The sequence below is a fragment of the uncultured Jatrophihabitans sp. genome (assembly GCF_964251945.1).
Classification (GTDB): Bacteria; Actinomycetota; Actinomycetes; order Mycobacteriales; family Jatrophihabitantaceae; genus Jatrophihabitans.
Genome location: NZ_CAXULP010000004.1, coordinates 1 through 228,503, shown reverse-complemented (window position 1 = coordinate 228,503; position 228,503 = coordinate 1). Strand labels below are relative to the sequence as shown.

The following is a 228,503-nucleotide window of genomic DNA, read 5'->3' as shown; positions in this document are numbered from 1 at the left end:
CACACCGCGTAGAACAGGCCGCCGGCGAGGCCCGCAGGTCGGGAAAGCCCGGCGCGCCGGGCGACGCCCACCACAACGGCGCCGCACAAAGCGCCGAGTGCGGCGAAGCCGATGTTGGCGGTCTCGAACGCGGCGTGGTCGCCGACCAGCCGGGCCAGCGCGCCGAAGGGGGCGAGCGCCACCAGCACCCCCGGCGGGTGCAGCAGGACGAAATCGCGGTACGGCGCCCGGCCGTTGACCAGCGACACCGCGCCGTCGAAATAGACGCCGGGGTCGTAGCCGAAGACACCTGAGAAGCCGCCGGAGCTGGACAGGACCAACCCAAGCCTGATCACCAGGCCGAGCAGGGCCACCGCGACGGCGTCAACGACCCAGGGCGATCTCGCCCGCACCGCCCGCACTTCGCTCCGATCCGTCGCCGATTGCCGACCGCCAACCGTACGGGGTCGGCTGAACCCCGTCCGACTACCGGGTGAACCAGCTCAGGCGATCGGCGACGGGAGCGGGCCGAGCGAGATCAGTCGGTCCGGCGCCAGTATGTGGACGATAGAGAGCACGACGAGGGAGTACCCAACGTGGACAAGACAGTGCCCAGCGCCGCCGAGGCGGTTGCCGACATCCCCGACGGCGCGAGCCTCGCCGTCGGGGGCTTCGGGCTCAGCGGGATCCCCGCCATCCTGATCGACGCGATCTTCGCGCAAGGGGCGAGCGACCTCACCGTCGTGTCGAACAACTGCGGCGTCGACGGCGCGGGACTCGGCGTGCTGCTGGGGAAGGGCCGCATCCGCCGCGTCATCGCGTCCTACGTCGGCGAGAACAAGGAGTTCGCGCGGCAGTTCCTGTCCGGCGAGCTCGAGGTGGAGCTGACGCCCCAGGGGACGCTCGCCGAGCGGCTGCGCGCCGGCGGGTCGGGCATCGGCGCGTTCTTCACACCAACCGGCGTCGGCACCCAGGTCGCCGACGGCGGACTGCCGTGGCGCTACCACCCCGACGGCAGCGTCGCGATCGCCTCGCCCGCGAAGGAGGTGCGCGAGTTCGGCGGACGTCGGCAAGTCCTGGAAGAGGCGATCGTCACCGACTACGCGCTCGTGCGCGCCGCGAAGGCCGATCCGCACGGCAACGCCGTCTTCCACGCGGCCGCCCGCAACTTCAACCCCAACGCGGCCATGGCCGGACGCGTCACGATCGTCGAGGCCGAGGAAATTGTCCCGGTCGGCACGTTGGACCCGGACGCAGTCCACCTGCCCGGCATCTTCGTCCACCGCGTCGTCCCCCTCACGCCGGAGCAGGCCGCGCGCAAGGACATCGAAAAACGCACGACCCGGCCAACGCCGTCGAGCACGACAGGGGCATCGACATGACCGATCGTCTTGCCGGGCTGTCCCGCGAGGCGCTCGCCGCCCGGGTGGCCCAGGAGTTCGCCGACGGCGACTACGTCAACCTCGGCATCGGCATGCCGACGCTGGTGCCCAACTACATCCCGGACGGCGTGCAGGTCGTGTTGCAGTCGGAGAACGGCATCCTCGGTGTCGGGCCGTACCCGTTCGACGCCGACGTCGACCCCGACCTCGTCAACGCCGGCAAGGAGACGGTGACAACCCTGCCCGGCGCCTCGTTCTTCGACTCCGCCACCAGCTTCGCGATGATCCGCGGCGGGAAGGTCGACGTCGCCGTGCTCGGCGCGTTGCAGGTGTCGCGGGCCGGCGACCTGTCGAACTGGATGATCCCCGGAAAGATGGTCAAGGGCATGGGCGGCGCGATGGATCTCGTCAGCGGCGCCCGCCGGGTGATCGTCATGATGGACCACGTCGCGTACGACGGAACTCCCAAGATCGTCGACGAGTGCACCCTGCCCTACACCGGGCTGCGGGTGGTCGACCGGATCATCACCGATCTCGCCGTCATCGACGTCCTGCCCGACGCCGCCGGACTGCGGCTGGTCGAGCTCGCGCCCGGCGTCGACGTCGGCGCCGTCCGCGAATTGACCGGCTGCGCGCTGGACGTCGACTCGACGTTCGGCTGACGCCAGTGGTCAGTTCCCCGGAGTGACCAGTCCGGTTTCGTAGGCGAGCACGACGGCCTGGATCCGGTCTCGCAGCCCGAGCTTGGCCAGGATCCGGCCGACGTGGATCTTCACTGTGCCCTCGGACAGCAGCAGGTCGGCGGCGATCTCCCGGTTGGACCGGCCGCGGGCGAGGGCCGCGAAGACCGTGCGCTCGCGGTCGGTGAGCTCGTCGAGCGGGGACGTGGCCGGACTCGCCGCCGCCGGGTCGGGCAGCCGCGCGGCGAACTGGTCGAGCAGGCGGCGGGTGACGGCGGGCGCGATGATCGCGTCGCCGCCGGCGATGGTGCGGATCGCGGCGAGCAGGTCGGCGGTCGGCGCGTCCTTGAGCAGGAACCCGCTGGCGCCGGCCTTGAGCCCGGCGAAGACGTATTCGTCCAGATCGAAGGTCGTGAGGATGAGAACCCGCGACTGCGGCCGGGCGGCGACGATGTGGCTGGTGGCCTGGATGCCGTCCATCCCGGGCATCCGGACGTCCATCAACACGACGTCCGGGTGCAGGGCGCCAGCCATGGCGACGGCGGTCGCGCCGTCGCCGGCTTCGCCGACCACGTCCAGGTCGTCCTCGGCGTTGAGGAACAGCCGGAACCCTTTACGCAGCATGGACTGGTCGTCGACGAGCAGGACCCGGATCACGGGTTGCCGCTCTCGTCGTCCAGCTGGAGGGTGGCGGCGACCCGCCATCCGGCGGGCTCTCGCGGCCCGGTGTGGATCTCGCCGCCGTAGGCGTGGACGCGCTCACGCATGCCCGCCAGCCCGCCGCCGACGGTGGCCGGCACGTCGGCATTGACGCCGGCGCCGTCGTCCTCGACCTCGACCCGCAGCCCACCGGCGTCGCGGTGCAGGCGTACTGCGGCGTGGGTTCCCGCGCCCCCGTGTTTGAGGGTGTTCGTGAGCGCCTCTTGCACCAGCCGGTAGACCGTGAGCTGGATGCCGGTCGGGATCGGCGTGGCCGCGCCGTGGACCTCCAGCGTCGTGGGCAGTCCGGCGGCGCGGACACGGTCGATGAGGTCGTCGAGTTCGGACAGGTCCGGCATGGGTTGGCGCGCGTCTGGCGAACCCGACGCCGGGGCGGCGTCGCGCAGGACGCCCAGCAGGCGGCGGGTGTCGGCCAGCGCCCGGCGGCCGGTGGCCGAGACGTCTCGCATCGCCTCGACACCGTCCTCGGGCGACGCTGCGGTGGCCGCGATCGCACCGTCGCTGAGCGCGACCATCACGGTGAGGTGGTGTGCCACGACGTCGTGCATCTCGCGGGTGATCCGGGCCCGCTCCGCGGCCGCGGCCAGGGCGCCCTGCTGGTCCCGTTCGCGTTCCAGCCGGTCGGCGCGGTCCTGCAGCTCCAGCAGGTACGCGCGGCGCGTCGCGGCGTACAGGCCGAGACCGGCGGCGGCGACGACCAGGCCGGTGAGCGGGATCGCGTTGTACCACCAGTCGGCGCCCGCCACCCAGATCGTGCCGGCGACGACCCCCGCCTCGACGAGCCCGGCGCACCCGAGCACGACCCGACGCCGCAGCAGCGAGGCCACCGTGTACAGGGCGATCAGGACCGGCAGCCCGGCGATGACCCGGTTGTTCCACAGCCCGGCGGCGGCTGCGGCCAGCACCACCCACCCGAACACGGGCAGCGGGTGGCTGCGGCGCACGATCAGGGGGGCGGCCACCACGGCGATCACGAGGAACGCTGAGACGGGCGGACGGGTGTGCCCGTCGTGCAGCAGGTAGGGCACGGCCGCGAATCCGGCGACGACGGCCACGACGACGTCGAGAACCCAACGCACCGGAGACCGGTGCGCCGGGTTCTGGACCGTGAAGAGCGTGCTCACTGCGGCATTCTCCCGCGCTCAGGCGTCGGTGCGCCGCATCCGCCAGGCGGCCGCGGCGATCAGGACCGCCGCGTAGGCGCAGAGCACGCCGAATCCGGTCCACGGCGACAGGGCATTGGTGACGTCGCGGGCGCCGCCGTACAGCGCTGCGCCGGCGTTGGACGGGAAGTACTGCACCAGGTGGTCGCTGATCGACGACGGCAGCAGCCCGGCCAGCGGCGGGATGACGAAGAAGGCGCCGACGAAGGTCGAGATGCCGGCCGCGGTGTTGCGCAGCAGCGACCCGATCGCCATGCCGATCACGCCGGCGACCGTCATGTACAGCGCCGCGCCGAAGACCGAGCGGAGTGCGCCGGGCGAAGAGATCGACACTCCGAGATTGTGCGAGTTCAGCAGCGACTGCCCGAGGAAGAAGGACACGAAGCTGGTGACCAGCGAGACGGCCAGCACCATGCCGGCGAAGACCGTCAGCTTGCCCCACAACACCGGGAGCCGACGGGGCACCGCGGTCAGCGAGGAGCGGATCATGCCGGTGCTGTACTCGCCGGTGATCATGAGCACCCCGAGCACGCCGATCGCCAGCTGCGCGAACGCGATGCCGTTCAGGCTGGTCGAGATCGGGTTGAACTTGGCGACGTCGCCAGCGCTGAAGGTATGGAACTGGTTGGCAGTGACCGCGGAGAACAGCGCGCCAATGCCCACCATGAGGATGACCGCGATCAGCAGCGTCCAGACGGTGGAGCGAAGCGAGCGGAACTTCGTCCACTCCGAGTGCAGGACCCGGGCCTGGGTGACCTGCACGATCGAAGGTTGTGAGGTCGTGGTCGTGGTCCGGTCGGATTCCAGAACGGCAGTCATCACGCGGCCGCCGTCTCTGCATCGCCGCTGCGAACTGAGTCCTCAGCATGCGTAGAGCGGTAGTCGACCGAGTCGTGGGTGAGTTCCATGAATGCCTCCTCCAGCGATGCCTGCTGGGCGGTGAGTTCGAAGACGGGCAGGTGCGCCTGCCACGCCGTGCTGCCGATCTGCTCGGCGGAGAGGCCTTGCACGTGCAGGACGTCCTGCTGGTCGCTGCGGATCGTGACGTCCGGGGCCAGCAGCAACTCGCGCAGCTCGCTCGCGCGGGGGCTGCGAACCGTGACGGCATTGCCGCCGGCGCGGGCGATGAACTCCTCGACCGTCGTGTCGGCGATCAGACGGCCACGCCCGACCACGACCAACCGCTGCGCGGTCAGCGCCATCTCGCTCATCAGGTGCGAGGACACGAACACCGTGCGGCCCTCGGCGGCCAGCGCCTTGAGGGTGTTGCGTATCCACAACACGCCTTCGGGGTCCAGCCCGTTGACCGGCTCGTCGAGCACGACCACGCTCGGGTCGCCGAGCAGCGCCGACGCGACGCCGAGGCGCTGACCCATGCCGAGGGAGAACCCGCCGACGCGCTTGGCCGCGACCGCACGCAGGCCGACCATGTCGATGACCTCATCGACACGACGCCGGCTGATGCCGTTGGTCTGCGCGAGCGCGAGCAGGTGGTTGCGCGCCGAGCGGCCGGTGTGCACCGCCTTGGCCTCGAGCAGTATCCCCAGCTCGGCCATCGGCGCGGACGCTTCGCGGTACTTCCGCCCGTTCACCCGGACCCGGCCGGTCGTGGGCTCGTCCAGACCCGCGATCATGCGCATCGTCGTGGACTTCCCCGCCCCATTCGGCCCCAGGAACCCGGTGACGATGCCGGCCTGAACCGTGAACGTCAGCCCGTCCACCGCGAGCTTGTCGCCGTATCTCTTGCTGAGGTTCTCGACCTCGATCATCACGTGCCTCCGAAACGTCTGGTCGGTGATCCGACACGATCGACGCTAGAAGCGATCCGCTGTCGCCGGCATCAGCCGGGCGACCAAAACTCCGCGCAGTCCCGTAGGCCTGCAGGCCTACGGCAACGGACTATCGGTCGGCGAGCTCGCCCGTCCGGCCCTCGGCCTCGCTGGGATCTGCGCCCTCGGCGTTCAGTTGCGGCACGACCCGGTCCAGCCAGCGCGGCAGCCACCAGTTGGCGTGGCCGAACAGGTGCATGAGCGCGGGCACGATCACCGTGCGGACGATGAAGGCGTCGATGATGATCGCCCCAGCCAGCCCGATGCCGAACTGCTTGATGGTCAGGTCGTCGCCGAGCGCGAAGGACGCGAACACCAAGATCATGATCAACGCGGCCGCGGTGATGACGCGACCGGTCTCGGCCTGCCCGTAGGTGACCGCATCGGCGTTGTTGCGCCGCCGGGTCCACTCCTCATGGATCCGGCTGACCAGAAACACCTCGTAGTCCATCGACAAGCCGAAGAGAATGGAGATCATCAGCACCGGGATGAACACCGCCACCGGCGCGGTCGAGGTGATCCCGAACAGCGACGCGCCATAGCCCCACTCGAAGACCGCGTTCATGATGCCCAGCGCCGCCCCCACGGAGAGCAGGTTCATGGCGGACGCGACCAACGGCACCAGCAGGCTGCGGAAGACAGCCATCAGCAGCAGAAAGCCCAAGATCACCACGACAGCGACGAACGGGATCAGCTTGGACGACAGCTTGTGCGCGAAGTCGACCTGCCCGGCCGTCGAGCCGCCGACCAGGACATGCACGCCGGTGCCCGCCTCCGCTCGCGGCAGCACGTTCTCGCGCAGGTGGTTGACCAGTTCGGTGGTCTGCCGCGCCGACGGACCAGTCGCCGGGAAGAGGTTGGCGACCGCTACCTGCCCATTGGGGCTCGGCCTAGGCGGTGTGGCCGACACGATCCCCGGCTCGCTCGACAGCTTCTGCACGAGCGTGCCGAACGTGGCCACATCCGAAGGGGACTTCAGCTCCCCGACGAGCTGCAGCGGTCCGCTGAATCCCGGTCCGAAGCCTTTCACGAGAGCGTCGTACGCCTGCCGCGTGGTGCTGCCCGACGGATCGGTGCCGGCGTCGTCGAGGCCGAGCCGCAGCGAGAACACCGGCAGCGCGATCACCGCGACCACCGCCACCGCGGCGATCGCGGGCAGCACCGGATGCCGCTCGAGGAAGCGGGCCCAGCGGAACCAGACCGTGCCGACCGTCTCCTCGTGCGGGCCCTTCTCGAGCAGGGTGCGCCGTTCCTTGCGGCTGAGCACGCGCGTGCCGACGAAGCCGAGCAGGGCGGGCAGCAACGTCAACGAGGCGAGCATGGTGAGCAAGACGGTGACGGTCGCGGAGATCGCGACCCCGTAGAGGAACGACAGGCCCAACGCGAACTGGCCGAGCAGCGCGATGCACACCGTCAATCCGGCGAAGAAGACGGCACGCCCCGCGGTGTTGACCGCGAGCGACGCGGCCGCCTCAGGCGATCGACCGGCCTTGATGGCGTTGCGGTGGCGCGTGACGATGAACAGGGAGTAGTCCACGCCGACGCCGAGCCCGATCAGGATGCCGAGGATCGTCGCGAACTGGGCGACCGAGAAGGTGTGGCTCAGCAGGCCGGTGAGCGAGTAGCCGATGCTGATGGCGAACAGCGCGGTGATGATCGGCAGGAACGCTGCGAACAGGGCGCCGAACGCCAGCCCGAGCACGATCAGCGCGAAAGCGATGCCGATGCCGGTGCTCGGGCCGCTGCCGCTGCGCTGCAGCTGCTCGATGTCCTGACCGCCAAGTGACACCTGAAGCTGGCCGTTGCCGGCGGCCTTGGCGGCGGAGACGACCGCGTTGAGCGCGCTGACCGGGTTCTGGCCGATCTGGCCGTCGAAGATCACCGTCGCGTAGGCGACGGTCCCGTCGGCGCTGATCTGCCTCGCCCCGGTCGCCGCGTACGGGCTGACGACGGCCCGCACGTGCGGCAACGAGGCGATCTTGGCTAGCGCGCCGTCAGCCCGCTGCTTGACGGCCGCGTCCCGGACGGTGCCCGAGGTGGTGGCGAACACGATCTGGTCGGAGCTGCCCGACGCGGCCGGGAAGTTCTTCTGCAGCAGCGAGACCGCGGTCGCGGACTCGGTGTGCGGCAGCGTGAACTTCGTCGAGAATGCCGAGCCCGCGACGTTGCTCGCCACCGCGCTCAGGATGAGCGCGGCGAGCCAGAGGCCGAGCACGAGTCGACGATGGCGAAAACACCACCCACCAAGGGCTTTCACCCTAGATCGGCGCGCGCGGCAGGGCGGGGGGACAGCAGGGCCACGGGATCTCCAGGACACGGATCGCGGTGCGGCGCCGACCGTAGACGCGGTCGGGCCCCTTCAGCGACGCCGACGCTACTGCAGCGGGTCTGTGAGCGAGTCGGCAACCGGTTCGACCCGCGCGTCGGGCGACGCCGAGCGCTAGCGAGCAGGTACTTCTCGCCGGCCGCGCCGGTTCAGAGCTCGATCACGCTGCGAAACGCGTCGAGGTGTTCGTTGAGGAAGCCCAGCGTGGTCATGTCCTCCGTCAGCGTGCGCGGCGGCGCGGTGACGAGGGTGTCCTTCGGGATGAGCTGCTCGAAGTCGATGCGGGTGTCGGGGCTGACGACGCCCGCGATCGACAGGACTTTCAGGACCTCGTCGGCCATGATGCCGTAGCCGACGGTGGTCGGATGAACGCCGTCGAGGGCGATCAACCCGCCCTGTGTTCGCCCGAACTGGTCCGAGCCGAAGAATCGCGTGTCCGGACGTGGCGACAAGGCCGCCAGCACGTCCGGCATGGGGTAGGGCTGAACGTCCTGGTCGACGAGGGGATCAGCGAGGTAGCGGCGATAGGCGAGACTGTCGAGCAGCCCGCATATGTCGAGGACGTGCCAGTCGAGACCCTGGCGGCGGGCTTCGCGGACGTGCCCGACGATCGTCTGGTTATAGCTGTCGATCGCGGAATCGATCTGGCGGCACTGGTCGCCGCTGAGGCACTGATCGTGATTCGGGTTGAAGTCGCGCTCGCTGATCCACACCCGGCCGTAGCGGGGGAAGTAGCGCGACCCGGCCGGCTTGGCGCCGAAGCCGTGCAGCAGGGGCGCGATCGTGACGTGTGGGACGGTGCCGAGCACCACGTGGCGGGCGTTCACCTGCTTGACCGCTGCGACCAGCTCCGCGTACTCGGCCGCGAAGTGGGCAGGCCGCCAGACCGTGTACTCGTCTTTGTGCTCGAGCCGATCGTCGGCCGTCCAGTCGAGGTAGTCGGGCGGCGTCCACCGCAGGGCGAGGCCGAGCACCGCGCCGAGCGCGTTGTTGGCCCCGAGCGCCACGATCAACGTGCCGACACCGTCCTCGCCGAGCGCCTGCGCAGCGGTGATCTGCGAAACATCGTCGCCGAGCGGCCCAACGAGCACGCGCAGCGCGGCGCGCCACTCGTTGTCGCTCACCGCCAAGTGGGGCAGGTGCGGCTTGAGGTGGTCCCAGAACGACGGCACGGTGACGTGCTCTCGGCACCACCGGGCCGTCTTCGACAAGGAGTCCCGAACATCCCACCCATAGATCGCCAGGTTGTGCATGTACGGCTGCCCGGACGCGACCTGGCTGCCGTCGCCCTTCTCCCAGTAATCCTTGATCTCGGCGAGGGCGTGGATCGCGGCGGAGGCGACGACCGGTAGATGGGCTCCGAGCAGCGGCGCTTCGGCGCCGGCATGCTCTTCCAAGAGCTTCACCAGAAGCTCGATGTTCAACGGGATGCCTGGGCAGATCGTCGGTCCGTCATAACTCGGGAATCGGAACCGGTCGGGGCCGAGCCCCATCGCCGCGGCTGCCTGCGCTGGCCACGACAGCGACGTGTCGTGGATGGCGCCGCTCTTGAAGCCGTGGCTGAGCGAGTCGCCTATCACGACAAACGGATGTGCCGCCTCGCCGTCATCGACCACCTGCACCGGAATTTCGGCGGCGAGGGCGCGATCATCGATGCGTGGTGGTGTCCGCCGGGTGATGACCAGATCGTCTGGTGCAGGCTCGACCCGAACCATTCGGCACCCTCCCGAAAGCGGGCGGCACACGACCGCGCTGAGGCTTCATATGTAGAGCACCGGGCGAGTCAGAGCAAGATGCTCAACCCCGATGGCTGTGCCGACATGCGCTCGGAGGGTCGTCACGAGCGGCCCCTGACGGGCGCGGGACCGTTCCCCGCGCCTCGAACCCCGACACGGCGGACTGACCCGCCGGTCCCACATCGGTGGGCGATACTGGGATCGAACCAGTGACCCCTGCCGTGTGAAGGCAGTGCTCTCCCGCTGAGCTAATCGCCCGGGACGCGAGTCGGACGAGCCGACCGCAGCGACGCAAGACTATCTGACGGCGCCGCGCCGCTCAGCGGAACAGGTACCACGCCGCCGCCGCGACGCCGACCAGCACCAGCAACGTCAACAACCCGACAAGCAGCCGGATCCATATCGGCTGGCCCTTGAGCCACTCCGTCCACCGCAGCACCTGGTCGCGCGCCCAGGTCAGCAGCCGGGCCGCCCACGTGTACTCGGTCGCCAGCACGCCCAGCCCGGCGAAGATGATCAACCAGCCCGGACCGGGCAACGGCAGCAGCACAATGCCGCCGGCGATGATCGCGACCCCGACGACGGTGATCCCGATCCGCCACGCGACCCACCCGCCGGGCAGCGCGCGCACGCGCGCGCGGATGTTGCGTGACGACTTGGGCGACGCGGCAGGACCAGCGCCGCCAGTCTGAGCAGCCGGCCCAGCGGGCGCGGAACTCGACGTCGCTCCCGGCGCGCGCTGATCGGTCGGCATGCTATCCACCGTACGGCGCGCGCTGGGCGTCAGCTGTGCGTTCGCCTCGCTGTCGTTGGTCTGCCGATGGTGTGGTCTCGCTGGACCGCAACTCAGACTGCTCGAGTTGATCCGGCGCGACGCCGGTTCGGCGTCAACGTGTTGAACAGCGAGCAGAGCGAGATCGCGTCGGTGTTTGCTCCCGGGCTCAGGCTGCCTGGTTCGGCGCCGTGTGGCTCTCGGCATCGGTTTTGTTCTCGACCTCGGTGGGTCTTCGCTGGTTGGCCGTGCCGGGTGGGTCGGGTGGGTGGCTTTGGTATTGGTGGCCGGTGGGGGTGGTGATGGTGACTTGGTCGCCGGCGCCGGCGCCGGCGCCGGCGGGGCTGGTGCGTGCGGTCCAGCCGGGGGCTTGTTTGGCGTAGTTGCAGGCGGCGCAGGCGCCTTGGCCGTTGTGGATGCTGGTCGGTCCGCCGTGTTCGGCGGGGTGGATGTGGTCGGTGTGCCTGATCGGCGCGTCGCACCAGGGGGTGCGGCAGTTGCCGTGGTCGCGGAGCCGCACGAACAGTTGCTGGGCTGTGGTGAACAGCCGTCGCCGGGATTCCATCGCGATCAGTTGGCCGCTGTCGGGCGCGGTGTAGAGGCGGCGGATCCAGCGGGGGGCGCCCTCCGGGTCGAGGGCGAGGTCGCGGGCGATCGGGGCGGGGATCGGTCCGTGGCCGATCAGCACGCCCGGCTCGTCAGGTCCGGCCGCTTGCCTCGGCCCGGCGGAGTCGGTGCGCGGGTGTTCGCGTGGGTGCTCGGCTGGGTGTTCGCCGTCGCCGAAGAGGGTTTGGTCGGTGATGATGAGGTTGATCTCGACGGGCACGGTGTCGGCGGTGGTTTGGCCGGTGACGCGTTCGACGAGGGTGTCGGCCATGACCTGTCCGCGGGTGCGGGGATCGCCTTGGCCGATGAGGGTGTCGGCGGCGCGGGTCAGCGAGGCGTAGGCGGCGACCCCTTGTTTGACGGGCAGCAGCGTGGTCAACCGGGTCATCGTGTCCGGGGCGGGGCGCAGGGTGACCCGCCGCTCGTCCGCGACCGTGCGCAGCCGGTCCACGTAGCCGTGTGGGTCGAGCCGGTAGGCGAGCTTCTTCGCCTCGGCCTCGACCCGCCGGTCGCCCAGCCGGGGCAGGTCGGGGGCGAGCTGGGCGTCGAGTTGGGCGCGGTGCTCGCGGGACAGCCAGCCGGTCTCCCGCGCGATGATCATCGCCCGCCACTCGGTGGTCTGCCCGGCCTGCAGCGCGGCGAAGGTGGCGGGCAGCTCGGCGGTGAGGATCCGCGCCCAGCCGAGCTCGCGTTGGGCGCGGTACGGCGAGACCCGCCGGGCCAACGCCACCTGCGCGGCGACCCCCCGCGACGCCCGCTCGGCCGGCACCCCGTCCGCCAGTTGGGCGGCGCGTTGGGAGTCGGCGAACGCCGCGGTCTCCCGGGCCTGCGCCGCGGCGGCCGCCGCCTTCAACTGCTCCAGCAGGCGGATCCGGTCGATCCGCACCCCGTCCTCCACGCCCTGATCCAAATGCGCGAGCGTCGAGATCACGCCGCTGAGCAACGCGTCGTCCGCGTCGCCCGTCGACTCTTTCTCGAACATGTGTACGATAATACCTGAGCTTGGCAGGCCCGTCAACCCCCGCGCTCGACCCGCCTGACACGGGATTCACCCTCCCAGCCACGTCCGACAATTCCGGTGGCGCAACCCGCCTTCGTCGCGACAGACCTCGCCGCGGGTTCGATCGCGGCGCTGTGCTCGCTGTTCACGTAAGTTTCAGCCGAGCTCGGCAACAGCGAGCCGTAGGCCGACATCGAGGGCGGGCAACGCGCGCACGTGCCCGTTGGCCCGGTCCCAAGCACCTGACTTGAGGTCGCGAGCGAGCCGCGCGACTGCCTCGTGGCGTATCGACCGATCTGCGGACCAGGCGCGCCCCGACCGCGTTCTCGCCGAACTACGTCTGAGCGGGGAATCACTCAACGGCGCAGCGAGGGCCGACGACTCGGTGCCGTCGGCGAACCCGCCAGTTAGCCCGCCTAGGGTGGGTATGCCGGCCGACGAAGGGTTATCCGTGAACGACCTCAAACTGGGTTACAAGGCGTCGAACGAGCAGTTCCCGCCGCAGGAGCTGTTGAGGTACGGGGTGCTCGCCGAGGAGCAGGGCTTCGACTCCGTGTTCGTCAGTGATCACCTGCAGCCGTGGCGACACGACGGCGGCCATGCGCCATTCGCCATGACCTGGCTGGGCGCCCTCGGCGCGCGCACCGAGCGGGTCACCATCGGCACCTCCGTGCTCACCCCGACCTTCCGTTACCACCCGGCGATCGTGGCTCAGTCGTTCGCCACGCTCGGCTGCCTGTTCCCGGGACGAGTCGTGTTGGGCATGGGCAGCGGCGAGTCGATGAACGAGGTCCCGCTCGGCGTCGAATGGCCGGAGGGCAAGGAGCGGTTCGCCCGTTTCCGCGAGGCCGTCCGGTTGATCCGCCAGCTCTGGACCGACGAGCGCGTGACGTTCGAGGGCGACTACTACCGCACCGACAAGGCGACGATCTACGACCGCCCTGAGCAGCAGGTGCCGCTGTGGCTCGCGTCGTCCGGCCCGGCGGCGACCCGGTTCGCCGGGCGCGAGGGCGACGGCTGGATCACCACGTCGGGCAAGGACCCCGCCCTCTACACCGACACCCTGATGCCGGCGATCGAGGAAGGCGCCGAGAAGGGCGGCCGGACGATCAAGGACCTCGACCTGATGATCGAGGTCAAGGTGTCCTTCGACCACGACCGTGACGAAGCCATGAACGCGACGCACTTCTGGGGCGCGCTGGGCCTCAGCGCCGAGCAGAAGTCCGGCGTCGAGGACCCGGTCGAGATGCAGCGGCTCGCCGACGAGCTGTCCGTCGAGCAGACCGCCAAGCGGTTCATCGTGTCTACCGATCCGGACGAGCATGTCGAGAAGATCAAGACTTATCTCGACCTCGGCTTCAACCACCTCGTCTTCCACGCCCCCGGGCCGGACCAGGAGAAGTTCTTGAAGCTGTACGGCAAGGAAATACTGCCGCGGCTGCGGGCGCTGTAGCGGGCCTATGACATTCCCAGCGACGACATTTCCAGCGACCAGCACGGGCACGCGCCGGGCGTTGCGCCGTGCGCGTGACGGGGTCGCGCTGGACGCCACCGAGGCCGAGATCCTGCTGGGCGCCCGCGGCGACGACCTCGTCGACCTCTGCGCCTCGGCCGCCCGGGTGCGCGATCAGGGGCTGGCCGACGCCGGCCGCCCGGGCGTGATCACCTACTCGAAAAAGGTGTTCATCCCGCTCACCCGGTTGTGCCGCGACCGGTGCCACTACTGCACGTTCGCCACGACGCCGAACCGCGTTCCCGCGCCCTTCCTCTCCCCGGACGAGGTGCTCGCGATCGCCGAGCAGGGCGCGGCGCTCGGCTGCAAGGAGGCGCTGTTCACCCTCGGCGACCGGCCCGAGGACCGCTGGCCGGCGGCCCGCGAATGGCTGGACGCGCGCGGCTACGACTCGACGCTCGCCTACGTGCGGGCGATGGCGATCCTGGTGCTCGAGCGCACCGGCCTGCTGCCGCACCTCAATCCGGGCGTCATGTCCTGGACGGAGCTGCAGCGGCTCAAGCCCGTCGCGCCGAGCATGGGGATGATGCTCGAGACGACCTCGACCCGGCTATTCACCGACCCGCACGGCGCGCACTACGGCTCGCCGGACAAAGACCCGGCGGTGCGGCTGCGGGTGCTCGAGGACGCGGGCCGCTCGTCCGTCCCGTTCACCACCGGCATCCTGATCGGCATCGGCGAGACGCCCGCCGAGCGGGTCGACGCGCTGTTCGCGATCCGCAAGGTGGCCCGCGCCTACGGCGGCATCCAGGAGACGATCGTCCAGAACTTCCGCGCCAAGCCGGACACCGCGATGGCCCGGATGCCCGACGCCGAATTGGCCGACCTCGCCGCGACCGTTGCGGTCGCCCGGCTGGTGCTTGGACCGCGCATGCGCATCCAGGCGCCGCCGAACCTGATCGGGCAGGAGTTCCGCCTGTTGATCGACGCCGGCATCGACGACTGGGGCGGCGTGTCGCCGCTGACGCCGGACCACGTCAATCCCGAGCGCCCCTGGCCGCAGCTCGACGACCTCGCCGCACGGACCGCCGACGCGGGGTTCGAGCTCGTCGAGCGGCTGACGGTCTATCCGCCCTACGTCGCCGTCGGCGAGCCCTGGCTCGACCCGCGGGTGCTGCCGCACGTCGCCGCGCTCGCCGACCCGGCCACCGGCCTCGCGATCGCGGACGCGCCGGTCGTCGGCCGGCCATGGCAGGAGCCTGAAGACGGCTGGTCCGTCTCGGCCGGCCGGATCGACCTGCACACCGCCGTCGACACCGAAGGCCGCACCGGCGATCGCCGCACGGACTTCGACAGCGTCTACGGCGATTGGGCGACGGTCGCGACCGAGGCCAGGCGCACCGCCGCGCCCGCGCGGTTCGACGCCGACGTCGCCGCCGCGCTGCGCGCCGCCGAGCGCGACCCCGCCGCGCTCAGCGACGCGCACGCCCTGACGCTGCTGCACGCCGACGGCGCCGAGCTCGACGCGGTCGCCGCGCTGGCCGACTCGCTGCGCGCCGACGTCGTCGGCCCCGACGTCACCTACATCGTGAACCGGAACATCAACTTCACCAACGTCTGCTACACCGGCTGCCGGTTCTGCGCGTTCGCGCAGCGGCGCACCGACGCCGACGCGTACACGCTGTCGATGGACGAGCTCGCCACCCGCGCCGAAGAGGCGTGGAACCTCGGCGCGACCGAGGTGTGCATGCAGGGCGGCATCCACCCCGACCTGCCGGGCACCGCGTACTTCGACATCGTCCGCGCGGTGAAGGCCCGGGTGCCGGGCATGCACGTGCACGCGTTCAGCCCGATGGAGGTCGTCAACGGCGCGTCGCGCACCGGCCTGTCAGTGCGCGACTGGCTCACCGAGGCGAAGGCGGCCGGGCTCGACTCGATCCCCGGCACGGCGGCGGAGATCCTCGACGACGACGTGCGCTGGCTGCTCACCAAGGGCAAGCTGCCCGCGGCGGAGTGGATCGACGTCATCACCACCGCGCACGAGCTCGGCATCCGGTCCAGTTCGACGATGATGTACGGCCACGTCGACAACCCCTCGCACTGGCTCGGGCACTTTCGCACGCTCGCCGGCATCCAGGACCGCACCGGCGGGTTCACCGAATTCGTCGGGCTGCCGTTCATCCACACCAACGCGCCCATTTACCTCGCCGGCGTCGCCCGTCCGGGTCCCACGCCGCGGGAGAACCGCGTGGTGCACGCGATGGCGCGCATCCTGCTGCACGGGCAGATCGACAACATCCAGTGTTCGTGGGTGAAGCTCGGCGTGGACGGCTGCCGCGAGGTGCTCCGCGGCGGTGTGAACGACCTCGGCGGCACGTTGATGGAGGAGACGATCAGCCGGATGGCCGGCTCGCAGCACGGCTCGGCGAAAACCGTCGCGCAGCTGCACGAGATCGTCGGCGGACTGCCCGACCGGGTCGCCCGGCAGCGGGACACCGGGTACCGCCGCGTCAGCGACGAGCGGCTGGCCGCGGCGAACCGGTTCACCGGCGCGCTGCCCAGCCTGTCGATCACCGCCGTCTGAGCTACGGCGCGCGCTTGCCGCGGGCGGCGAGCACGATCGCGGCTTCTTCCTCGCTCAGCCCGTATCGATCCATCAGGATCCCGATCGCGAGGCCGGTGTCCGAACAGCTGCCCAAGGCGAGTTCGAGTCCGTTGATGCGGTGCTCGAGATGCGCGATTTCGATGATCGCCTCGCCGAGCTCTTCACGCGCCGACTGCTCGGACGCGTCGCGGTCTTCCGTCACGCGGTGGTGTTACCTTCGTCGCGGTCGCGAATGACTTATCTGAGACACGCAACACGGGTAAATTTTGGATCCCCGCGCTCAGTCGCCGCGCAACGACACCTCCATGCGCGCCTGCAGCGCGTCCAGGCTCGTGCCAAACGTCTGCAGCACCCGCACGCCGGCCGGCTGAGCCGGCTGGTCGCTGCCACCGCCGATCGCGAACACCGCGTGCTCGGTGTAGACGCGGCTCACGCACGCCTTGCCGGTCAGCGGATAGGTGCACGCGGGCACCAACTTGGCGCTGCCGTCGCGGGCGAACAGCGTCATCATCACGTAGACCGACTTCGCGCCGATGGCGAGATCCATCGCGCCGCCCACGGCGGGGATGGCGTCCGGCTCGCCGGTGCTCCAGTTCGCCAGATCACCGCTCGCGGACACCTGAAACGCGCCCAGCACGCAGACGTCCAGGTGACCGCCGCGCATCATGGCGAAGCTGTCGGCCTGGTGGAAGTAGGCGCAGCCCGCTGTCTCGGTGACCGGGATCTTGCCGGCGTTGATCAGGTCGAAATCGATCTCGTCGCCGACGGCCGCGCGGCCCATGCCGAGCATGCCGTTCTCGGTGTGCAGCGTGACGCCGCCGCCGGCCGGCAGGTAGTCGGCGACGGTCGTCGGCTGGCCGATGCCGAGGTTGACGTATGCGCCGGGCGGGATGTCGGATGCGATCAGCTGCGCGAGCTCGCGCTTGTCCAACGGGCCGCGGTCGGCGTGCTCGATGGTCGTCACTGGTCGATCACCACGATCCGGTCGACGAAGATCCCGGGCGTCACGACGGCCTCCGGGTCGAGCTCGCCCGGCTCGACGAGTTCGGCGACCTGCACGACGGTCGTCGCCGCCGCGGTGGCCATGACCGGCCCGAAGTTGCGTGCTGTCTTGCGGTACACCAGGTTTCCGAGCCGGTCCGCGCGGTGCGCCTTGATCAGCGCCACGTCGCCGCGGATCGGGTGTTCGAGCACGTACTCGCGGCCGTCGATCGTGCGCTGCTCGCGGCCCTCGGCCAGCGGCGTGCCGACGCCGGTGGGGGAGAAGAACGCGCCGATGCCCGCCCCGGCGGCGCGCATGCGTTCGGCGAGGTTGCCCTGCGGGACGAGTTCAAGCTCGATCTTCTTCGAGCGGTAGAGCTCGTCGAAGACCCACGAGTCGCTCTGCCGCGGGAACGAGCAAATGATCTTGCGGACCTGCCCGGCGGCGAGCAGCGCGGCCAGCCCGACGTCGCCGTTGCCGGCGTTGTTGTTCACCACCGTCAGCTCTCGCGGGCCGGAGCGGCGCAGCGCGTCGATCAGCTCCATCGGCTGGCCAGCAGTGCCGAACCCGCCGATCAACACGGTGGCGCCATCGGCGATCCCGGCCACCGCCTCGTCTGCGTCGGCGACGACGTCGGTCACCGAGCAGCCTGCGCGCTGGCGACGTTCTCGAGCACGACGGCGAGGCCCTGGCCGACGCCGATGCAGATCGCGGCGACGCCCCAACGGCGGTCGTCGGCGCGCAGGGCTTTCGCCAATGTGCCGAGGATCCGGCCGCCGGACGCGCCCAGCGGGTGGCCGATCGCGATCGCGCCGCCGCGGGTGTTCACGATCTCCGGGTCGACCTTCCACGCGTCCACGCAGGCCAGCGACTGCACCGCGAACGCTTCGTTCAGCTCGACGAGCCCGACGTCGGCCCAGCCGATGCCGGCCCGCTCGAGCGCGCGGTTCGCGGCCTCGACCGGCGCGTAGCCGAAGCTCTGCGGTTCGAGCGCGAACGCGCCGCGGCCGGCGATCCGCGCGACCGGGTCTGCGCCGAGTCGCGTCGCGGCGGATTCGGCGCCCAGCAGCACCGCGGACGCGCCGTCGTTCAGCGGCGAGGCGTTTCCCGCGGTGATCGTGCCATCCGGACGGAAGGACGGCTTCAGCTTCGCCAGCGTGTGCAGCGCGCTGTCCGGCCGGATGCCTTCGTCGCGGGCGAGGTCGACGCCGTCGACGGCGACGGTCAGGTCGTCGTAGAAGCCGGCGTCCCAGGCGGCGGCCGCGAGGTGGTGCGAGCGCACCGCGAACTCGTCCTGCCGCTCGCGGGAGATCGAGAACCGCTCCTGCAGCTGCTCGTTGGCCTCGCCGAGCGAGACCGTCCACTCCTTCGGCATGGCGGGATTGACCAGCCGCCAGCCGAGGGTCGTCGACACCGCGGTGACGTTGCCGGCCGGGAACGCGCGATCCGGCTTCGGCAGCACCCACGGCGCGCGGGTCATCGACTCCACCCCGCCGGCGAGGACGATCTGCGCGTCGCCGGTCTCGATCATCCGAGACGCGGCCATCGCGGCGTCCAGGCTCGACCCGCATAGCCGGTTCATGGTCGTGCCGGGCGTCGACACCGGCAGCCCGGCGAGCAGCGCGGCCATCCGGCCGATGTTGCGGTTGTCCTCGCCGGCGCCGTTCGCGTTGCCCAGCACCACCTCGTCAACGGCGCCAGGGTCGAGCGCGGGATTGCGTTCGAGCGTCGCGCGCAAGGCGGTCGCGGCGAGGTCGTCGGGCCGCACCCCGGCCAGCGCGCCGTTGAACCGGCCGAACGGGGTGCGGACGGCGTCGTAGACGAAGGCTTGAGTCATGAGTCCTCCTCGAATTCGGCGAGCACGCGTTGCGCGATCCGGAAAGCGGTGTTCGCGGCCGGCACGCCGCAGTAGACAGCCATCTGGAGCAGCGCCTCCTTGATCTCGTCGTTGCTCAGCCCGATGCGCCGCGCGGCGCGGAGGTGCATCGCCAGCTCCTCATCGTGCCCCAGCGCGACCAGCGCGGTCAGCGTGATGAGCGATCGCTCCCGGCGCGCCAAGCCGGGCCGGGTCCAGATCGAGCCCCACGCGTACTGGGTGATGAAGGACTGGAACTCCCGGGTGACGTCGTCGGTGTTGGCGATCGCGCGCTCGACGTGCTCGTCGCCGAGCACCGCGCGGCGCACCGCCATGCCGGCCGCGCGCACCCCCGCCTCGGCGCGCGGGCGCAGCGCGTGCCGGATGATCAGCGCGGCGACCCGGGCCGGGTCCTCGGCAGGGGCAAGGTGCGACGCGGCGTCGAGAACGACGAGCTGGCCGTCGCGCACGCCGACCGCGATCTCGCGCAGGATCGCCGGCGACGTCACCACGTCGTGCCCACCGGCGACAGCGAGCACCGGGGCGGCCACCTCGCCGAGCCGGTCGCGGACGTCGTAGCCGGCGAGCGCTTCGCATGCCGACGCGTAGGACTCGTCGTCGACCTCGGCGAGCTGCGCGAGCAGCGGCCCCGCGACATCCGGCCGGGCGCTGGAAAAGCCGGGCGCGAACCAGCGCTGCCGCGAGCCGTCGACGACCGCCGCGGTGCCGTCCGCGCGGACAAGCGCGGCGCGTTCGGCCCAGCCGTTCGCGTCGCCGATCCGCGCGCCGGTGCAGCACAGCGTCGCGGTCGCGACCACGCTCGGCTGGTCGAGCAGCAACTGCAGGCCGACCGCGCCGCCGAACGAGTCGCCGGCGTAGTGGACGGGTTGATCGAGCCCGGCCAGCCCGGCGGCCACCGCCGCTGCGACGTCGGCCACGGTGAACGGGCCGTCGGCAGGCGGCGCTCCGCCGTGCCCGGGCAGGTTCCAGCCCAGCACCTCGAAGTCGCCGCCGAGTTCGCCGACGACGGCGCCCCACAGCTGCGCCGCAGAGGTGCCGAGCGAGGGGCCGAGCACGAGCCGCGGCGCGCCGGGCGTGCCGCCGAGTGGTTCGAGCGCGACCTTCACAACTGTCCCTTCAGATAGCTGCCGGCCCGCTCGATCGCTGCGTCGACGAATGCGTCGCTTGCGCCCAGATAGTCGGTTGCCTGCGGCGGCCCCGGCTGGTCGAAGAGCCCGGCGATGCTCGCCGCCTCGTCGAGCACGCCGTCCGCGGCCGCCAGCGTCGCGGCCATCTTCTCGGCGTCCACCTGCAGGCCGTCGAGCAACTCCCGGCCCTGCGCGACAGCCGTCACCGCGTGCCGGCACAGCAGCTGCAGCGCCGGCCATTCGACGTGCCACGCGCCGTCTGGGCGCTCGTCCACCACCTCCGCGGCCGCCAGGTGAAGCTGCGCGCCGAGCGCGGGCGCGGTGAGCGCGGCCCGCCGGATCAGCACGGACAGCACCGGGTTCGCCTTCTGCGGCATGGCCGATGAGCCGCCGCGGCCGGCGCCGACCAGCTCGCGCAGCTCGCCGATCTCCGGCCGGCTCAACGTCAGGACGTCGTTCGCGATTCGGCCTTGCGCGTCCAGGCAGCGCACCAGCGCGTCGCCGAGCCGGGTGACCGGCGCGCGGTTGGTGTGCCAGGGCAGCGCGGGCGCGAGACCCAGCCGCTCGGCCGTCCGTTCTGCCAGCGCGCGGGCGACGCCGACGGGGTCGGGCAGCGACGCGTGCCGGGCCAGCTCGACCGGCGCGGCCAGCGTGCCGGCGGCGGCGCCGATCTGCGCGGGGAACGCCAGTGCGGCGAGGTCGTCGGCGGCGTCCAGCACGCCGGCCAGCCAGCCGGCCGTCTTGCCGCCGAAAGTCGTGGGAACCGCGTGCTGGGTGAGCGTGCGGGCGACCATCGGCGTGCCGCGGTGCTGATCCGCGAGTCCGGCCAGCGCCTCGACCTGGCCGCGCAGCTCGGCGCGGACCCGCTCGACCGCGGCGCGCGCGCAGAGCATCAACGCGGAGTCAAGGACGTCCTGGCTGGTCAGGCCGCGGTGCAACCAGGTGGCCGCGTCGCCGTTGCGCGGCGCGATCCGCTCGCGCAGCAGTCGCAGCAGCGGTATCACCGGATTGCCGCCGCCCTCGGCGCCGTCGGCGACGGTCGCCGCGTCGTCGGCCGCGACGACGGCCGCGAGGTTCGCCGCGGCCGACGGCGGCGCGATGCCGGCCTTGATCAGCTCGGTCAGCCAGGCGTCTTCGACCTGGGTAAGCGCCGCGAGGACGGCGGCGTCGTCGAACAGCTCGCCGGCGCGGGCGTCGCCTGGCCAGAGCAGCGAGCTCAACGCGCCGACGGGCCGTGGGTGAGGAACACCGTCTCGCCCGGTCCCTGCAGCAGCACGTCGAAGCGGTAGGACCGTTCGCCGTCGGCGGAGGCGACCAGAGTCGCGCGGCGCTCGGTGTCGAGCGAGGCGAGCAGCGGGTCGGCGTCGAGCGCGGCCTGCTCGTCGGACCCGGATGCCGGGAAGTAGACGCGGGTCAGCAGCCGGTCGAGCAATCCGCGGGCGAACACCGTCACCGCCGCGAAGCGCGGGCCGCCGGCCCCGCCGGCCCCGCCGGCCCCGCCGGCCCCGCCAGTTCCGCCAGCCCCGCCGGGCAGCAGCGTGCTGAACGAGTACTCGCCGGCGCCGTTGGTTGCCGCGCGGCCCCAGCCGGTGAAGGTCCAGCCGTCGCGGCGCAGCGATCCCGGCTGCGCGACCGGCGCGCCGTCCGGGCCGGCCTGCCAGATCTCGATCAGCGCATCCGGGATCGGCGCGCCGGCGCCGTCGAACACGACTCCGTGGAGCCGGACGGCGTCGGGGTGCGCGGCCGGCACGAGCTCGGGGCCCCCGGCGTAGGGCAGGGAGAAGCCGAAGAACGGTCCGATGGTCTGGCCGACGGTCGCGGCCCGCTCGTCGCTCACGGCTGGCTCTCCCGCACGGCTGCGTCGTTTCTCACTGTTGCGTCGTCTCTCACGGCTGCGTCTCCGTCCACGTCCGTCGACTGCCGGACAGCACGATGTTCCACCGGTATCCGGTGGACAGCTCCGGGCGGGTGACGTCATGGTCGTAGGTCGCGACCAGCCGCTCGCGGGCCGCCGGATCGGTGACCGACTGCAAGATCGGGTCCAAGGGGAACAGCGGGTCGCCGGGGAAGTACATCTGGGTGATCAGCCGCTCGCTGAACGCGTTGCCGAACAGCGAGAAGTGGATGTGCGCCGGCCGCCAGGCGTTCAGGTGGTTGCGCCACGGATACGGGCCCGGCTTGACGGTGGTGAACCGGTAGCCGCCGTCGCCGTCGGTGAGGCAGCGGCCGGCGCCGGTGAAGTTCGGGTCGAGCGGCGCCGGGTGCTGGTCGCGCTTGTGGAGGTAACGGCCGGACGCGTTCGCCTGCCAGATCTCCACCAGCTGATGGGCCACCGGCCGGCCGTCGCCGTCGGTGATCCGGCCGGTGACGACGATGCGCTCGCCGAGCGGTTCCCCGCTGTGCTGGATGGTGAGATCTGACTCGACGTCGGCGACGTCGCGGGCGCCGAACACCGGCGCGGCCAGTTCGACGCCCTCGGGATCGGCGTGGTGCAGGTCCTTGGTCGGGTGCCGCAGCAGGCTGCTGCGGTAGGGCGGATAGTCCAGCAGCGGCTGCACCTGGTCGGTCGCGGCGGCGAGTTCGGCGATCTCGGCGCTGATCCGCGCTTGGTCGACAGTGCCGACGGTGTCGATCGTTCCAGTCACACCACGACGCTAGAGGTTCCGCGCCGCGAAGTGCGATGATCCATTTTCACTGGACGGAAAGGAGCGCTCTGGGATGGCGGGCAACGTCGGCCGCTCGGGCGCGACGGTGACGTCCCGGGCGCTCGCGCTGCTCGGTGCGTTCGACGACGTGCACCGCCGGCTCACCCTCAGCGAGCTGGCCGAGCGCGCCGGCCTGCCATTGCCCACTGCGCACCGGCTGGTGCGCGAACTGCTCGGCTGGGGCGCGCTCGACCGACAGGCGTCCGGGCGGTATGTCATCGGCCGCCGCATGTGGGACCTCGGCCTGCTCGCGCCGATGCCGACCGGCCTGCGGGTGATCGCCGCGCCCTTCCTGCAGGATCTGTACGGCGCGACGTTTGCGACCGTCCACCTCGCGGTGCGCGACGGCGACCGCGCGCTGTACCTGGACCGGCTCGCTGGGCACGCCTCGGTCCCGGTGGTCAGCGACATCGGCTCGCGGCTGCCGCTGCACGCCACCGGCGTCGGCAAGGTCTTGCTGGCGCACGCGCCGGCCGCGCTGCAGACCGAGGTGCTGGGCAACCTCGTCCGGGTGACGCCGTACACGATCATTCAGCCCGGCCGGCTGCGCGAGCAGCTGCGGCGCGTCCACCGCGACGGGTTCGCGCAGACCAGTGAGGAGATGAGCCTCGGCGCCTGCTCGGTGGCCGTGCCGGTGCGCGGCCGGGGCGGCGAGGTCGTCGCGGCCCTGGGGTTGGTGGTGCCGAGCCTGCGCCGCGAGCGCGCCCGGCTGATCGCCGCGCTGAAGGTCGCGGCGCAGGGCGTCGGCCGCAGCATCGCCGGGGGCGATTCCGCCCAGTGACTATTCCGCCCAGTGAAAGCAGGCGTGGCGCGGCGCCGTCCGTCGCGCGAAGACTCGAGCCATGCGCACCGAGGTGGCGATCATCGGGGCCGGCCCGGCCGGGCTGTTGCTGTCCCACCTGCTCGCCGCCGACGGCATCGACTCCGTCGTGCTCGAGGTCCGTACCCGGGAGTATGTCGAGGCGCGTATCAGGGCCGGCATCCTGGAGACCTCGACGGTCGACCTGCTCGACTCGGTCGGCCTCGGCGAGCGCTTGCGCCGCGAGGGATTCGAGCACCGCGGCATCTACCTGCAGTGGCCCGAGGAGCGACACCACCTCGACTTCGTCGACCTGGTCGGCCGCAGCGTGTGGGTGTACGGCCAGACCGAGGTGACCAAGGACCTCGGCAAGGCCCGCGACGCCGACGGGCAGCAATTCTGCTACGCCATCACCGACACCGAGCTGCACGACGTCGCCACCGACCGTCCACACGTCACCTTCGTCGACTCGGACGGCGCGGCCCAGCGCCTCGACGCCGACGTGATCGTGGGCTGCGACGGCTCGTTCGGGCCGAGCCGCGCGGCGATCCCCGAACGCACCCGCCAGACGTGGGGACGGGAATACCCGTACTCGTGGCTCGGCATCCTGGCCGACGTCGCGCCCTCCACCGACGAGCTGATCTACGCCTGGCACCCGGACGGCTTCGCGCTGCATTCGATGCGCTCGGCGTCGGTGTCCCGGCTGTACCTGCAGGTGGAACCGGGCACCGATATCGCGCAGTGGTCCGACGACCGCATCTGGGACGCGCTGGCTGTTCGGCTCGGGCACGGCCAGGACGGTTGGCAGCTGACGCCCGGGCCGATCACCGACAAGAGCGTGCTGCCGATGCGCAGCGTCGTGGCCGAGCCGATGCGGCACGGCCGGTTGTTCCTCGCCGGCGACGCCGCGCACATCGTGCCGCCGACCGGCGCCAAAGGCCTCAACCTCGCGGTGGCCGACGTCGCCGTGCTGGCGCCGGCGCTGCAGGCGCTGCTGCGCAAGAACGACCCCGGCCCGGCCGACGCCTATTCCGACACCGCGCTGCGCCGGGTCTGGCGCTGCACGCACTTCTCCTGGTGGATGACCACAATGCTGCACGTGGGGCCGGACCCGTTCGACGCGCAGCTGCAGCAGTCGCAGCTGCGCTGGGTGACGACCAGCGAGGCGGCCGCCGCCGGCCTCGCCGAGAACTATGCAGGCCTGCCGCTCGAGCTCTGATGGGCGACGACGGGTGGGCAGCCCTCGCCGATCCGGTTGTCGAAGGCGCCTGGGCGTCCCTACCCGCGCCGACACCGTCAAGGCGCTGAGCGCGCTGCTCAGCGCGCGCAGCCGGGTCTTCCACCTGGTCGGTCGCCGGACGTCGTGACATCGACCGGGAGCGGGTCGTCCGGCGGCCGGAGGTACCGGCGGCCGTGCGGGCTCGTCCACAGCGTCGCCCCGCGAGCAATTGCCCGGACGACAGGCTGCTCGGCGCGGCCGCGTCGTCCGGGATCATGGTTCGATTCTCAATTCGACCACCGACAAATCCGCAGTTCGGAAATCTGCGAGGTCACGACGCGACGCGGTAGGAAGAGCCATGGCACAACGCACCCAACCGCCGTTCCGCGCCGACCACGTCGGCAGCCTGCTCCGCCCGCGCACGCTGCTCGACGCGCGGGCAGCCGCGGCCGACGGCAGCCTGGACGCCGCGGAGCTGCGCGCCGTCGAAGACGCCGCGATCCGCGACGTCGTCGCGTTGCAGGAGTCGATCGGCCTGCAGTCCGCCACCGACGGCGAATTCCGCCGCACGTCCTGGCACATGGACTTCATCTACCAGCTGCAGGGCGTCCGGCGGACTGACGAGCAGCTCGCGGTGCACTTCCGCAACGCCGCCGGCGACCTCGACTTCAGCTCCGCGGCGCTGATCGTGGACGCGCCGGTGGGGCTCGACCACGTGATCTTCGGCGAGGCGTTCGAGTTCCTGAAGTCGACGGTGACGACCGCGACGCCGAAGCTGACCATCCCCTCGCCGAGCATGGTCCATTACCGCGGCGGACCGGCGGCCATCGACCGGGGCGTGTACCCGGAGGAGGACGAGTTCTGGTCGGACCTGTCCGCCGCGTACGCGCAGGAGGTCGAGCAGCTGGCCGCGCTCGGCTGCACCTACCTGCAGCTCGACGACACCAGCCTCGCCTACCTCAACGACCCCGCGCAGCGCGCCGAACTGGCCGAAAAGGGCGCGGACGCCGAGCATCAGCACGAGCGTTATATCCGGCAGATCAACGCGGCGCTCGCCAACCGGCCGGCCGACCTGCACGTCACAACGCACCTGTGCCGCGGCAACTACCGTTCCTCATGGGCTGCCGAGGGCGGTTACGACTTCGTCGCCGAGGCGCTGTTCGGCGAGCTGGACGTCGACGGGTTCTTCCTCGAATACGACGACGAGCGCTCCGGCGGCTTCGAGCCGCTGCGCTTCGTGCCGCCGGGCAAGCAGGTGGTGCTCGGCCTGGTGACCACCAAACGGCCGCAGCTGGAGAGCAAGGACGACCTCAAACGGCGCATCGACGAGGCGGCGAAGTTTGTGCCGCTCGAGCAGCTGTGCCTGTCCGGCCAATGCGGCTTCTCCTCGACCGTCGAAGGCAACGACCTGACGTTGGATGAGGAGATCGCCAAGCTGCGGCTGATCGTCGAGACCGCCGCCGAAGTCTGGGGCTGAGCGCCGCACCACGCCTCATCGGCACGGGGCGCCGCGATGTTGTTAGTGTTCGCTGGCCCGACAGGCGGGCCGCTTCTGCTCACGCCCCCAGCAAGGATGCCAGTGCCTCGACTTCGCCGCGCGGTTCGCGCTCGTGCCGTCGTTGTTCGTGCGGCCGTCCTGACCGCCAGCCTTGCCGCTGCAGCATCTGCCGTGCTGCTGGGCGCGCCGGCCGCGCAGGCCGCCCCGGCCAGCTGCACGCCGCAGACCGGCTTCGCGAGCTGCCTGCGCTTCGGCTACACCGGCGCCGACCAGACCTTCACCGTGCCGCCGGGCGTGTCCCGCTACCGCGTCCAGGCATGGGGCGCCGGTGGCGGCGGCGCGAACCTCGACTACTACCCGTACCAGACCGGCGGAGGTGGTGGCGGGTACACCGCCGGCTACCTCGCCGTGACGCCCGGCGAGCGGTTGACGTTGCGGGTCGGCGAGGGCGGCAAGGTCAACAGCGCGTCGTCGACCTACGGCGGCGGCGGCGCGGGCGGGTCGGCCGCTGACGGGCAGGTCGGCGCGAGCGGCGGTGGCTACTCCGGCCTCTTCGCCGCCACCCGTCCGATCCTTGTCGCCGGCGGCGGCGGTGGCACGTCACCCGGCGCCGACACCAACGATCCGGCCAGCGGTGGTGGCGGCGGCCTGATCGGCGGGCAGGACGGCGTGCCCAGCCAATCCGGGCGCGCCGGCACCCAGACGTCCGGCGGCGCCGCCGCGACGGACCCGACCTGCGCCGCGGCAGCTCGCGCCGGCAGCCGATTGCACGGCGGCGCCGGCGCCGCCGCCAGTGGCAGTGGCGGCGAGGCCGGCGGCGGGGGAGGGGGCGGCTACTTCGGCGGCGGGGGCGGCGCCTGCCAGCAGAACGGGTCAGCGCCCTACAACGGCGACGGCGGCGGCGGGTCCGGTTACCTGGGCGGCGCCGGCCTGACAGCCGCGACCACGGCGCAGGGCGACGACGGATCCGGGACGTTCCCGGCCGTCAGCGTCGGCGGCGGCGCCGCCGCGAGCGGCGACTCCGAATACGTCGCCGGAGTCGGCCAGGGCGGCGCGTTCGACGCCGGCGGCAACGGCATGATCGTGTTGCAGTACACCGCCCGGCCCAGCGCCGCGCTCAGCTTCGCGCCGTCGACGATCGCGAACGGCGCCGCAAGCGTCCTGACGATCCGGTTGACCAACGCCAACACCGGCGCGCCATTCACCGGCGCCGCCCTGACGAACACCTACCCGGCCGGGCTGCGCAACGCCGCCAGCCCGCGCGCCACGACCACGTGCGCCGGCGGGACGGTCGCCGCCGCTGCCGGCGCGGGGTCGGTCACGCTCACCGGGGGCGCCATCCCCGCGTCCGGCGCCTGCGAGATCCGGGTGCGGGTGACCAGCACGGCCGCCGGCCGGCAGGTCGACACGCTTGCGGCGGGAGCGCTGACGACGGCGAACGGCGGCCGCAGCGCCACTGGCGGCCGAGCGGTGTTGCGCGTGCTACCCGTGGGCCCGACCGTGTCGGTGTCGTTCGCCCCCGGCAGCGTCGCCAGCGGCGAGACGGCGACGTTGACCGTGCGGCTGCGCAACCCCGGCGATGCCGCGCTGCGCGGCGCCGGGTTCAGAACCAGGTTGCCGGCCGGTCTCACGTTTGCCTCGCCGGCCGACGTCACCACCACGTGCGGCGGCCGGGTGCGGGCAGCCGCGGGCGGCCGCACGGTGACGCTGCGCGGCGGGCGCATCCCGACCGCCGACTGTTCGGTGCGGGTCGCCGTCACGGCCGGCGGCGTCGGCAGCTACACCGTCGCCGTCGCCGCCGGCGCGGTGACCACCGCCGCGGGCGTCGTCAACGCGCACCCGGCGAGCGACACCCTGACTGTGACGGCGGCCGTCGCCGTCGCAAGCACGGGCGCCGACGTCCGCGGCCAACTGGCGGCGGCGCTCGCGCTGCTCGCCTCGGGCGGCGCGCTGCTGCTGCTCGCCCGCCGTCGCCGCAGCCGTAGCTGACGAGGACAACGGCCGCGCACCGGCTCGCGGGTCAGCAGCGACCACTCGCTACCCGCGAGCGAGCAGGGCCCGCGCTTCGGGGGAGCGGTAGAAGTCGCCGAACCGGCGGCGGAGCAGCTCGGCGAGCAGGCCCGCGTCGTCGAGCGCGGCGATCGCCTGCGGCGCGAACCGCAGCGCCTCCTCGACGAGATCCGCCTGTGACAGCCCGAACTCCTCGAGGAGGTCGGGCAGCGTCAACACGCCGTAAACGTCGAAGAAGTAGTCCACCCCGCCGTCGATCAACGCGGCGAGATACGCGCCCGTTCGAATGTCGAGCCAGCCTGCGTAGCCGATCGCCAGCAGGTCTTCGAGGTCCGCGTCGTCGACCGTGTCCAACAGGTCGTGGACGGGCCGCTCGGCGAGGCCGTCCCAGAGTTCGAGCAGCGCCGCCGCGAACTGCGCGTCGGTGAGCGAGTCGGCGAGCCGGTCCTGCCAACGGTGCAGCAGCCCGGCGGCGGCGCGCTCGGCGAATTCGTGGGCGCGCTGATCGACCTCGTGGGCCGCCCCGCCGACAACGCCGCCGATCGTGCCGCCGACCACCCGCTCGCCGAGGGACAGCATCGACGCGACACCCGGCACCTTCTCGGCGCGCGCACGGTTGGTCGAGACAGCTGACGAGGCCACCGACAGCAGGAAGTCGGCGAGCCATGCGTGCAGCGTCGTGTTGTCAATGAGGTGCGCGGCCACCCGCTCGCGGGCCATGCGCAGTTCCGCGATCTTCTCGACGAGCCCCTCGACGTGCCGCCGCGGGATCACCTCGCCGAGCGTCGCCTCGTTCGCCGCGTGATTGCGCAGTCGGGTGGCGATCTCACCGGCGACCTCGGGGATCGAACCGGGCAGCCGGAACGCCGCCACGTACTTGCCGACGACCGCCTTGACGTGCTCGCGCGACACAACGTCGTCAAGGGTCAGCTGCTGGCCCCGGTCGAGCGCCCACGCGACCTCGGACCGGACGAGCGCCGGGAACTCCGCTCCGCGCAGCTGCCGGATCTGGAAGTCGACGTGCGCCTCGAGCAACTGGTTGGCGAGCACGTCCGCGTCGTCCACGTCTCAATTGTGCTCAGGCCGCAGGCGACCAGCCGAGCGCCGGGCCCAACTTCGTCGCCAAGTCGGACAGGATCTGCACGTAGTCCTCATGCTCGAAGGAGAACGGCAGCGCGAACGCAACTTCGTCCACTGCTCGGAACCCGGCATGCGCGTGCAATTGCGCGGCGATCTCCGCCGACGTGCCGACGAGGTCGAGCGCGAACATCATCCGCCTTGGGCCCTGCGGGGCAAGCGTGCGCGGCGTGCGCGCTTCGGCGTAGGCGAGGTACTTCGCGCGCTGCTCGGCGCTCGCGCTGTCCGTCGGGATGACGACGAGGCCCTGGGACACCCGCGCGCGATCGCCGGCCGGGTGGGCGGCGCGGAACGTCGCCACCTGCCGGGCCTGGATTTCGGCGAAATCGGTCGAGTCCTCGGCGGCGATGACGCTGCTGGTCAGGAAGTTCATGCTGTGCTCGCCGGCCCACCGCGCCGAGCGGCTGCTGGCGCCGCCGTACCACATTCGAGCGGCGAGCCCGGGGGAGTGCGGCTCGACGCGGTCCGAGAACACCTCGATGCCCTCGAGGCCGGCGAAGTCGGTGACCGCTTCCCCGCGGACGGCGCGCAGCAGCCGCTCGAGGCGCGGATACCCGAGTTCCTCGTGCTCGGCCGTGTCCGGATACAGCGCGCCGCGGACGCGGTCCCAATGCATCGGCGGCCCCGTGCTCACCCCGGGGTTGAGTCGGCCGTCGGACAGGATGTCGACAGTCGCGAGATCCTCCGCCAGCCGCACCGGGTTCTCCCACCCGAGCGGGGTGACCGCGGTGCCGAGGTGAATGCGCGTCGTGCGCTGGGACGCCGCCGCGATCACCGCCATCGGCGAGGAGATGCCGTATTGCAGGTGGCGGTGCCGCAGCCAGGCGCTGTCGAAGCCGAGCCGCTCGCCGAGCTCGATGATCTGCAGCGTGGACTCATGCCCGCGCGCTGGGTTCGACCCGTCGAACAGCCCGATGGTGAGGAAGCCGAGCTTGCGCAGCGGCTCGCCGGGTCTCGGCATTCACACCTCCCCTCCAGTGCGGAGGAGGCTAGCAGCGGCGGCGACCTGCGAGTCGATCAGCAAAGTCGGGCGGCGCAGCGCTTAGACTCCGCGCCGATGGCACGCATCCTGATCGCCGACAACGATCCCGACGCACTGGACCTCGCGCTGCTCGACCTGCGACTCGAGGGCCATACAGTCTGCGGCGCGTCGGACGGCTCGACCGCGCTTGAGCTGATCGACGAATTTCGGCCCGACACCGTCGTGCTCGACCACCGAATGCCGCCCGGCCCCACGGGATTGGCCGTCGCAATTCGACTTCGCGCGCAACGGCCAGATTTGCGAGTCGTCATCTACAGCAATTACCAGGACGTCAATCTGGTTCGGGAGGCGGCAATGCACGAGGTGCCTTTTCTGCCGAAAGGGAATCTTCGGACGTTACGGGCAGCGGTCGAACTGCATTGACAACACATTATCCCCGCAAAGCGCGCGAATCGGCTGTGGGCAACCGGATGTCCGTATACGCTGCGTGCGTGCGATATCTACGCCAAGTGTCTGCGAGCGTTCTCGCCGCGGCCCTTGTGCCCGTTCTCGTCGGGGTTGCGCTGAGCATATGGCTGGTGATTGACCAGCGCGACCATAACCGGCTGGCGGTCGACAACGCGGTGCGCGGTGATGTGGCCGGCGCGGTGACTCAGGTGCGTTCGGTGCTCAGGCAGCAATTGTCGGACGCACTCAGCACCCAATCGCAGCAGCGCGTTATCCCGGCCGCACGCCTGGCGGGTTCGGCGGTGTCCGTCCAGGGCGCGATCACCGCCCGCGACTCCGGCACCGCAGTGCTCGACGACACCGCCCGGCCGCCGTCGATCATCGCGCCTATCTACCGGGGCGCGGCGCCGGCGTCCACCTCCGCGCGCCGGCAGGCGATCGTGGGGTATCGCGTCGTGCCGCTCCAATTGACCGACGCCTTGGAGCTGCTCGTCCCGAACAGTGGCGGCCTCGCCGTTCGCGGGCCGCAGCGGTTGATCGCCACGGTGCCCGGTCGGCCGGGCGCCGGCACGCAGCGGTTCGCCGTGCAGATGGACCCCGTCAACCTGCCGGGCTGGCAGGTCGAAGGTTGGCTGCCGGGTGGTGGGATTCCTGGCGGTGTCTGGTACGCCGTCGCGGCCATGCTCATCGTGGCCGGGTTGACGGCGTGGCTGCTGATCGGATTGCTTCGCCGCCTCGACGCAGCGCGCGAGCGCGAGCGTCGTCTCGAGCGGGACCGCGCGCTGGTCACCGGCCTCGCGCCGGTGTTGCAAGCGAGCCTTGACATGGGCGATGTCGTGCCGGCGGTCGCCACGCACCTCGCCGAGGGATTGCAGCTCGCCGGCTTGTCCATCACCCAGCCGTGCGCGACGGGCGAGCGCCCGCTGTTCGTCTGGGGCGACCACCCGAGCCTCGACGTCACGCCGACGCCGATCGTGCCGGCCGAGTTGAAAGCGGGCGAGACGGCCGCGCTGTCGCTTGCCCGTGGTGGGCGGCTGCTCGGCTCGCTGCGCGTGGTCGCCGGCCGGGATCTCTCGCACGGCGATCTGAGCTCGCTGGCGACGTGCGGCGAGCTGTTCGGCTCCACGCTCGCCAATGCCGAGGCCTTCGCCCAGCAGCAGGAGCTGGTGGATCGGATGCGCTCGGTCGACGAGCTGAAGACCGTCTTCCTGTCGACCGCCTCGCACGAGCTGCGCACCCCGGTGACCGCGCTGGTCGGCTTCTCGAAGCTGCTGCTGGACGGTTGGGGCACGTTGTCCAACGAACGCAGCCGGGCGCTGATGGAGCGCGTCAACTCGAACGCCCGCCGCCTCGACGGGCTGATCGAGCAGTTGCTCGACTTCTCCCGGCTCGAACGCGGATTGTCGCTCGTCGAGGGCGAGCTGCTCGACGTCGGCGCCGCGACGTCTGAAATGCTGGCGAACCAACCCGAGCTGGTCGGCGGCCACAACCTGCGCGTCGAGGTTGACGACGCCTGCGTGATCCGCGGATCGGGGCCGGCGCTGGAGCGGATCGTGACGAACCTGGTGAGCAACGCAGCGAAGTATTCGCCCGCCGGCACGCTGATCACGGTGCGGGTCGAGCGAGAACGCGACCGGGTGCTGTTGATCGTCGACGACGAAGGCGCCGGAGTGCCCGCGGCGGACCGCGAGCGGGTGTTCAGCCGGTTCTTCCGCGGCCGGGGCGACACAGTCGCCCGCACCCGCGGCGCCGGCGTCGGGCTGGCCATTGTGTCCGAATACGCGGCGTCGATGTCCGGCGTCGCCTCCGTGACCGAGGCGCCGTCCGGCGGCGCGCGGTTCCAGGTTTCCTTCCCCGCCGCGGCGTCCCCCACGCCCGCCGCTTTCGCGGCGCCCGCTCTTGCCCGAGGAGGCGCTGATGCGCGCTCGTGACCGGATCGTGCCACTCATCGCCGGTCTAATGATCGTGCTGGTCGCCGCGAGCGTCGTGCTGTTGCTGGCCAGTGCCGAGAACCAGGGCACGAAGGCGCTGCGGACGGCGCTGCTCGGGCAGGTCCGAGCGACCGCGAACAGCTTCAATGCCCGCGTCGGCGCGTCGCTGACCAGCGCGGCGTCGTTCGGCAGTGTCGGTTGGGACCTCACCAAAGGCAGCGCGAAAGACAACAGGATCCTGCAGACCTACAACGTGAATCCGAACGCCAAGTCCGGCTTCTACCTGGTCAACGGCGACGGCGACATCACCGCCGGCGTGCTGCTGAAGCCGGGCGTTCTCGGCAGCCGATTCGACTCGACGCAATGGCCGGCGTTGAAGAAGCGGTTGGCGTCCACGCCCGCGTTGGTGCTGCCGGTCGAGCACTCCGGCATGACCACCGAATTGCCGGTGTACAACTTCGTCATCGCCGTGCACGGGCCGAACAAGACGGTCCGCGGGGCGTTCGTGTTTGAACAGGCGCTGGACAGCACGTCCGCCTTCGAGCAGGAAATCGCGCAACTTGGCCAGCACGCGGCATCGAGCGCGGCGTGGTTCTTCATCGACAGTCGCGGCTCGGTGCTGGCGAGTTCCAACGACAGCTCGCTCGGCGGTCCGGTCGAAGACAAGCAATACCTCACGCACTCCCCCGGACTGAGCAATATCGGCGGCCGGGTGGTGGCGATCGCCGACGTTCCCGCGGTCGGCTGGCGGGTGGTGTTCCGGGAGAACCGCGCACAGTTCGAGCGCGCGCTGTCCGGGCCGTTGCAGACGTCTGGGCTGATCGTGGTGCTGCTGTTGCTGGGGATTGGCGGGCTGCTCGTGGTGCTGCTCGTGCGCCGGCTGCGCGCGGCGCGCGAAGAGGAGCGGCGGCTGCGCGAGCTGAACCGTTCGCAGGCGGAGTTCGTGTCGGTCGTGTCGCACGAGCTGCGGACCCCGGTGGCGGGCGTGCTCGGCTTCCTGCAAACCACGGTCGACCACTGGGCGACGATGTCGGACGCCGATCGGCTCAGCACCGTGCGCCGCGCCGTCACGAACGCGCGCCGGCTGCAGACGATGACCCGCGATGTGCTCGATTCCGAGAGCATCGAGTCCGGCCGGCTGGGATACAGCTTCCAACGTGTCGACCTGGGCGCCGAACTCGAGACGGCCGTCGAGGCGAGCGGCAACATCGACGCCGATCACCGAGTCCGGCTGGTGGTGCCCGCGCAGCAGCTGATGGTCGCCGCGGACGCCGACCGGTTGCAGCAGGTCTTCGGCAACCTGCTGGAGAACGCCCGTCGGAACTCGCCGCCGTCAGAGCCGGTCGACGTGAACGTCGAGGTCGTGGACGGCGTCGAGCCGCAGGTGCGGATCTCGATCATCGACCACGGGCCGGGCGTCGACGCCGAGTCCCTGGAGCGCATCTTCCAGAAGTTCGCGCGGGGCAGCGACAACGCGGTGACCGGCACCGGACTCGGGCTCTACATCGTGCGCACCATCGTCGACGCCCACGGCGGGCGGGTCTGGTGCGAGAGCACGCCGGGCACATCGACGGCGTTCATCGTCGAGCTGCCGCTGGCGACCGCCGCCGAGCCGGTCACGGCATCGATCGGCGGATCGCGATGAGTGCTGATACCTTGCTCTTCATGGAGTCGCCGGAGGCCGCCTGGTCGGCGGACCCGTCCGACGTGAGCTCGCCGACGATCTTGGTGGTCGATGACGACGCCGACATGCGCTTCCTGGCGCGTGCTGTGCTCGAGGACTCCGACATCGTCGTCGCCGGCGAGGCGGCCAGCGGGCCGGAGGCGATCGAGAAGCTGCGCGAGCTGGAAGCCCCGCCGGTGCCGACGGTGATTCTGCTGGACAACCAGATGCCCGGCCCGAGCGGCCTCGAGACGGCCGAGCGCATCCTCGCCGTGTTGCCCGAGCAGTTGATCGTGCTGTTCAGCGCCTTCCTCGCGCCCGACATCGTCGAGCAGGCGAAGCGCATCGGGATCACCACCTGCGTGTCGAAGAACGAGGCAGTCAACCTGTCCTCGATCGTGCTCGACGTGATCGGCGGCCGGCGCGGCCCCTGAGCCGCATGTCGGCTCGCGCGGGTCAGCCGCTGGTGGCCTGGGTCAGCAACGCGACCGGCTCGGCGAGCGCCTGGACGTCCGCGGCGAGCCGGCGGCGGTCGGCGATCGAGACGCTCGTGAACCGCTGATACCCGCTGCCTTCGTATCCGGGCCGCCGAGCGTGCCGCGCCAGCTCGGCGACGACGACGGCGGCGCGGGCGTCGATGGTAGCCAGCAGCGCGGCAGACCGCGTCCGCAGGTAGGGGCGCAGCACGGCGATCACCTCGAGCACGCCCGCAACGTTCGCTGACAGGTCGACGAGGTCGAGGTGGGAGTAGCGCTCTTCCTCGCCGGTGATCTTGTTGGCCTGAATCTCGTTCAGCAGCTCGGTGGCGCCGCTCGTCAGCTGCAGCACGGTGTACCGGATGTCGGCGGCGAGCGTGCGCAGCCTGCGCACCCGCGTGACCAGGCTGTCAGCCACCGCCGGCAGCGCCGGGTCGGGCGCCGCCGCCCACAGCCCGCGCTCGAGGCGGTGGAAGCCGGTGAACCGCTGAGGCGCCACGATGTCGTTGGCGCGGCCGTCGATCTCCAGGTCGAGCGTCCCCCAGATCTCGGCGGCCGGCTCGATCCGCTCGTACGCGCGCCGCGCGGCTGGATACAGCCGGCGGGCCGCGGCCTGCTGACCGGCGTCGACGGCGCGAGCCAAGGACTCGGTGGCCAGCACCAGCGACCCGAGCTGGGCGTCGACGTAGCCGCGATAGGCGGTGGTCGCCGCGGCGAGGCGCGGGTCGGTCGCGGGCGGCGCCGTTGTCGTTGGCAGGCGCGTCGGAATGTGCGTTGTTGCCGGCCCCGGCGGCGCGCTGGAGCAGCCGGCCAGCGCGGCCAGCAACGACAGCGCGGCCAGCAGCGACGGCGCGGCCAGCGCCCGGCGAATCCGATCACTCGGGACGATCGGGTCATTCGGGATGATCCGATCACTCGCGCGCCGGGCACACGTCAGCCGGATGGTCACGGCCGCAGCGTTCCCGTCGCTGTGCGCGCGCTGAACACTCGAGATGCGCGGCGTCGTGTCGTTCACCAACCATTCATTCTGCATTGGCACACAGTGGGAACACTCCGTTCGGCTCGCGCTCATGCGCGCGGCTCTGTCTCGGGGGAAGAAGGTTTGCTGGCATGGCTGGTTTGTCTCGTCGCGATTTTCTCAAGTTCGGCAGTCTCGCCGGCATGGTTGCCGCTGGCGCCCCGGTGGCCGGCCTGCTCGACGGCGGGCCGGCCGGCGCGGCCACGGTCCGCAAGCCGAACTCGCTGCCGCACCCGTCGCGACCCGCCGGGACCGTGGACCCGTCGCTGCCCTATGACCACATCGTCGTGGTGATGATGGAAAACCACTCCTTCGACAACTACCTCGGGGCGCTGTCGCGACACGGCCAGCCGAAGGCCGACGGACTGCACTTCAGCAGCTCCGGCGTTGCGCTGAACAGCAACCCAGGCCCGCACGGCGCGGTGCGCGCGTATCCGTTCGCCGACACCGCGCAGGGCAGCGGCGTCACCCAGACCTGGAACTCGACCCACGAGCAGGTCAACGGCGGCAAGATGAACGGCTTCGTCAAAGCCGTCGGCAATTCCGCGCAGGCGATGGGCTACTGGGGCCCGGACCAGCTGCCGTTCGCCTACTCCTTCGCCAAGACGTTCACGACGGCCAACCGCTGGTTCTGCTCGGCGCCGTGCCAGACGTACCCGAACCGGCGCTTCCTGATGGCCGGCACCGCGTACGGCGACATCGCCACCGCCAGCTCGACGATCACGCTCACCCCGCCGCCGAACGGGACGATCTTCGACCGGCTGCACGCGCACGGCATCAGCTGGAAGAATTACTACACCGACCTGCCGCAGACCGCGATCATCCCGTCGATCGTCTCGAAGTATCCCGGCAACCTCTCGCCGATCCAGCAGTTCATCGTCGACTGCGCCGCCGGCACGCTGCCGTCGGTGAGCTTCGTCGACCCGGAGTTCGGCGTCGTCAGCGAGATCGGCGCGCCGCTGGTCGGCGTGCCCGGCGTGACGCCCATTGGCTCGCAGCTCTCGCAGATCGGCGGGGATGAGGAGGAGCCGCAGGATCTCGCGTACGGCGAGACCTGGGCGTGGGCGATCGTGCGCGCCGTGCTCGCCTCGCCGGCGTGGCAGCGCACGCTGCTGATCTACACCTACGACGAGCATGGCGGCTACTACGACCATGTCCCGCCGCCGGCCGCCATCGCGCCGGACAGCATCAAACCGGACCTGACCGCGACGGACGTCAAGGGCGGCTACACGGTTTACGGCCCGCGGGTCCCGGCGATCATCGCGTCGCCGTACGCCAAGCCGAACGCCGTCACGAACATCGTGCACGACCACACCTCAGTGCTCGCGACGATCGAGGCCAAGTGGAACCTGCCGGCGCTGACTTACCGCGACGCGAACGCCGCGACCGTCGCGGACTTCCTCGACGTCAAGCACGCGGCGTTCCGCACGCCGCCGCGAATCGCGCCGCCGAAACACCTGGTGCCCGAAGTGCTGGCCGACCTGACGGCCGGGCTATGACACAACGGCGGAGCCCGGCGACACAGCGGCGGAGCCTGCTGGTCCGGGCCCTGACCGGCGCGCTGACGGTCGCCGCGCTGGCTGTCATCGGCGTCGTCGCGGCGACCGGACCGAGTGCGGACGCGGCCTACCGGCTGCCTGCCGTCAAGCACATCTGGAACATCGTCCTGGAGAACGAGGACTACGCGCACACGTTCGGCCACCCCTCGGCCGATCCGTACCTCGCCAAGACGCTGCCCGCGCAGGGCGCCCTGCTGCAGAACTACTACGGCACGGGTCACGAGAGCAACGACAATTACCTCGCGCTCGTCTCCGGCCAGCCGCCGAACCCGGCCACCCAGAGCGACTGCCAGATCTTCGCCAACTTCCCGGCGAGCGTCGTGGTGAACGGCGTCGAGTCCGGGGTGGGCTGCGTCTACGACTCGGGCGTCAGCAACATCGGCAGTCAGCTCAGCGCCAAGGGCCGCAGCTGGAAGGCCTACCAGCAGGACATGGGCAACGACCCGTCGCGCGAGGCGGCCGCGTGCGGCCGGCCGGCGCTGAACAAAGTCGACAAGACGCAGAAGGCCGAGAGCGGCGACCAGTACGCGGCCCGGCACAACCCCTTTGTCTACTTCCACTCGGTGATCGACTCGCCGTCCTACTGCGCGAAGCACGTGGTGGCTCTGGGCAAGACGAACGGGGCGCTGCCGAAGGGCGCGGTCAAGGGCGAGACCGGGCTGGCGACCGACCTCCGTTCCGCGAAGACCACCCCGGCCTACTCGTTCATCACGCCGAACCTGTGCAGCGACGGCCACGACTACCCGTGCGCCACGCCGGCTGGCAAGTCTGCGCTGGCGAACATCGACAGCTTCCTCGCGACCTGGGTCCCGAAGATCAAGGCATCCCCGGCGTACAAGGAGGGCGGCCTGATCGAGATCACCTTCGACGAGTCGGACGGGCCGACGTCGGACTCGAGCGCGTGCTGTGGTGAGCAGGCCGGCCCGTCGTCGCCGAAGCCGGGCATCACCGGCCCGGGCGGCGGCCGGGTCGGCGCGGTGCTGATCTCGCCCTTCATCAAGCCGGGGACGCGGGTGAGCACGCCGTACAACCACTACTCGACGCTGGCCACGGATGAGTTGCTGTTCGGGCTGTCCCGGCTCGGCATGGCGCGGACGGTGAGTTCGACCTTCGGCGCAAACGTCTTCACCGCGAAGTAGCCCGAGCAGGGTCAGAACCCCAGGTAGCGCAGGCCCTGTTGCAGCAGCACGTCCTGGCCGCCGCTCATCTCGGCGAGCACGGTCTCGGTCGTCGCCTCAGCCGGCGTGAACCAGCTCAGCTCGAGGGCGTCCTGCTGCGGGTCGCAGTCCCCCTCGACCGGCACCACGTAGGCGAGGGAGATGGCATGCTGGCGCGGGTCGTGGAACGGCGTGACGCCCGGTGTCGGGAAGTACTCCGCCACTGTGAACGGCTGCGGCGACACCGGCACTCGTGGGAGCGCCAGCGGGCCGAGGTCCTTCTCCAGATGGCGCAGCAGCGCCGCGCGGACCCGCTCGTGGTAGAGCACCCGGCCGGACACCAACGCCCGGCTCAGGCCGCCGTTGCCAGCGGCCCGCAGCAGCAGACCGACCTCGGTGACGACCCCGTGCGCGTCGACGCGAACCGGGATCGCGTCGACGTAGACGATGGGCAGCCGTTCGCGGGCCGCGTCTAGGTCCTCCCGAGACAGCCAGCTGCCGGCCGCGCGCGGAGTCGTTTGCGTCATGCGCCCTTTCTAGCGTTCCGCGACGCGACGCGGCGGCTACCTGACCAAATGCAGTTATCACCTCACATAAAACTCACTTGACGAGGAAACTTAATTCTCGTCACACATGCGAAATCCCTTGATAAAACGGGGCTGACCGGGTGCTGATGGTGAGGTTCCGCGCCACTCCAGCCCAGAAGAGGACCTTGGTCCTGACTGCGGGCTGTGCTCGCGGGTAAGTCCCGAACGTCCAGATCGCGCGCGGCGCCCGATGCGGGGGCATCAGCCGGACGTCGCGCACCAGCGGTTGGGACATTCGAATCACCCAGGCACCTAACCCCCGCAGGAGCCCTTCATGCACTCGACGATTCATGAGTCGATCACGCTGCGCGACCACGCTTTCAATCGGCTGACCACCGACTTCCCCGACATCCCGGTCCGGATCGTGCTCGACGTTTTCCTGAGTTTTCTCGACCGAACCTCGTCCGTGTCCGCCGCGGTCGACCTCACCCGCGAACGCATCCTCGACGCCTGTCTCGCCGCCTGACCCGCGGCCTGACCCGGCCGAAAAGGCGGGGTCCGCTCGCGGTCGCTTCTTGCCCACCCCCCTGTTCGCGACCTGTGTTGCGGCCGTGGCACAGGTCCAGACAAGAGGTGGGATCGTCGCCAGGTGTTGCGCGAGATCGCGGCTCTAGCGGTGCCGAGCGAGGCTGCCGGGGCCTGACCGGGCCCGTCCGCTCGCGTCTCGCCATTACGCTCAACCACACCATGACGAAGGCATCGACGAACCCATCGGACGGCAAGCGCACGGCGGCAGAGCTGATCGTGGAGAGCCTGGAGAACGAGGGTGTCACGCACGTCTTCGGCATCCCCGGCGAGGAGAACATCCGCCTGGTCGAGGCCCTCGCCGCGTCGTCGATCGAGTACGTGCTCACCCGCCACGAGCAGGGCGCGTCGTTCATGGCCGAGACCTACGGCCGGCTCACCGGCAAGGCCGGCGTCTGCTCGGCCACCCTCGGCCCCGGCGCGATCAATCTGCTGCTCGGCGTGGCCGACGCCACCACGAACTCGACGCCGGTCGTCGCGCTGTCCGCTCAGGTCGGCAACTTCCGCAACTACAAGGAGTCGCACCAGAGCGTCGACCTGGTGTCGATGTTCGCCCCGGTGACCAAGTGGTCCGAGCTCGTCGCGACTCCCGGCGCGGTGCCCGAGATGGTGCGCAAGGCCTTCAAGCTCGCGCAGACCGAGCGGCCCGGCGCGGTGTATCTCGCGGTGCCCGAGGACGTCGAGGAAGCGATGGTGCCCGACGACCTGACGCCGTTGCGGGTGAACGTTCCACGCGCGGACGACCCGGCCCAGGCGCAGCTCGAGCGAGCCGTCGAGATCCTGCGAGCCGCGCGCAACCCGATCGTGCTCGCCGGGCACGGCGCGGTGCGCTCGGAGGCCAGCGCGGCGCTGCTGCGCTTCGCGGAACGTTTGCGCATTCCGGTCGCGACGACCTTCCATGGCAAGGGCGTCTTCCCCGACGACCACAAGCTCGCGCTGGGCGCCGTCGGCTTCATGCGGCACGACTACGTCAACTTCGGCTTCGACCGGGCCGACGTGATCGTCGCCGTCGGCTACGAGCTGCAGGAGTTCGATCCGGTGCGGGTCAACCCGAGCGGCGACACGAAGATCATCCACATGCACCGGTTCCCGGCTGAGGTCGACGCGCACTATGACGTGTCAGTCGGCATCACCGCCGACATCAGCCGCAGTCTGGACGCGCTGGCCGACGCCGTCGGCGAGGGCCGCTGGACCGAGCGCGGCCCTGAGCGGATCCGCGAGCTGCTGTCCGCCGAACTCGCCCGCGGCGCCGCCGACGACCGGTTTCCGCTCGCGCCGGCGCGGATCGTGGCGGACACCCGGGCCGCGCTCGGCCGCGACGACATCGTGCTGGTGGACACCGGGGCGCTGAAGATGTGGATGGCGCGGCTGTACCCGACGTACGAGCCGAACACCTGCCTGATCTCGAACGGCCTGTCGACGATGGCGTGGACGTTGCCGGGCGCGATCGCCGCCAAGATCGCCCGGCCCGAGGCGAAGGTGCTGGTGTCGACCGGCGACGGCTCGTTCCTGATGAACTCGCAGGAGATCGAGACGGCGATGCGCCTGGGCACGCCTATGGTGATCTTGATCTGGGTCGACGACGCCTACGGCCTGATCAGCTGGAAAATGGACCTCGAGATCGGGCACAACGTCGACACCCGGTTCGGCAACCCGGACTTCGTGAAGTACGCCGAGAGCTTCGGCGCGAGCGGCTATCGGCTCACCGCGGCTGACGAGTTGCTGCCGACGCTACGCGCCGCGCTCGCCGCGGACACGGTGTCGGTGATCGCCTGCCCAGTCGACTATTCGGCGAATAGCGACTTGATCGCCTCGCTTGGCGAGCTCGACGAGTCGCTGTCCTGACGCGTGCGTCGTGAACGTGACGTCCGGACGTGAACTTGACGCCAGGACGAGATCGGTCGGGCCGGCTCAGACGGCGGCGACGACCCGCGCGCTCAGGGTGCGGCGGGATGCCGAGTAGCTGACGGTGTCGCCCGCCCGGCTGCCGAGCAGCGCCCTGCCCAGCGGGCTGCCTGGCGTGATCACGTCGAGCCCGACGGCGGCCTGCTCGACCGAGCCGAGCAGAAAGTCCTCCGGCCCGTCGCCGAAGTCCACGGTGACGACCGCCCCGACCTCGACGACTCCGGAGTCGGCGGTGCGCCTGCGCGTCGAGGCCTGGGCGATTTCCGCCTCGACCGCGGCGACGCGCTGATCGAGCATTGCCAACCGGACGTGGCCGTCGACGTTCGTCGCCCGATCGGCCTCGTCGCCCTTGCCCTGTGGCGCGATTTCGCGTTGCACCTGGGCGCGCTCTTCCTGCAGCGCGGCGAGGCGCTCGAGCAGCAGGTCATTGCGAGTTGCGAAGTCCAGTGTTGCGGTCACGTCGATCGTCCTCCGTAGTGGTCAAACCCCTGCGATGCCGGCCCAGCCGATATCGCGAACAACGTCCCCGCGCGACTAGAGATGCCCAACCGCGGGGCGGTTTTCACCACACACAGCCGATCCACGGTTCGAACCGCGCATATCGGGCAACGCTCAAGCTGGCAGGCGGTTCAGCACCTCGGTCATCTGCTTCTCGGTGTCATTCGCGAGCTTCTCGAACACCAGCTTCATCGCGGGCGTGGCCAGCTTGGCGGCGCCGTGCATCTCGAGGTCCACGTGATAGGTGATCTCGCTGCCGCCGTCGGCCGCTCGCACGGTGATCGAGTCGATCGAGGTGGCCGACTTGTTGCGACCGACGAGCACGATCTGCTCGTCCGTCCGCGTCTTGAGCGTGTACTCGAGCTCTGTCGTGGTGCCCATGATCTTCGAGACGTTGTGCCAACTCGCGCCGACGACGACCGGGCCGGCGTCGTTGCGCGTGCATTTCTGCGTGCCCGGATCCCACTCCTCGGCGTTCGTGAAGTCGGCCAGGTAGTCGAGGACGGTCGCCGGCGCGGCGGAGACGGTGAAGGTGCGGGAAACGCTGGTCATGTCAAGCTCCTCAGGCCGGCGGCGCGTTGAACTGCAAGTCGTTGCCCTCGGAGTCCGCTTGCCATCGTCGTCCCTGGTCTGTAGTCGGTCCTGCTCATTTGTCGACGAGTTTGCTCGTCTACGGTTGGCCTGCCCAATCACTGGAATTCTCAACACGCCGTCCGGGGCGAAGCGTCGGCAGGGAGCAAGCATGACGGTTGACGCGGTCGTCGTCGGCGCCGGCCACAACGGGCTGGTCGCGGCGAACCTGCTCGCCGACGCAGGCTGGGACGTCGTCGTCTGCGAAGCCGCGGACACGCCCGGCGGCGCCGTCGCGAGCGCCGAGGTGACCGCGCCAGGGTTTCGCACCGACCTGTTCAGCGCCTTCTATCCGCTGGCTGTCGCGTCGCCCGTGCTGAACGCGCTCGACCTCGGTTCCTACGGGGTGAGCTGGGCGCGGGCGCCCGCCGTGCTCGCCCACCTGCTGCCCGACGGCCGGTCGGCGACCCTCTGGCAGGACCCGGCGCAGACGGCCGCGTCGCTGGCGAAGTTCGGCGCGGCAGACGGCGAGGCGTGGCTGCGGATCACCGCGCAGTGGGACCGCATCGGCGACGCCGTCGTGCAGGCGCTGCTGAGCCCGTTCCCGCCGGTGGCCGCGGTCGGTCGGCTGCTGCGTCGCCTCGGCGTGGACGAACTGCTGCGGCTGGCCCGGATGGCCGCCCAGCCAGTGCGTCGCTTCGGCGAGGAGAATTTCGCCGGCCCGGGCGGGCCGATCCTGTTCGCCGGCAACGCCCTGCACGCGGACCTGCCGCCCGACGGCGCCGGGAGCGCGCTGTACGGCTGGCTGCTGGCCATGCTCGGGCACAGTTATGGCTTCCCGGTGCCGGTGGGCGGCGCCGACGTGCTGATCAAGGGCTTGGTCCGGCGGCTCGAGGCCAAGGGTGGCCAGCTGCGGCTGTCCGCGCGGGTGGACAAGATCGTGGTGTCCAGCGGCGCGGCTCGCGCGGTGGTGCTGCAGTCGGGCGAGCGGATAGACGCACGCCGCGCTGTCCTGGCCGACGTCGCCGCGCCGGCCCTGTTCGACAAGCTCGTCGGCATCGACGATCTGCCGCGCCGATTCGTCGCCGACCTACGCCACTTCCAGTGGGACGCCCCCACCGTGAAGATCGACTGGGCGGTGGGCGCCCCGGTGCCGTGGACCGACCCGGACGCCCGCAAGGCCGGCACCGTGCACCTCGGCGTCGACATGGACGGCCTCACCGACTACGCGGCCGACCTGTCGACCCGGCGCATACCACGCGCGCCGTTCGTGTTGTTCGGGCAGATGACGACGGCCGATCCGACGCGCTCGCCGGCCGGCACCGAATCCGCGTGGGCCTACACGCATCTGCCCCGCGGCGTGGACTTCACCGCCGACGACATCGCCCGGCACGTCGAGAAGGTGGAGGCGGTTGTCGAGGCGCACGCGCCCGGGTTCCGCGCCGCGGTGCTGGCCCGGCACGTCCAGGCGCCGGCCGACCTGCAGCGGCGCGACGCCAACCTGGTCGACGGCGCGATCAACGGGGGCACGGCGCAGCTGCACCAGCAGCTCGTCTTTCGGCCAGTGCCGGGGCTCGGCAACGCCGTGACGCCGGTGGACCGGCTGTATCTCGCCGGCTCGTCGGCGCATCCCGGCGGCGGGGTGCACGGCGCGCCCGGAGCGAACGCCGCGCACGCGGCGCTGGCCCGGGAGCGGGTGACCGGCGGCGCCCGGCACGCGTTTCAGGCGGCGCTGCTGCGTCGCATCTATCGCGACGGCGCCCTCGCCGGACTCGATTCGCAGGACTCGTCCGCGAACAGGTGATGCCGGGCGGGTGACGCTGGGTCGGGTCTCAGCCGCCAGGCCGCTTGCCGAGCAGTTCGCCGGTCTCGACCAGGTGTTGCGCGACGGCGGTGACCTTCCGGTTCGCCGCCTGCGACGCGGCGGCGAGGCGGGCGAACGCGGCGTCCGGCGTCAGCCGCTCGCGTTCGATGAGGATGCCCTTGGCCTGGCCGAGCAGGTCGCGGGACTCCAACGCGGCGTGCAGATTGGCGACGCGCTGCGCGTCGGCCAGCGCCAGCGCGGCGAGCGTGGAGTAGAGCTCAGTGATCAGCAAGTGCCGCGGGGCGAACACGCTCGGCTCGGCGGAGAACAGGCTCAGCGTCCCGAGGCGTCGCTCGTCCACCCACAGCGGCACGCACAGCATGCTGCGCACCTGCTGTTGCACGGCGCGCGCGCAGAAGTCCGGCCAGCGCTGCGAGGCCGCGGTGTCCTCAATGATCGCCGCCTTCTGGGTGCGGGCGACGTCGAAGCACGGCCCGGCCTTCATCTGGCCCTGGTACACGTCCAGGTCGTGCGGCGGCCGGCCGCTCACCGCTTGCGGGGTGAAGCGGTTGCGTTCGAGCAGCGCGATGCCGACCCACGTCGCGGGCTCGATCGCTTCCGTCGCATGCGACACGATGCGCTCGAGCGTGGCGTGCACGTCGGCGCCCTCGGCGCGCAGCGCCCGGGCGAGATGCCCGAGCGCGGTCCAGGTCAGCTCCGCCTCCGGCAGCGAGCGCTGCACCGCGCGGTCCAGCCGGCCGTCCAGTTCGTGGACGAGCGGCTCGGCCACTTGGCCGTTCGTGTCCGGCGTGCTGTCCGCTGTGGTGCTCATCGCTGTCAGCCCCTCTTGTGCGCAAAGCTCCGCCGCCCACCTGCGACTTGGGAAAGCGTAACCGCCAGTGCCGCTGGCGATCATCCACCGGCGGCGCCCCGAACGCCGACGCCGATCACGGGCCCAGCAGCTCGCGCACCAGGTGCATCGCCACCGCGACGGTGCGCTGCCGGACGTCCGACCGCGAGCCGGCCAGCACGACGCGGCGCTCGACGCGACGGCCCAGCCCGCTCGCGCACAGGTGCACCAGGCCGACCGGTTTGTCCGGCGTGCCGCCGCCCGGGCCCGCGATTCCGGTGATCCCCACGCCGACGTCCGCGCCGACTCGCGCCCGGGCGCCGTCGGCCATCGCGACCGCCACCTCGGCGCTGACCGCCCCGAGCCGCTCGATCAGCTCGGCGTCGACGCCGGCGAGATCTTGCTTAGCCGCGTTGGAGTAGGTGACCAGCCCGCCCAGCACGTAGGCCGAGGACCCGGCGAGGTCGGTGAGGCGGCCGGCGAGCAGTCCGGCGGTGCAGGACTCGGCGGTCGCGATGGTCAGCCCGCGCTCGAGCAGCGCGTCGGCGACGACCTCGTCGACCGTCCGGCCGTCGGGGGAGAACAACGTGTCGGCGAACGCAGTCGAAATCGCCTGCACGAGCGCCGCGTACGCGGGCTCGGCGGCCGGCTGGTAGCGGGAGACGATCTCCAGCTCGCCCTCACGCAGGCACGTCGTGATCTCCAGGCCGTCGAGCTGGGAGTCGTGTTCGCGCAGCACGGCGGCGAGCTCCGACTCGGGCGTGCCCCACAGCCGCAGCGTCTGCTGGCGCAGCTCGGCGCGCCCGGCGAGCGCGGCGGCGACGACCGGGTGGGCGAGCGCCGCCGACCACATGCCCTGCAGCTCGCGCGGGGGCCCAGGCAATACCACGACGGGCGGCCCGCCGGCGCCGTCGGCGGGCGGGACGACCAGCCCGGGCGCGGTGCCTACCGGGGCGAGCACGCCGGCGCCTGCCGGCACGAGGGCCTGCTTGCGGGTGGCCGCGGCGGTCGACTCGGGGTCGAGCCGCCAGCCGCGCCCGGCGCTGAGCCGCTCGACGATGTCGGCGATGTGCCGCTCCAACTCGACGTCGAGCGCCGCCGGCCGGCCCTGCACGGCGGCGACGATCTCCGCCGTCAGGTCGTCCGCGGTCGGGCCGAGGCCGCCGGTGGTGATGATCAGGTCCGGGCCGGCGCCGCGCAGGTACCGCAGCGCGCCCTCGAGGTCCGCGGGCCGGTCGCCGACGACGATCACCTGCCCGACGTCCACGCCGGCCCGCCGCAGCTGCTCGGCCAGCCAGGGCCCGTTGCGGTCGGCGACGCGGCCGGTGAGCACCTCGGTGCCGGTGACGACGATGCCCGCGCGCGCAGCCATCCGCTGATCGTAGGCAGCCGAACACAGCCGGCGGCGCCGTCAGGCCGAGCGGGTAATCGTCTCTTTCACTCCGGAGACCATCCCGCCCACCGCCCCGCGGCTCACCGCGGTGTTCATCGCGGAGCGACTGGGCAGGATGTGCCCGATCACCGGCTTGCCGTACTTCATGATCGCCGTCCAGGACGCGGCGTCGGCGGTGTAGTCCATCCCGAGGATGTCCCAGTAGCCGGCGTATTTGGCGAGGTTCGGCACGTCCGCCTGATAGAAGTAGCCCCACGTCTTGTAGCCGTGGGCGCGCGCGGACTGCGGCCAGCCGGTCGTGACGCCGTAGTACTTCGCGACGAGCGACGCGGTCGGCGTGCCGGGCAGCGCGTCCATCATCGCAAGCAACTCGCTGGCGTGCGACACGGCGTACTTCGGGTCGATGAAGATCACATGCGTGCCGTAGTAGGCCGCGATGAGCTCCTCCCACCGCATGTACGGACGGCGCGGCTGGGACGGCGTCTTCGTTGCTGCGGCGGTGATCGTGTATTTCGAGATCTCCGCCCAGGTGTGCTGCGCGGCGGTGTACCCAGAAGTGCCCGACGTGCGGTCGAGGGTCGAGTCGTGCAGCCCGAACCAGACTCCGTCGCTCGTCCGGTCCAGGCTGACCTCGACGGCGCCGACGCCCCAGTTTGCCGACTGGGTGTAGGCGTACAGGCTCATCTCCGGCCAGTCGAGCGAGCCCCCGCGGTGCGCGACGTAGAAGGGCTTGGCCGCGAGCATGGCGGTCACCGAGGCGTAGCCGTGCGGCACGGCGCGGACCTCCGCCGGCGCCGTCAACGCGCCGCTCGCGCCGACGATGTAGGCGCGCCCGCTCACCACCGCATTGGCGTTGGTCGTGAAGGTGATCTGCGCGCCGCCGGGCGGCGGGGTGACGGGCGGGGTGGACGTCTTCGGGGTCGTCGCGAGGAGGGCTGCGTAACCGTTGCCCGAGCCCAGGTTGTAGGTGACCGACGCCGTTCGCGCCGTGCCGCTCGAGGCTGTGAACGAGGCGAACAGCACCGAGCCGTCGGGATTGTTGACGTCCTCGGCGAACGCGATCTTGCGGACCGCCTCGCCGCCGGAGCTCGAGAGCGCCGTCACGGCCGTGCCGTCGGTCAGGGTGCGTTCGACTGCCACGAGAAGCACCGTCGCGCCGGCCGTCGGCGTCACCGATCCGCTGTGGCTGACGGTGCTCGATCCGCTGCGGATCGCGACGCCCATCCGCGCGGCCGAGACGGTGTACTCGTCCTGGTAAATGTGGTGCAGGAAGATCTGCGAGCGGGTCGACAGCGTCAGCGTGATCGTCTGGCCGGCGGTGAGGCCGGTCATCGTGAAGAGCCCGATGTAGGAGTTGTTGGCCGCCCGCGCGTCGAGCTTGGTGACGACCGGTGACGCGCCGGCCGCGGTGGCGCTGGTCAATGTCACCGGCTCGTTGGTGCACGTGTTGAACACGAGCACCCCGGTCATGTCCGGCGTGACGCCTGCGGGAACCGCGACGCTGTGGGTGACGACAGTGCCTGCGGCCGCGTACGGCGCGCCGACGACGACGGTCACGACCTGACCACAACCAGCGTTCCCGCGGGCGTGCCGGCCGGCAGATCCGCGACGGTGTCGACGACGACCACCTGCGTCGTCTGGACGGTTTGCGCGCCGGTGCTCGCGTCGGCGGCCGCGGCGTGGCTCAACAGGCCGACGCCTACCACCGTGCCGGCGCCGGCGGCTGCGCCGACCCGCAGGAACGAACGGCGAGACGGCGACTGCGCGGCGACGGCTGACGGATCGCCGGCAGCCAGAGGGGTGGGGGGCGGGGGTGCGGAGGACGGGGGTGCGGTAGCGCGCATGGTGGCTCACGAGGGGTGAGGCGGCGGCGGACGCGGCAAACGTAAGCGCTGGTCCGGCTTCGATCAAGTCAGCGGCGAGGCTGTCGACGAAGACCGCCCGCGACCGCCGCCGACACCTCACCGCTGTCAACGATCGAAGGCCACCGCGGGTGTCAGCGTCCAGTTGGGATTTGGCCGTCTCGGCGTGCCGGACGCCTTCCGTAAATACCGTTAGTTAGGTATCTTCTGTGTATCGGTCACCCGGCGTCGGATCCACTTCCACGCTCTTGAGAAATAATCCCGATGTAACGGTATGTTCTCCTCGACTCGTCGGCGCTGTCTCCGGCGACTCTTCAGGCTGGTCTGGAGAGGTCGGGACGGGAGTCGGGACTTGCCTACGCCGCTGCGGATTCCGCGGAAAGGCGACCTGAGATGCTCCGTGTTGATCAAGTAAATGACGGTGCCCGGCCGATCGTTGGTTACGAGGCCCTGTACGGATTGCTGTCCTGGGATCGGAGCGTCTCCCGCGCGCTGGTTCACCGCAGCTCCGTGCACGAGGTGCTCCTGACGGACGCCCGAACGCTCGGCGATGGCCGGGTCGCCGTCGGCGTCCAATTCCCGCGCTGGCACGCCGTGTCGGCGGGGGGCGCGCAGGAGGTCGTCGCTGACACCTTGGCCATCGAGGCGGTGCGACAGATCGGCTTGATGTTGTCTCACACGGAGATGGGCGTGCCGCTCGATGCAGTCTTCTTGGCTCACGAGCTGGGCTTCCGGCGGAGTTCAACGCCGGTGTCGGTCGCCGATGCCGTGATCGACGCGGTCGCCGTCGCGACAGTGGAGCGCCAGGGCCGTGGCCGGCAGGCGGCGTTTGTTCTTCGAGTTGAGCTGGTCGTGGGAGACGAGGTCGTCGGGACGGGCTTGGGCCGGATGACGTGTGTGTCGCCCGTGGTGTATCGCCGGCTGCGCGGCACGCCTCGAATGGCGTCGTCCGCTCTCGCGCCGGTGTCGCGGCCATCAGCGGTGCTGCCGCCGATGGTGGCCAGGCAGCTGGAACGCCAGGTCGTCGTCACCGTCGCGCCGAGGGACGCACGGTCGACCGGCGACGACGATCGGCGCTCAGCCGCGTTTGCGTCCCCGCACGCGGTCGAGACCTTCCTCTTGGTGGATCCGAGCAATCCCTTCTATTTCGACCATCCCTACGACCACGCTCCTGGCACCCTGCTCCTTGAGGCGATGCAGCAGACGGCCGTGTTGGCGACTGGCCGGCCGACCGCGGGCGCCCGAGCGGAGTTCGCCCGGTATGTCGAGCTCGGCGACGACGTCGTCCTGTCGGCGCCTCGGGTGGTGGGGGAGCGGGCGGACCGTTCGCCCGTGACGATCACGCAGGGCGGCGCCGTCGTGGCCAACGGCGTCGTCTACCTCGACTAGACGAGATCTGCCCGCAAGGAAATCAGCGGAGTCAGCCGATGCCGCGACTCAGCGCCGGGGCCAGCATCGACCACCACTCAGCGACGCGCTGCTCCAAGTCGGCACGGGCGTTCAGGCGTTCGGACACCTCTTGCACGCCGAAGAAGGACGCGACGATCACCCGTGCGGCCGCGGGGGCGTCGAGAGTTCTCGCGACGGATCCGTCTTGCTGACCCGTCCGCAGCAGATTGGTCATGGCCTCGATCCATCCGACGAAGGGCACCGGCAGGTCGGCGTCGATGGCCTGGTACTCGTTGCCGAGCCGGACGCCGGCCCGGGCGATCGCGCTCTGCACGTAGGAGCGGGCGACCCGCTTGATCAGCGCGTCGATCTTGTCCAGCGCGAGCTGCTGCCACTCGCGCGACTCCGCCATGACCTGTGCCCAGGCGGCGTGGTGTTCCTCGAGCACGGCGACGGCCAACGCCGCCTTCGAGGGGTAGTGGAAGTAGAGCGCGCCTTTGGTGACCTCGGCCCGGGCGGCGATCTCGCCGATGGTCGCGGCGGAGTAGCCCTCTTGGTAGAAGACGTCCGCCGCCGCGAGGAGGACGGCTTCTCGGGTCTGCACCGCGCGCTGCTGCAACTCGCGCCCGGACGGTGAGGTGGCCAGCGCCGGGCTCTGCGGGCGGCCGTTCTGGGGGCGAACGGCGTTGGCAGGCTTGTCAGCCACGGCAGCCGCGCATAGGTGTCAGCCTCCCGGGGAACTTGCCGAAGTGGACACTTTACTGACCATCCGGTGCGGACGCGATCGCAGGCGCCGGGGCGCTGCCAGTATCTCCGGCGGCGCGAAGACCGTCATGAGAACGCGACGTCGTCGCGGGCAGGACGTGCCAACCGCGACGCCTTGCCTGGGCTACCAACTCGACGTTGCCGTGGACCTCGACGGGGCTCTGCACGACCACGGGATGACCGACCGCCTCGAGCATCGCCAGGTCGGTCAGGTCGTCGCCGTAAGCCCAGCAGCCGGCGAGCCTGTGTCCGGTCTCCGCCGCCGCGCTACGAACGGCGTGGGCTTTTTCCTCGCCGATCATCGTTCGCTCGGATCCGCCGGTGTACCGGCCGCCGTCGATCTCGGGGACGCTGCAGAGGACGGCTGTCGCGCCGCACCAGGCAGCGACAGGCGTCAGGATGGCGCTGAATGCCCCCGACACGAGCACCACCCGAGCGCCGTCGTCCAAGTGCCGACCCAAGGCGTCCACGACCGGAGCGTTGAAGAGGTGTTGGTCGTTGCGGGCCGCAAACCACCTGACTCCAATTCGGGCGACCTCGTCGGCGTCGGCTCCGGCGAACAGCCGGTAGTACGCGCGATTCGCCGCGGCTCGCCCGTGCTGGCCCGCGGCCGTCACGTACGCCAAAGCCGCAGTGAACGAGGTGCTCGGCGCAGACGTCTCGGCCAGGTAGAACTCGAGGAACGAGGCCATCGTCTTGACCGTCACCAACGTCTCGTCGACATCGAAGAAGCACGAGTAGCCCGCGGGCGATTGCCTCTCCGCCGGCAGCTGAGACCGCCGCGCCGCTCGGCGTGCCGTCACGTGCCGTCGGTGTGCGGTGTCGCGTCGAATGCCTGCGCGACAGCCCAGGAGTCTTCATACATCGCCCAGCGAGTGATCTTCCCGTCGCGGATCACCGTGTGCAGCGCGAACCCGCCCCGATACCGAGCGCCCGTCGCCGGCACCAGGTAGCGGTAGGAGCCGATCGTCACCACGTTGTCGCCGTCGATGAGCGAGGCGTCCACCTGAAGCAGCTCCGCCTTGGCTGTCTCCAAGTGGCCGAAAAACCGCGAGATCTCCTCCAGCCCGACGAACACCCCGACGAACGGCACGTGCGGCGCTCCCTGCACGACCACGACCGCGTCCGCGGCGAAGAACAGCGCTGGAACGTCAGCCGCCCGTCCAGCCGCGATCTCCGCGCGAACCGCCATCACCACGCCGAGGAGATGCTGCCGCCGCTCTGACTGCTCTGCGTGAGCCGACCCGACCACTTCATAGGTATACCAGCTCAACGGTATGTTTCGCCAGGTCGTGATCTCGTTGCGGGCGGCGCCGTCGGCAAGGTGCTCATCGACGTCGACCCGGACTGAGCCGGGCGAGCGACCCTACGGCCGGTAGCGGTAGCCCATGCCCGGCTCGGTGACGAGGTGCCGCGGGCGGCTGGGCTCCGGCTCGAGCTTGCGCCGCAGCTGCGCGAAGTAGATGCGCAGATAGCTGGGGTCGGTGTGCTCGGACGACCCGCGCACCGCGGTGAGCAGCGCGTCGCTCGTCACCAGCGCCCCAGGCCGGCGCAGCAGCACGTCGAGGATCTTCCATTCCGTCGGCGTCAGGTGCACCTTCGTGCCGTCGGGCGCGGTGGCGGTGGTCATCGCCAGGTCGATCGTGACCGTGCCGACCGTCGCGGTCAGCGGCTCGTCGACCGAGGCCGCTCGCCGGCCGGTCGCCCGCAGCCGAGCGAGCAGCTCGTCCATGCTGAACGGTTTGGTGACGTAGTCGTCCGCGCCGAGGTCGAGGGCCTGCACCTTCTCCGCGCTGCCGCTGCGGGCCGACAGCACGATGATCGGCGTCGAGGCGTACTCGCGCACCGCGCGGATGACGTCGACACCGGACATGTCCGGCAGCCCGAGGTCGAGCACGATCGCGTCGTGCCGCGCGTCGGCCAGCGCGGTGAGCGCCCGGGTGCCGGTGTCGGCCTCGGTCACGGCGTAGCCGCGCGCGACGAGGTTCATCGCGAGCGCGCGCAGCAGCGGCTTCTCGTCCTCGACCAGCAACACCCGCATCAGGCCGCCACCTCCGCAAGTTGTCCGCGCTGGGACGGGCGGTAGGCCGACGAAGCGAGGACAAGTAGGCAGATCGAGGCAGACATCAGGCCGCCGCCTCGAGCGTGATCACGATGGTGGCGCCGCCGCCCGGCGTCGGCTCGGCGCTGACGCCGCCGCCCATGGCCTCGGCGAAGCCGCGGGCGATCGCCAGCCCGAGGCCGACGCCCGCGCCGTCGGCGGAGGCGTCGGCCCTGCGCTGGAACGGCCGGAACACCGCCTCGGAATCGTCGGCGGCGATGCCGCGGCCGCGATCGATCACCCGCAGCTCGACACTGCCCTGGTGCGCGCTGCCGGCGACCCGCACCGGCGAGCCGTCCGGCGCGTAGCGCAGCGCGTTCTGCACGACATTGGCGATCACGCGCTCGAGCAGCCCGGCGTCCGCGCGCACCGTCGGCAGGTCGGCCGGCACGTCGACTTCCACCTTCGCGTCCGGGTCGACGTGCTCGAGCGCGCGCGCCACGACATCGTCGACGCCGACCACGCCGGGCACCACCGGCAGCGCGCCGACCTGAAGGCGGGACAGATCGAGCAGGTTCGTGACCAGGTCGGTCAGTCGGTCCAGCGCGTCCTCCGCGGTGCGGAGCAACTCGCGGCGGTCGAGGTCCGACCACGGCACCTCGACCGCGCGCAGGCTGGACACGGCCGCCTTGGCCGAGGCGATCGGCGTGCGCAGGTCGTGGCTGACGGCGTTGAGCAGCGCGGTGCGCTGGCGGTCGGACTCGGCAAGCGGCTCGGCGGCCCGCGCGGCCTCGGCGAGCTGTTGTTGGCGGTAGCCCACGGCGACGTGCGCGGCGAACGCGGCGAGCACCCGCTGGTCGCTCGCCGACAGCGGGTGGCCGCGCAGCGCCAGCGCGACCTCGCTGCCCAGCGTCTCGTGGCCGAGCGCCTCCGCGGCGTCGGCCTCGGACGGCGTCGTAGGCGGCGCGTCGCCCACCGACGCGACGGTGCTCCACTCGCGTGAATCGCCGGCCTTACGCAGCAGGGCGGCGGCGTCCATCGCGAACGTCTCGCGCACCCGCTCCAGCAACGCCGGCAGCGCCGTCTCCCCGCGAAGCAGGCTGCCGGCGAAGGTCGTGAGCGTCTCGGCCTCGGCGCCGGCGCGGGCCGCCAGCACCGACCGGCGCGCGGCGAGGTCGACGACCTGCGACACGAGCACCGCGATCAGCAGGAAGATCACCACGGCGACGATGTTCGACGGCTCGCTGATCGTGAACGTGTGCCGCGGCTCGACGAAGTAGTAGTTGAGCAGCAGGCTGGCCGCCACCGCGCTGAGCAGGCCGGGATAGAACCCGCCGATCAGGCTCGAGACGACCACAACGAGCAGGTACAGCGGCACGTCGGCGGCGAAGCTGAGGTCGGGCCGAAGCGCCGTCCCGATCAGCGTCAGCGCCGGCAACAGCACGGCGGCGGCGATCAGGCCGCCGAGCCGGCGCCGTGCGGTGAGGCCGCCGCTGAGCTGGGGGAGCCGAAGCCGCGACGAGGCGGAGTAGGCGTGCGTCACGAGGTGGACGTCGATCTGGTCGGACAGCCGGGTGACCGTCGCGCCGGTGCCGGGCCCGGTCAACGCCGCCACCAGCCACGGCCGACGCGAGGCGCCCAGCACGATCTGCGTCGCGTCCACCCGTCGGGCGAAATCGAGCAGGGTCGGAGCGATGCCGTCGCCGACCACCGAGTGGTAGCTGCCGCCGAGGGACTCGACCAGCAGCCGCTGGCTGGTGAGCGCCGCGACGCCCGGGCCGGAGAGCCCGTCGCTGCGCGCGACGTGCACGGCGAGCAGCTCGCCGCCGGCGGTGCGCGCGGCGATCCGCGCCGCGCGCCGGATCAGCGTGTCGCCCTCCGGCCCGCCGGTGAGCGCGACCACGATGCGCTCTTTCGTCTCCCAGGTGCCGGTGATGCCGTGCTCGACGCGGTAGCGCTGCAGCCCCTCTTCGACGGAGTCGGCCAGCCACAGCAGCGCGAGCTCCCGCAGCGCCGTGAGGTTGCCGACGCGGAAGTAGTTGCCGAGCGCGGCGTCGACTCGTTCGGCGGGGTAGATGTTGCCGTGTGCCATGCGGCGGCGCAGCGCCTCCGGTGCCATGTCGACCAGCTCGACCTGTTCCGCAGCTCGCACGATCGCGTCTGGCACGGTCTCGCGCTGCGGCACGCCGGTGATCGCCTCGACGACGTCGTTGAGCGACTCGACGTGTTGGATGTTCAGCGTGCTGATCACATCGATGCCGGCGTCGAGTAGCGCCTCGATGTCCTGCCAGCGCTGGGCGTTCGGGCCGGAGCCGGGGATGTTGGTGTGCGCCAGCTCGTCCACCAGCGCCACCGCAGGCGCCCGGGCGAGCACGGCGTCGAGATCCAGCTCCTCGAACTCCCGACCGCGGTAGCTGACCTTCTTGCGCGGCACGATGGGCAGCCCGTCAAGACACGCGCTGGTGTGCGCCCGCCCGTGCGTCTCGGCGAGGGCCACCACGACGCCGGTGCCGCGTTCGAGACGCCGCTTGCCCTCGTCGAGCATGGCGACGGTCTTGCCGACGCCCGGCGCGGAGCCGAGGTAGATGCGCAGCGTGCCGCGGGCCATACCCTCGCCTCCCTTCCTGGCGTCCCCTTCCCTGGCGTACCAGTGTCCGCCATCGGCGAGGATCAGCGGGTCAGCGGCTCACTTTCGGTACGGGTAAAGCTTGTCGAGGGCGAGGTTCACCTTCAGCACGTTGACCACCGGCTCACCGATGAAGCCGAGGTCGCGGCCGGTCGAGTTGTCGTCCACGACGGCTTTCACCTGCGCCACCGAGATGCCGCGCGCCGCGGCCAGCCGCGGTTCCTGCAGCTTCGCGTAGGCGACGCTGATCGACGGGTCGAGCGACGAGCCGCTCGCGGTCACCGCGTCGGCCGGCACCGCCGGGTTCGCCGGCGCGTTGCCGCGCACCGGGACGACCTTTCCGCTGCTGTAGTCGTCGCCGTATTTCGCGCAGCCGACCGACACACCCTTGTAGGTGCTGATGAACGGCTTCGCCGGGCAGGCCTCGTTGACGCTGACGGCGCGGATGACGTGGCCGGCGTAGCCGGGGCCGGAGTAGAAGACTGCCAGCACGGCGCCGACGCCGCTCGGCGTGCAATAGGCGCGCGAGCCGTCGACCTTCTCCAGCGTGCCGACCGCGAGGCTGCGCGCGCAAACCTGGGTGAGCAGGCTCTGCGAGCCGGTGTCGGTCTTGTCCTTCGGGTTGGGCAAGGTGTCGACGACCGACTCCGGGCCGAGGTTGCTCGCGCCGCTCGCCGTCGGGTCGTAATCGTCGGCGGACGGCCGCGACTGCATGTACTGCACGAGCGGGTTGCCCTTGGCGTCGGTGAAGGCCTGTCCGAGCAACGCGGAGCCGACCGGCTTGCCCTTGCTGGTGATGATCGAGCCGTCCGCACGGTGCTGCAGGCCGGGGATCTGCGAGATCGCCGTGACGATCAAGGGATAGCCGATGCCTAGCGCGACGGTGAAGACGAGCAGCATCCGCAGTGACGCGGACAGCTGGCGGACGAGGCTTGCTGATGGACGCATCGAAGTCACCGGATTCCGGGAATGAACTGGATGATGAGGTCGACGACCTTGATTCCGAGGAACGGCAGGATGATCCCGCCCAGGCCGTAGATGTAGATGTTGCGCCGCAGCATCGAGCTGGCGCTCGCCGGCCGGTAACGCACGCCGCGCAGCGCCAACGGGATCAGCGCGACGATGATCAGCGCGTTGAAGATGACCGCGGACAGGATCGCCGACTCCGGCGAGTGCAGCCGCATGATGTTGAGCTTGTCCAGACCGGGGTACACAGCCGCGAACATCGCCGGGATGATGGCGAAGTACTTGGCCACGTCGTTCGCGATCGAGAACGTCGTCAACGCGCCGCGGGTGATCAGCAGCTGCTTGCCGATCTCGACGATCTCGATCAGCTTGGTCGGGTCGCTGTCGAGGTCGACCATGTTGCCGGCTTCCTTCGCCGCCGACGTTCCGCTGTTCATGGCGACGCCGACGTCGGCCTGGGCCAACGCAGGAGCGTCGTTCGTGCCGTCGCCGGTCATCGCGACGAGCTTGCCGCCCTCCTGCTCGCGCTTGATGAGCGCCATTTTGTCCTCGGGCGTCGCTTCGGCGAGGAAGTCGTCGACGCCGGCTTCGTCCGCGATCGCCTTCGCGGTCAGCGGGTTGTCGCCGGTGATCATGACGGTGCGGATGCCCATGCGGCGCAGCTCGGCGAACCGCTCGACCATGCCCTGCTTGACGACGTCCTTGAGATGGATGACGCCCAGCACGCGGGGCAGGCCGCCAGCTGGCCGATCGGCCACGACGAGCGGGGTTCCGCCGCTGGCCGAGATGCCGTCGACGACCTCGGACACGTCACGCGGCAGCTCGCCGCCGCCATTGTGCACCCACTCCAGCATCGAAGTGGCCGCGCCCTTACGGACCTCACGGGCACCGCCGGCCGCATCGGCCAGGTCGACGCCGCTCATCCGGGTCTGCGCGGTGAAGGGCACGAACGTCGCGTTCCGCAGCTCGCCCTCGTGCCGCTCGCGCAAGCCGTACTGCTCTTTGGCCAGCACCACGATCGACCGGCCCTCCGGCGTCTCGTCGGCAAGTGACGAAAGCTGCGCGGCGTCGGCGAGCTCGGCGATGGCCACCGTCCCGACGGGCACGAACTCCGAGGCCTGCCGATTGCCCAGCGTGATGGTGCCGGTCTTGTCGAGCAGCAGTGTGTTCACGTCGCCCGCGGCTTCGACCGCGCGCCCGCTCATCGCCAGCACGTTTCGCTGGACGAGGCGGTCCATGCCGGCGATGCCGATCGCCGACAGCAGGGCGCCGATGGTCGTCGGGATCAGGCAGACGAGCAGCGACACCAGCACGATGGCGGTGATGCCGTTCTGGTCGAGCGAGGCCGAGTTCGGCACGCCCGGCTGGGTGGCCTTCGAGAAGATCGCCAACGGCTGCAGCGTCACGGTCGCGAGCAGGAAGATGATCGTCAGCGACGCCAAGAGGATGTTGAGTGCGATCTCATTCGGCGTCTTCTGCCGGCTCGCGCCCTCGACCAGGGCGATCATCCGGTCGAGGAAGCTCTCGCCGGGCTTCTGGGTGATCTCGATGACGATCCGGTCGCTCAGCACCCGGGTGCCGCCGGTGACCGAGCTGCGATCGCCGCCGCTCTCCCTGATGACGGGCGCGCTCTCGCCGGTGATCGCCGACTCGTCGACGCTGGCGATGCCGTCGATGACGTCGCCGTCGCCCGGCACGAGATCGCCGGCCTCGCAGACGACGCGGTCGCCTTGGCGCAGTTCCGGCGCGGGCACCGGCTCTTCGGCGCCGGCGAAGTCGTCGCGGTCGGCGAGCCGGCGGGCGACGGTGTCGGTGCGCGCGCGGCGCAGCGCCTCGGCCTGCGCCTTTCCGCGGCCTTCGGCGACTGCTTCGGCGAGGTTGGCGAACAGCACCGTCAGCCACAGCCAGACGACGATCAACCAGGCGAACACCGACGGGCTGCCGATGGCGACCACAGTGGTGAACACCGCGCCGACCTCGACGATGAACATGACGGGGTTCTTCCACAGCGTGCGCGGGTCCAGCTTGACCAGCGCGTCAGGCAGCGAGCGGCCCAGCTGTCGCGGGTCGAGCAATCCCCCCTGCACCCGGTGCGGGGTGGTCGGGGCGTCCGGCGTGTGCCGGCCGGTTTGCGGTGGCGTGAGCACGGTCATCAGTGCAGTCCTTCTGCGAGCGGGCCCAGCGCGAGCGCTGGGAAATAGGTGAGCGCGACGACGATCAGCGTCACGCCGGCGAGCATGCCGATGAACAGGGTTCGGTGAGTTGGCAGCGTGCCCTCCGACGCTGGAACTGGCTGTTGTCGGGCGAGCGAGCCGGCCAGGGCCAGCACGAAGATCATCGGCAGGAACCGGCCGAACAGGATGGCTATGCCTAGCGCGTAGTCGTACCACGGGGTATTGACCGTGATGCCGGCGAACGCGCTGCCGTTGTTGTTCGCGGCGGACGTGAAGGCATACAGCACCTCGGACAGCCCGTGCGCCCCGGAGTTGAGCATCGACGCTCGCTCACCGGGCAACGCCATCGCTGTCGCGGTGCCCACCAGCGCGATCGCCGGCGTCGTCAGCAGGTACAGCGAGGCGAACTTCACCTCGCGGCCGCCGAGCTTCTTGCCGAGATACTCCGGGGTACGGCCGACCATCAGGCCTGCGACGAAGACGGTCAGCACGGCGAGGATGAGCATGCCGTAGAGACCCGAGCCGGTGCCGCCCGGCGAGACTTCGCCCAACATCATGTTGAACAGCGTCATCGCGCCGCCGAGACTCGTGTACGAGTCGTGGAAGCTGTCCACGGCCCCGGTGGAGGTCAGGGTCGTGCCGGTTGCGAACACCGCAGAGTTCGGCACGCCGAACCTGCTTTCCGTGCCTTCTGTCGCGGCGCCTACGGCGGTCGGGACCGTGCCGTGGTGCATGCCCTGGGCGATGACCATCAAGACCGTGCTGAGGATGGCGAGCGAGGCCATCACCGCCAGGATGGCGCGGCCCTGGCGCAGGTCGCCGACCATGCGGCCGAACGTGCGCGGCAGCGAGAAGCCGATGCACAGCAGCAGGAAGACCTGCAGCCAGTTGGTCCAGGCCGTCGGGTTCTCGAACGGATGGGCGGAGTTCGCGTTGTAGAAGCCGCCGCCGTTCGTGCCGATCTCCTTGATCGCCTCTTGCGAGGCGACCGGGCCGCCGGTGATGGTCTGCGTGCCGCCGGCGAGCGTGTGGACGGTGGTGTAGTCGTGGAAGTTCTGGATCATGCCGGCGCCGACGAAGACGATCGCGGTCAGCAGCGACAGCGGCAGCAGGATGCGGAAGCTGATCCGGGTTAGGTCGACCCAGAAATTGCCGAGCTGGTCGGTGCGGCTGCGCGCGAAGCCGCGGACGAGCGCGATGGCGACCGCGATGCCCACCGCAGCGGACGCGAAGTTCTGCACCGCGAGGCCGGCCATCTGCACGACGTAGCCAAGCGCGCTCTCGCCCGAGTACGACTGCCAGTTGGTGTTCGTGACGAAGCTGGCCGCGGTGTTGAACGCCTGGTGCGCCGGCATTGTGGGCACGGCGGAGAACGGCGCCCAGAAGTGGTGCTGGATGCGCAGGAACACGTAGAGGAACATGACCCCTACGAAGCTGAAGGCCAGCACCGAGCTGGTGTAGCGGCGGCCGGTCTGCTCCGAGTCCGGGTCGATGCCGCCGAGCCGGTAGATCACCCGCTCCGGCGCCAAGTGCCGCTTGCTGGTCAGCGTGTTCGCCATGTAGTCGCCCAGCGGCCCATAGGTAGCGGCCAACGCGGCGATCAGCAGCAGGATAAAGAAGACGCCGGCGAGCTGGTCGGGCATCAGAACTTCTCCGGCTTGATCAGCGCGACGACGAGGAAGACCGTGAGCACGAAGGCGAGGATCAACCCGATGATGTTCGCGGCATTCACAGCTTCTCCACCCCCTTCGCGATCAGCGCGAGCAGTGCGAAGGCGGCGATCGTCACCACGACCGCCCAGAAGTCAGGCCAGAAATGCACAACCAGCTCCGATGAGGACGAGGACGGTCAGCGCCGTCCGTTCCGCGGCCCGGCAGTGCGTTGCCGGCCAGCAAGAAGTAGACGCCGCCCGGCCGCCCGCACAGGGCAAAAACGAGCGTCCTCACGCAATCGTCGCGCCGCGCTCACCGACCGCTGACGAGCGAAGCACGGTTGCCCCCCGGCGCAGTCGCGGCCGTCACACCGCGGCCGTCACCAGTCAGCGGACGTGGGCCGGGAAAGTGCGCGCGACGCGGTTGAGCGCGGCGCGATGCGCCAGGCCCAACGCGACAATCTGCACGAGCGGCAGGCGGAGCAGGAGCACGCCGGCGGCGCCGGCGAGCGGCGACACCAGCCACAGTCCGAGCGCGAAGCAGATCATCCGGCGGCGCTGCGTCGCGACGTCGTGCCGGCCCGGGCGCGGGACGAGCGCGATCGCGAGCAGCGCGCCTACGCCGAGCAGCCAGATCAGCCACCCGTCGGTCAAGCCGCGGATCCACGAGCCAGGCGCCAGGCCGGCGAGCACGATCGCGGCGGTGCCGAGGCGCACGCCGCGTCGGCGGGCGGCCGTGCGCGCGGCGCCGGCCGGCTCATAGCTGTCGAGGTCGGACAGCGGGTGGGCGGCGAGCAGGTCCTCGGCGCTGCCGTGCAGCCGGGCCGAGGGGTAGCGGCCGGCAACCTCGCCGGCGAGTTCGGCCGGCACGACGGGAGACAGCCACAGCCCTTCGATGCGGGCGAACTGCGCGCGGATGCCGCGGGTGCCGGCGATGACGTGGCCCCAGCAGGCGATCACCGCGAGGACGTAGCGGGCGTGCGGGTACTCGCCGGCGCTGGCGCGGTCGGCATAGGCGTAGAACCCGCAGGAGCAGTCGGGATCGGCTGGCACGTGCTTGTCCGGCCCTGCGCCGGGCGCGTGGCAGAACGCTTCGTTGACGCCGTCCACCCAGCCGCGGGCGCTGAACAGCGGGTACAGCACTCCGCCCGGGCCGACGCGGAACGTCCGCAGCGCACGGATCTCGCCGACCTGCGGCTCGAACCCGGAGAAGTCGGTCACGGGCTACCGCGTCGGAGCAGGCTCGGCCGGCCGGCGTTCTGGCTCGGCCGCCGGTCGCTCGGCCGGCACGCGGGCCGGTGGCGCCGGTTGTTCAGTTGGCAGCACGTCGATGCGGCGGCGTTCTTCGCCGATGTCTCCCATGGCTGCCACAGTAGGCCGACGCGAGGCTTCGCGCCCTGGCCATGTGGCGCTGAATTCACCGTGAAACCAGGCCGGCGAGGCCGGGCACGGTGAGCAGGTCGACAGGCGCGTGAGCGATCCGTGAGGATCTCGTTCGGCGCCCGCGACAGGCGCCTACGGTCGCTGACCGTGGATCAGCGCGCCGACGTCGACCTCCCGGAGACCCTCGGCTACCGCGCGAAGCGGCTGTTACTCGGCAGGCCGCTGGTCAGCGCCGCGATCGCCGACGAGAAACTGTCGAAGAAGTCCGCGCTCGGTGTGCTCTCGAGCGACTGCATCTCCTCCTCCGCCTACGGGTCGGAGGAGATGCTGCTGGTCCTGCTGCCGATCTTCGGCCTCGCCGGCTTCCACCTGCTGATGCCCCTGACCGCGGTGGTGCTCGGCCTGCTGGTCCTGACCACGCTGTCGTACCGGCAGGTCGTCATGATCTACACGCGAGCCGGCGGTTCCTACGTCGTCGCGCGGGAGAACTTCGGCCCGCGAGTCGCGCAGATCGCGTCCGTCGCCCTGTTGATCGACTACGTCGTCACGGTCGCCGTGCAGTCGGCGGCCGGGGTCGCCGCAATCGTGTCGATCTTCCCGTCGGTGTCGCTCGGCCGATGGCCGAGCACCGGGTTGACCGTCGCCGTGGTGCTGGTGCTCGCCTACGGCAACTTGCGCGGGGTGCGCGAGGCCGGCCGCGCGTTCGCGTTCCCGACGTACTTCTTCGTCGTGTCGGCCGGACTCGTGGTGGTCGTCGGCGTGCTGCGCGAGATGTTCGGAGACCTGCCGGTGATCCACTACACCGCCTCCCAGCACCGGCACGACCTCATCTCGGTCACCGACACGCACAGCGCGCTGTTGACCTTCGGCGCGATCTACGTGCTGATGAAGGCCTTCGCCAACGGCGGCGCGTCGCTCACCGGGTTGGAGGCGATCTCCAACGGCGTGAGCGCGTTCAAGCCAAAGGAGGGCGTCAACGCGCGGCGCACGCTGAGCGTGATGAGCGGCATCCTCGGCGCGCTCGTGCTGGGCGTGTCGTTCCTGGCGTGGCAGACGCACGCGACGCCGTTCGAGCACGGCACCCCGACGGTGATCAGCCAGGTGGCGCGCGCCGCGTTCGGATCTGCGTGGTACGGCCACGTCGGCTTCGTCATCGTGCAGGTGGCGACCGCGTTGATCCTGATCACCGGGGCGAACACGCCGTTCACCGGCTTCCCGTTCCTGGCGAGCTTCATCGCCGAGGACTCGTTCCTGCCCCGCCAGTTGACCCGGCGTGGGCACCGGCTGGCGTTCAGCAGCGGCATCATCGTGTTGACCGTGCTGGCGGTCGCGCTGCTGTGCGCCGTCGGGGCGCACGTCGACAGGCTGATCCCGTTCTACGCGATCGGCGTCTTCACCGGCTTCACCATGGCCGGGCTCGGCATGGCGAAATACCACCGCACCCGCCGGGAGCGCGGGTGGCGGTCGCGGTTCGCGGTCAACGCCACCAGCGGCGTGGTCTCCGCGCTCGTCGTGCTGATCTTCGCGGTGGTCAAGTTCCGCGAGGGCGCATGGCTGATCGTGGTGCTGTTCCCGCTCGGCTGGGCCGGGCTGCTGCGGCTGAACTCCCGCTATCGCGCCGAGGAGCGTGCGCTCGACCTCGTCACTCAAGCCCGGCTGGACGGCAACCCGCCGGCCGAGGCCCATTACGGGCGGCACACCGTGTTGGTCTGCGTCGATCGGCTCGATCTCGCGGTGCTGCGCGCGCTGCGTTACGCCGGCAGCCTGCGGCCGACCGAGCTGCGGGTGGTGCACGCGGTCCTGGACACGGCCGAAGCTGCCGAGCTGGAGCGTCAATGGGTGGAGCGCGGACTGTGCGACCGGTTTGCGCTCGAGCTCGTCGAGTGCGCTGACCGGCGGCTCGCGCGCACGCTCGCCGGGGTCGCACACGACGCCGTGGTGCGCGACCGTGCCGAGGTCACCGTGCTGCTGCCGCGCCGGACGTTCGGCCGCGTCTCGCAACGGCTGCTGCACGACCGCACCGCCGACCGGATCGCGGCCGCGGTCAGCCGCACGCCGCACGTCGCCGCGACGATCGTTCCGTTCGACACCACCCTGCCGGCCGGCGCGATCGAGCGATTGGAGGAGCAGCAACGGGCCGCCGCCGCATCCCCGGCGCTGCCGGCGGGGCCCGGTGGGCGAGGCGCGTCGGGCGGTTCAGGTCCTTCGGGCGGTTCAGGCCCTTCGGGGGAGCGGGCAGCGCCGGCCGCCGGGGCAGGCGTGCCGAAGCTGGGCGGCCCCGAACTCGCCGGGCCCGCGCCCCGCGCCGGGATCACCGCGATCGCGGCCGCCGGCGCGCGGCAGAAGGTGACGGTGGAGGGCCGGGTGACATCGGTGCAGCTCGGCGCCGCCGCGGGCCGCTCGCTCGAGGTGCAGATCTTCGACGCGAGCGGTGGGCTGCGGTTGCTGTTCATGGGCCGCACCGGCATCTCCGGGCTCGCGCCCGGGGCCGTGGTCCGGGCGAGCGGGCGGGTCGGGGTGTACCGCGGCCACCTCGCCATCGCCAATCCGATCTACGAGCTGATCCAGCCGTCGGCAACTCGAGCGGTGCCGGTCTGAGCCGGCCCGGTCTGAGCCGGCCCGGTCTGAGCCGGCCGGTGTGAGCCGGCCGGTGTGAGCTGAGCGCGGCTCGGGCCCGCTCGCTCAGTACTTGCCGGTCCAGGCGAGGCGCCAGGTGTTGGGGCCGAGGTAGCCGTTCGGGACGAGGCCGTTGAGGCGTTGCAGCCGCTTGACCATCTTCAGCGTGTTGGGACCGAACTGGCCGGTGCCGACGGGGAAGTAGCCGCGGGCGTGCATGCGGTCCTGGAAGGTTTTGATGTGCGGGTTGGTCTCGCCGTAGACGTACCAGTGCGAGCCGCCGGGGAAGGCGGGCACGCGAATCGGCCGCGCTGTCGTGCCGGCCGAGCTGTACTTGCCGGTCCAGGCGAGGCGCCAGGTGTTGGGGCCGAGGTAGCCGTTCGGGACGAGGCCGTTGAGGCGTTGCAGCCGCTTGACCATCTTCAGCGTGTTGGGACCGAACTGGCCGGTGCCGACGGGGAAGTAGCCGCGGGCGTGCATGCGGTCCTGGAAGGTTTTAATGTGCGGGTCGGTCTCGCCGTAGACGTACCAGTGCGAGCCGCCGGGGAAGGCGGGCACGCGCGTGCTGCCCGCCGACGTGCCTGTGTTGCCGGTGTCGCCCTTGGCAGTCCCGCCGTTGGCAGCGCCGACGTGGATGTCGCTGATCTGCCCCGAGCGGGCGTCGGAATCTTCGCGCAGCCCGAGGATGGCCGCGCACTGCCATGGCTGCCAGCCGCGCTCGCGGTAGAGGATCAGTGCTCGGGCGTCCTGCTCGGCCTTCGAGGCCTTGTTCGGATAGCCACCGCCGCCGACGCTGCGCCACGTGGCCAGGTCGAACTGGTAGGCGCCGTAGTGGCCGTTGCCGGTGTTGGTGCGGTAGTTGTCGCTCGACTCGCAGACCCGCAGCCGGCGCCACGCGCTGGCCGAGGGGTCTGCGGCCGCGACCCCCGCAGGCAGCAGCGCGGCGACGACGCCGCCGAGAGCAACCGTGGCCGCCGCGATCGCGCCGGCTCGCCGCCGTCTGGCCCGCGGCCCGCGCCGGGCGCCGGTCCGGAGCGCGGAGCCGGTTCCCGAGTCGGTTCTCGAGTCGGTCCTGGAGTCGGCGGTGATGCGGGCGTGGGCGTCGGGGGCGGTGTCGAGGCCGGCGTCGGCGTCGGCGAAGAACGCGGTCGTCCGCGCCCAGGCGTCGGGCAAAGCCACGGTAGGTCCTCCGGTGATGGCGAGTCCCAACAGTCACATAGGCAACAGGCGTTACACAACCCGGCCGTCAAAACTTTCGGTTCCGGCGCGGCGTGGCGCGCCGGGATCGCCAACCGAACTGGTATTCGCCTCGGCCAGATGCGCGTTTGTCGTCGGCCAAGCGCGGGTAGGCGAGCGCTATGGCCAACGACCAGCGCGGGATCCTGTTCGACGTCGATGGCACGCTTGTCGACACGACTTTCCTGCACACCGTCTGCTGGGCCGAGGCGCTGCGCCAGCACGGCCTGCAGGTGACCGCGTCCGACATCCACCACGGCATCGGCATGTCGAGTGACAAGATGCTCGCGCACCTGCTGGGCGAAGACCGCGACACCTCGGCCGACGATGCGATCTCCGAGGCCCACGACACGCTCTACAAGCTCAGCTGGGGCCGGCTGACGACGCTGCCCGGCGCGGCCGACCTGCTGCGCGAGTGCGCGAAACGCGGCTTCACGGTGGTGCTCGCGTCGTCCGCGTCGGAACAGGAGCTGCAGGTCCTGCGCGAGACGATCGACGCCGACGACGCCGTCGCGCAGGCGACGAGCAAGAACGACGCGAAGTCCGGCAAGCCGGCGCCGGACATCGTCGAGACCGCGTTGGACAGCTCCGGCTTGGCGGCCGACCGGGCCGTCTTCGTCGGCGACGCGGTCTGGGACGCCGAGGCGGCCAAGAAAGCGGGAGTCACGTTCATCGGGCTGACGTGCGGCGGCACGCCGGAGGCGGACCTGCGCGCGGCGGGGGCCGTCGAGGTGTGGCGCGACCCGGCTGACCTGCTCGAGCACTTCGCCGACAGCATCGTGGCGAAGGCCTGACGCCGCCGCCCCGTCAAGGGGCGCGAAGGTCGGCGGCCGCGGCGAGGACGGCTGGTTTCAGCGCCGCCGCGATCGCCGCGTATCCCTTGCTCGACGGATGGAACCGATCGGCGGCGAACAGGCTGACATCCGCGGCGAACGCGTCATGCGTCGAGCCGGTGACGTCGGCGACCCGGGCGCCTGCGGCGAGCGCGACCCGCCGCTGCGCCTCGCGGAGGGCAGCGCTGCCGGCTTGGACGAGGCCGCGCAACTGCGGGGGCACCCATGGCACCGCGCTCAGGTCCGGCGCCGGCGCCACGACCACCTGCGCGCCTGCGCCGCGCAGCGCCCGAACGGCCGCGTCGAGTGCGGCCGCCGCCTGTTCCGGGGGCACGAAGTGCGTCAGGTCGTTCGCGCCGATCACGATCAAGGCCAGCTGCGGCGGGACGATCAGCGCCCGCCGCACCTGGGCGGCGAGCGCGTCGCTGCGCGCGCCCGGCACCGCGTGAACGCGCAAACTCGCCCGCACGCCGACCTCGCCCAACTCGGCGGCCAACCGGGCACCGATGGTGTCCGCAGGACGACTCGCGCCCTGGCCGTAGGCGATCGAGTCGCCCAGCACAGCGAACTCCACCGTGCGTGCAGTCTCGGAATCAATTCTCATGACGTCCCGTCAACGTTCGAGCCTCGCATGCTGCTCCCGGGCGAGTTGAGAGCAAGCCGAATCCGTCGGCGTCGTGCGACGTTGCCGGAGCGCGGAGCGCACGACACGATCGGCGGATGCCAGGCGACAGCAACAACCTCGACGACGACACGCTCGACCCCGCTGACGCCGACCGACACGAGACGCGCACTGAGCAGCTCGATCGCAACTGGAACGAGCTGCTGCAGGAGCTGCGCGTCATCCAGACGGGGGTGCAGCTGCTGACCGGCTTCCTGCTCACCTTGCCGTTCCAGCAGCGGTTCTCGGTGTTGACGCACACCGAGCGCGCCATCTACCTCGCGACGGCCGCGACGTCGATCGCGGCGACGGCGTTCCTGCAGGCGCCGGTGATGGTGCACCGCGCGCTGTTTCGCCGGCACCGGCGCGCGGCGGCGGTCACGCTCTCGCATCGGCTCGCGATGACCGGCATGGGGTTGCTCGGCCTCGCGATCATCGGGGTCAGCTTCCTGCTGACGAGCGTGCTGCTCGGCTCGGCGACCGCGGCGGGGGCGGCCGCCGGGGTGGCGCTGCTCCTGGTGCTGCTCTGGCTCGTCCTGCCCGAGTACGCGCGGCACAAGGGCCGACACCCGCAGAGCTGAAGCGAAACCCCTCAGGCCGCCGCGCCCAATCGCAGCGCCCGCTGACGCAGCGCGGCCCGGGCGGCGTCGTCGTAGTCCATCGGCTCGAACGGGACCATCGAGCGGATCCGGTCGTCGTGGACAACCACCTCGTAGGGCAGCGACTCGACCAGCGCGCGAACAGTGCGCCGGTCCACGCCGGCGAGTAACGGCAGGACCTGCGCCGCCGCGAGCGCTGCCAGCCGCACGCTCGGCACCGGCACGAAGACCTGCAGCGCCACCCGCCCCTGGAGCGCGCTCAGCCGGGTGAGCAGGTCGGTGTAGCGAAGCACCTCGGACCCGCCGATCTCCAACGTCTGGCCGATGCTCGCCTCGACGTCCAGCACGCCGACTAGGTAGCGCACGACGTCATCGACGGCGATCGGCTGGGTGCGGGCCGTCGCCCAAGTCGGCGCCACCAGCGCGGGCAGGTGCGCCACCACTTGGCGGATGATCTCCCAGGACGTGCTGAGGTCGCCGATCACGACGCCGGCGCGCAGCGTCGTCACCGGCACGCCGCCGCCGGCCAGCAGGCCCTCGACCTCGTGCCGGCTGCGCAGGTGGGCCGAGAGCGTCTCGGTCTCGTCGCCGAGGCCGCTGAGGTACACGATCCGGCGCACCCCGGCCTGCTCGGCGGCCGCCCCGAAGGCCCGTGCTGCCGCCGCGTCCCGCTTCACGAAGTCGCGCCGGTCGAGGGAGTGGATCAAGAAGTACGCGACGTCGCAGCCAGCCAATGCCGGCGCGAGCGTCTCCGGCCGGGCGACGTCCGCGCCCACTGGCTCGCCCCCGCCGGTATAGGACTCCGGCCGGCGGGTCATGGCAGCAACTTCGTGGCCGGCGTCGAGCAGCTCGGGCACCAGATGCCGGCCGATGAAGCCGGACGCGCCGGTGACAAGGATGCGCATGTCGAAGAGCGGCCTACCCCAGCCGCGACTCCGAGTACCCACAAGCGCAGTACCGAGGCGCGGTAGGAGGACTTGTCAGGGGAGATCGGCGCTCGGCCGCACCACCAGGAGATGGCCGGCGACCTCGCCGGTGCTCAGCAAGCGGCCCATCGTTTCGGACTGCTGCTCGGCGATCTGCCACGCCGTGTCGTCGCGGTGCCGGCGGGCCAGCTCGTCATCGACGGCGCTCACCCGGTCCTGCCAGTCGGCGGGCTCGGCCGCGGTCGCGTCCGCGGCCGTCTGCTCGACGACGGTGAGCCCGGCCGCGGCGAGCGCCGCGGCAAGGCTGGCCTGCGTCGGGAAATCGTTGCCGCTCGGCTGCTCCGACAGCGGCTGCTCGGACACGAAGACGAGCAGCCCACCGCGGCCGTCCGGGCGCAACACCCGCCGCAGCTCACCCAACAAACCGAGGTGGTCGCCGGTCGTGCACAGCACGCCAAGGCTCCAGGCCAGCGGGGTGAACGCGTCCGGCAGCGGGAGGGCGAGCGCGTCGGCCCGGGCGACCGGGAGGCCGAACAGCCGCCGCGCCGCGCGACACGCGCCGGCCGCGGGCTCGAGCAACACCGGGCGGACGGACGCGCGCTGCGCCGCGTAGCCGGCTGGTCCGCCCACGCCGGCGCCGATGTCGACCAGGCGGTCGCCCGGTCGCGCAGCCATCCGGTCGAGCAGCCAGTCCAGCGCGGCGGGCCGGCCGCTGCCGCGACAGCCGGCGGGCACGTAGTAGTCCGGGCCGAGCGCCACAGCGGCGTCGCCGGTCCAGTCCGCGAGCGTGTCGAACTCCGCGGCCATCTCCTCGCTCATGTCGCGGCCAGTCATACCGCCGCCAAGATCCGCCGGCCGACCTCGGCCTTGACCTGCGCGGCGTGCTCCCAGCCACGGGCCGACGCCGAGCCCGACACGTTGACGCCGGCCACGCCGTCGATCTCGAGCAGCGCAAGCGCCTGCGCCACGCACGCGGCGATGCCGGCCTCGACCGGGTCTCGCGCCGAGACGACGGCCCGCACGGCGTCGGCGTCGAGCTCCAAGCCGGGCAACGCCTGCAACGCCGCCGCGGAGGTCGGGTCGGTGTACACGGCGGCCGCGGCGATCACCGGGATGCTCAGCCCGGCCGCGCGCGCCGCGGCGACGAACCGTTCGACGCCCGCGACCTGCGGCACGTGGTTGAGCACGCACACGGCCGCGCCGGCCAGCTGCTTGCCGACGAGACGGCGCGGTCGCGACTCGACGGGCGGCGCGGTCGGCGTCTCGGGCACGGCGACCGGCAGGCCGGCGGCGGCGGCCAGGGCCGTGAGCCGGGTGCCGTCGAGGTCGAAGACCTGCGTGACACCGGGCCGCACGTCATAGGCGCGGCCGTCGCCGGTCACGCACAGCACCGCGGCGGCGCCGGCCTGCCGCAGGCCGCGGACCTCCTGCTCGAGCACCACCCGGTTGCGGTCGCGGCACGCCAAGGTGATCCACGGGACGAGCCCCGACTCGCGCAGCAGCCGGGCGAACATGGTCGGCGGGAAGTCCGGCCGATCCTGGTGATCGCCGACCAGGACGGCGTCGCACGTCGTCGTGAGGATCTCGGCGGCGCGGCGGACGGCGGCGGTGTCGAACGGCGGCGTGCTGAGATCGCACAGCACCCGCGGGACCTGCGCAATGGGGATCGCGGCCACCGGCGTCGTTGGGAACACCGGCTCCGGGAAGACGCACTGCATAGCCTGCATCTCGCAGCCACCCGCCGACCGGACGCCCCCGCACGGCCCGAACACCATCCGCTTCGGGCAGCCTTCGCCAGCCGCCGAGGCGATCGAGGCCGCCGCGGGTGCCGTCATGTCGTCGAGCTACCCCGACCGGCGCGGCCGGCAAACTCGCCGCTCCGCCGACGCGCGCTCGGCGGAGTTCGCTGGTGTGCGAACCCGCCCGCCGGGGAAGGCCGACAGGACGGCGCAACATCGAGCGAGACGGAGTTCGACATGGAACCGGACGGGTTTGGCGCGTTCAGCAAGGCGGCCGTCGATGTCTTCGCCGGCGCGTAGAGCGCGGGAGGAGTCCGTTCAAATCGGCGTACTGTCAGAGCGGGGTCGAGCAGCCGGCCGAGGTCTCGCTCTGGAGTACTACCGTGACAACGACCCGATCCCTTCGCCGATGAATGAGCTCATCCGGTTCCTGCTCGCCAGGATCGACGAAGACGAGACCGTGGTGAAGAAGTTGGCCCGCGCGCACTCGCGCAACGGCGAGCCGCTGCCCCTCGACAACCCGCAGTCCCTGGAGCGCATGCGCGCCGAGTGCGCCGCCAAACGCAATCTCATCGGCACCATCCAGCAGCTGCTGGTGCTGCGCGACCAGCCGCAGGAGAAGCCGGTCCGGGACGCGGCGGCGCACATGCTGCACGATCTCGCGTTGCCGTATCGCGAGCACTCGGGCTACCGCAAGCAGTGGCTGGCCGGTCCGGTCGGCTGACGCCCGCGGCCTATTCGTAGCTACGGGTCGACGTCCGGGCTACGGGTCGACGTCCGGGCTACGGGTTGACGCAGCCGTGGGCCCGTCCGCCGGCTCAACGCCCGTTGCGTCGATTGCATCGTCGCCGGGATCCGGCGAGTGGTCGAATGTCACGCTGATCTGCTCGAAGCCCTTCGACCGCTGCGAGCGCGCCTGCGCGGTGTAGGAGGCCTCGTCGGCGGCGGTGAGCTCGACGTTGTCGGTGAACGGGGTGAGCAACGCCCGCGGCCACAGCTTCAGCGCGCGCACGGCGTTGTACTCGACGGCGAACACGACCACCATCGCTTCGAGGTAGATCCAGCCGATCAGCCCCAGCACCAGCGCGAACACGCTGTTCGTCACCTTCGCGTGCTTGACGACGCTGCCCACGTAGGTGGCGCCGAACGACTGCAGCACCTGCCACGCGACGGCGGCGGCGATGGCGCCGGGCACCGTCTGCCGCAGGGTGAGGTCACGCGCCGTCGCGACCCGGAACCCGAGGGTGAACACCGCCGCGTTCACCGCCATCGACAGCGCGACGAACAGCACCTTGATGCCCGTCCCCAGATTCCCGGCGCCGAACGCGCCGGCCGAGGTTCCGAGAGCCGACAGCACCGTGGTGCCGAGCACCGAGAGCCCGACGACGAGCAGCAGCTGGATGCTGCGCAGGCGCGCCTTCAGCGGGTTGGGCCGGGAGTTGCGCGGCACCCGCCACACGACGTTCATCGCGTTCTGCGCGGCGTTCGCGACGCCCAGGCCGCCGTAGATGGTGCCGATGATGCCGACGGCCAGCGCCACCCCGCTGCCCGACACGCCGTGCGGGTCGGACAGCTGGTTGCCGACGATCGGGAACTGGCCCAATGCCGATTTCAGCACGTCCTGCTGCAGGTGCGGGTTGCCGGACAGCGCGAAGTTCAGGATCGTCGAGAGCAGCAGCAGCAGCGGGAACAGCGACAGGAAGCCGTAATAGGTGATCAGCGCGGCAAGGTAGCCGCCCTGGTCGTCGAAGAACTTGTAGAGGACGGCGAGCGGCAGGCCGAGCTTCGGATGGCGGCGCTGGAAGGCGTCCAAGCGTTGGACGTGGCTCATGTCTGGCCTCTTTCGCGCGCGGTGCGGTGGATGCGGTGTGGCGGATACAGATGTCCCCGCGCGATCTTCGCGGTTATCGACGACGCACACTGGGCACGTGACGCGCACCGTGGGAGTGGAGGAGGAGTTCTTCCTCTTCGCCGTCGACGAGGGTCGGCTGCGGCCGGCCGGCGAGCCGGTTGCCGACGCCGCGGACCGCCGCTCCGACGGCCAGTTCGAGCACGAGTTGAAGCGCGAGCAGGCCGAGCTTGGCACCAAGCCGCACCGCGACCTCGCCGCCCTGCGCGCCGAGCTGCGCGAGCGCCGCGCCGAGCTCGGCCGGGCCGCGGCCGAGCGCGGCGTGCGGGTCGTCGCCGTCGGCACGCCGCCGGTGGAGTCGGTCGCGTCCGTCACGCCGGATCGCCGTTACGAGCGCATGCACGAGGTGTACGGCGACACCGCGCGCACCGCGCTGACGTGCGGCATGCACGTCCACGTCGGCGTCGGCTCGCGGGAGGAGGGGGTGCGGGCGCTGAACGGCGTGCGCGGCTGGCTGCCGGTGCTGCTCGCGTTGACCGCGAACTCGCCCTACGCCGACGGCCGGGACACCGGCTATGCCAGTCAGCGCAGCATGATCTGGCAACGCTGGCCGACCGCCGGGCCGTTCGAGCTGTTCCACGACCTCGAGGACTACGACCGCACCCGAGCCGCCCTCGTCGAGACCGGCGCCGCGCTCGACGACGCCATGCTGTACTTCGACGCCCGGCTCTCAGCGACCTACCCGACGCTCGAAATCCGCGCCGCGGACGTCTGCGCGCGGGTCGAGGACGCGGTGACCGTCGCCGCGCTCGCCCGGGCGCTGGTCGACTCAGCCGCGGCGGGCGCCCTGCCGCCGCCGACGGGCGTGCTGGCCCGCGTCGAGCTGGTCCGCGCGGCGACCTGGCGCGCGGCGCGTTACGGGCTGACCGACGAGCTCGTCTCGCCGCTGACCGGTGACCCGACAGCGGCCGGCGAGGTCGTCGGCTCGCTGCTCGAGCTGGTGGGGGAGTCGCTGCGCTCGGCCGGCGACGCCGACGTGGCGCGCGACGGCGTCGCCAGGATCCTGGAGCGCGGCACCGGCAGCGACCTGCAGCGCCGAGTGCTGGCCGAACGCGGCGAACTCTCGGCGGTCGTCGACGTACTCGCCGCCTGCACGCTCGCCTGATCCCTCGCCGGCGGCGCCAGCGCTAGCATCGCCAGCCGTGCCGCTCTACCGCATCCGAGAGGCCGCCGCGCTGCTCGGCGTGAGCGACGACTCCCTGCGTCGGTGGGCCGACAGCGGCCGGCTCGCGACGTCCGTCGACGACGCCGGCCGGCAGGCGGTGGACGGCGCCGAACTCGCCCGGTTCGCCGAATCCAACGCGCCGCCCGTGCCCAGCGTCGGCGCGATCACCCATGAGTCCGCGCGCAACCGGTTCGTCGGACTGGTCACCCGCGTCGTGCGCGACACGGTGATGGCGCAGGTCGAGCTGCAGTGCGGGCCCTACCGGGTGGTCTCGCTGCTGAGCCGCGAGGCCGCCGACGACCTCGGGCTCGAACCGGGGGTCACGGCCGTCGCGTCCGTCAAGGCGACGAACGTCGTGATCGAGGTGAGCGACCCCGCCTGACACGATGGCGAAGACGTACACGAGTTGTGACCTTCGACGGGTTCGTCCGCCTCGTCCGGACCGTCATAATCGAGACCGCTGAAAGCGGCGCAGCGGAGGTCGTGGTGGTGGATACCGAGCAGGTGGCGGAATCCGACCTGCGCCGCCGAGCCGCGTGGCTGCTCGGCATGCTCGTGCTTGTCGCGGGCCTGGTCGTCGTGCTGATGCTGACGCTGCTCAAGGGCTCGGGCGGCGGCAAGCAGGGCGCCGGCCCGAGCGATCCGTACGGCTCGACGTCCGCGGACCGCGGCGCCAGCTCCGCCCCCGCTCCGTCCACCGGGAGCACTGCCAGCACCGCGCCGACGAGCGCCAGCCGCGCGTCGGGCACGCGGTCCTGCCCGTCGGATCAGTCGTGTGCGCTACAGGGCGATCCGGGAGGCGCCATCGACGCCGTCAACGCCTACCGCGCCCAACACGGCCAGAAGCGGGTCGACGGCACGGTGTCCAAGAGCGCGCAGGCGTGCGCGCTGTCCAACGGATCGACGTGCTCCGGCGGCTGGGCGGAGAGCCAGGTCGCCAAGCTCGACGGGCCGACGGCCGTCAAGCAGATCGCGAACATCGGCAACAGCGGCCTGCTCGACTCGGGGATGACCTCGTTCGAAGTCGGCTGGGCCTACAACCCGAGCGCGCACCAGTACTTCATCGCGATCATCCACAACGACTGACTCGACGGCGCCGACTAGGGTCGGCAGCGGCAGCGCAGTCGACGAGGTGCGGAGGTTCGATGACCGTCAGTCTGAGCAAGGGCGGCAACGTGTCGCTCACGAAGCAGGCCCCTGGCCTGACCGCCGTGGTCGTCGGCCTCGGCTGGGACGCGCGGACAACCGACGGACGGGCCTTCGACCTCGACGCCAGCGCGCTGGTCTGCGACGCCGAGAGCAAGGTGCTGTCGGACAAGCACTTCATCTTCTACAACAACACCACCTCGCCCGACGGCGCCGTCCAGCACACCGGCGACAACCTCACCGGCGAGGGCGAGGGCGACGACGAGCAGGTGAAGGTCAACCTGGTCGGCCTGCCGGCAGAGGCGGCGAAGGTCGTCTTCCCGGTGTCGATCTATGAGTCGGAGACGTCCGGGCAGACCTTCGGCCAGGTGCGCAACGCGTTCATCCGGGTGGTCAATCAGGCCGACAACGCCGAGTTGGCGCGCTACGACCTGTCCGAGGACGCCTCGACGGAGACCGCGATGGTGTTCGGCGAGTTGTACCGCAACGGCCCCGAGTGGAAGTTCCGGGCGATCGGCCAGGGGTACAGCGCTGGCCTCGCCGGCATCGCCCGCGACTTCGGCGTCAACGCCTGAGGGCGTATCACTCCTTGAACGCAGCCGGTCGCCTGCGCGGGGTGCGATCGTGGAACCGGGCACGTCCGACGGACGTTGACAACACGACAGCCCCTATCGGGGCAGCCCCATCTGGGGCAGAGAGGAAATCGCAATGAGTGTCAGCCTGAGCAAGGGCGGCAACGTCTCACTGTCGAAGGAGGCGCCCGGCCTGCAGGCGGTGCTCGTCGGCCTCGGCTGGGACGCGCGCACGACCACCGGGGCCGACTTCGACCTCGACGCCTCGGCGTTGATCGTCGGCGCCGACGGCAAGATCCTGTCCGACCAGCACTTCATCTTCTTCAACAACCTGACCAGCCCGGACGGCTCGGTCGAGCACATGGGCGACAACCTCACCGGCTCCGGCGAGGGCGACGACGAGGTCATCAAGGTCAACCTGGCCGGCGTGCCCGGCGAGGCCGACAAGATCGTCGTCACCGTCTCGATCTACGACGCCGAGGCGCGCCAGCAGTCCTTCGGCCAGGTGCGCAACGCCTTCATCCGGGTGGTCAACCAGGCCGACTCGCGCGAGATCACCCGCTACGACCTGTCGGAGGACGCCTCGACGGAGACCGCGATGGTCTTCGGCGAGTTGTACCGCAACGGCGCGGACTGGAAGTTCCGCGCGGTCGGCCAGGGATACAGCACCGGCCTGCGCGGCATCGCGCAGGACTACGGCGTCAACGTCGGCTGAGCCGGAAGGCCTGCGAGTGTTTCTGCGCACCTTCGGCGCGTCGATCGTCATCGCGATCGTCGGCCTCGTCCTCGGCTGGATCTACGGCGGCGGGACCGGGCTGGCGCTGACGGCGATCCTCGCTGTGCTCGAGGTGTCGTTGAGCTTCGACAACGCGGTCGTCAACGCGACCGTGCTGGTGCGGATGAGCCCGTTCTGGCAGAAGCTCTTCCTGACCCTCGGCGTCGCCATCGCCGTCTTCGGCATGCGGCTGGTCTTCCCGCTCGCGATCGTGAGCATCAGCGCGAAGCGCTCGCCGATCGATGCGGTGCGGTTGGCGCTCGAGAAGGGCGACCCGGACAAGGCCGGCACCTACGGCTACCTGTTGCACCAGGCGCACCCGGCGATCGCCGCGTTCGGCGGCATGTTCCTGCTGATGTTGTTCCTCGACTTCGTGTTCGAGGAGCGGGAGCTGACCTGGCTGAGTTGGATCGAGCGCCCGCTCGCCCGGATCGGCAAGCTGGACCAGCTGTCGGTCGTGATCGCGCTGGCGGTGCTGGCCGTGTCGGCCTACACCCTCGGCGAGAGCGCGGACACCTCCCAGCGCGACCGCACCTCGACGATCCTGGTGGCCGGCGTGCTAGGCCTCGCCACCTACCTGCTGGTGAACGGGCTGGGCGAGTTCTTCGACGAGGGCGGTGACGATGCCGGCTCCGATGAGGCCGATCCCGATGCCGTCGCCGAGGCGCAGGCTGAAGCGGCGGCCAAACGCAAGACCCGCCAGCACGTCGTCGGGCGCGCGGCGTTCTTCCTGTTCCTCTACCTCGAGGTGCTCGACGCCTCGTTCAGCTTCGACGGTGTGATCGGCGCCTTCGCCATCACCTCCGACCCGATCATCATCGCGATCGGCCTCGGCGTCGGCGCGATGTTCATCCGCTCGCTCACCGTGTTCCTGGTCCGCAAGGGCACGCTGAGTGAGTACGAGTACCTCGAGCACGGCGCCCTGTGGGCGATCGGCGCGCTGGCGATCATCCTGCTGATCACGATCGAGTACGAGGTGCCCGAGGTCGTCACCGGCCTGGTCGGCGTCGCGTTCATCGGCGCCGCGCTCGTGTCGTCCATCGTCCGCAACCGACGCGGCGGAGGCGACGACGACGCTGCGGCGACCATCGAGGGTGGCCGCACGGCCGCCGCCGTCTGAGGAGAACGCCATGCCCATCGACTACACCAAGCGGCCGGCGCCGGCCGCCGCGTCGCAGCCAAACGTGTCGCAGCCGAACGTGTCGCTGTCGAAGGTGACGTTGACCAAGGCCGCGCCCTCGGTGTCGCTGACCAAGCACGCGGGCTCGTCCGGCGTCGTGCGGGTCAACCTGAACTGGGACGCCCGCCCGCCGGCCCGCGGGCTGTTCAAGAAGAACGTCGCGCTCGATCTCGATCTCGGCTGCCTGTACGAGTTCGCCGACGGCAGCAAGGGCGTCGTCCAGGCGCTGGGCAACAGCTTCCGCGCCGCCGACGGCAGCGGCCGAAACCTCATCACCCTCGACGGCGACGACCGGTCCGGCACGAACACGGCAGGCGAGAACCTGACGATCGATTTTTCCGAGCCGGGCCGTTTTCGCCGCGTCCTCGTGTTCGCCTTGATCTACGAGGGTGCGGCCAACTGGGCCGACGCGAACGGCGTCGCCACGGTGTTCGCGACGAACGCGCCGCCGGTGGAGATCCGGCTCGACGAGCCGCGCAACGGCGCCCGGATCTGCGCGATCGCCCAGCTGGCGAACGACAACGGCGAGATCGTCGTGCGCCGCGAGGTCAACTACCTCGACGGCGCCCAGCGCGCGCTCGACGAGGCCTACGGCTGGGGCATGAACTGGACCCGGGGCCGCAAGTGAGCGTCAACCTGAGCAAGGGCCAGACCGTCTCGCTGCGCAAGGAAGGCGGCACGCTGAGCCGGGTGCGGATGGGGCTCGGCTGGGACGCCGCGGCGAAGAAGGGCCTGTTCGGCCGGATGCGCGCGCAGACCATCGATCTGGACGCGTCGGCCCTGCTGTTCGACCAATACGGGCAGTTGGTCGACCAGGTGTGGTTCCAGCAGCTGACCTCGCGCGACGGCTCGGTGCAGCACACCGGCGACAACCTGACCGGGGATGGCGAGGGCGACGACGAGTCGATCCGCGTCGAGCTGGCCGGCGTGCCGGCGTCGGTCGCAAGCCTCGTCTTCACCGTCAACTCCTTCACCGGCCAGGATTTCTCGCAGATCGAGAACGCGTTCTGCCGGCTCGTCGACGAGACCACCGAGGCCGAGATCGCCCGCTTCGACCTCAGCGGATCGGGGACGCACAACGCGATGCTGATGGCGAAGGTGTCCCGCGACGGCGCCGGCTGGTCGATGACCGCGCTGGGCACCCCCGCGACCGGCCGCACGTTTCGAGACCTGCTGCCGGTGATCGCACAGAGCCTGTGATCAAGATGGCAGCATTTCCTCACTCGACCCGCCTACGGCGGCCCTGACCACCACACGATCACTTCTCGGGAGCAACCGATGTCCGAACTGGACCTGGGATCAACCAGCACGCCGGCCGCGGCGGCCGCGCCCGCCGTCGCCCCGCCGGCCGGCGGCCTCGTGCTCGACCCGCCAAAGCCGGTGCCGGCCGTGGCGGAAGAGCAGGCCGCCGGCGCGATCCCGGTGCCGGCGGAGAAGAAGACCGAGCTCCAGCAGCGCGCGGTGGCGTTCGCCAACGAGCTCGCCGCGATGGACGTCCGCTCGCCGGAGTTCACCCAGCGGGTCACGTCGATCACGTCGATGGGCGACAAGGACCTGCGCGCCTCGGCGTCGGTGTCCAACCGCATGCTCGACCGGCCGGCAGCCGCCATGAAGGCCGGCAAGGGCGGCGGCGGGGGCGACGCGCAGACCCGCGTCGCGAGCACCCTCGTAGACCTCCGCACGACTGTCACCGACCTGGACCCGAACCGCGCCGACCTCACCGGCGCGAAGAAGGTGCTCAAGTGGCTGCCCGGCGGGGACCGGATCCAGCGGTACTTCGCCAAGTACGAGTCGGCGCAGACGCACCTGAACGCGATCATCAAGTCGTTGGAGTCCGGGCAGGACGATCTTCGCAAGGACAACGCGTCGATCGAGACCGAGAAGGCCAACATGTGGACGACGATGGGCAAGCTGAGCGAGTACAACCAGCTCGCCGGCGCGCTGGACGACGCCGTCACACAGAAGATCGCCGAACTCGAGGCGGCCGGCAACACCGAGGCTGCGAGCACGCTGAAGTCGGACGCGCTGTTCGCGATCCGGCAGCGACGGCAGGACATCATGACCCAGATGGCCGTGTCGGTGCAGGGCTACATGGCCCTCGACCTCGTGCGCAAGAACAACCTGGAACTGATCAAGGGCGTCGACCGCGCCCAGACCACGACGATCTCCGCGCTGCGCACCGCGGTGATCGTGTCGCAGGCGCTGGCCCGGCAGAAGCTCGTCCTCGACCAGATCAGCGCGCTGAACACGACGACGTCCAACCTGATCGAATCGACGTCGAACCAGCTGCGCATCCAGGGCGCGGAGATCAACCAGCAGGCGGCCAGCTCGACGGTCGACATCCAGAAGCTGCAGGTGGCCTTCGACAACGTCTTCCAGACGATGGACGCGATCGACACCTTCCGCAGCCAGGCCGTGGACTCGATGGCGCAGACCGTCACCGCCCTCGAGAGCCAGATCGAGCGGGCCAAGCCCTATCTCGAGCGCACCCGGCGCGGCGAGGGGCAGAGCGCGGAACTGCCGTCGGCATCGCCGAACCAGCTGCCGAACCAGCTGCCCGGGTCGTGATCTTCACCCCACGAGAATGCTTCGCACAGAACGCTGCGCGTTCTCACGGTGACCTCGAAAGAAGCCGCCGGCGATGGTGAGTTTCTTCCGTCGCAACTCAGACGCTCCGCCGCCGCAACCCGACCAGCCCGACCCGGAGGACAACCCGGAGGCGTTACGCCGGCGGTTGTGGGAGCTCGTGCAGTTCATTAACCGCAACGCCGGCAAACTGCCCGTAGCGGCCGTCGTCGCCGCGCGCGAGGTCACCGACACGGTGCGCGAGGTGATCGCCACCTCCGCCGACCACGACCTCGACGTCTACGCGGTGGTGCAGATCAACGGCATCGTCGCGGACTACCTGCCGACGACGCTGCGCGCCTATCTCAGCCTGGACCCCGATCTCACCGAACGGGTCGGGCCGTCCGGGCGCACGCCACTCGCAGCGCTGCGCGAGCAGCTCGATTCCCTTGTCGGGGCCGCCGAGGACCTGCTCGACGCCACGCAGGCGCACGACGTCGACGCGCTGTTCACGCAGGGCAACTTCCTGCGCACGAAGTACACCCGCTCCGACCTCGACCTCTGAGCGGTCTCCCACACATCCCTCCACCTCGTCCGCCGCTTCTTCCCACACCCCGCGGTCGAAGTTGATCTGGCGAATTCGACCACCTCGGGTGGGAAGGCAACCAGCGCGGCGGTTGCGGCGGCGACGTTCCCCAGTGGGCTGGCTAAAGTTGTCGTCGAGATGGCTGAGATGCGGCGCGGCGCGAATGTGTCGCTCACCCGGGAGATCCCGGGGCTCACCGGCCTCGTGCTCGGAATGAGCTGGACCGCGGGCGCCGAGCGCGCGCTCGCCGACAACCTCGTCTTCGCCGCCATCCTCTGCGGGCCGGACGGCCGCGCGCGCGACGACCGCGACTTCGTCTTCTTCAACCAGCTCGCCACGCCGGAGGAGTCGGTTCGCGAGCGGGACGAGGCGCTCGGCCCGGACGCCGAGCAGATCGAGATCGACCTCGCGACGGTGCCGCCCGGCGTGGAGCGGATCGTCGCCGTGCTCTACGTGAACGAGGGGCCGGCGCAGCGGCGGACACTGGGCCAGCTGCGCTCGTGCGTGCTGCGGGTGCTCAACCGGGACGGCAACGCCGAGCTCGTGCGCTCCGAGGATCTCGCGCGGTCTTTCGATGCCGAGACGGCGGTCGCGCTCGGCGAGGTCTATCGGCACGACGGCGGCTGGAAGTTCAAGGTGCTCGGGCAGGGGTACGCGCGCGGCGTCAACGCCGTCGCGGCCGACTACGGCGTGCCGCTGTGATCGGCGATCCGGCCACCGCGCCAGCTCGACCGGACCTGCCGTTCCTGCGTCACCGGTCACGACCGCGCGCGTCGGCGCCAGCCGTTGCGCCGGCGCCGTCGGCCGCGAGCGGACGCATCTCCTTCGACCGCCCGAATCGCCACCGGACGGCCGCGCCGGCGCCGGCGCCGGCACCGGTTGCCGTGCGACTGCCGGCGACCGGTTCGCTCGACCTGGACGCGCCCGCCGCCCCAGCGGCGCCCGCGACTCCGCCGCCGGTTGCCGGGAGCAGCGCGCTGGATCTTGATCCCGGGCCGCCGACGCCGGCCGCTGCCGCGTCGGCGCCTGCCACCGCCGCGCGTCGCCCCGCCGCGCGCGAGCCCCGCGGGCAACGGGTCCGTGCCGGTCAGCAGGTGCTGCTCGGCGTCGCCGACCCGGCGGTGCTGCTCACCCGCGTGCAGTCAGGCGTCGGCCAGCTCGAGTTCGAGGCGGCGTGCTCGGCCGAGGTCGGCGATCTCCGTCTCGGCGCGGCGTATCAGCTGCGGTCCGGGCCGACCTCGACCGTCCAGCTGGCCGGGGGCAACCGGTTCGCCCCGTCGTCGCGGCGGCCGGTGATCGTCGCCGGGCGGGACGAGTACGAGCACGTCCGGGTCGATCTGCGACAGGTCCGCGACCTCGAGCGGATGGCGGTCTACGCGTTTTCCGAATCCCGCGCGGAGCTTCGCTGGAGCGGCACGCTGGTCGTCACCACGGCGGCCGGCGGGCGGATGGAGTTGCCGCTCGAGCCGCTCTATCCCGGCCGCATCGCGGTGCTGGCATCGCTCTACAACGTCGACGGTTGCCTCGTGCTGCGCGCGGAGATGGAGACGATCGCTGGCGACGTCCGCGACGCCGCCCGTGCCTACGGCTACGACCGGATCACCTGGCGCGACGACCGCCAGCCGGTGGGCTAGACGGATCATTGTCGGACGACTCGGGATTGCGGTCCCGAGAGACGCCGCGTCAGAGCTCGAATCTGTCGTTGACCTCGTATTTTGCCACCGTTGAGCGTGACCCCCCCGGGACACCCCCGCCGATGCCGCGTCGGTCCATCTGAGCGAGACCGCGATCGGTCGCATCGAGCCATCGCACGTCGCGCAGTGTCCCGAGGACTTGTGAATGCGAACGCTTGTCGCCGAACATCAAGGTTGGCCGACGTAACGGGCGGCTGGTTCGACCAGTTGTTTGCCGGTCTTCGCGTTCTGGAACTCGCCGATCGCCCGCATCTGCCAGGAACCGTCGGGCATCCGGCGCAGCATCGCCATGATCACGCCGGTGGCCGGCTGCGCGTCGGACAGCTGATATCGGACGAGTTCCGCGCCGGTATCCGCCTCGACGAGCCGGCAGAAGGCGTTCACGACCTCGGTGAACTTCTGCCCGCGGAAGGAGGTGATCGTGAAGACGAGCGCCACAACTTCGGTCGGGAGGCGCTGCAAGTTGACGTGGATCTGCTCGTCGTCCCCGTCGCCCTTGCCGGTCAGGTTGTCGCCGCCGTGCTGTAGCGCGCCGCCGAATGCGGTCAGGTGGGTGAACCAGACGAGCTCGAGTCGGCGGCCACCGCCGTCGTAGGCGATCACCGACGCGTCGAGGTCGACGTTGCGCCCGCGCCGTGCCGGATCCCAGCCGAGCCCCATCGTCACTCGGGCGAGGGGCGGCGCGCCGCGTTTCACCAAGCTCACCCGGGCGCCCTTCACGAGGTTCACCCGGCCGGCGTCGAGCGTGGCTGCGTCTTGGATCGGTGGTCCCGCGGGCGCCGAACCCGGCAGCGGCGGCGGGATCGTGCCCGGCGGGGGAGGCGGCGAAATCGCGCCCGCCGGTGGAGGCGGCGGAATCGCGCCCGCCGGTGGAGGCGGCGGAATCGCGCCCGCCGGTGGAGGCGGTGGAATCGCGCCCGCCGGGGGAGGCGGGGCGGGTTGTTCGCCGACCGAGATGCCGAAGTCCCTCGCCAGGCCGGCCAGCCCGCTAGCGTATCCCTGCCCGACAGCGCGGAACTTCCACTGTCCGCCCCGGCGGTACAGCTCCCCGCACACCATCGCGGTCTCCTGCGCCGCCTCGATCTCGAACGTGGCGAGCTCCGTTCCGGATCCGGCGTCGGCGACCACGAGCCGCAGCCCGGGCACCGCGCCGAAGGCGCCGCCGTCCGCGGAGGCCGCGAGCAGCACCCGGTCCACCTCGCCCGACAGCCGCGCCAGGTCGACCTCGAGACCGTCCGCCGTACCGTGCTTGCCGGTATGGCGCACCGCGCCGCCCGGGTGCTCAGGCTGGTTGTAGAACACGAAGTCGGCGTCGGAGGCGACCCGTCCGGAATCCCGCAGCAGCAGCGCCGAGGCGTCCACGTCCGGCACGCCGGCGCCGCCCGACCAGGCGAGCGTGGCCCGCACGGCGCCGCTGAGGATGGGGATGTTCGCGCCTTTGGCGAGAGTGGCCATCCACCCATCGTGGACCACCGCTGGGCGAAGGGCAGGTGAACATCGCCGGACTCGTAGGCGATGTACATCGGATGACCACAATTTCGACACCTCTGCATGTCACGATGCCGCATGCGCCACTTCGGCTTCCTGGACGACCGGGATCGCGATCGGCTCTTCTCCTGCGCGCCGCAGGAGTTCTGCGTCGACGACGATCCCGATCAGCTCGGTGTCGCGCTCGGGGCGACGCTCTACACACCAGCCACCCGCCCGCACCTCGCCGACGACATCCGGCGGCGCGCCGCGGCCGGCGTGGTCAGCGTCGTGGTCTGCCTCGAGGACTCGATCGCCGACGCCGATCTGGCTGCGGCCGAGGCGAACGCGGTCGCCGCGTTGCGCGCGCTCGGCGAATCCGGCGGCGACCTGCCGATGGTCTTCGTGCGGGTCCGAACCGTCGAGCAGATCCCGATGATCGTGCGCGCGCTGGGCAAGCACGCCCGGGTGCTGACCGGCTTCGTCGTCCCCAAGTTCCGCAGCGAGAACGGCCGCGCCTACCTGGAGGCCGTCGTCCGGGCGAGCACCGCGCTCGACCGGCGGCTGCTCGTCATGCCGGTGCTCGAATCCGCGCAGCTGAGCCACGTCGAGTCCCGGATCGAGGCGTTGACGTCCACGCGCCGACTGCTGGACAAGTACCGCGACTACATCCCCGCCGTCCGGGTCGGCGCCACCGATCTGTCCGCCGCCTACGGGCTGCGCCGCGCGCGCGACTTCACCGTGTGGGATCTTCGGGTCGTCGCCGACGTGCTCTGCGCGGTGGTCAACGTGTTCAGCCGGGTCGAGACCGGCGCCTACGTCGTGACCGGCCCGGTGTGGGAGTACTTCTCCGCCACCGAGCGCCTGTTCAAGCCGCAGCTGCGCGAATCGCCGTTCAACACGCACGAGGAGCGCTCGCTGCGGACCAAGCTCATCGCCGCCGACCTCGACGGGCTGATCCGCGAGGTGACGCTGGACCGCGCCAACGGCCTCACCGGCAAGACCGTCATCCATCCCACCCACGTCGCCGCGGTGCACGCGCTGTCGGTGGTCACCCAAGAGGAATACGCCGACGCCACCGACATCCTCGACACCGGCGGCCGCGGCGGCGCGGCGGCGTCAAGCTTCGGCAACAAGATGAACGAGAGCAAGCCGCATTCGGCCTGGGCCCGGCGCACGCTCATGCGGGCGCGCGCGTTCGGCGTCGCCCGCGAAGACGTCTCGTTCGTCGACCTGCTCGGCTGCGGGCTGCACGCGTGACGCGTCCGGCAACCGCAACCTGCCGGGCGGACGACGCGCCGGCGGCCGTCTGGTCCGGCCGATGGGTGGCCGATCGGCTTGGGGCGCAGCTGACCGGCGACCGCAGGCTGAGCGAGCTCGTCGGGCTCGGCCTGCGCCGCAATCCGCGCCGCGCCCACCTGCTGGTGTCGACCGTGCTCGGCAAGCATGTCCCGGTCGATCCACGCGTGGTGCGCGCAACCGGGCTCGAGCTCGGCGCCCGCGTGGTCGACGCGCTCGACGGCGGCACCCGCGTGGTCGACGCGCTCGACGGCCGCGACGCGCTCGTGCTCGGCTTCGCCGAGACCGCCACCGGTCTGGGACATTGCGTCGCCGAGGCCATGGACGCGCCCTACCTGCACTCGACCCGCCGCGCGGTCGCGGGGGTCGCGGCGGCCGGCGGCTTCGAAGAGGAGCACAGCCACGCGACGAGCCATCGGCTGCTGCCGGCCAGCCCGGCGTTCCTCGACCAAGGCGACGTGCTGGTGCTGGTCGACGACGAGCTGTCCACCGGCCGGACGGCGCTGAACACCATCGCCGCGCTGCACGCGCGGCGGCCGCGGTCGCGCTACGTCGTCGCCGCGCTCGTCGATGTGCGGTCTGCCGCCGACCGCGCCCGCCTCGACGGCGCGGCCGCCGAGCTCGGCGTGCGGGTCGACGTCGTCGCCCTGGCCGCCGGCGAGCTCCGGCTGCCGAACGGCTTCGCGTCGAGGGCGGCGGCCGTCGTCGCCGATCGGGTCGAGACGGCGTCGCCCGACGGCGAACTCGCAGGTGAGGTGGTGCGGCATCCGGTCCGTTGGCCGGCGACCACACGCGAGAGCGGCCGGCACGGCTTCCGACCGCGCGACGTGCGAGCGGCCCGACACGCGGCCGCCATGGTGGCCGCCGACCTGCTGCCGAAGCTCGCCGGAACGGACGTGCTGGTGCTCGGCACCGAGGAGCTGATTTACGCGCCGCTGCTGATCGCCACCGCGCTGGCCGACCTCGGGCCGACCGTGCGGGTGTCGTCAACCACGCGCTCGCCGGTCGCGGTGATCGACGAGCCGGGCTACCCGATCCGCAGCGGGATCCGGTTCCCGAGCAGCGACCCCGGTGCCGACGAGCAGGGCGAGCGACACGCCTACAACGTCGCCGGCGCGCGCAGCGACGTGATCGTCGTCGTCGACGCCGACGCGGACACCCCTACGCTCACCAGCGGGCTGCTCGCCGCGTTGCGCCCGCACGCCCAGCGCGTGCACGTCGTGCCGCTGCCCACCTGGCGGCCGCTTCCGACGGCGCTGCGCGGCCCGGCCTTCGGCAGCTACCCGGCCGAGGACGTCGGCTGGTTGCTCACCGACCTGTCCGAGGCCGAGCTGGAGGCACCGACCGAGGAGCGGGAGGAGGCCATCCAGTCCGGCGGCGCGCATTACGCGGAGAGCCTGCCGATCGAGTATCAGCCGGACGCCGAATACCAGGCGCTGTTCCGGCGGGCGCTGGCGGATTCGGCGGCCCGCGTCGCGCACGCCGTCGGTGTGGTGACCGAGCTCGTACTGGCCGAGCGCGGACCTGCGCCGGTGCTCGCGTCACTAGCCCGGGCCGGCACGCCGGTCGGGGTGCTGATGCGGCGCTGGGCCGCCTACGCGCACGGCGTCGACCTGCCGCACCTGACCCTGAGCATCGTGCGCGGCCGCGGGATCGACACGCTCGCGTTGCGCTGGCTCGCCGACCGGCACGACTCGGCGGACGTCGTGTTCGTCGACGGGTGGACTGGCAAGGGCGCGATCGCCCGCGAGCTGGCGGCGGCGATAAACATTGCGAACAACCAATTGGGCACAACCTTCCGTGCCGACCTCGCGGTGCTCGCCGACCCGGGCTCGTGCGTGTCGACGTTCGGCACCCGCGCGGACTTCTTGATCCCGTCCGCGTGCCTCAACTCCACCGTCTCCGGCCTGGTGTCGCGGACCGTGCGCAACTCGCAGTTGCTGCGCGCCGACCAGTTCGACGGCGCGAAGTTTTACCGCGCGTTGTCCGGAGTAGACGAGTCGGCGCGCTTCATCGAGGCGGTCGTGGCTCGCTTCGCCGACGTCCGGCCGTCGGTGGAGCAGTCGTGGCCGGCGGTGCGTCGTTCGGACCGGCGTCCGACCTGGGCGGGCTGGCGCGACGTCGAGCAGCTCAGCGAGCGGCACGGCATCGGCGACGTCACGCTGGTCAAGCCGGGCGTCGGCGAGACGACGCGGGTGCTGCTGCGCCGGGTGCCGTGGGCGGTGCTGATCCGGCCGGGCGCTGAACAGGACCTCGCGCACGTGCTGCTGCTCGCCGAACGGCGCGGCGTGCCGGTGCACGAGCAGCCCGGCCTGGCGTACAGCTGCGTCGGGCTGATCCATCCGCGGTTCACCCGCGGGGCGAGCGGCGCTGACGGCACGGTGGCGGCACGATGAGCGCGCTCGTCGCCACCGACCTCGACCGGACGCTCATCTACTCGCTGTCAGCCGCCGGCCACGCGCCTAACCTCGTGCCGGTCGAGCGGCGCCGCGACGCCGACGTGTCGTGGATGACAGCGCGCGCGGCAGCCGTCTACGCCCGACTCACCGCCGCGGCAACCGTCGTGCCGGTGACCACCCGGACGCCGGAGCAATGGCAGCGGATCACCCTGCCCGGCCGGCCGCCGCGCCACGTGATCGCCGCCAATGGCGGTGTGCTGCTGGTGGCCGGGCGCCGCGACGCAGCGTGGGACGCGACAGTCGCCGCCCGGCTGACCGAGGTCGCGCCGTTGGCGGCGGTCCGCGCGCACGCCGAGCGGGTGTGCCGAGCCGATCCGGGCGCGCGGCTGCGCGACGCCTGCGAGATGTTCTGTTACGCCGTGCTGGACGGCGGCCTCCCGGCGGAGGTGCTGGCCGAAGCGGCCGCCGCCGCGACGGCGTTCGGGTGGCAGTTGTCGCTGCAGGGCCGCAAGCTCTACTGGGTCCCGCGCACGCTGACCAAGAGCGCGGCGGTCACCGAGGTCGCCCGCCGGGTCGGCGCGGACCGGGTGCTCGCTGCGGGCGACTCGCTGCTCGACGCCGACCTGCTCGAACACGCAGATCGCGGCGTGGTCGCGCAGCACGGCGAGCTGGTCGCCTCGGGCTGGCGCGCGCCGCACGTCGACGTCACCACGGCGCGGTGGGCCGCGGCCGGCGAGGAGATCGTGCGCTGGTTCGCCGCGGAGCTGAGCGCTGTGACGTCGTCGCGTGGCTGAGCGAAGCGCGGACGGGCTCAGGCCCGACCGGACCGCCGCCGGCGAGCGACGGCGAGCACGATGACCAGGCCGACCGCGGCCGGTCCGAGGCCCTTCGCGACGTAGGGACGCGCCGCCTGGAGCAGGTCGGCGCGGCTGCGGGCGGACGTCGCCGCCGGCGGAATCGGGGTGGAGTGGCCGTTCATCGAGGGCTCCTCGTCCGGGGTCGTGGGCGCGATCAACGTGCCCGGCGTGGCGAAGGCGGGGGTGCCGGGCGTGGTCGCCCGCGCCGACACCGACATTGCCGGCTCGACGGCCGGCTGCTCGGATGGCTGGGCGGTCAGCTGATCGGCCGGCTCGGCGGTCAGCTGATCGGCCGGCGCGGGTTGCTCGGCCGGGGCCGGCTGCTCGGGGACGGGCAGCTCGGCGGGCGCCACCTTCTTGGCTGTGGCCTTGCCGCCGGCCTTCTTCGCGGGTTTCTTGACCGCTTTCTTCGCCGCCTTGTTCGCCAGTGGCGGGTCGCCGCGGAGCGTCGCCGCGAGGTTGGCCGCGAACTGGGCGATCAACCGGTCGCCGACGTCCACCATGACCGATCTGCTGAAGGACGCCGGTTTGCCGGTGAAGTCCAATTCGGTCTCGACCTGAACTCTGGTCTGCTCGCCGTCGTCGTGCAGCGTGGCGGTGACCACGGTGGTGGCCGTGCCGCTGCCGCGGGCGTCGACGCCGTCGGCGCGTCCGACGAGGCGCCGGTCGGCCGCGTTCTGCTCGACGAGCGCGGCGCTCCCGCGGTAGGTCAGGTTCAACGGCCCGAGCTTGACCTTCAGTGAGCCGAGCACGCCGTCGGCGTCGGCGGACTCGATCGTCGCGCCGGGCGCACAGGCGCCGACGACCTTCGGGTCGCGCAGCAGCCGCCACGCCTCGTCGACGCCGACCGGCAGGGTGAACGAATGCTCGAGCTGCACAGCCGGATCTCCAAGCTCTCGAGGCCGGGCGTTTTCGGGTGCAACCCTATCGAGGGCGTCGTGGTCTACGGCGGCTCAGCCGAAACCGCGCGAGTCTTGTTTCAGCGCGGTGTCGATGCTGACTGCGGCGGCCACAACCATCGGCAGCAACGGCGCCTGCAGCTGCGTGTGGATCTGCACGACGTAGTTGTCCGCAGTGGTGAACATCGTCTTCGCGAGGCCCTCCCACGTCTTGGTGATCCGGGCGACCTCGACGTCGGTGTGATCGCGGATCGAGAAGTTCCAGGCGCGCCAGTTCTCGCCGTTGATCGAGCCGATGGTGTAGCCGCCAGACTCGATCGCGAAGCGGATCTTGCCGAATACGTTCTGCTGGATGATCTGGCCGATCTCCGCGCCGGCCGCGTCTTGCACGATGATCCGCGACTTCATCACCTTGGCCGGGCGGGTCAGCGTCAGCTGCGGGACGCCCTGCATGTCGACGAGCTGCAGCTTGTGCGTGAGGTACTGGTCGTAGCTGCTGAGCAGCCGGACCGCCTTCTTCAGGTTGCTCTGGCCGACCTCGCGCACGGCCCCCAGCTGGCGCGCGTTCTGATCATAGATCGCGTACTCGTTGCTGACCTCGATCAGCTTCGCCTTCTGGTTGACGACCAGCACGGACTCGCTGAACAGCGAACCGCCGCCCTGCCAACCTGCCACGCCGGCTTTGCCGGCCCGCTCGACGTCGCGCTGGACCTTCTCGGGCGAGCGTTGGACGGTGGGGACGTTGCCGCCGCCGGGCGGGTCGACGCTCTGCCGGCCGTGCGAGGAGACGTGTTCGGTCCAATTGGCGCCGTCGTAATAGCGCGCCTCGTGCCGGCCGAAGGGGTCGGCGTACCAGCCGGGCGCAGCGGTGCTCGTCATGACCGAAGACGCTAGTGCAGATCCGCGGACGTTGGCTGTGGTGCTGCCACCACCGACCGGGTGCTCCTCCGGCCGGGCCGTCCGTCTCGAAGGACAGCTCGGTCGCTCCCGCCGGGTGCGGCTGGTCCGTCGCGCCCGCGCTGCGCTGCCCGACGTCGCCGCAGGCGGCGCCGCAACGGCGACCCGCAGCGCGATCTCGACGAACGCCGACAGCGAGACGGCGGCGTCGACCTAGTGGATGAGCACGGACATGACACAACGTCCACCACCGAGTATGTTAATTTACCGTAAGGCGGGGATTGCTCTGAGGAGTCAGCATTGCACCGAAGCCGTGCCCCGCTCGATGCCGGTTCGCCGCCTGCCAAGGACGTGCCGCCCGGCGCCCCTGAGCCTCCTGCTGTCTCTGCGCCGCCTGAGCACGTCGCCGGCGCCCGCCGTCGCGGCGTGGTCGCTGTGCTCGGCCCCGTGCTGGTCGTCTGCCTCGAGTTCGCGCTGCTCCATTTCGTCTACAACCGGGCGACGCCCGACCGCCATCGCCTCGTCGCGGCCGCCGCCCTAGTCGGCACGGCGCGGGCCGCGGACGGCGCCACGACCACGGACCTCGAGCGCGCGCTCACCGCGGACATCTCGCGGCTTCGGGCCGCCGACGTGCCTGCCGGCGCCGTCTCCGCCGTCGCCCGGGTCCGCGCTGTCTTGCCGACCGACCGCCGGCGGGCGACCGCGGAGCTGCAGCGAACGGCCGACGGTCTGGAGCGCGCGTACGCCGTCCGCGTCGCCGGGATCGACCGGCAGGCCGACGTCGTGTACGTGGTGCTGCTGCTGATCGCCTCGGCTGGGTGGATGGTCTGGTTCCGGCGACTGGTCCGGCGGCACAAGGCGCTCGAGCACGCCGTCACCGAGCAGCGGTCGCTGGCCCTCGGCGAGCAGCGATTGGCGGCGCTGGTGCGCAACGCCTCGGACGTGATGCTCGTTTGCGATCTCGACAGCACGGTCGAGTTCGCCACGACGTCGTTGCACTCGGTGCTCGGCCGCGCGCCGGAAAGCCTCGTCGGCGCGTCGTGCACGTCACTGGTCGTCGACGAGGACATGCCGCTGCTCACCCGCGCGCTCACGGCGGTCGCGCCCAGCCGCGACGAGGTGGTCACTGTTCGGATGCGCCACGCCGACGGCCGGGTGCTGAACGTCGAGGGCACGGTGACCAACCTGGTGGGCGACCCGGCGGTCAACGGCCTGGTGGTCACCGTCCGTGACATCACCGCGCGGGTGCGGTTGGAGACCGAGCTAACCCATCAGGCGTTTCACGATCCGCTCACCGGGCTGGCGAATCGCCAGCTGTTCGCGGACCGGCTTGAGCACGCCCTAGCTGGCCGGGTCGGCACGGCTCGCTCGCTCGTCGTCCTTTACTGCGACCTCGACGAGTTCAAAATCGTGAACGACAGCCTGGGCCATGGCGTGGGCGATCTGGTGCTGCGTGAGGTCGCCCGCCGGATCGACGCGGTGGTGCGCGTCGGCGACACCGCGGCACGGCTCGGCGGCGACGAGTTCGCGGTGCTGCTCGAGGACACCGGGATGACGGAGGCTTTGGCGACGGCGCAGCGCATCCTCGAAAGCCTTGCTGAGCCGATCGCGGTCGAGGACGACGCGGAGCACGGGCTCAGTGTGCGGTGCAGCATCGGCGTCGCCGACGGCGCGAGGGGCGAACTCGGCGCCGACGAGGTGCTGCGCAACGCGGACGCCGCGATGTACCTCGCGAAGAGCCGCGGCAAGGGCGCCGTCGCGGTTTATGACAGCGCCCTGCACCTGGAGGCCCTCGACCGGCTCGCGCTGCGCTCGGATCTGCAGAACGCCGTTCGCAACGACGAGATCGACGCCCACTTCCAGCCGGTCGTCGACCTGCGGACCGGTCGGGTGGTCAGCTTCGAAGCGCTCGCGCGGTGGCCGCACCCGGCGCGCGGCCCCGTCTCGCCGGCGGACTTCATCCCGATGGCCGAGCAGACCGGGTTGATCCACGCGCTGGGCGCCGCGATGCTGCGCCGAGCCTGCCGCGCGGCGGTCGACCTGACCGCCGCCGCGGGTCGGCCGATCGGCATGGCCGTCAACGTGACCGCGGCGCAACTGGGCCGTGCGGACTTCGTCGACGAGGTGTTCGCCGTGCTCGGCGAGACCGCTCTGCCGGCACGGCAGCTGACGCTGGAGATCACCGAGAGCGTCCTGCTCGAAGGTGTCGAGCTGATCAGCGACCGCCTCGCGGCACTGCGCGCCCGTGGGGTGCGGGTCGCCGTGGACGACTTCGGCACGGGCTACAGCTCGCTGGCCTACCTGCGCAACCTGCCGCTCGACATCCTCAAGATCGACAAGGCGTTCGTCGACCGGGTCGCGGACAACTCGGGAGACGCCGCGCTCACTCACGCCATCATCGCGATGAGCAGGTCGATGAACCTCGTCACGGTCGCAGAAGGCGTCGAGCACCCGCGGCAGGCCCGCTGGCTCAGCCGCGCCGAGTGCACTTTCGGGCAGGGGCACCTATGGGCGAAGCCGCTGCCCGCTGCCGAGGCCCGCAACTTCGTCAGCCGCGCCTCGGTCATCTCCCTCGACGAGCCGGAGCCCTTGTCGATGGCCACGCCGGCGATGAGCTGAGCACGCGGCGGGCTCGGGCGGTCAGCGCTCGACCCGCTTGATGCTGGCGATGTGCCGCTTCGCCAGCTCGGGGTAGTACGTCGGGTTCAGCTTGACCCAGAACTCGGCCGGCGTGCCGGCCAGCTCACGCTTCACGGTCGCCGGGATGCCGGCCACGAGCATGCCTGGCGGCACCTGCATGCCCACCGGCACGAGGGACATCGCGGCGATCAGCGACTTCGCGCCGATTCGCGCGCCGTCGAGCACGACGCAGCCGTTGCCGACCAGCGCCTCCTCCTCGACCACCGCGCCGTGGATCATGCACTGGTGCGCGATGGTCGCGCCGGGCCCGATCTCGGTCGTCACCGTCGGCGTGGTGTGGATGACCGTGCCGTCCTGCACATTGGCCCGGGCCCGGACGATGATCGGCCCGTCGTCGCCGCGCAGTGTCGCGCCGTACCAGATGGACGCGCCGGACTCGACGGTCACGTCGCCGATCAGCGTCGCCGTCGGCGCGATGAACGCGTCCTCGGCGATGTTCGGCGCGACTCCCTCGTACTCGAACAGGTTCACCAGCTCACCTCACTGTCGTTGCGAGTCACCCGTCGTCGCGAGTCACCCCGGCGGATTGGCTGCGAGGTCGGCGCAGCCGCGGTCAGCGTTCCACTCGGCGGCGATCCGCCGCTTCGCAGGCCCGGTGGCGGGCACCGGCACGCCGCGATCGTCGAGATGCGACGGCGCGAAGTGGTTCGCGACGACCTTGCCCTGCCGGAACGTCAGCGTGAGCACGCCGTTGTCGTCCTGGTCGTTGCCGAAGCTCATCCACCACAGGTAGTTGCCGAGGCCGTATTCGACGTACGTGCCGTCGGCGCGCCACCCGGCGCCCTGCAGCACGTGCGCGTGGGCGCCGACCACCGCGCTGGCGCCCGCGTCGGCCAGCTCGCCGGCCAGCCGGGTCTGATCGGCCGACGGGCACGTGTGGTATTCGACGCCCCAATGCACGTAGACGACCACCACGTCGCCGGCCGCCTTCGCCGTGCGCACCGCGGTGATCAGCTTCGGCGAGTAGGCGTTCGCGACGCCGGGCGAGTCGGCGCCGGCGCTGAACAGCCGCAGCGTGGTCTCGTCCTGCACCTGGTCGGCGGCGAAGATCGCGACCCGCACGCCGTTGAGGGTCGTGCGGTAGGGCGCGAAGGCGGCCGCGGCGTCCTTGCCGATGCCCACGACCGGGAAGCGGTACTTCGCGATCGCGGCGAGCGAGTCGCGCAGCCCGCTCGCGCCGTAGTCGGCGCCGTGGTTGTTCGCCATCGTCGCCACGTCGATCCCGGCGTCACGCAAAGCGAGCAACGCCTTCGGCGGCGCGCGGAAGGTGAACTCCTTGCTCTGCTGGTCGCCGCCCGTCGTGATGGCGGTTTCCAGGTTGACCATCGTGAGATCGGCGCGGGCGAGGCCGGGCGCAGCTGAGCCGAACACGGCGGCCGGGTCGGCGTCGAGCCGGGCGCGGACCCGGCCGGAGAAGTGGACGTCGCCGGCGAAGGACATCGTGAACTGGCCGGCCGGCTCGGCCAGGCGCGTCGGCGCGGCCGACGACGTGGATGCGCCGACGGAGGCGGAACCGGACGGCCGCGCCAAGGACCCCGTCGTGGACGTGTTCGCCGTGGTCGGCGAGTTCTGCGCGGACGTCGACGTGGCGATCGACGAGGTGGTCGACGTGGTGCACGCAGCCGTCAGCATCGCCGCCGCCGCGAGGGTCGCCGCCGCGATATGCGGTCGGAGCGGGAACGGCACCGCACTAGCATCCACGGCGGGGCTTTCCCGGTCCGTTCCGACCCGTGGCGAAGGAGTTTCGTTGTCCGCCAGCGCAGCCGCGTTCCCGTCCAAGCCGACCGTGCGGGTCGCCGCCGGGACGACCGCGGCCGAGGCGCTGCGCGCGGCGAATGTCGAGCTCACCGGCCCGGCCGGCGCGGTCGTCGTGCGCGACGCAGACGGGACCCTCCGCGATCTCGACTGGGCCCCGCAGGCCGACGCCGATGTCGAGCCCGTCGCCGCGCAGTCGCCGGACGGCCTCGCGGTGCTGCGGCACTCGGCGGCGCACGCGATGGCGCAGGCGGTGCAGGACCTGTTCCCCGGCACCCTGCTGGGCATCGGCCCGCCGATCGAAGACGGCTTCTACTACGACTTCCTGCCCGAGCGGCCGTTCACCCCCGAAGACCTCGCGGCGATCGAGAAGCGGATGGGCGAGATCATCAAGGCCGGCCAGCGGTTCGCCCGCCGGCCGATCTCCGACGACGACGCGCGGCGCGAGCTGGCCCACGAGCGGTTCAAGCTGGAGCTGATCGGCCTGAAGTCGGCCGCGTCCGACGGGGTGGCGGCGGCCGAGACCGTGTCCGCGGAGGAGGCGACCGAGGTCGGCGCCGGCGGGCTGACCATGTACGACAACCTCGACGCCAAAACCGGCGAGCGCGTGTGGACCGATCTATGCCGCGGCCCGCACCTGCCGACCACGCGGCGCATTCCGGCGGTCAAGCTGATGCGCAGCGCGGCCGCCTACTGGCGCGGCAGCGAAAAGAATCCGCAGCTGCAGCGCATCTACGGCACCGCCTGGGCCACCCGCGACGACCTCAAAGACCACCTGCATCGCCTGGAAGAAGCGGCCAAGCGCGACCACCGCAAGCTCGGCGCCGAGCTCGACCTGTTCTCCTTCCCGGACGAGCTCGGGTCCGGCCTGGCCGTGTTTCACCCGAAGGGCGGAATCCTGCGCCGCGAACTCGAGGGTTACGTCCGGCAGCGGCACATCGACGAGGGCTTCTCCTTCGTCAACACCCCGCACATCTCGAAGGGCGGGCTGTTCGAGACGTCGGGGCACCTGCCGTACTACGCGGACACGATGTTCCCGCCGATGGCCACCGACGCCGGCGACGTCTACCTCAAGGCCATGAACTGCCCGATGCACAACCTGGTCTACCGGTCGCGGGGGCGCTCGTATCGCGAGCTGCCGCTGCGGCTGTTCGAGTTCGGCTCGGTGTATCGCTACGAGCTGTCCGGCGTCGTGCACGGGCTGACCCGGGTGCGCGGCCTGACCATGGACGACTCGCACAGCTACTGCACCGCCGAGCAGGCGCCGGCCGAGATCCGGAAGCTGCTGAACTTCGTCCTCGGCCTGCTGCGCGACTTCGGCCTCGACGACTTCTACCTCGAGCTGTCCACCCGCGATCCCGCGTCGGACAAGTTCATCGGGACGGACGAGGACTGGGCGAACGCGACCGCGGTGCTCGAGGACACCGCGGTGGCTTCCGGGCTCGAACTGGTCCCCGATCCCGGCGGCGCGGCCTTCTACGGGCCGAAGATCTCCGTCCAGGCCCGTGACGCGATCGGCCGCACCTGGCAGATGTCGACCGTGCAGCTGGACTTCAACCAGCCCGCGCGCTTCGGCCTGGAGTATCAGGCGGCCGACGGGTCGCGCCAGCAGCCGGTGATGATCCACTCGGCGAAGTTCGGCTCGATCGAGCGGTTCGTCGGCGTGCTGACCGAGCATTACGCCGGCGCGTTCCCTGCTTGGCTGTCGCCGGTGCAGGCCGTCGGCATCCCGGTCACCGACGAGCAGGTCGGCTATCTGCGCGACGTGGGGGAGCGGCTCGCGGCCCGCGGAATCCGCTTCGAGCTCGACGAGTCCGACGACCGCATGCAGAAGAAGATCCGCACCGCGCAGCGGCAGAAGACGCCGTTCATGCTGATCGCCGGCGGCACCGACGCCGAGGCCGGCGCGGTCTCCTTCCGCTACCGCGACGGCTCGCAGCGCAACGGCATCGCGGTCGCGCAGGCGGTCGACGAGATCGCCGACATCGTCGCGCGCCGGGTGAACGACTCGCCGTCGGCGGCGATGTATGACTGATGTCGCGCGGGGGCCCGCCGCCGTCGCGCAGGAGCCCGCCGCCGAGCCGGCGGCCGCGTTCGCCGGCGAGGCCGACGGCTATGGGCGGCTCTGGACGCCGCACCGAATGGCCTACATCAAGGGCGAGAACAAGCCGCCGCACGATGGCGACGCCGGCGACGACTGCCCCTTCTGCACGGCGCCCAAGCGCAGCGACGAGGACGGGCTGATCGTCGCCCGCGGCGCGCACGTGTACGCGGTGCTCAACCTGTATCCGTACAACTCCGGGCACCTGATGTCGGTGCCGTACCGGCACGTCGCCGGCTATCCGGAGCTGACCGCGGACGAGACTCTCGAGCTCGCGCAGTTCACCCAGCAGGCCATGCGCGTGCTGCGCGAGGCGATGGGCCCGCACGGGTTCAACCTGGGCATCAACCAGGGACCCGTCGCCGGCGCCGGGATCGCGGCCCACCTGCACCAGCACGTCGTGCCGCGCTGGGGCGGCGACACCAACTTCATGCCGATCGTCGGGCACACCCGGGTCCTGCCGCAGCTGCTCGCCGACGCTCGCGCGCAGCTCGCCGAGGTGTGGATCGCCGCGTCCTGACTCCAGTCTTGGTCCCCTGCGGCCCGCGGCTCGGCGTGTCGCGGCGCTACGGGGCCAACCTGCCGGCGGCTGCGCATGGGTAGCGTCCGAGTGGTGACGGTCCTGCACCTGCGCGGCGTGTTCCTGCCGGACGAGACTGAGCGGGACGCCTGGATCGTCGACGGGCGGCTGACGTTCGACCGGCCCCGGGGTGAGACGGACACGATCGCGACCGGCGGCTGGGTCACGCCCGGCTTCGTCGACGCGCACTGCCATGTCGGGTTGGCCCCGGCCGGCCACGTGCCGGACCCGGACGCGCAGGCGGAGCAGGCGCTGCTCGACCGAGCCGCCGGCGCGCTGCTACTGCGAGATGCCGGCTCGCCGGTGGACAACCGCTCGGTGCAGCAGCGCGACGACCTGCCCCGGCTGATCCGCGCCGGCCGGCACATCGCCCGGCCGAAGCGCTACATCCGCGGCCTCGGCGTCGAGGTCGAGCCCGTCGACCTGGTCGCGGAGGTCGAGCGGCAGGCCGCGCTCGGCGACGGCTGGGTCAAGCTCGCCGCCGACTGGATCGACCGCAACGTGGGCGACCTCGCGCCGGCGTGGCCGGACGACGCGCTCGCCGCCGCGATCGGCCGCGCGCACGAACTCGGCGTCCGGGTCGCCGCGCACGTGTTCGGCGAGGACGCGCTGCCCGGGTTGATCGCCGCCGGCCTGGACTCCATCGAGCACGGCACCGGCCTGAGCGACGACCTCATCGCCGATGCCAAAGCGGCCGGGTGCGTGCTCGTCCCGACCCTTGTCAACATCGACAACTACGCGCAGATCGCGGCGTCGGCGCAGGGCAAGTTCCCGGTGTACGCAGCGCACATGCGGGCGCTGTTCGCGACGTCGCGCGAGCGGATCCGGGCCGCGCACGAGGCGGGCATCGCCGTCTACACCGGCACCGACGCCGGCGGGTCGTTGCCGCACGGGCTCGTCCGCAGCGAGATCCTGGCCCTGGTCGGCGCCGGCATCCCGCTGCCCGAGGTGATCGCGCAGGCGTCCTGGCGGGCGCGGGAGTGGCTGGGGCTGCCGGGGCTGGCCGAAGGCGCCCCGGCCGACCTCATCGTGTACGACACCGACCCGCGGGCCGATCTCGCCGCCATGATGACCCCGCGGCGCACGCTGCTGCGCGGCGCGGTGGTGGGCTGACCCCTGCCTTGGCGCCTGAGCTGGTCGCGTTTCGGGGCCAAAACGCGACCACCTCAGGCACCAGACAGGGGATCCCGGCTGGATCTGGCACAATGGCGCGTTGAGTACAGACCGGCGCGCGGGCCCTCTTCCCGCGCATCGGCCAGTCCATCCGGGCGCTGTCCCAGCCGGTGTGCCCCACCTGGCCGCGCGGCGCCCACCCGAATACCCAAGTCTGGAGCACTTCCGCCCGTGGCAACCAAGATCAAGCTCATGCGCCTCGGCAAGATGCGTGAGCCGCACTACCGCATCGTCGTCGCCGACGCCCGCACCCGCCGGGACGGCCGCGCGATCGAGACGATCGGCGAGTACCACCCCAAGAACGACCCGTCGGTCATCAAGGTCAACGGCGAGCGGGCCGCCTACTGGCTCGGCGTCGGCGCGCAGCCGACCGAGGCCGTCACCGCGATCTTCAAGGTCACCGGCGACTGGCAGAAATTCAAAGGCCAGGACGCCCCGCCGCCGATGTTGCTGGCCGCGGAGAAGCCGGACAAGCAGGCGCTGTTCAACGCCGCGCTCTCCGAGGTCTCCAGTGAGCCCGAGACGCCGGCGACGACCCCGCGCAAGCGCGCTGCGAAGGCCGCCCCTGAGCTCGCCGACTCGGACGCCCCGGCGGAGAGCTGACGTGCTCGAGGAGGCCCTCGAGCACCTGGTGCGCGGCATCGTCGACCATCCGGACGACGTCCGGGTCGACATGATCGACAACCGTCGCGGCCAGCGGCTGGAGGTCCGGGTGCATCCCGAGGACCTCGGCCGGGTGATCGGCCGCAACGGCCGCACCGCCAAGGCGCTGCGCCAGGTGATGAACGGCGTCGGCGGCCGCGGCATCCGCGTCGACGTCGTCGACGTCGACCGCCGCTGACACACGGTGCCCGCCGGCGAAGCGGCCGCGCGCGCTGCTGACGACGACGTCATCGCCGTGGGTCGGGTCGGACCGGCGCGCGGCGTGCGCGGCGAGACGTTCGTCGAGCCTTGGACGGACGCCCCACACGAGCGGTTCGCTCCGGGCAACCGGTTGCGCACCGAGCCTGCCTCAGCCGGTCCGCTGGAGGTCGACGCCTCGTCGACGGCCGGCGGAAAGCTGGTCGTGCACTTCGCGGGCGTGGTCGACCGCGCGGGCGCCGAGGCGCTGCGCGGGGTGACGCTGTTCGTCCGGGCCGCCGACCGGCCCCCGCTCGCGGACGCCGAGGAGTTCTACGACACCGACCTGGTCGGGCTCGCCGCCGTCGGGGTCGACGGCGCGCCGATCGGGCCGGTGCGCGACGTGCTGCACGCGGCCGGCGCCTCCTACCTCGTCCTCGACGTGGCCGGCCACGAACGGCTGGTCCCATTCGTCGCGGCGATCGTGCCGAGTGTCGACGTCGCCGCCGGCACGGTGACCGTGGATCCGCCCCCGGGGCTGTTCGACCTGTGACGCTGCGCCTCGACATCGTGTCGATCTTCCCCGACTACCTCGCCCCGCTGCGCCAATCGCTGCTCGGCAAGGCGATCGAGCGCGGTCAGGTCGAACTCGCGGTGCACGACCTGCGGCAGTGGACCGACGACGTGCACCGCACCGTGGACGACGCCCCGTACGGCGGCGGGCCGGGCATGGTCATGCGCGCCGAGCCGTGGGGCCGCGCCCTCGACGCGCTCGTGCCCGCCGGCAGCGCTGTGCCCCGGCTGATCGTCCCGACGCCGGCCGGCCGGCCGTTCACCCAAAGCGACGCCGCCCGCTTGGCTGCCGAGCCGTGGCTGCTGTTCGCCTGCGGGCGCTACGAGGGCATCGACGCGAGGGTGGTCGAGCATGCCGCCGATCGGATGCCGGTGGAGGAGATCTCGCTGGGCGACTACGTGCTGTCCGGCGGCGAGGCGGCGGTCCTGGTGATCGTCGAGGCCGTCGGCCGGTTGCTGCCGGGCGTGCTGGGCAACGACCGGAGCGCGGCGGACGACTCGTTCGGGGCCGGTCCGGCCGGCCTGCTCGAGGCGCCCGTCTACACCCGGCCGGCCCAGTGGCGCGGCCTGGCGGTGCCCGACGTGCTGCTGTCCGGCGATCATGGCGCCGTCGAGCGCTGGCGCTCCGAGCGCAGCCGCGAACGCACCGCGCAGCGTCGTCCCGACCTGCTCTGAGCGCGCCGGCCGGCCGGCCGGCCCGGTCCGCCGTTTCGCGTCTTGCGCGAGCGGTGTGGCATCATCGTGGGGTTGCCCGCTGCGCCGCGGCGCGCGGCATCGCGACCGGTCCGCCGGGCGCGCCCGGCTTGCGGATCGTCCGCCGATCGCCCGACCGGGACCGACCGAGACGAAGATGAGAGCGACACCGCCATGAACACCCTCGACACGCTCGACGCCGACTCGCTGCGCGCCGACATTCCAGACTTCCGCCCGGGCGACACGCTCAAGGTGCACGTCCGCGTCATCGAGGGCACCCGCTCGCGCGTCCAGGTGTTCCAGGGCGCCGTCATCCGGCGCCAGGGCGGCGGCATCCGCGAGACCTTCACCGTCCGCAAGGTCAGTTTCGGCGTCGGCGTCGAGCGGACCTTCCCGGTGCACACCCCGGTGATAGACAAGATCGAGGTCGTCACCCGCGGCGACGTGCGCCGCGCCAAGCTGTACTACCTGCGCGATCTGCGCGGCAAGAAGGCGAAGATCAAGGAAAAGCGGGAGACCGTCACCCGCTAGTGCCGCCCGTCGCCCCGCCCTCGGACGACCTGCCGCCTGAGGACCCGCCGCCCGTCGGTGCGATCCCGGTCGAACCGCCGCCGCCGGACCCCCCATACCACGGCGCGCGGCGGGTCGATGATCGCGACGACGGCGCAGCCTCACCGGTAGCCGCGCCCGCTGCCGCGTCGGCGGCCCCAGATGCCGGATTCCTCGCCCGCCGCCGTGCCAAGCGCGCGGCCGAGAAGACTGCCAAGCGCGCGAAGCCGAGGCGCAAAGCGCCTTGGTGGGAGCTGCCGGCGCTCGTCGTGCTCGCCGTGCTCATCGCGATCGGGGTCAAGACCTTCGTCGTTCAGCCGTTCTACATCCCGTCGCAGTCGATGGAGAAGACGCTGCACGGCTGCTCCGGCTGCTCCGGCGACCGCATCCTCGTCAACAAGCCGATCTATGACTTCCGCGATCCGCATCCCGGCGACATCGTCGTGTTCGACGCCCCGAACGGCTGGAACGACGAGCCCGCGAACCGGCCGCCGAGCAATCCGGTGGTGCGGGCGATCCGCGGCTTCGGCCAGCTGATCGGCTTCGTCCCGCCAGACGGGCTCGTCCTCGTCAAGCGCGTCATCGCCAGCGGCGGGCAGACGGTGAAGGGCGTCGCGGTCGACGGCGGGCGCGGCGGCGAGGTCCTGGTCAGCGACCACGGAGCGGCGGGTCCGTGGAAGACGCTGAACGAGCCGTACGTCTACCTCGGCGGCGACCCGGGTTCGGACAACGACGCCGCCGCCCGATTCACCTTCGGCCCGGTCACCGTGCCCAAGGGCCGGCTGTGGGTGATGGGCGACCACCGCGACGAGTCCGCTGACTCCCGGTTCCACTGCGCTAGCGAGGGGCAAGAAGGTTCGCCCGCGCGCTGCAACCCAATGTCGAGCACCGTGCCGGTGGACGACGTCATCGGCAAGGCGTTCGTGATCGCCTGGCCGCCGTCGCGCTGGCGCACGCTCGGCACCCCCTCGACCTTCGAGTCGGCGGCCGCGCCCGTGCTGCCGAGCGCGGTGTCGGCCGGGGTGGTCGTGCCGATCTTCCTGGTGCGTCGGCGACGCCGATCGACGGGGGCGCCGCGGCGGTGGCGGCTGCGCGGCGGTGGCGGCGCCGCGGCGGCGCGACGCGTCCACAGGATCGTCGTCGGCGCTGACCGAGGTCGCGGCGGCCGGTAGCCTCGTGCGGTCATGGGGGGAACGACGGCGCGCGCAGGGCTGTCGCTGCGGCTGCCGCGAGTGCTCGTGCGGCGTGACGGGCCGCTCGGCGGCTACGAGTCCGCGCTCAACCGCGCCGGCTTCGGTCTTGTCGCCGGCGCCGACGAGGCCGGTCGGGGCGCGTGCGCCGGCCCGCTCGTGGTCGCCGCGTGCATCCTGCCGCCGGGCCGCCGCGGGCAGATCGACGGGCTCGACGACTCCAAGCTGCTCACCCCTGCGACCCGCGAGCGGTTGTTCCATAAGATCGTCGCCCGCGCCGTCGCGTACTCCGTGATCGTCGTGCCGGCTGCCGAGATCGACGCCTACGGGCTGCACGTGGCCAACCTGGCCGGCATGCGCCGCGCCGTCGGCACGCTCGTGCCAGCTGCCCACTACGCGCTCACCGACGGCTTTCCGGTGCCCGGTCTGGGCGCGCCGGCGACGGCGGTCTGGAAAGGCGACGCGACGATCGCGTGCATCGCGGCCGCGTCGATCCTCGCGAAGGTCACCCGGGACTCGATCATGACTGCGATGCACGATCGCTGGCCCGATTACGAATTCGCCCAGCACAAGGGCTACATCACCCCCGCGCACGCCGCCGCACTGACCGCGCGCGGGCCGTGCCCGGAGCATCGCCGGCGCTACGTCAACGTCCGCCGTGCCTTGGGGCGGCTGCCCGGCGTGCTGGACAGTGACATGCTGGGCTCGGAACCCGCTGAGCCTGGCGCGGCGCGAGCCGCAGAGCACATGGCAGAACACCCGGTGTCGGTGGGGGCGAGCGTATGACGTCGCAGAGCGAGGCAGGACATGAGCACTGAGGATCTCGAGAACTACGAGACCGAGATGGAGCTGCAGCTCTATCGCGAGTACCGCGACATCGCGGCGCAGTTCAACTTCGTCGTCGAGACCGAGCGGCGCTTCTACCTGACCAACGAGGTCGACCTGCGCCCGGTGAACAGCGACGGCGAGGTCTATTTCGAGTTGCGGATGCGCGACGCGTGGGTGTGGGACATGTACCGGCCGGCCCGCTTCGTGAAGACCGTGCGCGTCGTGACGTTCAAGGACGTCAACATCGAAGAGCTGGACAAGCCGGATCTGTCGCTGCCCGAGTGACCGTGGCCCGAGTGACCGTGGCCCGAGCGCCGGTGGCCCAGTGACCGAGGCCAGTGACCGTGGACCAGCAGTGACTGTGGTCGAGCCGGCCGCTCCCGGCGTTGAAGCGGCCGCCTACCGGCGCTTCGAGCGGCTTCGGTGGCCAGCGGGGGTGACCTGCCCGACCTGCGGGGCCGGTCGGGTCGCAGTGCTCACGCCGGCCGACGGGCTCGCCCGGGCGACCCGAGCCGGCGGGCGCACCGAACGTCGGGTGTGGCGCTGCGCAGCCTGCCGCCGGCAGTTCTCGGTGCTCGCGGGCACCGTCCTCGCCGGCACCCGGGTGTCCCTGGCGGTGTGGGCGGCGGCGCTCGAGCAGGCGGCGAGCTCGGGCGCGCTGCCGTCGCCTGGTGAGCTCGCCGCCCGGCACCGGCTGACCCGGGAGACGGCGCGGCGCCTGCTGCGCGTGCTCGACGCGGCGGCCCTCGAGCCGTTCGCGTCGCCGACGGGCGCACAGCCCCTGCTGCAGCGGCTGCTCACCTTGCCGCCCGCGGAGGTCGAACGCGTGCGCGACCTCGCCGCGGCTCGGCGGCGTCGGCTTGGCCAGGCCGGCCCGACTGCGCGCTACGCCTGAGCTTCCGCCGCTCGCCGCGCGTCAGTGGTCATTTGCGCGCACAGTGGTCGCGGCCAGCTGACCACTGTGCCCGCCAACTGACCACTGACGCCGCGTTGTGCCCAGCCGGTGTGTCGTCTCGCCGCTGACCCCGCCGTCCACAACTCGCGCCGATCGCTGGCTCGGCCTCAGCTCGTCCGGCAACGTCTGCCGCATGCGGGTCAAGGACGCGGTGGGCCGGTTCGGCGAGCAGGTTGCCGCCGAGCGGTTGGCTGCCGGCGGCGTGACGATCCTGGCGCGCAACTGGCGATGCCGAGACGGCGAGCTGGACATCGTCGGTCAGGACGGCGACTGCCTCGTGTTCGTCGAGGTCAAGACCAGGTCGTCGATGTCGCACGGCGCGCCCGCCGAGGCGGTCAGCGCGCGCAAGGCAACGCGAATCCGCCGGCTCGCGTTGCAGTGGCTCGCCGAGCAGCGTGCGGACGGCCAGTTCCCGGCCTGGACGGCGATGCGCTTCGACGTCGTCAGCGTGTTGCGCAGCAACGCCGTGCCGCTGGTCGTGGAGCACTTGGTCGGGGCGTTCTGATGGCGCTCGCCCGCACGCTCGCCGTCGCGCTCGCCGGCCTGGACGGGCGCGTCGTGGAGGTCGAGTGCGACATCGCCGGCGGCCTGCCGGGCATCACGTTCACTGGCCGCGCTGACTCCTCCGTGGTCGAGTCCCGCGATCGCCTGCGCGCCGCGGTCGTCAACTCCGGGATCGAGTGGCCGAACCGCAAGATCACGGTCGCGTTGTTGCCGGCGGACGTGCCGAAGAGCGGCGCGCGGTTCGATGTGGCGATCGCCGTCGCCGTGCTCGCGGCCGCCGGGCAGATCCCGACCGAGCCGATCACCGGCACGGCATGGATCGCCGGCCTCGGGCTGGACGGACGGTTGCGCTCGGTCACCGGCGTCCTGCCCGCCGTGCTCGCCGCGCGCGGGCGGCACGTCCGGCGGGTCGTCGTCGCCACTGCCAACGCGGCCGAGGCGGCATTGGTCACCGGCGTCGACGTCCGGGTCGCAGACACGCTCGGCGACATCGTCGCCGCCCTGCGCGGCGATGGGCCGCCGCTCGCCAACGGCGCCCCGGTCGACGCCGAGCCGGACCGGCCGGGGGCGCCGGACCTCGCCGACGTCGCCGGCCAGATCGGCGCGAAACGCGCGCTGGAGATCGCGGCGGCGGGCGGCCACCACCTGTACATGGTGGGTTCCCCGGGCGCCGGCAAGACGATGCTGGCCGAGCGGCTGCCCGGGCTGTTGCCGCCGCTGTCCGACGAGGCGGCTCTCGAGGTGACCGCGGTGCACTCGGTGGCCGGCCTGCTCGACGAGCACGCCCGGCTCGTTCGCCGCGCGCCGATGCAGGCGCCGCATCACACCGCCACGATGGCCGCGCTCGTCGGGGGCGGGGCGAACCTCGCGCGTCCCGGGGCGATCAGCCTGGCGCACCATGGCGTCCTGTTCCTGGACGAGGCCTCGGAGTTCGCGCCGAGTTCGCTGGACGCGCTGCGGCAGCCGTTGGAGAGCGGTTTCGTGGTGCTGCACCGCGCCGGCGGGACGGTGCGCTATCCGGCCCGGCTGCAATTGGTGCTCGCCACCAATCCTTGTCCCTGCGCCCGGCGGGCCTCTGAATGCGTCTGCGTGGCGCAGGCTAAGCGACGTCACACACAGCGGCTGTCCGGCCCGTTGATGGATCGGATCGATCTGCGCGTGCAGGTCGAACCGGTGCCGCGCGCGGACCTCATCGACCCCGCGGCGCACCGGGAGACCAGCACCGTCATCGCCGCCCGCGTCGCGTCGGCCCGCGCGGCGGCGGAGCAGCGCTGGCGGACGACGCGGTGGCGGCTCAACGGCGAGGTGCCGGGCTCGCTGCTGCGATCCGCCCCGTGGCTGCTCGACCGGCGCACCTTGCGCCCGGTGGAGCAGTGGCTCGAGCGCGGCGTGCTCAGCGCCCGCGGCTTCGACCGCGTGCTGCGGCTCGCGTGGACGATCGCCGATCTCGCCGGGCGTGCGGCGCCGTCGGCGCAGGACGTCTCCGAGGCGTTGTTCTTCCGGACGGGGCAGGTGGACTCATGGGCGGCGTGAGCGACGACGTGCTGGTCGCGCGGGCCTACCTCAGCCGCGTCGCGGAACCCGCCTGCATTCCGCTGTGGGACGCGGTGCGCCGGCTGGGGCCGGTCAGGGTGGCGCACGACATCCAGGCGGGCGCCGCCGAGCCCAAGGTGCAGGCGGCTGCCGCGGTCAGGGCCGGGCACAGCGACCCGTACGCCGACCTGGACGCGGCGCACCGGCTCGGCATCCGGCTCGTGGTGCCGGAATCCGACGAGTGGCCGCACTTCGCGATGAGCTGTCTCGAGGCCGCCGCGCTGCGTCGGCTCGGCAGCTTCCGGGCTGGACAGGAGCAGCACGCAGAATATGGGGAGCCAGTGCCGCCGCTTGCGCTGTGGGTGCAGGGATTCGCCGACATCACGGCGCTCGGCGCGCGGTCGGTCGGCCTCGTCGGCGCCCGCGCTGCCACTGGTTACGGCGAGCGGGTCGCGGCCGAACTCGCCGCCGACCTGGCCGGCCGTGGGTTCGAGGTGGTGTCCGGCGGCGCATACGGCATCGACGCCGCCGCGCATCGCGGCGCGCTGTCCGCCGGCGTCACCGTGTTGGTCTCCGCGGGCGGCCTGGACCGCGCGTACCCGCCTGCCAACGCGACCCTGTTCGAGCGGGTGGCCGAGACGGGCGCCGTCATCTCGGAGAGCCCGCCCGGCGCGGCGCCGCGACGCCGCCGATTCCTCACCCGCAATCGGCTCATCGCCGCGCTGGCGACCGGCACGGTGGTGGTCGAGGCGGCGCGCCGGTCTGGGGCCATCAACACCGCCGGGCACTGCGGCCGTCTCGGCCGGCCGCTGATGGCCGTGCCCGGTCCGGTCACCTCGCCGATGTCGGCCGGCTGTCACGACCTGATCGCGCGAGACGGCGCGCAGGCCATCCTGGTGACATCCGCGCAGGACGTGCTCGGCGTCATCGGCTCGTCCTCAGAGCTGCCGAGCGGCCACGCCGACGATTCTCCGGCCACATCGGGGCGCACGGTCGGCGGCCATCCGGATCTGCGCCCGGAGCTGGACCTGCTCGACGAGACCAGCCGACGGGTCTTCGATGGCGTTCCCCCGCGCCGCGCCCTCGGACTCGAGGAGCTCGCCGTGGTGGCGGGCGTCGCGCCGCTCGACGTGCTGCGGTCGCTTCCTGCGCTGCAGCTCGCCGGGTTGGTGGAGGAACGCGACGGCGGATATCGACTGGCTGCGCGCGTTCGTCGCACGGCCAGGACGGACGGCTCGGCAGAGTGCTCGCCATGAGCACTCTATGAGTGGGCGTCTCGCCGCGGTGAGTTGCGCCGCACAGGGTGCGACCGGGGGGCGGTCGCCCTAGACTGCGTGGCAGGCAGTACGGTGTCCGCGGCAGCGAGAAACTGCGAACACCATTGATCGCGGGATCCCGCCGGGAGTTGATCTCCCGCCACAGACCCCCGCAACTGGGTCCGGTCGAACCCCACCCCGACCGGACCCGGTTGCGGGCCTCCGCCTGAAGCGCCGGCGGCGTCGAATCACCGGGCGCCCGTGGGCATTGCTCGCGCGTGGGTGGGCGTGCCGGCTTGCATCGGCGGTTGCCGCCGCGCACCGTGCAGGCATGGGCGCATCTTCCGCGGCCGGCGGCACGGCGCGAGTCGACCTCGTCCGACTGCGCGCTGAGCTGCCGCCGGCTCTTGGCGCGGCAGTCGATGACTATGAGCGGCACCTGTTACTCGAACGTAATCGATCGGCGCACACGGTGCGTGCGTACGTCGCGGACGTCGTCGGCATGCTGGACCATCTTCGGAAACTGGGTGGGACGACCGCCGCGGACATCGACCTGGCTGTGCTGCGCGGTTGGCTGGCAATCTGTCGTCGCGACGGCGCCGCTCGAACCACGATCTCGCGCCGAGCGGCATCCCTGCGCACGTTCTGCGCTTGGGCGCATGCCACCGGTCGCGCCGCGACCGACCCCGGACAGCTGTTGCTGAGCCCGCGCGCCCATCGCACTCTTCCGGCCGTGCTGCGGGTCGACGAGGCGGACGCGTTGATGCGGGCCCGGCCCGCGGCCGACGCTGCGGCGACCCCGCAGGCGCAGGTCGAGGCCGACGATGATCCGCTGCTGCTGCGCGACCGCGCGCTGCTCGAACTGCTTTACGCCACCGGCATCCGGGTGTCCGAGCTCGCCGGGCTCGACGTCGACGACGTCGACCGCGCGCGCCGGGTGCTGCGAGTCCTCGGCAAGGGCGCGAAGGAACGGACTGTGCCCTACGGTTTGCCCGCCGACGACGCGCTCGGTCGGTGGCTGGCGCGCGGTCGCCCGCAGCTGTGCACGGCCGGCTCGGGACCCGCCCTGCTGCTCGGCGCGCGCGGCGGACGCATCGACCCCCGCACCGTGCGCGCCGTCGTGCATCGACGGGTGGCAGCGGTGCCGGGCGCCCCCGACATCGGTCCGCACGGCCTGCGGCACACCGCGGCGACCCACCTGCTGGAGGGCGGCGCCGACCTGCGCGCGGTCCAGGAGGTGCTCGGCCACGCGAACCTCGCGACGACGCAGATCTACACCCACGTCTCGGTCGAGCGGCTGCGCGCGACGTATCAGCAGGCCCACCCGCGCGCCTGAGCCAGATCGGCCTGGCCACGCGTCGCGCTCAGCCCAGCGCCAAGGCCTCACCGTTCACCCCCGTTGAGCCCGGCCGGTCAGCGGCCACGGCAGCAACCGCACCGGGCCGAGTCGCGCGAGCAGCGCGAGCGGGTCGAGGTAGATGGCGCCGCGCCGCGCGCCCCAGTGCACGCAGGCGGTTCGGCAGCCGCGGTGCGCGCCGGCCAGCCGGCCGAGCGCGTCGCCGGCCCGGACCGCCGCGCCCACGCGGACGAGCGGACGCAGCGGTTCGTACTCGGTGCGCACGCCATCGGGGTGCAGCACGACGACCACACCGCGCCCGGCGACCGCGCCCGCGAACGTCACCCGGCCGGCGCCCGCGGAGACGACGAGCGCCGAGGCGGCTGCCGCCAGGTCGACGCCGAGGTGCCCCGGCCCGAAGCGGGTGACCGGGGCGGCGAAGCGGCGCAGCACGCGCAGCGGGCCATTGACCGGCGGCCGGTATCCGACGATCGCCGGCTCGCCGCCCGACGTTGCCGCAGCGGACCGGTCTGGGATCCGATTCGCGGCCGCGGGACGCCCGACCGATCTGTCGGCTACCCGGCGCCCGGCGGCGAACCCATTGAGCAAGATCAACACCACACCAAGCGCCAGCGAGAGTCGGGTCATAGTGGCGAGCGTCGTCGCACCAGCCGACGATTCGGCCACCATCTGGGCTGCCTGTGGACGAACATGCTGTCGTCCACAGGGGCCCCACCCGCGCCGCGAAACGGCTGCCGACGCCGTAGGCACGCGCTAGACTCGAACGCGCAGCCCGAGAAATCGGGCTGACTTCGCGTGCCCGCCCTCCGCACACCAGCACCACCGCGCCGGAGGGTAGGCGGCCAGCCTCGGTCCGCGCGCGGCTGCCGGCAACGGCGCCCGCTCGGCCCCCTGGCCGCGACACCGGGCACCAGGGCGGGCGAGTCACCCGACACGTCCGCGACAACCGAGGCCGCGGCTCCGGGCTGCTCGAGGCTGCCCGGCGCGCGCACGAAACAAGGAGCACGACAGGCATGGCCGTCGTCACCATGAAGGAAATGCTGGAATCCGGCGTCCACTTCGGACACCAGACCCGGCGCTGGAACCCGAAGATGAAGCGCTTCATCCTGACCGAGCGCAACGGGCTGTACATCATCGATCTGCACCAGACGCTCAGCTACGTCGACCGGGCGTACGAGTTCGTCAAGGAGACCGTCGCGCATGGCGGCACGGTGCTGTTCGTCGGCACGAAGAAGCAGGCGCAGGAGTCGATCGCCAGCCAGGCCACCCGGGTCGGCATGCCTTACGTCAATCAGCGGTGGCTGGGCGGCATGCTCACGAACTTCTCCACCGTCTTCAAGCGGCTGCAGCGGCTCAAGGAGCTCGAGGCCCGCCAGCAGGCCGGCTGGGAGGGCGTGGCCACCAAGAAGGAGCAGCTGATGCTGACCCGCGAGATGACCAAGCTCGAGCGCTCGCTCGGCGGCATCCGCGAGATGGCCAAGGTGCCCAGCGCAGTCTGGATCGTCGACACCAAGAAGGAGCACATCGCCGTCGGCGAGGCGCGCAAGCTGGGCATCCCGGTCGTCGCGATCCTCGACACCAACTGCGACCCCGACGAGGTCGACTACAAGATCCCCGGCAACGACGACGCGATCCGCAGCGCCGCCCTGCTCACCCGCGTGGTGGCCGACGCGGTGGCCGAGGGGCTGAAGTCGCGCGCCGCGCAGGCCGCGAGCGCCGGCCGGGACGAGAAGCCGGAACTGGCCGACGGCAAGCTCGCGACCGACGAGCCGATGCCCGAGTGGGAGCAGGAGCTGCTCGCGCCCGCCGGCGGCGAGCCCGCTGCCGCGCCGGCCGCAGCCGCGCCGGCCGAAGTTGCGCCGGCCGCAGCCGCCCCCGCCGAAGCTGCGCCGGCCGAAGCTGCGCCGGCCGACGCTGCGCCAGCCGACGCTGCGCCAGCCCCGGCGGCGGCGACCCCGACCGCCTGACTAGCCACCACGAGACAACCCGAAGGACTGACACCAGAGATGGCGAACTTTTCCGCCGCAGACGTGAAGAAGCTCCGCGACGCCACCGGCGCCGGGATGATGGAGTGTAAGAAGGCGCTCGAGGAAGCCGACGGCGAGTTCGAGCGCGCGCTGGAGATCCTGCGGGTCAAGGGCGAGGCGAAGGTCGCCAAGCGCGGCGAGCGCACTGCCTCGAACGGGCTCGTCGCCGCGGCCGAGGGCGCGATGATCGAGCTCGCGTCTGAGACCGACTTCGTCGCGAAGAACGAGCAGTTCCAGACCCTCGCCGGCGACATCGTCGCCCACTTCGCGAACTCGGCCGCGACCGACGTCGAGAGCCTGCGCGGCGAGACGCTCAAGGACGGCAAGACGGTCGAGGACAGCGTGTCCGAGCTCGCCGCGGTCATCGGCGAAAAGCTCGAGCTGCGCCGCGCGGTCAAGCTCGACGGCAAGGTCGCGACCTACCTGCACCGCAAGTCCAGCGACCTGCCGCCGCAGGTGGGCGTGCTGGTGCAGTTCGAGGGCGAGGACGCCGAGGCGGCCCGCTCGGCCGCGATGCAGGTCGCCGCGCTGCGCGCCCGCTACCTGACCCGCGGCGACGTCCCGGCCGAGGTGGTCGAGGGCGAGCGCCGGGTGCTCGAGGAGAAGACCCGCGCCGAGGGCAAGCCCGAACAGGCCGTCGCCAAGATCGTCGAGGGCCGGCTCAACGCGTTCTACGCCGACAACGTCCTGCTCGAGCAGGAGTCGGTCCGCGAGCCGAAGACCACCGTCAAGAAGGTGCTCGACGCGGCTGGCGTGACCGTCACCAAGTTCGCGCACTTCGAGGTCGGCGCCGCCTGACCTGCGCCCATATAGGGTCTGGCACGGACGTCCGGCACGGCGGAAGGGGCTGGCGATGACAACCGACGCGGGAGCCCTTCCGCCGTTTCGACGGGTGATGCTGAAGCTGTCCGGCGAAGTGCTCGGCGGTGGGGGCGGCATCGGCGTCGACCCCGAGGTCGTCCAGTCGATCGCCCGGCAGATCGCCGAGGTGGTCGCCGGCGGGACGCAGATCGCGGTCGTCATCGGCGGCGGCAACTTCTTCCGCGGCGCCGAGCTGTCCCAGCACGGGATGGACCGCGATCGCGCCGACTACATGGCCATGCTCGGCACGGTGATGAACTGCCTGGCGCTGCAGGACTTCCTCGAGAAGGAAGGCGTGCCGACCCGCGTGCAGACGGCGATCACGATGGGCCAGGTCGCCGAGCCCTACATCCCGCGGCGCGCCGAGCGGCACCTGGAAAAAGGCCGGGTCGTCATCTTCGGCGCCGGCGTCGGCATGCCCTATTTCTCGACAGACACCGCCGGCGCGCAGCGGGCGCTCGAGATCGGGTGCGACGCGCTGCTGATGGGCAAGAGCGGTGTGGACGCCGTCTACGACTCCGACCCGAACAAGAATCCGGACGCCAAGCGCATCGATGACATCACCTTCGACGACGTGCTGCGGCGCGGGCTCGAGGTCGCCGACGCCACGGCGTTCAGCCTCTGCCGGGACAACCGCATGCCGATCGTCGTGTTCGGGCTGACCGACGGAAACATCGCCCGGGTCGTGCGCGGCGATCGGATCGGCACCTTCGTGCACGCTGCGAACAGCGCGGAAAGGACGGCCGAGCGTTGATCGACGAGATCCTCTTCGAGGCGGAGGAGAAGATGGAGAAGGCCGCCCACGTGGCCCGTGACGACCTCGCCGGCCTGCGCACCGGCCGGGCGAACGCCAGCGCCTTCGCCCGCCTCGTCGTCGACTACTACGGCGCGCCCACCCCGATCCCGCAGATGGCGACGGTGAACGTGACCGAGGCCCGGATGGCGGTCATCAAGCCTTACGACAGCAGCCAGCTGAGCGCCATCGAGAAGGCAATCCGGGACAGCGACCTCGGTGTCAATCCGACGAACGACGGAATGATCATCCGGGTCGTCTTCCCGCAGCTGACCGAGGAACGCCGCCGCGACCTCGTCAAGGTCGCCAAGGGCAAGGGCGAGGACGCGAAGGTCTCGATCCGCTCCATCCGCCGCCATGCGAAGGACGCCCTCGACAAGCTGGTCCGCGACGGCGAGAGCGGCGAGGACGACGTCCACCGTGCCGAGGGCGAGCTCGACAAGCTGACCGGGACCTACACCGGCCGGATCGACGAGGCGGTCAAGGCCAAGGAATCCGAACTGCTCGAGGTGTGAACGTTCCCGCGGACGACGGGCCGGGCCGCGACGCGGTCGCCGGCTTGGACGACCTGCTCGAGCCGCCCGCCGAGCCGGCCGCGCCTGTCGAACCCACCGAGCCGCCCGCCGTGCGGCGGGCCGGGCGTGACCTGCCGGCGGCGATCGCCGTCGGGCTGGGCCTCGGCGGAACCATCGTCGCGACGCTGTTCACCCGCCGCGTCAGCTTCGCCGTGCTCGTCGCGGTCGCCGTCCTCTACGGCTGCTACGAGCTGTCTCGCGCGCTGCAGGCAGCGCACATCCGGATCACCCTGCTGCCGCTGCTCGTCGGCTCTGCGGCGATCCTCGCGGCGGCCTGGGAACGCGGGCCGAGCGGGTTGGTGCTCGCGGTGCTCATCACCTACGTCGGCGTGCTGATCTGGCGCATCGGCGACGGCGCGGACGGATACGCGCGAGACGTCGCCGCTTCGGGATTCGCACTGGCCTATCTGCCCACGCTCGCCGCATTCGCGGTGCTGCTTGCGCACCCATCGGACGGCGCCGCCCGGGTGCTGGCGTTTGCGGCGACGGTCGTCTGCAGTGACACCGGCGGCTACGCGACCGGCGTGTTCTTCGGCAAGCACCCGCTGGCGCCGATCGTCTCCAAGGCGAAGACCTGGGAGGGCTTCGGCGGATCGGTGCTGTTCTGCTCGGCCAGCGGCGTCCTGTTCCTGACCCTCACCTTCCACGAGGCATGGTGGAAGGGACTGCTCTTCGGCCTGGCGATGGTGGTGACGGCGACCGTGGGCGACCTCGGCGAATCGATGATCAAACGCGATCTCGGCATCAAGGACATGGGCCACCTGCTTCCGGGCCACGGCGGCATCATGGACCGCCTCGATTCGCTGTTGCCCTGCGCGGCCGTCGCCTACTTGCTGCTGTCCGCGTTCGCGCCCGTCTGACCCGCGCCGGTGCCGATCCGCGCGAGCCGCCAGGACGCGCTCGCCGCCGTCCGGCGGGTCGTCGCGGCCGCAGCCGGACGGACGATCTTCCTCGGCGTCGACGGGCCGGGCGGCGCCGGCAAGACCGCACTCGCCGCCGCACTCGACGCCGACGTCCCGGAGCTGGTCGTCGTGCACACCGACGACTTCGCCGCCGAGCCGGAGTGGGACTGGCCGCGGCTGCGCACGCAGGTGCTCGAGCCGCTCGCCGCCGGCCGCCCGGGTCGTTACCAGCGACACCCCTGGCAGGACGAGGTCGCCGGCGACTGGCGTGAAGTCCCGATCGGGCGGCCGGTGCTGATCGAGGGAGTGTCGGCAACCCGGCGGGAACTCGGCGTCGAGTGGGCGCTGCAGATCTGGGTGGACGCGCCGCGCGACGTGCGGTTGCGCCGGGCGATCGAACGCGACGGCCGCGCGATGCTGGCCCAGTGGACGGACGTCTGGCTGCCGTCCGAGGAGGCCTACCTGGCCCGCGAGCACCCGCAGCAGCGCGTCGACCTCATCATCGACGGCACAGCGTGAGTGGACAGCGGCGGGGCGCGGCGGAACTGCCGCTCGCCTTTTCTGGGACAATCGGCAGCGCCATGACCGCCCTCCCGCTCGTTTTCGACGCCCCGCGGCGCGCCCGTCCGCCTCGGCACCTCGCCGACCTCGATCCGGCCGAGCTGCGCGCGGCGGTGGTCGAGCTCGGGCTGCCGGCGTTTCGCGCCGACCAGCTCGCCCGGCAGTACTTCGGCCGGCTCGAGTCCGACGTCCAGGCGATGACCGACCTGCCGGCCGCGGTGCGTGCGGCAGCCGGCCCGGCGCTGCTGCCGGCCCTGCTCGCCGAGGTGCGTTCGCTGACGACCGACGCCGACACCACCCGCAAGACGCTGTGGCGCCTGCACGACGGCGCCCTCGTCGAGAGCGTCGCGATGCGCTACCCCGCGGCCGGCGACGCCCGCGAGCGGGTCACGGTCTGCGTGTCCAGCCAGGCCGGCTGCGGCATGGCCTGCCCGTTCTGCGCGACGGGGCAGGCGGGGCTCACCCGCAACCTGTCCACCGGCGAGATCGTCGAACAGGTCCGCGCCGCCGCCCGGGTCGCCGCGGACGGCGCGCTCGGCGGCGGGCCGCGGCGGCTGTCGAACGTGGTGTTCATGGGCATGGGCGAACCGCTCGCCAACTACCCGCGGGTGGTGGCCGCCCTGCGCCGGCTGATCGACACGCCACCTGCCGGGCTCGGGCTCTCCCGGCGGTCCATCACCGTCTCGACCGTCGGGCTCGTCCCGGCGATCCGACAGCTGGCCGCCGAACGCCTCGATGTCACGCTCGCGGTGTCGCTGCACGCCCCGGACGACGAGCTGCGCAACACCCTCGTGCCGGTGAACAACCGGTGGCCCGTGGGCGAGGTGTTAGCTGCGGCTGACGCGTATGCCGCTCAGACCGGCCGCCGGTACTCCGTCGAGTACGCGATGATCCGCGACGTCAACGACCAGCCGGAACGCGCGGATCTGCTCGGCGACCTGCTCGCGCCGCGGCTCGCGCACGTCAATCTGATCCCGCTGAACCCGACGCCCGGTTCGCAGTGGGACGCCTCGGCTAAGCCGGTCGAACGCGAATTCGTCCGGCGACTGCGCGTGCGAGGCGTGCCGGTCACCGTCCGCGACACCCGCGGCCGCGACATCGACGGCGCCTGCGGCCAATTGGCCGCCTCCGGCTGAGCCGTCGGCGATGAGCGCCCAAACGGTGAGCACCGTCCCAGCGCCCGGCACGACACGCCGCGCGGCGCTGTTCGCGCTGCTGCGCGACGCAGCCCGCGTGGACCGGACGCAGTCCGACCCGGTGGTCGCCGCGCGCAATGCCGTCGGCGTCGCCGCGCCGCTCGCGATCGGCGTCCTCGCCGGCAACATCGGGCTCGGCCTCGCGGCGACCATCGGCGCGTTGCAGACCGCGTTCGCCGATCGGCCGGGGCCATACCGACTGCGGATCCTGCGGATGCTCGGCACCGCGTTCGCGGCCGGGGTGACGAGCGCCCTCGCCGTCGTCGCCTCGGGCAGCGACGCTGCGTCGGTGCTGCTGCTGCTCGTGCTCGCGTTCGTCGCGGGGCTGCTGCTCGTCGGCGGTCCGAGCGCGACCCAGGTGGGCATCGCCGGCGTCGCCGCGGCGCTGCTGCTCGGCCACCTGCAACAGGCCCCCGACGTCGCCTGGCACGTCGGGCTGCAGGTGATGGCGGGCGGCGCCGGTCAGACGCTGCTCGCCGTCGCGTCCTGGCCGCTGCGCCGGCACCGGCCCGAGCGGGCGGCGCTCGCCGGGTTGTACCGCGAGCTGGCCTCGGCCGCCCGGCTGCTCGAGGGCAGCGGCGTCGGCCCGCCGGCCACCAGCACCGTCACCACCGTCCGGCAGACGCTGTACGGGCTGGGCCACGACCACGGCCCGAGCGTCGAGGCCTACCGGGTGCTGCTCGACGAAGCCGAACGGATCCGCCGCGAGATCGTGCTGCTGGGCGGGCTCGTGGAGCGGCTCGCCGGGTCCGGCAACCCGATCCTCGCCGGCCTCGTCCGCGCCTCGCTGAGCGCGGCCGCGGGCGTGCTCGACGACGTCGCCACGTCGCTCGAGGCCGGTGAGCCAGCACGCGAGGACGGGCTCGAGCAGGCCGGCCGGCAGGCCGACAGCACCGCTCGCCGGCTGGCGCAGGCGAGCGGGGCGCCGGCCGAGCCGACGCGCCGAGCGGCGGCGGCTCGGGTGCAGGCGCTGTACGGGCAGCTGCGCGCGGCCGTCGCCAGCACCCGGGCCGGCGCGAGCGAGGGACGCGACGTCGAGGCGCCGGCGACCAGCGCCGCGGACCTGGTGCGGACCCCGCTGGCGGCGCTGCGGGCCAATCTGACCTGGCGGTCAGCGGTGTTCCGGCACGCGTTGCGGCTCGCCGCGCTGCTCGCCGGCTCGGACCTCGTCGTGCGCCTCGCCGAGGTGTCCCGCGGCTACTGGGTGCCGCTCACCGTGCTGGTGGTGCTGCGCCCGGACTTCGGCGCAACCGTCCAGCGCGCGGCGATGCGGACGGTCGGGACGATCGTCGGCCTGGTGCTGGCCACCGAGCTGGTGCGGGTGCTGCCGGCCGGCGGCTGGTGGCCGGTGGCGCTGGTCGCCGTCTTCGCGTTCTCGATGCGGCTGGCCGGCCCGGGCAATATCGCGTTGTCGGCGATCGGGCTGTCCGGACTGGTGGTCGTGCTGCTCGAGTTGAACGGCGTGCCGGCGCACACGACGGAGGTGAGCCGCGCGGTCGCGACCGCGTGCGGCGGGGCGCTGGCGGTGCTGGCCGCACTGCTGCTGCCGGCGTGGGAACGGCAGTTCGTCCCTGCTCGCCTGGCGGCGCTGTTAGACGCGTACCGCGACTACCTGGCTGCGGTCGCCGACCCGTCCGCGGACCGGCTGACGCTGCAGCGCGCACGCGCGTCGGCCCGGCTCGCGCGCACCAACGCGCAGGCCTCGGTAGACCGGGCCGCGGCCGAACCGGTGAGATCGGAGCGCGAGGTCCAGTTGGGCCGCGCCGTGCTCGCCCACTCGCACCGGTTCGTGCGGGCGACGCTCACCCTCGATGCCCTGCGCGGCACGATCCGGGCGGCCGGCGGCGTCGCGGAGCTGGGCGGGTTCGCCGACGCGGCGCTGGCCCAGCTCGCGGCGGCGCGGGCCCTGGTGGCCGGCGCCCGGCCGGCTGACCCGCCGCGCTCAGCCCGCCCGGCGTATGACGCGCTGGCCGAGGCGGTCAACGCCGCGCCGGATCAAGTCGGCGGCGCCGACACCGGGCTCACGCTGCTCGACGCCGCCGATCGGATCACCAACAGCCTGGACACGATCGTCGAGGAGGTCCGCCGGCAGCGCGCCGAGCCGGCTGGCCCGGTTGGCACGGTCGGCGCGGTTGACGCCGAGGTTGGCGCGGAGGTTGGCGCGGAGGTTGGCGTCGCGGAGGTCAGCCGCGCGCCGCGGACGCCTCCGGGCGGCGGGTCTTGATCGCGAACGCGACGAGCAGCAACGTGCCGGCGAGGAAGATCGTCGCCGCCCAGAAGGCGTGGTCGGCGGCCGTCACGTAGATCCGGCGCGCCGCCTCCGCCTTGCTCAGGCCGGCCGGCACGTCGCGCGCGGCACTGGTGCTCGCGCTGCCGAACACTGTGACGAGCACCGCGAGGCCCAGCGAGCCGCCGAGCTGCTGCATCACGTTGACCATGCCGGACGCCGCGCCGGCGTCGCGAGCCTCGACGCCGTCCAGGGCGGCCGTCGTCAAGGGCACGAACGCGAGCCCGTTGCCCAGCCCGAAAATCAGCAGCGGGCAGACCAGCGAGGCGTAGCCGCTGTGCTCGCCGAGCTGGGTGAGCCACAGCATCCCGAGCGTCGAGAAGGCGATGCCGATGATCATCAGCCGGTGGGCGCCGACGAGGTCGACGAGCCACCGGGCGGACACCTGCGAGGCGGTGAACACCATCGCCGTGAGCGGCACGAACGCGAAGCCGGTCACCAGGTCGCTGTAGCCGAGGACGCCGCGCAGGAACTGTGTCAAGAAGAAGAACATGCCCATCATGCCGGCGACGAGCAGCAGCCGCGCGACGTAGGAGCTCGCCCGGTTGCGGTCGGCGAACAGCCGCAGGGGAGTGATCGGCGCCTCGGCGCGCAGCTCGACCAGCACGAACGCCGTCAGCAGCAGGAAGCCCAGGACGAACGACGCGATCGTCTCCCTGCCGCTCCAGCCTGCGGTCGCCGCGTGCACGAAGCCGTAGACCAGCGCCGTCATGCCGAGCGTCGAGGTCAGCGCGCCGGCGAGGTCGAAGCGGCCGGTCTGTCGCGGCGTCTCGGGCAGTGTCGGCCGGGCGAGGGCCAGCAGCACCAGACCGATCGGCACGTTGACGAACAGCACCCAGCGCCAGGAGGCCCACTCCGACAGCATTCCGCCGGCGATCAGGCCGAGTGCGCTGCCGCCGATCGACACTGCCGTGTAGAGGCCGATGGCCCGGGTGCGCTCACGCTGGCCCGGGAACATCGTCATCAGCAGGGCGAGCGCGGAAGGCGAGGCGAGCGCCCCGCCCACGCCCTGGAACGCCCTGGCGATCAGCAGCTGGGCTGGGTTGGCGGCGAAGCCGCCGGCAAGCGAGGCGAGGGTGAACAGCGCGATGCCGCCGAGGAAGACGCGTCGCCGGCCGAGCAGGTCGCCGGCGCGCGCGCCCAGCAGCAGTAAGCCGCCGAAGGTGAGGGTGTAGGCGTTGACGACCCACGACAGGCCAGCAGAGGAGAAGCCGAGGCTGGTCTTGATGTCCTGCAGGGCGATGTTGACGATCGTCGCGTCGAGCACGACCATCAGCTGGCAGGTGAGGATGAGGGCGAGGATGAGCCCGGTGGGGGCGCTGGGGCGTTCGCGCCCGGTCCGCAGAGCGGCCAACGGCGAGCCGAGACGCGCGGCGAGCGTTCGGGGCGGAGACTGGACTGACACGGGCAGAACCTCGTCACTCGTAGTAGCGTGGCGGTAAGCGGAAGGTACCTCCGGATAGGAAGCTACCGGAGGGTCCCTCCGGTTAGCAACTAGGATTCGGGATGCGGAGGCGCGGCGTGTCGGACACGGCGACCAGCGCGCCGCGGGCTTTGCGCGCCGACGCCCAGCGCAACCGCGATCAGTTGGTCGAGGCTGCCGGCGAGCTGTTCGGCGACCGCGGCATCGAGGCGCCGCTCGACGAGATCGCCCGGCGGGCCGGCGTCGGCATCGGCACGCTCTATCGGCACTTCCCGACGCGGGACGCGCTGGTCGAAGCCGTTTACCGGCGCGAGGTCCGGATGCTGTGCGCCGGCGTGGACGACCAGCTCGCCGGTCGACGGCCAGACGAGGCGCTGGCGTCCTGGATGCGCGACTTCGCCGGCTACGTGGCGCGCAAGCGCGGCATGGCGATGGCGCTGAAGGCCCTGCTCGGCGCGGACAGCGAGTTGTTCGCCGAGTCGCACCGGCAGATCCGGCACGCGATCGGAACGCTGGTCTCGGCAGCTGTCGCGGCAGGCGCCATTCGCGACGACGTCGACCCGGACGACCTGCTGCGTGCGATGAGCGGCATTTGCATGGCCGCCGACACGCCGGGCTGGAACGACCGGACAGCGCGGCTCGTCGACCTGCTGATGGACGGCCTGCGTTATCGCGCGTCTGCTCCGCGCTGACCGGTCAGCGTCGTCCGCAACTGGGCGGCGAGCGACTGCGGGTCGGTCGCCGGTCGATCGAACTTGACGTGCGCGCGATGCGCGCCGGCGAGGGTCACCCAGCCGATCTCGAGCCCGGCGGCGTCGAGGTGCTCGAGCCGCGCGGCGGCCACTGCTGCCGGCGAGGCGCCGGCGAGGCGGGCTGCCGCCGCGCGTAGTGAGGCGGCGTGTTGGCTGTTGGCGTGCTCGACGAGGGCCGCCGCGACGTCGAGGAGCCCGTCGCCGTCGGCTGACTCCAGGTAGGTCGCGAGTGGCACGACGAGCGGCGCCACCCCCGCGCGCAAGATCGCCACGCGGCGTAGTTCCAGGCCGACGACGCGTACTGGCTCGCCGTCGACGTCCTCGCAACCGACCACGACGAGCGCGCCGGCGAACATGACGGTCCGCGGGCAGCCAGGACGCTGGCAGCACCGCACGCCGAGCGCTGCCTGGCGCGACTCGCCGGCCGCCCGCGCGACCGACGAGGTCGGTTCGCACAGCAGTCGGGGAAGGCCCGAGTCCTCGTAGAGCACGACGTCGGCGACCGATCCGCTACCCGGGCAACTGTCACCTGCTGAAGAGCGGCCACCGGCGGACGCGCCCACGTACAACGTCGCCGCGCTCGCGCTCGTCAGCGCCTGCCGGGCGTGCCGGGCCAGCGCGTGGTCGCCGAGGCTGCTCGTGACCGCCATCGCGTCCTCCGTATGTTAGGCATGCCTAACCTAGCGCGATTTGGCGTCGAGCGGCAGGCGGCGAACCGATTCGGGCACCGTGCGCCCGGTCTGCAGGTCCGGCGCGGGCTGCGGATCGCCGTAGCCGCCGCGAATGGGGACGACGCCTGCCCAGGCCGGCCCGGCGACGTCCTCGGCCGGATCCTCCGGCCAGCCCGCGGAGATCTTCAGTGACCATTCGACGATCGGCAGCGCGAGCACGAGCGTCGCGTCCAGCTCTCGTCCGGTCGGCCGGCGTACCTCTGCGGTGCGCCCGGGCAACAGCGCCTCGGTGATCAGGTCGAGCGCACGGGTCTTCTCCGCGGCCGGGACCACGACGCACCTGCCGAACAGCACCGCGCTGCGATAGTGCAGCGAACTCTCGAACGCCGAGCGCGCGACCACGAGCCCGTCCAGTTCGGTGACGGCGAGACAGGTCGGCGCGCCCTGCGCCAACGCGCGCATCCACCGCGAGCCGGTGGACCCGTGCGCCAGCACCCGGTCGCCATCGCGAGTGATCGCCGTCGGCAGCACGACCGGCGCGCGGTCCGCTCGATCGGGGCCGGCGTCGTCTGCCGCAATCGCGAAATGGCCCACCCGGGCGTCGTCGAGCAGGGCGTCCAGCTGCGCGCGGTCGGTGCTGCCCTTCTCGCGCAGTCGGGTGATACGCGTGCGCTCGCTCATCTGCGGCTCGTCGACGGTCGGGTCATCGATCCTCCTCAAGGCCACCCGCAAGCTCGGGCCTGTCGGCGGACCAATACGCGCTCACGCGCGAATGATGTCGTTGATTCGCTCCGCAAGCGTCGCTCATCGGCCCATGATGGCGTTGACGAGCGCGGCGGACCGCGCCGGCCGGCCGGAGCGCTGCTCGGCGGCGTCGGCCCACATCATCGCCTGCAACCCGAGGTTGGCGCCGAGCCAGCGCAGCGGCTCCGGTTCCCAGCGCCGGGAGCGGTGTCCCACCCATGGCAGCCGCAACAGCTCGGAATCCGCCTCGGTAATCAAGTCGGCGAGTGTCCGGCCGGCGAGGTTTGTCGTCGACACGCCGTCACCCACGTAGCCGCCGGCCCAGGCCAGACCGCTCGAGCGGTCCAGGCCGACGGACGCGTGCCAATCGCGAGCGATGCCGAGCGGGCCGCCCCAACGATGCGTAATTCGTACTGACTTGAGGATAGGGAGGAGCTCTCCGATCGTCTGCTCCAGTGCGGCGAAGACATCGGGCACCCGATCGTACCGGGCCTCGATTCGCGAGCCGAGATGATAGGGGGCGCCGCGGCCGCCGAACACCAGTCGACTGTCCGCACTGCGCTGCCCGTACACGATCAGGTGTCGGTAATCGGTGAAAGTCTCGCGTTTCCGCAGGCCGATCTCGTCCCAGGTGGCAACCGGCAGCGGCTCTGTCGCGACGATCAGCGAATACACCGGCGCCAGCGTCCGTCGGTGGCCGGCGAGTCGGGCGGTGTAGCCCTCGGTGGCGCGCACGACGTGCTTCGCGTGCAGTTCGCCGTGCTCCAGTCGCACCAAATGTGGGTCGATTGCCGTCGCGCGACTGTGCTCGAAAAGCACCGCACCGCGGTGCTCGACGGCGGCGGCGAGGCCGCGAGCGAGCTTGGCGGGCTGGATTGCGGCGCAATGGGGCGTGTACGTGCCACCCAGCACGTCGCTGGCGGCCAGCCGGTCACGGGCCTCGTCGGCGCCGAGCAGCTCGAGTCCCAACCCGAACTCCGCGCTCTCCGCGGCCTCGGCCCGAGCACGATCGAGCTGCGCCGCCGACCTGGCCAAGACGACGGTCCCGCCGCGGGCGATGTCGGCGTCGATGCCCTCGGCGCTGGCGACCCGCTCGACCTCGGCGACCGACTCGCGCATTGCGGCGTACTGCGCGACCGCGGCGTCTCGACCCACCTGTCGGGCGAGCGTCGCCGCCGTAGTCGGGAACAGCGCCGAGCACCAGCCGCCGTTACGCCCGGACGCGCCGAAGCCGGCGACCTCGGCCTCGACGAGCGCAATCCGCAGGTCGGGCGCGGCGCGTTGCAGGTAATACGCCGCCCAGAGCCCGGTGAAGCCTGCGCCGACAATGGCGACGTCCGCGTCGTGGCGTCCGGTCAGCGCCGGACGCGCGGTGATCGGCTCGGCCAGCTGGTCGAACCAGAGCGAGACGTCGCGGTACCCGCCGCCGCTTCCGCCGTTCACAAGTTGTCCGCGTGTCGTCGGGTCATGACCCGAGGTAGCGAGGACAAGTTGGGGTCAGCCGATCAGCTCGGCCAGGTCGACGGCGTCGTAGCCGTGCGCCTCGGCGACGGGCGCGTTGCCGAGCAGCCCCTCGTGCGTGTTCAGCCCGAGGGCGAGCGCTGGGTCGCGGCGCAGCGCGTCGCGCCACCCGCGGTTCGCCAACTCGATCGCGTACGGCAGCGTCACATTGGTCAGCGCGTAGGTGGAGGTGTGCGGCACGGCGCCAGGCATGTTGGCGACGCAGTAGAACACCGAGTCGTGCACGCGGTATGTGGGCTCGGCGTGCGTCGTGGGTCGGGAATCCTCGAAGCAGCCGCCCTGGTCGATGGAGATGTCGACGAGCACCGAGCCCGGCTTCATCCGCGACACCAGCTCGTTGCTGATCAGCGTCGGCGCCTTCGCGCCCGGGATCAGCACCGCGCCGATCACCAGGTCGGCGTCGAGCACCGCGCGCTCCACCTCGAAGGAGTTGGAGGCGACGGTCTGGCAGTGGCCCTGATAGATCGCGTCCACCTGCCGCAGCCGGGCGGCGTTCCGGTCCAGCAGCAGCACCTCGGCCTGCATGCCCAGCGCGATCGCCGCGGCGTTCTGGCCGGAGACCCCCGCGCCGATCACCACGACCTTCGCGGCGTAGACGCCGGGCACGCCGCCCATCAGCGTGCCGCGGCCGCCGCCCTGCCGCATCAGGTGATACGCGCCGACCTGCGGCGCAAGACGGCCGGCGACCTCGGACATCGGGGCGAGCAGCGGCAGCGCCCCGTCGGGCAGCCGCACTGTCTCGTAGGCGATGCCGGTCGTGCCGGCCGCCAGCAGCGCGTCGGTGCAGGGCCGGTCGGCGGCCAGGTGCAGGTAGGTGAACAGCACCTGGTCCTTGCGCATCCGGCCGTACTCCTCGGCGATCGGCTCCTTCACCTTGAGCACCAAGTCCGCCGAGCCCCACACATCGTCGGCCGTGTCGAGGATCTGCGCGCCGGCCGCGACGAAGTCGTCGTCCGCTATCGCCGAGCCCACGCCGGCGTCTCGCTCGATCACGACGTCGTGTCCGTGTCGAACCAACTCCTGCACGCCGGACGGCGTGATCGCGACCCGGAACTCGTTGTTCTTGACCTCGCGGGGGATGCCGACCTTCATCTGGGTTCCTCTCGAATGCTGGATGCGCACGCTCAGGATGATGGATGCGTCGAGGTGGTGCCAGAGCGCAGTCCTTGGCGCACGCTGAGTCAACCACGACATTGCGTGCCACCGCGCTCGCCCGGCACAGGCACGGCCGGCAGGCGGCGCAGCGTCGGCAACGCTTGAGTGCGGGCCTGTCCCGGCCCGGCGCAGCAGCGCGTCTGATGACCGCCAGGTATCTGTAACACGGAGTTCCTGCGACAGCTTTTGCCAAGAATTCCCTGAGTCACTAACTTCCTGGCCATTGCACGAACCGCACCACAAAGGCGCACAAATCGACCGATCGCGGCAGCGTGCGCACCCTCGCGCCAACCCCGCACATCCGCGTCCCCCGGCCTGGCGCCGGCACGTCTGAAGGAGCCTTCATGGGCCTGTCTCTTGGCCGCCCGCGCAGCCGACGCCGGCTGCTCGCTGTCGGCGTCACCGCCATCGCGACGGCGGGGATCGCCGCCTCGCTCGCCGGTGGCGGCGCGGCCGGCGCCGCCCCGGTCAGCCCGAGCGCGGGCGGGGGCAACCTGAGCCTGCTCGGCGCGCCGATCGGCTTCTCCGACCTCGACGCGCGGGTCGGCAGCGTGGCGCCGACGGCGGCTCAGCGCAGCGCCGTCACCGCCCTTGGCGCCGCGGCGCGGTGGAACCGCTTCGGCACCCCCGAATCGTTGATCAAGTACGGCGGCTACCTCAGCGCCGCGCGCAGCGGCGACGCGGTGTCCGTCGCGCGGGCGTGGCTGAGCAGCAACGCGGCGCTGTTCCGGCTGACTGCCGCAAACGTCGCCGCGCTGCCCCTGCTGAAGGACCAGAAGACCGCTGGCGGCGCCGGTCACGCCGTCCTGTTCCGACAGAAGTACGGCTCGCTGCCCGCCGCGCAGGACGGTCTGATCGACGTCAGCGTCGCCGGCGGCCGGGTGGCCTACGTGTCCTCGTCGGCCACCGGTCCGCAGACGGCGCCGCCGGCAGCCACGTTGACGGCGACCCAGGCCTGGCTCAGGGCGGCCGCGAACGTCGGCCGGCCGGTCACCTCGACAGCGCTCGGCCGGCCCGTCAGCTCGGGCGGATGGACGACGTTCAGCGCCACCGGCTTTGCCCAGCCGCAGCGCGCCCGACTCGTGGCCGTTCCCACGCCCGGCGGCGCAGCGCGGCCCGCGTACGAGTCGATCGTGCTCGACGTGCAGAGCGCGCACGCGCAGGCGTACACCGTATTCGTGGACGCCGTCAGCGGCGCGATCTTGATGCGCTACAACCGGGTCCAGGAAAGCCAGTCGAGCAGCCAGTTCACCGCCGACTTCACGCCGTCGGCGTGCGGCGCGCCCGTCCCGGGCGGAACCGTGGACGCGCAGACGAAGCAGTTGACCCTCGCGGCCACCTCGACGATCGTCACGAACGACATCGCGCTCAAGCTGCTGCACAACGGCGTCGTGGTCGCTGCCAGCAGCGACACCGGTGTCGGGCAAGAAGAGCTGACCTATGCGCCGAGCGGCGGCGTGCCGGCCGGCGACTACATGGTCCAGGTGTGCCCGTCGCCAGCGCCCGCCGGTCCGTTCGTCGCGCCGTACACGGCATCCGGGGTGTTCCTGTCCTCGAACACCGCCGCGCCCGGCGGCGGCGCACCCAGCGTGCCGTACCCGCCGAAGTGGAAGTACTTCTACAACGCGCCGTCGCTCGACTACTCCTCGACCGACACCCGCAAGACCGGTTGCTGGGTCACCACGAACCAGACTGGCTGCGACCGCAAGGAGCAGAACCTGGCGTCCCGCTCGCCGTGGGACGTCGACGTCGCCACCGGGCTGCCGACGTTCACGACCGCGGGCAACAACGCGATCACCGGCGAGGCGTGGTTCTCGCCGTTGACCCCCGGCGGCGTGCAGCGCCCGATCGCGGCCGACCGCAACTATTCCTTCGCGTGGAACGACCAGTGGAACGACTCGAAGTGCGACCCGACGAGCTTCGCGCCCACCGCCAACCGCAATGACATCGACGCGTCCGTCACCAACCTGTTCAGCGGGCACAACCGCTTTCACGACTTCTCCTACTACCTCGGCTTCACCGAGGACAACTACAACGCGCAGGTGACCAACTTCGGCAACGGCGGCCAGGGCGGCGATCCGGAGCTCGGCGACGTGCAGGCAGGCGCCGTCGACGGCGGCACGCCCAGCTACGAGGGCCGGGACAACGCCAACCAGATCGCGCTGAACGACGGCATTCCCGGGATCACCAACCAGTACCTGTTCCAGCCGATCTCCGGCTCGTTCTACGCGGCCTGCTCCGACGGCGACTTCGACACCACGGTCTTCGGCCACGAGTACACGCACTTGATCAGCAACCGGATGGTCGGCGGCCCGGACGACGGGCTGACCGGCGCGCAGGCGGGCTCGATGGGGGAGAGCTGGAGCGACCTCGACGCGCTGGAGTACCTGCACGAGTTCGGCTACACGCCGCAGAACGGCGAGAACCCTTGGGCGGAAGGCCCCTACGTCACCGGCAACAAGACGCGCGGCATCCGGAACTACCCGCTGAACGCCAACCCGTTGAACTACAGCGACATCGGCTACGACCTGACCGGGGCCGAGGTGCACGCCGACGGCGAGGTCTGGAACGCGGTCAACTACGACATCCGACAGGCGTTCGTCGCGAAGTACAACGCGAGCTACCCGGAGTCGAACACGACGACGCAGGTCCGCTGCGCGCAAGGGGTGCTGCCCGCAGACCAGTGCCCGGGCAACCGCCGCTGGCTGCAGCTGATGTACGACGGCTGGCTGCTGCAGCCGGCGTCGGACAGCATGCTCGACGCGCGTGACAGCTACCTCGCTGCCGACGTCATGCGTTTCGGGGGCGCCAACCAGGCCCTGCTGTGGACGGCGTTCGCCAAGCGCGGCTTCGGCAAGAACGCTGCGACCAACGGCACCGACGACACCGACCCGAAGCCGAGCTTCGTCGGGCAGACCGGATCGCACGCCGGCACGATCAGCTTCACGGTGAGCGCCATGGACCAGCCCGGTCAGCCGAAGGTCGCCGGCGCGAAGTTGTACGTCGGCGTGTATTCGGCAGGCGTCACGCCGATCACGACTACGAACAGCAGCGGCGTGGCCACCTTCACCGCCGAACCCGGCACCTACCACCTGGTCGTGCGCAAGGCGGGGCTGGGCATCAAGTACTTCACGGCGACCGTCACCGCAGGCGCCACGACGGCCTCGGCACTGCATTTGATCACCAATCTCGCGTCCACTGCCAACGGCGCGACCGCGACCGGAGACGCGACCAGCACGAACGTGTCGGGCTTGATCGACGACGACGAGGGGACCAACTGGACCGACACGACGGCTGCGGCCGTGAACGTCTCGCACCCGTCGGTCACCGTCCATCTGGCGAACACGTCGAAGGGCCCGGTGCCGGTGCGGTCGGTGCGCGTGAGCGCGTTCACCCAGCAGACCGGCGGGCGGTTCGACGCGCTGCGCCACTTCGCGATCGCGACGTGCACCGCGAGCGTCACGAACCCGGGTTGCGCCAACCCTGCCGGATTCACGACGATTTACACCAGCCCGACGAACGCCTTCCCCGCGGGGCTGCCGCGACCGCTTGCGCCGGACCTGACGCTGCGTTCGTTCGACGTCCCGGACACGATGGCGACGCACGTGAAGCTGATCGTGCTGGACAACCAGTGCACAGGGGCAGCCGTCTACCACGGCGACCAGGACGCCGACCCGCTCAACGACAGCGACTGCGTCACCGGCTCGAGCACCACCAACCCGCTGCTGACGCCGAATGCGCCGACAGTGAAGGCCGCCGAGCTCGAGGTGTTCTCCTACGACTCGAGCACCCGGCCGCCGGGCGACCCGGTCGTGGCGGTCACCGCCACGGCGCCGGCGACGGTTGTGAGCGGCAAAACGTTCGCCACGACGATCAGCTACAGCAACCTCGGCCCGGAGCCCTCGGCCAACGCGAAGGTCGTCGACAAGCTGCCGGCGGGCGTCGCGTACGTGTCCGGCGATCACGGCGCGACCTACGACGCCGCGACCCGCACGGTCACCTGGTCGCTCGGCACGGTGGCGGTGACCTATACCGGGACGGTGCATCTGACGCTTAAGGCGACGGGGCTGCGCGGCACGGCAGTGCTGAACCAGCCGACCGTCGTGGGCGACAAGACCGTGGCGTTGCCGGGCGCCGCCCTGACGACGATCACCTAGCGCCGCGCGATCACGTCTTCCGGTCCCCGGGGCGCGCAACCCGGCGCACGGCGTCCCCGGCGCCGGAAAACGTGATCGAACGTCAGCGGGAGCGGGCGAACACGCCCGACGGGAATGCGCCGTTGGCCGCGACCTGGCGGCTGAGGCCCTTGCCGAGCTCGGCGAGCCGCGCGGTCTTCTCGACGCCCAGCGTCCGCCACGGCGCGACGGCCATCCGATCGGTGGCTCGCTCGACCCCGTCCCGCGTCGCGATCCCGCCGGCGGTGAGCCCCTCGTCGTCGAGCAGCCGGCGGGCGCGCAGCGACTCGGCGGCGTCAGCCCATTCCTCGTCCGTCCAGCCGCGCAGCTGCTGCGCGGCCCCGCGGGTGAATCCGTGTCCCGTCGCGGTGTGCGTCTGCAGCGCTTGCAGTCCGGTGAGCCCGGCGTCGAGCAGGGCGGCGAGGTGGCCGTCGCCGCGGAACTCGCGCAGCAGGGTGACCGCGTGCCACAACACGAGGTGCGGCTCGTCCGGCCATGGCAGCCCGGCGTGCGCGGCGAACAACGGCCGTCCTTCCGGCGGCAGTCCGGCCGTCGCCGCCCGGGCGAGCTCCGCGGCCTCGCGCACGTCGGCCGACGCGACGGTGTCCGCCCCCAGCAGCCGTCGCAGCGCGGCGTCGACCGCCCGCAGCCGGGCGGCGAGGATGTCGTCCACGGACGCGAGGCTCCATGCCCGCGGGATGTGTCGCCCGACGAGCGCCGGGCTGAAGTTGTAGAAGGTGGCGGTCACGACGCCGGCGGACACCGGCCCCATCGCCGCGCTGCGGCTGGCGAAGTACCCCATCCGCCCGGGGCGCAGGCCGACCGCGGTGTACTCCGGCTCCGCCTCGGGCGCGAAATAGATCATCGCGTGCAGCGGCTCCAGCGCGCGGTGGGCCCTGCCGGCGAGGTCGGCGTGCGGGGTTTCCGGCATGGCGCACACCCTAGCCAGGGGGTTCTCAGCGTCCGTGCTGAACTGTCTACGGACGGCGGCCGTAGTTATCTCGACGACACTGCGGTGACATCCGGCGAGGGAAACGAGGGATGCCGTGCTCGACAAGATCGGCGGTCTGCCGACGCACGTCCTATTGATTCACGTCGTGGTGATCCTGGTGCCGCTCGGCGCGTTGATGCTGGTGGCGAGCGCCCTGTGGCCGGCCGCGCGGGCGAAACTCGGCTTCCTCACCCCCGCGGTCGCGCTCGTCGCGCTGGTGTTCGTCCCGGTGACGGCGAATGCCGGGGAGTACTTGCGCGACCACCTCGGCTTCACCAACAAGGCCATTCAGCGGCACGCTGAACTCGGCGGCGAGCTGCTGCCCTGGGCGGCGGGCGTGTTCGTCCTGGCAGCCGTCGTGTGGCAGGTGGGCCGACGGCGTGACCTGGTGTGGCGGCGCCGCCCGCAGTCGAGTTCGCCGGGCGGCGCGGCCGGGTCAGCCGGCGGCCACGGCGGCGGCGGCGCCACCGCCACCCTCGTTCGGACCGAGCCGGTCGCCGTGCAGCCGGCGGCGCCGGTCTGGGCGACCGCGGTGCTGTCGGTGCTCTCGGTCGCCGTCGCCGTGGGCGCGATCTGGCAGCTGTACCGGATCGGCGACTCGGGCGCGCACGCGGTGTGGGGCGGCGTGCTCAAAGGCAAGTAGTCGGGGCGGACGTCAGCCCTGCCCGATCCAGCGAGTTGTCCTCGCTTGCTCGGCCTCTCGCCCGCCGACGCGAGGACAACTATCCAGGTGTCGGCGAGGTTTTTTCATCAGGAAAGGGCGGCGGCCAGCTCGGCGCCGAGCCGGCTTCCGGACAGCCACGCGGCCTCGACCCGCGGCGAGCCGGACGGGCACCACGCGTCGCCGCACACGCCGAGCGGCCGGCTGCCAGCCTCGCTCAGGCCGTACGGCTCGTCGCCGTGCGTGCCGGCCGGCTTGGCGTACGTCCAGCGATGCGCATGCGTCCACCACGGCTCGTCGCCGACGCCGAGCACCCGCGTCAGCGCCGCGCGCACCGGCTCGATCGCGCCGTCCGGCGCAGCCAGGTGCGTCCGGGCGAGCTCGGCGGTGGTGTGCGCGACGAGCACCGGCGCCCCGTCGCCACGACGCGCGCCGTCGTCGGCGACCAGCGTGATGTCCGGGTCGTCGTTGACGAACGCGGCGTCGGCGATCGGCCAGCACCGCTCGTCCCAGCCGAGCGCGACGGCGATCACCGGCTCGAACTCCACCCAGTCGAACGTGTCGCCGGCCAGCCGCGCCGCCTGCGGATCCGGCATGGCGAGCACGACCGCGTCGTGCGGCAGGGCGCCGATGTCGTCGACCTCGACGCCGAGCACCGGGTCCGGCAACAGGTCGTGCACCAGCGAGCGCAGCCCGCTTCGTGCTGCCCAGCGCATCGGCCCGCGCTTGGTCTGCCGGCCGTCGGCCGAGAACGCGTCCACCGTGTCCGTCCACGACCGGGCGAGCCCGCGATCGGCCCAGTCGTCGACGACGGACCGGAAGCTCTCGTCGGCGACGGTGAAGTACGCAGCGCCCAGGTCGACGCGTCGGTTGCGGATCTCGGGAGAGGCGAGCCGGCCACCTGGCGCGCGGCCGCGCTCGAGCACGTCCACTTCGAGCCCAGCGCGGCGCAACCGCGCGGCGCAGGCCGCGCCGGCGACGCCCGCGCCCACGACGGCGACCCGCGCGCTCAGCGCGGTCAGTGCCGGGTCGCAATCGCCGCCGCGCGTGCCGCCGCCTCGTTCACAGCCGCGCCCATGCTTCGGTGAGCACCGAGCGCAGGACGGACTCGATCTCGTCGAACTCGCGCTGGCCGACGATCAGCGGCGGCGCGAGCTGGACGACGGGGTCGCCCCGGTCGTCGGCGCGGCAGTACAGGCCGGCCTCGAACAGCGCGCGGGACAGGAACCCGCGCAGGAGGCGCTCGGACTCGTCGGCGTCGAAGGTCTCCTTGGTCGCCTTGTCCTTGACGAGCTCGATGCCGTAGAAGTAGCCGTCGCCGCGGACGTCGCCGACGATCGGCAGGTCGGTCAGCTTCTCCAACGTGGCGCGGAAGGCGCCCTCGTTCTGCAGGACGTGCTGGGGCAGCTGTTCGCGCTCGAACAGGTCGAGGTTCGCCATCGCGACGGCGGCGGACACCGGGTGGCCGCCGAAGGTGTAGCCGTGCGGGAACGACGCTCCGCCCGTCCAGAACGGCTCGGCGACGCGGTCGCTGACGATGGCCGCGCCAATCGGGGAGTAGCCGCTCGTCAAGCCTTTCGCGCAGGTGATGATGTCCGGCACGTAGCCGAACTTGTCGCAGGCGAATATCGTGCCGAGCCGCCCGAAGGCGCAGATCGTCTCGTCGGAGACGAGCAGCACGTCGTGCCGGTCGCAGATGTCGCGCAGCCGCTGGAAGTATCCGGGCGGCGGCGGGAAGCAGCCGCCGGAGTTCTGCACCGGCTCGACGAAGACGGCCGCGACGGTGTCCGGGCCCTCCATCACGATCGCGCGCTCGATGTCCTCGGCGGCCCAGCGGGCAAACGCCTCGAGGTCGTCGCCGTGCTCGGGCGCGCGGTAGAAGTTGGTGTTGGCGGCCTTGTGCGCGCCAGGAACCAGCGGTTCGAACCACTTCTTCGCGTCCGGAATGCCGGTGATCGACAGCGCGCCTTGCGGCGTGCCGTGATACGCGATGTGCCGGCTCACCACCTTGTGCTTCATCGGCTTGCCGACGAGCTTGTAGTACTGCTTCGCCAGCTTCCACGCCGTCTCGACGGCCTCCCCGCCGCCGGTGGTGAAGAAGACCTTGTTCAGGTCGCCCGGCGCATAGGACGCGAGCCGGTCGGCCAGCTCGATCGCCGGCGGGTGCGCGTAGGACCAGAGCGGGAAGAACGCGAGTTCCTTCGCCTGCTCGTAGGCGGCGCGGGCGAGCTCTTCCCGACCGTGCCCGGCCTGCACCACGAACAGTCCGGCCAAGCCGTCGAGGTAGCTGCGGCCGTGGCTGTCGAAGATCCGCGCGCCTTCGCCGCGCACGATCGTCGGCACCGCGCTGTCCGCGTAGGACGACATGCGGGTGAAGTGCATCCACAGGTGGTCGCGCGCCGTGGCCGAGAGCGCGTCGGCGTCGAAGCTGGGCGAGCTGGTCTCGACTGGTGTGGTGGTCACTGCTGGACCCCCGCGCAAACGTGGAGCGTTCTGTGCGCGGCGTCGTCGTGAGGTGAATTCATTGGATCTCCTTGGTTCGGGGATTTCGGCCCGCTCCGTGGGCGCCCCAGTTGTAGGTCTGCTTCACGAGCTTGAGGTACACGAACGTCTCGGTGCGGGCGACGCCCTCGATGGCGCGGATCCGCTCGTTGATCAACGACAGCAGCTGGTCGTCGTCTTCGACGACGACCTCGACGAGCAGGTCGTGGGAACCGGCGGTGAGCACGACGTAGTCGACCTCGTCGATCTTCTCCAGCGCCGCCGCCACGGTCAGCGTGTTGCCCACGACCGAGATCGCGATCATCGCCTGCCGGGCCATCCCGACCGACGACGGATCGGTCACCGCGACGATTTGCATGACGCCGCTGTCGACCAGCTTCTGCACGCGTTGGCGCACCGCCGCCTCGGACAGGCCGACGGCCTTGCCGATCGTCGCGTAGGGCCGGCGGCCGTCCTCCTGCAGCTGCTCGATGATCGCGCGGGACACGTCGTCCGGGACGCCGTGCGCTGTCTGCGTCACGTCGACATCCTCCCGTGCGAGTTACTCGATCCGTCGTGATTATGGCAGAGGACAACGAAATTAGTCGAACGCCAGCGTTCTCACCACGGTTTCAGTCAGCTCGCCGGTGGCTCGACCAGCCTCTCGCGAGAGTCGGGCAGGGTCAGGCCGGCGGTGATCGGCGCGTCGTCGGCGAGGAAGATGGGCGTGTCCCGGTTGAGCGTCTCGCCCCGGAAGAACGGCTTGTAGACGGCCATGCTGATCAGCAGCAGCACGACGCCGACCACGACCGTGCCGACGGCGAGCAGGAACGCCCAGCCGATGTGCCAGTGCCACGGGGTCGTCCAGACCACGTTGCTGCTGGCCGGCTTCCAGTCCTGGAAGAGGGTCAAAATCAACCCGCCGAACAGCATCACGCCACCCAGGAACGGGATCAGGCCGCGCTTGAGGAAGTTTCCGAGTCCCCGCAGTTCTTTGCGGTAGTACCAGGCGCAGGCGAAGCCGGTCAGGCCGTAATAGAAGGCGATCATGACGCCGATCGCGGTGACGGCATCGCCGACCAGGCCGGCGTCGGCGTAGAAGTTCATCGCCAGATAGATGACCGCGGAGATTCCGCCCATCCACAGCGTGGAGGCGGTCGGCGTGAGGTGCCGCGGGTGGATCTTCGCGAAACGCGCCGGGATGGCCTTGAAGGCAGCCATCGACAGGGTGGTGCGCGCGGTCGGCAGGATCGTGGTTTGGGTGCACGCGGCAGCCGAGGTCAGCACCAGCAGAATCAACAGTTTGCTCATCACCGTCCCAAAGCCGGACGTGCCGAACACACTGCCGCCGACCACGCTGAGGATGTTGTCGGAGTTGTCGTCGTTGGCCAGGCCGATGCCCTTCGTCCCGACGCCCGCGAAAGACTGCGCGGCGAGGGTGACGATCACGTAGGTGGCGAGCAGCAGCACCGTCGAGATCACCGCGGCCCGGCCGGGGGTCTTGTCGCGGTCCTTGGTCTCCTCGTTGACGGAGACGGCGGAGTCCCAGCCCCAGTAGATGAACAGCATCAGGATGATGCCCTGGGCGAAGGTGTTCAGGTCGGCCACGTCGAACGGGTTGAACCACGACAGCGACGGCTTGACGGCCGTCGGCGGCGGGCTGTCCCCGTAGACCTTGTACAGCGCCGTGACCGCGAAGATGATCAGCACGACGACCTCGAGGGCGAGCAGCGCCTGCTGGATGCGGGCGGACAACTCGATGCCGCGATAGCAGATCCAGGTCATCAGGGCCATCCACACCAGCCCGATCAACAACACCCAGCCGCTTTCGGGATGGTCGCCGATGGAGTGGTTGCCGAACAGCAGGAAAACGTACTGGCCGGCCACCTGCGCCAACGAGGCCATCACCAGGATGTCCGCGGCGATGATGCCCCAGCCGCCCAGCCAGCCGGTCTTCGGCCCGAACGCCTTCGTCGCCCAGGTGAAGGTGGTGCCGCAGTCCGGCTCGCGTTTGTTGAGCTGCTGGTAGCCGATCGAGACGAACAGGATCGGGACGAAGGCCAGCACCACGATCGACGGCGCCTGCGGGCCGACGAGCTCGACGATGAACACCAGCGTCGCGGCGAGGCTGTAGGCCGGCGCGGTCGACGCCACGCCGATGACGACGCTCGACGCGAGCCCGATCGCGCCGGTCTTGAGGCCCTTGCCGCCATCGTCCGACGTGCGCACTGCTGTTGCGGTCATGCCGCTGCCCCCGTGCCTGTCGTAGGTTTTCCCGCTGGCCTGCCTGCGTTTATCGCAGCAGGAAGGCTGCTATGCAATAGTTTCCGCCGTGTAAATCCGATCCGAACCATGGATTTCGTAGGGTCCGGTCGCCTATAGTTCCCCGCACCGCGTGCCGGCGGCCGGTGCGGGGAACTGACGCGGCGACGCCCGGCGAAGGAGCTTCATGGACTCGGCAGCGCTGGCCGCCGCTGATGCCGTGGCAGCGTTGGCCGACGCCGCGCCGACGCCATTCTGGCTGGACAGCCCGCTGCGTCCCGAGCCGGCCGACCCGCTGACCGGCGCGGCCCACGCCGACCTCGTGGTCGTCGGCGGCGGCTACACCGGCCTGTGGACCGCGCTGCTCGCGAAGGCGGCCGACCCGTCACGCGATGTCCTGCTGCTCGAGGCGCAGACCGCCGGCTGGGCAGCGTCCGGCCGCAACGGCGGCTTCTGCGCGGCGAGCCTCACCCACGGCCTGTCGAACGGGCTGGCGCGCTTTCCGGACGAGCTGGCCGCGCTGGAGCGACTCGGCGCGCAGAACCTCGACGCGATCGAGAAAACGATCGACGAACACGGGATCGACTGCCATTTCGAGCGCACCGGCGAGCTCGACGTCGCCACCGAGCCGCACCAGGTCGACTGGCTGCGCGACGACGTCGAGCAAGCCCGCCGTTTCGGCCACGATGCCCGATTCCTCGATCGCGACGAGGTGCGCGCCCAGCTCGATTCGCCCACCTATGTCGCCGGAGCCTGGCACCGAGACCGCGTCGCCCTCGTCGACCCGGCCCGCCTCGCCTGGGGACTGCGGGCCGCCTGCCTGGACGCCGGCGTGCGGTTCGCCGAGCGCACCCGCGTGACGGGGCTGGCGCGCGCCGGCGCCGGTGTCGTCCTGCGCACGCAGCACGGCTCGGCGCGCGCGGCCCGCGTCGCTCTGGCGACCAACGCGTTTCCCGGCCTGCTGCGCCGCGTCCGCCCGTACACCGTGCCGGTCTACGACTATGTGCTCGTCACCGAGCCGCTGTCGCCGGCCCAACTGCGGGCGATCGGCTGGGCCAACCGGCAGGGTGCCGGCGACGTCGCCAACCAGTTCCACTACTACCGGCTGACCGCCGACGACCGGGTGCTGTGGGGCGGCTACGACGCCATCTACCACTGGGCGAGCGGCTTGCGGCCGGACTTCGATCAGCGGCCGGCGACCTTCGAGCTGCTCGCCCGCCAGTTCTTCCACACCTTCCCGCAGCTGGCCGGCCTGCGGTTCACCCACGCGTGGGGCGGCGCGATCGACACGTCCACCCGGTTCTTCGCTTTCCAGCGCGCCACGCTCGGCGGCCGGGTCGCCTACAGCCTCGGCTACACCGGTCTCGGGGTAGGGGCCGCGCGTTTCGGCGCGCAGGTGATGCTCGATCTGCTCGACGGCAGGGACTCCGAGGCGCTCCGGCTGCGCGCGATACGGTCCCGCCCATGGCCCTTCCCGCCCGAGCCGGCCCGCTGGATCGGCATCCAGCTCACCCGCCGCGGATTGGCGCGTGCCGATCGCCGGCAGGGCCGTCGCGGACCATGGTTGCGCACGCTCGACCGCGTCGGCCTGGGTTTCGACTCGTGACGGGACGCGGCTGATGGCGCGTTACGGAGCGCAGTTCGGGCCGGACATCACGTTCTTGGGCGTCGACCGCTGCGATTGGGCCGAGCCGTCGACCTACGCCGACGCCGACGTGGTGATCCTCGGGGCGCCCTTCGACGGCGGCACGTCGCACCGCGCCGGCGCCCGATTCGGCCCGCAGCAGATCAGGCAGACCGATTACCTCTCCCACGACGGCTCGCGGCCGTCGCTGGCGCTGCGCGTCGACGCGTTGCGCGACCTGCGGGTCTACGACGCCGGCGACGTCGAGATGTACTCCGGCGACGCGGAGCGCTCGGTGCGCGACCTGCAGGTGGCGGTGCACGCGGTTGCCGCGGGCGGCGCGATTCCGCTCGTGCTCGGCGGCGACCACACCATCGCCTGGCCGGACGCCGCGGGCGTCGCGCAGCACCTCGGCCAGGGCCGGATCTCGATGATCCACTTCGACGCGCACGCCGACACCGGCGATGTCGAGCACGGCTCGCTGGTCGGGCACGGCCAGCCGATGCGCCGGCTGATCGAGTCCGGCGCGCTGCGCGGCGACCGCTTCCTGCAGATCGGGCTGCGCGGGTATTGGCCCGAGCCGGACACGCTGTCGTGGATGGCGCAGCAGAACATGCGCTCGTATGAGATGACCGAGATCGGCGCCCGCGGGCTGGCTGAGTGTCTGACCGAGGCATTCGGCATCGCGACCGACGACTGCGACGGCGTCTTCCTGTCGGTCGACATCGACGTCTGCGACCCGGGCCACGCGCCGGGCACCGGCACGCCCGAGCCGGGCGGCCTGTCTGCGCGCGAGCTGCTCGACAGCGTGCGGCGCATCGCCTACGAGCTGCCCGTGGTGGGGATCGACATCGTCGAGGTCGCGCCGCCCTACGACCACGCCGACATCACCGTGTTCCTAGCCAACCGCGTCGTCCTGGAGGCGCTGTCCGGCATCGCCCGGCGCCGGCGCGACGCGATCGACGGCAGCACCTGGGATCCACGACGACCACTGCTCGAGGGGCGCTGACCATGCGACTGCTCATCCTCGGCGCGGGCGGGGTCGGCTCGGCGGCCGCCCGCATCGCCGCCCGCCGACGGTTCGCCAGCGCTGTCGTCGTCGCCGACTACGACCAGGCGCGGGCCGAGGCGGCGGTTGGCGGCGCCGCCGACGAGCGGTTCAGCGCTGCCCGGCTGGACGCGTCCGACCAGGCGGCGATCGAGCAGCTGCTGCGCGCCGAGCGCATAGACGCCGTGCTCGGCGCCACCGACCCGCGCTTCACGATGCCGATCTTCCGCGCGGCGCTCGCGGCGGGCGTCCACTACCTCGACATGGCGATGTCACTGTCGAGCCCGCATCCGGACGAGCCGTACGCGAAGACCGGCGTCATGCTCGGCGACGAGCAGTTCGCGCTCGCCGACGAGTGGGTGGCGAGCGGGCAGCTGGCGCTGGTCGGCATGGGCGTCGAACCGGGACTGTCCGACGTGTTCGCCCGGTATGCCGCCGACCACCTGTTCAGCGAGATCGACGAGTTGGGCGTGCGTGACGGCGCGAACCTCGAGGTCGCGGGTTTTGAGTTCGCTCCGTCGTTCTCGATCTGGACGACGATCGAAGAATGCCTGAACCCGCCGGTGGTCTTCGAGAAGGACCGCGGCTGGTTCACCACCGAGCCGTTCAGCGAGCCCGAGGTCTTCGACTTCCCCGAGGGCATCGGCCCGGTCGAGTGCGTCAACGTCGAGCACGAAGAAGTGCTGCTGATGCCGCGGTGGGTGCGGGCCAAGCGGGTCACGTTCAAGTACGGCCTCGGCGAAGAGTTCATCGGCGTGCTGAAGACGCTGCACAAGCTCGGCCTCGACCGGACGGACAAGGTCCGGGTGGGCGGGGCGGAGGTCAGCCCGCGCGATGTCGTGGCCGCGTGCCTGCCCGACCCGGCGACGCTCGGCGACCGGATGAGCGGCAAGACCTGCGCCGGATTGTGGGTGCGCGGTCTGGGCAAGGACGGCAGGCCCCGCTCGACGTACCTGTACCACGTCGTCGACAACGAGTGGACGATGCGCGAGTACGGGTCGCAGGCGGTCGTCTGGCAGACGGCGGTCAACCCGGTCGTCGCGCTCGAGCTGATCGCGACCGGCGTGTGGAGCGGCGTCGGCGTGCTCGGCCCGGAGGCATTCGACGCGCAGCCGTTCCTCGACCTGCTCGCCGGCGCATACGGCTCGCCCTGGGGGCAGCAGGAACTCGCCGGCTGAGCGATCCGTCACGGGCAACCCGGCAGAAACCTACGGTGGCGTAGGTTGGGCTGCATGCTGGCTGCTGCGGACACCGAAGAAGGCGTGCAGGCGCGACTGCTGCACGAGCTCGAGCCGGTCGTCGCCGAGAATCTCGACCGGCACCTGCAGGTCGCGAAGTCCTGGCATCCGCACGATTACGTGCCGTGGAGCCGGGGCCGCGACTTCGCGTTCCTCGGCGGCGCCGATTGGCAGCCGGCGGACTCGCAGCTCGACCCGGTCGCGCAGACCGCGATGGTGGTCAACCTGCTGACCGAGGACAACCTGCCTTCTTATCACCGCGAGATCGCCACGAGGTTCAGCCGCGACGGCGCCTGGGGCGAGTGGGTCGGGCGTTGGACGGCGGAGGAGGGCCGGCACGGCATCGCGCTGCGCGACTACCTCGTCGTCACTCGCGGCGTCGACCCGGTGCAGCTGGAGCATTTGCGCATGCTGCACATGACGGCCGGTTACGACTCCGGCGACAAGACCGCGTTGCAGGCGGTGGCCTACGTGTCCTTCCAGGAGCTCGCGACGCGCGTGTCGCATCGCAACACGGGCGCGGCCGCCGGCTGCCCGCTGGCCGAGCAGCTGCTCACCCGCATCGCCACCGACGAGAACCTGCACATGGTCTTCTACCGCAACCTCGTCGCGGCCGCCCTCGACCGCGCGCCGGACGCCACGATGTGCGCTATCCGCGACGAGGTTGTGGGCTTCCAGATGCCCGGGCAGGGCATGCCGGGCTTCGTGCGCAACTCGGTCACCATCGCGAAGGCGGGCATCTACGATCTGCGCCTGCACCACGACGAGGTCATCGCGCCGGTGCTGCGTTTCTGGAAGGTGTTCACGCGCACCGACTTCGGGCCGGCGGGCAGGCAGGCGTGCGAGGAGCTCGCCGCCTTCATGGCCGCGCTCGACGAGCAGGCCAGCCGCTTCACCGAGCGGCGTGACCGGCAGCGGCACAACGCCGAGCAGCGCGCCAGCTGACTGACAGGCGCTACTTGCGCCAGGCGTTCTTGCGACGTTGGCGTTCGAACAGCAGCCCGACGACGAGCAGGCCCGCGGTCAGCCCCAGGAACAGCGTGCCCTGCAGGTTGTAGTGCGTCGCCGTCATCATCAACACGAGGATCACGACGGTCACCCAACCGGCGACCTGCGCCCACACGCCGAACTCGCCGTGCCAGCCCCAGTCCTCGGGGTGCTCCTCGGGATGGTCGTGCAGGTAGTCGGCCGGCAGCGAGACGTCGGGCTGTTCGCCGTGGGTGTCGCGGGTAGCCACCTGGTGCGCTCCTGTCGAACGGTTCGAGATCTGGCGGTACGGGATGTGGCGGTGGGACGTCGGTTCATTCTGGCATTCGGCGCGGCGGATAGCGTGAGCGGATGCGCATCACCGGCCTGGGGCACGCCAGCGTGTTCATCGAGACCGCCGCGGGATCGGTGCTTGCCGATCCGTGGGTGAACCCCGCGTACTTCGGCTCGTGGTTCCCGTTCCCGGACAACTCCCGGCTCGACTGGGACCGCTTCGGGCAGGCGGACTACCTGTTCGTCTCCCACCTCCACCGCGACCACTTCGACCCCGAGCACCTGCGCAAGCACGTGGCCAAGAAGGCGACGGTGCTGCTGCCGGACTTCCCGACCAGCGAGCTGGAGGACGCGCTGCGCGAGGTCGGCTTCACCTCGTTCGTGCGGCCGCGATCGGGCGAGGTCGTCTCGCTGGACGGGCTCGACGTGCTGATCCAGTCGCTCACCTCGCCGACCGACGGGCCGATCGGCGACTCCTCGCTCTGGCTGTCCGACGGCGAGCAGACCGTGCTCAACCAGAACGACGCGCGCCCGGCCGATCTGGAGGCGTTTCGCGCGCTCGGTCCGGTGGACGGCTACCTGGTGCAGTTCTCCGGCGCGATCTGGTTTCCGATGGTGTACGAGCTGCCCGCGCGGGCCAAGCAGGCGATGGGCCTGAGCAAGCGCGAGCGGCAGTTCGACCGCACGCTGCGCTACATCGAAGAGCTCGACGCCCGGTTCGTCTTCCCGACTGCCGGCCCGCCGTGCTTCCTCGACGAGGAGCTGTGGGGCTTCAACGACGTCTTCGGCGACGAGTCGAACATCTTCCCAGACCAAGCCGTCTACCTGTCCTGGCTCGAGTCGAAGGGGCACGACGAGGCGCGGCTGCTGCTGCCCGGCACCGTCGCCGCGCTCGCCGAAGACGGCTGCCCCACCGTCCACCCGTGGGACCCCGCCGACGTGTACGGGTCGAACGAGGCGAAGGCCGCCTACTTGCGCAGCATGCAGTCGCGCCGGATGCCCGAGGTCGACGCGCTGCGCGCTGCCTGGCCGCACCCGGAGATCGACGTCCTCGCCGCGCTCAAGGACTGGTTCGCGCCGCTGCTTGCCGAGGCCGACCACATCGCCGGCGGCATTGACGGCGGCGTCCACTTCGTCGCGGAGGACGCCGAGCGCGGCGACGTCGACATCCTGATCGACTTCGTCTCCCGCGAGGTCCGCGAGTACGCGGGGGAGAAGGTGCGCTACCGCTTCCGCACCCGCCGCGCGTACCTGGAACAGCTGATCGCCGAGCACGAGATCGACTGGGTCAACTCGCTGTTCCTGTCCTGCCGGTTCACCGCGCACCGGATCGGGCCGTACAACGAGTTCGTCTACATCTTCTTCAAGTGCCTGTCGGAGGAGCGGCTCAACTACGCCGAGGGCTGGTTCGCCGAGCAGAACGCCGCGGAGGCGAGCGAGACCGTGACGCTGCCTGGCGCCAAGGGGGCCAAGTGGCACGTGCAGCGTCGCTGCCCGCACTTGAAGGCAGACCTGACGCGGTTCGCCTCGATCGAGGACACCGGCCGCAACGGTGACGTGCTGACCTGCCAAATGCACGGGTGGAAGTGGCGGCTGTCGGACGGCAAGTGCCTGACCTCCGTCGGCCACGACCTGCGCTGCGCCCCGGCCGGCTCGCCGGTGCCCGGCGAGCCCGTCCTGCCGGTGGAGCACACCCCGGCCGACGGCTTGCGCGGCCAGCACGAGATGGAGGAGTCGGTCGACTGAGCCGGTCACTCTGCCGACGGGGCGATCACGGCGAACGTCGCGTCCGGCAAGCGGGCGCGCATGACCTCGATCGCGTCCGGGTTGCGGTCGACCAACAGGTAGCGGCGGCCGAGTTGCGTGGCGACCGCGCCGGTCGTGCCGCTGCCGGCGAAGAAGTCGAGCACGAGGTCGCCCGGCCGCGAGGACGCGCTGATCACTCGGCGCAGGATTCCCTCGGGCTTCTGGTTCGGGTAGCCGGTCTTCTCCCGGCCGTTGGTCGCCACGATCGTGTGCCACCAGACGTCGGTGGGCAGCTTGCCGCGCGCCGCCTTCTCCGGGCCGACGAGGCCGGGCGCGAGGTAGGGGATGCGTTCGACGGCGTCCTGGTCGAAGAAGTGGCCGCCCGGCGTGCGGACGTAGGCGAAGATCGTGTCGTGCTTGGCCGGCCACCGGTCGCGGGCGCGGCCGCCGAAGTCGTAGGCCCAGATGATCTCGTTGAGGAACGCCTCGCGGCCGAACACGGCGTCGAGCAGCAGCTTGACCGCATGTGCCTCGCGGTAGTCGATGTGCAGGTAGAGCGTGCCGCTGACGGTGAGCAGCCGGCGCGCCTGCGTGAGCAGCGGCTCTAGCATGCCGAGGTAGTCGTCGTGCACGTCGAGGTAACCACGCCGGCCGACCTCGGTGGTGGCGTAACGCTGGCCGCCGAAGCCGACCCGGTCGCCGTCGGCGTCGCGCGTCGTGCGGATCGTCCGGCGCTGCTGCTGCTTGCCGGTGTTGAACGGCGGGTCGATGTAGACGAGCTGCACCGACTCATCGGGCAGCGTCGGCAGCACGTCCGCGCAGTCGCCCTGCATGATGAGGTCGGGCTGCAACGGCGTCCATTTTCTGTCAGCGGGTCACGGAATGCTCGAAGTATGCCGCGGCCCATTCCGTTCACCGACGACCAGTTGCGCGAAGCCGTACGGGTGAGTGGCTCGTTGCTCGAGGTCAGCCGCCGACTGCACCTCACGGTGGGCGGGAAGACCTACGCAAAGCTGCGACGGGAGATCCTTCGGCTTGGCGTGGATGCGCCGCAGCTGCCCCTGACCGCACGCCGTCGTGGCTTCTACGGGCGGCGCGCCTGGACCGACGACGAACTTCGTGACGTGGTGCGAGTTCTCGATTGCGCACGCGCCTCATTGCAGCCGGCTTGAAGACTGCTCAGTGCGAAGTGTGCGGGCTCGTGGAGTGGCTTGGGGCGCCGATCTCGCTCGCGCTCGATCACATCAATGGCGATCCGACTGATAACCGGTTCGAGAACCTCCGTATCCTCTGTCCGAACTGCCATGCCCAGACAGATACTTGGTGCAGGCGGAATGTCAAAAGCGCCAAGCCGGCGTAGCCAACGGCACAGCGCGGACAGCCGGCGTACTCCAACGCAGAGAGACCAGACTTAGAATCTGGACAGTGCGGGTTCGACTCCCGTCGCCGGCACGAGCCTGACGAGGGCCGCCGCAACCGGTTCAGTGACGGCGGGCCGCGCAGGCGACGCAGCGGTCGGCGCCGGGGCGGGCGGCCAATCGCTCGACGCCGATCGGCTTGCCGCAGTCGACGCACATGCCGTAGCTGCCGCGCTCCGCGCGGACGAGCGCGGCGTCCAACTCGGCCAGCCGGGCCACCGCGCGATCGAGCATCGACTGCGCCTGCGCGCGCTCGAAGCCGATCGTCGCGCCCTCGGGGTCGTGCTCGTCGTCGCCGGTCGTCGAGGACGCGGAGTCGAGCAGATCCGCGAGGTCGGCGCCCAACGCGGCCACGTGGTCGACGGCGGCCGCGCGCTGGGCGCGCAGCCGGGCCCGGGCCGGCGGCTCGGTCAGCTGTCCAGCCCGAGGTCGCGGCGCAGCTTGGCGACGTGCCCGGTCGCCTTCACGTTGTACTGCGCCAGCTCGACGTCGCCGTCCTCGCCGACGACGAATGTCGAGCGCAGCACTCCGGTCACCGTCTTGCCGTACATCGTCTTCTCGCCGAACGCGCCGTAAGCCTGCAGCGTCTCGCGGGACGGGTCGCCCAGCAGTGGGAACGTCACGGCGTCGCGCTCGCGGAACTTCGCGAGCTTCGCCGGCTTGTCCGGCGAGATGCCGAGCACCGCGTAGCCGGCCCCTTGCAGCGACGCGAGGTTGTCGCGAAAGTCGCACGCCTGGGTCGTGCAGCCAGGTGTCATCGCGGCGGGGTAGAAGTAGACGATCACCTTGCGGCCGCGGAAGTCGGCGAGCGACACCTCCTTGCCGTCGGCGTCCGGCAGCGTGAAGTCGGGTGCTTGATCACCCGCAGCGAGTCGAGCCACGGAACCACGCTACTGCGCCACGCGGCGGCCCGGGCACTAGGCTGCGCAGGACCTCGGCGGACTCGACCTGCCGAGACGACGAGCCGACGGGACGGGAGCTGGCGTGGCCGACGAGCGCAGCGCGGATGAGATCCAGCGCGACATCGAGCGCTCGCGCGTCGAGCTCGCGTCGGCGATCGACCAGATCGCCTACCGCACCAACCCGAAGCGGCTCGCCGAGAACGCGAAGCGGTCGCTGCGGGAGCGGGCGCAGACGCCGCAGGGGCAGGCCGTCCTGGCGGTTGCCGGCAGCCTGCTCGTCGTGCTGATCGTCCGGCGCGTCCGCAAGCACTCGTCTTCTTGAAACCGGCGTCCTGAGCACCCCGACCGGCTCCGGCCGCAGCCCGGGCGCGCGCACCGCCGTCCTGCTGATCTCCTGCGCCGACCAGCCCGGGCTCGTGCACGCGGTCGCCGAGTTCGTGCTGGCCCAGGGCGGCAACATCGTGCATGCGGAGCAGCACGTCGACGTCGAGTCGGCGGTCTTCTTCCAACGCGTCGAGTTCGAGTCGGCGGCGCCGGCGGCGCAGATCGCGGCCGCGTTCGAGCCGACTCGAGCGCGCTTCGGCATGTCGGTGCGGGTGCGCACGTCCGACGACCGGCCGCGGGTGGCGATCCTCGCCTCGACACAGCCGCACTGCCTGGCCGACCTGCTCGCGCGCTGGCGTTCCGGCGAGTTAGCCGCCGACGTCGTCGCGGTGATCAGCAACCACCCCGACCACGCCGAGCTCGCCGCGTTCCATCGCGTCCCGTTCCACCACCTGCCGGTGACCGCGGAGACGAAGCCGGTCGCCGAAGCCGCGCTGCTCGAGCTGCTGCGCGACCACGACGCCGAGCTGGTGGTGCTCGCGCGGTACATGCAGATCCTCGGTCCGCGCGTGCTCGCCGAATTCCCCTCGCGCGTCATCAACATCCACCACTCGTTCCTGCCGGCGTTCATGGGCGCCCGGCCGTACCACCAGGCGCAGCGCCGCGGAGTGAAGCTGATCGGCGCGACGGCGCACTACGCCACCGCCGAGCTCGACGAAGGGCCGATCATCGCCCAGGACGTGGTGCCGGTGACGCACCGCGACTCGGTGGCCGACATGGTCGGCAAGGGCCGCGACCTCGAGACGGTGGTGCTTGCGCGGGCGGTGCGCGCGCACGTCGAGCACCGCACGCTCGTGTTCGGCAACAAGACGGTCGTCTTCGGCTGACGCCGGTGAGGCCCGATCCTTGGCCGTGGCCTTAGGTACTTAGCGAGTCGCCCGGCGGGTGCTGCCGCTATGGGGCTAACGCGCGGACGAACCGGATCGAGTCGCCGGGCCGCAGCTGGCCCGCGGCGTCCAGGTCGTCCGGGCCGGCCAGCACTGCGAGCACCGGGTACCCGCCGGTCACCGGCGCGTCCGGGCCGAACAGGATCGGCCGGCCGTCGGGCGGCACCTGCAACGCGCCGGGCAGCACCGGCTCGCTCGGCAACTCGTCGTCGACCAGCCGCACGAGCCGAGGCCCGTCGAGCCGGATGCCGACGCGGTCGCTGTGTGTGCGCACCGTCCAATCCGCGTGGACCAGCATGTCTCGCGCGGTCGGGGCGAACCACTCGTCGCGCGGGCCGAAGCGCACCTCCAGGGCACGACGCGGCGCCGCGGGCACGGCGGCGGCGCCGCTCACCTCGCCGGTCGGCCGGCCGACCGGCAGCCGATCGCCCGCGCGCAGCGGCGGCGGCCCGAGGCCGCTCAGCACGTCGCTGCTGCGCGAGCCCAGCACCTCGTCGACGGCGAGGCCGCCGCGGACGGCGAGATAGCTGCGCGCCCCCTGCGCCGGCGCGCCGAGCCGGACGACCGAACCCGCGCGCAGGCTCACCGCCACACCCCAGTCCGGCGCGCCGGGGCAGCGCGCGCCAGTCAGCGCGATCGTCGCCGGGTCGAGCAGCCGCACCGTCAGCCCGCCGAGGGTGGCCTCGACGGCGGCCGCGCCCGGCGGGTTGCCGACGAGGCGGTTGGCGAGCCGGAGCGCCCCGCGATCGAACGCCCCGCAGCTCGGCACCCCCAGCCTGGCGTAGCCGGGCCGGCCGAGGTCCTGGACGGTCGCGAACGGACCCGGGTCGACGATCTCGATCACCGGCCCGTCGCCACCGCCCGGAAGCGCACCGGCGTGCCAGGCGTCAGCAGCGTCGGCGGGTCGCGCTCGAGGTCCCACAGCGGCGCGGAGGTCCGGCCGAGCAGCCGCCACCCGCCCGGCGACGCCCGCGGGTAGACGCCGGTGAACTCGCCGGCGATCGCGACCGAGCCGGCCGGCACCGAGGTGCGCGGTTCGGCCAGCCGCGGCACGTGCAGCGCGGGGTCGAGTCCGGTCAGGTACGCGAAACCCGGGACGAATCCGCAGAACGCCACGACGTAGCGGCCCGCCGTGTGCGCGGCGACCAGCTGCTCTGGGTCGAGGGCGAGCTCGGCCGCTGTCGAGGCGAGGTCGGCGCCGTCATAGCGGACGTCCAGCACGACCGGAAGGCCCTGGCCAACGTCGACCGAGCGGAGTCCGGGCTCCAGCCCGAGCAGCCGCTCGGCGAGGCCGGCGAGGGCACCGCGTTGCGCCCGGACCAGCACGGTGCGCGCCGCGGGCACGACCTCGAGCACGGCGGGGTCGGCGTCCAGAGCAGCGGCGAGCGCGAGGACCAGACGGGAATCGGCTGGCTCGGCGAGCAGCGCCGCGCTGCCGTACGGCCTGATCCTCACGGCGCGAAGGGGGTCAGCGTGACGCCGGCGTCCAGCAGCGTCCGGCGGATCTCGGTGGCGAGGTACACCGCGCCGGGCGTGTCGCCGTGGACGCACAGCGAGCGGGCGAGGACCGGCAGGACAGTGCCGTCGATGGCCGTCACCCGGTGGTGCAGCGCGAACGCGGCCGCCCGCGCGACGACTTCGTACGGGTCCTCGATCACCGCGCCGCGCTCTGCCCGCGGCACCAGCCGGCCGGCGGGTGAGTACGCGCGGTCGGCGAACGCCTCGGGCACGAACGGCAAGCCGGCCGCCGAGGCCGCGTGTTCCATCGCCGAGCCGGGCAACGCCAGCAACGGCAGGCTCGGGTCGAAGGCGGTCACCGCGCTCGCCACGGCGCCCGCCTGCTCCGCGTCGTCGGCGGCCGTGTTGTAGAGCGCGCCATGGGGTTTCACGTACCGCACCCGGGTTCCGGCTGCTCGCGCGCACGCTTCGAGCGCGCCCAGCTGGTACAGCACGTCGGCGGCGAGCTCGTCGGGATCCATGTCGATCCGCCGCCGCCCGAAGCCGGCCAGATCGCGGTAGCCGACCTGCGCGCCGATCGCCACGCCGCGCTGCGCCGCGGCCGCGCACACCCGGCGCATTGTGACCGGATCGCCGGCGTGGAACCCGCACGCGACGTTGGCGCTCGTGACGACGTCCAGCAGCGCGTCGTCGTCGCCGAGCCGCCAGACGCCGAATCCCTCGCCGAGGTCGGCGTTGAGATCGAACTGCATCGGTCAACGGTAGTGCGGCACACAGTCGCGGGCTTGCGAACAGCCCCGACCCCTGGGTTACGCTGCGCAGCAAGGCTTGCCTTACCTTACCGACGGTCACTTACCGACGGTCGTCATTCACCGCCGTCGCCGCCGAAGGGATCCGCGCCCGTGCTGCCCACCTTCGTCATCGGCTTGCGCGAAGGGCTCGAGGCAGCGCTCATCGTCGGCATCATCGCGGCCTTCCTGCGCAAGCAGGGCCGCCGGGATCTGCTGCGCTGGGTGCTTGCCGGCGTCGGCGTCGCCGTCCTGCTCTGTGTCGGCGCCGGCGTTGCGCTGGAGGTCTACTCGCAGAACCTGCCGCAGAAGCAGCAAGAGGGCCTGGAGACCGTGATCGGCGCCCTCGCCGTCGGCATGGTCACTTACATGGTGGTCTGGATGCGGCGCAACTCGCGGCACCTGAAGGGCCAGCTCGAGGGCCTCGCGGCCGATGCGCTCGCCGGCGGCCCGCGGGCGGGCGCCGGCGTCGCGATGGTGCTGATGGCGTTTCTCGCCGTGATCCGCGAGGGCCTCGAGACCGTCGTCTTCCTGTTGGCGGCGTTCAACGAGTCCGGCAGCAGCGGCGCCGCCGGGTTCGGGGCCGTCCTCGGCATCGCCGTCGCCGTGGTCCTCGGCTACGGCATCTACCGCGGCGGCGTGCGGCTGAACCTGTCCAAATTCTTCCGCGCGACCGGCCTGGTGCTCGTGCTGGTGGCGGCCGGTCTGGTCGTCAACGCGCTGCACACCGCGCACGAGGCCGGCTGGCTCGATGCCGGCCAGGGCGCCACGGTCGATTTGAGCTGGCTGGCCGAGCCCGGCTCGGTGCGCGCCTCGCTGCTCACCGGCATGCTCGGCATCCAGAGCCGGCCGGTCGTCGTCGAGGTCGTCGGCTGGCTGGTCTACCTCGTGCCGGTGGGGCTGTTCGTGGCCTGGCCGCCCGGAAAGGCGGCGCCCGCTCGGCTGCTGGCCCGGGCCGGCGGCGTGGTCGCTGCGCTGGCCGCCGCTGCCGCGCTGACCCTGACGCTGTCGACGCCGGCCCGCCCCGCGAGCCGGCCGGTCACCACCGCCGGCGCGATCAGCGCGCAGGTCGTCGGCCGTTCGGCGCAGGGCGTCGAGGTCCGCACCCAGTCCCAGCAGCCGGTCGGGGGGGTCGTTGGCGCGTCGACGACATACGCGCTTTCCGGGCAGGGCTCGCAGCGGCGCGGGGGCGTCGACACCGAGGCCTACCGCGGCCAGGCTGCCGAGGCGCTCGCCGCCTCCTCGAACCCGGCCCGGCCGGCCCGGCTCACCGTCGCGCAAATCGCCGCGCTGAACGGCGGCCGGTTGCCGATCGGGCTCTCCCCGAGCGCAGGTTCACTGCCCGCGACCTACCGCGCTGCGCGCACGCTGACCGTCTGGGTCGACCCGCGCACCGACCGGGTGGTCGACCTCGGGTGGAGCGAGCAGGTGTCCGTGTCGGTGCGCGACGCCGCCGGTGTCTTCGCGCTCGACGAGCCGCTCGGCACGGCAACGACCCGGTTGCCGGCGGCCGCGGTGCGCCTCTCGGCAGCCGCGGCGACCGCTGCCGGCGCGACGCTCGACAACCGTGCGCGGCTCCACACGCTCGCCGTCTGGTGCGCGGCGTTCGCCCTCGTCGCCCTGCTCGTCGCCGCGGCGTTTGCGCTGGTGCTGCGCCGCCGCGAGCGGCCGATGTCGGCCGTGCTGAACGCCACGCCGGAGCTTGTACGTGGTTAGGGTAGCCTCTCCTAACCATAGCCTCGGAGGATGATCTTCATGCCGCGTCGCCGCGCCCGCGTGACCACCCTTGCCGCGCTCCCCGTCGCCGCGCTCACGCTGGCCGCTTGCACCAGCGGGTCCGGCCCGGGCAGCGCAGCGTCCTCCTCAAGCGGCTCCAGCGCGGCTACCGAGACGGGCGCCCGCGTCGCGAACGTCACCATCACCGCCGCCAAGGGCTGCACGGCGGACGCGACGACCCTCGCAGCCGGCGGCGTCACCTTCAAGGTCACGAACAAGGACGCCACCGCGGTCAGCGAGATCGAGCTGCTCAGCGGCGAGCGGATCATCGGCGAGAAGGAGAACCTGCCGGCCGGCTTCTCCGGCGAGTTCGCCGTCACCGTCACGGCCGGCGCCTACACGCTCTACTGCCCCGGCGCGGCCACCGAGCGCTCGCCGATCAAGGTCACCGGCCTGTCGACGTCGACGAACGGGGACTCCACCGTGGCCGCCGCGCTCGCCGCCGCGACCAAGAACTACGCCACCTACGTCAACACCCAGGTCGCGGCGTTACTCGTCGCCGCCAAGAAGCTCGACGCCACCCTGCACGGCTCGAGCCTCACCGCGGCGCAGGCGGCCTACATGGAGTCGCGCCCGTTCTACGAGAAGATCGAGCCGGTCGCCGAGTCCTTCGTCAACGGCAAGGACAACCTCGACGCCGACATCGACGTGCGCATCGGGGACACCACCTTCGCCCAGTGGCGTGGTTTCCACCGGATCGAGTACGGGTTGTTCAAGATGCGGTCGCTGGCCGGCCTGGCCGGATTCGGCGACAAGCTCGTCGCCGACGTGGGACGGCTCGTGCAGAAGACCTCGGGCCTGCGCTACCAGCCGACCGAGCTCGCCAACGGCGCGCAGGAGCTGCTGGACGAGGTGGCCTCGAGCAAGATCACCGGTGAGGAAGAGGCCTACTCCGGCATCGACCTGCTCGACTTCGCCAACAACGACGAAGGCGCCGAGCAGGCCTTCGCCCAGCTGCAGCCGGCCCTCGCCAAGATCGATGCGACGCTGGCGACGACGATCCAGACGCGGTTCACCGCGCTGGACAAGCTGGTCGACAGCTACCGCACCGGCGCCAACCCGTCGGGGTTCAAGCTGTACAACGAACTCACCCAGGCGGACAAGGTCGCGCTCGCGGCGGCCGTGAAGGCGGTCGCCGAACCGCTGTCGCAGGTAGGTTCGAAGGTCGCCAACGCGTGAGTGACCGTTAGGGAATGACATTGACGCATGACGGGCCCGAGCCGCGGCGCACGAGCCGGCGAGGCTTCCTCGGCGGCGCGCTCGGCACGGCCGGCGTGCTCGCGGCCGGCGGCGCAGGCTTTGGCGTCGCCCGCGCGACCGAGCCGGCGGCAGACGGGCGCGTGGGCGATGTCGTGCCGTTCTACGGCCTGCACCAGGCAGGCATCGCCACCCCGGCGCAGGACCGGCTCGCGTTCGCGGCGTTCACGGTGACGGCCACCGAGGCCGACCAGGTGGCGCAACTGCTCGGCACCTGGGCCGCGGCGGCCGCCCAGCTCAGCAAAGGCCTGCCGGTCGGCGCCGTCGACAACTCGCCGCTGGCGCCGCCGATCGACACCGGCGAGGCGGTCGGGCTGGGCGCGGCGAACCTCACGATCACCGTCGGCTTCGGCCCGTCGCTGTTCGACGACCGGTTCGGCCTGCAGGGCAAGCGGCCGGCCGCGCTCGCCGACCTGCCCGCGCTGCCCGGCGACACGCTCGACCCGAACCGCACCGGCGGCGACTTGTGCGTGCAGGCCTGCTCCGACGACCCGACGGTCGCCTTCCACGTCATCCGCAACTTCGCCCGCCTCGCCCGTGGCACCGCGGTGATGAAGTGGTCGCAGCTCGGCTTCGGCCGGACGTCCTCGACGTCAGACAAGCAGCAGACCGAGCGCAACCTGCTCGGCTTCAAGGACGGCACGAACAACATCAAGGACGAGAGCACCGCGGACTTCGACGACTACGTCTGGGTCGGCGCGGAGTCCGACCAAGGGTGGATGCGCGGCGGCAGCTACCTGGTCGCCCGGCGGATCCGGATGCTGATCGAGTCCTGGGACATCGACTACCTCGCCGATCAGGAGAACGTGATCGGCCGGTTCAAGACATCAGGCGCGCCGCTCACCGGCAAGAACGAGTTCGACACGGTCGATCTGCAGGCCACCAAGAAGGGCGGCCAGCCGGTGATCCCCATCGACGCGCACATCCGCCTCGCCTCGCCGGAGACGAACGCCGGCCAGAAGATCCTGCGCCGCGGCTACTCCTACACCGACGGCATCGATCCGGAGACCGGGCTGCTCGACGCCGGGCTCTTCTTCATCTGCTTTCAAAAGGACCCGCGCAAGCAGTTCGTCCCGATCCAACGCAAGCTCGGCAGCCATGACGCGCTGAACGAGTACATCCGCCACACCGGCAGCGGGCTGTTCGCCGTGCCGCCCGCGCCAAAGGCCGCGGGGGACTGGTGGGGCAAGGAGCTGTTCCAGTAACGCGCGCCGTCATGCCCTGTGGTCGTCATGGCGTGCGCAGAGCATGACTGTTCAGATGTCAGGATGGCGCGCATGACCGACGTCGTGCTGCTCGGCTCCACCGGCTCGATCGGCACCCAGACGGTCGACGTGGTCGCGGCCGCCGGCGACCGCTTCCGGGTGAGCGCGATCGCGGCCGGCGGCGGCAATGTCGCGCTGCTCGCCGACCAGGCGGCGGCCCTGCGAGTGCGCGATATCGGTGTGACCCGGGAAGACTCCGTGGCCGAGCTGCGCGAGGCGCTGGCCAAGGTCTGGCCGGCCGACGCGCCGGCCCCCGCGATCCACGCCGGCCCCGGCGCGACCGCCGAGCTCGCCGGCCTGGGCTGCGACGTCGTGCTGAACGCCGTCGCGGGCTCCGCCGGCCTGCGTGCCACCCTCGCCGGGCTGGCCGCGGGCCGCGTCGTCGCGCTGGCGAACAAGGAGTCGCTGATCGCCGGCGGCCCGCTCGTCACCGCTGCCGCCGCGCCGGGCCAGCTCGTCCCCGTCGACTCCGAGCACTCCGCGCTGGCGCAGTGCCTGCGCGCCGGCCGCGCGGACGAGGTCCGGCGGCTGCTGGTCACCGCCAGCGGCGGCCCGTTCCGCGGGCGGCCGCGCGCCGAGCTGGCCGACGTCACCCCCGCGCAAGCCCTCGCGCACCCGACCTGGGACATGGGCCGGCTCGTCACTACGAACTCGGCGACGCTGGTGAACAAGGGCCTCGAGGTGATCGAGGCGCACCTGCTCTTCGACATCCCCTATGAGCAGATCGACGTCGTGGTGCACCCGCAGTCGGTGATCCACTCGATGGTGGAGTTCGTCGACGGGTCGACCATCGCGCAGGCGTCGCCGCCGGACATGCGGCTGCCGATCTCGCTCGCCCTCGGCTGGCCGGACCGGGTCCCCGACGCCGCCCGCGCCGTCGACTGGACGACCGCGCAGAGCTGGACGTTCGAGCCCCTCGACGACGCCGCTTTCCCGTCCGTCGGGCTGGCGCGGCGAGCCGGGGCGGCCGGCGGCTGCGCGCCCGCGGTCTACAACGCGGTGAACGAGCAGCTCGTCGCGGCCTTCCACGCCGGCGCGATCGGCTTCCTGCAGATCGTCGACACGATCGCCGCAGTGCTGGACGAGTGGCTGAGCGTGCGCCACGCCGCCGCCGGGAACCCGCGTACCGTCGAAGACGTCGAACTAGCGGAGGGCTGGGCGCGCGAGCGCGCGGCCGTCTTCACTAACTGAGCCCTTTCCACTGGCTGAGCGGGGAGAAAGGAGCCGGCGCACCCGTGCCGACTTGGCTGCTCTACACGCTCGGCGTCCTAGTGTTCGCCGTCGGGCTGCTGTTGTCGATCGCGCTGCACGAGATCGGGCACATGGTGCCGGCGAAGAAGTTCGGCGTGAAGGTGACGCAGTACATGGTGGGTTTCGGTCCCACGCTGTGGTCGCGCAAGCGCGGCGACACCGAATACGGCTTCAAGGCCATCCCGCTCGGCGGCTACATCCGGATGATCGGCATGGTGCCGCCGCGCGCCGACGGCAAGGTCTCGCGCTGGCCGCGCCGCCTCGCGCTCGCCGTCGAGGACTTCCGCAAGGTCAGCCGCAGCGAGATCGAGCCCGCCGACGAGGACCGCCAATTCTACCGCCTCACGCCTGGCAAAAAGATGATCATCATGCTCGGCGGGCCGTGCATGAACCTGCTGATCTTCCTGGTGCTCTTCATCGTGCTGATCACCACGATCGGCATCGAGCACAGCAAGCAGACGACGACCGTCTCATCGCTGGTCAAGTGCGTCGTCCCGGCGAACTCGACGGCCGCGACGAACAACAGCTGCCCCGTGGGCGCGAAGGCGCCGCCGGCGAAGGGCGTGCTCCGGCCGGGCGACACGTTCGTGTCCATCAACGGTGTCGCGGTGACGAGTTGGACCCAGCTCACGTCGTTGATCGAGCCGGCCGCCGGCAAACCGCTGACGATCGTCGTCGACCGCAAGGGCACGCCGACCACCCTGCATGTCACGCCGGTGACCAACAAGAACTACGTCGGCGACACCGGCAAGCTCGCCAGCGTGGGCTTCCTCGGCTTCGCGCCGTTCGTCCACACGTACTTCGAGACGGTGCCGGTCACCGGCGTGCCGGGCCAGATCGGCAGCCAGATCAAGCTCGGCCTGGACGCGCTGGGCCGCTACCCGTCGAAGATCAGCAACCTGTGGGGGACGGTGTTCGACGGCAAGAAGCGCGACCCGGCCGGCGCGGTCGGGGTGGTCGGCATCGGGCGCATCTCCGGCGACCTGGCGAGCACTCATCAACTCGACGGCAAGGAGAAGTTCGTCACCCTGCTGGGCCTGCTGGCGAGCGTCAACCTGCTGCTGTTCTTCTTCAACCTGCTGCCGCTGCTGCCGCTGGACGGCGGCCACGTGGCCGGCGCGCTGGTCGAGTCCGCCAAACGCGGCCGGGCCAGGCTGCGGGCGCGCCGGCGCAACCCGGCAGACGCCCCGGATCTGGGCGCTGGGGCGCCCGCGCATCGGCAGATCTTCGTCGACACCGCCTCGATGCTGCCGGTGATGTACGTGGTGGCCTCGGTGCTCGGATTGCTGACCCTGCTCACCCTGTACGCCGACATCGTGAAGCCGATCCATCCGTTGGGCGGATAATCACATCGTGACCGTGAACCTGGGTATGCCCGCACCGGCGCCGACCGTCCTCGCGCCCCGTCGCACGTCCCGCCAGATCAAGGTGGGCTCGGTGCTCGTCGGCGGCAACGCGCCGGTGTCGGTGCAGTCGATGACGACGACGCTGACCTCCGACGTCAACGCCACGCTGCAGCAGATCGCCGAGTTGACGGCGGCCGGCTGCGACATCGTCCGGGTGGCCTGCCCATCGGCCGACGACGCCGAGGCGCTGCCGGCGATCGCGCGCAAGTCGCAGATCCCGGTGATCGCCGACATCCACTTCCAGCCGAAGTACGTCTTCGCCGCGATCGACGCCGGCTGCGCGGCGGTGCGGGTGAACCCCGGCAATATCAAGGCGTTCGACGACAAGATCGGCGAGATCGCGCGCGCCGCGGCAGACGCCGGCACCTCGATCCGGATCGGCGTGAACGCCGGCTCGCTGGACAAGCGGCTGCTCGCCAAGCACGGCAAGGCGACGCCCGAGGCGCTGGTCGAGTCGGCGCTGTGGGAGGCCTCGCTGTTCGAGGAGCACGGCTTCCGCGACTTCAAGATCTCGGTCAAGCACAACGACCCGGTCGTGATGGTGCGCGCCTACGAGCTGCTCGCCGAGTCGTGCGACTACCCCCTGCACCTCGGCGTCACCGAGGCCGGCCCGACGTTCCAGGGCACGATCAAGTCCGCCGTGGCGTTCGGAGCGCTGCTCTCGCGCGGCATCGGCGACACCATCCGCGTCTCGCTGTCCGCGCCGCCGGTCGAAGAGGTCAAGGTCGGGCTCGCGATCCTCGAGTCGCTGAACCTTCGGCAGCGGCGCCTGGAGATCGTGTCCTGCCCGTCATGCGGCCGCGCGCAGGTGGACGTCTACAGCCTCGCCGAGCGGGTCACCGCAGGGCTTGAAGGCATCGAGGTGCCGCTGCGCGTCGCGGTCATGGGCTGCGTGGTGAACGGCCCGGGCGAGGCGCGCGAGGCCGATCTCGGCGTCGCGTCCGGCAACGGCAAGGGCCAGATCTTCGTGAGGGGCGAGGTCGTCAAGACCGTCCCCGAGTCGCAGATCGTCGAGACGCTGATCGAAGAGGCGTTGCGGATGGCCGACGAGATCGGCGCGAGCGTCGGCGGCGCGGGCAGCCCCACCGTCTCGGTCTCCTGACCCGGCGGGTTTGCCTCGCGCACGCGCTGAGGAGCGAGCTCACCAAGGCCGAGGCGAGCGACGTGATCGAGCGTCTGCAGGCCTAAACCGGCCGCGGCTGACGGCACCGCGGCCGAGGCGCCGCACGTCGTCAGCTGTTGACGCTTCGCCGTCGGCGGCGCGCCGCGTCCACTACGGTCGCTCTCGTGAGCACGCTGCTGGACCGGCCGGTCGATCAGCCCGGTGACGGCGTCCGGGTGCGCGCGTTGGGCGACGCCGACCGCGCGGAGCTGCAACGGCTGCTGGATGAAGACCCGATCGTCAACGTCGTCGTCGCCGGCCGGTTGCGCGCGGTGCGCTCACTCGACCCGGCGACGTTCGGCGGCGTGCTCTACGGTGCCGAGGACGCAACCGGCCAACTGCGGGCTGCGCTGTTCGCCGGCGGCAACCTCGTGCCCGTCGGCGACGGCGAAGCCGAGTTGCGGGCGCTCGCCCACGAGGTCGGCCGCACGCCGCGGTCCTGCAGCTCGATCGTCGGCAGGGACACCGCGGTGCGCGCCGTCTGGGACGTGCTCGAGCCGCTGTGGGGCACGCCGCGGGCGGTAAGGGAACGCCAGCCGTTGCTCAGCCTCGACCGCGACGCCGACCTCGTCCCGGCCGATCCCCGGGTGCGCGCCATGACGCTGTCCGACTTCGACCGCTACATGCCGGCCGCGGCGGCGATGTTCACCGAGGAGCTGGACATCTCCCCGCTCGAGGTCGGCGCGGCCGACTACCAGCGGCGCATCGCCGGGCTCATTCGGCACCGGCGCGCGTTCGGCATCGTCGACGACGACGGCAGCGTGTCGTTCAAGGCCGACATCGGCGCGGTGTCTCCGCACACCTGCCAGGTGCAGGGCGTGTGGGTGCGGCCGGACCTGCGCGGGCGTGGGCTGGGCGGCGCGGCGCTGCCGGCGGTGCTGCACCAGGCGTTGGCGCTGGCGCCGACCGTCAGCCTCTACGTGAACGACTACAACACCGCGGCGTGTCGCATGTACGAACGCCTCGGCATGCGCCAAGTCGCCACCCTCCGCACGCTGCTCTTCTAGCTCTGCTCTTCTAGCCCGTTCTCCTGGTTCCGTGCTGCTCGTTTCGACGGCGAAAATCGACAGCACGGAACCAGGAGAAGCGGACGGCGGGCTTATCGCGGCGGTGTCGGCGCCGGTCCATAGGGTGCGTCGCATGAGCTTGGATGCGGTGATCTTCGACTGGGGCGGCACCCTGACGCCGTGGCACACCATCGAGTCGCGCCACGCCTGGCTGGCGACGGTGGGCGACGACGAGCTCGCCGACCGGCTCGCCGCGGCCGAGGCGGAGCTCTGGCTGCGCTCGCGCGACGAGCACCGCAGCGGCACGTTGCACGAGATCTACACCGCCGCCGGCGTCGTGCCCACCGACGCGATGCACGCCGCGATGCGCGGCTGGTGGGAGCCGCACACCCACCTCGACCCCGACGTGCCACCGCTGTTCGATGCGCTTCGCGCCCGCGGCATTAAGATCGGCGTGCTGTCCAACACGATCTGGGCACGTGCCGAGCACGAGCGGATCTTCGCCCGCGACGGCGTGCTGCAACACATCGACGGCGCCGTCTACACCTCCGAGATCCCGTGGACGAAGCCGCACCCCGAGGCGTTTCGCGCCGCGCTCGCGGCGGTCGGCGTCGACGACCCGGCCCGCGCGCTGTTCGTCGGCGACCGGCCGTTCGACGACATCCACGGCGCCAAGTCCGTCGGCATGCACGCCGTCCTCGTCCCGCACAGCGACATCCCCGAGGTGCAGAGAGGGCCGGTCGAGGGCGAGGCGGACGCGGTGGTCCAGCGACTGGCTGACGTTCTCGCGGTCGTCGACTCGATCTGATGTCGAGACAGGACTCGGGTTGCGGCCTTCTGATGGAATCGACAGGCGGACCCGTCGACGTCGGACGAGCCCGAGAAGCCGACCCGGCGAGAGGCAAGTGATGACGTCAGCGCTCCTGCTGTTGCTGCGCGATCGGCTGCGGCCGTACCGCCGGTGGCTTGCGCTCGTCGTCGGCCTGCAGCTGGCCGGCACGATCGCCGCGCTCTACCTGCCCACCCTGAACGCCGACATCATCGACAACGGCGTCGCCACCGGGAACACCGGCTACATCCTGCGCACCGGCAGCTGGATGCTCGCCGTCAGCGTCGTGCAGATCAGTTGCGCGGTCGTCGCCGTCTACTTCGGCGCGCGCACCGCGATGAGCTTCGGGCGCGACGTGCGCGCGGCGCTGTTCGCCCGGGTCGGCTCGTTCTCGGCGCGCGAGATGGCGCACTTCGGCGCGCCGTCGCTGATCACCCGGACGACGAACGACGTCCAGCAGGTGCAGATGCTCGTCGTGCTCACCTGTTCGATGATGATCACCGCGCCGATCACCGCGGTCGGCGGAGTGATTATGGCGGTGCGCCAGGATGCCGGGCTGTCCTGGCTGCTCGTCGTCTGCGTGCCGTTGCTCGCGGTGCTGATCGCGCTCATCGTGCGGCGGATGGTGCCGGAATTCCGCTCGATGCAGACGCGCATCGACGTGGTCAACCGCGTGCTGCGCGAGCAGATCGCCGGCGTGCGGGTCGTGCGCGCGTTCGTCCGCGAGCCGGTCGAGCGGCAGCGCTTCGCCGAGGCGAACGAGCAGCTGACCAACACCGCGCTGCGGGCCGGCCGGCTGCAGGCGCTGATCTTCCCGACGGTGCTGCTCGTGCTCAACGCCTCGAGCGTCGCCGTGCTGTGGTTCGGCGCGAGCCGGGTCGACTCCGGCCAGATGCAGGTCGGCTCGCTGACCGCCTACCTCAACTACCTGGCGCAGATTCTGATGTCGGTGCTGATGGGCACCTTCATGTTGATGATGATCCCGCGCGCGTCGGTGTGCGCGGAGCGCATCGTCGAGGTGCTCGACACCCGGTCGTCCGTCGTCCCGCCGACGCAGCCGGTGACCACGCTGGCGACCCGCGCCGAAGTCGAGTTCCGCGGGGTCTCCTTCGCCTATCCAGGCGCGGCCTCGCCGGTCCTCCAGGACGTCGCCTTCACCGCCTCGCAGGGGCAGACGACGGCGATCATCGGCAGCACCGGCGCGGGCAAGACGACGTTGCTCTCGCTCGTCCCGCGGCTCATCGACGTCACCGGCGGCGCCGTGCTCGTCGACGGCGTGGACGTGCGCGACCTCGACCCGGACACCCTGTGGGGACGGCTGGGGTACGTGCCGCAGAAGTCCTACCTGTTCTCCGGCACGATCGCCAGCACGCTTCGGCACGGCGACCCGGCCGCCACTGACGATCAGCTGTGGGAGGCGCTGCGCGTCGCGCAGGCGCGGGATTTCGTGGAGCGGCTGGCCGGCGGCCTCGACGCGCCGGTCGCCCAGGGCGGCGCCAACCTGTCCGGCGGGCAACGGCAGCGGCTGGCCATCGCCCGGGCGATCGTGCGGCGGCCGGAGATCTACCTGTTCGACGACGCGTTCTCCGCCCTCGACCCAGGCACCGACGCCCGGCTGCGCGCGGCCCTGCGGCCGGCGACCCGCGACGCGGCGGTGCTCGTCGTCGCGCAGCGGGTCTCGACGATCCTCGACGCCGACCAGATAGTGGTGCTGGACGCCGGACGCGTGGTCGGCCGAGGCGCGCACGCCGAGCTGCTCGACAGCTGCCCGCCGTATGCGGAAATCGTCCGAAGCCAGCTGCGCGCCGACGAGTCGGCCGCATGAGCGCCACCCACGAAATCGCTCCGCAAAAGAACGCTCCACGATTCCGCGTGGACCCCGCGTGAGCGCCACCCCACGAAATCGCTCCGCACAGAACGCTCCACGATTCCGCGTGGACCCCGCGTGAGCGCCACCAGCAAGGCGCCGCTGCCGTCGCGCTTGCCCCCGGCGGGCCAGGCAGCGCGCCGCGGCGGCGGCCCACCGTGGATGGCGGGCGTCATGCCGGCGGAGAAGTCGGTGAACTTCGGGCCGTCGGCCAAGCGGTTGCTCGGCTGGCTGCGCCCGGAGCGGTTGCCGGCGATCCTCGTCACGGCGCTCGCCGTCACGAGCATCGCGCTCACAGTGGTTGGCCCGCGGCTGCTCGGCCATGCCACCAATCTGATCTTCGCCGGTTACCTCGGCGACCGGTTGCCGCATTCGGCCTCGCTCGCGCAGGCCGTCGCGGCGGCGCGCGAACGCGGCGACGGCCAGTACGCCGACCTGCTGCGCAGCATGCACGTGCTGCCCGGCGTGGGCGTCGACTTCGGCGCGCTCGGGCGGGTGCTCATGCTCGCCGTCGGGGTGTACGTCGTCAGCGGCGTGCTGTCCTGGCTGCAGGGCTACGTGCTCAACGGCGTCGTGCAGCGCACCGTCCTACGGCTGCGCAGCGAGGTCGCGGACAAGCTGAACCGGCTGCCGCTCGCCTACTTCGACGGGCAGCAGCGCGGCGAGATCCTCAGCCGGGTCACCAACGACATCGACAACATCTCCCAGACGCTACAGCAGACGATGAGCCAGCTGCTCACCTCGTTGCTCACGGTGGTCGGGGTCGTCGCGATGATGTTCGTGATCTCGCCTTTGCTGGCGCTGATCGCGCTCGTCACGATTCCGGTCTCGACGTTCGTGACGCGGCGGATCGCGCGGCGCTCGAAGGGCCACTTCGTCAACCAGTGGCGCACCACGGGCGCTTTGAACGGGCACATCGAGGAGTCGTTCACCGGCGCGGAGCTGGTGAAGGTCTTCGGCCGGCAACGCGAGTCCGAGCAGACGTTCGCCACTCACAACGACGAGCTGTTCCGGGCCAGCTTCGGCGCCCAGTTCGTCTCCGGCCTGATCATGCCGGCGATGATGTTCATCGGAAACCTCAACTACGTCGCCGTCGCGGTGGTCGGCGGCCTGCGCGTCGCGTCCGGGTCGATGAGCCTCGGCGACGTCCAGGCGTTCATCCAGTACTCGCGGCAGTTCACCCAGCCGCTCACCCAGGTTGCCTCGATGGCGAACCTGCTGCAGTCCGGCGTCGCGTCTGCCGAGCGGGTCTTCGACCTGCTGGACGCGCCGGAGCAGAGCCCGGAGCCCGCGACGTCCGAGCAGCCAGCGCAACGCCGCGGCCGCGTCGAGTTCGAGCACATCTCGTTCCGCTACCAGCCAGACAAGCCATTGATCGACGACCTGTCGCTGGTGGCCGAGCCCGGGCACACGATCGCCATCGTCGGGCCGACGGGCGCCGGCAAGACCACGCTCGTGAACCTGATCATGCGCTTCTACGAGCTCGACGGCGGCCGCATCACCCTCGACGGCGTCGACATCGCCGAGCTGCGGCGCGACGATCTGCGCTCGGAGATCGGCATGGTGCTGCAGGACACCTGGCTGTTCGGCGGCACCATCCGCGCCAACATCGCCTATGGGCGCCCTGGCGCCACCGAGGCAGAGGTGCTCGACGCGGCGCGGGCCAGCTACGTCGACCGGTTCGTGCAGGCCTTGCCGGACGGCTACGACACCGTCCTCGACGAAGAATCGAGCAACCTGTCCGCCGGGCAGAAGCAGCTGATCACCATCGCCCGGGCGTTCATCGCGCAGCCGTCGCTGCTGATCCTCGACGAGGCCACGAGCGCGGTGGACACCCGCACCGAGCTGCTCGTGCAGCGGGCGATGGCGGCGCTGCGCGCTCACCGCACGAGTTTCGTGATCGCGCACCGGCTGTCGACGATCCGCGACGCCGATCTGATCCTCGTCATGGCGGACGGCGCCATCGTCGAGCAGGGCAAGCACCGCGAGCTCGTCGGCCGCGGCGGCGCGTACGAGCGGTTGTACCGCGCGCAGTTCGGCACGACCGACCAGCCGAGTTCCGTCTAGCCGCCGCGCCGCTGCTCGCCGCCCGCTCGGATCGCTGACAGTGGTCAGTTCTGCGGGTGAGTGGTCAGCTAGAAGCGACCACTGACCGCGAAAATGACCACTGACCGCCACGGCGGCGCGATGGTCACGTGCCGGGAAAGGCCGTGGCGGCGCTGCCCGGGGAGCTGAGCGCCCGCCACCGCGTCGCCCGCACCGCGCTGGCGATGAGCGCCGCCTGCGCGATCGTGCGCAGACCGGCAGCGCGTTGGCCGGTGGTCGATGCGGCACGCAGGTAGAGGTAGCGCCAGCCGGCCGCGCAGGCGTCCTCGAGCCGCGCAGCGAGGGCGCGAGCGGCCGCCGCGTCGTCGACCGGATACAGCGCGGGGTAGTCGGCGAGCGGCTCGACCGGCGTCAGCCCCGCCGCCGCGATGACGTCGACGGTGTCGTTTCGCAGCGCTTCGTGGGCGTCCGAGCACTGGACGGCGAGCGCTTCGGCGCCGCCCGCCCTGGGCCCGAGCACGGCGTAGCCGAAGACGGCCTGATGTTCGGCTGCGAGAGCGTTCTGCCACGCGTCGTCGAGCGCGCTCACCGCGGCCGCCAGTCCCCGATCAGTGGTGCGGTATGAGCCCAGTGGCGCGATATATCGCGCCACTCAATGGACATCGCGCCACTCAACCTGTTCATTGCAACGGCTGTGCTCACCGCAGCAGCTCCGCGTGGGTCGCCTCGCTGGCGGCGATGCTCGCGAGCAGCGCCGCGACCGCGCCGGTGAGTGAGTTCGCCCGGCGAGCCGCGGCGGTGGCGGCGGCTTCCTCGGCGGCGCGTAGGTAGGCGGCGGTGCGCGGGGTCCCGCGCGGTGCGGTGCTGCTGGCCGAGGGGCTGGGTTGCGCTCCTCGTGCGGTCAGGGCGGCCCGCAGCGCCGCCACGTGCGCGACGTGATCGGCGCGTGCGGCCGTCAACACGGCGCGGACGTCGGGCGCGCCGCCGGTCGTGGCGTCGAGGTCGGCGATGAGGCGCTGCTCCGCATCGACTGCCGCCACGAGCTCTGCGGGGGGCGGGGCGGGCCGATCGGCCGAACGGCGGCTGCGCAGGAATTCTGCGCCCACTCCCGCCCCGCCGCCCAGCAGCACCGCGGCGAAACCGGTGAGCACCCAACGACGGGTGTGCCGGCGAGGCAGCGGCGCGAGTGCAGTGATGCCGAGTTCCGGTTGAGCGGCGACGACCAGTTCGGACGGCGGTGCTGGTTGAGCGGCGACTACCGGTTCGGGCGGCGGCGCCGGTTCGGGGGCGGCGTGTCGTCCGACCGTCGGCTCGGCCTTTTCGCCCGGTTCAGGAACAGATGACGGGTGCGCTGGCCCGGGCTGCGGCCGGTGCGGCAGCGGGGCGGGCGGATCGCTCATGTCCGTGCAAGTTTGGCAGAGCGGATAGGCTCGCCAGTCACATCCGCGCGCACATCTGCACAGCCTTGTGCGAGTGCACAGCCTGCCGAGAGGAATCTCCCACATGCCGCCCGCGACCATCAGCGCGTCCGCGGCCAAAGCTCGCGAGCAGCTGCTCGAGCTGCTCGGCCCGCTGATAGCCGGCGCCGGCTACGACCTCGAGGACGTGCAGGTCGCCGCCGCCGGCCGGCGCAGCCTGGTCCGCGTCACTGTCGACGCCGACGGCGGGATCGACCTCGACGCGGTCGCCGTAGTCAGCCGGCTCGTGTCAGACGCCCTCGACGACGACGCCGCGGGCACCGCCGCCGGACGGCTGCTCGCCGGCGCCTACGTGCTCGAGGTGTCCTCGCCGGGCGTCGACCGGCCGTTGACCGAGCCGCGTCACTGGCGGCGCAACGTCGGGCGGCTGGTGCGCGTCGAACTCGCCGGAGCGCCGACGACCGGGCGGGTGCTCGCCGCCGACGACCTCGGCGTCGCCCTGGACGTCGACGGCGTGCGGCGCCTCGTCGGCTGGGCCGATCTCGGCCGCGGCAAGGTCGAGGTCGAGTTCAACCACGGCGTCGCCCTCGCCGACGACGAAGACGCCGACGACGAAGACGCCGACGACGAAGACGCCGACGAGGGGGGCGAGCTCTGATGGTGGCCGTCGACCTCGCGGCCCTGCGCAGCATCGAGAAAGAGAAGGAGATCTCTTTCGACCAGCTCATCGACGCCCTCGAGACTGCGCTGCTCAGCGCGTACAAGCACACGCCGCATTCCATGCCGCACGCCCGGGTCGTGATCGACCGGCGCAGTGGCGAGGTCGTCGTCTGGGCGCAGGACCTCGACGAGAACGGCGAGGTGGTCGAGGAGTACGACGACACCCCGACCGATTTCGGCCGGGTCGCGGCGATGACCGCGCGCCAGGTGATCCTGCAGCGGCTGCGCGACGCCGAGCACGACCGAACATTTGGCGAGTACTCCGGCCGCGAAGGCGACATCGTCACCGGCGTGATCCAGGCCGACGCCCAGGCCGCGCAGCGCGGGCTCGTGCTCGTCGACATCGGCCATGTCGAGGCGATCCTGCCGCTGTCCGAGCAGGTGCCCGGCGAGCGGTACGCACACGGCGGCCGGCTGCGCGCCTACGTCACCGGTGTGGCCCGCGGCCCCCGCGGCCCGCAGGTGACGGTCAGCCGCACCCATCCCAACCTGGTGAAGAAGCTGTTCGCGCTCGAGGTGCCGGAGATCGCCGACGGCAGCGTCGAGATCGTCGCCGTGGCGCGCGAAGCCGGCCACCGGTCCAAGATCTCGGTGCGGACGGAGGTCGCCGGGCTGAACGCGAAGGGCGCCTGCATCGGCCCGATGGGCCAGCGGGTGCGCAATGTCGTCGCCGAGCTCAACGGCGAGAAGATCGACATCATCGATTGGGCGCCCGAATCGGCCGCGTACGTCGGCAATGCGCTGTCGCCGGCGCACGTTCTGCAGGCCACCCTCGTCGACCCGGCAACCCACGCCGTCAGAGTCGTCGTGCCCGACTTCCAACTGTCCCTCGCCATCGGCCGCGAGGGTCAGAACGCCCGGCTGGCCGCCCGGCTCACCGGGGCGCGGATCGACATCCACAGCGACGCCGAAACGCCCGAGGCGGGTCCGGGCGACGCCCCGCCCGCGGCGGGCGAATCGGCTTTCGCGGGCCCCGGGGAGTAGGCTTGCCGACGGCCGTCGCGTCGTCGACGGCACTCGATCTCGTTCGTTCCGGGGCCCGGTGAACAGCCTGCACCCGATTCGGACGTGCGTCGGGTGTCGCCGCCGGGGTCCGGCCACCGAGTTGCTTCGCGTCGTCGTGGCGCCGGACTCGCCGGGGGACTCCTTCCCGGTCGTGCCCGACCCGCGTCGGCGCATGCCGGGCCGCGGTGCATGGGTGCATCCGAGTCCGGGATGCGTCGAACTGGCCGAGCGACGACGAGCTTTCGGCCGGGCGCTGCGCGTTCCCGGTCCCGTGGACTCGGCGCCGGTCGGCGAGTACGTTGCTGAACTCGAAACACACCCGCCAGCGGACAACCGCAGGAGATGAAGAGCGCATGGATCAGCGATGAAGCGCCAGCGATGAGCAAGTCCACCGACTAAACGGGCCGAGCGGGGTAGCCGCACGGTCCACTCGAAGGAGACACGTGCCAGGCAAGACCCGCGTATCCGCTCTCGCCAAAGAGATCGGCATCAGCAGCAAGGAAGCGATCGAGACGCTCACCTCGATGGGTGAGTACGTGAAGAGCGCCTCGTCCACCGTCGAGGCTCCGGTCGCGCGCAAGCTCCGCGAGGCTTTCCCGGATGCCGCGCCTGCCCCCAAGAAGGTCGCGAAGGCGCCGGCCAAGAAGGCCGCCGCGCCGGCTGCGGCGTCCGCGCCGGTTGCGCCCGCCGGGATCGACGCCCCCGCCGTGTCAGTCGTCCCAGCTGCCGCGGCGCCGCCCGCGGCGCAGGCGCCCGCGCCGCCCGCGCCGCCGGTCCAGCCGCTGCAACCCGTCCAACCTCCCGCACAGCCGATCGCCCCGGCAGCCGGCGGGCCGGCTGCGCCGACCCGCCCGGCCGCCCCGACCGTTCCGCCGGGCGGCCCCCGGCCGGGCCCGCGGGTCGGCAACAACCCCTTCGGCGTCGGCGGCGGCGCACCCGCGCCGCGACCGGCCACGCCTCGCCAGGCGCCCGGTGGTCCCCCCGGCGCGCCGGGCGCCGGCCCGGGCGGCATCGTCCGTCCGGGCGGTCCGCGGCCGAACCCCAGCGTGATGCCGCCGCGCCCGAACCCCGGCATGATGAGCGGCCGCCCTGGCGCCGGTCCCCGAAGCGGCCCGGCCGGCGGTCCCGGCACCCGCGCCGGCGGTCCTGGTGGTCCCGGCGCGCGGCCCGGCGGTCCCGGCGCGCGCCCTGGCGGCGGCGGCGGCTTCCGCGGCGGGCCGGGCGGTGGCCCTGGCGGCCCCGGCGGCCCGGGCGGCGGTCCCGGTGGGGCGCCCGGCGGCCCATATCGCGGCGCTCCCAGCCGGCCTGGCGGCGGCGGCCGCGGCGGCCGAGGCGCGACGACGCCCGGCGCGTTCGGCCGGCGCGGCGGCCCGCAGAGTCGCGGCCGCAAGAGCAAGAAGCAGCGCAGGGCCGAGTTCGACAACATGTCCGCGCCGTCGATCGGCGGCGTGCAGGTCCCGCGCGGCAACGGCGAGGTGCTGCGCATGCCGCGCGGCGCGTCGCTGTCCGACTTCGCCGACAAGATCAACGCCAACCCGGCCTCGCTCGTCCAGGTGATGTTCCACCTCGGCGAGATGGTGACGGCGACGCAATCGGTGAACGAGGAGACGCTGCAGCTGCTCGGCGCGGAGCTGAACTACCAGGTGCAGGTCGTCAGCCCCGAGGACGAGGACCGCGAGCTGCTGGACAGCTTCGACCTCACCTTCGGCTCCGACGAAGGCGTCGAGGACGACCTCACCGCGCGGCCGCCGGTCGTCACGGTCATGGGCCACGTCGACCACGGCAAGACCCGCCTGCTGGACGCGATCCGCAAGACCCACGTCATGCGCGACGAGGCCGGCGGAATCACCCAGCACATCGGCGCGTACCAGGTGCACGTCGAGCACGAGGGCGTGGACCGGCCGATCACCTTCATCGACACCCCGGGCCACGAGGCGTTCACCGCCATGCGTGCCCGCGGCGCGGCCACCACCGACATCGTCGTGCTGGTCGTCGCCGCCGACGACGGCGTCATGCCGCAGACGATCGAGGCGCTCAACCACGCGCAGGCGGCCGACGTGCCGATCGTCGTGGCCGTCAACAAGATCGACAAGGAAGACGCCAACCCGGCGAAGGTGCGTCAGCAGCTCACCGAATACGGGCTGGTCGCCGAGGAGTACGGCGGCGACACGCTGTTCGTCGACGTCTCCGCCCGGTCGAACACCAACATCGACGGGCTGCTGGAGGGCGTCCTGCTCACCGCCGACGCGGCGCTGGACCTGCGGGCCAACGCCGACCAGGACGCGCAGGGCATCGTCATCGAGGCTCGGCTCGACCGCGGTCGCGGCCCGGTGGCCACGCTGCTCGTGCAGCGCGGCACGCTGCACGTCGGCGACTCGGTCGTCGCGAGCGACGCGTTCGGCCGGGTGCGGGCGATGCTCGACGAGAACGGCGACAGCGTCGACGAGGCAGGGCCCTCGCGCCCGGTGCAGGTCCTCGGCCTCACCTCCGTCCCCGGCGCCGGCGACTCGTTCCTCGTCGTCGAGGAAGACCGGATCGCCCGGCAGATCGCCGACCGCCGGCAGGCGCGCGAACGCAACGCGCAGCTGGCGTCCTCGCGTCGCCGGGTTTCGTTGGACGACCTCGACAAGGCGCTCGCCGCGGGCGAGGTCGAACAGCTGAACCTGATCATCAAGGGTGACGTGTCCGGCTCGGTCGAAGCGCTCGAAGACGCGCTGGTCAACATCGACATGGGCGAGGACAAGGACGAGGTCTCGCTTCGGGTCATCGGCCGCGGCGTCGGCGCGATCACCGAGAACGACATCAACCTCGCGGTGGCGTCCAACGCGGTCGTGGTCGGCTTCAACGTCCGTCCCGAGGGCAAGGCGCGGGAGGCGGCCGAGCGCGAGGGGGTGGACGTCCGGTACTACACGGTCATCTACCAGGCCATCGAGGAGATCGAGGCCGCGCTCAAGGGGATGCTCAAGCCCGAGTTCGAGGAGGTGCAGCTCGGCACCGCCGAGGTGCGCGAGGTGTTCCGGGTCCCGCGGATCGGCAACATCGCCGGTTCGCTGGTCCGCTCGGGCACGATCCGCCGCAACAGCAAGGCGCGGTTGGTGCGCGACGGCGTCGTCGTCGCGGACAACCTGACCGTCGATTCGCTGCGGCGCTTCAAGGACGACGCGACCGAGGTGCGCGACGGCTTCGAGTGCGGCATCGGGCTGGGGTCGTTCAACGACCTCAAGCTCGACGACGTGATCGAGACGTTCGAGCTGCGGGAAAAGCCTCGGGTGTAGTTCCGTCCGGCTGCGCCGGAATGGGGCCCTTCAGATACAGAGCTTTTACATCTTCAGGGGCCCCATCCCGGCTCCGCCTTCGCTCTCAACGGCGGCTTTCTCGGTCTCGAGTAGGGAGGGCAGGCATTTGGTGGTCGGGACGCTTGTGGCGGACGTTCTTCTTGGCGACATCCACTCGCTGAAGGAGAAGCGCTCGGTGGTGAAGCCGATCGTCGCGGAGCTGCGTCGGCGCTTCGAGGTGTCCGCCGCGGAGACCGGCGCGCAGGACCTGCACCGGCGGGCGGAGATCGCGGTGGCGGTGGTGGCGGGCGACCGGCCGCACGTCGTCGAGGTGCTGGCCGCGTGCGAACGGCTGATCGCGGGCCGGCCGGAGATCGAGTTGCTGTCCACGCGCAGCCGGGTGCTCGACGCCACCGATTTCGATTGAGACAGCGGTCAGTGGTCAGTTGGCGCGGCAGTGGGCAGCCGCAGCTGACCACTGACGCGTGGAAGTGACCACTGATGCGAAGAAGGAGACCGACATGGCCGACGCCGGCCGCGCCCGCCGCCTCGCCGGGCGTATCAAGCAGATCGTCGCCACCGGCATCGAGATGAGCATCAAGGACCCGCGCCTGGGGATGGTGACGATCACCGACGTCCGGGTTACGGGCGACCTGCACGACGCCACGATCTTCTACACCGTCTTCGGCGACGACGAGGAACGCGCGGCGTCGGCGGTTGCGCTCGAGTCCGCGAAGGGCGTGCTGCGCAGCGAGGTCGGGCGGCAGACCGGCGTCCGGTTCACCCCGACGCTGACCTTCACGTTGGACGCCCTGCCCGACTCGGCGCGGCACATCGACGAGCTGCTCGCGGTGGCCGCCGCGGCCGATGCCCAGGTGGAGGCGGTCCGGCAGGGGGCGCTGCCGGCTGGCGAGGCAGACCCGTACCGCAAGCCGAGGGCAGTCGACGGCGACTTGGACGGGGATTCGGACCGCGAGGTCGACGGTGAAGTGGACGGGGCACGCGGCGGCGCCGAGGTAGCGGGCGCCGACGCGGAAGCCGGATCCGCCGGCGGAGCTGCGCTCGCTGGTGACTGAGGACGTCTCGCGGGTCGACCGACGCCGTGCGCAAACCCAGGCCCGTCGAAAGGGACGCAGGCTGACCGTGCTTCGGCTGGTCTGCCTCGCCGTGGCGCTCGGCGCTGGGATCGCGTCGGTGGTGCTATTCCTCACCAGGAACGACGGCACGCCAGGGCAGCTCACCGCCGACTCCGCCACGGCCGCGGTGCGCGACCCGGAGACCGCGAGCGCCTATCTCGCCGCGGCGGCGAGCGACCTGCAGGTCGTCACCAGCTCGGACTACCGTTCGCTCGACGACGAGTTGACGGCCGGGCTCGCCGTCACGACCGGCGCCTACCAGAAGTCGTATCGGGCCGCGCTCACCGGCGACGCGGCCCGCGCCGCGCAGCGACAGCGGATCGTCCAGACGTTCCAGACGCTCAAGTCCGGCATCGGCGAGATCGCCGACGACTCGAGCTCGGCGAAGGTGCTGGTGTTCGGTCTGCAGCACGTGCAGTCGGCAGCCGGCGCCGGCACCACCGCCGTCACGCTGACCGCGACGGTCGTGCGGACCGGCTCGCGCTATCTGATCAGCGCGCTCGAGGTCGGCGGCAACGCCGGGCTGCCGCCGGCGACCGCGGGCGTGCGAGCGGCCGCGGAGTCGGCGCGCGAAGACCTCGCGAGGCGCGCCGGCGGCCCGGTCACCGCGGTGGCGCTGGAATCCGCCGACGGCGACTCGGTCGTGCTGCTCATGGCCGCCTCCGGCACCGAGGTGGTCGCCGGCCAGGGGCGGTACGAGGTGTCGGTCCAGCGACGCGGCGGCACGTGGAAGGTTGGCGCGGTGACGCCCGTCGGCGGCTCGTGATCGCCGACCCGCCGGCCAAGCCGGCTGCTGCCGGGCCGCCGCCCCAGGCGCCGCCGCCCCAGGCGCCGCCGCCGGGGACAGCGCCGGTGACGGCACCGGCGGGGATCGACGCGCGGCGGTTGCTCGCGCTGTCGGCGTCGGCGTTCCTGGTGCTCGCGGCCGAGCCGCTGTACCTGCTGGTCGACACCGCCGTCGTCGGCCACCTCGGCGCGCGGGAGCTCGGCGGGCTCGGCGTCGGCGCGGCGCTGATGGGGCTGCTGACGATCGTCGGCACCTTCGTCGAGTACGGCACCACCTCGCGCGCCGCGCGCTGGTTCGGCGCCGGCCGGGTCGACGCCGCGGTGGGCGAGGGCGTGCAGGCGTCGTGGCTGGCAGCCGGCATCGGGGTGTCGATCGTCGTGCTCGGCGAGGTATTCGCCGGGCCGCTCACCGCGCTGCTGGCGGGCGCCGGCACGGAGACCCAGCACGCGGCCGAGCAATGGTTCCGGATCGCCGTGCTTGGCCTGCCCGGGGTCCTGCTGGTGCTCGCCGGCAACGGCTGGCTGCGCGGCGTGCAGCGCACCCGCGCCCCGGTGGTCATGGTGTTGATCGCCAACGGGCTGTCCGCGCTCGCCTGCCCGCTGCTGGTGTACTCCGCCGGGCTAGGGCTGATCGGCTCGGCCGTCGCGAACGTGGCGGCGCAAGCCGTCGGCGCGGCGCTGTTCGTGGCCGTGCTGCGCCGGTCGGCCTCCTCGCTGCGGCCGGTGTGGCCGGTACTGCGGGCGCAGCTCGTCGTCGGCCGAGACCTCGTCGTGCGGGCGGCCGCGTTCCAGGTGGCCTTCCTGACCGCGGCGGCGGTGGCGGCGCGATTCGGCGCCGCGCAGATCGCCGCACACCAGATCGGCCTGCAACTGGAGGAGTTCACCGCACTGGTGCTCGACTCGTTCGCGATCGCCGCGCAGTCGATGGTCGGCGCGGCGTTGGGCGCGGCCGACGTCGGCGCCGCGCGGGCGATGGCGTGGCAGGTGGCCCGGTGGGGTCTCTACGCCGGCTGCGGTTTCGCCGTCATCTACGGCCTGGGCTGGTTCGCCATCCCCGCGCTGTTCACCGACTCCGCCGCGGTGCAGACGCAGGCGCACGTGTTGTGGCCGTGGTTCCTCGCCTTGCTGCCGGCGGCCGGGGTGGTGTTCGCGTTGGACGGCGTCCTGATCGGCGCGGGCGACGTCGGCTTTCTGCGCACCATCACGATCATCGCGGCCGTCGGCGCGTTCGCGCCGCTCAACCTCGCGGCGCTGCACTGGCGGCTGGGGCTGGGCGGCGTGTGGGCCGGGCTTGCCGCGTTCATCGGCGTCCGGTTCGTCGGCATGGTGCTGCGTACGCGCGGCGGCAAGTGGCTGGTGGCCGGCGTCGGCGCTCGGTCGAGCGATTCCTAGGCTCGGAACGGTGACCAGCGGATTGGCGATCGTGGACAAGCCCGCCGGCTGGACGTCCCACGATGTCGTCGGACGGATGCGCCGGCTCGCCGGCACCCGACGGGTCGGGCACGCCGGCACGCTCGACCCGATGGCCACCGGCGTCCTGGTGCTCGGCGTCGGCGCCGCGACCCGCCTGCTGCACCATCTCGTCCTCACCGACAAGAGTTATGACGCCACCGTCCGGCTGGGGCAGGCGACGGCCACCGACGACGCGGACGGCGACGTGGTCTCGGCCGCGACCGCCGCCGACGTCACCGACGTCACCGAGGTCGCCGTCCGCGCCGCGATGTCGGCGCTGACCGGACCGATCCAGCAGGTGCCCAGCGCGGTGTCTGCGATCAAGGTCGACGGCGAACGCGCTTACAAGCGCGCCCGAGCGGGGGAGGACGTGCAGCTCGCCGCGCGTCCGGTCGTTGTCGCGCGGTTCGACGCGCTGCGCTTCGGCCGGCCGGACGCGGCGCTGTTCGACGTCGACGTGCGGGTCGAGTGCTCTTCAGGCACCTACGTGCGCGCGCTGGCCCGCGATCTGGGGGCCGCGCTGGGCGTCGGCGGGCACCTGACGGCTCTGCGCCGCACTCGCGTCGGACCCTTCGACCTGACCACGGCACGCACCCTCGCGGACCTCGCGGCGCTGCCGGACCCGGTGACCCTGCCGCTGCCGGACGCGCTGCGGGCGGCGTTCGCCGTGCGTCAGCTCGACGCGGCGCAGACCCGCGAGCTGTCCTTCGGCCGCCCCATCGAGGCCGCCGGGCTGGCTGGGACCTACGCCGCGCTGGGCCCGGACGGCTCGGCGGTGGCGCTGCTGCGCGAAGACGACGGCAAAGGCGACGGCAAAGGCGACGGCAAAGGCGACGGCGACGGCGGCGACGCCGGCCGCGGCGACGCCGGCCGCGGCGGCAGTGGCGGTGGCCGGGCGCGCGCCGTCCTGGTGTTCGCCGCCGCAGGGTAGAACGGCGCTCATGGACGAGGGTCTGGCCGCCGCGCAGGCGTTGCTGCCGGCGGTCCGGCTGAGCGATCCCGAGCCGCTGGCCGGCGGCGAGCGCTCGACGGTCGCGCGGGTGCGTGCCCTCGCCGCCGACGGCGCCGAGTCGACGCTCATCGTGAAAGCGTTTCGCTCAGCGGGGGAGAGCTGGGTGCGGGAGACCGCCGCGCTCAGCGTGCTGCCCGCCGAACTGGGCGCGCCGCGGCTGGTCGCTGCGGACGGCGCGCCGCCGGTCGCAGTCATGACCGACCTCGGCGCCGGTGCCAGCCTCGCGCGCCTGCTGCTCGGCGCCGACCCGGATGCGGCGGCCGTTGCCGTGCGGCGCTGGGCCGAGGGGGTCGCCGCCGTGCACTGCGCCACCCGCGGTCTGCGCGCGGAGTTCCGCGCCGCATTGGACGAGCGGGCCGGCGACCTGCCGGTGCACGACACCCGGATCGGCGCGGACGTCGAAGACGCTGTGCGGCTGCTCGACGCGGCCTGCGGTCGGCTCGGGGTTGCGGTGCCGAGCGGCGCGTTCGACGAGCTGCGCGAGCTCACCCACCGACTCGGCAGCGCCGGGGCCGCGGCGATCACGCCCGCCGACGCCTGCCCGGACGACACCGCCTCAGTCGGCGAGCGGCTCGTTCTCCTCGACTACGAAAACGCGCAGTGGCGACACGTCAGCTGGGACGTCGCCTACCTGCGGGTCCCGTGGCCGACGTGCTGGTGCTCCTGGCGGCTGCCGGACTCGGTGGCCGACGCCGCCGTCGACGCCTACCGCGCGGCGGCCGCGGCGACATTCCCCGAGGTCGGCGCCGAGTCGTTTGGCCGCGACGTCGAAGCCGCCACGGTCGGCTGGTCGCTGATGTCGGCGACGCTGATGCTGGGCACCGCGCTGGATGGCGAGCCCGCCCCGGCCGGCCGGCTGGTGCACGCGCCGACGCGGCGCGCGGCAATCACCCACCGGCTCGCCGGCGCGAGCGAATCGGGCGAGCTGCCCGCCGCGGCCGAGCTGGCGCGGCGGCTCGGCGCGGAGCTGCGGGCGCAGTGGGGCGACGTCCCGCTCGACCTGGCACCCGCGTTCCGCTGACGGAGCACGACCGGCCGCTAGGCTCGCCGGAGTGCAGCGCTGGCAGGGTTTCGACGCGGTGCCGCCCGGCTGGGGCAAATGCGTCGTCACCATCGGCGTCTTCGACGGAATCCACCGCGGCCATCAGGCGATCATCGGCGAGGCGGTGGCGCTGGCCGCCGAGCGTGGCCTGCCGAGCGTGCTGATCACGTTCGTGCCGCACCCGGCCGAGGTCGTCCGGCCGGGTTCGCACCCGCCGGTGCTGACGACGATCGTGCGGCGCGCCGAGCTGGTCGAACAACTGGGCGTCGACGTGTTCTGCGCGCTGCCGTTCACCTACGACTTCTCCCGCCTTCCGCCGGACGAGTTCATCCACCAGGCGCTGGTCGAGCGCTTGCACGCCAGCGCGGTGATCGTCGGCGAGAACTTCCGCTACGGCCACCACGCCGCCGGCGACGTGCCGCTGCTGCAGATCCTCGGACGCCGGTTCGGCTTCGCCGCACGGGGCGTCGGGCTGCTGCAGGACAACGATCGGGCACTCAGCGCCACCTACGTGCGCTCCTGCGTGCACGCCGGCGACATGGAGGGCGCGGCGCTGATCCTGGGCCGCCCGCACCGGCTCGACGGCTTCGTCGAGCGCGGCGACCAGCGCGGACGCGAGCTCGGCTATCCGACCGCCAACCTGCACGCCGAGGCGTGGGCCGCCATCCCCGCCGACGGCGTCTACGCCGGCCGGGTCGTTCGCCTGGACGAGCGGGGCCGGACGCTCGACGGGCCGCCACTCGGCGTCGCCGCGATCTCCGTCGGCACGAATCCCACCTTCGAAGTGAGGCAGCGGCGGGTCGAGGCCTACGTGCTGGACTTCGAGGGCGACCTCTATGGCGCGTCCATCGGCGTCGAGTTCGTCTCCCGGCTGCGCGGCATGGAGCGCTTCGCCGACGTCGACGCCCTGGTGCGCCAGATGGCCATCGACGTCGAGCAGACCCGCGCGTTGCTGTGCTGACTCCTCGCACCCGCCGTCAGTGGTCATTTACGCGCTGAATGGTCACCTGCAAGCGTCCACTGAAGCCGTAAACGACCACTGTCAGGCAGGGGGCGCCTCAGCGGGTGAGCAGGCCGTTCATCACCCGGCTGAACAGCAACCTGCCGGACAGCGTCGCCACGCCGGTCGCGAACGCCGGCAGCTTGGCCGGCACCGCGTCCTCGCGCCAGGTGACGATCGAGCCGGGACCGTCCGGCTGCACCGACAGCTCGGCCCAGCCGAGCATCACCCGACCGCGTTTCTCCAACCGGCACGAGCCGCCAGAACCGTGCGCGGGCGGCGACCACGCGACGACCTCCATGGGGTCGTCGAAGCCGAGCCGGCCGACCGCGGTGCGGGCGGTGAACACCGTTCCGACGCCGGTCGGCGGCGCCGTCTCGAGGCGCACCTTCGTCAGCGGGACGAACTCGCCGTGCCGGCGCCAGTCCGTCAATCGCGCCCACGCGTCGGCCGGGACGAGCGGGGACTCCTGCGTGACGACGAACGGGGCCATGCGGCCAACTCTAGGTTTGGCCGAACACGCTGGTACCATCGACGTCGAGGCCCGTCAACGCGGCCCCGCGCAACGCGCGTCCACTCTCCGTCGTGATTCAGACCGTCGGAGCGCGCCTGCACAGAATGCCCGAGAAGGAGTCGTCCGTGCCGCTGGCTCAGGATGTCAAGAAGCAGATCATCACCGACTACGGCTCCGTCGAGGGCGACACCGGCTCACCGGAGGTCCAGGTCGCGCTGCTCAGCCGGCGGATCAGCGATCTCACCGAGCACCTGAAGACGCACAAGCACGACCACCACAGCCGGCGCGGCCTGCTGTTGCTGGTCGGCCAACGTCGCCGGCTGCTCAACTACCTGGCGAAGACCGACATCAACCGATACCGCTCGATCATCGAGCGGCTCGGTCTGCGCCGCTAGCTCGTCCAGGGAGCGATCTCACCCGAGATCGCTCCCTTCTTCATGAGGCCCGCCGCTTCAATCGCCGGCCTTGATGAGGAGACAACCGAATATCCGCATGCCGGACGCACTGATGCGCGTCCTTGCGACAGCGAAGCCGTTCGCCGGTCCTCGGTAGTGGCGGTCGGAGCCGAATGAGGTCTCCGCCCGCTTCGATCGAAGACCGGCACCCAGGCGGGTGTTGAGCTCGTACGTCGCATGTGCGCCCCGGCACGTACGAGAGGGAGTTTCCGTGACGGAAACCATCGACGCCACTGCATCTGACAACGAGGCAGGCGTCTACGAAACCGAAGCCGTGCTTGACAACGGCAGCTTCGGCAAGCGCACGATCCGCTTCGAGACCGGCCGGCTGGCCAATCAGGCCGCCGGCGCCGTCGTCGCCTACCTGGACGACGACACCATGCTGTTGTCGGCCACCACGGCCGGCAAGAAGCCGCGCGAGGGCTTCGACTTCTTCCCGCTGACGGTGGACGTCGAAGAGCGCATGTACGCCGCGGGCCGCATCCCCGGCTCGTTCTTCCGCCGCGAAGGCCGGCCGTCCGAGGACGCGATCCTCACCTGTCGGCTGATCGACCGGCCGCTGCGCCCGACGTTCATCAAGGGCCTGCGCAACGAGGTGCAGGTCGTCATCACCGTCATGGCGCTCAATCCCGACCACGCCTACGACGTGCTTGCGATCAACGCCGCGTCCGCGTCCACGCAGATCTCCGGCTTGCCGTTCTCCGGACCGGTCGGCGGCACCCGGGTCGCGCTGATCGACGGGCAGTGGGTCGGCTTCCCGACGCACTCGGAAATCGAGCGCGCGACCTTCGACATGGTCGTCGCCGGCCGGGTCCTCGCCTCGGGCGACGTCGCGATCATGATGGTCGAGGCGGAGGCCACCGAGGCCAGCATCGAGCTGATCGCCGGCGGCGCCACCCGGCCGACCGAGCAGGTCGTCGCCGAGGGTCTCGAGGCCGCGAAGCCGTTCATCGCCGAGCTGTGTCGTGCGCAGGCCGAGCTCGCGAAGATCGCCGCCAAGCCGGTCGCCGAGTTCCCGGTCTTCCTGGACTACCAGGACGACGTCTTCGAGGCCGTCTCCGCCGAGGTCGGCGAGCCGCTCGCCCAGGCGCTGACGATCGCCGACAAGCAGGAGCGCGAAGCGCGTTTGGACGAGCTGAAGGACCAGGCAAAGCAACTGCTCGCCACCAGATTCGAAGGACGCGAGAACGAGATCAGCCCGGCCTACCGCGGCCTCACGAAGAAGTTGGTGCGCCAGCGGATCCTGCGCGACAAGATCCGCATCGACGGCCGCGGCCTTGCCGACATCCGCACGCTCTCGGCTGAGGTCGAGGTCATCCCGCGGGTGCACGGCTCGGCGCTGTTCCAGCGCGGCGAGACGCAGATCCTCGGCGTCACCACGCTGAACATGCTCGGTCTCGAGCAGAAGCTGGACACGCTCTCGCCCAACCGGACGAAGCGCTACATGCACAACTACAACTTCCCGCCGTACTCGACCGGTGAGACCGGCCGGGTCGGCTCGCCGAAGCGCCGCGAGATCGGGCACGGCGCGCTCGCCGAGCGGGCGCTGGTGCCGGTGCTGCCGAGCCGCGACGAGTTCCCCTACGCGATCCGCCAGGTGTCCGAGGCGCTCGGCTCGAACGGCTCGACGTCGATGGGCTCGGTGTGCGCCTCGACGCTCGCGCTGCTGAACGCCGGCGTGCCGCTGAGGGCGCCGGTGGCCGGCATCGCGATGGGCCTCGTGTCCGACACCGTCGACGGCAAGACCGAGTACGTCGCGCTGACCGACATCCTGGGCGCGGAGGACGCGTTCGGGGACATGGACTTCAAGGTCGCCGGCACCAAGGAGTTCGTCACCGCGCTGCAGCTGGACACCAAGCTCGACGGCATCCCGTCCGAGGTGCTGGCGCAGGCGCTGCAGCAGGCGCGCGACGCCCGGCTGCACATCCTGGACGTCATGGCCGAGGCCATCGACGAGCCGGATGAGATGAGCCCGTTCGCGCCGCGCGTCACCGTGGTCAAGATCCCGGTCGACAAGATCGGCGCGGTGATCGGGCCGAAGGGCCAGATCATCAACGCGATCCAGGACGAGACCGGCGCCGACATCACCATCGAGGACGACGGCACGATCTACGTCGGCGCCGCCGACGGGCTGTCCGCCGCCGCCGCGGTCGACCGGATCAACGCGATCGCCAACCCGCAGATGCCGAAGGTCGGCGAGCGCTTCCTTGGCACGGTGGTGAAGACGGCCGCGTTCGGCGCGTTCGTGTCGCTGCTGCCGGGCAAGGACGGCCTGGTGCACATCAGCAAGCTCGGCCGCGGCAAGCGGATCGGCAAGGTCGAGGACGTCGTCAACGTCGGCGACAAGATCCAGGTCGAGATCCTCGAGATCGACCAGCGCGGCAAGATCAGCCTCGGGCTGGTAGACGACAGCGCGAAGGCCGACGACGCGGCGGCGCCCGCCGAGGCGTCGGCGCCCGCCGACGCGCCGGCGCAGGTCTGATCAATCCCGAAAGTTGTCCGCGTGTCGCGGGGTGATGGCCCTGCGACACGCGGACAACTTCGTTTGCCGCGGGTTCGCGCCTGGGCGCCATTCTCGGCGGCGCTCGCGCCGGTGGTCCTGATCGGCGGCTGGACGCTCGGCGCGGCGCGCCAGCCGGCGTCCTACGACTCGGCCCGCGACACGATCAGCGCGCTGGCCGCCCGCGGCGCGGACGACCGCTGGATCATGACGCTCGGCCTGGCGTTGCTCGGCGTCTGCCATCTGGCGACGGCGGCCGGCCTCACCTCGGCCACGGCGGCTTCGCGCATCCTGCTGGCCGTCGGCGGCGCGGCCACCGTCGCGGTGGCCGCGCAGCCGCAACCGTCGCCCGGGCACGTGCCGGCAGCCGCCGTCGGATTCGTGGCGCTGGCGTTGTGGCCGGCGCTGTCCGTCGTGCCGAGCTTGCGGGCCGGCCTCGGCGCCACGGTTGTGCTGGTCGCGCTGCTGGCCTGGCTGCTCGTCGAGTTGCAGGGCGGCGGCAGCCTGCTCGGCGTGGCTGAACGCGCCGTCGCCGGCGGGCAGGCGCTGTGGCCGCTCCTCGCCGTCGTCATGCTGCTGGCACGCCATGGCGCGCGCAGAGCATGACGACGGCCGCCAACCGCGTCAGTCGCCCTTGACGTTGACGATCTGCCGCAGCTCCCGCACCACCTCGACGAGGTCCTTCGCGTCGCGCATGACGACGTCGATCGCCTTGTAGGCGGCCGGGTGCTCGTCCAGGAACGCGTTCGAGTTGCCCCAGGCGATCCCGGCCATCCGCTCGTCGAGGTCCTCGCGGGTGAACCGCTTGCGCGCCGCCGACCGCGAGAAGGCGCGGCCGGCGCCGTGCGGCGACGAGCACAGCGCGCCCGGGTGGCCCTTGCCGCGCACAACGTAGGAGCGGTCGCCCATCGAGCCGGGGATCAGCCCGAGCACGCCAACGTGCGCGTCGATCGCGCCCTTGCGGGACAACCACACTTCTTTGCCGAAGTGCGTCTCGCGCTCGGTGTAGTTGTGGTGGCAGTTGACCTCGTCCACCCGCTCGACCGACTCGCCCTGGAACTCCGCGAGGCAGCCGACGACGCGGTCCATCATCTCCTCGCGGTTGAGCAGCGCGAAGCGCTGAGCCCAACGCAGCGCGGCGATGTAGGCCCAGAACTCGCGGTCGCCTTCGACCAGGTACGCGAGGTCGGGGTCGGGCAGCCGGATCCAGCGCTTCGCGCACTGCTGCTGCGCCACCTTGATGTGCTTTTGCGCCAGCTTGTTGCCCACGCCGCGCGAGCCCGAGTGCAGGAACAGCCAGACGGCGTCGTCCTCGTCGAGGGACACCTCGATGAAGTGGTTGCCCGAGCCGAGCGAGCCCAGCTGCAGCCGCCACGCCGGCGCGATCGCCTCGGCCTGGTCGATGCCCTCGAGAGCCTCGAGCTCGGCCACCCGCGCCTCGGCGGTGGCCGCGACCGACGCGTTGTACCGACCCGCCGACAGCGGGATCGCAGCTGAGATCGACGCGTGCAGCGACGCGAGGTCGCCACGCAGGTCCGCGCGCGCGAACTGGGTGCGGACGGCCATCATCCCGCAGCCGATGTCGACACCCACGGCGGCCGGGATGATCGCGCCGACCGTCGGGATGACGCTGCCGACCGTCGCGCCCTTGCCCAGGTGGGCGTCCGGCATCAGCGCCAGGTGCGGCAAGACGAACGGCATGGACGCCGTGCGCTCGGCCTGGGCGCGGGTCTCGTCCTCGAGGATGGATGCGAAGTTCGCGAGCTTGGACACGTCGTCCATGGTCCGGCCCGGCCGCAACCGACAATCGCCCTACCTGCCTAGTTGCCGTCTCGGTCAGCGAGCGCCCGCGACGTCTGTATTGTCTACTCCGCAGATCGACAAACCGAGGTCGGTCGACTTACTTCGAAAGCAGGTATGCATGTCATCCCGACGCGTCCGCACGCTGACCGCCTTCGCTGCCGCTGTGGCGGCCGTCGCCGGCGTCGCCGCCTGCTCGAGCAGCGGGAGCAGCAAGCCCGCCAGCGGCGGCTCGACCGGCAGCGCCGGCGACAGCACCGCCTCCAGCGGCGGGTCGACGAGCCTGAAGCTGGTCGCCTACTCGGTGCCGAAGCCGGCCTACGACGCGCTGGGCACGGCGTTCGCGAAGACGGCGGCCGGGAAGGGCGTGTCGCTCAGCGGCTCGTACGGCCCGAGCGGCGCCCAGGAGAAGAGCGTTGCCGCCGGCCAGGCGGCCGACTACGTCGCGTTCTCCACCGGCGCCGACATGATCAAACTCGCACAGGCCGGCAAGGTGGCGGCGGATTGGGACGCCGGCCCGACCAAGGGCATCGTCGCGGACTCGGTGGTCGTCATCGTGGTGAAGAAAGGCAACCCGCTGCACATCACCGGCTGGAACGACCTCATCAAGCCGGGCGTGAAGATCGTGACGCCGGACCCGGCGTCGTCCGGATCGGCGAAGTGGAACATCCTCGCCGCCTACGAGCACGTCATCAGCACCGGCGGCACGCCCGCGCAGGCACAGGCCTACCTGACGCAGTTCTTCAAGCACGTCGTCAGCCGGGCCGCCAGCGGAGCGGTCGCGACCACGCAGTTCACCTCCGGTACCGGCAACGTGCTGATCTCCTACGAATCCGAGGCGATCCTGGCCCGGCAGAAGGGCCTGTCGCTGGACTACATCATCCCCGATCAGGACGTGCTGATCGAGACCCCCGCCGCGGTCACCAAGTCCGCGCCCGCCGCGGCCAAGAGCTTCCTGTCCTATGTCGAGAGCAGCGCCGGACAGCAGATCTTCGCCAGCAAGGGCTTCCGCCCGGTCGACTCGAGCGTCAAGCCGGGCACCGTGACGGGCGCCAACGACCCGGCCAATCCCTACCCGGCAGTCAAGCAGCTCGTCACGGTGGGCTCGCTCGGCGGCTGGAGCAAGGTCAACGACGAGTTCTTCGGCGACAGCGGCATCGTGACCAAGATCGAATCGTGACGTTGCGACGATGACGTCGGTCCTCGACCGGCAGCCGGCGGCCGGCGCAAGCCGCGCCCGCCGGCTGCGGCGCGTCCGGCCCGGCCAGCCGTTACGCGCGTGGTCGGGCACCACCCTCGGCGTGACGGTCATCTGGCTGAGCCTGCTGGTGCTGCTGCCGTTGGCAGCCGTGGTCGGCAAGGCGTTCGACTTCGGCTGGAGCGGCTTCACCTCGGCGATCACCGACCGCGAGGCCGCGTCCGCACTCAAGCTGACGATCGGCCTGTCCGTGCTGGTCGCGGTCGTGAACGCCGTGATGGGCGTCGTCGTCGGCTGGGTGCTGGTGCGCGAGCGGTTCCGCGGCGCCGGTCTGCTCGAGATGGTGATCGACATCCCGTTCGCGCTGCCGACGGTCGTCGCCGGCATCGTGATGCTCGCGCTGTACGGCGGCGACAGCCCGGTCGGCGTCCACCTGCTCGGCTCCCGCACCGGTCTGTTCGTCACGCTGCTGTTCGTCACGCTGCCCTTCACGGTGCGCACGGTGCAGCCGGTGCTGCTGCAACTCGACCGCGACGCCGAACAGGCCGCCGCCTCGCTGGGCGCGCGGCCATCGGTGGTGTTCCGGCGGATCATCGTCCCGCAGCTGCTGCCTGCCATGGTGTCCGGCGCCACGCTGGCCTTCGCCCGGGCGCTCGGCGAGTACGGCTCGCTCGTCTTCATCTCCAGCAACATCCCGTTCAAGACGGAGATCGCGTCGGCGTTCATCTATCGCAAGCTGCAGGACAACGACAGCCCGCTGCACGCCACCCAGCAGGCCGGGGCGATCGCGACCGTGCTGCTGGCCGCCAGCGCGGTCGTGCTCGTGATCCTTGATCTGCTGCAGCGCCGGATGGCCCGCCGTGGCTGACGTCGCCATCGCCCCGGCGACCACCGCGACGGCTCCCGCGCCCCCGGTGGCGCGCAACCGCGGTCCCGCCTCGTGGACGCTGCGGCTGATCGCGGTGCTCTACGTCGGCGTGCTGGCGCTCGTGCCGGTGGTCGTCATCCTCTATCGCACCTTCAAGCCCGGGCTGTCGGAGTTCTTCGACGCGCTTAGCAATCACAATGCGCTGCACGCGTTCGAGGTCAGCGCGATCGTGGCCGGCATCGCGGTCGTCATCAACACCGTCTTCGGCGTCGGCGTCGGCATTTTGCTCGCCCGGCACCGGTTCCCCGGCAAGCGACTGCTCAGCGCGTTCGTCGACCTGCCGGTGGCGGTGTCGCCGATCGTCGTCGGCCTCGCGCTGCTGCTGGTCTACGGCCCGTCCGGCTGGTTCGGTCCCACGCTGGACGATCACGGCTTCCAGGTGATCTACGCCAAGCCCGGCATGGTGCTGGCGACCGTCTTCGTGTCGCTGCCGCTGGTGGTTCGCGCGGTGGTGCCGGTGCTCGAGCAGGCCGGCACCGATCAGGAGCAGGCGGCGTCGTCGCTCGGCGCGAACGCCGTCGCGCGGTTCCTGCGGATCACGCTGCCGACCATCCGCGTCGCCCTCACCTACGGCGTCGTGCTCAGCCTGGCCCGGTGCCTCGGGGAGTACGGCGCGGTGCTCGTGGTCTCCGGCAACATCGAGGGGCAGACCGAGACGGCGCCACTGCGGATCAGCAACCTGCTCGAGAACGAGCAGGACCCGAACGGCGCCTACGCAATCACGTTCGTGCTCATCGTCGTCGCGTTCCTGGCCATCGTGGCCGGAGCGTGGATCCGCCGCAGGGGAAGGGTCTGACCCATGGGTATCGAAGCACGAGGCATCGGCAAGCGCTTCGGCAACTTCGTCGCGCTGGACGACATCGACCTGTCGGTCCGCTCCGGCGCGCTCACCGCCCTGCTCGGGCCGAGCGGCGGCGGCAAGTCGACGCTGCTGCGGATCATCGCCGGCTTGGAGAAGCCCGACTCCGGCACCGTCGAGATCGACGGCGCGGACGCGACCAGGCTGGCGCCGCGGCACCGCGACGTCGGCTTCGTGTTCCAGCACTACGCGGCGTTCACGCACCTGAGCGTGTATCGCAACGTCGCGTTCGGCCTGGAGATCCGCAAGCGGCCGAAGCCGGAGATCCGCCGCCGCGTGCAGGAGCTGCTCGAGCTCGTGCACCTCGAGCAGTTCGCCGACCGGCTGCCCGGCCAGTTGTCCGGCGGCCAGCGGCAGCGGATGGCGTTGGCCCGCGCGCTGGCCGTCGAGCCGAAGGTGCTGTTGCTCGACGAGCCGTTCGGCGCCCTCGACGCGAAGGTGCGCAAGGAGCTGCGCGACTGGCTGCGCCGCCTGCACGACGAGGTGAACGTCACGACCGTCTTCGTCACCCACGATCAAGAGGAGGCCCTCGAGGTCTCCGACGAGATCGTCGTGATCAACAACGGCCGCATCGAGCAGATCGGCGCTCCCGACGACCTCTATGACAAGCCGATCAACAATTTCGTGATGTCGTTTCTCGGGCCGGTCACCACGCTCGACGGCCGGATGGTGCGCCCGCACGATATCGAGATCTTCGCCGCGCCGGCCGACGACACGGTGCCGGCCGAGGTCGCTCGGCTGCAGCGCGTCGGTTTCGAGGTGCGGGCCGAACTGGCCGTCGGCGGCGGAGCGACAACGTCCGCGCAGCTGACCCGTGGCCAGAGCGAGGCCATCGGGCTGACGCCAGGCGCTAACGTCTGGCTGCGCGCCGCGCGGAACAGCACCGGTCTGCCGGTCACGACCCCGTGACGGCACGGCGGATCGGACGCCGGCACACCGCTTTGCGAGGATGTTGACGTGCAGATCTCGGCGAAGACCGACTACGCGGTGCGCGCACTGCTCAGCCTCGCCGCCCGCGAGCCCGAACTCGTCAAGATCGACACGGTGGTGACCGAGCAGGGCATGCCACGCAAATTCGTCGAGGCGATCCTCGGCGAGCTGCGCCGGGCGGGCATCGTGCGCAGCCAGCGCGGCGCCGAAGGCGGCTACGCGCTGGCCCGGCCGGCTCGCGACATCACCCTCGGCTCGGTGCTGCGCGCGGTCGACGGGCCGCTGGCCGAGGTCCGCGGCCTGCGCCCGCACGAAACCACCTACGCCGGCGTGGCCGAGCACCTGCCCGAGGTGTGGGTGGCGGTTCGCGCCAGCCTGCGCCGGGTGCTGGACGAGACGACGCTGGCCCACGTCTTGTCGGGTCAGCTGCCGGCGCACGTGCGCCGGTTGAACGAGGCGCCCGACGCGTGGCTGCCGCGCTGACCCGCCTCCCGGGCGCTCCCGTCGACCTGCCCGGCCGCGCTCTCCCGCGTGACCCAGGACCTGCCGGGCCGCGATTTCGATCACGTTTTCCGGTTGGGGCGGCGCTGCCTAGCCTTCCGCGCGTCCCTAGGACCCGGAAAACCTGGTCGTCTAGGGTTCGCACCTGCGAAGCCACCCGCACTGACACCGACCTGGGGTTGACCGGCTGGCTGGCCCCCGGGTCGGGCGCACGCCCCGGCGCCCGGCGCTGACCAGCGTGTCCTGACCGCCCAGCGCCAGGCACATAGGATCGCCGGATGACCTCTGCGCGCACCGGCCGTCCGCTGCGGCGCGCGACAACCTCCCGGCTTGACGCGGCGACCGGCGGCGGCGTCATCACCCGCACGTCCCTGCCCGGCGGCCTGCGGATCGTCACCGAGGCGATGCCCGGCGTGCGCTCGGCCAGCGTCGGCGTGTGGGTGCCGGTCGGCTCGCGCGACGAGACGCCCGCGCTGGCCGGCACGAGCCACTTCCTCGAACATCTGCTCTTCAAGGGCACCCCGAACCGCAGCGCACTGGACATCGCCCGCGCGATGGACGCCGTCGGCGGGGAGTTCAACGCGTTCACCGAGAAGGAGCACACCTGCTATTACGCGACGGTCCTCGATCGCGACCTGCCCGTCGCGATCGACATCGTCAGCGACGTCGTGCTCAACGCGACGATCGCGGCACAAGACGTGGCAGTCGAGCGCAACGTGGTGCTCGAGGAGATCGCGATGCGCGACGACGACCCGAGCGACCTCGTGCACGACGAATTCACGTCTGCGCTGTTCGGCGACGTGCCGCTCGGCCGGCCGATCCTCGGCACCGAGGACTCGATCCACGCGCTGAGCCGCCGCCAGATCCACGGCTACTACGCCCGCCGTTACGTGCCGCAGTCCATGGTCGTCTCGGTGGCCGGCAACCTCGACCACGCGGCGGTCGTGCGTCAGGTCCGGTCCGCGTTCGCCGACCGGCTGGATTCGGCTGCCGACGCACCGGTCCGCCGTCCGTCGACCGGCGCCGCGCCCGGCCGACCGGCCGCGCCGGTCACCGTTGTCGAGGACGACACCGAGCAGGCCAATATCGTGCTCGGCGCGCATGGCGTGTCCCGCCACGACCCCCGTCGCTACGCCCTGGGCGTGCTGTCCGCGGCGCTCGGCGGCGGGATGAGCTCGCGGCTGTTCCAGCGGGTGCGCGAGGAACGCGGGCTGGCGTACTCGGTCTACTCGTTCACCAGCTCCTACGCCGACGCCGGCCAGTTCGGGGTGTACGCAGGCTGCCAGCCCGGCAAGGCCGAGGAGGTGCTCTCGTTGATGGTCGAGGAACTCGACGAGGTCGCCGAGGGCCGGCTGCGCGCCGACGAGATCGAGCGGGGCAAGGGGCAGATGCGCGGCGGCCTCGTGCTCGGCCTCGAGGACGCCGGCTCGAGGATGACGCGCATCGGCAAGAGCGAGCTCAGCTTCGGCGATGTGCTCGGCGTCGACGAGGTGCTCGCGCGGATCGACGCGGTCACCGAGCAGGATGTCGCGGAGGTCGCCGCGGACGTGCTGCGTCGCCCGCGCTGCCTCACCGTCGTCGGGCCGTTCAACGACCACGATTTCGACGGCACTGTCTGATGTCGGTCTAAGGAGAAGCGCAATGAGCGACGCGATCCGGGTCGGCGTGCTGGGCGCGCGCGGCCGAATGGGCCAACAGGTGTGCCGCGCGGTCGACGCCGCCGACGATCTCGAGCTGGTGGCCATGGTGGACGCGGGCGACTGGCTGTTCAGCATCGCCGACGCCGATTCCCAGGTGTTGGTCGATTTCACCCATCCCGACGTGGTCATGGACAACATCCGCTTCGCCATCGACCAGGGCATCCACGCGGTCGTTGGCACCACCGGCTTCACCGCCGAGCGGCTGACGACTGTGCGCGGGTGGCTGGCCGACGCGCCGCCGGTCGGCGTGCTCGTCGTGCCGAACTTCGGCATCGGCGCCGTGCTGTCGATGAAGTTCGCGCAGCTCGCCGCTCGCTACTACGACTCGGCCGAGGTGATCGAGCTGCACCACGCCGGCAAGGCGGACGCGCCGAGCGGCACCGCGGTGCGCACCGCCGAGCTGATCGCCGAAGCACGCAGGGCCGCTGGGCGCGGCGCCGTGCCCGACGCGACGACTCAGGCCCGCGACGGCGCCCGCGGCGCGGAGGTGGACGGCGTGCATGTGCACTCGTTGCGGATCGCTGGAATGGTCGCGCACCAGGAGGTCGTGTTCGGCAGCGAGGGCGAGACGCTGACGATTCGGCACGACTCGCTCGACCGGGTGTCGTTCATGCCGGGCGTGCTGCTGGCGGTGCGCGTCGTCGCCTCCCGGCCGGGGCTGACCGTCGGGTTGGACCCGCTGCTCGACCTGTGAGGGTCCTGCTGAGGCGGTGTGCCGGATGAGGCGGTGTGCCGGATGAGGCGGGTGTGCCGGATGAGGCGGTGTGCCGGATGAGCGGCGCCAAGCGCGTCGTCGTGCTGCTGGTGTTCGCGCTGGCCGCGTACTTCGCGTTGATCGGCTACCGCGGCGTCTATCTGCTCGGCGAGCGGTCGGCGTCGCTGAAGGTGCTCGGCGCCGCCGTCCTCGCGCTGCCGCTGATCGGCCTGTGGGTGGTGGCGGCCGAGATCCGGTTCGGGCTGGCCACCGAGCGGCTTGGCCGCCGGCTCGACGAGACCGCCGAACCGCAGGTCGACGACGAACCGCTGCAGCGGACGCCCAGCGGCCGGATCGACCGCGACGCCGCGGACGCCCGCTTCGCCGAGCGGCGGGTGGCGGTCGAGGCGGACCCAGCGGACTGGCGCCGCTGGTACCGGCTGGCCATCGCCTACGACGACGCCGGCGACCGCAAGCGGGCGCGAGCGGCAATGCGGACGGCGATCGAACGGGCGGCGACTGAGCGGGCTGCCTGACGTGCGGGACATCCTGCAGCCAGGTCTGCGCGTCGTCATCGCCGGCACGATCGCGCAGTGGCACCGCGACGAGCGCGAGCACTGGTACGCCGGCGCCGGCAACAACTTCTGGACGCTCCTGCACGAAAGCGGTCTCACGCCCCGCCTGCTCGCGGCGGCGGAGGCCGACGAGCTGCCGCGCTACGGCATCGGCCTGACCGACCTTGTCCGGGTTCGCGAGTCCGTACCGGGCGAGCCGCCGGTGTTCGACCTGCCGGCGTTCCTCACCGCGGTCGAGTGGGCCGATCCGGACGCCGTTGCGTTCGTCAGCAAGACGGCAGCGTCGTCGTATGCGCGGCGGGCGGGGGAGCGGTTGCCGCGCGGGTACGGGCCGCTGTCGTGGACGGTGGCGGGCAGGCCGGCGTTCGTGCTGCCCGGCCCGTCCGGAGCGAACAACGGCATGCCGTTGCCGCTGCGCATTGCGTTGTGGAGCGACCTCGCCGACTTCCTCGAAACGTTGTAGGCCGGCGCGCACTCGCTCGGGCGATCAATAGACGCAGGAGCGTTTGGGTGGCGTGCTATTGGACGAGGTCGCGCTGGTCGGGCTCGTGCTGCTCGGCGTGCTTGGTGCGGGGTAGAACAGCGCGCGCACCTTGGCCCGGACCTCGGCGGGATGCACGATCAACCCGTACTCGGCGTTCGACCCGTGCGTCGGGATGCTGGTCCCGGTGATGTTGCCCGCGCTCAGGTTCGACATCTGGTCGGCGAACTTGGCGAGGTCCACGTTCGGGTTGCCAAAAGTGATCGCGTCGTCGATCGCGTCGATCAGACGATGCAGCTTCACCGGGTTGAGCAACGTGTCGGCCGAGGCGATCGAGCTGAACGCCTGGCGGAGGAAGTAGCGCTGACGTTCCTCGCGTCCGTAGTCGTCAGTGAGGGAGCCGGGGATGTTGTGCCGCTGCCGCACAAAGGCGAGGGCCTGGCGGGCGGTGAGGTTGTGGCGGCCGGCGGTCATCGAGAAGCCCGAGTAGCGGTCCGAGACCGACTGGCAGAGGTTGACCGGCACCGTGCCGATCGCCTTCACCACCTCTTCGAACCCGGCGAAGCCGATCTGCACGTACTGGTCGATCTCCACGCCGGTAAGGGCCTTCACCACCGACACCAGCTTGCTCGCCCCCTTCTGCTGCGCGTCTTTCGGCGAGATCGCATCTTCTTGGTTGCAGCAGCCGTCGGCGTAAGCCGCGTTGATCTTGTCGGGCTGGAATCCAGGAATGTGCACCCACGAGTCGCGCGGGATGGAGACCAGGGTCGCCTTTTGCCCGTTCGCCGGGATGTGCACCAGGACGATCGTGTCGGTGCTGATGGACAGGTCGTCCTGCCCGAGGTGCAGCCTGCGCTTCTCGGCGGAGCTGAGACCGGCGCGCGAATCCAGCCCGACCAGCAAGAGGTTCTGCGCCGCGCCGGTGTCCGTCGCGGTCGGCGCCCCGGACGGCGCACCCGAGCTCCCGAGACCCACGACGGCCACGGTGTTCAGATTTCGGTTCAGAGTCGAGTAGTTGTACCAGGCATAACCGGACAGCACGAACATCACGGTGGAAACGAGAGCACCCAGAACCCGCAGCGCGACGCGCACCGCCGAAGGGCGAGACCGCCGCTGCGTTCGCCGGGCGCCAGCGGCGTGCCTCCCCGACACGTCCTGAGACTGCTCAGTCATACGGCGGACTATAAGCAAGCCGCCCCCGCGCGGCGGCTGAGCGAGAACGAGCACATGCAGCCCTCGTGCAACAGATCGTGATTTCTCGGCGTCTACCTCTCGTGGAGGTCGTCATGGACGTGGCGCCGCAATTCGCGGAGTTCGTACGCACGCATAGCGCCGCGCTGCTGCGGACCGCGTACCTGTTGACTGGTGACGCTGTGGCTGCAGAGGAGCTGACCCAGGACACGCTGGCCCGGATGGCGCCGAAGTGGCGGCTCGTCCAGGAGGCCGACCTGCCGCTCGCGTATGTGCGCCGAGCCCTGGCCAACGCCTATGCCGACGAGCGGCGTCGGTCCCGCCGTCGGCCCACCGAGTCCTGGCACGCGGTCGGGGACGCCGCGGTCGCGCGAGATTTTGTCGGACAGATGGCCGATCGTGACGCGTTGTGGGCTTCATTGCGGCAGCTGCCGCCCCGGCAGCGCGCGGCGATCGTGCTGCGCTACTTCGACGACCTTGCCGACGACGACATCGGCCATGCGCTGGCCTGCCGGCCGGGCACGGTGCGCAGCTTGATCAGCCGAGGTCTGACCGCGATGCGCGAGAGCAGTGCCTCGGAAGCGTTGAGGGAGCGAGATGCCTGACCTGGACGATTTTGAGGACAGGGTTCGCGCGATGCTGGTCCGGCACGCCGACAACGCTCCCAGCCCTGCGCGGACAGCCGCCCGGCTGAGCGGCCAAGGCCAAGCCGCGGCGCAGAGCCCCGCGTCTGTCAGCAGACGCGGTTGGCCCACGTGGGTCCTGACGCTGGCTGCGGCGTGCGTGATCTTGGCGGTCGTCGGGACACTGGCCGTCGCCGGAGTGTTCAGAAGCGGTTCGAGCCGCCGTTCGACGGCGGCGGCTGCCACGTCAGGCACCCCGTCGAGCACCACCGCAACCTCGTCGACGCCCCAGCTGACGCCGCACGTGCCCAATCCGCCCAGCCCGTGCGCGTCCTACGCCATCAACGCGACGACCGTACGCGGGACCGTCCCCCTGGCGTCCTGCACAGGATTGGCTGGGGTGCCGTCCCGCGTCCTCCGCCTGAAGGTCGGCGAGCAACTGCTGCTCTCCGGCATGCCGCGCGGGTCCGGCTTCCAGCTATCCAACACCGTCCTTTCTGCGGACGGGCACACGCTCACCGCAGACCGCCCTGGCAGCGTCCACGTGATCGCCCGAGGCGTGCCTTGCACCACGTACAAGGCGACCACGTGCCCCTTGCTCGTCGTGGTCGTGCAAGCGCCGCCCACCGCGGTGTCGACGCACGCCGGTCGTTCGCGCAGCAATGTGCCGACTCCGCCGTGACGAATCACCCGCGAGCAGCTGTCAGCCGCGACTGGCGAGCACGGCCAGCTGCACGCGATCACCGACCTCGCCGCCAAGACATGCGCGCTGTCCGGGTATCCGCCGGTCGCCTTCACCCACCGCCCAGCCGGGTCGAGCTGCTTCCCGGTGGAGTCGGCTACGTGCCAGTCAGTCACTTCCCACGTGCGTGTCGAGCCAGCTGACAAGCGGCGCGAACGACCGCCACGCCTTCGCGATCTCCGTCTTGGCTCGCGGCGTTGACAGCCAGGGCGGACAGCCGAGATCGCGGCGCGCGGTCAATGTCTTGTAGCGCAGCAGTTCTACGCGCGGATGATCCTTGGGGTAGCCAGTGGGCACTCGCGTGATCTGCTCGCCGCCGATCTCGACGCTCTTGTGCTTCGCCAACTTCGCAAGCGCGCGTTCGAGTTCGGCGCCCGCGACGTCGTCGTCCACCGCTCGCCTGAGCCGTTCCACCTGCGCCGGCGCGGTGTCCCAATAGCCCGCGGCGACGAACAACCCCGCCGCCGACACCTGGAAGTAGCACGACGACTCGCCGAACCAGACGCCCTGGCTCGTCTTGTAGGGCGTCTTGTCGGTGGCAAACCGTACGTCACGGTATGGACGGAACAGCTTGGCCGGCCCGAACTCGCGCTCGAGCTCCGCGCTCAACGCCGCCAGTGGAGCTCTGACGTGCTCGTCGTAGCGGTGCTTCTGCGCCGTCCAGAACGCCTTCGAGTTGTCGTTCTCCAAGTCCTCGTAGAAGTCCAGCGCCGTCAGCGGAATCCCTGCGAAAGCCACTCAGCCACGCTACCGATCCGCGCCGGAGGGCTTCTCCTGGTTCCGTGACGCTCGATTTGGCCGGCCCAGATCGACCACATGGAACCAGGAGAAGGGAGCTGTCCCGACCGGCGCCGGCGCCTGCGCCTGCGCCTGCGCCTGCGCCGAGTTCAGGCAGGCGAGTCGGCGAGCGAGGTGTGCATGCGTATCTCGCGCAGCTCGCCGGCGCCGGTGTCGAGCGCCCGCGCGAGCCCGTCCGGGGCCCACCCGGCGGCGAGCAAGAACTCCCGGGTCGGCGCGTCGCCGTCCGGGATCCAGGCGATCGCCCGGGTCATGCCGTCGCCGCGCGCATGGTCGACCGCGGCGGCGAGCAGGCGCGAGCCGTGTCCGCGGCGACCCCAACGCGGCTCGACCAGGATCGGCGCCAACGCGAGCGTCGTCGCCGGGTCCGGATCGTCCGCCTCGAGGTCGTCCGCGGGTCCGAGCGCGACGAAGCCGACCAGCCACTGCTGCTCCAGCGCCACTAAGACGCGATGGCGCGGCGACGGCGCCGACGTGATCGCCTGCGTCCACGCCGCTGCCGCGCCCTCCGCCGACAAGCCCTCGAGCACCGGGGCGGGCACCAGTTCGCGGTAGGCGACTCGCCACGTCTCGACCTGGATGCGGCCGATCTCCGGTGCGTCGTCCGGGGCCGCCGGGCGCACGCTCACGTCAGCCATGCAGCCGACCCTAATGGGGGTGCCCGCTGTCGCGGGCGGGCCGTGCCGGCGAGCTGAGCCGGGCTGTAGGCGGGTGGACGGGTCTCAGGGCGTGGATGTCAGGGCGTGGATGTCAGGGCGTGGATGTCAGGGCGTGGCAGGGAGTCAGGACGTGGAAGAGGCGTTGGCGGACGCGAATGCCTCCGCCTCCAAGCGCTCGCGCTTGCGCTTGCGCAGGTGCAGCGCGAGGTAGCCGGCCGCAGCGATGCCGAGCAGTGCGAGCGGCGCCCAGGTCAGCACGCTGCCGACCGCGCTCAGCGAGCTGGAGAACGCGTACCCGAGCAACACGCAACCGGGCGCCCAGATCAACCCGCCGAGCGCGTTCCAGGTGATGAACGTCCGGTACCGCATGCCGCTCATTCCGGCCATCGACGGGACGAGCGCGCGGAACAGCGCGGTCAGCCGGCCGATGAACACCGCCTTGCCCCCGTGCTTCACGATGAAGCCGTCGGCCATCGCCCACCGGTGCTCGCCGACCCAGTGGCCCAGCCGCGAGCGGCGCAGCGAAGGCCCGAACTTCTTGCCGAACTCGTAACCGACTGAGTCGCCGGCGACCGCGCACACGAACGCGACGACGATCATTATCGGCAGGCTCAGCACCCCGCGCTGCGCGAAGACGCCGGCCACCAGCAGAGCCGTCTCGCCCGGCAGGACCATGCCGACGAGAATGGCGGCCTCGGCGAAGCACAGACCGCCCGCGATGACGTAGAGCCAGGCGCCCACGGCGTCGCCGATGCGCTCGACGAGATGCTCGAACATGACGGCATGGTTTCACGCTTCGATGAGGATCCCAGGGGTGCCAACACGAGCAACCCGACGAGTCGGAAGGACAACGCCCGAGATGTCGCAAGTGTTCAGCGCCGCGTCGGCCGGACCCGCCGGATGACCGACCTCGCCAGGCTCAGCGCGGCCCAGGCGCGCCGGATCGCTCTCGCCGCCCAGGGTTTCGCCGAGCCGCGTCCGGCCGGCCGGATCGACGCCCGCCATCTGCGGCGCGTCCTCAACCGCCTCGGGCTGTTGCAGATTGATTCGGTGAACGTCTTCTCCCGCGCCCATTATCTGCCGTTGTTCGCTCGGCTAGGCCCGTATCCCCGCGAGCTGCTGGACCGGATGACCGCTTACACGACGACCTCGGCCAAGCCGCCGCCGCGGCCGGAGCTGTTCGAGTACTGGGCCCACGCCGCGTCGCTGCTGCCGGTCGAGACCCAGCCGCTGTTCCGCTGGCGGATGGCCCGGGCGCACCTCGACCCCTGGCAGTCGATCAAGCAGATCGCGCACGAGAACCCGCAGCTGATGGACGACGTCCGCAGCCTCGTCGCCGAGCACGGCCCGGTGCGCGCCGGCGACACCGGCATCCCGCGGCCGGCCCCCCGCCCTGGTCACATGTGGAACTGGCACGACGGCAAGACCGCGCTCGAGCACCTCTTCTGGGCCGGCGAGGTCACCACCGCGAAGCGGGTCAACTTCGAACGCTTCTATGACCTGCCCGAGCGGGTGTTTCCGCCGGCCGTCCTGGTGGCGCCGACGCCGAGGGAGGCCGACGCCAAGCGCGAGCTGGTCCGGATCTCGGCCCGGGCGCTGGGCGTGGCCACCGAGGCCGACATCCGGGACTACTTCCGGTTGTCCTCGGCGTCGACCAGGGCCGCCGTCGTCGATCTCGTGGACCAAGGCGAGCTCATTCCGGTGCACGTCGAGGGCTGGGGCGCGCCGGCCTGGCTCTGGCACGACGCGCGACGGCCCCGGCAGGTGCGCGCCCGGGCGCTGCTGTCGCCGTTCGACAACCTGATCTGGTTCCGGCAGCGCACCGAACGCGTCTTCGGCTTCCATTACCGGATCGAGATCTACGTGCCCGAGCCGCAACGCAGGTTCGGGTACTACGTGCTCCCGTTCCTGCTCGGCGAGTCGCTGGTGGGCCGGGTGGACCTGAAGTCCGATCGGCAGGCCGGCGTGTTGCGGGTGCAGAGCGCGTGGCTCGAGGCGGGCGGGGCTGGGCACAACGCCGACGAGGTCGCCGACGAGTTGGCGGCCGAGCTTGCCACCACGGCCGGCTGGCTCGGTCTAGCCGGCGTCGAGGTGATGCCCCGCGGCGACCTCGCGCCGCGGCTCGCCGCCGCCGTCGGCTGACGCGAGTTGTCCGCGTGTCGTCGGTGCAGCGGCCGACGACGCGAGGACAAGTTGTTTTGCGGCGCGGCAGCGATCAGGCCGCGCGGTAGAGCCGCACGTCGCCGTTGCCGGTGCGCGCGCGGATCGAGATCGTCCGGTTCGCCGCGGTCGGCGCGTCCTCGATCGGCAACTCGGAGTGGACGGCGCCGAGGCCGGTGTGCACGTTCAGCGACGCGCTGACGCCGGCGGGCAGGCCGATTTCGAGCCGGCCGGCGCCGCTGGCGAGGTCGACGTCGCCGTGCACGGCGCCGAAGGCGGCGCCGCCTGAGCCGCTGCGCGCGCGGACATCGCCGCGCACCGCTTCGACAGTCAGGTCGCCGCTGCCGCAGGCCGCGACGATGTCGCCGCCCACCTCGCCGAGCCGAACGCCGCCGGCGCCGGACCGCGTTTCGACGGCGCCGTCCACCTGTTCGACGGCGGCCGAGCCGCCGCCGAAGCGCAGCCGCAGGTCGCCGGTCACGTGCTCGACAGTCGCGCTGCCGTGGCCGAACGCGAGGTCCGCGCCACCGACGGTGCCGATGACGGTGATCGGCGCGGTGAACGTCGCGGCCCGCACGGCGGTGCCGGTCGGCACGACGATCCGCACGGCCAGCCCGGCATGCTCAGTGCGACGGGCGCCGAGGAACGGGAGATCGAACACGCCGCCCTGTCGCGGGCCGAGGACGGTGAGCGTCGGGCCGCGCAGCTCGACGATGGTGGCGGCGAGCACCTCGGCAGCGCCGTCGAGCTCGACGGTCGCCGCGCTCAAGCCATCGGCGGTCTCGATACGCAGCGAGCCGGCCCCGATGCGAGCGTGCACGTTGATCGGCCCGGTCAGCGGGAAGGTGTGTGTGGTCATGGCAGGAGCTCCGTGTTCTGATCAGCCGTTGACCCAGCCGGTGACCCGCTGGGAATCGTTGCGGTTGCGTCCGCGCTGCTGGCCGAACGCCGCGCCGAAGCCGCCCAGGCCGCCGTGGCCGCCCAGGCCGTTCAGGCCGCCGAGGGCGGCGAGCTTGGCCGCGAAATCCCCGGCTGAGCCGAGCTTGACCGCCGTCGACGCGACACGGACCAGCCAGGTGTTGACCGAGACGCCGTCGCGCTCGGCCGCGGCGTCGATGTCGGTCTTGAGCGCGTCGCTGAGCCGCAGCGAGATGCGGGCGGTCGCCTCGCCGCCGTGCGCGTCCTCGGCCGCTGGCTCGTCGTCGGCAGGCGCGGAGACCGCGCCGGCGCGGACGTCTACCACCGCCTCGTCGCCGTCGAGCCGGATGCTCACCACCGGCGCGCCCGGCAAGTCCAGCAGCGCGGCGGTGATCTCGTCTGCGCCGTCGGACAGCGCGGTGAGCACCGCCAGCCGCAGCGCCGGCGCGGCCGCTGCGGCCAGGGACGCCGCAATCTCGCGGGTGCGGTCGTCGCCGAGCGCCGCTGTTGCGGCCAATTGCTCGGCGACCTGATGGACGTAAGGTTCGAGTCGCATGACATCACTCTGACAGCATCGCGACATCATTGCAACCGCACTTGCGCAGGGACGACAGCTAAGCGATCGGGTTTTCCGGTCCTGGGGGCGCTCGACTGTCGGCGCCGCGTCCCCGGGGCCGGAAGACGTGATCGACTGAACCGATCCCTCGGCGATACCCGGCGCAGCCGAACGTCCGCGCGTCGGCAGCCGGCGTCAGCTCGGTCGCGATTAGGCTTCGCCACATCCCCGACGCCCCCCGCCACCGCGCGGGCCGACCGCAGGAGCACGGCGTGCCCGATCTCGTTCCGCTGAAGGTGCAGGCCATCGCCTGGACGCACTTCGAGGCGCCGGCGGACGTCCCTTGGGACACCGACACCGACGGCGGCGAGGCGCTCGCCGAATTCGCCGGCCGGGCGTGTTACCAGTCGTGGAAGAAGCCGAACCCGGCGACGGCGACCAACGCGGGCTATCTGAGGCACATCCTCGAGGTCGGCCACCTGTCGGTGCTCGAGCACGGCTCGGTCACGTTCTACCTGTCCGGCATCTCGCGGTCGTTGACCCACGAGCTGATCCGGCACCGGCACTTCAGCTACTCGCAGCTGTCCCAGCGCTACGTCCCGGAGAAGGACGCGGCGATGGTGGAGCCGGACGTCATCGCCGACGACCCGGAGCTGCACGCGAAGTTCGTCGAAGCGTCCGAAGCCGCGGTCCGCGCGTACACCGAGCTGCTCGAGGGCCTGGAGAAGCGGTTCGCCGACGTCGAGCACGCGACGCTTCGGCGCAAGCAGGCGCGGCAGGCGGCCCGAGCGGTGCTGCCAAACGCGACGGAGACGCGCATCGTGGTCACCGGCAACTACCGCGCCTGGCGCCATTTCGTGGCGATGCGCGCCTCCGAGCACGCCGATGTGGAGATCCGCGAGCTCGCCGTCGCGTGCCTGCGCGAGCTGAAGCGGATCGCGCCCAACGCCTTCGCCGACTTCGAGATCGCCGCGCTGCCGGACGGCACCGAGGTCGCGGCCAGCCCGTTCGTGGCCGAAGGCTGAGCCAGCTATCCGTCTCGGTCCCCGCCAGTAGGCTTCCGCTCATGAGCGCGCCGACGTCAGCGGTAGCCGCGCAGCCGCCGTTCGGCCGGCTGATCACCGCGATGGTCACCCCGTTCGACGTCACCGGGTCGCTCGATCTCGACGCGGCTGCCCGGCTGGCCGTGCACCTGGTCGACGAGCAGGGCAACGACGGCCTGGTCGTCAGCGGAACGGCGGGCGAGTCGCCGACCACGAGCGACGCCGAGAAGGCCGAGCTCCTCGCCGCCGTGCTCGACGCGGTTGGCGACCGGGCCCACGTGCTCGCCGGCGTCGGCACCTTCGACACCGTCCACACGATCCACCTCGCCGAGCAGGCCGCGAAGATCGGCGCGCACGGCGTGTTGTGCGTGACGCCGTACTACTCCCGGCCGCCGCAGTCCGGCCTGCTCGCGCACTTCCGGGCCGTCGCCGACGCCAGCGAGCTGCCGGTGCTGCTCTACGACATCCCGCACCGCTCGGGGGTGCCGATCGCCACCGACACGCTGCTCGCGCTCGCCGAGCACGAGCGGATCGTCGGCGTGAAGGACGCCAAGGGCGATCTCGCCGCGGCGAGCCGGGTGATCGCCGAGACCGGGCTGGCCTTCTACAGCGGCGACGACGCGAGCACGCTGCCGCTGCTGGCGGTGGGCGCGGTCGGCGTGGTCGGCACGTCCACCCATTTCTGCGGGCCGGACACGAAGGCGATGATCGAGGCGTACCTGCGTGGCGACGTCGCCGAGGCGCTGCGCTTACACCAGCAGCTGCTGCCGATCTTCACCGGCATCTTCCGCACGCAAGGCACGATCCTGGTGAAAGCCGGGCTGCGGCTGCGCGGCCTCGACGTCGGTCCGGTGCGCCTGCCGCTGGTGGACGCGACCGACCACGAGATCAGCCACCTCACCGAGGACCTCGCCGCGGCCGGCCTGTAGCTCGGTTGGCACGGCACTCGGTCGACGCCGTGACTCGCTTGACGACGTAACTCGGTTGACAGCGCTGGTCGGGTCGATCGCGTGCTCGCCTCTCGCACGACGCTCTCCGTCGACGACCTCGCTGCTGTCGCCGAACTCGAACGGCGGGTGGTTGCCGCCGACGGCGGCCGCCTGAAGCTGGAATGGGGCGCGCTGCGCGGCCGCGCGGGCTCTCGGCCGAGCGACTTCCTCTGGGTCGTGGACGACCGGCTCGTCGGCTTCCTCGGGGTTTATTCCTTTGGCGACCGCGCCGAGCTCGCTGGCATGGTCGACCCCGACTTCCGCCGCAAGGGCGTCGGCGGCCGACTGCTCGACGCCGCCGCGGACGAGTGCCGCTCGCGCGGGCTCGGAAACGTCCTGGTGATTGTGCCGCGCCCGTCGGCGGCCGGCGCTGCGCTCGCGCGCGGACGCGGCGGATCCCTCGACCACGCCGAACACGCGCTCGTGCTCTCCGGCGAACCGGCCGACGGTCCGACCGATCCCGCGGTCACGACCCGCGCCGCCGCCCCCGACGACGCGGGCGAGGTCGCGCGGCTGCTCGAAGCCGGCTTCGGCTGGGCGCCCGACGACGTCGCCGGGAAAATGTCCGGCTTCGGCTCGTGGACGCTGCTCGTCGAGCGCGGCACCCGGGCGATCGGCACCCTGCGGCTGAGCGAGGACGGCGAGTTCGGCTTCGTGCACGGCTTCGTCATCGATCCCGTCGAGCAGGGCCGCGGGATCGGCCGGGACGTCTTGCGTCGGGCCTGCCGCGAACTGCGCGGCCGCGGCCTGTCGCGGGTCGCGCTCGAGGTCGCGGTCGAGAACGAGCGCGCGCTCGGCCTGTACACCTCGATCGGCTTCCAGCCGGTGCTCACCGAGGACTACTACCGGATCGCCCTCTGACGCGCTCGTCTCCAGCGTTGGCCCGTAGCGGCGCGACACGCCGGCCGCGGAGCCTGCCGCGAGGCCGCAGCGGGGCCGGCGCAAGCGAATGCGCCGGCGGGCGCGTCGCGCCTTCGACGCAACCTTCCAGTTGACCGTTAACGTTGCCCGGATGAGCACCGGAACCCGCATCCGCCCGCCGGCGCGCCGGCCCAGCCGATCGGCCGCGGCCCGGCGCAATTCGCTCAGGCGCGGCAATCCGATCACCGGGGCGGTGCGCGGCATCGCCGGCGGCGTTGGGGCGATGTGGCGCGCGCTCGCCGTGCTGATCGGCACGCTGGCCCGCGCCGTCGGCCGCAACGCCGCGACCGCGCGTGAGCTGCCGGCCGAGCATCGCCGCGATGGCGCCGCGCTCGCCGTCCTGCTGTTCGGGCTGGTCGCCGCGATGGGCGTGTGGTTCACCGCCGCCGGCCCGATCGGCGCCGGGCTGGAAACCGCCTTCCGGTTCTTGACCGGCAACGGCGCGCTTGCCGTGCCGTTGCTGCTGATCGCGCTCGGCGCCCACATGCTCCGGCAGCCCGCCGAGCCCGGGGCCCGCGGCCGGGTGCTGGTCGGCACGGTGGCGCTCGGGCTCGCAGTGCTGGGGCTGCTCGACGTCTGGGCCGACTCGCCGGCCGGCACGCACGCCCGCGAGCACGCCGGCGGAGTGCTCGGCGCCGCCGTGGGCGCTTCGCTCGCGCACGGGTTGTCGGCTGCCGTCGCGGTGCCGGTCCTGGCCGTGGTCGGCGTCTTCGGCGTTCTCGTGGTCACGGCGACGCCGATCAGCTCGCTGGTCGACTACGTCCGCACCCTCGGCGGCCTGCGTGGCAGAGCCGATGCCGAAGTCGACGCCGAGACCGAGGGCGAATACGACGCCGACGCGGACTCCGCCGTCGATCCAGCACCCCGCCGCCGGCGCCGGCGCAAGCCGGCGCCCGAGGCCGACCCGGACGAGGTGACGTCCGACCTGGAGCCGGTCGACGCCGAGGCCGGCGAGGCCGCTGAGGCCGAGGAACTCGACGGCGCTGCCGGCGCGGCGGTCCGGCTGCCCCGTCCGCGCAAGCCGCGCGCGCCGAAGGCCGACCCCGACCTGCCGCCGATCGATCGGCCGCTGCAGCTCGAACTCGCCGGCGGCGGCGCCTACACGCTGCCGAGTCTGGATAGCTTCGCGCAGGGCGCGCCGCACCTGTTGCACACGAAGGCCAACGACGAGGTCATCGCGGCGCTGCAGCAGGTCTTCTCCGAGTTCGACGTCGACTGCGCCGTGACCGGGTTCAACCGCGGGCCGACCGTCACCCGCTACGAGGTGACCCTCGGCCCCGGCGTGAAGGTCGAGCGGATCACCAACCTGACCCGCAACATCGCCTACGCGGTGAAGAGCGCCGAGGTGCGCATCCTCAGCCCGATCCCGGGCAAGAGCGCGGTGGGCGTCGAGATCCCGAACGCCGACCCCGAGGTCGTCATGCTCGGCGACGTCCTGCGCTCGCCGATCGCCCAGCGCGACCAGCACCCGATGCTGGTGGCGCTCGGCAAGGACGTCGAGGGCGGCTTCGTCGTCGCCAACCTGACCCGGATGCCGCACCTGCTCGTCGCGGGCGCCACCGGCGCCGGCAAGTCGAGCTGCATCAACACCCTCATCCTGTCCGTGCTCTCCCGCGCCACCCCCGATCAGGTGCGCATGGTGCTCATCGACCCGAAGCGGGTCGAGTTCGCGGCGTACCAGGGGATCCCGCACCTGGTCACGCCGGTGATCACGAATGCCAAGAAGGCCGCCGACGCGCTGCAATGGGTCGTGCGCGAGATGGACATGCGCTACGAGGACATGGAGCACTCCGGCACCCGGCACATTGACGACTTCAACGCCAAAGTCCGCAGCGGCAAGCTCGTCGCGCCGCCCGGGTCCGAACGGGTGTACGCGGCCTATCCGTACCTGCTGGTGATCGTCGACGAGCTCGCGGACCTGATGATGGTCGCCCCACGCGACGTCGAGGACTCGATCGTGCGGATCACCCAGCTCGCGCGTGCGGCCGGCATCCACCTGGTGATTGCCACGCAGCGTCCGTCCGTCGACGTCGTCACCGGCCTGATCAAGGCCAACGTGCCGTCCCGGCTGGGTTTCAAGACGTCCTCGCTCGCCGACTCGCGGGTGATCCTCGACCAGCCCGGCTCGGAGAAGCTGCTCGGCAAGGGGGACGCGCTGTTCCTGCCGATGGGCGCGTCCAAACCGGCGCGTATGCAGGGCGCGTACGTCACCGACGCCGAGATCAGCGCGATCGTCGATCACTGCAAGACCCAGCTCGAGCCGGCCTATCGGGAGGACGTGACCGCTCCGCAGGCGGCGAAGAAGGAGATCGACGAGGACATCGGCGACGACCTCGATCTTTTCCTGTCCGCCGTCGAGCTGGTGGTGTCGACGCAGTTCGGCTCGACGTCGATGCTGCAGCGCAAGCTGCGCGTCGGCTTCGCGAAGGCCGGCCGGCTGATGGACCTGATGGAGTCACGCGGCATTGTCGGGCCGTCCGAGGGCTCGAAGGCACGCGAGGTGCTCGTGGTGCCGGACGAGCTGGCCGGTCTCCTCTACACGCTGCGCAACGGCGGCAGCGCAGACGATCTCGTGGCGGCCGACGAGGATGAAGACGCGCAATATGCCGACGGCGCAGACGAGGCACTGCCGACCGGTTCGGACTGAGGCCGGTCCGGCGCGCTCACGCAAGCAAGGACGGACGAATGAGCCGCCGCGGGCTCAGGCCCGCGATGCGTCCTACCTCAGGCGCGGCGGTGCTGGCCGGCGTAGAACATCCGGGCGAAGACGAACAACCGTCGGCCGGGCTTGCGGTGCTTGCCGGTGTACTCGTCCTCATCGACGCGGCCGCGTGTGCTCGGCGCGGCGCCGACCGGCGTCCATGTGGGATACGCCGGCTCGATGCGCTCAACAATGGCCACGACGACCACCTCCCTGGCCTCGGACGCTAGCGAACCGTCGCCCGTCGACCAGCGCGACACGCCTAGGCGAGATGCAGGAGCATCCGGGTGTTGCCCAGGGTGTTCGGCTTGACGTACTCGAGGTTGAGGAACTCGGCGACGCCCGGGTCATACGAGCGGCGCAGCGCGTCATAGGTGTCCGGGTCCACCGGGGCGCCGTCGATCGGCGTGAACCCGGCCCGGCCGAAGAACGCGGTGTGGAAGGTCAGCGCGAACAGCCGGGACAGGCCGAGCTCGCGTGCCGTCTCGATCAGCGACTGCAGCAGCAGCCGGCCGATGCGCCGGTCCCGGTGCTCAGGGTGCACGGCCAGCGTGCGCACCTCGCCGAGATCGGCCCACAGCACGTGCAGGGCGCCGCAGCCGACCACCTCGCCGTCGACCTCGGCCACCTGGAAGTCCTGCACGTCCTCATAGAGCGTCACCAGCTCCTTGGCCAGCATCTTGCGCCCGGACCCGGAATACCGGTCGACGATCGACTTGATCGCCACGACGTCGCCGGTGCGGGCGCGGCGGACGACGGCTGGCACGCATCGAACCGTATCGAGCGCGCATGGGGGCGGCTGAAGGCCGCCGGTGGGTAACCTGCCCTGGTGCCCGTCTCGCAGCGCAGCGTCGCTCTGGTGACGCTCGGCTGCGCCCGCAACGAGGTCGACTCCGAAGAGCTCGCTGGGCGGCTCGGCGCAGGCGGCTGGGCGCTGACCGACGACCCGGACGACGCCGAGGTGGTCGTCGTCAACACTTGCGGCTTCATCGACGCGGCGAAGAAGGACTCGATCGACACGTTGCTGGCCGCGGCGGACACCGGCCGCAAGGTCGTCGCCGTCGGCTGCCTTGCCGAGCGCTACGGCGACCAGCTCGCCGCGTCGCTGCCGGAGGCCGACGCCGTGCTCGGCTTCGACTCCTACGCCGACATCGCCGCCCGGCTGGACGACGTCGCCGCCGGGCGCCCGCTGCCGGCCCACACGCCGCGCGACCGCCGGACGCTGCTGCCGGTCGCCCCGGCCGCGCGGCGGGCGCGCACCTCGGACGTCGCTGTGCCCGGGCACGCGTGGGCCCCGACCGCCGCTGTCCGCAGCCGGTTGGACGACGCTCCGGTCGCCTACCTCAAGCTCGCGTCCGGCTGCGACCGCCGCTGCACCTTCTGCGCCATCCCGTCCTTCCGCGGCGCGTTCGTGTCCCGCCCGCCGGCAGAAGTGCTGGACGAGGCCAAATGGCTGGTTGCCACCGGCGCCCGCGAACTCGTGCTCGTCAGCGAGAACTCCACCTCCTACGGCAAGGACCTCGGCGACCTGCGCGCGCTCGAGGAGCTGCTCCCGCAGCTGGCCGACATCGACGGCGTCGAGCGCATCCGCGTCTCCTACCTGCAGCCGGCCGAACTGCGACCCGGACTGCTCCAGGCGATCGCCGCGACGCCGGGTGTCGCGCCGTATTTCGACCTGTCCTTCCAACACGCGAGCACTCCGGTGCTGCGCCGGATGAAGCGTTTCGGCGGCACCGAGGCGTTCCTGGAACTGTTGGCGCGGGCCCGCGACCTCGCGCCGGATCTCGGCGCGCGCAGCAACGTGATCGTCGGGTTCCCGGGCGAGACCGAAGACGACCTCGCCGAACTGGAGCGCTTCCTCAGCGCGGCGCGGCTCGACGCCATCGGCGTCTTCGGCTATTCGGACGAAGACGGCACGGAGGCGGCCGGCTTCGGTGACAAGATCGAGGCCGACGTCGTCGCCGAACGCGTCGAGCGGGTGAGTTCGCTCGCCGACGAGCTCGTCGCCCAGCGAGCCGAAGAGCGCATCGGCACCCGGATCGAAGTGCTCGTCGAGTCCGTCGAGCCGGCCGGCGACCCGGCTGCCGTTGGGCAGCTGCTCGGGGTGGGCCGGGCGGCGCACCAGGGCCCCGACGTCGACGGCGTGGTGCGCCTGGTAGATGGCGGCACGCTGCTCCGCGGCGCCTTGGTGCGCGCGTTCGTCTTCGCCGCCGACGGCGTCGATCTTGTCGCCCATACCGACGGCGCGCCGTGGTGAAGCCGGCCGACGAGGCAGTGCCTCCCGCAGTCCGGGCGGGTTCAGCGGCCAGCCGGCCGGTGGTGGCCCGCGCAGTGCCGCTGCGCGCGGACCCGATCGGGGACCTCGCCAAGTCGGTGTCCGCCTGGAACCTGGCCAACGCGCTCACCGTGATGCGACTTGTGCTCGTGCCGGTGTTCGTCGTCGCGCTGTTCGCCCGCGGCGGTCACGACGGCGCGTGGCGCGTGGTCGCCTGGGCGGTGTTCGCGGTCGCGTGCGTCACCGACCGGGTCGACGGCCAAATCGCGCGCAGACGGGAGATCGTCACCGAGTTCGGCAAACTCGCCGACCCGATCGCCGACAAGGCCCTGATCGGCGCGGCGTTGATCGGCCTGTCCGTCCTCGACGACCTTGTCTGGTGGGTCACCGCGATCGTCCTGGCTCGCGAGGTCGGGGTGACGGTGCTGCGCTTCTGGGTGATCCGGCACGGAGTCATCCCCGCCAGCCGCGGCGGCAAGCTCAAGACGCTGCTGCAGGCCGTCGCCATCGGGCTGTACGTGTTGCCGCTGACCGGCTGGCTGCATGTCGTGGCCCAGGTGATCATGGTCGCCGCCGTCGTCGTCGCGCTGGTCACCGGTGTCGACTACGTCGCCCGGGCGGTGCGGCTGCGGCGGGCCGGCCGAGTCGTCGCGGTGGCCGCCTGACGTCTGGCGGCGGGGAATCCGAGCGCCGCGCCGTCCGTTGAGCCCACAACGGCGGCTGTTCGCCCAGAGCGGACGTCACGCCAAGGCGCCGCGCGCGCCCGGGGCCGTTCGGTACGGTGAGATCACGTCCGGCTCCATCCGCAGAAGGGGGTTCCGATGCCCGTGCTCCGACAGGTCGTGGGTGACACCCTGCGCGCCGTCCGGATGCGCCAGCGGCGCACGCTGCGCGAGGTCTCCGCAACCGCCCGGGTGAGCCTTGGCTATCTCTCCGAGGTCGAACGCGGCCAGAAGGAGCCGTCGTCGGAATTGCTGGCGGCAATCTGCTCGGCGCTCGACGTCGAGCTCTCCGAGCTGTTCGCCGAGGTCAGCCAGATCCTGCGGCGCGAGGAGAAGCTCGTGCTCGCCGGCCGGGTCTCCTTGCTCGGCGCGAACTCCGCGCGGCTGACGCCCGCACCGCAGGTCGACGCCAGCGGGGCGACGCGCGTGCGCGCGATGCCCGTCGCCGCGGCCTGACAGCGGCCCGACAGCGGTGCCTGGGCCTTTGCGGGGCTGGCACGGGGCCGTTCCTAGTGGTCGGATGACGTCCGTTATTCGGCGGGACAAAACGGAAATCAGTCACACCCGTCCCAGGTTCGGCGACCCGCCGACGCGCCTGCGCAACTGTGCCGGCGCCGGCCCCTAGCGTCGTCCTGGTAGCGACATAGCGCGCCGGAAACGCCGGCGCGTCCGGGGTTCGCCATGACTGGGAAGGCCGCACTCACCATGACAAACCCGCTCGACACCCTCTTCCGGACGACCGCAGCCCCACCGCCGATCGCGTCCGCCGCGCCGGTGCGCACCAAGGGCAGCCACAGCCGAGCCGGCAACGCGATGAGCCGCACCCGGTCGGCGCTGCTCGCCGGTGCCGCGGCGGCGGTCGAGGTGAGCGGGACCAAGATCGCGATGGCCCAGGTGGCCGCCAGCGCGGGGGTCGCGAAGGCGACGCTGTACAACCACTTCCGCACCCGGGATGCGGTGCTCGACGAGCTCGTCGTGGCGCAGGTCCGCGCGATCGTCGAGGACCAAGCCGGCAAGCCGCTGCCGACGGCGCTCGCCGACGCGGCGGCGGCGATCTCCGGCCATCCGGTGCGCCGTGGGCTCGCCCGCATCGAGCCGGCGACGCTCGCCCACCTCGCCGTCGTGGACGCCAACGCGCAGGGCTGGCAGTTGGCCAGGGCAAGCCTGGTCGGCGTGCTGACGGCGGCCGGGCGCGGCGGCGCGGACACCGTGCTGCGCTGGCTCGCGTCCTACTTGATCACGCCGAGCGGCCCGTCGGCGATCGCCGCCGACGTCGCTGTGCTGCTGGCCGGACTGCCGCATGTCCAGCCGGCGGCGGCGCAGCCGGGCGAGGCAGAGTCGGCGGCTTCGCCCAGCTCGCCCGCCTTTCCCAGTGCTTCCGATGGCTTTGCGACAGCGCTCGCCGGTTACGCGAGCGCGCCCGCCGGCTGATCGTCACCGCCGGCTCGCGGGCTGATCGTCACCGCCGGCTCGCCGCGCCGGCTCCGGCTGGCAGGTCGGACACCAGTACGTGCCGCGGGCCCGCGGCGGCGCGCCCTGGTCGGCCCGCCGGACGGGCGTCCGACACCGTAGGCACGGTTGCCCGCTGCGTTCGTACACCCAGTGCTGGCGGCCGCGTTCGGTGAATCCGGTCGTGGACTGCTCCGGGTGGTCGCGGTTGGCGCGCAGCACCCGGTGGCACGTCGCGACTAGCTCGGCGAGACCGGGGACGTCATCGACGCGGGTCCACGGATGCACGCGCTCCATGAACAGGACCTCGCACTTGTACATGTTGCCGATGCCGGCGAGGTTGCGCTGGTCAAGCAGCGCCTCGCCGATCGCGGCGGCCGGGTCGCGGCGCAGGTTGGCCGCGGCCTGGTCCGCGTCCCAGTCCGGGCCGAGCAGGTCGGGGCCGAGGTGGCCGACCACCCGCGCCTCGTCGGCGCGGGCGAGCAGCCGAAGATCGTGCACCCGGTACCCGGTGGCCAGCCACTCGGCGTTGCCCAGCAGCGCGCGGATCAGGTGGTCCGGGTGCCGCCGAGGCGGCCGGCCGCCCGTCCGCGAGAGGTACCAGGAGCCGTCCATCCGCAGGTGGCTGTGCAGGGTCAGGTCGTCGTCGATGCGCGCCAGCACGTGCTTGCCGCGGGCCAACACCTCGGTCACCGTCCGGCCGCGCAGGTCTACGGTCGCCATCGCCGGGACGCGGAAATCGCTGACGGTCAGCTGCCGGCCGCTGAGCCCCTTATGCAGCCGGCTCGCGGTCAGCCAGACGGTGTCGCCCTCAGGCACAGCTCGATCGCCCCACACGCCGGAGCACCGCACGGGGCCGGAGCACCGCACGAGGCCGGAGCACCGACACGACGCCGTTCAAGCACGCAGCCGCAGCCCGCGCGGCGTCGGCCGGAACCCGGCCTCTTCCAGCGCGTCGCCGAGCGCCGACGCGGACACCGGCGCCCCGTCTGCTCGCTCGACCTGCAGGCGGCCCAGCGCGCCGTCGCGCACCGACAGCGCCAACGCGTCGGCGGCGGGTTGCAACACGGCCGGGTCGTCGGTGAACGACAGCAGCGTGCGACCGCCCCGCTCCACGTAGAGCACGCAGTCGCCGTCCACGGTGACGACGAGCGCGCCGGCTTTGCGCGCGGCCTGGTGACCCCGGCCGCCGTCGGCCGGTCTCGGTGCCTGCGGCCAGGGCAGCGCCGCGCCGTAGGGGTTCGCCGGATCGGTGGCTGCCAGCACGAGCGCGCGAACGCCGTCGGCGGCCCGCGTGTCGATCGGCCGTGCCTCGGCGCGCAGCCGGTCGACCGCGCCGGGCAGCGCGAACTGCGCCGCGCCGAGTCCCTCGACGAAGTAGCCGCGGCGTGCACGTCCGGACTCCTCGGCAGCCTTCAGCACGGGGTACACGGCGGAGAAGCCGCCGGTGATCCGCTCGGCGCCCACCGAACCGCGGGTGACCACGCCGTACCGGTCGAGCAGCACGTCGGCGGCGGCCAGGGCCCGACGGGTCGGGTCGGCGTCCCGCGGCGGGGCGGCCGACCAGCGGCCGGCCATCCCGGCGGGCGCCGCGCGCGTCGCGGTGCTGGCCAATCCAGACGCGCCCAATCCGGCATACCTGCCGTACCGGGACCGGCGCGGCCGTGGCTTGCGCGCGTGCGCGGTCCTGCTCGCCGAGCCGAGCAACGAGCGCACCGGACCGAACGTGTCGTTGGTCAGCCACCCGGCCCAGACCAGCTCCCACACGGCTCGGGCCACCTCGTCGTCGGGCCGTCCGCCGCCGGAACGCTCGGCCAGCGAGCGGAAGAAGAGGGCCTCATCGCCGCCGAGCGAGTCGCGCACGGCGCGCGCCAGCTCGTCGTCCACCTCGTCCGGCGGCGGCAGGACGAGCGTGGCGACGTCGCTCGGCGCCAGCGACACCCAGCCGTCGTTGCCGGCGAGCGTTCCGGCGCCGGCCCAGACCACCTCGCCGGACAGTGTCAGCTCGTCGAGCAACGCAGGGGAGTAATCGGCCACCCGGCCCGGCAGCACCAGGGTTTCGAGCGCGCTGGCGGGGACGGCGACGCCGGCGAGTTGCTCGATCGCCCGCAGCACACCGTCGACCCCGCGCGAGGACCGTGCGCCGAGCCCCTGCCAGGCCGGCACGAAGCGGGCCAGCGCCGCCGGCGGGACCGGCTCGACCTCTTTGCGCAGCGCGGCCAGCGACCGTCGGCGGATCGCCCGCAGCACCTCCGCGTCGCACCACTCGGCGGCCATCCCGCCGGGGCGGAGCTCCTTTGAGGTCCCCGCGGAATCGCGAAGTGCTCTCCGCGCAGCGACTTCGAGGGGTGAGAACTCGCCCTGCACCAAGCGACCGCTCGCGCCGAGCCGGGCTAGTGCGGTCGCCACCACCGCGACGCCAAGCCCGAGCCGCCGCGCGACGTCCTGGGCGAGGAACGGGCCGTGGGTGCGCGCGTAGCGGGACACGAGATCGCCGAGCGGGTCACGCACCGGCTCGGTGAAGGCCTCGGGCACGCCCACCGGCAGTGCGGCGCCGAGCGCGTCGCGGACTCGGCCGGCGTCCTCGATCGCGAGCCAGCGTTGCTCGCCGGCGATGCGGACCCGCAGCACCCGGCGGGCGTCCTCGAGCGCGGCGAGATCCTGCGGCGTCGCGCCGCGGGCCAGCGCCTCGTCGGTGGTGAGGTCGCCGACCGCCCGCAGCAGATCATGCACGCCGTCCGGCCCGCGCGCGTGCCGGTCCGGGGCGAGCCGGGCGATCTCCGCCTCCACCGTGGCGATCGCGTCGGCGTCCAGCAGGTCCCGCAGGTCAGTGGCCCCGAGCAGCTCGGCGAGCAGCGTCGCGTCGAGGGAGAGCGCCTGGGCCCGTCGCTCGGCCAGCGGCGCGTCGCCCTCGTAGAGAAAGGCGCCGACGTAGCCGAACAGCAACGACCGGGCGAACGGCGACGCGGCCGGCGTCTCGACCTCGACCAGCCGGACCGAGCGGCCCGCGAGGTCGCGCATCAGGCCGACGAGCCCGGGCACGTCGAAGACGTCCTGCAGGCACTCGCGCATCGCCTCCAGGACGACCGGGAAGTCGGCGTACTCGCTCGCCACCTGCAGCAACTGGTTGGCGCGCTGGCGTTGCTGCCACAGCGGCGCCCGGCGCCGCGGGTCGCGCTTCGGCAGCAGCAAGGAGCGGGCCGCGCACTCGCGGAACCGGGAGGCGAACAGCGCTGAGCCACTGACCTCGTCGGTCACCAGCGCCTCGATCTCCGCCGGCTCGAAGACCGCAAGGTCTGCGCCGGGCGGCTCGCCGTCAGTCTCCGGCAGGCGCAGCACGATGCCGTCGTCAGAGTGCATCGACGACACGTCGAGACCGAGGCGTTGCCGCAATCGCGCCGTGATGGCCAGCGCCCACGGGCCGTTGACCGGCGCGCCGAACGGCGAATGCACGACCAGCCGCCAGTCGCCGAGCTCGTCGCGGAAGCGCTCCACGAGAATCGTCCGGTCGTCCGGCACCTGGTGGGTCGCCGCTTTCTGTTCGGCGAGGTAGGCGAGCAGGTTGTCCGCGCCCCATTCATCGAGTCCCGCTGCCTCGGCGCGCGCCCGCGCGACAGCCGGCGGAGCCTGCGCGACCTCGCGCAGGAACGCGCCGAGCGCACGGCCGAGCTCGACCGGCCGGCCGGGGGAGTCGCCCTTCCAGAACGGCATCTTGCCGACCTCGCCCGGCGCCGGAGTGACCAGCACTCGGTCGTGCGTGATGTCCTCGATGCGCCAGGAGGACGAGCCGAGCAGGAACACGTCGCCGATCCGCGACTCGTAGACCATCTCCTCGTCCAGCTCGCCGACGCGTCGGCCCGGACCGTCGCCGCTGGCGAGGAAGACGCCGAACATGCCGCGGTCGGGGATCGTGCCGCCGCTCGTGACCGCGAGCCGCTGGGCGCCGCGCCGGCCGGTCAGCTCGCCGCTGACCCGGTCCCACACGAGGCGCGGCCGCAGCTCGGCGAACGCGTCGGAGGGGTAGCGGCCGGCGAGCATGTCCAGCGTCGCCTCCAGCGCCGCGCGCGGCAGGCCGGCGAACGGGGCGGCGCGTGCGACGAGATCGGCCACTTCGTCGACGGTGACCGTGTCGAGCGCGACCATGGCGACGATCTGCTGGGCGAGCACGTCGAGCGGGTTGCGCGGATAGCGCATCGACTCGATCTCGCCGGCGCGCATGCGCTCGGCGACGACGGCGCATTCGACGAGGTCGCCGCGGAACTTGGGGAAGATCACGCCCGCGGACACCGCGCCGACCTGGTGCCCAGCCCGGCCCACTCGCTGCAGCCCGGCCGCGACCGACGGCGGCGACTCGACCTGGACGACGAGGTCGACGGCGCCCATGTCGATACCGAGCTCCAGCGAGGACGTCGCGACGACCGCAGGGAGCCGCCCAGCCTTCAGATCCTCCTCGACCAGCGAGCGCTGCTCGCGCGACACCGAGCCGTGGTGCGCCCTCGCCACCACAACGTCGCCCGCTGGGCGGCCGGACCCGGCCTGGGCCATCAGCTGGGACGGCCGCTCGTCGCGCGAGCGCTCGTCGCGTTGTTCGTTCGCCTCCTCGTCCTGCCGGACGACTGCGCGCTCGGCGGCCAACTCGTTCAAGCGCGCGGTGAGCCGCTCAGCCAACCGACGGGAGTTGGCGAACACGATCGTCGAGCGGTGCGCCTCGACGAGATCGAGCACCCGTTCCTCGACGTGCGGCCAGATCGACGTTCGTCGCTGGGCGCCCGCGGCCGCGCCGGTGAGGTCGTCGCTCGGCTCGCCGATCGCCGACATGTCCTCGACCGGCACCACGACCCGCAGGTCGAAGGTCTTCGTCGTCGCGGGTTGTACGACGGCGACCCGCCGACCGCCGGCCAGGAAGGTGGCGACTTCGTCCACCGGGCGCACGGTGGCCGACAACCCGATGCGCTGCGCCGGCCGCTCGAGCAACGCGTCCAGCCGCTCCAGCGACACCGCCAGGTGCGCGCCGCGCTTCGTCGGGCACACCGCGTGCACCTCGTCGACGATCACCGTGTCGACGCCGCGCAGCGCCTCGCGGGCCGCCGAGGTCAAGAGCAGGAACAGCGACTCGGGCGTGGTGATCAGGATGTCGGCCGGCCGGCGGGCGAACAGCCGCCGCTCGTCGGCCGGGGTGTCGCCCGAACGCATCGCGACCGTGATGTCCGGCGGGGCGAGCTCGAGCCGGCCGGCCGCCTGTCGGATGCCCGCGAGCGGCCCGCGCAGATTGCGCTCGACGTCGACCGCGAGGGCTTTCAACGGGCTGACGTAGACCACGCGGCAGCGCTTGGCCGGATCCGCCGGCGCCGGGTCGCGGGCGAGCCGGTCCAGCGCCGAGAGGAACGCCGCCAGCGTCTTGCCCGAGCCCGTCGGCGCGACCACCAGGGTGTGCTCGCCGCGGGCGATCGCGTCCCACGCGCCCTCCTGGGCCGGCGTCGGCGCGGCGAACGCGCCGTCCAGCCAGGCCTGGGTCGGAGGGGAGAAACGCGGCATCGGATCAGTGTGCCCGCGGGCTACGACAGAAGTCGCTCGCCCGGGCCCTGCCCCGGTTCGTCCGGATACGGCGACGCCTCGCGGAACGCCTGCTGCAGCGTGCGCAACCCGTCACGCAGCGGTATCCGGTGCGGCCCGAGGTCGCCGAGCGAGGCGGCCAGCAGGCCGGCGAGCGCGGCGATCAGCCGGCGCGCCTCGTCGAGATCGAGCGCCTGCTCGCCGTCGGGCGCGAGCCCGAGCTTCTCCGCGGCCGCGCTCATCAACAGCACCGCGGCGCGGCTGATCACCTCGACGGCCGGAATCTCGGCCAACTCGCGAACGTCGGCCCCGCTCGCGGAACCCTCGGCCTCGCCCGCGGACGTGGCGGACGTGTCGGCCGCACCCGCGGAAGTTGGGGACAGCTCGGCCACGCTGATACCCTGACACTGCGACCAGCCCCCGTTCTCGGCGGGGGTGTGCAAGCGGAAGCCTTGAGCCTCCCACCCGACCAGCCATGCGACATCGGCGCGTCGGGTCCGGTCCCCGTCTCTCGGCTGCCGCCGGGTGGTGGGCAGCGCCGCCTTTTCCGGCGGCGTGGACCGGTCGGCTCCTCGGCCCCGTGCGCGCTCGCGCAGCGGGGCCGTCCTCATCTTCACGGGCTGCCGCGCACCCGCTCTACGAGAAGACTTCTAGGAGGTCCCATCAGTTCCGAACCAAGGATCAACGACCGGATCCGCGTGCCCGAGGTGCGCCTCGTCGGCCCCGAAGGCGAGCAGGTCGGCATCGTGCCGATCGGCAAGGCCCTCGAGCTGGCGGCAGAGTCCGACCTGGATCTCGTCGAGGTCGCGCCGATGGCGCGCCCGCCCGTCTGCAAGCTCATGGACTACGGCAAGTTCAAGTACGAGAGCGCGCAGAAGGCGCGTGAGGCCCGGCGCAACCAGGCCCTCACCGTCATCAAGGAGATGAAGCTCCGCCCGAAGATCGACTCGCACGACTACGAGACCAAGAAGGGTCACGTCGAGCGGTTCCTGAAGCAGGGCGACAAGGTGAAGGTCACGATCATGTTCCGCGGCCGCGAGCAGTCCCGCCCCGAGCTGGGGTTCCGGCTGCTTCAACGTCTCGCCGAGGACATCGGCGAACTCGGCTTCGTCGAGTCCTCGCCGAAGCAGGACGGCCGCAACATGGTCATGGTCGTGGCGCCGCATCGCGCCGGCGCCTCGACCCGGGCCACCCGGGTGCCGCGGCCGGCCGAGCCGCAGCCCGACGCCGTCGAGTAACACCTCCATCGCTGTACCAACCAAAGGACCTCCGATGCCCAAGAACAAGACGCACAGCGGCATGAAGAAGCGGGTGAAGACGACCGGCACCGGCAAACTGCTCGTCCAGCGCGCCGGCATGCGGCACAACTTCGAGCACAAGCCGTCCCGGCTGACCCGCCGGCTGTCCGGGACCCAGACGCTGTCGCCGAACGACGTGCCCCGCGTCAAGCGGATGCTCGGCCGCTGAGGCTCGCGCCTTCGTCCACCTGCCGCTCGATCGCCGAGCGGCCCGACTCGCAAGGAATCCACCGTGGCACGCGTCAAGCGGGCAGTGAACGCCCACAAGAAACGCCGGAGCACTCTCGAGGCCGCCAGCGGCTACCGCGGGCAGCGCTCGCGGCTCTATCGCAAGGCCAAGGAGCAGCTGCTCCATTCTGCGACCTACCAGTACCGCGACCGCAAGGACCGCAAGGGTGATTTCCGGCAGCTCTGGATCACCCGCATCAACGCGGCGGCTCGCGCAAACGACATGACCTACAACCGGTTCATCCAGGGCCTGCGGCTCGCCGGTGTCGAGGTCGACCGCAAGGTCCTCGCCGACCTCGCCGTCAACGACGCGCCGGCCTTCGCCGCGCTGGTCGAGGTCTCCCGAGCGGCAGTGGCCGCCGAAGGAATCGGCGGCGCCGCGGCGCAGTCGCCGGCGGCCTGAGGGCCGTCCCCACGTCAGCGCTCAGTGCCGCTCAGCTCCGCCAACGCCCGGCTCGCGGCGGCCCGCCGTCTCACCCGACGGCAGGGCCGCAGCGACGCCGGGCGTTTTCTCGCCGAGGGCGCCCAAGCGGTGCGCGAGGCGCTCGCCGCCGATGCGGTCCTCGACCTGTTCGCCACCGCCGAGGCCCGCGAGCGGCATCCGGACCTCGCCGTGAACGCCGCGCAGATCTCGGCGAAGGACGCCGCGTCGCTGTCTGAAACCGTCACCCCGCAGGGCCTCGTCGCGGTCTGCCAGCTCTTCCAACCGACGCTCGCGGAGGTGTTGGCGGCCCGGCCCCGGCTGCTTGCGCTGCTGGTCGAGCCGAACGACCCGGGCAACCTGGGGACGGTGATCCGCACCGCCGACGCCGCAGGCGCCGACGCCGTCGTGGTCCACGGAGGGGTGGACGCCTACAACGGCAAGGCTGTTCGAGCCAGCGCCGGCAGCGTCTTCCACCTGCCGATCCTCGACAGCTCGGCAATGGACGCGCTGGTCGCCGCACACGCAGCAGGGCTGCGGACGCTCGCGACAACCGGCGCCGGCGCGTGCGACCTCGACGAGTTGATCGACGCCGGCGTGCTCGCCGCGCCGACCATGTGGCTGTTCGGCTCCGAGGCGCACGGCCTGCCGCGAGAGGTGATCGACGCGGCACGGGACAGCGTGCGCGTCCCGCTGCGCGGCCGAGCCGAGAGTCTGAACCTCGCCGCCGCCGCGGCGGTCTGCCTTTACGCGAGCGCCCGGGCCCAGCGCTGATCCACTCGAGTCTTGGCCGGTAGCGGCGCCGCCTCGGCGCGTCGCGCCGCCCCGGGGCCACGGGTTCTGGCAAGCGCCGTTGCGTCCTGGCGATAGGCTGGCGCCATGTTCGCGCAGCAGACGGCGTCGCCCGCGATGACGTTTGCCGCGCGGCTCGCGGCCGCCTTCGCGCGCGCCTGAGGCCCGGGCGTTAGCGCCCCGTCAGCCCTGGACGCTCTGCCCTCGCACAGACCGTGCCCACGTCAGGAATGCCGCATGCCCTCTGAGAATTTCGACCCCGTCGAGGTCGCCGCCCTGCAGCCGCAGGCCGTCGACCACGCGGTCGCCGATGCCCTGGCCGCCATTGCCGCCGCCGCTGACCTCGACCAGCTCAAGGCCGCGCGCCTGGCGCACGCCGGTGACCGCTCGCCGCTTGCCCTCGCGAACCGCGAGATCGGCGCGCTGCCCCCGGCCGGCCGGGCGGCCGCGGGCCAGCGGGTCAGCAAGGCGCGCGGCGCAGTCAACACCGCTATCGCCGCGCGGCAGGCCGAGCTCGAACGCGAACGGGACGAGCGCGTCCTCGTCGAGGAGGCCGTCGACGTCACCCTGCCCACCGGCCGGCGCCGTATCGGCGCGCGACACCCGATCACGACCGTGCAGGAATTGCTCGGCGACATCTTCCTGGACATGGGGTGGGAGATCGCCGAAGGCCCCGAGGCCGAGGCGAGTTGGTTCAACTTCGACGCGCTAAACACCCCGGCTGAGCATCCGTCCCGCGATCTCACCGACACCTTCTACGTCGACTCGCCGGACTCCGGCGTCGTGCTGCGCACGCAGACCTCGCCGGTGCAGATCCGCGCGATGCTCGAGCGCACCCCGCCGATCCACATCGTCTGCCCCGGCCGGGTCTACCGCACCGACGAGGTCGACGCGACCCACTCGCCGGTCTTCCACCAGCTCGAGGGGCTCGCCGTCGACGAAGGCCTCACGATGGCGCATCTCAAGGGCGCCCTCGACCACATGGCCGAGCGGTTGTTCGGCGTCGGAACGTCGACCCGGTTGCGCCCGCACTACTTCCCGTTCACCGAGCCGAGCGCCGAGATTGACCTACTGTGCTTCGTCTGCCACGGCGAATCGCTGACGAAGCCCGACCGGCCGTGCCGCACCTGCGGCAGCGAGGGCTGGATCGAATGGGGCGGCTGCGGCATGGTCGACCCGAGGGTGCTGGTCGCGTGCGGCATCGACCCGGACCGCTACAGCGGCTTCGCGTTCGGCATGGGCATCGACCGCGCGCTCATGTTCCGCAGCGGCGCCGCGGACATGCGCGACATGTTCGAGGGCGACGTCCGGTTCACCCAGGCCTTCGGAGTGGACGCGTGAGAACACCCCACGAGAACGCTCCGCACACAACGCTCTACGGTCCCGCGTGGACCCCGAAGGACAACCAATGAGGGCCCCGGTCAGCTGGTTGGCCGAGCATGTCGCGCTCCCCAAGGGCATCACCGGCCGACAGCTCGCCGACGCGTTGATCCGCGTCGGGCTCGAGGTCGAGCGTGTCGAGTCCGGCGCGGACGACCTCACCGGCCCGATCGTCGTCGGCCGGGTGCTGTCCGCCGCAGACGAGCCGCAGAAGAACGGCAAGACGATCCGCTGGTGCTCCGTCGACGTCGGCGAGGACGAGCCTCGCGGAATCGTCTGCGGGGCGCACAACTTCGCGGTCGGCGACCTCGTGGTCGTTTCGCTGCCTGGCGCCGTGCTGCCCGGCGGCTTCGCGATCGCCGCGCGCAAGACCTACGGACACGTCTCGGACGGCATGATCTGCTCGGTCCGCGAGCTCGGCATGGGCGAGGATCACGCTGGCATCCTCGTGCTGCCGGCCGGAGCCGCGAAGCCGGGCGACGACGCGCTCGACGCGCTCGGCCTGCGCGAGACCGTCTTGGACATCGCGGTCACCACCGACCGCGGCTACTGTCTGTCCATCCGCGGGCTCGCCCGCGAATGCGCCGCGGCGCTCGGCGTCGGCTTCACCGACATCACCGCCGACGTGCCCGCGCCCGACGGCGGCGCGTACGAGGTGCGCGTCGGCGACCCGGGCTGCGACCGGTTCGCCGCCCGGGCGGTCGTCGGGCTCGACCCGGCGGCGCCGACGCCCGAGTGGATGCTGCGCCGGCTGCGGCAATGCGGCATGCGCTCGATCTCGCTCGCCGTCGACGTGACCAACTACGTGATGCTCGAGACCGGTCAGCCGCTGCACGCGTTCGACCGCGCGAAGCTCCGCGGTCCGATCGTGGTGCGGCGGGCCCGGTCGGGGGAGACGCTGACGACCCTCGACGGCGTCACTCGCACGCTGTCGCCCGACGATCTCGTTGTCACCGACGCCAGCGGCCCGATCGCGCTCGCCGGCGTGATGGGCGGCGCGGCCACCGAGATCGGCGAGCACACGACCGACATCGTGCTCGAGGCCGCGCACTGGGCACCGTCGTCCATCTCGCGGACGGTTCGCCGGCACCGGCTGCCGAGCGAGGCTGCCAGGCGCTTCGAGCGCGGTGTCGACCCCGAGATCGCCGATGTGGCGCTGGCGCGCTGCGTCGAGCTGCTCACCGCGCACGGCGGCGCGCAATCGGTCGGCGGCCACACCGTCGTCGGCACGCCGGCGGCGGCGCCGGCGATCCAGCTCGACGCGCGGCTGCCCGGACGGGTGGCGGGCATGGCCATCGCCCGCCCGGACGTGATCGCCCACCTGCACGCCGTCGGCTGCGCGGTCGGCGGGGTCGACGGGGACGACGGGGACGGCGATCTGCTGCGCGTGCAGCCGCCCCCGTGGCGGCCAGACCTGCTCATCCCGGCGGATCTGGTCGAGGAGGTCGTCCGCCTGGCCGGTTACGACAAGCTGCCCTCGATCCTGCCGTCGGCGCCAGCGGGCGCCGGCCTGACCGGTCGGCAACAGCTGCTGCGCGGCGTCACCCGAGCGCTGGCCGGCGCGGGCTTCACCGAGGTGCTGTCGTTCCCCTTCGTGTCGCCGGCCGCCCGCGCCCAGCTTGCGCCGTCAGCCGGTCCGGCCGCCGTGCTCGTCAACCCGATCTCGGCCGACGAGCCGGAGCTGCGCACCTCGCTGCTGCCGGGGCTCGTCGCCGTCGCGCTGCGCAACATCGGGCGCGGCAACCGCGATCTCGCGGTATTCGAGACTGGCCTGGTGTTCTTGCCCAAGCCGGCCGCGACGCCTGCGCCGCTGCCCGGCGTCGGGCACCGGCCGACCGAAACCGAGATCGCTGCTCTCGACGCGCGCCTGCCAGACCAGCCGCGCCGGATCGCGGCCGTGCTCTGCGGCGCCGCGGACCCCGCTGGCTGGTGGGGACCTGCCCGTCCGAGCGACTGGGCGGACGCGATCGAGGCCGCGCGCGTCGTCGCGCGCGCCGCCCGGACCCAGCTCACCACCAGGCCGGTGGACACCGCGCCGTGGCATCCCGGCCGGTGCGCCGCGCTGGTCGTCGACGAACGGGTCATCGGCCACGCCGGCGAGCTGCATCCCCGGGTCGTGGCCGCGCTCGGCCTGCCGGAACGGACCTGTGCGATGGAGCTGGATCTCGACGTGCTGCCGACGCCGCAGCCGGCCGTGGCGCCGTCGATCTCCGGCTACCCGCCGGTGCTGCTCGACGTCGCGCTGGTCGTGCCGAGCGACGTCCCGGCGGCCGAGGTCGAGCGCACCCTGCATGACGCGGCCGGTCCGTTGCTGGAGTCGATCAACCTCTTCGACGTCTACGCCGACGCAGATCGACTGGGCGACGGTGTGCGGTCGCTGGCGTTCGCGCTGCGCTTCCGGGCGGCGGATCGGACGATGACCGTTGACGAGGCGACCGCCGCGCGAGACGCCGCCGTGTCGGTTGCCGCGGATCGGCACGGGGCGACGCTGCGTTCCTGAGTCCGTTCGGCGCTTGCCTGACGTCGCGGCCCCGCCGATGTATGGAGTTCCGCGGTAGTGCATAGTTGTGCATATGGGAGTTCGGGTCGCGATCGCGGGCGCCAGCGGCTACGCCGGCGGCGAGCTGCTGCGCCTCGTTGCTGCGCACCCCGACCTGGACCTCGTCGCGGCGACCGCGCACGGCAACGCCGGCCAGCGGGTCGGGGACCTGCACCCGAACCTGCGCTCGGTGGCCGACGTCGTGTTCGCCGACACGGCCGCCGATGTGCTCGCCGACGCGGACCTGGTGTTCCTGGCGCTGCCGCACGCCGCGTCGCCGGCACTCGCCGCCGCGCTGCCGCAGTCGACGAAGATCGTGGACCTCGGCTCGGGCCACCGGTTGACGGATCCGGCGGCGCACGAGCGCTACTACGGCGGCGAGCACCATCCCGCGTGGACCTACGGCCTGCCCGAGCTGCCCGGCCAGCGCGCGCTGATCTCGGCGGCCAGCCGCGTCGCGAACACCGGCTGCCATGCGGTTGCGGCGATCCTGGCGATCGCGCCGCTCGTCGCCGCAGGTGTCGCCGAGGCCGACGACATCGTGGTCACCTCCGCCAGTGGCACGTCCGGCGCCGGCCGGTCCGCGCTGACGCACTTGATCGGCAGCGAGGTGATGGGCGATCTCACCGGCTACCAGGTCGGCACGCACCGGCACGTCCCCGAGATCAAACAGGCGAGCGGCGCGCGCACGCTCACGATGACGCCGGTGCTCGCGCCCATGCCGCGCGGCATCCTCTCCACCGCCGCGCTGCGCCCGTTGGGCGCGGTCACCGCCGACGACGCGCGGGCCGCGCTCGTCCAGGCCTACGGCGACGAGCCGTTCGTGCACGTTCTGCCGATCGGGCAACAGCCGCGCACGTCGGCGACCGCCGGCTCCAACAGCGCGCACCTGCAGGCCGTCATCGACGTCGACTCCGGTCGGATCGTGGTCACCTGCGCCATCGACAATCTCGGCAAGGGCGCGGCCGGCCAGGCGCTGCAGAACGCGAACCTGATGCTCGGCCTGCCCGAGACCGCCGGGCTGTCCGCCGACGGGATCGCGCCGTGAGCACTCACCCAACACGCTGCGCGGGCCGCGCATGAGCGTCACCGCCGCACGCGGTTTCCGCGCCGCCGGTGTCGCAGCCGGGCTAAAGCAGTCCGGCGGGCTCGACGTCGCGGTCGTCGTCAACGACGGCCCGCTCGACGCCGCTGCCGCGGTATTCACCGGCAACCGCGTCCAAGCCGCGCCGGTCGTCTGGTCCCGGCAGGTCGTCGCCGACGGGCGCGCCCGCGCGGTCGTCCTCAATTCTGGCGGGGCCAACGCCTGCACCGGCCGGGACGGCTTCGCCGACACCCATCGCACGGCCGAGCACCTCGCCGCCGAACTGGGCATCGGCGCGGGCGACGTCATCGTCTGCTCGACTGGCCTGATCGGCGAGCGGCTGCCCATGCCGGCGTTGCTCGCCGGCGTGCACGCCGCCGTCGACGCGTTGGCCGCTAGCGGCGGCGCGGCGGCCGCCGACGCCATCCGCACCACCGACACCCGCGCCAAGCAGGCGGTCCATCAAGGCGACGGGTGGACGGTCGGCGGCATGGCCAAGGGCGCCGGCATGCTCGCGCCCGGACTTGCCACCATGCTCTGCGTCCTCACCACCGACGCCGCGGCTGACGCGGCGACCCTCGAGGCCGCCCTGCGCGCCGCCACCCGCGCCACCTTCGACCGCATCGACGCAGACGGGTGCATGTCCACCAACGACACCGTCGTCCTGCTCGCCAGCGGCGCGGCCGGCAGCGAGCCGACCGCCGAACAGCTCGCCGCCGCTGTGCGCGCCGTCTGCGCCGATCTGGCCGCGCAGCTTCTCGCCGACGCCGAAGGCGCCACCAAAGAGGTCGAGATCGAGGTCGTGCGGGCGGCCGACGAGGACGACGCCGTCGAGGTCGGCCGCTCGATCGCGCGCAACAACCTGCTCAAGTGCGCGCTGTTCGGCAACGACCCGAACTGGGGGCGCGTGCTCGCCGCGGTGGGCACCACCGGCGCCGCCTTTCGGCCGGACGAGCTCGATGTCGCGATCAACGGCGTCGAGGTGTGCCGGGCCGGCGCGGCGGGCGAGCCGCGCGAGAAGGTGGACCTCACCGGCCGGCAGATCCACATCCGGGTCGACCTGCACGCCGGCGAGCACGCGGCGACGATCTGGACCAACGACCTGTCGCACGCCTACGTCGAAGAGAACTCGGCCTACTCGACATGAGCGCGGCAGCTCCGGCGGGAAGCGCGCACGTGAAGGCGGCCACCCTGGTCGACGCCCTGCCGTGGCTCGCCCAGTTCCACGACAAGATCGTCGTCATCAAGTACGGCGGCAACGCGATGGTGAGCCCGGAACTGCAGGCCGCCTTCGCCGAGGACGTCATGTTCCTGCGCTACGCCGGCCTCAAGCCGGTCATCGTGCATGGCGGCGGCCCGCAGATCACCGAACACCTGAGCCGACTGGGCATCCAGTCGGAATTCCGGGGCGGCCTGCGCGTCACCACGCCGGAGATGGTCTCCGTCGTGCGGATGGTGCTGACCGGCTCGGTCAACGCCGACATCGTCAACCTGCTCAACGACCACGGCTCGTTCGCGATCGGCATGTCCGGCGAGGACGCGAGCCTGCTCACTGCCGAACGCCGACACGCGATGGTCGACGGCGTGCCGGTCGACGTCGGTCAGGTCGGCGACGTCGTCGAGGTCGACCCGTCGGCGATGCTCGCGCTCGTCGACGCCGGCCGGATCCCGGTGCTCGCCACCGTCGCCCGCGGCCGGGACGGGCTGACCTACAACGTCAACGCGGACACCGCGGCCGCCGCGGTCGCGGTCGGCCTCGGCGCGGAGAAGTTGATCGTGCTCACCGATGTCGAGGGCCTGTACGCCGACTGGCCGGCCAGCGATGAGGTCATCAGCCAGATCGACGCCGACGACCTCGCCGAGCTGCTGCCCCGCCTCGGCAGCGGAATGGCGCCGAAGATGGAAGCGTGCCTGCGGGCGGTGCAGGGCGGCGTGCCGCGCGCGCACGTCCTCGACGGCCGCGTGCCGCACGCGCTGCTGCTCGAGATCTTCACCAGTGAGGGCGTGGGCACGATGGTCGTGCCTGCGAAGGAGGGTGAGCGATGACCATCTCGCAACGCTGGCAGGCCGTCATGATGCCGAACTACGGCACGCCGCCCCTCGCGCTCGACCACGGCCAGGGCGTGCGCGTGTGGGACGTCGACGGCAACTCCTACCTCGACTTCGTCGGCGGCATCGCGGTGTCCTCGCTCGGCCACGCGCACCCGGCGCTCGTCGCCGCGGTCACCGAGCAGGTCGGCCGGCTCGCGCACACGTCCAACCTCGCGATACACGAACCCGGCGTTCGCCTCGCCGAGAAGCTGGTCGAGCTGCTCGACCTGCCCGCCCGCGTCTTCTTCGCCAACAGCGGCGCAGAGGCCAACGAGTGCGCGCTCAAACTGGCCCGCCTCGCCGGCCGCGCGCAGGGCCGCGCCGAGATCGTCTCCTGCCACGACAGCTTCCACGGGCGGACGTTCGGGGCGCTGTCGGTCACCGGCAACGCCGCCAAGCGCGAGCCGTTCGCGCCGTTGCCCGGCCCGGTCACGTTCGTCGACTACGGCGACGCGGCTGCCCTGCGCCGCGCGGTCGGCCCACGCACCGCCGCGGTCATCGTCGAGCCGACGCTCGGCGAAGGCGGCGTGATCGCGCCGCCCGCCGGCTTCCTCGCGGCAGCGCGGTCGATCTGCGACGACGGCGGCGCGTTGCTGATCGTCGACGAGGTGCAGAGCGGCATCGGCCGCACCGGCTCGTGGTTCGCCACCCAGGCCGAGGGCGTCCGCCCGGATGTCATCACCCTCGCGAAGGGGCTCGGCGGCGGCTTGCCGATCGGCGCCTGCCTCGGCGTGGGCGCGGCCGGCGAGCTGTTCGCGCCGGGCGACCACGGCAGCACCTTCGGCGGCAACCCGGTCTCCTGCGCCGCCGCCCTTGCGGTGCTTGCCACCATCGCCGACGACGGCCTGCTCGACAACGTCAAACGGGTGGGCGAGCACCTCGCCCGGAGGCTGGACGCGTTGGACAGCCCGCTGGTCGCCGAGACCCGTGGCAGCGGCTTGTGGCGCGCGGTTGGCCTCACCGGCCCGCACGCGTCCGCGGTCGAGGCCGCTGCTCGCCGCCGCGGGCTGCTCGTCAACGCGGTGAAGCCCACGGCCCTGCGTCTCGCCCCGCCGCTCGTGCTCACCGAGGCGGAGGTGGACGAGGCGGCGCCCATGCTGGCCGCCGCGCTCCACGAGGTCGCCGCGGCGACAGCCGAGGATGGCGCGGATGCCTAGACACTTCCTGCGCGACGACGACCTCGACCCGGCAGAGCTGCTCGAGGTGCTCGACCTCGCCGACGCGATGAAGGCCGACCGACACCTGCACCGCCCGCTCGCCGGGCCGCAGGGCGTCGCGCTGCTGTTCGACAAGCCGACGCTGCGCACCCAGCTGTCGTTCTCCGTCGGCGTCGCGGAACTCGGCGGCGTGCCCATCGTCGTGGACGGCCGCCTCGCCGGCATCGGCGTGCGCGAGTCGATCGCCGACACGACCCGGGTGCTGTCCCGCCAGGTGTCGGCGATCGTCTGGCGCACCTTCGGCCAGGAGCGGATCGCCGAGATGGCGTCGGTCAGCCCGGTGCCGGTCGTCAACGCGCTGACCGACCAGTTCCACCCGTGCCAGATCCTCGCCGACCTGCAGACTGTCCGCGAGCACAAGAAGCAACTCGCTGGCTTGTCGTTCGCCTACGTCGGCGACGCGGCGAACAACATGGCGCACTCGTACCTGTTGGGCGGCGCCGCGGCCGGCCTGCACGTGCGAGTGGCCGGTCCGGCCGGCTTCCAGCCCGACCCGGCGATCGTCGCCGACGCCCAGCGAATCGCCGCGGGCACGGGCGGGTCCGTGCTGGTGACGACCGATCCGAGCGCTGCCCTCTCCAGCGCGGACGTCGTGGCCACCGACACCTGGGTGTCGATGGGGCAGGAGGACGAACGGGCCCTGCGCGAGCTGCCGTTCCTCGACTACACGGTGACGACGAGCGCGCTCGAGGCCGCGGCGCAGGACGCGATCGTGCTGCACTGCCTGCCCGCCTACCGCGGCAAGGAGATCGAAGGCGCCGTGCTCGACGGACCACAGAGCGTGGTCTGGGACGAGGCGGAGAACCGCCTGCACGCGCAGAAGGCGCTGTTGACGTTCTTGTTGGAGCGATCGGCATGAGCACTGCACGCCGGGACCGGGCACGAACCCGACGCGGATCCTCGTGAGCGCGCCGAAGGTCGACCGCGTCACGAAGGCAGCTCGGCATGCCCGCATCGTCGAGGTGCTCGCCGGCCGCTCGGTCCGTTCGCACGCCGAGCTGGCCGAGCTGCTCGCCGCCGCGGGGATGCACGTCACCCAGGCCACGCTGTCGCGCGATCTTGACGAGCTGGGCGCGGTGAAACTGCGCACCCCGGACGGCGGGTTGGCCGCCTACGTCGTCCCTGAGGACGGCTCGCCGCTGGCCGCCCGGCGTTCGGACGACGCGCCGCCGCACCGGCTGGCCCGGCTGCTCAGCGAGATGTTGACGTCCGCCGAGGCGAGCGCGAACCTCGTCGTGCTGCGCACCCTGCCCGGCGCCGCGCAGTTCCTGGCGTCCGCGATCGACCGCGCGGCGCTGCCCGACGTGCTCGGCACGATCGCCGGGGATGACACGATTCTGGTCGTCGCCCGCGACGCCCGCGGCGGCCGCGCGCTCGCCGACCGGCTGCTGACCCTGCCGCACACCGTCTGACCCCGTTCGCATCCCGCCAAGGAGACGCCCGCCCGTGAGCAAGGTCCTCAGCTCCCTGCCTGTCGGCGAGCGCGTCGGCATCGCGTTCTCCGGCGGCCTCGACACCTCCGTCGCAGTCGCCTGGATGCGCGCCAAGGGCGCGGTCCCGTGCGCCTACACCGCGGACATCGGGCAGTACGACGAGCCGGACATCGCCGGCGTCCCCGCCCGGGCCACCGCCTACGGCGCCGAGCTCGCCCGGGCCGTCGACTGCCGTCGTGAGCTCGTCGAGGAGGGGTTCGCCGCACTCGCCTGCGGCGCGTTCCACATCCGCTCCGGCTCGCGCGCGTACTTCAACACCACCCCGCTCGGCCGGGCGGTCACCGGCACCATGCTCGTGCGGGCGATGCACACCGACGACGTGCACATCTGGGGCGACGGTTCGACGTTCAAGGGCAACGACATCGAACGCTTCTACCGCTACGGGCTGCTCGCGAATCCCGACCTGCGCATCTACAAGCCGTGGCTGGATGCCGAGTTCGTCACCGAGCTCGGCGGCCGCGCGGAGATGAGCCAGTGGCTGGTCGAGCACGAGCTGCCCTACCGCGACAGCAAGGAGAAGGCGTACTCGACCGACGCCAACATCTGGGGCGCCACCCACGAGGCGAAGACGCTCGAGCATCTCGACGTCTCGCTCGAGACCGTCACCCCGATCATGGGCGTGCAGTTCTGGGACCCGTCGGTCGCCATCGACAGCGAGGACGTCGTGCTGCGCTTCGCCGCCGGCCGGCCGGTCGCGATCAACGGCGTCGCCTACGACGACCCGGTGGCCCTCGTCCACGACGCGAACCTGATCGGCGGCCGGCACGGGCTCGGCATGTCCGACCAGATCGAGAACCGGATCATCGAGGCGAAGTCGCGCGGCATCTACGAGGCGCCGGGCATGGCGCTGCTCTGGATCGGCTACGAGCGGCTGCTGAACGCCATCCACAACGAGGACACCATCGCCAACTACCACCTCGAGGGCCGCCGGCTCGGCCGGCTGCTCTACGAAGGGCGCTGGCTCGACCCGCAGGCGCTCATGCTGCGCGAGTCGATCCAGCGCTGGGTGGCCTCGCTCGTCACCGGCGAGGTGCGGTTGCGGTTGCGCCGCGGCGAGGACTACACGCTGCTCGACACCCGCGGCCCAGAGCTGTCCTACCACCCGGACAAGCTGTCGATGGAGCGGACCGAGAACGCCGCCTTCGGCCCGGGCGACCGGATCGGCCAGCTGACCATGCGCAACCTGGACATCGCCGACTCGCGCGCCAAGCTCGAGCAGTATGCGGCGGGCTCCGCCGGCCAGCTCAGCCGCACCTACCTGTTCAGCGAACTCGAGGCCGCCGGTCTGGACGAGGGCGGCGCCGATCGCATCGCCGCCAACTCGCGCGGGGCGGGAACGGTGGGCAGCGACGAGACGGTGCTCGACCATGCGGCGATGGAGTCGGGAGTTGACTGAGCGGCCGGGCGCCGGCCGGCTCTGGGGCGGCCGGTTTGCCGGCGGCCCGTCCGACGCGCTCACCCAGCTCTCGCTGTCCGTGCATTTCGACTGGCGGCTCGCGCCGTACGACCTACGGGCCTCGAAAGCGCATGCCCGGGTCCTGCACGCGGCCGGACTGCTCACCGACGACGAGTGCACGCATATGCTGGTGGCGTTGGACGAGCTCGGCGCCGACGTCGCATCTGGCGCGTTCGTCGCGACCGTCGCCGACGAGGACGTGCACACCGCGCTCGAACGCGGGCTGATCGAGCGGCTCGGCGCGCTCGGCGGCAAGCTGCGCGCCGGGCGCAGCCGCAACGACCAGATCGCGACGGACCTGCGCCTGTACCTGCGCGAGCACGCGCGCAAGGTGGCGCTCGCGATCACGGAGGTCGAAACGGCGTTGATCGGGCAGGCGCGAGCTCATCCTAAGCTGCCGATGCCGGGCATGACGCATCTGCAGCACGCCCAGCCGGTGCTGCTGGCGCATCACCTGCTGGCACATGTGCACGCGCTGTCCCGCGACGTCGACCGGCTGCGCGACTGGGACCGGCGCGCCGCCGTCAGCCCGCTCGGTGCCGGCGCGCTCGCTGGCTCCTCGCTGCCGCTCGACCCGGCCCGGGTGGCCGCCGAGCTCGGCTTCGACCGGCCGGCGGACAACTCCATCGACGCCGTGTCCGACCGCGATTTCGCCGCGGAGTTCCTCTTCGTCGCCGCGCTGCTCGGCGTGCATCTCTCGCGGATCGGCGAAGAGGTGATCCTGTGGGCGACGTCCGAGTTCGGCTGGGCGCGCCTCGACGACGCCTGGTCGACCGGCTCGTCGATCATGCCGCAGAAGAAGAACCCGGACATCGCCGAGCTGGCCCGCGGCAAATCCGGGCGGTTCATCGGCAACCTCACCGGCCTGCTGGCCACGCTGAAGGGGCTGCCGCTCGCCTACGACCGCGATCTGCAGGAGGACAAGGAGCCGGTGTTCGACACCGTCGATCAGCTGCTCGTGCTGCTGCCCGCCGTGGCCGGACTGATCGCCACCCTCGTGTTCGACGAGCAGCGGCTGGCCGACGCGGCGCCGGCCGGCTTCGCGCTCGCCACCGACGTCGCCGAGTGGCTCGTCCGAAACGGCGTCGCGTTCCGCGAGGCGCACGAGATCAGCGGCGCCTTCGTCGCCTATTGCGAACGGCACGGCGTCGACCTGGCGGATGTGACGGACGCGCAGCTGGCCGAGATCGACGAGCGGCTGACGCCGGACGTTCGCGCCGTGCTGTCGGTCGACGGCGCGTTGCGGGCGAGATCGGCTGTCGGCGGCACCGCGCCGGCGCAGGTGATTCGCCAGCTTGAGCTGCTGACCGCGACGGTGGACGACCAGGCTGCGTGGGCCGCCTCGGCGCAGTGACGGCGTCTCGGTGACCGACGAGCTCCGGCGCAGGTTGAGCGGGGCGGCGACCTCCGTCGCGCCCCGTCTTCTCGGCGCCGTGGTCACGTCCAGCGTCGGCGGCGCCCGGGTCGCGGTCCGGCTGACCGAGGTCGAGGCATACGAGGGCCTCGATGATCCTGCGTCGCACGCGTTCCGGGGGCGGACGACCCGCACCGCGGTCATGTTCGGCCCGCCCGGCCATCTCTACTGCTACTTCACCTATGGCATGCACTGGTGCGCAAACGTCGTCTGCGGCGTCGACGGGGTGGCCGCCGCAGTCCTGCTGCGCGCCGGCGACGTCGTCGACGGCGTGGACGTCGCGTTCGCGCGCCGGCCCGCCGCGCGCCGCCCGGCCGACCTCGCCCGCGGGCCGGCTCGGCTGGCGACCTGCCTGGCGCTCGACGCCGCGCAGAACGGCATAGACCTGCTGGCCGTCGACGCGGAGGTCCAGCTCGGCGGCGTCGCGGCGCGCCGACCTCGCACGCTGGCGACCGGTCCGCGGGTCGGCATCACCGCCGCGGCGCACCGGCCATTGCGGTTCTGGGTCCCGGACGCGCCGTCGGTGTCGGCCTACAAGGCGGGCGGCCGCAAACAACGGCCGCCGCGACCGGCAGACTGAGCTGCGTGAGCGAGGACCCCACGGCGCGGCTGCCGCCCGACCTGCGCGAAGCGCACGAGGTGCTGGCGTCCGGCGCCGCCCAGATCCTGCCGGCCGACGGGCTGGCCGAGCGGCTGCTCGCGGCGCGTCGGGACAACCGGCCGCTGCGCGTCAAGCTCGGCATCGACCCGTCGGGCAGCGACCTCACACTGGGCCACGCCGTCGTGCTGCGCAAGCTGCGCCAGTTCCAGGATCTCGGCCACACCGCCGTCCTTGTCGTCGGCGGCTTCACCGGGCAGGTGGGCGACCCGTCCGGCCGGACGGCGACTCGCGCGGCGCAGAGCGCGGCCGACGTCATCGCCAACGCGAAGGGGTACTTCGACCAGCTCATGCGCGTGCTCGACCCGGGGCGCACCGAGGTCGTCAACAACGCCGATTGGCTCGGCGTGCTGAGCCTCGCCGACATCCTCGGCTACACCCGGCAGATGACCGTGGCCCAGTTGCTCGAGCGCGACGACTTCGCCCGGCGCTTCGCCGCACGCCAGCCGATCAGCCTGTCCGAGTTCGTGTATCCGCTGCTGCAGGGCATCGACTCGGTCGAGATCCGCGCGGACGTCGAGCTCGGCGGGACGGACCAGACCTTCAACAATCTGGTAGGGCGGGAGCTCCAGCGCTCCCGCGGGCAGGCGCCACAGGCCGTGCTCACCATGCCCTTGCTCGTCGGCACGGACGGCGTCGAGAAGATGGGCAAGTCGCTCGGCAACTACATCGCCATCGCCGAATCGCCCGAAGAGCAGTTCGGCAAGCTGATGAGCATCCCGGACTCCGTCGTCGGCATGTACGCCCGGCTATGCACCGCGCTGCACCCACGGCGGGTCGCTGAGCTCGAGGCCGCCGTCGAGGCCGGCGGCGCCGCGGCGAACAAGGCGAAGCGAGAGGTCGCCGCAGCCGTTGTCACGCTGTACCACGGCGCGAACGCCGCCCGTGCGGCGGAAGAGCGATTCGACGCGCTGTTCCGCCGCCACGAGGTGCCGCAAGACGTGCCGCACTTCGCGCTCGGGCTCGCCGATCCGGTGCATCTGCCCGCTCTCCTCGTCGCCACCGGCCTCGCCGTCAGCACCAGCGCAGCGCGCCGGGACATCAAGGGCGGGGCCGTCCGCGTTGACGGCGAGCCGGTGCATGCCGTCGACGTGCCACGCGTGGCGCTGATCGACCGGGTGCTCGCGTCCGGCAAGCGACGGGCCGTCCGACTCGTCAGCGCCGAAACCTCTGCGTAACCCAGCTCACAGGTCCAGCCACGGACGAGGGGGCAGGCACTAGCGGCCTCCGGAGCGCGAAAATCGCCGGAAATGCTGGGCGACGCGCGGGCAGCGGGCGAGTTTGCACTGCGCCGACGCGCTGGCTAGTGTTGGCGCTGTCCGCGAGACGGATCCGGGGGACGGCTCAGGCCGACAGGCCGAGCGACCCGGAGCCAGGCGGAATGTCCCCAAAGCACGAGGCGCGAGACTCTTCGAGCGCCCCGACCAAGTGGGATTGTGGGCGGTGCCGGTCGTGTTTGACCGGGCGAAACCGACCAGGTAGTGTCATTCGGGTTGCCCCCGATCATGCCGTAAGGGCTTGTGACGGTGCGCGTCCGCTCCTTGAGAACTCAACAGCGTGCCGAAAGTTAGTGCCATTTATTAACTCTCGTCCACGTTCGGCATCGCCGGGCGTGAACAAGATTCCTTTGGTACATCGAGCAAAAGAAACACCCAGCTCGTATGGACCAGTGATTGAATGTCGTCTGCCAAAGACGGCAGCTTTCTGTGTCGATAAACCGGCTTTGCCGGGGTTATCAATATACCTTCACGGAGAGTTTGATCCTGGCTCAGGACGAACGCTGGCGGCGTGCTTAACACATGCAAGTCGAGCGAGGCCCTTCCTTCGGGAAGGTGTCCTAGCGGCGAACGGGTGAGTAACACGTGGGCAACCTGCCCCTAGCACTGGGATAACCCCGGGAAACCGGGGCTAATACCGGATACGACTTCGGAAGGCATCTTCTGAAGTGGAAAAGGTTACTGGCTAGGGATGGGCCCGCGGCCTATCAGCTTGTTGGTGGGGTAACTGCCTACCAAGGCGACGACGGGTAGCCGGCCTGAGAGGGCGACCGGCCACACTGGG

Annotated in this window: 216 protein-coding genes, 2 tRNA genes and 1 rRNA gene (1 of these 219 running past the window's edge); 137 read left to right on the top strand and 82 right to left on the bottom strand. The window is 71.6% G+C overall.

What is annotated here, in order from left to right; translation table 11 throughout:
- A protein-coding gene (locus tag ACFFBG_RS11055; protein ID WP_375478576.1) for a glycosyltransferase 87 family protein crosses the window boundary here: on the bottom strand, positions 1-392 show its 5' portion. 1,156 nt of this gene lie to the left of the window's left edge; the window shows 392 of its 1,548 coding nt (coding positions 1-392); it begins with the start codon at positions 390-392; the stop codon falls past the left edge of the window.
- Positions 393-575: 183 nt separating this feature from the next.
- Here ACFFBG_RS11055 and ACFFBG_RS11050 point away from each other — a divergent pair, with 183 nt between their 5' ends.
- Complete coding sequence (locus ACFFBG_RS11050) at positions 576-1,361, top strand: CoA transferase subunit A (protein ID WP_375478574.1); 786 nt, start codon at positions 576-578, stop codon at positions 1,359-1,361.
- A complete protein-coding gene (locus tag ACFFBG_RS11045) occupies positions 1,358-2,023 on the top strand; it encodes a 3-oxoacid CoA-transferase subunit B (protein WP_375478573.1) in 666 nt (221 codons plus the stop codon). Before ACFFBG_RS11050 ends, ACFFBG_RS11045 begins: the two co-directional genes overlap by 4 nt.
- Before the next feature lie 9 nt (positions 2,024-2,032).
- Here the strand turns inward: ACFFBG_RS11045 and ACFFBG_RS11040 are convergent, their stop codons facing one another.
- From ACFFBG_RS11040 to ACFFBG_RS11000, 9 genes are all read right to left on the bottom strand, one after another.
- The gene (locus ACFFBG_RS11040) at positions 2,033-2,698 is read right to left on the bottom strand and encodes a response regulator (protein ID WP_375478571.1); all 666 of its coding nucleotides are present in this window, start codon (positions 2,696-2,698) and stop codon (positions 2,033-2,035) included.
- Positions 2,695-3,885, bottom strand: coding sequence for a sensor histidine kinase (locus ACFFBG_RS11035; protein WP_375478569.1), 1,191 nt, complete (start codon positions 3,883-3,885; stop codon positions 2,695-2,697). Before ACFFBG_RS11035 ends, ACFFBG_RS11040 begins: the two co-directional genes overlap by 4 nt.
- 18 nt (positions 3,886-3,903) lie before the next feature.
- Entirely contained in the window at positions 3,904-4,686 is a 783-nt protein-coding gene (locus ACFFBG_RS11030; protein WP_375478567.1) for an ABC transporter permease, read from the bottom strand.
- 56 nt (positions 4,687-4,742) lie between these two features.
- On the bottom strand, positions 4,743-5,693 hold the full coding sequence (locus ACFFBG_RS11025) for an ABC transporter ATP-binding protein (RefSeq protein WP_375478565.1): 951 nt from the start codon (positions 5,691-5,693) through the stop codon (positions 4,743-4,745).
- Positions 5,694-5,823: 130 nt separating this feature from the next.
- Positions 5,824-7,968: an MMPL family transporter gene (locus tag ACFFBG_RS11020; protein ID WP_375478563.1), complete on the bottom strand. Its 2,145-nt coding sequence runs from the start codon at positions 7,966-7,968 to the stop codon at positions 5,824-5,826.
- 260 nt (positions 7,969-8,228) lie between these two features.
- Entirely contained in the window at positions 8,229-9,794 is a 1,566-nt protein-coding gene (locus tag ACFFBG_RS11015; RefSeq protein ID WP_375478561.1) for a hypothetical protein, read from the bottom strand.
- 207 nt (positions 9,795-10,001) lie between these two features.
- A tRNA-Val gene (locus ACFFBG_RS11010) sits at positions 10,002-10,073 on the bottom strand.
- 61 nt (positions 10,074-10,134) lie between these two features.
- Positions 10,135-10,569: a TIGR02611 family protein gene (locus ACFFBG_RS11005; protein WP_375478559.1), complete on the bottom strand. Its 435-nt coding sequence runs from the start codon at positions 10,567-10,569 to the stop codon at positions 10,135-10,137.
- A gap of 187 nt (positions 10,570-10,756) precedes the next feature.
- Positions 10,757-12,175 carry a DUF222 domain-containing protein gene (locus ACFFBG_RS11000; protein WP_375478557.1) on the bottom strand — a complete coding sequence of 473 codons (1,419 nt, stop codon included), beginning with the start codon at positions 12,173-12,175 and terminating at the stop codon, positions 10,757-10,759.
- Positions 12,176-12,620: 445 nt separating this feature from the next.
- On the opposite strand from ACFFBG_RS11000, the gene fgd reads away from it, so the two are divergent.
- Both fgd and ACFFBG_RS10990 read left to right on the top strand, forming a co-directional pair.
- Positions 12,621-13,646 carry a glucose-6-phosphate dehydrogenase (coenzyme-F420) gene (fgd, locus tag ACFFBG_RS10995; protein ID WP_375478555.1) on the top strand — a complete coding sequence of 342 codons (1,026 nt, stop codon included), beginning with the start codon at positions 12,621-12,623 and terminating at the stop codon, positions 13,644-13,646.
- A gap of 7 nt (positions 13,647-13,653) precedes the next feature.
- A complete protein-coding gene (locus ACFFBG_RS10990) occupies positions 13,654-16,230 on the top strand; it encodes a bifunctional FO biosynthesis protein CofGH (RefSeq protein ID WP_375478553.1) in 2,577 nt (858 codons plus the stop codon).
- 1 nt (position 16,231) lies between these two features.
- Here the strand turns inward: ACFFBG_RS10990 and ACFFBG_RS10985 are convergent, their stop codons facing one another.
- The 8 genes from ACFFBG_RS10985 to pcaH all read right to left on the bottom strand — a co-directional run bounded on the left by ACFFBG_RS10985 (position 16,232) and on the right by pcaH (position 22,881).
- Positions 16,232-16,453 carry a hypothetical protein gene (locus ACFFBG_RS10985; protein ID WP_375478551.1) on the bottom strand — a complete coding sequence of 74 codons (222 nt, stop codon included), beginning with the start codon at positions 16,451-16,453 and terminating at the stop codon, positions 16,232-16,234.
- 78 nt (positions 16,454-16,531) lie between these two features.
- Positions 16,532-17,215: a CoA-transferase gene (locus ACFFBG_RS10980; protein ID WP_375478549.1), complete on the bottom strand. Its 684-nt coding sequence runs from the start codon at positions 17,213-17,215 to the stop codon at positions 16,532-16,534.
- Positions 17,212-17,874: a 3-oxoacid CoA-transferase subunit A gene (locus tag ACFFBG_RS10975; protein ID WP_375478547.1), complete on the bottom strand. Its 663-nt coding sequence runs from the start codon at positions 17,872-17,874 to the stop codon at positions 17,212-17,214. The genes ACFFBG_RS10980 and ACFFBG_RS10975 overlap by 4 nt, the downstream gene beginning before the upstream one ends.
- Positions 17,871-19,070 carry a thiolase family protein gene (locus ACFFBG_RS10970; RefSeq protein WP_375478545.1) on the bottom strand — a complete coding sequence of 400 codons (1,200 nt, stop codon included), beginning with the start codon at positions 19,068-19,070 and terminating at the stop codon, positions 17,871-17,873. Before ACFFBG_RS10970 ends, ACFFBG_RS10975 begins: the two co-directional genes overlap by 4 nt.
- Complete coding sequence (pcaC, locus tag ACFFBG_RS10965; RefSeq protein ID WP_375478543.1) at positions 19,067-20,215, bottom strand: 4-carboxymuconolactone decarboxylase; 1,149 nt, start codon at positions 20,213-20,215, stop codon at positions 19,067-19,069. The genes ACFFBG_RS10970 and pcaC overlap by 4 nt, the downstream gene beginning before the upstream one ends.
- Positions 20,212-21,456 carry a lyase family protein gene (locus ACFFBG_RS10960; protein ID WP_375478541.1) on the bottom strand — a complete coding sequence of 415 codons (1,245 nt, stop codon included), beginning with the start codon at positions 21,454-21,456 and terminating at the stop codon, positions 20,212-20,214. Before ACFFBG_RS10960 ends, pcaC begins: the two co-directional genes overlap by 4 nt.
- Positions 21,453-22,073 carry a protocatechuate 3,4-dioxygenase subunit alpha gene (pcaG, locus tag ACFFBG_RS10955; protein ID WP_375478539.1) on the bottom strand — a complete coding sequence of 207 codons (621 nt, stop codon included), beginning with the start codon at positions 22,071-22,073 and terminating at the stop codon, positions 21,453-21,455. Before pcaG ends, ACFFBG_RS10960 begins: the two co-directional genes overlap by 4 nt.
- 49 nt (positions 22,074-22,122) lie before the next feature.
- A complete protein-coding gene (gene pcaH / locus ACFFBG_RS10950) occupies positions 22,123-22,881 on the bottom strand; it encodes a protocatechuate 3,4-dioxygenase subunit beta (RefSeq protein ID WP_375478537.1) in 759 nt (252 codons plus the stop codon).
- 73 nt (positions 22,882-22,954) lie between these two features.
- Here pcaH and ACFFBG_RS10945 point away from each other — a divergent pair, with 73 nt between their 5' ends.
- The 4 genes from ACFFBG_RS10945 to ACFFBG_RS10930 all read left to right on the top strand — a co-directional run bounded on the left by ACFFBG_RS10945 (position 22,955) and on the right by ACFFBG_RS10930 (position 28,446).
- Positions 22,955-23,722, top strand: coding sequence for an IclR family transcriptional regulator (locus ACFFBG_RS10945; RefSeq protein ID WP_375478535.1), 768 nt, complete (start codon positions 22,955-22,957; stop codon positions 23,720-23,722).
- 61 nt (positions 23,723-23,783) lie between these two features.
- On the top strand, positions 23,784-24,959 hold the full coding sequence (locus tag ACFFBG_RS10940; RefSeq protein WP_375478533.1) for a 4-hydroxybenzoate 3-monooxygenase: 1,176 nt from the start codon (positions 23,784-23,786) through the stop codon (positions 24,957-24,959).
- Positions 24,960-25,317: 358 nt separating this feature from the next.
- Positions 25,318-26,436 carry a 5-methyltetrahydropteroyltriglutamate--homocysteine S-methyltransferase gene (locus ACFFBG_RS10935; RefSeq protein ID WP_375478531.1) on the top strand — a complete coding sequence of 373 codons (1,119 nt, stop codon included), beginning with the start codon at positions 25,318-25,320 and terminating at the stop codon, positions 26,434-26,436.
- 192 nt (positions 26,437-26,628) lie between these two features.
- On the top strand, positions 26,629-28,446 hold the full coding sequence (locus ACFFBG_RS10930; protein WP_375478529.1) for a glycine-rich protein: 1,818 nt from the start codon (positions 26,629-26,631) through the stop codon (positions 28,444-28,446).
- 48 nt (positions 28,447-28,494) lie between these two features.
- Here ACFFBG_RS10930 and ACFFBG_RS10925 read toward each other — a convergent pair whose 3' ends face one another.
- On the bottom strand, positions 28,495-29,532 hold the full coding sequence (locus ACFFBG_RS10925) for a hypothetical protein (RefSeq protein WP_375478527.1): 1,038 nt from the start codon (positions 29,530-29,532) through the stop codon (positions 28,495-28,497).
- Between the two features lie 13 nt (positions 29,533-29,545).
- Complete coding sequence (locus ACFFBG_RS10920) at positions 29,546-30,565, bottom strand: LLM class flavin-dependent oxidoreductase (RefSeq protein WP_375478525.1); 1,020 nt, start codon at positions 30,563-30,565, stop codon at positions 29,546-29,548.
- 96 nt (positions 30,566-30,661) lie between these two features.
- On the opposite strand from ACFFBG_RS10920, the gene ACFFBG_RS10915 reads away from it, so the two are divergent.
- The 4 genes from ACFFBG_RS10915 to ACFFBG_RS10900 all read left to right on the top strand — a co-directional run bounded on the left by ACFFBG_RS10915 (position 30,662) and on the right by ACFFBG_RS10900 (position 35,061).
- A complete protein-coding gene (locus ACFFBG_RS10915) occupies positions 30,662-31,009 on the top strand; it encodes a response regulator (RefSeq protein ID WP_375478523.1) in 348 nt (115 codons plus the stop codon).
- Between the two features lie 155 nt (positions 31,010-31,164).
- The gene (locus tag ACFFBG_RS10910; protein ID WP_375478521.1) at positions 31,165-32,964 is read left to right on the top strand and encodes an ATP-binding protein; all 1,800 of its coding nucleotides are present in this window, start codon (positions 31,165-31,167) and stop codon (positions 32,962-32,964) included.
- A complete protein-coding gene (locus ACFFBG_RS10905; RefSeq protein ID WP_375478519.1) occupies positions 32,951-34,609 on the top strand; it encodes an ATP-binding protein in 1,659 nt (552 codons plus the stop codon). Before ACFFBG_RS10910 ends, ACFFBG_RS10905 begins: the two co-directional genes overlap by 14 nt.
- Before the next feature lie 20 nt (positions 34,610-34,629).
- Positions 34,630-35,061, top strand: coding sequence for a response regulator (locus tag ACFFBG_RS10900; protein ID WP_375478517.1), 432 nt, complete (start codon positions 34,630-34,632; stop codon positions 35,059-35,061).
- Between the two features lie 22 nt (positions 35,062-35,083).
- Here ACFFBG_RS10900 and ACFFBG_RS10895 read toward each other — a convergent pair whose 3' ends face one another.
- Entirely contained in the window at positions 35,084-36,136 is a 1,053-nt protein-coding gene (locus ACFFBG_RS10895) for an EfeM/EfeO family lipoprotein (RefSeq protein WP_375478515.1), read from the bottom strand.
- A 77-nt stretch (positions 36,137-36,213) separates the two neighbouring features.
- Between ACFFBG_RS10895 and ACFFBG_RS10890 the strand changes: the two genes are divergently transcribed.
- Together ACFFBG_RS10890 and ACFFBG_RS10885 are read left to right on the top strand one after the other, a co-directional pair.
- Positions 36,214-37,620, top strand: a complete 1,407-nt coding sequence (locus ACFFBG_RS10890; RefSeq protein WP_375478513.1) for an alkaline phosphatase family protein — start codon at positions 36,214-36,216, stop codon at positions 37,618-37,620.
- Positions 37,617-38,819 carry an alkaline phosphatase family protein gene (locus tag ACFFBG_RS10885; RefSeq protein WP_375478511.1) on the top strand — a complete coding sequence of 401 codons (1,203 nt, stop codon included), beginning with the start codon at positions 37,617-37,619 and terminating at the stop codon, positions 38,817-38,819. The genes ACFFBG_RS10890 and ACFFBG_RS10885 overlap by 4 nt, the downstream gene beginning before the upstream one ends.
- 11 nt (positions 38,820-38,830) lie before the next feature.
- Here the strand turns inward: ACFFBG_RS10885 and ACFFBG_RS10880 are convergent, their stop codons facing one another.
- Positions 38,831-39,364: an NUDIX hydrolase family protein gene (locus tag ACFFBG_RS10880; RefSeq protein ID WP_375478509.1), complete on the bottom strand. Its 534-nt coding sequence runs from the start codon at positions 39,362-39,364 to the stop codon at positions 38,831-38,833.
- A gap of 334 nt (positions 39,365-39,698) precedes the next feature.
- Here ACFFBG_RS10880 and ACFFBG_RS10875 point away from each other — a divergent pair, with 334 nt between their 5' ends.
- Positions 39,699-39,890 (top strand): hypothetical protein, encoded by a 192-nt coding sequence (locus ACFFBG_RS10875; RefSeq protein ID WP_375478507.1) that lies wholly within the window; start codon positions 39,699-39,701, stop codon positions 39,888-39,890.
- 221 nt (positions 39,891-40,111) lie between these two features.
- Positions 40,112-41,794, top strand: a complete 1,683-nt coding sequence (locus ACFFBG_RS10870; protein ID WP_375478505.1) for an acetolactate synthase large subunit — start codon at positions 40,112-40,114, stop codon at positions 41,792-41,794.
- A 66-nt stretch (positions 41,795-41,860) separates the two neighbouring features.
- Here the strand turns inward: ACFFBG_RS10870 and ACFFBG_RS10865 are convergent, their stop codons facing one another.
- Entirely contained in the window at positions 41,861-42,313 is a 453-nt protein-coding gene (locus tag ACFFBG_RS10865) for a GreA/GreB family elongation factor (RefSeq protein WP_375478503.1), read from the bottom strand.
- 153 nt (positions 42,314-42,466) lie between these two features.
- A complete protein-coding gene (locus ACFFBG_RS10860) occupies positions 42,467-42,904 on the bottom strand; it encodes an SRPBCC family protein (RefSeq protein WP_375478501.1) in 438 nt (145 codons plus the stop codon).
- A gap of 190 nt (positions 42,905-43,094) precedes the next feature.
- On the opposite strand from ACFFBG_RS10860, the gene ACFFBG_RS10855 reads away from it, so the two are divergent.
- Positions 43,095-44,726: a phytoene desaturase family protein gene (locus ACFFBG_RS10855; protein ID WP_375478499.1), complete on the top strand. Its 1,632-nt coding sequence runs from the start codon at positions 43,095-43,097 to the stop codon at positions 44,724-44,726.
- 28 nt (positions 44,727-44,754) lie between these two features.
- Here the strand turns inward: ACFFBG_RS10855 and ACFFBG_RS10850 are convergent, their stop codons facing one another.
- The 4 genes from ACFFBG_RS10850 to ACFFBG_RS10835 all read right to left on the bottom strand — a co-directional run bounded on the left by ACFFBG_RS10850 (position 44,755) and on the right by ACFFBG_RS10835 (position 48,813).
- On the bottom strand, positions 44,755-45,558 hold the full coding sequence (locus ACFFBG_RS10850) for a GAF and ANTAR domain-containing protein (RefSeq protein WP_375478497.1): 804 nt from the start codon (positions 45,556-45,558) through the stop codon (positions 44,755-44,757).
- Positions 45,559-45,673: 115 nt separating this feature from the next.
- The gene (locus ACFFBG_RS10845) at positions 45,674-46,948 is read right to left on the bottom strand and encodes a competence/damage-inducible protein A (RefSeq protein WP_375478495.1); all 1,275 of its coding nucleotides are present in this window, start codon (positions 46,946-46,948) and stop codon (positions 45,674-45,676) included.
- Between the two features lie 39 nt (positions 46,949-46,987).
- Complete coding sequence (locus tag ACFFBG_RS10840; protein ID WP_375478493.1) at positions 46,988-48,526, bottom strand: glycerophosphodiester phosphodiesterase; 1,539 nt, start codon at positions 48,524-48,526, stop codon at positions 46,988-46,990.
- Complete coding sequence (locus ACFFBG_RS10835) at positions 48,523-48,813, bottom strand: twin-arginine translocation signal domain-containing protein (RefSeq protein ID WP_375478491.1); 291 nt, start codon at positions 48,811-48,813, stop codon at positions 48,523-48,525. The genes ACFFBG_RS10840 and ACFFBG_RS10835 overlap by 4 nt, the downstream gene beginning before the upstream one ends.
- 411 nt (positions 48,814-49,224) lie before the next feature.
- On the opposite strand from ACFFBG_RS10835, the gene ACFFBG_RS10830 reads away from it, so the two are divergent.
- A complete protein-coding gene (locus ACFFBG_RS10830) occupies positions 49,225-50,220 on the top strand; it encodes an AfsA-related hotdog domain-containing protein (RefSeq protein WP_375478489.1) in 996 nt (331 codons plus the stop codon).
- A gap of 31 nt (positions 50,221-50,251) precedes the next feature.
- On the opposite strand, the gene ACFFBG_RS10825 is transcribed toward ACFFBG_RS10830, so the two are convergent.
- The 10 genes from ACFFBG_RS10825 to ACFFBG_RS10780 all read right to left on the bottom strand — a co-directional run bounded on the left by ACFFBG_RS10825 (position 50,252) and on the right by ACFFBG_RS10780 (position 61,664).
- Complete coding sequence (locus tag ACFFBG_RS10825) at positions 50,252-50,926, bottom strand: ScbR family autoregulator-binding transcription factor (protein WP_375478487.1); 675 nt, start codon at positions 50,924-50,926, stop codon at positions 50,252-50,254.
- 52 nt (positions 50,927-50,978) lie between these two features.
- Complete coding sequence (locus ACFFBG_RS10820) at positions 50,979-51,788, bottom strand: HAD family hydrolase (protein ID WP_375478485.1); 810 nt, start codon at positions 51,786-51,788, stop codon at positions 50,979-50,981.
- Positions 51,785-52,177, bottom strand: coding sequence for a nuclear transport factor 2 family protein (locus ACFFBG_RS10815; protein ID WP_375478728.1), 393 nt, complete (start codon positions 52,175-52,177; stop codon positions 51,785-51,787). The genes ACFFBG_RS10820 and ACFFBG_RS10815 overlap by 4 nt, the downstream gene beginning before the upstream one ends.
- Positions 52,178-52,351: 174 nt before the next feature.
- A complete protein-coding gene (locus ACFFBG_RS10810; protein WP_375478726.1) occupies positions 52,352-53,029 on the bottom strand; it encodes a response regulator in 678 nt (225 codons plus the stop codon).
- An 82-nt stretch (positions 53,030-53,111) separates the two neighbouring features.
- The gene (locus ACFFBG_RS10805) at positions 53,112-55,634 is read right to left on the bottom strand and encodes a DUF4118 domain-containing protein (protein ID WP_375478483.1); all 2,523 of its coding nucleotides are present in this window, start codon (positions 55,632-55,634) and stop codon (positions 53,112-53,114) included.
- Positions 55,635-55,712: 78 nt separating this feature from the next.
- Entirely contained in the window at positions 55,713-56,600 is an 888-nt protein-coding gene (locus ACFFBG_RS10800) for a potassium-transporting ATPase subunit C (protein ID WP_375478481.1), read from the bottom strand.
- 5 nt (positions 56,601-56,605) lie between these two features.
- Positions 56,606-58,771, bottom strand: a complete 2,166-nt coding sequence (gene kdpB, locus ACFFBG_RS10795; RefSeq protein ID WP_375478479.1) for a potassium-transporting ATPase subunit KdpB — start codon at positions 58,769-58,771, stop codon at positions 56,606-56,608.
- Positions 58,771-60,435 carry a potassium-transporting ATPase subunit KdpA gene (kdpA, locus tag ACFFBG_RS10790; protein ID WP_375478477.1) on the bottom strand — a complete coding sequence of 555 codons (1,665 nt, stop codon included), beginning with the start codon at positions 60,433-60,435 and terminating at the stop codon, positions 58,771-58,773. Before kdpA ends, kdpB begins: the two co-directional genes overlap by 1 nt.
- Positions 60,435-60,524, bottom strand: a complete 90-nt coding sequence (kdpF, locus tag ACFFBG_RS10785; RefSeq protein WP_375478475.1) for a K(+)-transporting ATPase subunit F — start codon at positions 60,522-60,524, stop codon at positions 60,435-60,437. The genes kdpA and kdpF overlap by 1 nt, the downstream gene beginning before the upstream one ends.
- 306 nt (positions 60,525-60,830) lie before the next feature.
- The gene (locus ACFFBG_RS10780) at positions 60,831-61,664 is read right to left on the bottom strand and encodes a hypothetical protein (RefSeq protein ID WP_375478473.1); all 834 of its coding nucleotides are present in this window, start codon (positions 61,662-61,664) and stop codon (positions 60,831-60,833) included.
- A gap of 309 nt (positions 61,665-61,973) precedes the next feature.
- On the opposite strand from ACFFBG_RS10780, the gene ACFFBG_RS10775 reads away from it, so the two are divergent.
- Positions 61,974-64,424, top strand: a complete 2,451-nt coding sequence (locus ACFFBG_RS10775; RefSeq protein WP_375478471.1) for an amino acid permease — start codon at positions 61,974-61,976, stop codon at positions 64,422-64,424.
- An 84-nt stretch (positions 64,425-64,508) separates the two neighbouring features.
- Here ACFFBG_RS10775 and ACFFBG_RS10770 read toward each other — a convergent pair whose 3' ends face one another.
- Positions 64,509-65,621, bottom strand: coding sequence for a peptidoglycan-binding protein (locus ACFFBG_RS10770; protein WP_375478469.1), 1,113 nt, complete (start codon positions 65,619-65,621; stop codon positions 64,509-64,511).
- A 179-nt stretch (positions 65,622-65,800) separates the two neighbouring features.
- On the opposite strand from ACFFBG_RS10770, the gene ACFFBG_RS10765 reads away from it, so the two are divergent.
- Positions 65,801-66,472: an HAD family hydrolase gene (locus tag ACFFBG_RS10765; RefSeq protein WP_375478467.1), complete on the top strand. Its 672-nt coding sequence runs from the start codon at positions 65,801-65,803 to the stop codon at positions 66,470-66,472.
- Between the two features lie 13 nt (positions 66,473-66,485).
- Here ACFFBG_RS10765 and ACFFBG_RS10760 read toward each other — a convergent pair whose 3' ends face one another.
- Positions 66,486-67,085, bottom strand: coding sequence for a GDSL-type esterase/lipase family protein (locus ACFFBG_RS10760; RefSeq protein WP_375478465.1), 600 nt, complete (start codon positions 67,083-67,085; stop codon positions 66,486-66,488).
- Between the two features lie 146 nt (positions 67,086-67,231).
- Here ACFFBG_RS10760 and ACFFBG_RS10755 point away from each other — a divergent pair, with 146 nt between their 5' ends.
- Complete coding sequence (locus tag ACFFBG_RS10755; RefSeq protein WP_375478463.1) at positions 67,232-67,753, top strand: DUF6328 family protein; 522 nt, start codon at positions 67,232-67,234, stop codon at positions 67,751-67,753.
- Between the two features lie 11 nt (positions 67,754-67,764).
- Here ACFFBG_RS10755 and ACFFBG_RS10750 read toward each other — a convergent pair whose 3' ends face one another.
- The 3 genes from ACFFBG_RS10750 to ACFFBG_RS10740 form a co-directional block, all read right to left on the bottom strand.
- Entirely contained in the window at positions 67,765-68,676 is a 912-nt protein-coding gene (locus ACFFBG_RS10750) for an NAD(P)H-binding protein (RefSeq protein WP_375478461.1), read from the bottom strand.
- Between the two features lie 75 nt (positions 68,677-68,751).
- On the bottom strand, positions 68,752-69,531 hold the full coding sequence (locus ACFFBG_RS10745; RefSeq protein ID WP_375478459.1) for a class I SAM-dependent methyltransferase: 780 nt from the start codon (positions 69,529-69,531) through the stop codon (positions 68,752-68,754).
- Positions 69,528-70,532 (bottom strand): methylenetetrahydrofolate reductase, encoded by a 1,005-nt coding sequence (locus tag ACFFBG_RS10740; protein WP_375478457.1) that lies wholly within the window; start codon positions 70,530-70,532, stop codon positions 69,528-69,530. Before ACFFBG_RS10740 ends, ACFFBG_RS10745 begins: the two co-directional genes overlap by 4 nt.
- Before the next feature lie 313 nt (positions 70,533-70,845).
- Between ACFFBG_RS10740 and ACFFBG_RS10735 the strand changes: the two genes are divergently transcribed.
- Complete coding sequence (locus ACFFBG_RS10735) at positions 70,846-71,160, top strand: DUF6221 family protein (RefSeq protein ID WP_375478455.1); 315 nt, start codon at positions 70,846-70,848, stop codon at positions 71,158-71,160.
- Positions 71,161-71,199: 39 nt separating this feature from the next.
- On the opposite strand, the gene ACFFBG_RS10730 is transcribed toward ACFFBG_RS10735, so the two are convergent.
- The gene (locus tag ACFFBG_RS10730) at positions 71,200-72,267 is read right to left on the bottom strand and encodes a YihY/virulence factor BrkB family protein (protein ID WP_375478453.1); all 1,068 of its coding nucleotides are present in this window, start codon (positions 72,265-72,267) and stop codon (positions 71,200-71,202) included.
- A 97-nt stretch (positions 72,268-72,364) separates the two neighbouring features.
- Here ACFFBG_RS10730 and ACFFBG_RS10725 point away from each other — a divergent pair, with 97 nt between their 5' ends.
- The 12 genes from ACFFBG_RS10725 (at position 72,365) to ACFFBG_RS10670 (ending at position 81,968) form a co-directional block, all read left to right on the top strand.
- Complete coding sequence (locus tag ACFFBG_RS10725; protein WP_375478451.1) at positions 72,365-73,450, top strand: glutamate--cysteine ligase; 1,086 nt, start codon at positions 72,365-72,367, stop codon at positions 73,448-73,450.
- A 37-nt stretch (positions 73,451-73,487) separates the two neighbouring features.
- Positions 73,488-73,892, top strand: a complete 405-nt coding sequence (locus ACFFBG_RS10720; RefSeq protein ID WP_375478449.1) for a molybdopterin-binding protein — start codon at positions 73,488-73,490, stop codon at positions 73,890-73,892.
- Positions 73,893-73,996: 104 nt separating this feature from the next.
- A complete protein-coding gene (locus ACFFBG_RS10715; RefSeq protein WP_375478447.1) occupies positions 73,997-74,596 on the top strand; it encodes a hypothetical protein in 600 nt (199 codons plus the stop codon).
- A 59-nt stretch (positions 74,597-74,655) separates the two neighbouring features.
- The gene (locus ACFFBG_RS10710) at positions 74,656-75,231 is read left to right on the top strand and encodes a TerD family protein (protein ID WP_375478445.1); all 576 of its coding nucleotides are present in this window, start codon (positions 74,656-74,658) and stop codon (positions 75,229-75,231) included.
- Between the two features lie 133 nt (positions 75,232-75,364).
- Positions 75,365-75,943: a TerD family protein gene (locus tag ACFFBG_RS10705; RefSeq protein ID WP_375478443.1), complete on the top strand. Its 579-nt coding sequence runs from the start codon at positions 75,365-75,367 to the stop codon at positions 75,941-75,943.
- A gap of 16 nt (positions 75,944-75,959) precedes the next feature.
- Positions 75,960-77,123, top strand: a complete 1,164-nt coding sequence (locus ACFFBG_RS10700) for a DUF475 domain-containing protein (RefSeq protein ID WP_375478442.1) — start codon at positions 75,960-75,962, stop codon at positions 77,121-77,123.
- A gap of 10 nt (positions 77,124-77,133) precedes the next feature.
- On the top strand, positions 77,134-77,811 hold the full coding sequence (locus ACFFBG_RS10695; RefSeq protein ID WP_375478440.1) for a tellurium resistance protein: 678 nt from the start codon (positions 77,134-77,136) through the stop codon (positions 77,809-77,811).
- Positions 77,808-78,383 (top strand): TerD family protein, encoded by a 576-nt coding sequence (locus ACFFBG_RS10690; protein WP_375478438.1) that lies wholly within the window; start codon positions 77,808-77,810, stop codon positions 78,381-78,383. Before ACFFBG_RS10695 ends, ACFFBG_RS10690 begins: the two co-directional genes overlap by 4 nt.
- A 78-nt stretch (positions 78,384-78,461) precedes the next feature.
- Positions 78,462-79,751, top strand: coding sequence for a toxic anion resistance protein (locus ACFFBG_RS10685; RefSeq protein WP_375478436.1), 1,290 nt, complete (start codon positions 78,462-78,464; stop codon positions 79,749-79,751).
- A 73-nt stretch (positions 79,752-79,824) separates the two neighbouring features.
- Positions 79,825-80,313 (top strand): hypothetical protein, encoded by a 489-nt coding sequence (locus tag ACFFBG_RS10680; protein WP_375478434.1) that lies wholly within the window; start codon positions 79,825-79,827, stop codon positions 80,311-80,313.
- Positions 80,314-80,472: 159 nt separating this feature from the next.
- Positions 80,473-81,036, top strand: a complete 564-nt coding sequence (locus ACFFBG_RS10675; RefSeq protein ID WP_375478433.1) for a TerD family protein — start codon at positions 80,473-80,475, stop codon at positions 81,034-81,036.
- A gap of 182 nt (positions 81,037-81,218) precedes the next feature.
- Positions 81,219-81,968 carry a hypothetical protein gene (locus tag ACFFBG_RS10670; RefSeq protein WP_375478431.1) on the top strand — a complete coding sequence of 250 codons (750 nt, stop codon included), beginning with the start codon at positions 81,219-81,221 and terminating at the stop codon, positions 81,966-81,968.
- A gap of 228 nt (positions 81,969-82,196) precedes the next feature.
- On the opposite strand, the gene ACFFBG_RS10665 is transcribed toward ACFFBG_RS10670, so the two are convergent.
- On the bottom strand, positions 82,197-83,483 hold the full coding sequence (locus ACFFBG_RS10665; protein ID WP_375478429.1) for a TerD family protein: 1,287 nt from the start codon (positions 83,481-83,483) through the stop codon (positions 82,197-82,199).
- 111 nt (positions 83,484-83,594) lie between these two features.
- Here ACFFBG_RS10665 and ACFFBG_RS10660 point away from each other — a divergent pair, with 111 nt between their 5' ends.
- From ACFFBG_RS10660 to ACFFBG_RS10650, 3 genes are read left to right on the top strand one after another with little or no spacing between them, the layout of a single operon-like run.
- Entirely contained in the window at positions 83,595-84,755 is a 1,161-nt protein-coding gene (locus ACFFBG_RS10660) for an HpcH/HpaI aldolase/citrate lyase family protein (protein ID WP_375478427.1), read from the top strand.
- The gene (locus ACFFBG_RS10655) at positions 84,752-87,190 is read left to right on the top strand and encodes a phosphoribosyltransferase (RefSeq protein WP_375478425.1); all 2,439 of its coding nucleotides are present in this window, start codon (positions 84,752-84,754) and stop codon (positions 87,188-87,190) included. Before ACFFBG_RS10660 ends, ACFFBG_RS10655 begins: the two co-directional genes overlap by 4 nt.
- Complete coding sequence (locus ACFFBG_RS10650) at positions 87,187-87,987, top strand: HAD family hydrolase (RefSeq protein WP_375478423.1); 801 nt, start codon at positions 87,187-87,189, stop codon at positions 87,985-87,987. The genes ACFFBG_RS10655 and ACFFBG_RS10650 overlap by 4 nt, the downstream gene beginning before the upstream one ends.
- 17 nt (positions 87,988-88,004) lie before the next feature.
- Here the strand turns inward: ACFFBG_RS10650 and ACFFBG_RS10645 are convergent, their stop codons facing one another.
- The gene (locus ACFFBG_RS10645; RefSeq protein WP_375478421.1) at positions 88,005-88,928 is read right to left on the bottom strand and encodes an SRPBCC family protein; all 924 of its coding nucleotides are present in this window, start codon (positions 88,926-88,928) and stop codon (positions 88,005-88,007) included.
- Positions 88,929-89,003: 75 nt separating this feature from the next.
- Positions 89,004-89,828 (bottom strand): phospholipid scramblase-related protein, encoded by an 825-nt coding sequence (locus ACFFBG_RS10640; protein ID WP_375478419.1) that lies wholly within the window; start codon positions 89,826-89,828, stop codon positions 89,004-89,006.
- Here ACFFBG_RS10640 and ACFFBG_RS10635 point away from each other — a divergent pair.
- Both ACFFBG_RS10635 and ACFFBG_RS10630 read left to right on the top strand, forming a co-directional pair.
- A complete protein-coding gene (locus tag ACFFBG_RS10635) occupies positions 89,827-90,063 on the top strand; it encodes a hypothetical protein (protein WP_375478417.1) in 237 nt (78 codons plus the stop codon). The genes ACFFBG_RS10640 and ACFFBG_RS10635 overlap by 2 nt on opposite strands.
- Before the next feature lie 83 nt (positions 90,064-90,146).
- Positions 90,147-92,465, top strand: coding sequence for a putative bifunctional diguanylate cyclase/phosphodiesterase (locus ACFFBG_RS10630; RefSeq protein WP_375478415.1), 2,319 nt, complete (start codon positions 90,147-90,149; stop codon positions 92,463-92,465).
- Between the two features lie 21 nt (positions 92,466-92,486).
- Here the strand turns inward: ACFFBG_RS10630 and ACFFBG_RS10625 are convergent, their stop codons facing one another.
- A complete protein-coding gene (locus tag ACFFBG_RS10625) occupies positions 92,487-93,017 on the bottom strand; it encodes a gamma carbonic anhydrase family protein (protein ID WP_375478413.1) in 531 nt (176 codons plus the stop codon).
- Between the two features lie 42 nt (positions 93,018-93,059).
- Positions 93,060-94,232 (bottom strand): CapA family protein, encoded by a 1,173-nt coding sequence (locus ACFFBG_RS10620; RefSeq protein ID WP_375478411.1) that lies wholly within the window; start codon positions 94,230-94,232, stop codon positions 93,060-93,062.
- A 61-nt stretch (positions 94,233-94,293) separates the two neighbouring features.
- Between ACFFBG_RS10620 and thrS the strand changes: the two genes are divergently transcribed.
- From thrS to ACFFBG_RS10540, 16 genes are all read left to right on the top strand, one after another.
- Positions 94,294-96,336: a threonine--tRNA ligase gene (gene thrS / locus ACFFBG_RS10615; protein ID WP_375478409.1), complete on the top strand. Its 2,043-nt coding sequence runs from the start codon at positions 94,294-94,296 to the stop codon at positions 96,334-96,336.
- A gap of 106 nt (positions 96,337-96,442) precedes the next feature.
- Positions 96,443-96,922, top strand: a complete 480-nt coding sequence (locus tag ACFFBG_RS10610) for an HIT domain-containing protein (RefSeq protein WP_375478724.1) — start codon at positions 96,443-96,445, stop codon at positions 96,920-96,922.
- A 75-nt stretch (positions 96,923-96,997) separates the two neighbouring features.
- Entirely contained in the window at positions 96,998-98,095 is a 1,098-nt protein-coding gene (locus tag ACFFBG_RS10605; RefSeq protein WP_375478407.1) for an amidohydrolase family protein, read from the top strand.
- A 231-nt stretch (positions 98,096-98,326) separates the two neighbouring features.
- The gene (gene rpsP / locus ACFFBG_RS10600; protein ID WP_375478405.1) at positions 98,327-98,758 is read left to right on the top strand and encodes a 30S ribosomal protein S16; all 432 of its coding nucleotides are present in this window, start codon (positions 98,327-98,329) and stop codon (positions 98,756-98,758) included.
- 1 nt (position 98,759) lies between these two features.
- Positions 98,760-98,996 carry an RNA-binding protein gene (locus ACFFBG_RS10595; RefSeq protein ID WP_375478403.1) on the top strand — a complete coding sequence of 79 codons (237 nt, stop codon included), beginning with the start codon at positions 98,760-98,762 and terminating at the stop codon, positions 98,994-98,996.
- Between the two features lie 6 nt (positions 98,997-99,002).
- A complete protein-coding gene (rimM, locus tag ACFFBG_RS10590; RefSeq protein ID WP_375478401.1) occupies positions 99,003-99,548 on the top strand; it encodes a ribosome maturation factor RimM in 546 nt (181 codons plus the stop codon).
- A gap of 2 nt (positions 99,549-99,550) precedes the next feature.
- Complete coding sequence (trmD, locus tag ACFFBG_RS10585; RefSeq protein WP_375478722.1) at positions 99,551-100,243, top strand: tRNA (guanosine(37)-N1)-methyltransferase TrmD; 693 nt, start codon at positions 99,551-99,553, stop codon at positions 100,241-100,243.
- A 192-nt stretch (positions 100,244-100,435) separates the two neighbouring features.
- Positions 100,436-100,792 (top strand): 50S ribosomal protein L19, encoded by a 357-nt coding sequence (gene rplS / locus ACFFBG_RS10580; RefSeq protein WP_375478399.1) that lies wholly within the window; start codon positions 100,436-100,438, stop codon positions 100,790-100,792.
- A complete protein-coding gene (lepB, locus tag ACFFBG_RS10575) occupies positions 100,792-101,982 on the top strand; it encodes a signal peptidase I (protein ID WP_375478397.1) in 1,191 nt (396 codons plus the stop codon). Before rplS ends, lepB begins: the two co-directional genes overlap by 1 nt.
- A gap of 12 nt (positions 101,983-101,994) precedes the next feature.
- The gene (locus ACFFBG_RS10570) at positions 101,995-102,786 is read left to right on the top strand and encodes a ribonuclease HII (RefSeq protein ID WP_375478395.1); all 792 of its coding nucleotides are present in this window, start codon (positions 101,995-101,997) and stop codon (positions 102,784-102,786) included.
- A 21-nt stretch (positions 102,787-102,807) separates the two neighbouring features.
- On the top strand, positions 102,808-103,113 hold the full coding sequence (locus ACFFBG_RS10565; RefSeq protein ID WP_375478393.1) for a DUF2469 domain-containing protein: 306 nt from the start codon (positions 102,808-102,810) through the stop codon (positions 103,111-103,113).
- Positions 103,114-103,183: 70 nt separating this feature from the next.
- On the top strand, positions 103,184-103,723 hold the full coding sequence (locus ACFFBG_RS10560; RefSeq protein ID WP_375478391.1) for a transposase: 540 nt from the start codon (positions 103,184-103,186) through the stop codon (positions 103,721-103,723).
- Between the two features lie 193 nt (positions 103,724-103,916).
- Positions 103,917-104,288: a YraN family protein gene (locus tag ACFFBG_RS10555; protein ID WP_375478389.1), complete on the top strand. Its 372-nt coding sequence runs from the start codon at positions 103,917-103,919 to the stop codon at positions 104,286-104,288.
- Positions 104,288-105,820, top strand: a complete 1,533-nt coding sequence (locus ACFFBG_RS10550; RefSeq protein WP_375478387.1) for a YifB family Mg chelatase-like AAA ATPase — start codon at positions 104,288-104,290, stop codon at positions 105,818-105,820. The genes ACFFBG_RS10555 and ACFFBG_RS10550 overlap by 1 nt, the downstream gene beginning before the upstream one ends.
- Positions 105,808-107,076 carry a DNA-processing protein DprA gene (gene dprA / locus ACFFBG_RS10545; RefSeq protein ID WP_375478385.1) on the top strand — a complete coding sequence of 423 codons (1,269 nt, stop codon included), beginning with the start codon at positions 105,808-105,810 and terminating at the stop codon, positions 107,074-107,076. The genes ACFFBG_RS10550 and dprA overlap by 13 nt, the downstream gene beginning before the upstream one ends.
- A gap of 331 nt (positions 107,077-107,407) precedes the next feature.
- Positions 107,408-108,412 carry a tyrosine recombinase XerC gene (locus ACFFBG_RS10540; RefSeq protein WP_375478383.1) on the top strand — a complete coding sequence of 335 codons (1,005 nt, stop codon included), beginning with the start codon at positions 107,408-107,410 and terminating at the stop codon, positions 108,410-108,412.
- Between the two features lie 54 nt (positions 108,413-108,466).
- On the opposite strand, the gene ACFFBG_RS10535 is transcribed toward ACFFBG_RS10540, so the two are convergent.
- Positions 108,467-109,060, bottom strand: a complete 594-nt coding sequence (locus ACFFBG_RS10535) for a M23 family metallopeptidase (RefSeq protein WP_375478381.1) — start codon at positions 109,058-109,060, stop codon at positions 108,467-108,469.
- A gap of 386 nt (positions 109,061-109,446) precedes the next feature.
- Between ACFFBG_RS10535 and rpsB the strand changes: the two genes are divergently transcribed.
- The 8 genes from rpsB to ACFFBG_RS10495 all read left to right on the top strand — a co-directional run bounded on the left by rpsB (position 109,447) and on the right by ACFFBG_RS10495 (position 117,572).
- Positions 109,447-110,400 (top strand): 30S ribosomal protein S2, encoded by a 954-nt coding sequence (gene rpsB / locus ACFFBG_RS10530; protein ID WP_375478379.1) that lies wholly within the window; start codon positions 109,447-109,449, stop codon positions 110,398-110,400.
- Positions 110,401-110,439: 39 nt separating this feature from the next.
- Entirely contained in the window at positions 110,440-111,258 is an 819-nt protein-coding gene (tsf, locus tag ACFFBG_RS10525) for a translation elongation factor Ts (protein ID WP_375478377.1), read from the top strand.
- Positions 111,259-111,313: 55 nt separating this feature from the next.
- Entirely contained in the window at positions 111,314-112,075 is a 762-nt protein-coding gene (gene pyrH / locus ACFFBG_RS10520; protein ID WP_375478375.1) for a UMP kinase, read from the top strand.
- Positions 112,072-112,629 (top strand): ribosome recycling factor, encoded by a 558-nt coding sequence (gene frr, locus ACFFBG_RS10515; RefSeq protein ID WP_375478373.1) that lies wholly within the window; start codon positions 112,072-112,074, stop codon positions 112,627-112,629. Before pyrH ends, frr begins: the two co-directional genes overlap by 4 nt.
- On the top strand, positions 112,626-113,549 hold the full coding sequence (locus tag ACFFBG_RS10510; protein WP_375478372.1) for a phosphatidate cytidylyltransferase: 924 nt from the start codon (positions 112,626-112,628) through the stop codon (positions 113,547-113,549). The genes frr and ACFFBG_RS10510 overlap by 4 nt, the downstream gene beginning before the upstream one ends.
- A 9-nt stretch (positions 113,550-113,558) precedes the next feature.
- Positions 113,559-114,110 carry a uridine kinase gene (locus ACFFBG_RS10505; RefSeq protein WP_375478370.1) on the top strand — a complete coding sequence of 184 codons (552 nt, stop codon included), beginning with the start codon at positions 113,559-113,561 and terminating at the stop codon, positions 114,108-114,110.
- 62 nt (positions 114,111-114,172) lie between these two features.
- On the top strand, positions 114,173-115,288 hold the full coding sequence (gene rlmN, locus ACFFBG_RS10500; RefSeq protein ID WP_375478368.1) for a 23S rRNA (adenine(2503)-C(2))-methyltransferase RlmN: 1,116 nt from the start codon (positions 114,173-114,175) through the stop codon (positions 115,286-115,288).
- Between the two features lie 25 nt (positions 115,289-115,313).
- Positions 115,314-117,572, top strand: a complete 2,259-nt coding sequence (locus ACFFBG_RS10495; RefSeq protein ID WP_375478366.1) for an FUSC family protein — start codon at positions 115,314-115,316, stop codon at positions 117,570-117,572.
- Here ACFFBG_RS10495 and ACFFBG_RS10490 read toward each other — a convergent pair.
- Positions 117,532-119,040, bottom strand: a complete 1,509-nt coding sequence (locus tag ACFFBG_RS10490; protein WP_375478364.1) for an MFS transporter — start codon at positions 119,038-119,040, stop codon at positions 117,532-117,534. The genes ACFFBG_RS10495 and ACFFBG_RS10490 overlap by 41 nt on opposite strands.
- Positions 119,041-119,156: 116 nt before the next feature.
- Here ACFFBG_RS10490 and ACFFBG_RS10485 point away from each other — a divergent pair, with 116 nt between their 5' ends.
- The gene (locus ACFFBG_RS10485; RefSeq protein WP_375478362.1) at positions 119,157-119,750 is read left to right on the top strand and encodes a TetR/AcrR family transcriptional regulator; all 594 of its coding nucleotides are present in this window, start codon (positions 119,157-119,159) and stop codon (positions 119,748-119,750) included.
- On the opposite strand, the gene ACFFBG_RS10480 is transcribed toward ACFFBG_RS10485, so the two are convergent.
- From ACFFBG_RS10480 to ald, 4 genes are all read right to left on the bottom strand, one after another.
- On the bottom strand, positions 119,726-120,460 hold the full coding sequence (locus tag ACFFBG_RS10480) for a DUF2470 domain-containing protein (protein ID WP_375478360.1): 735 nt from the start codon (positions 120,458-120,460) through the stop codon (positions 119,726-119,728). The genes ACFFBG_RS10485 and ACFFBG_RS10480 overlap by 25 nt on opposite strands.
- Before the next feature lie 30 nt (positions 120,461-120,490).
- Entirely contained in the window at positions 120,491-121,162 is a 672-nt protein-coding gene (locus ACFFBG_RS10475) for a pyridoxamine 5'-phosphate oxidase family protein (RefSeq protein WP_375478358.1), read from the bottom strand.
- A gap of 123 nt (positions 121,163-121,285) precedes the next feature.
- The gene (locus ACFFBG_RS10470; RefSeq protein WP_375478356.1) at positions 121,286-122,668 is read right to left on the bottom strand and encodes an NAD(P)/FAD-dependent oxidoreductase; all 1,383 of its coding nucleotides are present in this window, start codon (positions 122,666-122,668) and stop codon (positions 121,286-121,288) included.
- Positions 122,669-122,722: 54 nt separating this feature from the next.
- Positions 122,723-123,838, bottom strand: coding sequence for an alanine dehydrogenase (gene ald, locus ACFFBG_RS10465; protein WP_375478720.1), 1,116 nt, complete (start codon positions 123,836-123,838; stop codon positions 122,723-122,725).
- 407 nt (positions 123,839-124,245) lie between these two features.
- Here ald and ACFFBG_RS10460 point away from each other — a divergent pair, with 407 nt between their 5' ends.
- Positions 124,246-128,058, top strand: coding sequence for a M36 family metallopeptidase (locus ACFFBG_RS10460; RefSeq protein ID WP_375478354.1), 3,813 nt, complete (start codon positions 124,246-124,248; stop codon positions 128,056-128,058).
- Between the two features lie 82 nt (positions 128,059-128,140).
- Here ACFFBG_RS10460 and ACFFBG_RS10455 read toward each other — a convergent pair whose 3' ends face one another.
- Positions 128,141-129,007 (bottom strand): hypothetical protein, encoded by an 867-nt coding sequence (locus ACFFBG_RS10455; RefSeq protein WP_375478352.1) that lies wholly within the window; start codon positions 129,005-129,007, stop codon positions 128,141-128,143.
- A 115-nt stretch (positions 129,008-129,122) separates the two neighbouring features.
- Between ACFFBG_RS10455 and ACFFBG_RS10450 the strand changes: the two genes are divergently transcribed.
- A complete protein-coding gene (locus ACFFBG_RS10450; RefSeq protein ID WP_375478351.1) occupies positions 129,123-129,710 on the top strand; it encodes a hypothetical protein in 588 nt (195 codons plus the stop codon).
- 107 nt (positions 129,711-129,817) lie between these two features.
- Here the strand turns inward: ACFFBG_RS10450 and ACFFBG_RS10445 are convergent, their stop codons facing one another.
- The 4 genes from ACFFBG_RS10445 to ACFFBG_RS10430 all read right to left on the bottom strand — a co-directional run bounded on the left by ACFFBG_RS10445 (position 129,818) and on the right by ACFFBG_RS10430 (position 134,453).
- Positions 129,818-130,720, bottom strand: coding sequence for an NAD(P)/FAD-dependent oxidoreductase (locus tag ACFFBG_RS10445; protein ID WP_375478349.1), 903 nt, complete (start codon positions 130,718-130,720; stop codon positions 129,818-129,820).
- Positions 130,721-130,790: 70 nt separating this feature from the next.
- Complete coding sequence (locus ACFFBG_RS10440; RefSeq protein WP_375478347.1) at positions 130,791-132,191, bottom strand: aspartate aminotransferase family protein; 1,401 nt, start codon at positions 132,189-132,191, stop codon at positions 130,791-130,793.
- 58 nt (positions 132,192-132,249) lie between these two features.
- Positions 132,250-132,750: an Lrp/AsnC family transcriptional regulator gene (locus ACFFBG_RS10435; protein WP_375478345.1), complete on the bottom strand. Its 501-nt coding sequence runs from the start codon at positions 132,748-132,750 to the stop codon at positions 132,250-132,252.
- A gap of 95 nt (positions 132,751-132,845) precedes the next feature.
- Complete coding sequence (locus ACFFBG_RS10430; protein ID WP_375478343.1) at positions 132,846-134,453, bottom strand: APC family permease; 1,608 nt, start codon at positions 134,451-134,453, stop codon at positions 132,846-132,848.
- 205 nt (positions 134,454-134,658) lie between these two features.
- Here ACFFBG_RS10430 and ACFFBG_RS10425 point away from each other — a divergent pair, with 205 nt between their 5' ends.
- Genes ACFFBG_RS10425 through ACFFBG_RS10410 form a run of 4 tightly spaced genes read left to right on the top strand, consistent with a single transcriptional unit; the run spans position 134,659 to position 139,326 of the window.
- Complete coding sequence (locus ACFFBG_RS10425; protein WP_375478341.1) at positions 134,659-136,077, top strand: NAD(P)/FAD-dependent oxidoreductase; 1,419 nt, start codon at positions 134,659-134,661, stop codon at positions 136,075-136,077.
- Positions 136,078-136,090: 13 nt separating this feature from the next.
- Entirely contained in the window at positions 136,091-137,104 is a 1,014-nt protein-coding gene (gene speB, locus ACFFBG_RS10420; protein ID WP_375478339.1) for an agmatinase, read from the top strand.
- A 2-nt stretch (positions 137,105-137,106) separates the two neighbouring features.
- The gene (locus tag ACFFBG_RS10415) at positions 137,107-138,321 is read left to right on the top strand and encodes a saccharopine dehydrogenase family protein (RefSeq protein ID WP_375478337.1); all 1,215 of its coding nucleotides are present in this window, start codon (positions 137,107-137,109) and stop codon (positions 138,319-138,321) included.
- Positions 138,322-138,375: 54 nt separating this feature from the next.
- Positions 138,376-139,326 carry an acyl-ACP desaturase gene (locus ACFFBG_RS10410; RefSeq protein WP_375478335.1) on the top strand — a complete coding sequence of 317 codons (951 nt, stop codon included), beginning with the start codon at positions 138,376-138,378 and terminating at the stop codon, positions 139,324-139,326.
- 10 nt (positions 139,327-139,336) lie between these two features.
- Here the strand turns inward: ACFFBG_RS10410 and ACFFBG_RS10405 are convergent, their stop codons facing one another.
- Positions 139,337-139,618, bottom strand: a complete 282-nt coding sequence (locus tag ACFFBG_RS10405) for a DUF2631 domain-containing protein (RefSeq protein ID WP_375478333.1) — start codon at positions 139,616-139,618, stop codon at positions 139,337-139,339.
- Positions 139,619-139,719: 101 nt separating this feature from the next.
- On the opposite strand from ACFFBG_RS10405, the gene ACFFBG_RS10400 reads away from it, so the two are divergent.
- The gene (locus ACFFBG_RS10400; RefSeq protein ID WP_375478331.1) at positions 139,720-141,387 is read left to right on the top strand and encodes a Rieske 2Fe-2S domain-containing protein; all 1,668 of its coding nucleotides are present in this window, start codon (positions 139,720-139,722) and stop codon (positions 141,385-141,387) included.
- Between the two features lie 5 nt (positions 141,388-141,392).
- Here the strand turns inward: ACFFBG_RS10400 and ACFFBG_RS10395 are convergent, their stop codons facing one another.
- Positions 141,393-142,220: a DNA-methyltransferase gene (locus tag ACFFBG_RS10395; protein WP_375478718.1), complete on the bottom strand. Its 828-nt coding sequence runs from the start codon at positions 142,218-142,220 to the stop codon at positions 141,393-141,395.
- Between the two features lie 60 nt (positions 142,221-142,280).
- Here ACFFBG_RS10395 and ACFFBG_RS10390 point away from each other — a divergent pair, with 60 nt between their 5' ends.
- The 3 genes from ACFFBG_RS10390 (at position 142,281) to ACFFBG_RS10380 (ending at position 142,839) form a co-directional block, all read left to right on the top strand.
- Complete coding sequence (locus ACFFBG_RS10390; RefSeq protein ID WP_375478329.1) at positions 142,281-142,559, top strand: hypothetical protein; 279 nt, start codon at positions 142,281-142,283, stop codon at positions 142,557-142,559.
- 17 nt (positions 142,560-142,576) lie between these two features.
- The gene (locus ACFFBG_RS10385; RefSeq protein WP_375478716.1) at positions 142,577-142,747 is read left to right on the top strand and encodes an HNH endonuclease; all 171 of its coding nucleotides are present in this window, start codon (positions 142,577-142,579) and stop codon (positions 142,745-142,747) included.
- A gap of 20 nt (positions 142,748-142,767) precedes the next feature.
- Positions 142,768-142,839, top strand: a tRNA-Leu gene (locus tag ACFFBG_RS10380).
- 29 nt (positions 142,840-142,868) lie between these two features.
- Here ACFFBG_RS10380 and ACFFBG_RS10375 read toward each other — a convergent pair.
- The gene (locus ACFFBG_RS10375; protein ID WP_375478328.1) at positions 142,869-143,159 is read right to left on the bottom strand and encodes a TraR/DksA family transcriptional regulator; all 291 of its coding nucleotides are present in this window, start codon (positions 143,157-143,159) and stop codon (positions 142,869-142,871) included.
- Positions 143,160-143,215: 56 nt separating this feature from the next.
- Complete coding sequence (gene bcp, locus ACFFBG_RS10370) at positions 143,216-143,686, bottom strand: thioredoxin-dependent thiol peroxidase (protein WP_375478326.1); 471 nt, start codon at positions 143,684-143,686, stop codon at positions 143,216-143,218.
- Positions 143,687-143,789: 103 nt separating this feature from the next.
- Between bcp and ACFFBG_RS10365 the strand changes: the two genes are divergently transcribed.
- Together ACFFBG_RS10365 and purU are read left to right on the top strand one after the other, a co-directional pair.
- A complete protein-coding gene (locus ACFFBG_RS10365; RefSeq protein ID WP_375478324.1) occupies positions 143,790-144,029 on the top strand; it encodes a DUF3618 domain-containing protein in 240 nt (79 codons plus the stop codon).
- A 10-nt stretch (positions 144,030-144,039) separates the two neighbouring features.
- Positions 144,040-144,918 carry a formyltetrahydrofolate deformylase gene (purU, locus tag ACFFBG_RS10360; RefSeq protein WP_375478714.1) on the top strand — a complete coding sequence of 293 codons (879 nt, stop codon included), beginning with the start codon at positions 144,040-144,042 and terminating at the stop codon, positions 144,916-144,918.
- Between the two features lie 67 nt (positions 144,919-144,985).
- On the opposite strand, the gene ACFFBG_RS10355 is transcribed toward purU, so the two are convergent.
- The 3 genes from ACFFBG_RS10355 to ACFFBG_RS10345 are packed head-to-tail and all read right to left on the bottom strand — an operon-like array spanning position 144,986 to position 147,188.
- Positions 144,986-145,822, bottom strand: coding sequence for a biotin-dependent carboxyltransferase family protein (locus ACFFBG_RS10355; protein ID WP_375478322.1), 837 nt, complete (start codon positions 145,820-145,822; stop codon positions 144,986-144,988).
- On the bottom strand, positions 145,819-146,433 hold the full coding sequence (locus ACFFBG_RS10350; protein WP_375478320.1) for an allophanate hydrolase subunit 1: 615 nt from the start codon (positions 146,431-146,433) through the stop codon (positions 145,819-145,821). The genes ACFFBG_RS10355 and ACFFBG_RS10350 overlap by 4 nt, the downstream gene beginning before the upstream one ends.
- A complete protein-coding gene (locus ACFFBG_RS10345) occupies positions 146,430-147,188 on the bottom strand; it encodes a LamB/YcsF family protein (protein WP_375478318.1) in 759 nt (252 codons plus the stop codon). The genes ACFFBG_RS10350 and ACFFBG_RS10345 overlap by 4 nt, the downstream gene beginning before the upstream one ends.
- Before the next feature lie 150 nt (positions 147,189-147,338).
- Here ACFFBG_RS10345 and efeU point away from each other — a divergent pair, with 150 nt between their 5' ends.
- From efeU to ACFFBG_RS10295, 10 genes are all read left to right on the top strand, one after another.
- Positions 147,339-148,940: an iron uptake transporter permease EfeU gene (efeU, locus tag ACFFBG_RS10340; protein ID WP_375478317.1), complete on the top strand. Its 1,602-nt coding sequence runs from the start codon at positions 147,339-147,341 to the stop codon at positions 148,938-148,940.
- 30 nt (positions 148,941-148,970) lie between these two features.
- Complete coding sequence (gene efeO / locus ACFFBG_RS10335; RefSeq protein ID WP_375478315.1) at positions 148,971-150,179, top strand: iron uptake system protein EfeO; 1,209 nt, start codon at positions 148,971-148,973, stop codon at positions 150,177-150,179.
- Positions 150,180-150,193: 14 nt separating this feature from the next.
- The gene (efeB, locus tag ACFFBG_RS10330) at positions 150,194-151,462 is read left to right on the top strand and encodes an iron uptake transporter deferrochelatase/peroxidase subunit (protein WP_375478313.1); all 1,269 of its coding nucleotides are present in this window, start codon (positions 150,194-150,196) and stop codon (positions 151,460-151,462) included.
- Between the two features lie 72 nt (positions 151,463-151,534).
- Entirely contained in the window at positions 151,535-152,713 is a 1,179-nt protein-coding gene (gene dxr, locus ACFFBG_RS10325) for a 1-deoxy-D-xylulose-5-phosphate reductoisomerase (RefSeq protein ID WP_375478311.1), read from the top strand.
- Between the two features lie 44 nt (positions 152,714-152,757).
- Positions 152,758-154,119 carry an RIP metalloprotease gene (locus ACFFBG_RS10320; RefSeq protein ID WP_375478309.1) on the top strand — a complete coding sequence of 454 codons (1,362 nt, stop codon included), beginning with the start codon at positions 152,758-152,760 and terminating at the stop codon, positions 154,117-154,119.
- Between the two features lie 25 nt (positions 154,120-154,144).
- The gene (gene ispG, locus ACFFBG_RS10315) at positions 154,145-155,281 is read left to right on the top strand and encodes a flavodoxin-dependent (E)-4-hydroxy-3-methylbut-2-enyl-diphosphate synthase (RefSeq protein WP_375478712.1); all 1,137 of its coding nucleotides are present in this window, start codon (positions 154,145-154,147) and stop codon (positions 155,279-155,281) included.
- A gap of 185 nt (positions 155,282-155,466) precedes the next feature.
- Positions 155,467-156,348: a GNAT family N-acetyltransferase gene (locus ACFFBG_RS10310; protein ID WP_375478308.1), complete on the top strand. Its 882-nt coding sequence runs from the start codon at positions 155,467-155,469 to the stop codon at positions 156,346-156,348.
- A gap of 133 nt (positions 156,349-156,481) precedes the next feature.
- Complete coding sequence (locus ACFFBG_RS10305) at positions 156,482-157,156, top strand: HAD family hydrolase (protein WP_375478306.1); 675 nt, start codon at positions 156,482-156,484, stop codon at positions 157,154-157,156.
- 100 nt (positions 157,157-157,256) lie between these two features.
- Entirely contained in the window at positions 157,257-159,002 is a 1,746-nt protein-coding gene (locus ACFFBG_RS10300) for an ABC transporter ATP-binding protein (protein WP_375478304.1), read from the top strand.
- 120 nt (positions 159,003-159,122) lie between these two features.
- Positions 159,123-161,111 carry an ABC transporter ATP-binding protein gene (locus ACFFBG_RS10295; protein ID WP_375478302.1) on the top strand — a complete coding sequence of 663 codons (1,989 nt, stop codon included), beginning with the start codon at positions 159,123-159,125 and terminating at the stop codon, positions 161,109-161,111.
- Positions 161,112-161,235: 124 nt separating this feature from the next.
- Here the strand turns inward: ACFFBG_RS10295 and ACFFBG_RS10290 are convergent, their stop codons facing one another.
- Positions 161,236-161,679, bottom strand: coding sequence for a DUF4439 domain-containing protein (locus ACFFBG_RS10290; protein WP_375478300.1), 444 nt, complete (start codon positions 161,677-161,679; stop codon positions 161,236-161,238).
- A 109-nt stretch (positions 161,680-161,788) separates the two neighbouring features.
- The gene (locus tag ACFFBG_RS10285) at positions 161,789-162,490 is read right to left on the bottom strand and encodes a hypothetical protein (RefSeq protein WP_375478298.1); all 702 of its coding nucleotides are present in this window, start codon (positions 162,488-162,490) and stop codon (positions 161,789-161,791) included.
- Between the two features lie 103 nt (positions 162,491-162,593).
- Here ACFFBG_RS10285 and rimP point away from each other — a divergent pair, with 103 nt between their 5' ends.
- The 11 genes from rimP to ACFFBG_RS10230 all read left to right on the top strand — a co-directional run bounded on the left by rimP (position 162,594) and on the right by ACFFBG_RS10230 (position 173,897).
- On the top strand, positions 162,594-163,166 hold the full coding sequence (gene rimP, locus ACFFBG_RS10280) for a ribosome maturation factor RimP (RefSeq protein ID WP_375478297.1): 573 nt from the start codon (positions 162,594-162,596) through the stop codon (positions 163,164-163,166).
- On the top strand, positions 163,166-164,212 hold the full coding sequence (gene nusA, locus ACFFBG_RS10275) for a transcription termination factor NusA (protein WP_375478295.1): 1,047 nt from the start codon (positions 163,166-163,168) through the stop codon (positions 164,210-164,212). Before rimP ends, nusA begins: the two co-directional genes overlap by 1 nt.
- A gap of 58 nt (positions 164,213-164,270) precedes the next feature.
- Positions 164,271-164,579 carry a YlxR family protein gene (locus ACFFBG_RS10270; RefSeq protein WP_375478293.1) on the top strand — a complete coding sequence of 103 codons (309 nt, stop codon included), beginning with the start codon at positions 164,271-164,273 and terminating at the stop codon, positions 164,577-164,579.
- Between the two features lie 97 nt (positions 164,580-164,676).
- Positions 164,677-167,508, top strand: coding sequence for a translation initiation factor IF-2 (gene infB, locus ACFFBG_RS10265; protein ID WP_375478291.1), 2,832 nt, complete (start codon positions 164,677-164,679; stop codon positions 167,506-167,508).
- A gap of 127 nt (positions 167,509-167,635) precedes the next feature.
- On the top strand, positions 167,636-167,935 hold the full coding sequence (locus ACFFBG_RS10260; protein ID WP_375478289.1) for a DUF503 domain-containing protein: 300 nt from the start codon (positions 167,636-167,638) through the stop codon (positions 167,933-167,935).
- 94 nt (positions 167,936-168,029) lie between these two features.
- Positions 168,030-168,584 carry a 30S ribosome-binding factor RbfA gene (gene rbfA / locus ACFFBG_RS10255; RefSeq protein ID WP_375478287.1) on the top strand — a complete coding sequence of 185 codons (555 nt, stop codon included), beginning with the start codon at positions 168,030-168,032 and terminating at the stop codon, positions 168,582-168,584.
- The gene (locus ACFFBG_RS10250; RefSeq protein ID WP_375478285.1) at positions 168,577-169,410 is read left to right on the top strand and encodes a hypothetical protein; all 834 of its coding nucleotides are present in this window, start codon (positions 168,577-168,579) and stop codon (positions 169,408-169,410) included. The genes rbfA and ACFFBG_RS10250 overlap by 8 nt, the downstream gene beginning before the upstream one ends.
- 86 nt (positions 169,411-169,496) lie before the next feature.
- The gene (locus tag ACFFBG_RS10245; RefSeq protein ID WP_375478283.1) at positions 169,497-170,822 is read left to right on the top strand and encodes an MATE family efflux transporter; all 1,326 of its coding nucleotides are present in this window, start codon (positions 169,497-169,499) and stop codon (positions 170,820-170,822) included.
- Positions 170,823-170,832: 10 nt separating this feature from the next.
- Entirely contained in the window at positions 170,833-171,813 is a 981-nt protein-coding gene (gene truB / locus ACFFBG_RS10240) for a tRNA pseudouridine(55) synthase TruB (protein ID WP_375478281.1), read from the top strand.
- 10 nt (positions 171,814-171,823) lie between these two features.
- Positions 171,824-172,915 (top strand): hypothetical protein, encoded by a 1,092-nt coding sequence (locus ACFFBG_RS10235; RefSeq protein ID WP_375478279.1) that lies wholly within the window; start codon positions 171,824-171,826, stop codon positions 172,913-172,915.
- 31 nt (positions 172,916-172,946) lie between these two features.
- A complete protein-coding gene (locus ACFFBG_RS10230; protein ID WP_375478277.1) occupies positions 172,947-173,897 on the top strand; it encodes a bifunctional riboflavin kinase/FAD synthetase in 951 nt (316 codons plus the stop codon).
- Positions 173,898-173,994: 97 nt separating this feature from the next.
- On the opposite strand, the gene ACFFBG_RS10225 is transcribed toward ACFFBG_RS10230, so the two are convergent.
- On the bottom strand, positions 173,995-174,429 hold the full coding sequence (locus ACFFBG_RS10225) for an SRPBCC family protein (protein ID WP_375478275.1): 435 nt from the start codon (positions 174,427-174,429) through the stop codon (positions 173,995-173,997).
- A gap of 146 nt (positions 174,430-174,575) precedes the next feature.
- Between ACFFBG_RS10225 and rpsO the strand changes: the two genes are divergently transcribed.
- The 3 genes from rpsO (at position 174,576) to ACFFBG_RS10210 (ending at position 178,011) form a co-directional block, all read left to right on the top strand.
- Entirely contained in the window at positions 174,576-174,845 is a 270-nt protein-coding gene (gene rpsO, locus ACFFBG_RS10220) for a 30S ribosomal protein S15 (RefSeq protein ID WP_375478273.1), read from the top strand.
- Between the two features lie 271 nt (positions 174,846-175,116).
- The gene (locus ACFFBG_RS10215; protein WP_375478271.1) at positions 175,117-177,387 is read left to right on the top strand and encodes a polyribonucleotide nucleotidyltransferase; all 2,271 of its coding nucleotides are present in this window, start codon (positions 175,117-175,119) and stop codon (positions 177,385-177,387) included.
- Between the two features lie 111 nt (positions 177,388-177,498).
- Entirely contained in the window at positions 177,499-178,011 is a 513-nt protein-coding gene (locus tag ACFFBG_RS10210) for a DUF998 domain-containing protein (protein ID WP_375478269.1), read from the top strand.
- An 18-nt stretch (positions 178,012-178,029) separates the two neighbouring features.
- Here ACFFBG_RS10210 and ACFFBG_RS10205 read toward each other — a convergent pair whose 3' ends face one another.
- Positions 178,030-179,187 carry an RtcB family protein gene (locus ACFFBG_RS10205; protein ID WP_375478267.1) on the bottom strand — a complete coding sequence of 386 codons (1,158 nt, stop codon included), beginning with the start codon at positions 179,185-179,187 and terminating at the stop codon, positions 178,030-178,032.
- Positions 179,188-179,326: 139 nt separating this feature from the next.
- Between ACFFBG_RS10205 and ACFFBG_RS10200 the strand changes: the two genes are divergently transcribed.
- From ACFFBG_RS10200 to ACFFBG_RS10160, 9 genes are all read left to right on the top strand, one after another.
- Positions 179,327-180,385, top strand: coding sequence for an extracellular solute-binding protein (locus tag ACFFBG_RS10200; protein WP_375478265.1), 1,059 nt, complete (start codon positions 179,327-179,329; stop codon positions 180,383-180,385).
- A gap of 10 nt (positions 180,386-180,395) precedes the next feature.
- Positions 180,396-181,271: a sulfate ABC transporter permease subunit CysT gene (cysT, locus tag ACFFBG_RS10195; RefSeq protein WP_375478263.1), complete on the top strand. Its 876-nt coding sequence runs from the start codon at positions 180,396-180,398 to the stop codon at positions 181,269-181,271.
- Positions 181,264-182,127, top strand: a complete 864-nt coding sequence (locus ACFFBG_RS10190; protein ID WP_375478261.1) for a sulfate ABC transporter permease subunit — start codon at positions 181,264-181,266, stop codon at positions 182,125-182,127. Before cysT ends, ACFFBG_RS10190 begins: the two co-directional genes overlap by 8 nt.
- 3 nt (positions 182,128-182,130) lie before the next feature.
- Positions 182,131-183,099: a sulfate/molybdate ABC transporter ATP-binding protein gene (locus ACFFBG_RS10185; RefSeq protein WP_375478259.1), complete on the top strand. Its 969-nt coding sequence runs from the start codon at positions 182,131-182,133 to the stop codon at positions 183,097-183,099.
- 48 nt (positions 183,100-183,147) lie between these two features.
- Complete coding sequence (locus ACFFBG_RS10180) at positions 183,148-183,603, top strand: RrF2 family transcriptional regulator (protein WP_375478257.1); 456 nt, start codon at positions 183,148-183,150, stop codon at positions 183,601-183,603.
- 296 nt (positions 183,604-183,899) lie between these two features.
- A complete protein-coding gene (locus ACFFBG_RS10175) occupies positions 183,900-185,240 on the top strand; it encodes a M16 family metallopeptidase (protein ID WP_375478255.1) in 1,341 nt (446 codons plus the stop codon).
- 22 nt (positions 185,241-185,262) lie between these two features.
- Positions 185,263-186,015: a 4-hydroxy-tetrahydrodipicolinate reductase gene (dapB, locus tag ACFFBG_RS10170; RefSeq protein WP_375478253.1), complete on the top strand. Its 753-nt coding sequence runs from the start codon at positions 185,263-185,265 to the stop codon at positions 186,013-186,015.
- A gap of 77 nt (positions 186,016-186,092) precedes the next feature.
- Positions 186,093-186,551, top strand: coding sequence for a hypothetical protein (locus ACFFBG_RS10165; protein WP_375478251.1), 459 nt, complete (start codon positions 186,093-186,095; stop codon positions 186,549-186,551).
- A 1-nt stretch (position 186,552) separates the two neighbouring features.
- A complete protein-coding gene (locus ACFFBG_RS10160; protein ID WP_375478249.1) occupies positions 186,553-187,053 on the top strand; it encodes a mismatch-specific DNA-glycosylase in 501 nt (166 codons plus the stop codon).
- A gap of 24 nt (positions 187,054-187,077) precedes the next feature.
- On the opposite strand, the gene ACFFBG_RS10155 is transcribed toward ACFFBG_RS10160, so the two are convergent.
- Positions 187,078-188,244 (bottom strand): LCP family protein, encoded by a 1,167-nt coding sequence (locus ACFFBG_RS10155; protein ID WP_375478248.1) that lies wholly within the window; start codon positions 188,242-188,244, stop codon positions 187,078-187,080.
- A gap of 113 nt (positions 188,245-188,357) precedes the next feature.
- Between ACFFBG_RS10155 and ACFFBG_RS10150 the strand changes: the two genes are divergently transcribed.
- Both ACFFBG_RS10150 and ACFFBG_RS10145 read left to right on the top strand, forming a co-directional pair.
- Entirely contained in the window at positions 188,358-188,867 is a 510-nt protein-coding gene (locus ACFFBG_RS10150) for a SigE family RNA polymerase sigma factor (RefSeq protein WP_375478246.1), read from the top strand.
- Positions 188,860-189,567, top strand: coding sequence for a hypothetical protein (locus ACFFBG_RS10145; RefSeq protein WP_375478244.1), 708 nt, complete (start codon positions 188,860-188,862; stop codon positions 189,565-189,567). The genes ACFFBG_RS10150 and ACFFBG_RS10145 overlap by 8 nt, the downstream gene beginning before the upstream one ends.
- A gap of 168 nt (positions 189,568-189,735) precedes the next feature.
- Here the strand turns inward: ACFFBG_RS10145 and ACFFBG_RS10140 are convergent, their stop codons facing one another.
- The 3 genes from ACFFBG_RS10140 to ACFFBG_RS10130 form a co-directional block, all read right to left on the bottom strand.
- A complete protein-coding gene (locus ACFFBG_RS10140) occupies positions 189,736-190,365 on the bottom strand; it encodes a DUF2461 domain-containing protein (protein WP_375478242.1) in 630 nt (209 codons plus the stop codon).
- Between the two features lie 149 nt (positions 190,366-190,514).
- A complete protein-coding gene (locus ACFFBG_RS10135) occupies positions 190,515-191,063 on the bottom strand; it encodes a GNAT family N-acetyltransferase (protein ID WP_375478240.1) in 549 nt (182 codons plus the stop codon).
- Positions 191,064-191,207: 144 nt separating this feature from the next.
- Positions 191,208-191,861: a DedA family protein gene (locus ACFFBG_RS10130; RefSeq protein ID WP_375478239.1), complete on the bottom strand. Its 654-nt coding sequence runs from the start codon at positions 191,859-191,861 to the stop codon at positions 191,208-191,210.
- Positions 191,862-191,984: 123 nt separating this feature from the next.
- On the opposite strand from ACFFBG_RS10130, the gene ACFFBG_RS10125 reads away from it, so the two are divergent.
- Positions 191,985-193,226, top strand: coding sequence for a winged helix-turn-helix domain-containing protein (locus tag ACFFBG_RS10125; protein WP_375478237.1), 1,242 nt, complete (start codon positions 191,985-191,987; stop codon positions 193,224-193,226).
- A 73-nt stretch (positions 193,227-193,299) separates the two neighbouring features.
- Here the strand turns inward: ACFFBG_RS10125 and ACFFBG_RS10120 are convergent, their stop codons facing one another.
- Complete coding sequence (locus ACFFBG_RS10120) at positions 193,300-194,103, bottom strand: DUF4097 domain-containing protein (RefSeq protein WP_375478235.1); 804 nt, start codon at positions 194,101-194,103, stop codon at positions 193,300-193,302.
- Between the two features lie 21 nt (positions 194,104-194,124).
- A complete protein-coding gene (locus ACFFBG_RS10115) occupies positions 194,125-194,718 on the bottom strand; it encodes a hypothetical protein (protein ID WP_375478233.1) in 594 nt (197 codons plus the stop codon).
- Between the two features lie 272 nt (positions 194,719-194,990).
- Here ACFFBG_RS10115 and thyX point away from each other — a divergent pair, with 272 nt between their 5' ends.
- The 4 genes from thyX (at position 194,991) to ACFFBG_RS10095 (ending at position 200,318) form a co-directional block, all read left to right on the top strand.
- Positions 194,991-195,743, top strand: a complete 753-nt coding sequence (thyX, locus tag ACFFBG_RS10110) for an FAD-dependent thymidylate synthase (protein ID WP_375478231.1) — start codon at positions 194,991-194,993, stop codon at positions 195,741-195,743.
- Between the two features lie 41 nt (positions 195,744-195,784).
- Positions 195,785-196,690: a 4-hydroxy-tetrahydrodipicolinate synthase gene (gene dapA, locus ACFFBG_RS10105; protein WP_375478229.1), complete on the top strand. Its 906-nt coding sequence runs from the start codon at positions 195,785-195,787 to the stop codon at positions 196,688-196,690.
- Positions 196,691-196,771: 81 nt separating this feature from the next.
- The gene (locus tag ACFFBG_RS10100) at positions 196,772-197,611 is read left to right on the top strand and encodes a GNAT family N-acetyltransferase (protein ID WP_375478227.1); all 840 of its coding nucleotides are present in this window, start codon (positions 196,772-196,774) and stop codon (positions 197,609-197,611) included.
- 151 nt (positions 197,612-197,762) lie between these two features.
- Positions 197,763-200,318 carry a DNA translocase FtsK 4TM domain-containing protein gene (locus ACFFBG_RS10095; protein WP_375478225.1) on the top strand — a complete coding sequence of 852 codons (2,556 nt, stop codon included), beginning with the start codon at positions 197,763-197,765 and terminating at the stop codon, positions 200,316-200,318.
- Between the two features lie 77 nt (positions 200,319-200,395).
- Here the strand turns inward: ACFFBG_RS10095 and ACFFBG_RS10090 are convergent, their stop codons facing one another.
- Together ACFFBG_RS10090 and ACFFBG_RS10085 are read right to left on the bottom strand one after the other, a co-directional pair.
- Complete coding sequence (locus ACFFBG_RS10090; protein WP_375478223.1) at positions 200,396-200,572, bottom strand: hypothetical protein; 177 nt, start codon at positions 200,570-200,572, stop codon at positions 200,396-200,398.
- Positions 200,573-200,634: 62 nt separating this feature from the next.
- On the bottom strand, positions 200,635-201,138 hold the full coding sequence (locus ACFFBG_RS10085; protein WP_375478221.1) for an amino-acid N-acetyltransferase: 504 nt from the start codon (positions 201,136-201,138) through the stop codon (positions 200,635-200,637).
- Positions 201,139-201,201: 63 nt separating this feature from the next.
- On the opposite strand from ACFFBG_RS10085, the gene rimO reads away from it, so the two are divergent.
- The 4 genes from rimO (at position 201,202) to ACFFBG_RS10065 (ending at position 204,800) form a co-directional block, all read left to right on the top strand.
- Positions 201,202-202,629 carry a 30S ribosomal protein S12 methylthiotransferase RimO gene (gene rimO / locus ACFFBG_RS10080; protein WP_375478219.1) on the top strand — a complete coding sequence of 476 codons (1,428 nt, stop codon included), beginning with the start codon at positions 201,202-201,204 and terminating at the stop codon, positions 202,627-202,629.
- Entirely contained in the window at positions 202,623-203,312 is a 690-nt protein-coding gene (gene pgsA, locus ACFFBG_RS10075; RefSeq protein WP_375478217.1) for a CDP-diacylglycerol--glycerol-3-phosphate 3-phosphatidyltransferase, read from the top strand. Before rimO ends, pgsA begins: the two co-directional genes overlap by 7 nt.
- A gap of 156 nt (positions 203,313-203,468) precedes the next feature.
- Positions 203,469-203,825 (top strand): helix-turn-helix domain-containing protein, encoded by a 357-nt coding sequence (locus tag ACFFBG_RS10070; RefSeq protein WP_375478215.1) that lies wholly within the window; start codon positions 203,469-203,471, stop codon positions 203,823-203,825.
- 249 nt (positions 203,826-204,074) lie between these two features.
- Positions 204,075-204,800 (top strand): TetR/AcrR family transcriptional regulator, encoded by a 726-nt coding sequence (locus tag ACFFBG_RS10065; RefSeq protein WP_375478213.1) that lies wholly within the window; start codon positions 204,075-204,077, stop codon positions 204,798-204,800.
- Between the two features lie 3 nt (positions 204,801-204,803).
- Here ACFFBG_RS10065 and ACFFBG_RS10060 read toward each other — a convergent pair whose 3' ends face one another.
- From ACFFBG_RS10060 to ACFFBG_RS10050, 3 genes are all read right to left on the bottom strand, one after another.
- A complete protein-coding gene (locus tag ACFFBG_RS10060) occupies positions 204,804-205,637 on the bottom strand; it encodes an Fpg/Nei family DNA glycosylase (protein ID WP_375478211.1) in 834 nt (277 codons plus the stop codon).
- A gap of 78 nt (positions 205,638-205,715) precedes the next feature.
- A complete protein-coding gene (locus tag ACFFBG_RS10055) occupies positions 205,716-210,353 on the bottom strand; it encodes an ATP-dependent helicase (RefSeq protein WP_375478209.1) in 4,638 nt (1,545 codons plus the stop codon).
- 20 nt (positions 210,354-210,373) lie between these two features.
- Positions 210,374-210,664, bottom strand: coding sequence for a DUF1844 domain-containing protein (locus ACFFBG_RS10050; RefSeq protein ID WP_375478710.1), 291 nt, complete (start codon positions 210,662-210,664; stop codon positions 210,374-210,376).
- A gap of 327 nt (positions 210,665-210,991) precedes the next feature.
- Between ACFFBG_RS10050 and infC the strand changes: the two genes are divergently transcribed.
- The 17 genes from infC to ACFFBG_RS09965 form a co-directional block, all read left to right on the top strand.
- On the top strand, positions 210,992-211,609 hold the full coding sequence (gene infC, locus ACFFBG_RS10045) for a translation initiation factor IF-3 (protein ID WP_375478708.1): 618 nt from the start codon (positions 210,992-210,994) through the stop codon (positions 211,607-211,609).
- A 34-nt stretch (positions 211,610-211,643) separates the two neighbouring features.
- Positions 211,644-211,838, top strand: coding sequence for a 50S ribosomal protein L35 (rpmI, locus tag ACFFBG_RS10040; RefSeq protein WP_375478207.1), 195 nt, complete (start codon positions 211,644-211,646; stop codon positions 211,836-211,838).
- Between the two features lie 63 nt (positions 211,839-211,901).
- On the top strand, positions 211,902-212,300 hold the full coding sequence (gene rplT / locus ACFFBG_RS10035; RefSeq protein WP_375478205.1) for a 50S ribosomal protein L20: 399 nt from the start codon (positions 211,902-211,904) through the stop codon (positions 212,298-212,300).
- A 24-nt stretch (positions 212,301-212,324) separates the two neighbouring features.
- Positions 212,325-213,092, top strand: coding sequence for a TrmH family RNA methyltransferase (locus tag ACFFBG_RS10030; RefSeq protein ID WP_375478203.1), 768 nt, complete (start codon positions 212,325-212,327; stop codon positions 213,090-213,092).
- A 255-nt stretch (positions 213,093-213,347) separates the two neighbouring features.
- On the top strand, positions 213,348-214,451 hold the full coding sequence (gene pheS, locus ACFFBG_RS10025) for a phenylalanine--tRNA ligase subunit alpha (protein ID WP_375478201.1): 1,104 nt from the start codon (positions 213,348-213,350) through the stop codon (positions 214,449-214,451).
- 67 nt (positions 214,452-214,518) lie between these two features.
- The gene (gene pheT, locus ACFFBG_RS10020; protein ID WP_375478200.1) at positions 214,519-216,990 is read left to right on the top strand and encodes a phenylalanine--tRNA ligase subunit beta; all 2,472 of its coding nucleotides are present in this window, start codon (positions 214,519-214,521) and stop codon (positions 216,988-216,990) included.
- A 73-nt stretch (positions 216,991-217,063) separates the two neighbouring features.
- A complete protein-coding gene (gene argC, locus ACFFBG_RS10015) occupies positions 217,064-218,077 on the top strand; it encodes an N-acetyl-gamma-glutamyl-phosphate reductase (protein WP_375478198.1) in 1,014 nt (337 codons plus the stop codon).
- Between the two features lie 31 nt (positions 218,078-218,108).
- The gene (gene argJ, locus ACFFBG_RS10010; protein WP_375478196.1) at positions 218,109-219,260 is read left to right on the top strand and encodes a bifunctional glutamate N-acetyltransferase/amino-acid acetyltransferase ArgJ; all 1,152 of its coding nucleotides are present in this window, start codon (positions 218,109-218,111) and stop codon (positions 219,258-219,260) included.
- The gene (gene argB / locus ACFFBG_RS10005) at positions 219,257-220,159 is read left to right on the top strand and encodes an acetylglutamate kinase (RefSeq protein ID WP_375478194.1); all 903 of its coding nucleotides are present in this window, start codon (positions 219,257-219,259) and stop codon (positions 220,157-220,159) included. Before argJ ends, argB begins: the two co-directional genes overlap by 4 nt.
- Positions 220,156-221,361 carry an acetylornithine transaminase gene (locus tag ACFFBG_RS10000; RefSeq protein ID WP_375478192.1) on the top strand — a complete coding sequence of 402 codons (1,206 nt, stop codon included), beginning with the start codon at positions 220,156-220,158 and terminating at the stop codon, positions 221,359-221,361. The genes argB and ACFFBG_RS10000 overlap by 4 nt, the downstream gene beginning before the upstream one ends.
- Entirely contained in the window at positions 221,354-222,280 is a 927-nt protein-coding gene (gene argF / locus ACFFBG_RS09995) for an ornithine carbamoyltransferase (RefSeq protein WP_375478190.1), read from the top strand. Before ACFFBG_RS10000 ends, argF begins: the two co-directional genes overlap by 8 nt.
- Before the next feature lie 43 nt (positions 222,281-222,323).
- Entirely contained in the window at positions 222,324-222,833 is a 510-nt protein-coding gene (locus ACFFBG_RS09990) for an arginine repressor (protein ID WP_375478188.1), read from the top strand.
- A gap of 34 nt (positions 222,834-222,867) precedes the next feature.
- The gene (argG, locus tag ACFFBG_RS09985; protein ID WP_375478186.1) at positions 222,868-224,310 is read left to right on the top strand and encodes an argininosuccinate synthase; all 1,443 of its coding nucleotides are present in this window, start codon (positions 222,868-222,870) and stop codon (positions 224,308-224,310) included.
- Entirely contained in the window at positions 224,303-225,724 is a 1,422-nt protein-coding gene (gene argH, locus ACFFBG_RS09980; RefSeq protein ID WP_375478184.1) for an argininosuccinate lyase, read from the top strand. The genes argG and argH overlap by 8 nt, the downstream gene beginning before the upstream one ends.
- Before the next feature lie 10 nt (positions 225,725-225,734).
- Complete coding sequence (locus ACFFBG_RS09975) at positions 225,735-226,364, top strand: DNA-3-methyladenine glycosylase (protein ID WP_375478182.1); 630 nt, start codon at positions 225,735-225,737, stop codon at positions 226,362-226,364.
- Between the two features lie 5 nt (positions 226,365-226,369).
- The gene (gene tyrS / locus ACFFBG_RS09970) at positions 226,370-227,620 is read left to right on the top strand and encodes a tyrosine--tRNA ligase (protein ID WP_375478180.1); all 1,251 of its coding nucleotides are present in this window, start codon (positions 226,370-226,372) and stop codon (positions 227,618-227,620) included.
- A gap of 567 nt (positions 227,621-228,187) precedes the next feature.
- Positions 228,188-228,503 (top strand): 16S ribosomal RNA (locus ACFFBG_RS09965); the annotation flags it as partial.

Bases quoted from the DNA above. Each gene is read 5' to 3' on its own strand.
- ACFFBG_RS11045 (WP_375478573.1), top strand. From the start codon at position 1,358: ATGACCGATCGTCTTGCCGGGCTGTCCCGCGAGGCGCTCGCCGCCCGG.
- ACFFBG_RS11025 (WP_375478565.1), bottom strand. From the start codon at position 5,693: ATGATCGAGGTCGAGAACCTCAGCAAGAGATACGGCGACAAGCTCGCG.
- ACFFBG_RS11015 (WP_375478561.1), bottom strand. From the start codon at position 9,794: ATGGTTCGGGTCGAGCCTGCACCAGACGATCTGGTCATCACCCGGCGG.
- ACFFBG_RS11005 (WP_375478559.1), bottom strand. From the start codon at position 10,569: ATGCCGACCGATCAGCGCGCGCCGGGAGCGACGTCGAGTTCCGCGCCC.
- ACFFBG_RS11000 (WP_375478557.1), bottom strand. From the start codon at position 12,175: ATGTTCGAGAAAGAGTCGACGGGCGACGCGGACGACGCGTTGCTCAGC.
- fgd (WP_375478555.1), top strand. From the start codon at position 12,621: ATGCCGGCCGACGAAGGGTTATCCGTGAACGACCTCAAACTGGGTTAC.
- ACFFBG_RS10990 (WP_375478553.1), top strand. From the start codon at position 13,654: ATGACATTCCCAGCGACGACATTTCCAGCGACCAGCACGGGCACGCGC.
- ACFFBG_RS10970 (WP_375478545.1), bottom strand. From the start codon at position 19,070: ATGACTCAAGCCTTCGTCTACGACGCCGTCCGCACCCCGTTCGGCCGG.
- ACFFBG_RS10945 (WP_375478535.1), top strand. From the start codon at position 22,955: ATGGCGGGCAACGTCGGCCGCTCGGGCGCGACGGTGACGTCCCGGGCG.
- ACFFBG_RS10940 (WP_375478533.1), top strand. From the start codon at position 23,784: ATGCGCACCGAGGTGGCGATCATCGGGGCCGGCCCGGCCGGGCTGTTG.
- ACFFBG_RS10935 (WP_375478531.1), top strand. From the start codon at position 25,318: ATGGCACAACGCACCCAACCGCCGTTCCGCGCCGACCACGTCGGCAGC.
- ACFFBG_RS10920 (WP_375478525.1), bottom strand. From the start codon at position 30,565: ATGCCGAGACCCGGCGAGCCGCTGCGCAAGCTCGGCTTCCTCACCATC.
- ACFFBG_RS10915 (WP_375478523.1), top strand. From the start codon at position 30,662: ATGGCACGCATCCTGATCGCCGACAACGATCCCGACGCACTGGACCTC.
- ACFFBG_RS10905 (WP_375478519.1), top strand. From the start codon at position 32,951: ATGCGCGCTCGTGACCGGATCGTGCCACTCATCGCCGGTCTAATGATC.
- ACFFBG_RS10900 (WP_375478517.1), top strand. From the start codon at position 34,630: ATGGAGTCGCCGGAGGCCGCCTGGTCGGCGGACCCGTCCGACGTGAGC.
- ACFFBG_RS10895 (WP_375478515.1), bottom strand. From the start codon at position 36,136: ATGCAGAATGAATGGTTGGTGAACGACACGACGCCGCGCATCTCGAGT.
- ACFFBG_RS10890 (WP_375478513.1), top strand. From the start codon at position 36,214: ATGGCTGGTTTGTCTCGTCGCGATTTTCTCAAGTTCGGCAGTCTCGCC.
- ACFFBG_RS10885 (WP_375478511.1), top strand. From the start codon at position 37,617: ATGACACAACGGCGGAGCCCGGCGACACAGCGGCGGAGCCTGCTGGTC.
- ACFFBG_RS10880 (WP_375478509.1), bottom strand. From the start codon at position 39,364: ATGACGCAAACGACTCCGCGCGCGGCCGGCAGCTGGCTGTCTCGGGAG.
- ACFFBG_RS10875 (WP_375478507.1), top strand. From the start codon at position 39,699: ATGCACTCGACGATTCATGAGTCGATCACGCTGCGCGACCACGCTTTC.
- ACFFBG_RS10870 (WP_375478505.1), top strand. From the start codon at position 40,112: ATGACGAAGGCATCGACGAACCCATCGGACGGCAAGCGCACGGCGGCA.
- ACFFBG_RS10860 (WP_375478501.1), bottom strand. From the start codon at position 42,904: ATGACCAGCGTTTCCCGCACCTTCACCGTCTCCGCCGCGCCGGCGACC.
- ACFFBG_RS10855 (WP_375478499.1), top strand. From the start codon at position 43,095: ATGACGGTTGACGCGGTCGTCGTCGGCGCCGGCCACAACGGGCTGGTC.
- ACFFBG_RS10850 (WP_375478497.1), bottom strand. From the start codon at position 45,558: ATGAGCACCACAGCGGACAGCACGCCGGACACGAACGGCCAAGTGGCC.
- ACFFBG_RS10845 (WP_375478495.1), bottom strand. From the start codon at position 46,948: ATGGCTGCGCGCGCGGGCATCGTCGTCACCGGCACCGAGGTGCTCACC.
- ACFFBG_RS10835 (WP_375478491.1), bottom strand. From the start codon at position 48,813: ATGCGCGCTACCGCACCCCCGTCCTCCGCACCCCCGCCCCCCACCCCT.
- ACFFBG_RS10830 (WP_375478489.1), top strand. From the start codon at position 49,225: ATGCTCCGTGTTGATCAAGTAAATGACGGTGCCCGGCCGATCGTTGGT.
- ACFFBG_RS10815 (WP_375478728.1), bottom strand. From the start codon at position 52,177: ATGGCGGTTCGCGCGGAGATCGCGGCTGGACGGGCGGCTGACGTTCCA.
- ACFFBG_RS10805 (WP_375478483.1), bottom strand. From the start codon at position 55,634: ATGGCCCGCGGCACGCTGCGCATCTACCTCGGCTCCGCGCCGGGCGTC.
- ACFFBG_RS10800 (WP_375478481.1), bottom strand. From the start codon at position 56,600: ATGCGTCCATCAGCAAGCCTCGTCCGCCAGCTGTCCGCGTCACTGCGG.
- kdpB (WP_375478479.1), bottom strand. From the start codon at position 58,771: ATGACCGTGCTCACGCCACCGCAAACCGGCCGGCACACGCCGGACGCC.
- kdpA (WP_375478477.1), bottom strand. From the start codon at position 60,435: ATGCCCGACCAGCTCGCCGGCGTCTTCTTTATCCTGCTGCTGATCGCC.
- ACFFBG_RS10765 (WP_375478467.1), top strand. From the start codon at position 65,801: ATGGCCAACGACCAGCGCGGGATCCTGTTCGACGTCGATGGCACGCTT.
- ACFFBG_RS10755 (WP_375478463.1), top strand. From the start codon at position 67,232: ATGCCAGGCGACAGCAACAACCTCGACGACGACACGCTCGACCCCGCT.
- ACFFBG_RS10750 (WP_375478461.1), bottom strand. From the start codon at position 68,676: ATGCGCATCCTTGTCACCGGCGCGTCCGGCTTCATCGGCCGGCATCTG.
- ACFFBG_RS10745 (WP_375478459.1), bottom strand. From the start codon at position 69,531: ATGACTGGCCGCGACATGAGCGAGGAGATGGCCGCGGAGTTCGACACG.
- ACFFBG_RS10740 (WP_375478457.1), bottom strand. From the start codon at position 70,532: ATGACGGCACCCGCGGCGGCCTCGATCGCCTCGGCGGCTGGCGAAGGC.
- ACFFBG_RS10735 (WP_375478455.1), top strand. From the start codon at position 70,846: ATGAATGAGCTCATCCGGTTCCTGCTCGCCAGGATCGACGAAGACGAG.
- ACFFBG_RS10730 (WP_375478453.1), bottom strand. From the start codon at position 72,267: ATGAGCCACGTCCAACGCTTGGACGCCTTCCAGCGCCGCCATCCGAAG.
- ACFFBG_RS10710 (WP_375478445.1), top strand. From the start codon at position 74,656: ATGACCGTCAGTCTGAGCAAGGGCGGCAACGTGTCGCTCACGAAGCAG.
- ACFFBG_RS10705 (WP_375478443.1), top strand. From the start codon at position 75,365: ATGAGTGTCAGCCTGAGCAAGGGCGGCAACGTCTCACTGTCGAAGGAG.
- ACFFBG_RS10695 (WP_375478440.1), top strand. From the start codon at position 77,134: ATGCCCATCGACTACACCAAGCGGCCGGCGCCGGCCGCCGCGTCGCAG.
- ACFFBG_RS10685 (WP_375478436.1), top strand. From the start codon at position 78,462: ATGTCCGAACTGGACCTGGGATCAACCAGCACGCCGGCCGCGGCGGCC.
- ACFFBG_RS10680 (WP_375478434.1), top strand. From the start codon at position 79,825: ATGGTGAGTTTCTTCCGTCGCAACTCAGACGCTCCGCCGCCGCAACCC.
- ACFFBG_RS10675 (WP_375478433.1), top strand. From the start codon at position 80,473: ATGGCTGAGATGCGGCGCGGCGCGAATGTGTCGCTCACCCGGGAGATC.
- ACFFBG_RS10665 (WP_375478429.1), bottom strand. From the start codon at position 83,483: ATGGCCACTCTCGCCAAAGGCGCGAACATCCCCATCCTCAGCGGCGCC.
- ACFFBG_RS10660 (WP_375478427.1), top strand. From the start codon at position 83,595: ATGCGCCACTTCGGCTTCCTGGACGACCGGGATCGCGATCGGCTCTTC.
- ACFFBG_RS10650 (WP_375478423.1), top strand. From the start codon at position 87,187: ATGAGCGCGCTCGTCGCCACCGACCTCGACCGGACGCTCATCTACTCG.
- ACFFBG_RS10635 (WP_375478417.1), top strand. From the start codon at position 89,827: ATGACCGAAGACGCTAGTGCAGATCCGCGGACGTTGGCTGTGGTGCTG.
- ACFFBG_RS10640 (WP_375478419.1), bottom strand. From the start codon at position 89,828: ATGACGAGCACCGCTGCGCCCGGCTGGTACGCCGACCCCTTCGGCCGG.
- ACFFBG_RS10610 (WP_375478724.1), top strand. From the start codon at position 96,443: ATGGCCTACATCAAGGGCGAGAACAAGCCGCCGCACGATGGCGACGCC.
- ACFFBG_RS10605 (WP_375478407.1), top strand. From the start codon at position 96,998: ATGGGTAGCGTCCGAGTGGTGACGGTCCTGCACCTGCGCGGCGTGTTC.
- rplS (WP_375478399.1), top strand. From the start codon at position 100,436: ATGAACACCCTCGACACGCTCGACGCCGACTCGCTGCGCGCCGACATT.
- ACFFBG_RS10570 (WP_375478395.1), top strand. From the start codon at position 101,995: ATGGGGGGAACGACGGCGCGCGCAGGGCTGTCGCTGCGGCTGCCGCGA.
- ACFFBG_RS10565 (WP_375478393.1), top strand. From the start codon at position 102,808: ATGAGCACTGAGGATCTCGAGAACTACGAGACCGAGATGGAGCTGCAG.
- ACFFBG_RS10555 (WP_375478389.1), top strand. From the start codon at position 103,917: ATGCGGGTCAAGGACGCGGTGGGCCGGTTCGGCGAGCAGGTTGCCGCC.
- ACFFBG_RS10550 (WP_375478387.1), top strand. From the start codon at position 104,288: ATGGCGCTCGCCCGCACGCTCGCCGTCGCGCTCGCCGGCCTGGACGGG.
- dprA (WP_375478385.1), top strand. From the start codon at position 105,808: ATGGGCGGCGTGAGCGACGACGTGCTGGTCGCGCGGGCCTACCTCAGC.
- ACFFBG_RS10540 (WP_375478383.1), top strand. From the start codon at position 107,408: ATGGGCGCATCTTCCGCGGCCGGCGGCACGGCGCGAGTCGACCTCGTC.
- ACFFBG_RS10535 (WP_375478381.1), bottom strand. From the start codon at position 109,060: ATGACCCGACTCTCGCTGGCGCTTGGTGTGGTGTTGATCTTGCTCAAT.
- rpsB (WP_375478379.1), top strand. From the start codon at position 109,447: ATGGCCGTCGTCACCATGAAGGAAATGCTGGAATCCGGCGTCCACTTC.
- tsf (WP_375478377.1), top strand. From the start codon at position 110,440: ATGGCGAACTTTTCCGCCGCAGACGTGAAGAAGCTCCGCGACGCCACC.
- pyrH (WP_375478375.1), top strand. From the start codon at position 111,314: ATGACAACCGACGCGGGAGCCCTTCCGCCGTTTCGACGGGTGATGCTG.
- rlmN (WP_375478368.1), top strand. From the start codon at position 114,173: ATGACCGCCCTCCCGCTCGTTTTCGACGCCCCGCGGCGCGCCCGTCCG.
- ACFFBG_RS10480 (WP_375478360.1), bottom strand. From the start codon at position 120,460: ATGGCGGTCACGAGCAGCCTCGGCGACCACGCGCTGGCCCGGCACGCC.
- ACFFBG_RS10475 (WP_375478358.1), bottom strand. From the start codon at position 121,162: ATGAGCGAGCGCACGCGTATCACCCGACTGCGCGAGAAGGGCAGCACC.
- ald (WP_375478720.1), bottom strand. From the start codon at position 123,838: ATGAAGGTCGGCATCCCCCGCGAGGTCAAGAACAACGAGTTCCGGGTC.
- ACFFBG_RS10460 (WP_375478354.1), top strand. From the start codon at position 124,246: ATGGGCCTGTCTCTTGGCCGCCCGCGCAGCCGACGCCGGCTGCTCGCT.
- ACFFBG_RS10455 (WP_375478352.1), bottom strand. From the start codon at position 129,007: ATGCCGGAAACCCCGCACGCCGACCTCGCCGGCAGGGCCCACCGCGCG.
- ACFFBG_RS10430 (WP_375478343.1), bottom strand. From the start codon at position 134,453: ATGACCGCAACAGCAGTGCGCACGTCGGACGATGGCGGCAAGGGCCTC.
- ACFFBG_RS10425 (WP_375478341.1), top strand. From the start codon at position 134,659: ATGGACTCGGCAGCGCTGGCCGCCGCTGATGCCGTGGCAGCGTTGGCC.
- speB (WP_375478339.1), top strand. From the start codon at position 136,091: ATGGCGCGTTACGGAGCGCAGTTCGGGCCGGACATCACGTTCTTGGGC.
- ACFFBG_RS10415 (WP_375478337.1), top strand. From the start codon at position 137,107: ATGCGACTGCTCATCCTCGGCGCGGGCGGGGTCGGCTCGGCGGCCGCC.
- ACFFBG_RS10410 (WP_375478335.1), top strand. From the start codon at position 138,376: ATGCTGGCTGCTGCGGACACCGAAGAAGGCGTGCAGGCGCGACTGCTG.
- ACFFBG_RS10400 (WP_375478331.1), top strand. From the start codon at position 139,720: ATGCGCATCACCGGCCTGGGGCACGCCAGCGTGTTCATCGAGACCGCC.
- ACFFBG_RS10395 (WP_375478718.1), bottom strand. From the start codon at position 142,220: ATGCAGGGCGACTGCGCGGACGTGCTGCCGACGCTGCCCGATGAGTCG.
- ACFFBG_RS10390 (WP_375478329.1), top strand. From the start codon at position 142,281: ATGCCGCGGCCCATTCCGTTCACCGACGACCAGTTGCGCGAAGCCGTA.
- ACFFBG_RS10345 (WP_375478318.1), bottom strand. From the start codon at position 147,188: ATGCAGTTCGATCTCAACGCCGACCTCGGCGAGGGATTCGGCGTCTGG.
- efeO (WP_375478315.1), top strand. From the start codon at position 148,971: ATGATCTTCATGCCGCGTCGCCGCGCCCGCGTGACCACCCTTGCCGCG.
- efeB (WP_375478313.1), top strand. From the start codon at position 150,194: ATGACATTGACGCATGACGGGCCCGAGCCGCGGCGCACGAGCCGGCGA.
- dxr (WP_375478311.1), top strand. From the start codon at position 151,535: ATGACCGACGTCGTGCTGCTCGGCTCCACCGGCTCGATCGGCACCCAG.
- ispG (WP_375478712.1), top strand. From the start codon at position 154,145: ATGCCCGCACCGGCGCCGACCGTCCTCGCGCCCCGTCGCACGTCCCGC.
- ACFFBG_RS10305 (WP_375478306.1), top strand. From the start codon at position 156,482: ATGAGCTTGGATGCGGTGATCTTCGACTGGGGCGGCACCCTGACGCCG.
- ACFFBG_RS10300 (WP_375478304.1), top strand. From the start codon at position 157,257: ATGACGTCAGCGCTCCTGCTGTTGCTGCGCGATCGGCTGCGGCCGTAC.
- ACFFBG_RS10285 (WP_375478298.1), bottom strand. From the start codon at position 162,490: ATGAGCGATCCGCCCGCCCCGCTGCCGCACCGGCCGCAGCCCGGGCCA.
- rimP (WP_375478297.1), top strand. From the start codon at position 162,594: ATGCCGCCCGCGACCATCAGCGCGTCCGCGGCCAAAGCTCGCGAGCAG.
- nusA (WP_375478295.1), top strand. From the start codon at position 163,166: ATGGTGGCCGTCGACCTCGCGGCCCTGCGCAGCATCGAGAAAGAGAAG.
- rbfA (WP_375478287.1), top strand. From the start codon at position 168,030: ATGGCCGACGCCGGCCGCGCCCGCCGCCTCGCCGGGCGTATCAAGCAG.
- ACFFBG_RS10235 (WP_375478279.1), top strand. From the start codon at position 171,824: ATGGACGAGGGTCTGGCCGCCGCGCAGGCGTTGCTGCCGGCGGTCCGG.
- ACFFBG_RS10225 (WP_375478275.1), bottom strand. From the start codon at position 174,429: ATGGCCCCGTTCGTCGTCACGCAGGAGTCCCCGCTCGTCCCGGCCGAC.
- ACFFBG_RS10205 (WP_375478267.1), bottom strand. From the start codon at position 179,187: ATGGACGACGTGTCCAAGCTCGCGAACTTCGCATCCATCCTCGAGGAC.
- ACFFBG_RS10200 (WP_375478265.1), top strand. From the start codon at position 179,327: ATGTCATCCCGACGCGTCCGCACGCTGACCGCCTTCGCTGCCGCTGTG.
- cysT (WP_375478263.1), top strand. From the start codon at position 180,396: ATGACGTCGGTCCTCGACCGGCAGCCGGCGGCCGGCGCAAGCCGCGCC.
- ACFFBG_RS10185 (WP_375478259.1), top strand. From the start codon at position 182,131: ATGGGTATCGAAGCACGAGGCATCGGCAAGCGCTTCGGCAACTTCGTC.
- ACFFBG_RS10175 (WP_375478255.1), top strand. From the start codon at position 183,900: ATGACCTCTGCGCGCACCGGCCGTCCGCTGCGGCGCGCGACAACCTCC.
- dapB (WP_375478253.1), top strand. From the start codon at position 185,263: ATGAGCGACGCGATCCGGGTCGGCGTGCTGGGCGCGCGCGGCCGAATG.
- ACFFBG_RS10165 (WP_375478251.1), top strand. From the start codon at position 186,093: ATGAGCGGCGCCAAGCGCGTCGTCGTGCTGCTGGTGTTCGCGCTGGCC.
- ACFFBG_RS10155 (WP_375478248.1), bottom strand. From the start codon at position 188,244: ATGACTGAGCAGTCTCAGGACGTGTCGGGGAGGCACGCCGCTGGCGCC.
- ACFFBG_RS10150 (WP_375478246.1), top strand. From the start codon at position 188,358: ATGGACGTGGCGCCGCAATTCGCGGAGTTCGTACGCACGCATAGCGCC.
- ACFFBG_RS10145 (WP_375478244.1), top strand. From the start codon at position 188,860: ATGCCTGACCTGGACGATTTTGAGGACAGGGTTCGCGCGATGCTGGTC.
- ACFFBG_RS10135 (WP_375478240.1), bottom strand. From the start codon at position 191,063: ATGGCTGACGTGAGCGTGCGCCCGGCGGCCCCGGACGACGCACCGGAG.
- ACFFBG_RS10130 (WP_375478239.1), bottom strand. From the start codon at position 191,861: ATGTTCGAGCATCTCGTCGAGCGCATCGGCGACGCCGTGGGCGCCTGG.
- ACFFBG_RS10125 (WP_375478237.1), top strand. From the start codon at position 191,985: ATGACCGACCTCGCCAGGCTCAGCGCGGCCCAGGCGCGCCGGATCGCT.
- ACFFBG_RS10120 (WP_375478235.1), bottom strand. From the start codon at position 194,103: ATGACCACACACACCTTCCCGCTGACCGGGCCGATCAACGTGCACGCT.
- ACFFBG_RS10115 (WP_375478233.1), bottom strand. From the start codon at position 194,718: ATGCGACTCGAACCTTACGTCCATCAGGTCGCCGAGCAATTGGCCGCA.
- dapA (WP_375478229.1), top strand. From the start codon at position 195,785: ATGAGCGCGCCGACGTCAGCGGTAGCCGCGCAGCCGCCGTTCGGCCGG.
- ACFFBG_RS10095 (WP_375478225.1), top strand. From the start codon at position 197,763: ATGAGCACCGGAACCCGCATCCGCCCGCCGGCGCGCCGGCCCAGCCGA.
- ACFFBG_RS10070 (WP_375478215.1), top strand. From the start codon at position 203,469: ATGCCCGTGCTCCGACAGGTCGTGGGTGACACCCTGCGCGCCGTCCGG.
- ACFFBG_RS10065 (WP_375478213.1), top strand. From the start codon at position 204,075: ATGACAAACCCGCTCGACACCCTCTTCCGGACGACCGCAGCCCCACCG.
- ACFFBG_RS10055 (WP_375478209.1), bottom strand. From the start codon at position 210,353: ATGCCGCGTTTCTCCCCTCCGACCCAGGCCTGGCTGGACGGCGCGTTC.
- rpmI (WP_375478207.1), top strand. From the start codon at position 211,644: ATGCCCAAGAACAAGACGCACAGCGGCATGAAGAAGCGGGTGAAGACG.
- pheS (WP_375478201.1), top strand. From the start codon at position 213,348: ATGCCCTCTGAGAATTTCGACCCCGTCGAGGTCGCCGCCCTGCAGCCG.
- pheT (WP_375478200.1), top strand. From the start codon at position 214,519: ATGAGGGCCCCGGTCAGCTGGTTGGCCGAGCATGTCGCGCTCCCCAAG.
- argC (WP_375478198.1), top strand. From the start codon at position 217,064: ATGGGAGTTCGGGTCGCGATCGCGGGCGCCAGCGGCTACGCCGGCGGC.
- argJ (WP_375478196.1), top strand. From the start codon at position 218,109: ATGAGCGTCACCGCCGCACGCGGTTTCCGCGCCGCCGGTGTCGCAGCC.
- argB (WP_375478194.1), top strand. From the start codon at position 219,257: ATGAGCGCGGCAGCTCCGGCGGGAAGCGCGCACGTGAAGGCGGCCACC.
- ACFFBG_RS10000 (WP_375478192.1), top strand. From the start codon at position 220,156: ATGACCATCTCGCAACGCTGGCAGGCCGTCATGATGCCGAACTACGGC.
- argF (WP_375478190.1), top strand. From the start codon at position 221,354: ATGCCTAGACACTTCCTGCGCGACGACGACCTCGACCCGGCAGAGCTG.